Source organism: Celeribacter ethanolicus, assembly GCF_002407265.1.
GTDB lineage: Bacteria > Pseudomonadota > Alphaproteobacteria > Rhodobacterales > Rhodobacteraceae > Celeribacter > Celeribacter ethanolicus.
On sequence record NZ_CP022196.1, the window covers coordinates 2818429 to 3043186 of the forward strand.

General features: G+C 61.0%; 223 protein-coding genes, 1 tRNA gene, 5 pseudogenes and 1 riboswitch (2 of these 230 running past the window's edge). Of the genes and pseudogenes, 142 read left to right on the top strand and 87 right to left on the bottom strand.

Translation table 11 applies throughout. From position 1 onward, the window contains the following. The 14 genes from CEW89_RS13840 to CEW89_RS13910 form a co-directional block, all read left to right on the top strand. On the top strand, positions 1 to 1322 hold the 3' portion of the coding sequence (locus CEW89_RS13840) for an aldehyde dehydrogenase (RefSeq protein WP_096807247.1). Its footprint begins 157 nt before the window's first position; the window shows 1322 of its 1479 coding nt (coding positions 158-1479); its start codon lies beyond the left edge, outside the window; the stop codon is at positions 1320 to 1322. A gap of 173 nt (positions 1323 to 1495) precedes the next feature. Then, complete coding sequence (locus tag CEW89_RS13845; RefSeq protein WP_244906064.1) at positions 1496 to 2989, top strand: aldehyde dehydrogenase family protein; 1494 nt, start codon at positions 1496 to 1498, stop codon at positions 2987 to 2989. Positions 2990 to 3189: 200 nt separating this feature from the next. Beyond that, positions 3190 to 4959: a thiamine pyrophosphate-binding protein gene (locus CEW89_RS13850; RefSeq protein ID WP_244906065.1), complete on the top strand. Its 1770-nt coding sequence runs from the start codon at positions 3190 to 3192 to the stop codon at positions 4957 to 4959. A gap of 290 nt (positions 4960 to 5249) precedes the next feature. Further along, on the top strand, positions 5250 to 5744 hold the full coding sequence (locus CEW89_RS13855; RefSeq protein WP_244906066.1) for a MarR family winged helix-turn-helix transcriptional regulator: 495 nt from the start codon (positions 5250 to 5252) through the stop codon (positions 5742 to 5744). A gap of 502 nt (positions 5745 to 6246) precedes the next feature. Continuing rightward, positions 6247 to 7236, top strand: a complete 990-nt coding sequence (locus CEW89_RS13860) for a TAXI family TRAP transporter solute-binding subunit (protein ID WP_096806286.1) — start codon at positions 6247 to 6249, stop codon at positions 7234 to 7236. A gap of 570 nt (positions 7237 to 7806) precedes the next feature. After that, positions 7807 to 9663, top strand: coding sequence for a TRAP transporter permease (locus CEW89_RS13870; protein WP_096807250.1), 1857 nt, complete (start codon positions 7807 to 7809; stop codon positions 9661 to 9663). A gap of 172 nt (positions 9664 to 9835) precedes the next feature. Next, the gene (locus CEW89_RS13875) at positions 9836 to 10402 is read left to right on the top strand and encodes a putative antibiotic biosynthesis monooxygenase (RefSeq protein WP_096806288.1); all 567 of its coding nucleotides are present in this window, start codon (positions 9836 to 9838) and stop codon (positions 10400 to 10402) included. 139 nt (positions 10403 to 10541) lie between these two features. Continuing rightward, on the top strand, positions 10542 to 11822 hold the full coding sequence (locus CEW89_RS13880) for a Rieske 2Fe-2S domain-containing protein (RefSeq protein ID WP_096806289.1): 1281 nt from the start codon (positions 10542 to 10544) through the stop codon (positions 11820 to 11822). Positions 11823 to 11953: 131 nt separating this feature from the next. Beyond that, complete coding sequence (locus CEW89_RS13885) at positions 11954 to 13099, top strand: alpha-hydroxy acid oxidase (RefSeq protein ID WP_096806290.1); 1146 nt, start codon at positions 11954 to 11956, stop codon at positions 13097 to 13099. Positions 13100 to 13256: 157 nt separating this feature from the next. Further along, positions 13257 to 14180 (top strand): PDR/VanB family oxidoreductase, encoded by a 924-nt coding sequence (locus CEW89_RS13890; protein ID WP_244906067.1) that lies wholly within the window; start codon positions 13257 to 13259, stop codon positions 14178 to 14180. Continuing rightward, positions 14170 to 15357, top strand: coding sequence for a Gfo/Idh/MocA family protein (locus CEW89_RS13895; protein WP_096806292.1), 1188 nt, complete (start codon positions 14170 to 14172; stop codon positions 15355 to 15357). Before CEW89_RS13890 ends, CEW89_RS13895 begins: the two co-directional genes overlap by 11 nt. Then, positions 15354 to 16346 carry an ABC transporter substrate-binding protein gene (locus CEW89_RS13900; RefSeq protein ID WP_244906068.1) on the top strand — a complete coding sequence of 331 codons (993 nt, stop codon included), beginning with the start codon at positions 15354 to 15356 and terminating at the stop codon, positions 16344 to 16346. The genes CEW89_RS13895 and CEW89_RS13900 overlap by 4 nt, the downstream gene beginning before the upstream one ends. A 13-nt stretch (positions 16347 to 16359) precedes the next feature. Continuing rightward, on the top strand, positions 16360 to 16809 hold the full coding sequence (locus CEW89_RS13905) for a hypothetical protein (RefSeq protein ID WP_096806293.1): 450 nt from the start codon (positions 16360 to 16362) through the stop codon (positions 16807 to 16809). A 28-nt stretch (positions 16810 to 16837) separates the two neighbouring features. Then, the gene (locus CEW89_RS13910) at positions 16838 to 17773 is read left to right on the top strand and encodes a DMT family transporter (RefSeq protein ID WP_096806294.1); all 936 of its coding nucleotides are present in this window, start codon (positions 16838 to 16840) and stop codon (positions 17771 to 17773) included. 21 nt (positions 17774 to 17794) lie between these two features. On the opposite strand, the gene CEW89_RS13915 is transcribed toward CEW89_RS13910, so the two are convergent. Next, a complete protein-coding gene (locus CEW89_RS13915) occupies positions 17795 to 18253 on the bottom strand; it encodes a MarR family winged helix-turn-helix transcriptional regulator (RefSeq protein ID WP_244906069.1) in 459 nt (152 codons plus the stop codon). Positions 18254 to 18360: 107 nt separating this feature from the next. Here CEW89_RS13915 and CEW89_RS13920 point away from each other — a divergent pair, with 107 nt between their 5' ends. The 3 genes from CEW89_RS13920 to CEW89_RS13930 are packed head-to-tail and all read left to right on the top strand — an operon-like array spanning position 18361 to position 20271. Then, entirely contained in the window at positions 18361 to 18726 is a 366-nt protein-coding gene (locus tag CEW89_RS13920) for a Rieske (2Fe-2S) protein (protein ID WP_096806295.1), read from the top strand. Next, positions 18713 to 19012, top strand: coding sequence for a hypothetical protein (locus CEW89_RS13925; protein WP_096806296.1), 300 nt, complete (start codon positions 18713 to 18715; stop codon positions 19010 to 19012). The genes CEW89_RS13920 and CEW89_RS13925 overlap by 14 nt, the downstream gene beginning before the upstream one ends. 20 nt (positions 19013 to 19032) lie before the next feature. Continuing rightward, the gene (locus tag CEW89_RS13930; RefSeq protein WP_096806297.1) at positions 19033 to 20271 is read left to right on the top strand and encodes an amidohydrolase family protein; all 1239 of its coding nucleotides are present in this window, start codon (positions 19033 to 19035) and stop codon (positions 20269 to 20271) included. A gap of 405 nt (positions 20272 to 20676) precedes the next feature. On the opposite strand, the gene CEW89_RS13935 is transcribed toward CEW89_RS13930, so the two are convergent. Further along, positions 20677 to 21336 (bottom strand): HAD family hydrolase, encoded by a 660-nt coding sequence (locus tag CEW89_RS13935; RefSeq protein WP_157779858.1) that lies wholly within the window; start codon positions 21334 to 21336, stop codon positions 20677 to 20679. A 282-nt stretch (positions 21337 to 21618) separates the two neighbouring features. Here CEW89_RS13935 and CEW89_RS21485 point away from each other — a divergent pair. The 5 genes and pseudogenes from CEW89_RS21485 to CEW89_RS13960 form a co-directional block, all read left to right on the top strand. Further along, a pseudogene (locus tag CEW89_RS21485) lies at positions 21619 to 21738 on the top strand (transposase); the annotation flags it as partial. Between the two features lie 316 nt (positions 21739 to 22054). Continuing rightward, on the top strand, positions 22055 to 23779 hold the full coding sequence (locus CEW89_RS21255; protein WP_244906070.1) for a ParB/Srx family N-terminal domain-containing protein: 1725 nt from the start codon (positions 22055 to 22057) through the stop codon (positions 23777 to 23779). A 114-nt stretch (positions 23780 to 23893) separates the two neighbouring features. Further along, complete coding sequence (locus tag CEW89_RS13950) at positions 23894 to 25204, top strand: DUF4123 domain-containing protein (protein ID WP_096806300.1); 1311 nt, start codon at positions 23894 to 23896, stop codon at positions 25202 to 25204. Then, positions 25197 to 26402: a zinc metalloprotease gene (locus CEW89_RS13955; protein ID WP_096806301.1), complete on the top strand. Its 1206-nt coding sequence runs from the start codon at positions 25197 to 25199 to the stop codon at positions 26400 to 26402. The genes CEW89_RS13950 and CEW89_RS13955 overlap by 8 nt, the downstream gene beginning before the upstream one ends. Before the next feature lie 2 nt (positions 26403 to 26404). Then, positions 26405 to 27124, top strand: a complete 720-nt coding sequence (locus CEW89_RS13960) for a hypothetical protein (protein ID WP_096806302.1) — start codon at positions 26405 to 26407, stop codon at positions 27122 to 27124. A gap of 114 nt (positions 27125 to 27238) precedes the next feature. Here the strand turns inward: CEW89_RS13960 and CEW89_RS13965 are convergent. The 5 genes and pseudogenes from CEW89_RS13965 to CEW89_RS13985 all read right to left on the bottom strand — a co-directional run. Next, positions 27239 to 27961, bottom strand: a pseudogene (locus CEW89_RS13965) (IS3 family transposase); the annotation flags it as partial. Positions 27962 to 28335: 374 nt separating this feature from the next. Continuing rightward, entirely contained in the window at positions 28336 to 31131 is a 2796-nt protein-coding gene (locus CEW89_RS13970) for an Ig-like domain-containing protein (RefSeq protein ID WP_157779861.1), read from the bottom strand. Positions 31132 to 31660: 529 nt separating this feature from the next. Then, positions 31661 to 32890: pseudogene (locus CEW89_RS13975) on the bottom strand (transposase); the annotation flags it as partial. Continuing rightward, positions 32869 to 33096 (bottom strand): hypothetical protein, encoded by a 228-nt coding sequence (locus CEW89_RS13980; protein WP_096806305.1) that lies wholly within the window; start codon positions 33094 to 33096, stop codon positions 32869 to 32871. The pseudogene CEW89_RS13975 and the gene CEW89_RS13980, both read right to left, overlap by 22 nt. Positions 33097 to 33140: 44 nt before the next feature. Next, the gene (locus tag CEW89_RS13985) at positions 33141 to 33962 is read right to left on the bottom strand and encodes a hypothetical protein (RefSeq protein ID WP_157779862.1); all 822 of its coding nucleotides are present in this window, start codon (positions 33960 to 33962) and stop codon (positions 33141 to 33143) included. 251 nt (positions 33963 to 34213) lie between these two features. Between CEW89_RS13985 and CEW89_RS13990 the strand changes: the two genes are divergently transcribed. Beyond that, the gene (locus CEW89_RS13990) at positions 34214 to 34888 is read left to right on the top strand and encodes a hypothetical protein (protein ID WP_157779863.1); all 675 of its coding nucleotides are present in this window, start codon (positions 34214 to 34216) and stop codon (positions 34886 to 34888) included. On the opposite strand, the pseudogene CEW89_RS21490 reads toward CEW89_RS13990, so the two are convergent. The 3 genes and pseudogenes from CEW89_RS21490 to CEW89_RS14005 all read right to left on the bottom strand — a co-directional run. Continuing rightward, a pseudogene (locus CEW89_RS21490) lies at positions 34806 to 35144 on the bottom strand (integrase core domain-containing protein); the annotation flags it as partial. The gene CEW89_RS13990 and the pseudogene CEW89_RS21490 overlap by 83 nt on opposite strands. A 545-nt stretch (positions 35145 to 35689) precedes the next feature. Continuing rightward, a complete protein-coding gene (locus tag CEW89_RS14000) occupies positions 35690 to 36337 on the bottom strand; it encodes a hypothetical protein (RefSeq protein ID WP_096806309.1) in 648 nt (215 codons plus the stop codon). Between the two features lie 259 nt (positions 36338 to 36596). After that, a complete protein-coding gene (locus CEW89_RS14005) occupies positions 36597 to 37271 on the bottom strand; it encodes a metallophosphoesterase (protein WP_244906071.1) in 675 nt (224 codons plus the stop codon). Positions 37272 to 37773: 502 nt separating this feature from the next. Here CEW89_RS14005 and CEW89_RS21495 point away from each other — a divergent pair. Further along, positions 37774 to 37887: pseudogene (locus CEW89_RS21495) on the top strand (hypothetical protein); the annotation flags it as partial. Positions 37888 to 37984: 97 nt separating this feature from the next. Then, the gene (locus tag CEW89_RS14010) at positions 37985 to 38896 is read left to right on the top strand and encodes an META domain-containing protein (protein WP_198403426.1); all 912 of its coding nucleotides are present in this window, start codon (positions 37985 to 37987) and stop codon (positions 38894 to 38896) included. A 58-nt stretch (positions 38897 to 38954) separates the two neighbouring features. On the opposite strand, the gene ilvD is transcribed toward CEW89_RS14010, so the two are convergent. After that, complete coding sequence (ilvD, locus tag CEW89_RS14015; protein WP_096806311.1) at positions 38955 to 40799, bottom strand: dihydroxy-acid dehydratase; 1845 nt, start codon at positions 40797 to 40799, stop codon at positions 38955 to 38957. Between the two features lie 136 nt (positions 40800 to 40935). Further along, a complete protein-coding gene (locus CEW89_RS14020; RefSeq protein WP_066707597.1) occupies positions 40936 to 41994 on the bottom strand; it encodes a LacI family DNA-binding transcriptional regulator in 1059 nt (352 codons plus the stop codon). Between the two features lie 301 nt (positions 41995 to 42295). Between CEW89_RS14020 and CEW89_RS14025 the strand changes: the two genes are divergently transcribed. Beyond that, positions 42296 to 42372, top strand: a tRNA-Arg gene (locus tag CEW89_RS14025). Between the two features lie 116 nt (positions 42373 to 42488). Here CEW89_RS14025 and CEW89_RS14030 read toward each other — a convergent pair. From CEW89_RS14030 to CEW89_RS14055, 6 genes are all read right to left on the bottom strand, one after another. Next, the gene (locus CEW89_RS14030) at positions 42489 to 42830 is read right to left on the bottom strand and encodes a hypothetical protein (protein WP_157779865.1); all 342 of its coding nucleotides are present in this window, start codon (positions 42828 to 42830) and stop codon (positions 42489 to 42491) included. A gap of 361 nt (positions 42831 to 43191) precedes the next feature. Next, positions 43192 to 43416 carry a hypothetical protein gene (locus CEW89_RS14035; protein WP_096806313.1) on the bottom strand — a complete coding sequence of 75 codons (225 nt, stop codon included), beginning with the start codon at positions 43414 to 43416 and terminating at the stop codon, positions 43192 to 43194. A gap of 186 nt (positions 43417 to 43602) precedes the next feature. Beyond that, positions 43603 to 44958, bottom strand: a complete 1356-nt coding sequence (locus tag CEW89_RS14040) for a polysaccharide biosynthesis/export family protein (RefSeq protein ID WP_244906072.1) — start codon at positions 44956 to 44958, stop codon at positions 43603 to 43605. Between the two features lie 147 nt (positions 44959 to 45105). Then, positions 45106 to 47181 carry a GumC family protein gene (locus CEW89_RS14045; RefSeq protein WP_066707605.1) on the bottom strand — a complete coding sequence of 692 codons (2076 nt, stop codon included), beginning with the start codon at positions 47179 to 47181 and terminating at the stop codon, positions 45106 to 45108. Between the two features lie 106 nt (positions 47182 to 47287). Beyond that, positions 47288 to 47941, bottom strand: coding sequence for a YjbF family lipoprotein (locus CEW89_RS14050; protein WP_096806314.1), 654 nt, complete (start codon positions 47939 to 47941; stop codon positions 47288 to 47290). Continuing rightward, positions 47938 to 50004: a YjbH domain-containing protein gene (locus CEW89_RS14055; protein ID WP_096807254.1), complete on the bottom strand. Its 2067-nt coding sequence runs from the start codon at positions 50002 to 50004 to the stop codon at positions 47938 to 47940. Before CEW89_RS14055 ends, CEW89_RS14050 begins: the two co-directional genes overlap by 4 nt. Positions 50005 to 50387: 383 nt before the next feature. Here CEW89_RS14055 and CEW89_RS14060 point away from each other — a divergent pair, with 383 nt between their 5' ends. Beyond that, positions 50388 to 51134 carry a metallophosphoesterase family protein gene (locus CEW89_RS14060; protein ID WP_096806315.1) on the top strand — a complete coding sequence of 249 codons (747 nt, stop codon included), beginning with the start codon at positions 50388 to 50390 and terminating at the stop codon, positions 51132 to 51134. A gap of 22 nt (positions 51135 to 51156) precedes the next feature. Here CEW89_RS14060 and CEW89_RS14065 read toward each other — a convergent pair whose 3' ends face one another. Together CEW89_RS14065 and CEW89_RS14070 are read right to left on the bottom strand one after the other, a co-directional pair. Beyond that, positions 51157 to 51489 (bottom strand): phage holin family protein, encoded by a 333-nt coding sequence (locus tag CEW89_RS14065; RefSeq protein WP_096806316.1) that lies wholly within the window; start codon positions 51487 to 51489, stop codon positions 51157 to 51159. Positions 51490 to 51497: 8 nt separating this feature from the next. Next, a complete protein-coding gene (locus CEW89_RS14070) occupies positions 51498 to 51824 on the bottom strand; it encodes an ElaB/YgaM/YqjD family protein (RefSeq protein ID WP_157779866.1) in 327 nt (108 codons plus the stop codon). A 156-nt stretch (positions 51825 to 51980) separates the two neighbouring features. Here CEW89_RS14070 and CEW89_RS14075 point away from each other — a divergent pair, with 156 nt between their 5' ends. Then, the gene (locus CEW89_RS14075; protein ID WP_081423923.1) at positions 51981 to 52154 is read left to right on the top strand and encodes a DUF1328 domain-containing protein; all 174 of its coding nucleotides are present in this window, start codon (positions 51981 to 51983) and stop codon (positions 52152 to 52154) included. 53 nt (positions 52155 to 52207) lie between these two features. After that, entirely contained in the window at positions 52208 to 52705 is a 498-nt protein-coding gene (locus CEW89_RS14080; protein ID WP_096806318.1) for a Dps family protein, read from the top strand. 78 nt (positions 52706 to 52783) lie between these two features. On the opposite strand, the gene CEW89_RS14085 is transcribed toward CEW89_RS14080, so the two are convergent. Continuing rightward, positions 52784 to 53596 (bottom strand): response regulator, encoded by an 813-nt coding sequence (locus CEW89_RS14085; protein WP_096806319.1) that lies wholly within the window; start codon positions 53594 to 53596, stop codon positions 52784 to 52786. Between the two features lie 122 nt (positions 53597 to 53718). Here CEW89_RS14085 and CEW89_RS21070 point away from each other — a divergent pair, with 122 nt between their 5' ends. Genes CEW89_RS21070 through CEW89_RS14095 form a run of 3 tightly spaced genes read left to right on the top strand, consistent with a single transcriptional unit; the run spans position 53719 to position 56214 of the window. Beyond that, complete coding sequence (locus CEW89_RS21070; protein ID WP_198403427.1) at positions 53719 to 53871, top strand: NepR family anti-sigma factor; 153 nt, start codon at positions 53719 to 53721, stop codon at positions 53869 to 53871. Beyond that, positions 53861 to 54469 carry an RNA polymerase sigma factor gene (locus CEW89_RS14090; protein ID WP_066707626.1) on the top strand — a complete coding sequence of 203 codons (609 nt, stop codon included), beginning with the start codon at positions 53861 to 53863 and terminating at the stop codon, positions 54467 to 54469. Before CEW89_RS21070 ends, CEW89_RS14090 begins: the two co-directional genes overlap by 11 nt. After that, positions 54466 to 56214, top strand: coding sequence for a sensor histidine kinase (locus tag CEW89_RS14095; protein WP_096806320.1), 1749 nt, complete (start codon positions 54466 to 54468; stop codon positions 56212 to 56214). The genes CEW89_RS14090 and CEW89_RS14095 overlap by 4 nt, the downstream gene beginning before the upstream one ends. A 31-nt stretch (positions 56215 to 56245) precedes the next feature. On the opposite strand, the gene CEW89_RS14100 is transcribed toward CEW89_RS14095, so the two are convergent. Beyond that, positions 56246 to 57232: an AI-2E family transporter gene (locus tag CEW89_RS14100; protein ID WP_157779867.1), complete on the bottom strand. Its 987-nt coding sequence runs from the start codon at positions 57230 to 57232 to the stop codon at positions 56246 to 56248. Between the two features lie 188 nt (positions 57233 to 57420). Here CEW89_RS14100 and CEW89_RS14105 point away from each other — a divergent pair, with 188 nt between their 5' ends. The 8 genes from CEW89_RS14105 to CEW89_RS14140 all read left to right on the top strand — a co-directional run bounded on the left by CEW89_RS14105 (position 57421) and on the right by CEW89_RS14140 (position 66447). Further along, positions 57421 to 58161 (top strand): OB-fold-containig protein, encoded by a 741-nt coding sequence (locus CEW89_RS14105; protein WP_157779868.1) that lies wholly within the window; start codon positions 57421 to 57423, stop codon positions 58159 to 58161. 50 nt (positions 58162 to 58211) lie between these two features. After that, a complete protein-coding gene (locus CEW89_RS14110; RefSeq protein ID WP_066707635.1) occupies positions 58212 to 59894 on the top strand; it encodes a flotillin family protein in 1683 nt (560 codons plus the stop codon). 121 nt (positions 59895 to 60015) lie between these two features. Then, entirely contained in the window at positions 60016 to 60918 is a 903-nt protein-coding gene (locus tag CEW89_RS14115) for a LysR family transcriptional regulator (RefSeq protein WP_066707638.1), read from the top strand. Positions 60919 to 61036: 118 nt separating this feature from the next. Then, entirely contained in the window at positions 61037 to 62203 is a 1167-nt protein-coding gene (locus tag CEW89_RS14120; RefSeq protein WP_244906073.1) for an ABC transporter substrate-binding protein, read from the top strand. A 56-nt stretch (positions 62204 to 62259) separates the two neighbouring features. Next, complete coding sequence (locus CEW89_RS14125; protein WP_096806322.1) at positions 62260 to 63243, top strand: ABC transporter ATP-binding protein; 984 nt, start codon at positions 62260 to 62262, stop codon at positions 63241 to 63243. Beyond that, positions 63240 to 64193: an ABC transporter permease gene (locus CEW89_RS14130; RefSeq protein WP_096806323.1), complete on the top strand. Its 954-nt coding sequence runs from the start codon at positions 63240 to 63242 to the stop codon at positions 64191 to 64193. The genes CEW89_RS14125 and CEW89_RS14130 overlap by 4 nt, the downstream gene beginning before the upstream one ends. After that, entirely contained in the window at positions 64183 to 64992 is an 810-nt protein-coding gene (locus CEW89_RS14135) for an ABC transporter permease (RefSeq protein WP_066707647.1), read from the top strand. The genes CEW89_RS14130 and CEW89_RS14135 overlap by 11 nt, the downstream gene beginning before the upstream one ends. A 30-nt stretch (positions 64993 to 65022) precedes the next feature. Further along, complete coding sequence (locus CEW89_RS14140) at positions 65023 to 66447, top strand: gamma-aminobutyraldehyde dehydrogenase (RefSeq protein WP_096807257.1); 1425 nt, start codon at positions 65023 to 65025, stop codon at positions 66445 to 66447. Between the two features lie 141 nt (positions 66448 to 66588). On the opposite strand, the gene ppsA is transcribed toward CEW89_RS14140, so the two are convergent. Continuing rightward, positions 66589 to 69006 (bottom strand): phosphoenolpyruvate synthase, encoded by a 2418-nt coding sequence (gene ppsA / locus CEW89_RS14145; protein ID WP_096806324.1) that lies wholly within the window; start codon positions 69004 to 69006, stop codon positions 66589 to 66591. Positions 69007 to 69195: 189 nt separating this feature from the next. On the opposite strand from ppsA, the gene atpD reads away from it, so the two are divergent. The 14 genes from atpD (at position 69196) to CEW89_RS14215 (ending at position 84974) form a co-directional block, all read left to right on the top strand. Then, positions 69196 to 70629, top strand: coding sequence for a F0F1 ATP synthase subunit beta (gene atpD, locus CEW89_RS14150; protein WP_096806325.1), 1434 nt, complete (start codon positions 69196 to 69198; stop codon positions 70627 to 70629). Further along, positions 70626 to 71081 carry a F0F1 ATP synthase subunit epsilon gene (locus CEW89_RS14155; protein ID WP_096806326.1) on the top strand — a complete coding sequence of 152 codons (456 nt, stop codon included), beginning with the start codon at positions 70626 to 70628 and terminating at the stop codon, positions 71079 to 71081. The genes atpD and CEW89_RS14155 overlap by 4 nt, the downstream gene beginning before the upstream one ends. Continuing rightward, positions 71078 to 71362, top strand: coding sequence for an AtpZ/AtpI family protein (locus tag CEW89_RS14160; RefSeq protein ID WP_096806327.1), 285 nt, complete (start codon positions 71078 to 71080; stop codon positions 71360 to 71362). The genes CEW89_RS14155 and CEW89_RS14160 overlap by 4 nt, the downstream gene beginning before the upstream one ends. Continuing rightward, on the top strand, positions 71359 to 71628 hold the full coding sequence (locus CEW89_RS14165) for an N-ATPase subunit AtpR (RefSeq protein WP_066707657.1): 270 nt from the start codon (positions 71359 to 71361) through the stop codon (positions 71626 to 71628). The genes CEW89_RS14160 and CEW89_RS14165 overlap by 4 nt, the downstream gene beginning before the upstream one ends. Then, complete coding sequence (locus CEW89_RS14170) at positions 71625 to 72320, top strand: F0F1 ATP synthase subunit A (RefSeq protein ID WP_198403428.1); 696 nt, start codon at positions 71625 to 71627, stop codon at positions 72318 to 72320. The genes CEW89_RS14165 and CEW89_RS14170 overlap by 4 nt, the downstream gene beginning before the upstream one ends. Then, positions 72317 to 72565 carry a F0F1 ATP synthase subunit C gene (locus CEW89_RS14175; protein WP_066707659.1) on the top strand — a complete coding sequence of 83 codons (249 nt, stop codon included), beginning with the start codon at positions 72317 to 72319 and terminating at the stop codon, positions 72563 to 72565. Before CEW89_RS14170 ends, CEW89_RS14175 begins: the two co-directional genes overlap by 4 nt. 10 nt (positions 72566 to 72575) lie before the next feature. Further along, positions 72576 to 73310, top strand: coding sequence for a F0F1 ATP synthase subunit B (locus CEW89_RS14180; protein ID WP_096806329.1), 735 nt, complete (start codon positions 72576 to 72578; stop codon positions 73308 to 73310). Beyond that, a complete protein-coding gene (locus CEW89_RS14185) occupies positions 73303 to 74817 on the top strand; it encodes a F0F1 ATP synthase subunit alpha (protein ID WP_096806330.1) in 1515 nt (504 codons plus the stop codon). The genes CEW89_RS14180 and CEW89_RS14185 overlap by 8 nt, the downstream gene beginning before the upstream one ends. Then, the gene (locus CEW89_RS14190; RefSeq protein ID WP_096806331.1) at positions 74814 to 75653 is read left to right on the top strand and encodes a F0F1 ATP synthase subunit gamma; all 840 of its coding nucleotides are present in this window, start codon (positions 74814 to 74816) and stop codon (positions 75651 to 75653) included. Before CEW89_RS14185 ends, CEW89_RS14190 begins: the two co-directional genes overlap by 4 nt. A 12-nt stretch (positions 75654 to 75665) precedes the next feature. After that, entirely contained in the window at positions 75666 to 76640 is a 975-nt protein-coding gene (locus CEW89_RS14195; RefSeq protein ID WP_096806332.1) for an LOG family protein, read from the top strand. Beyond that, positions 76637 to 78016, top strand: a complete 1380-nt coding sequence (locus CEW89_RS14200) for an MBL fold metallo-hydrolase RNA specificity domain-containing protein (protein WP_096806333.1) — start codon at positions 76637 to 76639, stop codon at positions 78014 to 78016. The genes CEW89_RS14195 and CEW89_RS14200 overlap by 4 nt, the downstream gene beginning before the upstream one ends. Before the next feature lie 154 nt (positions 78017 to 78170). Further along, entirely contained in the window at positions 78171 to 81626 is a 3456-nt protein-coding gene (locus tag CEW89_RS14205; protein WP_096806334.1) for a transglutaminase family protein, read from the top strand. A gap of 30 nt (positions 81627 to 81656) precedes the next feature. Further along, on the top strand, positions 81657 to 84080 hold the full coding sequence (locus CEW89_RS14210) for a circularly permuted type 2 ATP-grasp protein (protein ID WP_096806335.1): 2424 nt from the start codon (positions 81657 to 81659) through the stop codon (positions 84078 to 84080). Between the two features lie 3 nt (positions 84081 to 84083). Further along, complete coding sequence (locus CEW89_RS14215; RefSeq protein WP_096806336.1) at positions 84084 to 84974, top strand: transglutaminase family protein; 891 nt, start codon at positions 84084 to 84086, stop codon at positions 84972 to 84974. Here CEW89_RS14215 and CEW89_RS14220 read toward each other — a convergent pair. Together CEW89_RS14220 and ygiD are read right to left on the bottom strand one after the other, a co-directional pair. Next, the gene (locus CEW89_RS14220) at positions 84971 to 85936 is read right to left on the bottom strand and encodes a glutathione S-transferase family protein (protein ID WP_096806337.1); all 966 of its coding nucleotides are present in this window, start codon (positions 85934 to 85936) and stop codon (positions 84971 to 84973) included. The genes CEW89_RS14215 and CEW89_RS14220 overlap by 4 nt on opposite strands. Positions 85937 to 85947: 11 nt before the next feature. Further along, the gene (gene ygiD, locus CEW89_RS14225; protein ID WP_096806338.1) at positions 85948 to 86766 is read right to left on the bottom strand and encodes a 4,5-DOPA-extradiol-dioxygenase; all 819 of its coding nucleotides are present in this window, start codon (positions 86764 to 86766) and stop codon (positions 85948 to 85950) included. A 145-nt stretch (positions 86767 to 86911) separates the two neighbouring features. Between ygiD and CEW89_RS14230 the strand changes: the two genes are divergently transcribed. From CEW89_RS14230 to CEW89_RS14310, 17 genes are all read left to right on the top strand, one after another. After that, positions 86912 to 87838 carry a LysR family transcriptional regulator gene (locus CEW89_RS14230; RefSeq protein WP_096806339.1) on the top strand — a complete coding sequence of 309 codons (927 nt, stop codon included), beginning with the start codon at positions 86912 to 86914 and terminating at the stop codon, positions 87836 to 87838. 101 nt (positions 87839 to 87939) lie between these two features. Next, positions 87940 to 89856 carry an elongation factor G gene (locus CEW89_RS14235; protein ID WP_096806340.1) on the top strand — a complete coding sequence of 639 codons (1917 nt, stop codon included), beginning with the start codon at positions 87940 to 87942 and terminating at the stop codon, positions 89854 to 89856. Positions 89857 to 90015: 159 nt separating this feature from the next. Continuing rightward, positions 90016 to 91179, top strand: coding sequence for an efflux RND transporter periplasmic adaptor subunit (locus CEW89_RS14240; protein ID WP_096806341.1), 1164 nt, complete (start codon positions 90016 to 90018; stop codon positions 91177 to 91179). Between the two features lies 1 nt (position 91180). Then, complete coding sequence (locus tag CEW89_RS14245) at positions 91181 to 93127, top strand: MacB family efflux pump subunit (protein ID WP_096806342.1); 1947 nt, start codon at positions 91181 to 91183, stop codon at positions 93125 to 93127. Between the two features lie 96 nt (positions 93128 to 93223). Beyond that, positions 93224 to 93904: a MotA/TolQ/ExbB proton channel family protein gene (locus CEW89_RS14250; protein WP_244906074.1), complete on the top strand. Its 681-nt coding sequence runs from the start codon at positions 93224 to 93226 to the stop codon at positions 93902 to 93904. Positions 93905 to 93907: 3 nt separating this feature from the next. Then, entirely contained in the window at positions 93908 to 94288 is a 381-nt protein-coding gene (locus tag CEW89_RS14255) for an ExbD/TolR family protein (protein ID WP_066707698.1), read from the top strand. A gap of 3 nt (positions 94289 to 94291) precedes the next feature. After that, on the top strand, positions 94292 to 94720 hold the full coding sequence (locus tag CEW89_RS14260; protein ID WP_096806344.1) for an ExbD/TolR family protein: 429 nt from the start codon (positions 94292 to 94294) through the stop codon (positions 94718 to 94720). Then, positions 94717 to 95538 carry an energy transducer TonB family protein gene (locus CEW89_RS14265; RefSeq protein WP_096806345.1) on the top strand — a complete coding sequence of 274 codons (822 nt, stop codon included), beginning with the start codon at positions 94717 to 94719 and terminating at the stop codon, positions 95536 to 95538. The genes CEW89_RS14260 and CEW89_RS14265 overlap by 4 nt, the downstream gene beginning before the upstream one ends. 68 nt (positions 95539 to 95606) lie before the next feature. Further along, on the top strand, positions 95607 to 96485 hold the full coding sequence (locus CEW89_RS14270) for an NAD-dependent epimerase/dehydratase family protein (protein WP_157779869.1): 879 nt from the start codon (positions 95607 to 95609) through the stop codon (positions 96483 to 96485). Next, on the top strand, positions 96482 to 97087 hold the full coding sequence (locus tag CEW89_RS14275) for a sugar transferase (protein WP_096806347.1): 606 nt from the start codon (positions 96482 to 96484) through the stop codon (positions 97085 to 97087). Before CEW89_RS14270 ends, CEW89_RS14275 begins: the two co-directional genes overlap by 4 nt. 132 nt (positions 97088 to 97219) lie before the next feature. Beyond that, complete coding sequence (locus tag CEW89_RS14280) at positions 97220 to 99109, top strand: polysaccharide biosynthesis protein (RefSeq protein WP_244906075.1); 1890 nt, start codon at positions 97220 to 97222, stop codon at positions 99107 to 99109. Between the two features lie 257 nt (positions 99110 to 99366). Further along, positions 99367 to 100506 carry a capsular polysaccharide export protein, LipB/KpsS family gene (locus tag CEW89_RS14285; RefSeq protein ID WP_096806349.1) on the top strand — a complete coding sequence of 380 codons (1140 nt, stop codon included), beginning with the start codon at positions 99367 to 99369 and terminating at the stop codon, positions 100504 to 100506. A 72-nt stretch (positions 100507 to 100578) separates the two neighbouring features. After that, positions 100579 to 101601, top strand: coding sequence for an aspartate-semialdehyde dehydrogenase (locus CEW89_RS14290; protein WP_066707714.1), 1023 nt, complete (start codon positions 100579 to 100581; stop codon positions 101599 to 101601). A gap of 341 nt (positions 101602 to 101942) precedes the next feature. Beyond that, on the top strand, positions 101943 to 102155 hold the full coding sequence (locus CEW89_RS14295) for a hypothetical protein (RefSeq protein WP_096806350.1): 213 nt from the start codon (positions 101943 to 101945) through the stop codon (positions 102153 to 102155). A gap of 123 nt (positions 102156 to 102278) precedes the next feature. After that, entirely contained in the window at positions 102279 to 103931 is a 1653-nt protein-coding gene (locus CEW89_RS14300) for a DUF4139 domain-containing protein (protein WP_096806351.1), read from the top strand. 363 nt (positions 103932 to 104294) lie between these two features. Then, positions 104295 to 104510, top strand: a complete 216-nt coding sequence (locus CEW89_RS14305; RefSeq protein ID WP_096806352.1) for a hypothetical protein — start codon at positions 104295 to 104297, stop codon at positions 104508 to 104510. Between the two features lie 28 nt (positions 104511 to 104538). Continuing rightward, on the top strand, positions 104539 to 104826 hold the full coding sequence (locus tag CEW89_RS14310; protein ID WP_096806353.1) for a hypothetical protein: 288 nt from the start codon (positions 104539 to 104541) through the stop codon (positions 104824 to 104826). A gap of 22 nt (positions 104827 to 104848) precedes the next feature. Here CEW89_RS14310 and CEW89_RS14315 read toward each other — a convergent pair whose 3' ends face one another. Beyond that, positions 104849 to 105496, bottom strand: coding sequence for a carbonic anhydrase (locus tag CEW89_RS14315; RefSeq protein WP_066707728.1), 648 nt, complete (start codon positions 105494 to 105496; stop codon positions 104849 to 104851). Positions 105497 to 105666: 170 nt separating this feature from the next. Between CEW89_RS14315 and CEW89_RS14320 the strand changes: the two genes are divergently transcribed. The 3 genes from CEW89_RS14320 (at position 105667) to CEW89_RS14330 (ending at position 108362) form a co-directional block, all read left to right on the top strand. After that, complete coding sequence (locus CEW89_RS14320; protein ID WP_244906076.1) at positions 105667 to 106044, top strand: hypothetical protein; 378 nt, start codon at positions 105667 to 105669, stop codon at positions 106042 to 106044. 126 nt (positions 106045 to 106170) lie between these two features. Then, complete coding sequence (locus CEW89_RS14325) at positions 106171 to 107553, top strand: leucyl aminopeptidase family protein (protein ID WP_096806355.1); 1383 nt, start codon at positions 106171 to 106173, stop codon at positions 107551 to 107553. After that, a complete protein-coding gene (locus tag CEW89_RS14330; protein ID WP_096806356.1) occupies positions 107550 to 108362 on the top strand; it encodes a C40 family peptidase in 813 nt (270 codons plus the stop codon). The genes CEW89_RS14325 and CEW89_RS14330 overlap by 4 nt, the downstream gene beginning before the upstream one ends. Here CEW89_RS14330 and CEW89_RS14335 read toward each other — a convergent pair whose 3' ends face one another. The 3 genes from CEW89_RS14335 to CEW89_RS14345 form a co-directional block, all read right to left on the bottom strand. Continuing rightward, complete coding sequence (locus CEW89_RS14335) at positions 108363 to 108716, bottom strand: DUF2794 domain-containing protein (protein ID WP_066707736.1); 354 nt, start codon at positions 108714 to 108716, stop codon at positions 108363 to 108365. A 278-nt stretch (positions 108717 to 108994) separates the two neighbouring features. Then, positions 108995 to 109210, bottom strand: coding sequence for an I78 family peptidase inhibitor (locus CEW89_RS14340; protein WP_244906077.1), 216 nt, complete (start codon positions 109208 to 109210; stop codon positions 108995 to 108997). A gap of 69 nt (positions 109211 to 109279) precedes the next feature. Continuing rightward, positions 109280 to 109903 (bottom strand): TetR/AcrR family transcriptional regulator, encoded by a 624-nt coding sequence (locus tag CEW89_RS14345; RefSeq protein WP_096806358.1) that lies wholly within the window; start codon positions 109901 to 109903, stop codon positions 109280 to 109282. A 259-nt stretch (positions 109904 to 110162) separates the two neighbouring features. Here CEW89_RS14345 and mbfA point away from each other — a divergent pair, with 259 nt between their 5' ends. The 3 genes from mbfA to CEW89_RS14360 are packed head-to-tail and all read left to right on the top strand — an operon-like array spanning position 110163 to position 112252. Further along, the gene (gene mbfA / locus CEW89_RS14350; protein ID WP_066707741.1) at positions 110163 to 111140 is read left to right on the top strand and encodes an iron exporter MbfA; all 978 of its coding nucleotides are present in this window, start codon (positions 110163 to 110165) and stop codon (positions 111138 to 111140) included. A 33-nt stretch (positions 111141 to 111173) separates the two neighbouring features. Then, positions 111174 to 111632 (top strand): YaiI/YqxD family protein, encoded by a 459-nt coding sequence (locus tag CEW89_RS14355; RefSeq protein ID WP_096806359.1) that lies wholly within the window; start codon positions 111174 to 111176, stop codon positions 111630 to 111632. Continuing rightward, positions 111629 to 112252: an HAD family hydrolase gene (locus tag CEW89_RS14360; RefSeq protein ID WP_066707744.1), complete on the top strand. Its 624-nt coding sequence runs from the start codon at positions 111629 to 111631 to the stop codon at positions 112250 to 112252. The genes CEW89_RS14355 and CEW89_RS14360 overlap by 4 nt, the downstream gene beginning before the upstream one ends. Here CEW89_RS14360 and CEW89_RS14365 read toward each other — a convergent pair. Then, positions 112244 to 113488, bottom strand: coding sequence for an MFS transporter (locus CEW89_RS14365; protein WP_096806360.1), 1245 nt, complete (start codon positions 113486 to 113488; stop codon positions 112244 to 112246). The genes CEW89_RS14360 and CEW89_RS14365 overlap by 9 nt on opposite strands. A 110-nt stretch (positions 113489 to 113598) precedes the next feature. On the opposite strand from CEW89_RS14365, the gene zapE reads away from it, so the two are divergent. Further along, positions 113599 to 114681, top strand: a complete 1083-nt coding sequence (zapE, locus tag CEW89_RS14370) for a cell division protein ZapE (RefSeq protein WP_066707747.1) — start codon at positions 113599 to 113601, stop codon at positions 114679 to 114681. A gap of 133 nt (positions 114682 to 114814) precedes the next feature. Here the strand turns inward: zapE and CEW89_RS14375 are convergent, their stop codons facing one another. The 4 genes from CEW89_RS14375 to CEW89_RS14390 all read right to left on the bottom strand — a co-directional run bounded on the left by CEW89_RS14375 (position 114815) and on the right by CEW89_RS14390 (position 119122). Then, the gene (locus CEW89_RS14375) at positions 114815 to 115843 is read right to left on the bottom strand and encodes an LLM class flavin-dependent oxidoreductase (protein WP_096806361.1); all 1029 of its coding nucleotides are present in this window, start codon (positions 115841 to 115843) and stop codon (positions 114815 to 114817) included. A gap of 81 nt (positions 115844 to 115924) precedes the next feature. Beyond that, positions 115925 to 117199 (bottom strand): bifunctional folylpolyglutamate synthase/dihydrofolate synthase, encoded by a 1275-nt coding sequence (locus CEW89_RS14380; protein ID WP_244906078.1) that lies wholly within the window; start codon positions 117197 to 117199, stop codon positions 115925 to 115927. After that, the gene (accD, locus tag CEW89_RS14385; protein WP_096806362.1) at positions 117196 to 118161 is read right to left on the bottom strand and encodes an acetyl-CoA carboxylase, carboxyltransferase subunit beta; all 966 of its coding nucleotides are present in this window, start codon (positions 118159 to 118161) and stop codon (positions 117196 to 117198) included. Before accD ends, CEW89_RS14380 begins: the two co-directional genes overlap by 4 nt. A gap of 64 nt (positions 118162 to 118225) precedes the next feature. Further along, complete coding sequence (locus CEW89_RS14390; protein WP_157779870.1) at positions 118226 to 119122, bottom strand: CPBP family intramembrane glutamic endopeptidase; 897 nt, start codon at positions 119120 to 119122, stop codon at positions 118226 to 118228. Between the two features lie 160 nt (positions 119123 to 119282). Here CEW89_RS14390 and CEW89_RS14395 point away from each other — a divergent pair, with 160 nt between their 5' ends. The 5 genes from CEW89_RS14395 to CEW89_RS14415 all read left to right on the top strand — a co-directional run bounded on the left by CEW89_RS14395 (position 119283) and on the right by CEW89_RS14415 (position 124439). Beyond that, a complete protein-coding gene (locus CEW89_RS14395) occupies positions 119283 to 119945 on the top strand; it encodes a hypothetical protein (RefSeq protein ID WP_157779871.1) in 663 nt (220 codons plus the stop codon). A gap of 112 nt (positions 119946 to 120057) precedes the next feature. Then, the gene (locus CEW89_RS14400; protein ID WP_096806365.1) at positions 120058 to 120831 is read left to right on the top strand and encodes a DUF6478 family protein; all 774 of its coding nucleotides are present in this window, start codon (positions 120058 to 120060) and stop codon (positions 120829 to 120831) included. A 24-nt stretch (positions 120832 to 120855) separates the two neighbouring features. Beyond that, entirely contained in the window at positions 120856 to 121242 is a 387-nt protein-coding gene (locus CEW89_RS14405) for a hypothetical protein (RefSeq protein WP_096806366.1), read from the top strand. Between the two features lie 71 nt (positions 121243 to 121313). After that, the gene (locus CEW89_RS14410) at positions 121314 to 123332 is read left to right on the top strand and encodes an NADPH-dependent 2,4-dienoyl-CoA reductase (RefSeq protein WP_096806367.1); all 2019 of its coding nucleotides are present in this window, start codon (positions 121314 to 121316) and stop codon (positions 123330 to 123332) included. Positions 123333 to 123533: 201 nt separating this feature from the next. Continuing rightward, the gene (locus CEW89_RS14415) at positions 123534 to 124439 is read left to right on the top strand and encodes a LysR family transcriptional regulator (RefSeq protein WP_066707764.1); all 906 of its coding nucleotides are present in this window, start codon (positions 123534 to 123536) and stop codon (positions 124437 to 124439) included. A 33-nt stretch (positions 124440 to 124472) separates the two neighbouring features. Here CEW89_RS14415 and CEW89_RS14420 read toward each other — a convergent pair whose 3' ends face one another. Genes CEW89_RS14420 through CEW89_RS14430 form a run of 3 tightly spaced genes read right to left on the bottom strand, consistent with a single transcriptional unit; the run spans position 124473 to position 126852 of the window. Next, positions 124473 to 125393 carry an OmpA family protein gene (locus CEW89_RS14420; protein WP_066707766.1) on the bottom strand — a complete coding sequence of 307 codons (921 nt, stop codon included), beginning with the start codon at positions 125391 to 125393 and terminating at the stop codon, positions 124473 to 124475. After that, positions 125390 to 126115 carry a GNAT family N-acetyltransferase gene (locus CEW89_RS14425; RefSeq protein WP_096806368.1) on the bottom strand — a complete coding sequence of 242 codons (726 nt, stop codon included), beginning with the start codon at positions 126113 to 126115 and terminating at the stop codon, positions 125390 to 125392. The genes CEW89_RS14420 and CEW89_RS14425 overlap by 4 nt, the downstream gene beginning before the upstream one ends. Continuing rightward, a complete protein-coding gene (locus CEW89_RS14430; protein ID WP_096806369.1) occupies positions 126115 to 126852 on the bottom strand; it encodes a competence/damage-inducible protein A in 738 nt (245 codons plus the stop codon). The genes CEW89_RS14425 and CEW89_RS14430 overlap by 1 nt, the downstream gene beginning before the upstream one ends. Before the next feature lie 46 nt (positions 126853 to 126898). Between CEW89_RS14430 and sfsA the strand changes: the two genes are divergently transcribed. The 3 genes from sfsA to CEW89_RS14445 all read left to right on the top strand — a co-directional run bounded on the left by sfsA (position 126899) and on the right by CEW89_RS14445 (position 129834). Next, positions 126899 to 127591: a DNA/RNA nuclease SfsA gene (gene sfsA / locus CEW89_RS14435; RefSeq protein WP_096806370.1), complete on the top strand. Its 693-nt coding sequence runs from the start codon at positions 126899 to 126901 to the stop codon at positions 127589 to 127591. A gap of 68 nt (positions 127592 to 127659) precedes the next feature. After that, positions 127660 to 128535 (top strand): type I methionyl aminopeptidase, encoded by an 876-nt coding sequence (map, locus tag CEW89_RS14440; RefSeq protein ID WP_066707783.1) that lies wholly within the window; start codon positions 127660 to 127662, stop codon positions 128533 to 128535. A gap of 213 nt (positions 128536 to 128748) precedes the next feature. Beyond that, on the top strand, positions 128749 to 129834 hold the full coding sequence (locus CEW89_RS14445) for a TRAP transporter substrate-binding protein (protein ID WP_096806371.1): 1086 nt from the start codon (positions 128749 to 128751) through the stop codon (positions 129832 to 129834). Positions 129835 to 129906: 72 nt separating this feature from the next. On the opposite strand, the gene CEW89_RS14450 is transcribed toward CEW89_RS14445, so the two are convergent. The 3 genes from CEW89_RS14450 to CEW89_RS14460 are packed head-to-tail and all read right to left on the bottom strand — an operon-like array spanning position 129907 to position 132316. Further along, entirely contained in the window at positions 129907 to 130554 is a 648-nt protein-coding gene (locus CEW89_RS14450) for an HAD family hydrolase (RefSeq protein ID WP_096806372.1), read from the bottom strand. Further along, complete coding sequence (gene rsmD / locus CEW89_RS14455; protein WP_066707792.1) at positions 130551 to 131111, bottom strand: 16S rRNA (guanine(966)-N(2))-methyltransferase RsmD; 561 nt, start codon at positions 131109 to 131111, stop codon at positions 130551 to 130553. Before rsmD ends, CEW89_RS14450 begins: the two co-directional genes overlap by 4 nt. Next, on the bottom strand, positions 131111 to 132316 hold the full coding sequence (locus CEW89_RS14460) for an NAD(P)/FAD-dependent oxidoreductase (protein WP_096806373.1): 1206 nt from the start codon (positions 132314 to 132316) through the stop codon (positions 131111 to 131113). The genes rsmD and CEW89_RS14460 overlap by 1 nt, the downstream gene beginning before the upstream one ends. Positions 132317 to 132394: 78 nt before the next feature. Between CEW89_RS14460 and CEW89_RS14465 the strand changes: the two genes are divergently transcribed. After that, positions 132395 to 132883 (top strand): peroxiredoxin, encoded by a 489-nt coding sequence (locus tag CEW89_RS14465; protein WP_096806374.1) that lies wholly within the window; start codon positions 132395 to 132397, stop codon positions 132881 to 132883. Positions 132884 to 132920: 37 nt separating this feature from the next. Here CEW89_RS14465 and CEW89_RS14470 read toward each other — a convergent pair whose 3' ends face one another. Genes CEW89_RS14470 through CEW89_RS14500 form a run of 7 tightly spaced genes read right to left on the bottom strand, consistent with a single transcriptional unit; the run spans position 132921 to position 139626 of the window. After that, on the bottom strand, positions 132921 to 133778 hold the full coding sequence (locus tag CEW89_RS14470; protein ID WP_066707801.1) for a mechanosensitive ion channel family protein: 858 nt from the start codon (positions 133776 to 133778) through the stop codon (positions 132921 to 132923). Next, complete coding sequence (locus CEW89_RS14475) at positions 133771 to 134073, bottom strand: 4a-hydroxytetrahydrobiopterin dehydratase (protein ID WP_096806375.1); 303 nt, start codon at positions 134071 to 134073, stop codon at positions 133771 to 133773. The genes CEW89_RS14470 and CEW89_RS14475 overlap by 8 nt, the downstream gene beginning before the upstream one ends. After that, on the bottom strand, positions 134066 to 135244 hold the full coding sequence (locus tag CEW89_RS14480) for a GNAT family N-acetyltransferase (protein ID WP_096806376.1): 1179 nt from the start codon (positions 135242 to 135244) through the stop codon (positions 134066 to 134068). Before CEW89_RS14480 ends, CEW89_RS14475 begins: the two co-directional genes overlap by 8 nt. Positions 135245 to 135296: 52 nt before the next feature. Continuing rightward, positions 135297 to 136055 carry a glycerophosphodiester phosphodiesterase family protein gene (locus CEW89_RS14485; RefSeq protein WP_096806377.1) on the bottom strand — a complete coding sequence of 253 codons (759 nt, stop codon included), beginning with the start codon at positions 136053 to 136055 and terminating at the stop codon, positions 135297 to 135299. Further along, positions 136055 to 136513: a RidA family protein gene (locus CEW89_RS14490; protein ID WP_096806378.1), complete on the bottom strand. Its 459-nt coding sequence runs from the start codon at positions 136511 to 136513 to the stop codon at positions 136055 to 136057. The genes CEW89_RS14485 and CEW89_RS14490 overlap by 1 nt, the downstream gene beginning before the upstream one ends. 45 nt (positions 136514 to 136558) lie before the next feature. Further along, on the bottom strand, positions 136559 to 137863 hold the full coding sequence (locus tag CEW89_RS14495; protein WP_096806379.1) for an HlyD family type I secretion periplasmic adaptor subunit: 1305 nt from the start codon (positions 137861 to 137863) through the stop codon (positions 136559 to 136561). Beyond that, positions 137860 to 139626, bottom strand: coding sequence for a type I secretion system permease/ATPase (locus tag CEW89_RS14500; RefSeq protein ID WP_096806380.1), 1767 nt, complete (start codon positions 139624 to 139626; stop codon positions 137860 to 137862). Before CEW89_RS14500 ends, CEW89_RS14495 begins: the two co-directional genes overlap by 4 nt. Before the next feature lie 196 nt (positions 139627 to 139822). Here CEW89_RS14500 and CEW89_RS14505 point away from each other — a divergent pair, with 196 nt between their 5' ends. Both CEW89_RS14505 and CEW89_RS14510 read left to right on the top strand, forming a co-directional pair. Next, entirely contained in the window at positions 139823 to 140593 is a 771-nt protein-coding gene (locus tag CEW89_RS14505) for an MlaA family lipoprotein (protein WP_244906079.1), read from the top strand. After that, positions 140586 to 141170 carry an MlaC/ttg2D family ABC transporter substrate-binding protein gene (locus CEW89_RS14510; RefSeq protein WP_066707817.1) on the top strand — a complete coding sequence of 195 codons (585 nt, stop codon included), beginning with the start codon at positions 140586 to 140588 and terminating at the stop codon, positions 141168 to 141170. Before CEW89_RS14505 ends, CEW89_RS14510 begins: the two co-directional genes overlap by 8 nt. Positions 141171 to 141223: 53 nt before the next feature. Here CEW89_RS14510 and CEW89_RS14515 read toward each other — a convergent pair whose 3' ends face one another. Next, positions 141224 to 143392 carry a transglycosylase domain-containing protein gene (locus CEW89_RS14515; RefSeq protein WP_066707820.1) on the bottom strand — a complete coding sequence of 723 codons (2169 nt, stop codon included), beginning with the start codon at positions 143390 to 143392 and terminating at the stop codon, positions 141224 to 141226. A gap of 280 nt (positions 143393 to 143672) precedes the next feature. Here CEW89_RS14515 and CEW89_RS14520 point away from each other — a divergent pair, with 280 nt between their 5' ends. The 3 genes from CEW89_RS14520 (at position 143673) to CEW89_RS14530 (ending at position 146288) form a co-directional block, all read left to right on the top strand. After that, on the top strand, positions 143673 to 144011 hold the full coding sequence (locus tag CEW89_RS14520) for a P-II family nitrogen regulator (protein WP_066708050.1): 339 nt from the start codon (positions 143673 to 143675) through the stop codon (positions 144009 to 144011). Positions 144012 to 144046: 35 nt separating this feature from the next. Then, complete coding sequence (locus tag CEW89_RS14525; RefSeq protein ID WP_066707824.1) at positions 144047 to 145381, top strand: ammonium transporter; 1335 nt, start codon at positions 144047 to 144049, stop codon at positions 145379 to 145381. 151 nt (positions 145382 to 145532) lie between these two features. Further along, positions 145533 to 146288: a lysozyme family protein gene (locus tag CEW89_RS14530; RefSeq protein WP_198403429.1), complete on the top strand. Its 756-nt coding sequence runs from the start codon at positions 145533 to 145535 to the stop codon at positions 146286 to 146288. 52 nt (positions 146289 to 146340) lie between these two features. Here the strand turns inward: CEW89_RS14530 and CEW89_RS14535 are convergent, their stop codons facing one another. From CEW89_RS14535 to smpB, 4 genes are all read right to left on the bottom strand, one after another. Next, positions 146341 to 146721 carry a rhodanese-like domain-containing protein gene (locus CEW89_RS14535; RefSeq protein ID WP_096806381.1) on the bottom strand — a complete coding sequence of 127 codons (381 nt, stop codon included), beginning with the start codon at positions 146719 to 146721 and terminating at the stop codon, positions 146341 to 146343. A gap of 168 nt (positions 146722 to 146889) precedes the next feature. Beyond that, a complete protein-coding gene (locus CEW89_RS14540) occupies positions 146890 to 148074 on the bottom strand; it encodes an amino acid aminotransferase (RefSeq protein WP_096806382.1) in 1185 nt (394 codons plus the stop codon). Further along, positions 148074 to 148928, bottom strand: coding sequence for a 3-mercaptopyruvate sulfurtransferase (sseA, locus tag CEW89_RS14545; RefSeq protein ID WP_066707835.1), 855 nt, complete (start codon positions 148926 to 148928; stop codon positions 148074 to 148076). The genes CEW89_RS14540 and sseA overlap by 1 nt, the downstream gene beginning before the upstream one ends. A 125-nt stretch (positions 148929 to 149053) precedes the next feature. Beyond that, a complete protein-coding gene (smpB, locus tag CEW89_RS14550; RefSeq protein WP_096806383.1) occupies positions 149054 to 149536 on the bottom strand; it encodes an SsrA-binding protein SmpB in 483 nt (160 codons plus the stop codon). A 94-nt stretch (positions 149537 to 149630) separates the two neighbouring features. Between smpB and CEW89_RS14555 the strand changes: the two genes are divergently transcribed. Then, a complete protein-coding gene (locus tag CEW89_RS14555) occupies positions 149631 to 150068 on the top strand; it encodes an ion channel (RefSeq protein WP_096806384.1) in 438 nt (145 codons plus the stop codon). Between the two features lie 48 nt (positions 150069 to 150116). On the opposite strand, the gene dapA is transcribed toward CEW89_RS14555, so the two are convergent. Continuing rightward, positions 150117 to 150989 carry a 4-hydroxy-tetrahydrodipicolinate synthase gene (gene dapA, locus CEW89_RS14560; RefSeq protein WP_096806385.1) on the bottom strand — a complete coding sequence of 291 codons (873 nt, stop codon included), beginning with the start codon at positions 150987 to 150989 and terminating at the stop codon, positions 150117 to 150119. Between the two features lie 206 nt (positions 150990 to 151195). Here dapA and CEW89_RS14565 point away from each other — a divergent pair, with 206 nt between their 5' ends. Next, entirely contained in the window at positions 151196 to 153115 is a 1920-nt protein-coding gene (locus CEW89_RS14565) for a lytic transglycosylase domain-containing protein (RefSeq protein WP_157779872.1), read from the top strand. An 11-nt stretch (positions 153116 to 153126) separates the two neighbouring features. Here the strand turns inward: CEW89_RS14565 and CEW89_RS14570 are convergent, their stop codons facing one another. Continuing rightward, complete coding sequence (locus CEW89_RS14570; protein ID WP_096806387.1) at positions 153127 to 153996, bottom strand: DMT family transporter; 870 nt, start codon at positions 153994 to 153996, stop codon at positions 153127 to 153129. After that, positions 153993 to 154682 carry a tRNA (5-methylaminomethyl-2-thiouridine)(34)-methyltransferase MnmC2 gene (mnmC2, locus tag CEW89_RS14575; RefSeq protein WP_096806388.1) on the bottom strand — a complete coding sequence of 230 codons (690 nt, stop codon included), beginning with the start codon at positions 154680 to 154682 and terminating at the stop codon, positions 153993 to 153995. The genes CEW89_RS14570 and mnmC2 overlap by 4 nt, the downstream gene beginning before the upstream one ends. Before the next feature lie 75 nt (positions 154683 to 154757). Between mnmC2 and CEW89_RS14580 the strand changes: the two genes are divergently transcribed. Next, on the top strand, positions 154758 to 155798 hold the full coding sequence (locus CEW89_RS14580; protein ID WP_096806389.1) for an NAD(P)/FAD-dependent oxidoreductase: 1041 nt from the start codon (positions 154758 to 154760) through the stop codon (positions 155796 to 155798). Further along, positions 155795 to 156187: a VOC family protein gene (locus tag CEW89_RS14585; protein ID WP_096806390.1), complete on the top strand. Its 393-nt coding sequence runs from the start codon at positions 155795 to 155797 to the stop codon at positions 156185 to 156187. Before CEW89_RS14580 ends, CEW89_RS14585 begins: the two co-directional genes overlap by 4 nt. Here CEW89_RS14585 and CEW89_RS14590 read toward each other — a convergent pair. From CEW89_RS14590 to CEW89_RS14610, 5 genes are all read right to left on the bottom strand, one after another. Further along, a complete protein-coding gene (locus tag CEW89_RS14590; protein WP_096806391.1) occupies positions 156173 to 156712 on the bottom strand; it encodes an NADPH-dependent FMN reductase in 540 nt (179 codons plus the stop codon). The two genes, CEW89_RS14585 and CEW89_RS14590, sit on opposite strands and share 15 nt — an antisense overlap. Next, a complete protein-coding gene (gene cobO / locus CEW89_RS14595) occupies positions 156712 to 157326 on the bottom strand; it encodes a cob(I)yrinic acid a,c-diamide adenosyltransferase (protein ID WP_096806392.1) in 615 nt (204 codons plus the stop codon). The genes CEW89_RS14590 and cobO overlap by 1 nt, the downstream gene beginning before the upstream one ends. 12 nt (positions 157327 to 157338) lie before the next feature. Beyond that, entirely contained in the window at positions 157339 to 158055 is a 717-nt protein-coding gene (locus tag CEW89_RS14600; RefSeq protein ID WP_096806393.1) for an LrgB family protein, read from the bottom strand. Continuing rightward, a complete protein-coding gene (locus CEW89_RS14605) occupies positions 158048 to 158413 on the bottom strand; it encodes a CidA/LrgA family protein (protein ID WP_066707873.1) in 366 nt (121 codons plus the stop codon). The genes CEW89_RS14600 and CEW89_RS14605 overlap by 8 nt, the downstream gene beginning before the upstream one ends. 156 nt (positions 158414 to 158569) lie before the next feature. Beyond that, positions 158570 to 159772, bottom strand: a complete 1203-nt coding sequence (locus tag CEW89_RS14610) for a TsoY family (seleno)protein (protein WP_096806394.1) — start codon at positions 159770 to 159772, stop codon at positions 158570 to 158572. Between the two features lie 220 nt (positions 159773 to 159992). Here CEW89_RS14610 and CEW89_RS14615 point away from each other — a divergent pair, with 220 nt between their 5' ends. Continuing rightward, positions 159993 to 160841, top strand: coding sequence for an MOSC domain-containing protein (locus tag CEW89_RS14615; RefSeq protein ID WP_096806395.1), 849 nt, complete (start codon positions 159993 to 159995; stop codon positions 160839 to 160841). A 102-nt stretch (positions 160842 to 160943) separates the two neighbouring features. Next, positions 160944 to 161312 (top strand): hypothetical protein, encoded by a 369-nt coding sequence (locus CEW89_RS14620; RefSeq protein ID WP_157779873.1) that lies wholly within the window; start codon positions 160944 to 160946, stop codon positions 161310 to 161312. A gap of 3 nt (positions 161313 to 161315) precedes the next feature. Here CEW89_RS14620 and CEW89_RS14625 read toward each other — a convergent pair whose 3' ends face one another. Both CEW89_RS14625 and cobN read right to left on the bottom strand, forming a co-directional pair. Beyond that, positions 161316 to 161777: a GNAT family N-acetyltransferase gene (locus CEW89_RS14625; RefSeq protein WP_096806397.1), complete on the bottom strand. Its 462-nt coding sequence runs from the start codon at positions 161775 to 161777 to the stop codon at positions 161316 to 161318. Next, positions 161774 to 165451, bottom strand: coding sequence for a cobaltochelatase subunit CobN (gene cobN / locus CEW89_RS14630; protein WP_096806398.1), 3678 nt, complete (start codon positions 165449 to 165451; stop codon positions 161774 to 161776). Before cobN ends, CEW89_RS14625 begins: the two co-directional genes overlap by 4 nt. 63 nt (positions 165452 to 165514) lie before the next feature. Between cobN and CEW89_RS21075 the strand changes: the two genes are divergently transcribed. Continuing rightward, the gene (locus tag CEW89_RS21075; RefSeq protein ID WP_198403431.1) at positions 165515 to 165667 is read left to right on the top strand and encodes a hypothetical protein; all 153 of its coding nucleotides are present in this window, start codon (positions 165515 to 165517) and stop codon (positions 165665 to 165667) included. Between the two features lie 11 nt (positions 165668 to 165678). Here the strand turns inward: CEW89_RS21075 and cobW are convergent, their stop codons facing one another. Both cobW and CEW89_RS14640 read right to left on the bottom strand, forming a co-directional pair. After that, complete coding sequence (gene cobW, locus CEW89_RS14635) at positions 165679 to 166746, bottom strand: cobalamin biosynthesis protein CobW (protein WP_096806399.1); 1068 nt, start codon at positions 166744 to 166746, stop codon at positions 165679 to 165681. A gap of 46 nt (positions 166747 to 166792) precedes the next feature. Continuing rightward, positions 166793 to 167467 (bottom strand): energy-coupling factor ABC transporter permease, encoded by a 675-nt coding sequence (locus tag CEW89_RS14640; protein ID WP_096807260.1) that lies wholly within the window; start codon positions 167465 to 167467, stop codon positions 166793 to 166795. Between the two features lie 37 nt (positions 167468 to 167504). Then, positions 167505 to 167725: riboswitch (cobalamin riboswitch) on the bottom strand. 188 nt (positions 167726 to 167913) lie between these two features. Here CEW89_RS14640 and smc point away from each other — a divergent pair. Continuing rightward, a complete protein-coding gene (gene smc / locus CEW89_RS14645) occupies positions 167914 to 171369 on the top strand; it encodes a chromosome segregation protein SMC (protein WP_096806400.1) in 3456 nt (1151 codons plus the stop codon). A 342-nt stretch (positions 171370 to 171711) separates the two neighbouring features. On the opposite strand, the gene CEW89_RS14650 is transcribed toward smc, so the two are convergent. The 5 genes from CEW89_RS14650 to CEW89_RS14670 form a co-directional block, all read right to left on the bottom strand. After that, positions 171712 to 172500 (bottom strand): siderophore-interacting protein, encoded by a 789-nt coding sequence (locus CEW89_RS14650; RefSeq protein ID WP_096806401.1) that lies wholly within the window; start codon positions 172498 to 172500, stop codon positions 171712 to 171714. A gap of 124 nt (positions 172501 to 172624) precedes the next feature. Next, complete coding sequence (locus tag CEW89_RS14655; RefSeq protein WP_096806402.1) at positions 172625 to 173797, bottom strand: lytic murein transglycosylase; 1173 nt, start codon at positions 173795 to 173797, stop codon at positions 172625 to 172627. A 51-nt stretch (positions 173798 to 173848) separates the two neighbouring features. Next, a complete protein-coding gene (gene cbiB, locus CEW89_RS14660) occupies positions 173849 to 174751 on the bottom strand; it encodes an adenosylcobinamide-phosphate synthase CbiB (protein ID WP_096806403.1) in 903 nt (300 codons plus the stop codon). Next, positions 174748 to 175707 carry a threonine-phosphate decarboxylase gene (locus tag CEW89_RS14665; RefSeq protein ID WP_096806404.1) on the bottom strand — a complete coding sequence of 320 codons (960 nt, stop codon included), beginning with the start codon at positions 175705 to 175707 and terminating at the stop codon, positions 174748 to 174750. Before CEW89_RS14665 ends, cbiB begins: the two co-directional genes overlap by 4 nt. Next, positions 175704 to 176111, bottom strand: coding sequence for a DUF1636 family protein (locus CEW89_RS14670; RefSeq protein WP_096806405.1), 408 nt, complete (start codon positions 176109 to 176111; stop codon positions 175704 to 175706). The genes CEW89_RS14665 and CEW89_RS14670 overlap by 4 nt, the downstream gene beginning before the upstream one ends. A gap of 186 nt (positions 176112 to 176297) precedes the next feature. Here CEW89_RS14670 and CEW89_RS14675 point away from each other — a divergent pair, with 186 nt between their 5' ends. After that, on the top strand, positions 176298 to 176663 hold the full coding sequence (locus CEW89_RS14675; RefSeq protein ID WP_096806406.1) for a response regulator transcription factor: 366 nt from the start codon (positions 176298 to 176300) through the stop codon (positions 176661 to 176663). Positions 176664 to 176675: 12 nt separating this feature from the next. On the opposite strand, the gene CEW89_RS14680 is transcribed toward CEW89_RS14675, so the two are convergent. Beyond that, positions 176676 to 177650: a glutathione S-transferase family protein gene (locus tag CEW89_RS14680; protein ID WP_096807261.1), complete on the bottom strand. Its 975-nt coding sequence runs from the start codon at positions 177648 to 177650 to the stop codon at positions 176676 to 176678. 295 nt (positions 177651 to 177945) lie between these two features. Here CEW89_RS14680 and CEW89_RS14685 point away from each other — a divergent pair, with 295 nt between their 5' ends. From CEW89_RS14685 to CEW89_RS14720, 8 genes are all read left to right on the top strand, one after another. Beyond that, complete coding sequence (locus CEW89_RS14685; RefSeq protein ID WP_096806407.1) at positions 177946 to 178164, top strand: DUF6732 family protein; 219 nt, start codon at positions 177946 to 177948, stop codon at positions 178162 to 178164. A 4-nt stretch (positions 178165 to 178168) separates the two neighbouring features. Then, positions 178169 to 179464: a sirohydrochlorin chelatase gene (locus CEW89_RS14690; RefSeq protein ID WP_096806408.1), complete on the top strand. Its 1296-nt coding sequence runs from the start codon at positions 178169 to 178171 to the stop codon at positions 179462 to 179464. Positions 179465 to 179467: 3 nt separating this feature from the next. Continuing rightward, on the top strand, positions 179468 to 180106 hold the full coding sequence (locus tag CEW89_RS14695; protein WP_096806409.1) for a precorrin-8X methylmutase: 639 nt from the start codon (positions 179468 to 179470) through the stop codon (positions 180104 to 180106). Then, positions 180103 to 181299 (top strand): precorrin-6y C5,15-methyltransferase (decarboxylating) subunit CbiE, encoded by a 1197-nt coding sequence (gene cbiE, locus CEW89_RS14700; RefSeq protein ID WP_096806410.1) that lies wholly within the window; start codon positions 180103 to 180105, stop codon positions 181297 to 181299. Before CEW89_RS14695 ends, cbiE begins: the two co-directional genes overlap by 4 nt. Further along, positions 181296 to 182012 carry a precorrin-2 C(20)-methyltransferase gene (cobI, locus tag CEW89_RS14705; RefSeq protein ID WP_096806411.1) on the top strand — a complete coding sequence of 239 codons (717 nt, stop codon included), beginning with the start codon at positions 181296 to 181298 and terminating at the stop codon, positions 182010 to 182012. The genes cbiE and cobI overlap by 4 nt, the downstream gene beginning before the upstream one ends. Beyond that, positions 182003 to 183823 (top strand): precorrin-3B C(17)-methyltransferase, encoded by a 1821-nt coding sequence (cobJ, locus tag CEW89_RS14710; RefSeq protein WP_096806412.1) that lies wholly within the window; start codon positions 182003 to 182005, stop codon positions 183821 to 183823. The genes cobI and cobJ overlap by 10 nt, the downstream gene beginning before the upstream one ends. Then, on the top strand, positions 183820 to 184587 hold the full coding sequence (gene cobM, locus CEW89_RS14715) for a precorrin-4 C(11)-methyltransferase (protein ID WP_066707927.1): 768 nt from the start codon (positions 183820 to 183822) through the stop codon (positions 184585 to 184587). The genes cobJ and cobM overlap by 4 nt, the downstream gene beginning before the upstream one ends. Positions 184588 to 184702: 115 nt before the next feature. Beyond that, on the top strand, positions 184703 to 185050 hold the full coding sequence (locus CEW89_RS14720) for a hypothetical protein (RefSeq protein ID WP_066707930.1): 348 nt from the start codon (positions 184703 to 184705) through the stop codon (positions 185048 to 185050). On the opposite strand, the gene CEW89_RS14725 is transcribed toward CEW89_RS14720, so the two are convergent. Beyond that, positions 185051 to 186229, bottom strand: a complete 1179-nt coding sequence (locus CEW89_RS14725) for a MalY/PatB family protein (RefSeq protein ID WP_096806413.1) — start codon at positions 186227 to 186229, stop codon at positions 185051 to 185053. A 138-nt stretch (positions 186230 to 186367) separates the two neighbouring features. Between CEW89_RS14725 and def (CEW89_RS14730) the strand changes: the two genes are divergently transcribed. Genes def (CEW89_RS14730) through CEW89_RS20865 form a run of 7 tightly spaced genes read left to right on the top strand, consistent with a single transcriptional unit; the run spans position 186368 to position 189410 of the window. After that, on the top strand, positions 186368 to 186889 hold the full coding sequence (gene def, locus CEW89_RS14730; protein ID WP_096807262.1) for a peptide deformylase: 522 nt from the start codon (positions 186368 to 186370) through the stop codon (positions 186887 to 186889). Beyond that, the gene (gene def, locus CEW89_RS14735) at positions 186889 to 187380 is read left to right on the top strand and encodes a peptide deformylase (RefSeq protein ID WP_096806414.1); all 492 of its coding nucleotides are present in this window, start codon (positions 186889 to 186891) and stop codon (positions 187378 to 187380) included. The genes def (CEW89_RS14730) and def (CEW89_RS14735) overlap by 1 nt, the downstream gene beginning before the upstream one ends. Next, positions 187377 to 187880, top strand: a complete 504-nt coding sequence (gene def / locus CEW89_RS14740) for a peptide deformylase (protein ID WP_096806415.1) — start codon at positions 187377 to 187379, stop codon at positions 187878 to 187880. The genes def (CEW89_RS14735) and def (CEW89_RS14740) overlap by 4 nt, the downstream gene beginning before the upstream one ends. Continuing rightward, entirely contained in the window at positions 187877 to 188782 is a 906-nt protein-coding gene (gene fmt / locus CEW89_RS14745) for a methionyl-tRNA formyltransferase (RefSeq protein WP_096806416.1), read from the top strand. Before def (CEW89_RS14740) ends, fmt begins: the two co-directional genes overlap by 4 nt. Before the next feature lie 10 nt (positions 188783 to 188792). Continuing rightward, positions 188793 to 189032 carry a hypothetical protein gene (locus CEW89_RS14750; RefSeq protein WP_066707945.1) on the top strand — a complete coding sequence of 80 codons (240 nt, stop codon included), beginning with the start codon at positions 188793 to 188795 and terminating at the stop codon, positions 189030 to 189032. Positions 189033 to 189036: 4 nt separating this feature from the next. After that, positions 189037 to 189276: a GlsB/YeaQ/YmgE family stress response membrane protein gene (locus tag CEW89_RS14755; protein WP_096806417.1), complete on the top strand. Its 240-nt coding sequence runs from the start codon at positions 189037 to 189039 to the stop codon at positions 189274 to 189276. After that, positions 189273 to 189410 (top strand): hypothetical protein, encoded by a 138-nt coding sequence (locus CEW89_RS20865; RefSeq protein ID WP_155846179.1) that lies wholly within the window; start codon positions 189273 to 189275, stop codon positions 189408 to 189410. Before CEW89_RS14755 ends, CEW89_RS20865 begins: the two co-directional genes overlap by 4 nt. A 4-nt stretch (positions 189411 to 189414) precedes the next feature. On the opposite strand, the gene CEW89_RS14760 is transcribed toward CEW89_RS20865, so the two are convergent. The 5 genes from CEW89_RS14760 to CEW89_RS14780 all read right to left on the bottom strand — a co-directional run bounded on the left by CEW89_RS14760 (position 189415) and on the right by CEW89_RS14780 (position 192716). Next, positions 189415 to 190038, bottom strand: coding sequence for a trimeric intracellular cation channel family protein (locus CEW89_RS14760; RefSeq protein WP_066707952.1), 624 nt, complete (start codon positions 190036 to 190038; stop codon positions 189415 to 189417). Next, positions 190035 to 190496 (bottom strand): ribonuclease HI, encoded by a 462-nt coding sequence (gene rnhA / locus CEW89_RS14765; RefSeq protein ID WP_096806418.1) that lies wholly within the window; start codon positions 190494 to 190496, stop codon positions 190035 to 190037. The genes CEW89_RS14760 and rnhA overlap by 4 nt, the downstream gene beginning before the upstream one ends. Beyond that, positions 190489 to 191082, bottom strand: a complete 594-nt coding sequence (locus CEW89_RS14770) for a class I SAM-dependent methyltransferase (protein ID WP_096806419.1) — start codon at positions 191080 to 191082, stop codon at positions 190489 to 190491. The genes rnhA and CEW89_RS14770 overlap by 8 nt, the downstream gene beginning before the upstream one ends. Further along, positions 191079 to 192059, bottom strand: coding sequence for a 4-hydroxy-3-methylbut-2-enyl diphosphate reductase (ispH, locus tag CEW89_RS14775; RefSeq protein ID WP_238379762.1), 981 nt, complete (start codon positions 192057 to 192059; stop codon positions 191079 to 191081). The genes CEW89_RS14770 and ispH overlap by 4 nt, the downstream gene beginning before the upstream one ends. A gap of 96 nt (positions 192060 to 192155) precedes the next feature. Continuing rightward, entirely contained in the window at positions 192156 to 192716 is a 561-nt protein-coding gene (locus CEW89_RS14780) for a LabA-like NYN domain-containing protein (protein ID WP_066707965.1), read from the bottom strand. A gap of 138 nt (positions 192717 to 192854) precedes the next feature. Between CEW89_RS14780 and folK the strand changes: the two genes are divergently transcribed. The 13 genes from folK to recO all read left to right on the top strand — a co-directional run bounded on the left by folK (position 192855) and on the right by recO (position 202538). Further along, complete coding sequence (gene folK / locus CEW89_RS14785; protein ID WP_096806420.1) at positions 192855 to 193463, top strand: 2-amino-4-hydroxy-6-hydroxymethyldihydropteridine diphosphokinase; 609 nt, start codon at positions 192855 to 192857, stop codon at positions 193461 to 193463. A gap of 95 nt (positions 193464 to 193558) precedes the next feature. Further along, on the top strand, positions 193559 to 193912 hold the full coding sequence (gene rpoZ, locus CEW89_RS14790; protein ID WP_096806421.1) for a DNA-directed RNA polymerase subunit omega: 354 nt from the start codon (positions 193559 to 193561) through the stop codon (positions 193910 to 193912). Between the two features lie 57 nt (positions 193913 to 193969). Next, complete coding sequence (locus CEW89_RS14795) at positions 193970 to 196087, top strand: RelA/SpoT family protein (RefSeq protein WP_066707973.1); 2118 nt, start codon at positions 193970 to 193972, stop codon at positions 196085 to 196087. A gap of 18 nt (positions 196088 to 196105) precedes the next feature. Next, a complete protein-coding gene (locus CEW89_RS14800) occupies positions 196106 to 196756 on the top strand; it encodes a DUF2062 domain-containing protein (RefSeq protein WP_066707976.1) in 651 nt (216 codons plus the stop codon). A gap of 84 nt (positions 196757 to 196840) precedes the next feature. Continuing rightward, complete coding sequence (locus tag CEW89_RS14805) at positions 196841 to 197587, top strand: pyridoxine 5'-phosphate synthase (protein ID WP_066707979.1); 747 nt, start codon at positions 196841 to 196843, stop codon at positions 197585 to 197587. A 17-nt stretch (positions 197588 to 197604) separates the two neighbouring features. Continuing rightward, positions 197605 to 198033 carry an ABZJ_00895 family protein gene (locus tag CEW89_RS14810; RefSeq protein ID WP_066707982.1) on the top strand — a complete coding sequence of 143 codons (429 nt, stop codon included), beginning with the start codon at positions 197605 to 197607 and terminating at the stop codon, positions 198031 to 198033. Positions 198034 to 198077: 44 nt separating this feature from the next. Continuing rightward, positions 198078 to 198524 carry a hypothetical protein gene (locus CEW89_RS14815; protein WP_096806422.1) on the top strand — a complete coding sequence of 149 codons (447 nt, stop codon included), beginning with the start codon at positions 198078 to 198080 and terminating at the stop codon, positions 198522 to 198524. Beyond that, a complete protein-coding gene (gene acpS, locus CEW89_RS14820) occupies positions 198521 to 198925 on the top strand; it encodes a holo-ACP synthase (RefSeq protein ID WP_096806423.1) in 405 nt (134 codons plus the stop codon). Before CEW89_RS14815 ends, acpS begins: the two co-directional genes overlap by 4 nt. 98 nt (positions 198926 to 199023) lie before the next feature. Continuing rightward, positions 199024 to 199806 (top strand): signal peptidase I, encoded by a 783-nt coding sequence (gene lepB / locus CEW89_RS14825; RefSeq protein WP_066707992.1) that lies wholly within the window; start codon positions 199024 to 199026, stop codon positions 199804 to 199806. Continuing rightward, entirely contained in the window at positions 199803 to 200492 is a 690-nt protein-coding gene (gene rnc / locus CEW89_RS14830; protein WP_096806424.1) for a ribonuclease III, read from the top strand. The genes lepB and rnc overlap by 4 nt, the downstream gene beginning before the upstream one ends. Then, a complete protein-coding gene (gene era, locus CEW89_RS14835) occupies positions 200485 to 201399 on the top strand; it encodes a GTPase Era (protein ID WP_096806425.1) in 915 nt (304 codons plus the stop codon). The genes rnc and era overlap by 8 nt, the downstream gene beginning before the upstream one ends. Next, the gene (locus tag CEW89_RS14840; RefSeq protein ID WP_066707999.1) at positions 201399 to 201731 is read left to right on the top strand and encodes a DUF1491 family protein; all 333 of its coding nucleotides are present in this window, start codon (positions 201399 to 201401) and stop codon (positions 201729 to 201731) included. Before era ends, CEW89_RS14840 begins: the two co-directional genes overlap by 1 nt. 63 nt (positions 201732 to 201794) lie before the next feature. Continuing rightward, positions 201795 to 202538 carry a DNA repair protein RecO gene (recO, locus tag CEW89_RS14845; protein ID WP_096806426.1) on the top strand — a complete coding sequence of 248 codons (744 nt, stop codon included), beginning with the start codon at positions 201795 to 201797 and terminating at the stop codon, positions 202536 to 202538. Positions 202539 to 202557: 19 nt separating this feature from the next. Here the strand turns inward: recO and CEW89_RS14850 are convergent, their stop codons facing one another. Next, positions 202558 to 204231: an acyl-CoA dehydrogenase family protein gene (locus tag CEW89_RS14850; protein WP_096806427.1), complete on the bottom strand. Its 1674-nt coding sequence runs from the start codon at positions 204229 to 204231 to the stop codon at positions 202558 to 202560. 206 nt (positions 204232 to 204437) lie between these two features. On the opposite strand from CEW89_RS14850, the gene CEW89_RS14855 reads away from it, so the two are divergent. Next, complete coding sequence (locus CEW89_RS14855; protein ID WP_081423932.1) at positions 204438 to 205208, top strand: sulfite exporter TauE/SafE family protein; 771 nt, start codon at positions 204438 to 204440, stop codon at positions 205206 to 205208. Between the two features lie 13 nt (positions 205209 to 205221). On the opposite strand, the gene CEW89_RS14860 is transcribed toward CEW89_RS14855, so the two are convergent. From CEW89_RS14860 to CEW89_RS20870, 3 genes are all read right to left on the bottom strand, one after another. After that, a complete protein-coding gene (locus CEW89_RS14860) occupies positions 205222 to 205551 on the bottom strand; it encodes a c-type cytochrome (protein WP_096806428.1) in 330 nt (109 codons plus the stop codon). Positions 205552 to 205648: 97 nt separating this feature from the next. Beyond that, entirely contained in the window at positions 205649 to 207247 is a 1599-nt protein-coding gene (locus tag CEW89_RS14865; protein ID WP_096806429.1) for a phosphoenolpyruvate carboxykinase, read from the bottom strand. Positions 207248 to 207394: 147 nt separating this feature from the next. After that, positions 207395 to 207628: a hypothetical protein gene (locus CEW89_RS20870; protein WP_157779874.1), complete on the bottom strand. Its 234-nt coding sequence runs from the start codon at positions 207626 to 207628 to the stop codon at positions 207395 to 207397. Between CEW89_RS20870 and CEW89_RS14870 the strand changes: the two genes are divergently transcribed. From CEW89_RS14870 to CEW89_RS14900, 7 genes are read left to right on the top strand one after another with little or no spacing between them, the layout of a single operon-like run. Continuing rightward, complete coding sequence (locus tag CEW89_RS14870; RefSeq protein ID WP_096806430.1) at positions 207627 to 208328, top strand: response regulator transcription factor; 702 nt, start codon at positions 207627 to 207629, stop codon at positions 208326 to 208328. The two genes, CEW89_RS20870 and CEW89_RS14870, sit on opposite strands and share 2 nt — an antisense overlap. Next, positions 208328 to 210058, top strand: a complete 1731-nt coding sequence (locus tag CEW89_RS14875) for a sensor histidine kinase (protein WP_096806431.1) — start codon at positions 208328 to 208330, stop codon at positions 210056 to 210058. The genes CEW89_RS14870 and CEW89_RS14875 overlap by 1 nt, the downstream gene beginning before the upstream one ends. 3 nt (positions 210059 to 210061) lie before the next feature. Beyond that, positions 210062 to 210496: an HPr kinase/phosphorylase gene (locus tag CEW89_RS14880; protein ID WP_096806432.1), complete on the top strand. Its 435-nt coding sequence runs from the start codon at positions 210062 to 210064 to the stop codon at positions 210494 to 210496. A gap of 35 nt (positions 210497 to 210531) precedes the next feature. After that, positions 210532 to 211413, top strand: a complete 882-nt coding sequence (gene rapZ / locus CEW89_RS14885) for an RNase adapter RapZ (RefSeq protein WP_244906215.1) — start codon at positions 210532 to 210534, stop codon at positions 211411 to 211413. 13 nt (positions 211414 to 211426) lie between these two features. After that, positions 211427 to 211819 carry a PTS sugar transporter subunit IIA gene (locus CEW89_RS14890; RefSeq protein ID WP_066708071.1) on the top strand — a complete coding sequence of 131 codons (393 nt, stop codon included), beginning with the start codon at positions 211427 to 211429 and terminating at the stop codon, positions 211817 to 211819. Between the two features lie 36 nt (positions 211820 to 211855). Next, positions 211856 to 212131 carry an HPr family phosphocarrier protein gene (locus tag CEW89_RS14895; RefSeq protein WP_066708019.1) on the top strand — a complete coding sequence of 92 codons (276 nt, stop codon included), beginning with the start codon at positions 211856 to 211858 and terminating at the stop codon, positions 212129 to 212131. Between the two features lies 1 nt (position 212132). Then, positions 212133 to 213023 (top strand): lysophospholipid acyltransferase family protein, encoded by an 891-nt coding sequence (locus CEW89_RS14900; protein WP_096806434.1) that lies wholly within the window; start codon positions 212133 to 212135, stop codon positions 213021 to 213023. A 97-nt stretch (positions 213024 to 213120) separates the two neighbouring features. On the opposite strand, the gene CEW89_RS14905 is transcribed toward CEW89_RS14900, so the two are convergent. Further along, positions 213121 to 213996 (bottom strand): 3-hydroxybutyryl-CoA dehydrogenase, encoded by an 876-nt coding sequence (locus CEW89_RS14905; protein ID WP_096806435.1) that lies wholly within the window; start codon positions 213994 to 213996, stop codon positions 213121 to 213123. A 190-nt stretch (positions 213997 to 214186) separates the two neighbouring features. Between CEW89_RS14905 and CEW89_RS14910 the strand changes: the two genes are divergently transcribed. Beyond that, positions 214187 to 215014, top strand: coding sequence for a DUF6473 family protein (locus CEW89_RS14910; RefSeq protein WP_066708026.1), 828 nt, complete (start codon positions 214187 to 214189; stop codon positions 215012 to 215014). Between the two features lie 75 nt (positions 215015 to 215089). Here CEW89_RS14910 and CEW89_RS14915 read toward each other — a convergent pair whose 3' ends face one another. From CEW89_RS14915 to CEW89_RS14940, 6 genes are all read right to left on the bottom strand, one after another. Then, positions 215090 to 216004 (bottom strand): electron transfer flavoprotein subunit alpha/FixB family protein, encoded by a 915-nt coding sequence (locus CEW89_RS14915; RefSeq protein WP_096806436.1) that lies wholly within the window; start codon positions 216002 to 216004, stop codon positions 215090 to 215092. Beyond that, complete coding sequence (locus CEW89_RS14920) at positions 216004 to 216756, bottom strand: electron transfer flavoprotein subunit beta/FixA family protein (RefSeq protein ID WP_066704797.1); 753 nt, start codon at positions 216754 to 216756, stop codon at positions 216004 to 216006. Before CEW89_RS14920 ends, CEW89_RS14915 begins: the two co-directional genes overlap by 1 nt. Before the next feature lie 165 nt (positions 216757 to 216921). Then, on the bottom strand, positions 216922 to 217500 hold the full coding sequence (locus CEW89_RS14925; protein WP_096806437.1) for a cob(I)yrinic acid a,c-diamide adenosyltransferase: 579 nt from the start codon (positions 217498 to 217500) through the stop codon (positions 216922 to 216924). 1 nt (position 217501) lies between these two features. Then, positions 217502 to 217705, bottom strand: a complete 204-nt coding sequence (locus tag CEW89_RS14930; RefSeq protein ID WP_066707267.1) for a twin transmembrane helix small protein — start codon at positions 217703 to 217705, stop codon at positions 217502 to 217504. A 90-nt stretch (positions 217706 to 217795) separates the two neighbouring features. Beyond that, positions 217796 to 218620, bottom strand: coding sequence for an SDR family NAD(P)-dependent oxidoreductase (locus CEW89_RS14935; RefSeq protein ID WP_096806438.1), 825 nt, complete (start codon positions 218618 to 218620; stop codon positions 217796 to 217798). A 78-nt stretch (positions 218621 to 218698) separates the two neighbouring features. Continuing rightward, entirely contained in the window at positions 218699 to 219244 is a 546-nt protein-coding gene (locus tag CEW89_RS14940) for an SH3 domain-containing protein (RefSeq protein WP_157779875.1), read from the bottom strand. Positions 219245 to 219449: 205 nt separating this feature from the next. On the opposite strand from CEW89_RS14940, the gene CEW89_RS14945 reads away from it, so the two are divergent. The 4 genes in view from CEW89_RS14945 to CEW89_RS14960 are tightly spaced (at most 48 nt apart) and all read left to right on the top strand, a layout consistent with a single transcriptional unit that may run on beyond the window. Beyond that, a complete protein-coding gene (locus CEW89_RS14945; RefSeq protein ID WP_096806440.1) occupies positions 219450 to 221810 on the top strand; it encodes a DNA topoisomerase IV subunit A in 2361 nt (786 codons plus the stop codon). A 48-nt stretch (positions 221811 to 221858) separates the two neighbouring features. Next, complete coding sequence (locus tag CEW89_RS14950) at positions 221859 to 223106, top strand: DUF898 family protein (RefSeq protein WP_096806441.1); 1248 nt, start codon at positions 221859 to 221861, stop codon at positions 223104 to 223106. Beyond that, on the top strand, positions 223103 to 224299 hold the full coding sequence (locus CEW89_RS14955; RefSeq protein WP_096806442.1) for a M48 family metallopeptidase: 1197 nt from the start codon (positions 223103 to 223105) through the stop codon (positions 224297 to 224299). Before CEW89_RS14950 ends, CEW89_RS14955 begins: the two co-directional genes overlap by 4 nt. A 48-nt stretch (positions 224300 to 224347) precedes the next feature. After that, positions 224348 to 224758: the 5' portion of a hypothetical protein gene (locus CEW89_RS14960; protein ID WP_096806443.1), read on the top strand. Its footprint extends 231 nt past the window's final position; only the first 411 of its 642 coding nucleotides appear in the window; its start codon is at positions 224348 to 224350; its stop codon lies off the right edge, out of view.

Here is a 224758-nt window from a genome sequence, read left to right on the forward strand (position 1 = left end):
CGCTCTATCATGGTGCCTGGGGAAAACTTTCGGCCACGGAACGGGGCGCCTTGTTGCGCAAACTCGGCGATCTCGTGGCACGGGACGCCGACAGTCTCACGGCTGTCGAGGTGCGCGACAACGGAAAGCTGCGGGCCGAGATTGAGGGGCAGGTGCGGGGAATCTCGCAATGGCTCTATTTCTATGGCGGCCTTGCGGACAAGATCAACGGCTCTGTCATTCCGATCAACAAGCCGAACACCTTTACCTACACCCTGCGCGAACCCGTGGGGGTCGTCGCGGCAATCGTGCCGTGGAATTCCCCGCTCATGCTGATGGTCTGGAAACTGGCACCGGCGCTGGCCGCCGGATGCACGATGGTGATCAAACCGTCGGAACACACCTCGGCCTCGGCCCTCGAATTCGCGGCACTGGTACGTGAGGCGGGCTTCCCCGAAGGTGTGGTCAATGTGGTGACGGGGTTCGGTCAGGATGTCGGTGACCGGCTGACGACCCATCCGAAAGTTGCCAAGGTTGCTTTCACCGGCGGGGAGACCGCCGGGCAGAAGATCATGGAAAATGCCGCCGCCACCTTCAAGCGGCTGACGCTGGAACTCGGGGGGAAATCCGCGCAGATCGTGTTCCCCGATGCCGATCTCGATGCCGCTGTTTCCGGTGGGATCGCCGGGATTTTCGCCGCGACGGGACAGACCTGTATCGCGGGCTCGCGTCTTCTGGTGCATGAGAGCATTTATGAGGCCTATCTCGACAAATTCGTCGCCTCTGCAAAAACGGCGCGAATGGGTGATCCCATGGAAATGGCGACGCAGGTCGGTCCCGTGACCACGCAGCCACAGCTCGACCGGATCGTGTCCTATATCGAGATCGCGAAATCCGAGGGCGCGCGCTGCGTTCTGGGCGGGGCGCCTGCCCAGAGGCCGGAATGCGGAAACGGCTGGTTCGTCGAGCCGACGGTCTTTGCGGATGTCCGCAACGATATGCGGATCGCGCAGGAGGAAGTCTTCGGGCCGGTGGTTTCTCTCATCTCCTTCAGGGACGACGAAGAGGCCTATGAGATCGCCAATGACACGGATTACGGGCTCGCGGCCGGTGTCTGGACCTCCAGCATCAAACGCGCGACCGTGGCTCCGAAACGGCTGCGGGCCGGCACGGTCTGGGTCAACACCTACCGGGCTGCCAGTTTCCTCATGCCGTTCGGCGGTGTGAAGGCGTCGGGGTTCGGGCGGGAAAACGGGATCGAGGCCATCGACCAGTATCTCGAAACCAAATCCGTCTGGCTGTCCTATGAGGCAGAGACGAAAAACCCCTTTGTGATGCAATAACATCGGTCCGATGAGAGGCCCGCGCAGGCCTTCGAAGACGAAGCCATAAAGCGTTGGCCGTCTTCGCAAAACGCACAAAAGAGAGCTTTGGCCGGGTGTTTTCGACAGGCCCGGTCGCTTGACAATTATTAGACATCTAAGTTAATTGTCGGAAAAATACGGGAGGAATAATCTTGTCGCACAGTTTGAACCCAGAGATCGCACAGGAGATCGCACAGGCGCTGCCGAAACATGCCGATCTGTATTTCGGCGGAGGCTGGCATGCGCCTGTCAACGGCACTTATGACGATACGATGAATCCGGCCAACGGGCAGTCGCTCGGGGCTGTGGCCACGGCGGGCAAGGCCGATGTCGATGCGGCAGTCGCCGCCGCACATCAGGGGTTTCTCGAATGGCGCGATGTGCTGCCGCTGGAGCGTAGCCGCATTCTCAAGGAAATTGCCGCGCTTCTGCGCAAACACGGCGACGAGCTGGCGATGATCGACGCGGCCAATTGTGGCAATCCCTATACGGAGATGCGTGGCGATGCGGCGATTGCGGCGGCGCAGATGGACTTCTTTGCCGGTCTCGTGACCGAGATGAAGGGCGACACCATCCCAATGGGGCCGGATCGGGTGAACATGACCCTGCGCCAACCCCTGGGGGTCGTGGCCCGCATCCTGGCCTTCAACCATCCGTTCATGTTTTGTGGGGGCAAAATGGCGGCCCCATTGGCGGCGGGCAATGCCGTCATCATCAAACCGCCGGTTCAGGCCCCTTTGTCGGCGCTGCGCCTGGCCGAGATCGTCGATGGGCTGATGCCGAAAGGTGTGTTCAGCGTGCTGCCCGGCGGCACCGAGGCCGGGGCCGCGCTGGCCGAGCATCCCGATGTCGCCAAGGTGACGCTGATCGGATCGGTGCCCGCAGGCCGCGCGGTGATGCGCAGCGCCAGTGCTACAGTCAAACCGGTTCTTCTTGAACTCGGGGGCAAGAACGCGCTCATCGCCTATGCCGACAGCCATCCCGAAAAGATCGCCGATGCGATTGTGGCGGGGATGAATTTCGGGTGGTGCGGACAGTCCTGCGGCTCGACCAGCCGGGCCTTCCTGCATGAGGATATTCACGATGAGGTGCTGTCCTTCCTGTCCGAGAAAATCGCGCGGTATCAGCCGGGGATTCCGACCGACCCGGACACCACGATGGGGGCCATCGTCAGCCGGGATCAGTTCGACCGGGTGATGGGCTATATTGAGTCCGCCAAAAGCGAAGGGGCACGGGCCGTCACAGGCGGATATGCCGTCACCGATGGTGCCTTGGCCAAGGGTTGTTTCGTCGCGCCGACGATTTTCGCGGATGTGACGCCGGAGATGCGTATCGCCCGCGAAGAGATTTTCGGGCCGGTTCTGGCAGTTCGGAAATGGAGCGACGAGGACGAGATGCTGCATGAGGTCAACGGGCTCGAACTGGGTCTGACCTGTGCCATCTGGACGCGCGATCTCGTCACGGCACACCGTGCGGCGGCGCGGGTCGAGGCGGGATTTGTCTGGATCAATGAGGTCGGTCGCCATTTTCTCGGCGCGCCCTTCGGAGGGGTCAAGCAATCCGGGATCGGCCGGGAAGAGGGGATCGGGGAGTTGATTTCCTTCACCCATGAAAAGAACGTCCATATCAACCTGTCCGGGCAATGAATCAGGGCAGTGAAATGAGATGCGACAAGACCCGCGCCTGTCTGGCCCGGGTCTGAGGCCATTCCATCCGCGCAGGCCTGAAAGAGGGCCTGACAGACTGCCGCATCGCGGGGTTATGTCTGATGGATCGAAAAAGCAATGGCGGGCAAACCGCACTGCGCGCCAGTTTTGCAAACGAAATGAAAGAAACGGAACGCACAATGAAAGACCGGAACACGACAGATGTCGAAATGCCTGTGACCTCTGAGGACACCGGGGTCTGGGGCAGCGATATCTTTGCCGAGATGCTGCGCGGACTTGGTGTCAAATATGTTGCACTGAACCCCGGATCGAGCTTTCGCGGGCTGCACGACAGTCTGGTGAACAAGCTCGGCAATCGCGATCCGCAGATGTTGTTGTGCCTGCACGAAGAACATGCGGTGGCGATCGCGCATGGCTATGCCAAGGTGACGGGAGAGCCGCTGGCCGTGATCTTGCACAGCAACGTGGGCCTGATGCACGGGAGCATGTCGATTTTCAACGCCTGGTGCGACCGCGTTCCGATGCTGGTCTATGGCGCGACGGGGCCGGTGGATGCAGCGCTGCGCCGGCCATGGATCGACTGGTTGCACACCTGCCGCGATCAGGGCGCGCTGATCCGCAATTATGTGAAATGGGACGATCAGCCCGGCTCGATGGAGGCGGCGCTCGAATCCATGCTGCGCGCCGATGTGATCGCACGGACGGAGCCGACCGGACCGACCTATGTCAGTTTCGATGTGTCGATTCAGGAAAAGAAACATGCCGAGGCCCCCGCCTTGCCTGATTTTTCCCGCTTTCGTCCGCCGCTCCCGGCGGCGCCTTCCGCCGAAGGGGTGGCGCAGGCGGCCGCGCTTTTGACACAGGCGAAAAGGCCGGTTGTTCTGGCCGGACGCGTCTCTCGCGATCCCGTGGACTGGGCGCGGCGCGTGGCGCTGGTCGAGGCGTTGGGGGCCGAGGTGCTGACCGATATTCGCATCGGTGCGTCCTTCCCGACCGATCACCCGCAGCATCGCGGCAAGCCGTCCTTTTTCATCGACGATGTTTCGGGCGAGGTTCTGCGTCAGGCGGATGTTATTCTGAGCCTCGATTGGCTCGATCTCGCCGGAACGCTGAAACTGGCTGGCAAGCTGGAGGCCAGGGTGATTCAGGCATCGCTCGATCACCAACTGCACAATGGCTGGGGTATGGAACATCAGGCGCTTCCGGCGCTGGACCTGCATCTCGCCTGTGCGCCGGATGTTGCCACCCATGCCCTCGCCGATGCGCTGGGGGTTGGGGGTGGGGACGCGCCAGCGGACCTGCCGGTCAAGCCTGCGTTCGATGCACCTGCGGAGGAAACGCCGCTCGACATCATGACGCTGGCGGGCGCGCTCGGTCAGGGGCTCGACGGCATCTGTGCCAGCATGGTGCGCTTGCCGCTCGGCTGGGCCGGAGAAAGCTGGCATTTCCGTCATCCGCTCGATTTTCTGGGCTATGACGGCGGCGGTGGCATCGGTTCGGGGCCGGGGATGCTGATCGGTGCGGCGCTGGCGCTCAAGGACAGCGACCGCCTGCCGGTTGCGGTGCTGGGCGATGGCGATTTCATGATGGCGGCCTCGGCCTTCTGGACGGCGGCGCATTACGGCACGCCCTTCCTGGCGGTGGTGTCCAACAACCAGTCGTTCTACAATGACGAGGTGCATCAGGAACGTGTCGCCGTGGAACGCAACCGTCCGGTCGAGAACAAGTGGATCGGCCAGCGGATCGGCGATCCCGATATCGACATCGCGGCCGTTGCGCGGGCGCAGGGCTGTGAGGGCATCGGGCCGGTGTCGACCGCGGGCGAGCTTGTAGAAGCGGTGCGCAAGGGCATCGAGATGGTCAAGGCGGGCAAAAGCGTCGTGATCGACGCTCATGTGCAGCCGGGCTACAACCCGAATATGGTCGCTGGCCTGACCCGGAGCGAGTGAGCGGTTCTCAAGACTGGCTTGCGGTCGGACGGTCGCAAGGGAGGTCTGGTTCGGATCCGGGCCAGCCTCCGCCAAATAAACCATCGGAAATATCGAGACGGAAAATCAGGGTGAGATCATTCCCGGATTAACGCCTTGATCCGTATGGCGCAGAAGCGATTGTACCTGTTTCCCCAGGGATACGGGTTCTGAAGCTGTGCCGATCTGCTGTGGCATTTGATACACTTGGCAAAGCCTGATAATTTTGCTTTGTATAGCGTATGACAGATCAATCCACATGCACCGAAGACTTGAACGACCTGCCGGAGGCGGATGAGCGTCTCGCCCGATTGGTGCGACTGGCGGCCCGCGGCTTTAACCGTTCTCTGCAAATGCGACTTGCGACGCAGAATGTAACATTCGGGCAGTGGATTTTCTTTCGTATCCTCTGGCAGGAGGACGGTCTGTCGCAGCGTGAGTTGAGTGATCGCGCACATCTGACAGAGCCGACAGCGCATAGCGCCCTGACGAAAATGGAAGAGTTGGGGTATATCGTTCGGCGCAACATCGAGGGAAACCGGCGTCGACAGCATGCGTTTTTGACGGAACGGGGCTGGCAGTTGCGGGGGCTGCTTGAACCGCTTGCAATCGAGGCAAACGAGGTTGCAGTGGAAGGGTTGACCAAGGATGAGCAGATTATCCTGAAACGTGGGCTCGCGAAAATGATCAGGAACCTCGAACAGGATGAGAAAGACGCTGTGCGTCGGGGGATTCGCGTTCCGCCGACCAAGGGAATGAGCGTCTGAACCGGGATCGACAAGCCTTCAGAGATCAACCTGCGACACGGTTTGATTTTCAGGCGCGCAACATTGCCATGTTGGGTGAAAGCTTCCGATCTTTCGGAATTTGTGACGCAGATTCTTGCGATATTTTCGACAATGGCCGAGGCCGAGTGCGTGTAGCGGTAATCACGATTTTTTTGATGTTACCTTTGGCGGGGGGCATGCACACGGGGGGAGAGGACTGTATCTTCTGGTATCGCTTCCCCTGCTTTTTACCTGAATGCCCTAAACTCTATGATCTTTCATCATTTTGATTTCATTAATTTAATATAGACGCGAATGATGGGGTCATGATTTTTCGGGCGCGAGCAAGAAAGCATTTTTCTGGCGGTCTGAAGCTATTTCCCGATTTCCTTGTGTAACTATTGACGGGCCATGTGGGCGTATCTATATCTAAGAAAATAGATATCTAAGACTGTGGAGGTGGCTTGGATATCGCGACTGCTAAAAATGAAAGGGAGGAAAAATGAAACGCAAATTGACCACTTTTTTCGCTGCGATCGGCATCTGTGCGATCGGGAGTTCTGCGGTTGCCGACAGCGTCAATGTGACGCTTTCGGGGGGCAATCCGTCCGGACTTTGGTCCTTGCTTGGGGCCGGTGTGGACCGTGCCGTCAAGGCCAGCGATCCTGATGGTGTTGTGACCTATCAGGCGACCGGCGGCGGCTTTGCCAATATCGGCCTGCTTGCTGCCGACAGAACGGATCTCGGTCTTGCGCACGATGCTGAGATCAAGCTGGCGTTGTCTGGTGAAGAGCCGTTCCGTGAACCGATCACCAATCTTCAGGCTATCGGTTACATGTACAACTGGGCGCCGATGCATTTCTTCCTGGAGAAATCCATCGCCGATGAATACGATATCGACAGCCTCGACGATCTTGCGAAAGCCGATGTGGGCATTCGTGTGGCCATGAACAACTCCGGCAATGTGACGGCCAACATGACCTCTTTCATGCTGGACGCTGCTGGCTTTGATGAAGAGACCATCAAAGGGAATGGCGGCACAGTCGTGCGCGGAGGATCTGCGCAACAGGTCGACCTGCTTGCCGATGGTCGTACGGATATGGTGATCAACGGGATTTTCGTTGGCCATTCGTCTTTTCTCAGCGTCGACAAGAACAACGAAGTCGTTCTGTTGACCGTTCCCCAGGATGTCATTGAAAAGACAAACGAAAAATTCGGCACCGGACCCTATACGATCCCTGCCGGAAGCTATACCCATCAGGCGGATGATGTACAGACCGTCGCACTCGGGGCCTTGCTGGTCACGTCTGACGCTTTGGACGAAGAGACGGGCTATGCGATTGCTCATAGCATTGTCGATAACATGGACCAGATCCGCTCCGTGCACAGCGCGATGCAGATGCTGACCCCGGAACTGCTGGTTTCGCAAGAGACTCTTCCGTTCCATCCGGGGGCGGAGCGCGCCTACAAGGAACTTGGGCTGATCGAATAAGATCAGCGTATAAACAGAGGTCGGCGCGCAGAGCATTGTGCGTCGACTTTTCCTGCTGAGGTTCAGGGATATCTGTGACTTTGATTGGGTCGATGTGAAACGAGTGTCGGCAATCGGGTTGCGTTTCTGGCGTTCTCTGTGAATGCGCCCTGCCGTTGACGAGCACGGTTGCGTCATTAAAGATAGATATCTAAGAATATTGTAACGTTCACGCTGCAAAAGAGTGCCATGCGGGAGATGCACATATCCCGCTCTGTGCGCGTCATCATGAAGAAAAAGGGAGGAAAAGATGGAAGTATCTAAGACGGCCTTCAAGTCTGACATGAATTTATTTGGCTGTCCGGGTCAGATGGTCGTGTCCGAGTGCGAAGTGTCGGGGCAGGGAGGCACGGCGAAAGACAGGCTTCCTCGCGACACTGCCGGGCAAAAGCCGCTCAATGTCCGGCACATGGTGGCGGGCTTTGGCGCGGATCGACAGATGCACGATACACATTTGACACGCGGGGTGGTGGCACTATGAACATTCCCTCGCTTACCGAAACCGGCCGTCGCCGGAAGCTTGCTTCCACCATGCGAACGGTTGTCATCGTTCTTGCGGCCGCTTTCGCGCTATGGGTGATCTATGCGAACCTTTTCGTTATTTCCGATCCGCTGATCCTCGGTATCCTGTTTATTTCAGGCATCTTCACGATTCTCTTTCTGGCTATCGGAGCGACGGCCAGAGCCCCGGATGAGATTCCGATTTACGATTGGATCTTCTCCGCACTGAGTCTCGCCTGTGGTGTTTATTTCTACGTCAATGCCGGGGTCATCGCCGACCGCATCAGCCTGCTCGACCAGTTTACGCCCGATCAGCTCTTCTTTGGCTCTTCCCTGTTGTTCCTGACGCTTGAGGCGACCCGGCGCACGACGGGCCTCGGTCTGACCGGCGTGGTTTTGCTGTTCCTGATCTACAACCTGTTCGGATATCTGTTGCCGCCGCCCTTCGGGCACCGGGTCAGCGAGTTCAGCTATCTCCTCGACGTTCTCGTGTTCACGACCGATGGTCTGTTCGGTGTGCCGATCCAGGTTGTGGCCAGCTATGTGTTCCTGTTCGTGATGTTCGGAACCTTCCTGTCCAAGGCCGGTGGGGGGGATTTCTTCTTCAACCTCGCTTCTCTGGTCACCGGGCGTGCTCGGGGCGGCCCGGCCAAGATCGCTATCATTTCCTCGGGTCTCTACGGCACCATGTCGGGCAGCCCGACCTCGGATGTCGTCGCGACCGGTTCGATCACCATCCCGGTGATGAAGCGCCTGGGCTACAGCGCGCGTTTTGCCGGTGCGGTGGAAGTTGCTGCGTCTACCGGCGGCAGTGCCATGCCTCCGATCATGGGCTCGGCGGCCTTCATCATGGCCGAGTATTCCGGGATTTCCTACAATGAGATCGTTTTCGCGGCCCTGTTGCCCGCTCTGATCTACTATGGTGGGGTGTTCTCTCAGGTGCACCTGCGTGCCGTGCGGCTCGATCTGCGTCCTTCCGAGGATGAGGTTCCGTCCGTTGCGGACACTTTCAGAACCGGCTGGGTTTTCCTTTTGCCGATCATCGGCATCGTGGTCGCGCTGATGTTGGGATATTCCCCGACGTTCACGGCGGGCGTCGGTGTGGTGGCGACCATTCTGGCCTCGCTGATCCTGAAAGAGACCCGCATGACGCCCTGGCAAATTCTGGAAGGGCTCGGAACGACGACGCTGCAGATCCTGCCCGTGGCAGGGGCCTGTGCGGCGGCCGGTCTTGTGATCGGCGGACTCTCGATGACGGGGCTCGGTATGAAATCCGCCAATGTCATCCTGGAGCTCAGCAACGGTCAGCCGATTCTGACGCTGGTGATCGCGGCTGCCGTGACCATCGTTCTCGGTCTGGGTATGCCCACTCCGAGCGCCTACATCCTTGCTGCGGTTCTCGTTGGGCCTGCTCTGGCCAAGCTCGGGTTTCCCGTGCTGCCCAGCCAGATGTTCCTGCTCTACTACGCGATCCTGTCGGCTCTGACGCCGCCGATTGCCGTGGCCGCGATTGCTGCCTCCGCGATTGCCGATGAAGACCCGTTCAAGATTGCCTTCTCCGCCGTCCGGCTGGCTGTAATCGGATTCCTTCTGCCGTTCGCCTTCGTGTGGAACCCGGCGATCCTGTTGATGTCCGATCCTTTGATCAACACACTTGCCATCGTCGGTGCGGTCTCCGCGACGCTTGCAATCGCCTGTTCCTTGGAAGGTATGGTTAAAACGGACCTGAGCACTCTGGAACGTTTGCTGCTGACAATCGGAGCCGTTGGCGCCGTGAGTCCTTTCCCGCTTTTGGCTGTGGCAAGCATTGCCTTGATCATTGCTGTACTCGGGCGACAGTTCTTCTTTTCAGCTCCGGTCGCGCCCGGTGGGAAGGAAGAGGCCTGAGACAGGCACGCTCTCAGAAGAAAGTGGCCACCCTGTCAGGGTGGCCACAACATTTTAAGGCGTTTCGGAATGCAGGCATGGCGCATGCCCATGACGAAACGTCGTGTAAAAGTCGTATGATGCAATGATTATGAGACTTTCCGTGCATGATACGCCGTCTGCAGGGGGTAAAATGTCCGCAAATACCAAGAGCGTAAACAAGCGTGAGGCCGGGAGTGTCTCGGGCTTCACTCTGTCTTTCGGTGTCGCGCCGGATCGCGCGGCTCCTGTCGCACAAATTTGTCGTGATGTTGTCGCTGCGGATGTTTCCCGCCACCCCTTGGTGTCCTTTCTGCAATTTGCCGAGCAACGGGGCGCCGAGCAGCATGGTTTTTCCATCAGTGCCCGTGGATGCCGTCTTGTTGCCGAGATGCCGGAGTTGCCTGAACATCTGGCGCAGGCCATCAGGAGCCGGGTGGCGTCGATGTCGGAAACTCCGCCGCTCGATATAGAGATCGCGTATCTGAGCGCAGACAAAGACAGACCGCCGCGTCTGGCACCGGTCTGGAAGCGTTGGACGCTCAGCATGATCGGCGTTTATCCCTTGCTGGTGGCTTTGTTCTATTTGCTGCAACCGATCACGGCGCAACTGCCGGTGCCGGGTGCGCTGTTCGTGGTCGCGCTGGTGCTGACAGGATTGAACACAGGTTACGTCCTGCCGTTCCTGAATCGGCGTCTGGGGGGCTGGCTTTCGCGGTAAACCTGATGCCGCTGGCGTCGAAAAGGGCTGTCGCCCCGCACATGTTTTATGCTGCGCAGGTTGTTGACAGAATAAACTTAGATAACTAAGATTGATGCGAGTTCTAAAAATTGATTCATCGTCGTATGGAGGAGGTCATATGCTAACACCCGAAGAGAATGAACTGCTGACCCGCGTGACGGGAGATGCACCGATGGCGCAACTCATGCGTCAGCACTGGACACCTGTCTGCCTGATCGAAGAGGTGGCAGAGCCCGATGGCAAGCCGCTTCGGGTCGAGGTGCTGGGTGAAAGCTATGTCGCTTTCCGTGACACCGATGGTCGGCTCGGTATGCTCGATGAGCTGTGCCCGCACCGCAAGGCCTCGCTGGTTTATGGCCGCAACGAGGAATGTGGGCTGCGATGCCTTTACCACGGCTGGAAAATGGATGTGGACGGCAACGTGGTGGCGATGTCCTCCGAGCCCGAGGGCAGCCCGCTCATGAACAAGGTCAAACAGCGCTCCTATCCGGTGCGTGAATGGGGCGGCTTCGTCTGGGCCTGGCTCGGCGACAAGGACGAGATGCCCGAATTCCAGGCGCCGGCCTTTGCGCCGACGGAGGACACGCCGGTCGCGATCCTGAAAATCCGCGTGCCCGCCAACTGGGCACAGATTCACGAAGGCCAGATCGACAGTGCGCATTCGTCTTCGCTGCACTCGTCCAACATGGTTCCTGCCCGGGTCGAAGGGGCCGCAGCCGATGACAAATCCTGGTACCGGCCCTCGACCGACAAGGCGCCGCGGATGCAGACCGAAACCACCAGCTACGGGTTTCACTATGCGGCGATCCGCAAGCCGATCAAGAATGCGGGAACGCATAATTACCTGCGCATCACCGAATTCGTCGCGCCCTATTACTCGCTGATCCCGCCGAACAACAACTACAAGGTGGCCAGCGTGATCGTGCCGATCAACGACGACGAAACGGCCTTCCACTTCCTCGCCTTCGGTGGCCCGAATGTACCTTCGACAGAGGAATGGCGCAAATTCGCCCATGCCGTTCCCGGCGTGGATGTGGATCACAAATGGCGGACGCTTCGGACACTTGAGAACGACTTCCTGCAAGATCGCGAGCGGATGAAAGAGGGTCACTTCACAGGTGTCGACGGCATCCCGAACGAGGATATTGTGATGTGGGTGTCGATGGGCAGCCGTGTGCAGCGCCACACCGACGTGTTGGGCGCCTCGGATCTTGCTATCGTCGAGTTTCGCCGTCTGATGGCGGATGCGGCCAAGAAGGTTGCCGAGGGCGGAGAAGCCATCGGCACCGCTTCCGAGGTTCCGCAAGCCAAGATCGCCTCTCATGAGGGGGTTTACCCGAAAGAGGTCGACTGGCGCACACTCGTCGATACGTCCGGGGCCACAGAGGCCGCCGAGTAATCATTGATCATATTTCTCCCCAATCCGCCCGGCTTTCTTGTCGGGCGGATTTTTATGTGTATCCGAACCGCGCGGTACGCCCGGCGGCGGAATTGTAATCCCGAGATATGAGATACGCCGGAATCCAGGCCATGAAGGCCATAAATATCGACGATTTGCGCCGCCGCGCGCAGGCCCGACTGCCAACTGTCGTGTTCGATTATCTGGATGGGGGTGCCGAAGACGAGATCACGCTTCGGGCCAACCGACAGGCTTTCGAGCGCCTTCATCTGCAGCCCCGTATTCTTTCGGGTGGGGATGTCGACCTGACGACGAAGATTTTCGGCCAGAGCTATTCCACCCCCTTCCTGATCGGCCCCACCGGGTTGAACGGGCTTTACTGGCCGCAAGGGGATGTGCATCTGGCGCGTGCGGCGGATGAGGCCGGGATTGGTTTCGCGCTGTCCACGGCGTCGAACACCTCCATGGAAGAGATCGCCAGACAGGGCTCCGCACCGCAGTGGTTTCAGCTTTACCCATGGGGCAAGCCCGATTTTTCAAAAGCACTGATCGACCGTGCTGCCGCCGCCGGATATTCCGCACTGATGATCACGGTGGATTCGCTGGTCGGTGGAAAGCGTGAGCGTGACCTGAGACATGGGTTCTCACATGAAATCAAAATGAGTGCCCCGATCCTGCTCGACGGGCTGATGCACCCGAGATGGCTGACGTCCGTCTGGCTGGGCAAACACCGGCCCCGGTTCGAAAACCTGACGGCGTTTCTGGGGGAGGGTGCCAGCGACAAGGCGTTGGCGGACTTCACACGCTCGCAGCGCAATCCGAATTTCTCATGGGACGATGTGCGACGTATCCGCAAACAGTGGAGCGGACCGCTTCTGATCAAAGGAGTGATGTGTGCCGCCGACGCCTTGCGGGCGCGCGATGAGGGGGTGGACGGTGTGGTGGTCTCGAACCACGGGGGGCGCCAGCTTGACGGAGCGCCTGCGACGCTGTCGGCTCTCGAAGAGATCGCGGATCGGTTGGGCAATGGCGCGACCGTGTTGCTCGATGGCGGGATACGGCGGGGCAGCGATGTCGTGAAGGCGCTTGCGCTGGGGGCTCAGGGCGTTCTTCTGGGACGTGCTCCGCTTTACGGTTTGGCGGCTGGCGGGCATGTCGGGGTTGCGCGGGCGCTGTCGATTCTTGAGGATGAAATGCGCCGAACCATGATTTTTACCGGCTGTCGCAGGCCGCAGGAGCTGGATCGTCGGGTGCTTGTGGGCCCTGAGATGCCGTGATGTCTCTTCTGGTGGCCAGAGGAAATGGCCGGGGTGGATTTATCTGAGCCAAAACACTGGACGAACAAGGGGTTCGAATGTTGACTTCATCAACTTAGCTATCTAAGTTGATGGGGTGCTGCGAACAGATCGGGAGGATTTTATGGAGCAAATAAAAATGCGCGTCGAAAAACGACGCGATTTAACGCCAAGCATCTCTGAATTCACTCTGGTGCCGGTCGAGGCCGTTGATTTGCCGGATTTTGCACCGGGCGCCCATATCACTCTGGAAACGCCTTCGGGAGCAATGCGCCGGTATTCCCTTGTCAACGATGGGGAAAACCCCAAGGAATATGTGATCGCAGTCAAACGTGAGCCGCAGTCGCGCGGCGGGTCGGCGTCCATGCACGAGGACGCACAGGCGGGAACCGAGCTCAATATCGAAGCGCCCGAGAACGATTTTCCGCTGACCGACGTGCAGAAATACCTGCTGATCGCGGGTGGGATCGGCATTACGCCGATCTATGCCATGGCGCGCTACCTCGACAAAAAGGGCAAGGCGCTCAGGATCATTTATGTCAGCCGGAGCGCGGAAGAGTCCGCCTATCTGGACGAGTTGAACGCTGCTTTCGAAGGCCGGATCATCGTTCACCATGACAATGGCGATCTCGATCAGGTCTATGATTTCTGGGACGATCTGGTGACGCCCCGGGCCACGCATGTCTTCTGCTGCGGACCCAAACCCTTGATGGAAGAGATCAAGGCCGTGTCGGGTCACTGGCCCGAGGGGCGTATCCATTTCGAAGATTTCAAACCCGTCGATGTCGTGCGCGACGACGATGTGCCTTTTGAAGTCGAATTGAAGAAAAGCGGTGAAGTCGTGACGGTTCCCGAGGACCGCTCGATTCTCGAAGCGCTGCGCGATGCCGGCTTTGCAACCTCCAGCTCCTGTGAGAGCGGCACCTGCGGCACCTGCAAGACCCGTCTTCTGAGTGGTGAGGCCGATCATCGGGACATGGTTCTGATGGATGAGGAAAAAGACGATTACGTGATGATCTGCGTGTCGCGCGCCAAGTCGGGGAGGCTGGTTCTTGACCTCTGATCCCGTCCGTCTCGGCGTTGCGGGACTGGGGCGTGCTTTCATGCTCATGGTGCCGACCTTCGATGCCGATCCGCGTGTCAAACTCGTGGCCGCCGCTGCCCCTCGCGAAGAAAGCCGTGCGGCTTTCGTCCGGGACTATGGCGGCGCGGCCTATGAAACGGTCGAAGAGCTCTGTGCCGACCCTTCGGTCGAGGCGATCTACATCGCCACACCGCATCAGATGCATGTGGATCATGTGCTGGCTGCGGCGCAGGCGGGCAAACATATTCTGGTGGAAAAGCCTCTGGCCATCTCCATGGAGGATGCCGAGCGGATGGTGCGCGCCGCCGACGAGGCCGGAGTGCATCTGATCGTCGGTCCGAGCCATAGCTTCGATCCCCCCGTGGATCTGGCCGCGCGCTTGATCGAAAGCGGGGAGTTTGGTCAGTTGCGGATGATTCAGGCGCTGAATTATACCGATTTTCTCTATCGCCCGCGCCGTCCCGAAGAGTTGCGCACCGAAGAAGGGGGCGGGGTCCTGTTCAGCCAGGCCATTCACCAGATCGACGTGGTGCGACGGCTGGCCGGTGGCATGGCCAAAAACATCTACGCCATGACCGGCGCCTGGGACCCGAAACGTCCGACAGAGGGCGCATTTACCGCCCTCATGAGTTTCGAGACGGGCTGTATCGCCAATCTGACCTATTCCGGCTATGCGCATTTCGACAGCGACATCTGGATGAACGATGTCGGAGAGCTGGGTCAGCCGAAAAAGGCGGGGGCCTATGGCGGAGCCCGCCGTGCCCTCATGAACCTCAACCCCGATGACGAAGCCCGGCTCAAAACCACACGGACCTTCGGCAGCGGGACAACGATCGAGGCATCGCATAACGAACATTTCGGTCCGGTCATCGCCCTGTGTGACCGTGCCGATCTCAAACTGACGCCGGACGGGATCGAAGTTTTCGGCGACACCGAGCGGCACTTCATAGAAGCCCCCTTTGGTCCGGCGCCCCGCCGAACCGTGCTCGACGCTGTGGTCGATGCGGTGCGCAATGACACCGCGCCGGATCAAACCGGTGCATGGGGGCTCGCAAGCCTTGAGGTTTGCCACGCAATCCTGACATCCGCCGCTGCCGGCCAACCGGTCGACTTGCAGCATCAGTGCAGAACGAAACACGAGGAACCGACAGAATGACCAATCTCAAGCTATCTCTGGCCATGGGCAATTACGACCGGACGCGGGCCATCGTGGATGGTCGGGTGCAGATCGACGGCGTCGATCCCATTCCGATGTTGCTGTCGCCGGAGGAAATGTTCTTTCGCGCCTTCCGGCACGAGGCCTTCGATATCAGTGAAATTTCGCTGTCGTCCTATTCCATCTCGGTCACGCGGGGGAACCCGCATTATGTGGCGATCCCGGTCTTTCTGAGCCGGGCGTTCCGGCATACCTCGGTCTATATCCGCACGGACAAGGGCATCGAGAAACCCGAGGATCTGAAGGGCAAGCGCATCGGGATCGCCGAATATCAGCTTTCCGCCAACGTCTGGGTGCGTGGCATCCTGGAAGAGGATTACGGCGTCAAACCCTCCGATATCACCTGGGTGCGCGGCGGCATGGACACGCCCGGACGACCTGAAAAGATCAAGGTGCAACTGCCCGACGATATCACCATGGTCGATGCCCCCGAAGGGGCCACGCTCAACAGCATGCTGGAAGCGGGCGAGATCGACGGGTTTATCGGTCCGCGTTGGCCGCGCTGTTTCTCCGAAGGTCATCCGCATGTCGGGCGGCTGTTCGCGGACAGCATCACGACGGCCGAAGACTATTTCAAGCGGACGAAGATTTTCCCGATCATGCATGTGTTGGGGGTGCGTCGCAGTCTCGCCGAAGAATATCCGTTCCTGCCCGCGGCCTTGCTCAAGGCCTTTACCCAATCGAAACGATTGGCCGAAGAGGCCCTGTCGGACACCTCGGCGACCAAGGTCACCATGCCGTTTGTCGAGGACAACCTGAACCGGGTTCATGCGCTGATGGGCAAAGATCCCTGGAGCTATGGGGTTGCTGACAACGCTCATGTACTCGACCGTTTCCTCGACTATCATGCGAGCCAGGGCCTGTCGCCGCGTCGCGTCAAGATCGAGGAACTGTTCCATCCGTCCACGTTGGAAGCCTACAGCCTTTGAGGGGATAGTCGAAATGGAAGAATATACACCCGGCGATATCGTCGAAATCGAGACGGGCGATGGGCTGGCCTATGTGCAGGTCACCCATGCGCACCCAAGCTATCCGCCTGTCGTGAAATTCCTGAACGGGCCGTATCAAAAGCGGCCCGATAATGTCGCGAGCCTTTTTTCCGGCAAAGACGAAGAGTCCATTGCAATGGTGCCGCTTGCCGGCGTGCTGAAAAAGCTCAATCTGCCGCATAGCAAGATCGGGGAGGCCGAGATTCCTTATGGCGAACGCAAATTCCCGATGTTCCGCATGCCCGTGCGCGGCAAGCAGGGCGAGATCATCTACTGGTGGTTCTGGGACGGGCAGGGGCTGAGTTATTCTTCCGAGCTCGATGAAGCGCAAAAGAAGATGCCGCTGCGTGAGGTGATGGCTTCGGATCGTTTCCTGCAAAAAATATGCGAAGGGGCCCGCTGATCGACAGCGGCATGTCGGAGGCATTCCCATGATAGCGGTTTTCGGGGGGCTTCTGGCCGTATTCGGAGCTTTTTGTTATGCGTTGAGTTCTGTTGCCATCGTCAAGAGTGCTCAATCCGCCCGGGGGCGCGGGAACGATGTGTTCCTGTCCATTGTCACGACCGCCACGGTCTCCGGGGGGCTCTGGCTTTTGATCGGCCCGCCGCTGCCCGAATATGGGGCGGCGGTCTTTCTCGGCGTGGGCTATTTTGTCCTCGCCGGGCTTTTGGGAAATGTTCTGGGGCGGCTGACGCTTTTTCGGTCGGTGGAACTGGCGGGAGCGATCGAAACCGGGCTGATCCGCAGACTCATTCCGGTTTTCGCCGCCGTTTTGGCCTTTTTCTTTCTTGGAGAGGTGATGACCCCGGCGATCATGGTCGCCTTTCTTCTGGTCACCACGGGCGTGGTCGTGATGATGACAAGCCCGTCGCGCCGTTCGGGTCTTCCCGGCGTCATTTCAGAGCGTCCCGCTGCGGAGCGGCAAAAGGGGCGTTTGCTGGCTCTTGGATCGGCCGGGGGCTACGGCAGTTCTCTGGTCGCGCGCAAGATGGCGATGCAATACTTGCCCGATCCGCTCGCCGGAGTGTTCGTCGGCGCCTTGACCGGATTGTTCTGGTTCGGTGCGTCTGCGATCTTGCGTTACAGCCCTCAGACACAGCTTCGCGCCCTGCTGCAGAAACCGAGCGGCTGGCAGCTTTTGGCGGCCGTGGCGATGAGCACGGGGCAGATCACGTTGTTTTTTGCCTTGATGCTGGCCGATGTGACCGTGGTTGCGCTTATTTCGTCTGTCGAGATGTTCTTTGCCGTCTGGCTTGCGGCTTATGTCTTCAAAACCGAAAACCGCCCCGGACGTAGGTTCTACCTGTCCTCTGCGATGGCCGGGACAGGGGTGATCCTGCTGGCCCTCGCTCCGGTTCTGTCATGATCCCGGTTTGCCGAGCGCCGCTCAGGAGGCGGTTGAAAGAGTTTTGATGATTTTGTCCAGCGAAGCGAAAAGCTGGAGCAATTCGCCCTCGTCGAAATTTTCTGAGGCGAGTCTGGCGGCGACTTTGGCTGAGGCCATGGCCAGGTCGATTTTCTTATGCCCCTCTTCCGACAGGCTGACGATAATCATGCGCTTGTCCTGTTGATGACGTTCGCGGCGGATGAGGCTTCTCTGAGCTAGTTCGTCGAGGAGGCGCGTCGATGAGGCTTTTTCGATGCCAAGCTGTGCGGAGAGTTCCGATTGGCTGATCCGACCTTCTTCTTTCAATGTTCTGAGGTGGATGTATTGCGCCATGCTCAGATCAAAATCTATCAGACGCTTTTGTAACAGCTTGCCATAGAGATGGTTGGCGAGGCGAAGGGACGCGCCCAGCCCGCGTTTTTGCGAGGGGGATTCACCTATAGCGTTGTTATTCATCATTATTTTAGGCCTCTAAATTCTTGACGAATCCTAACGCATTCTAATATAGTAAGGCAATCTTACTATTATTAATGGTGAGATTATCTTACTATAATGGAGGAGAGTGTATGCCTGAAAAACTGTTGTGTGCCTCATCGGATGTCAGCGAGACGACTGCGAAAATCTGTGAGCTCGAGGGTGTGGAGATCGGTGTGATCCGTCACAAAGGAACGGTCGTGGCCTATCGCAACGTCTGCCCTCATCAGGGTGGACCGGTGTGCGAAGGGCTCAAGATGCCCAAAGTCTGTGTCGAATTCGACGAAGAGCGTCGCCCGCTCAAGCAGAGCTTCGATACGGACGAAATGCATTTCGTGTGCCCCTGGCACGGGTGGGAATTCAAGATCGAAACCGGAGAAGCTCTGGGCGATCCGAAAATTCGCCTCAATCGCTACAAGGTGATTGAGCGGGATGAGAACATCTATGTCGAAGTTTGAAAAAATGACCCCGCAAACCAATACACTGGACGCCTCTGTCGATGATGTGCTTCGTGCTTTGCGCGCCCCCGATGGCGATGGGCTGAGCCTTGCGCAGATACAAAGCCTACTTGCCGGGCTGGTCCGCGCCTACGCCAGCCTGCGCGAAAACGACAAGGATCTGGCAGCTTTCCCGAACGACAGCGATGTCTCGGCGACCGAAGTGGCCATTGCCGCCACCGGCCTGCTCGAAGCAGCCGATATGGCGGCGTTCGAACTGGGCATGTGGCAAACGCTGAAAAATTAAGGACAGGGAGCGATATCCAAATGTCATTGACACCTAACGCACTGAACTACAGCTCTGACAGCGATCCTGCGATCAAGGAATTCAACACGACGAAGCTGTTGAAAAACGCCCGCAAACAGGCGGAAGAGCGCAATTACAAAGACTTCTTCATCTGCGATGTGGACAGCCACCATTACGAAACCGAGGCACTGCCCGAAATCCTCCAGTACATGGACGATCCGGTCATGCGGCATCTCGGTCTGTCGGCGGGCAATGTCGGACGTGCCAGCCTTATTCCTCAGGCCATCGGGTCGCAGGATATGGCCGGGCGTGTGACGCGCTATGCCGGGCGCAACAAGGAAAAAGTGCCCGAAAGCCCGCATCGCGACATCACCCTGACCCGTCGCTGGATGGATGCCATGGGGGTGGATGTGGCTTGCCTTTTCCCGACGCCGATGCTGTTGCTGGCGACCCATCCGCAGCCGGAGGTCGAGGTCAACATGGCCCGCGCCTACAACAGATGGCTTTGCGAACGCATTCTGGAAGAAGACAAACGCATCTGCTCGATGGTCTACCTTCCGATGAACGAGCCGCATGAAGCCGAGAAGATGATCGACGAATTCGCCGAGCGAAAGGGCGTCGTCGGCTTCCTGTCTACCGGCTATCTGAAACGGCCTGTGCATGACAATGCCAACATGCGCATCTTTGCTAAGCTGGAAGAGCACGGCAAACCTCTCGGGTTCCATGCAGCCTATCACTGGGCGGATTCGTCGCTGGCGCAGTTGAACAAATTCATCTCGGTGCACGCGCTCGGGTTCAGCTTCTGCAACATGATCCATATGACGAACTGGGTGCTGAACGGGATGCCGGAACGCTTCCCGAAACTGAAAACCCTCTGGATCGAAAGCGGTCTGGCCTGGGTGCCGTTCCTGATGCAGCGTTTGGACAACGAATACATGATGCGCACCTCTGACGCGCCGCTTTTGAAGAAGAAGCCCAGCGACTACATGCGCGAGATGTTCTATTCGTCGCAGCCGATGGAGCTTGTCGACAACCGGGAGGCGCTGGAAGTGACGTTCAAGATGATGAACGCCGAGTCGCAACTGCTCTATTCGTCGGACTATCCGCATTGGGACATGGATCTTCCGAGCACGATCTACGATCTCCCGTTCCTGAAGGAACAGGCCAAGCGGGATATTCTGGGCGGTAACGCTCTGAAGCTCTTCAATATCGAGCCGACGATGTCGGACTGGAAACTCGAAGCGCGCAAAAAAGGCTGACACCAGGCGATGCGACCGGTTTTGTGCCGGTCGCAATCGATGAGCGCTACATGAAGCGCGGCCCCTATTGCCTCCGAGGGTAGGGGGCGTCAGATTTCGGCCAGTATCCTCTTCTGGAAGACTTCTAAAGGAGTTTTCTAACCAAGGCAGTTTCGGGGTGTATTGTTGAGTTGTTTCAGCTCATGGTCTGGCATCCGTGTGATGTCTCGCGTGGGGGTTGCATGCCTATAGCTCACTCAGTCGATCAATAACAACAATTGGTGAAGCAGAACCGAAAATGTAATATACATAACGGGTCTGTTCCTACGCGCGTCACACCTTTGTCTACTCGGATGAAGAGCGTGCAGCCTAGCATAGACTTTTCGGTCCATGCGAAGCTGGTTACCGACCTTGGATCGATCGCGCTCAAAGCCCCAACAGTTTCGGTAGGTCAGCCATATCGGTTAGCCGTCGCGCGCCGAAGAGGTCGTCTGGTTTCAATGCCGTCTTCGGCACATAGGCAAAACAAGTCATCGCAGCATTGAAAGCCGCTTCAAATCCGCTCACGCTGTCCTCGACTACCACGCAGTTTTCCGGCGCAACGCCATTCATTTCGGCCGCATGTAAAAACACATCGGGCGCGGGTTTGCTGGCGCCGACATCATAAGCCGAATACATTTTTCCTTCAAACCAGGAAAGCAGCCCTGTCTGTGCCAGCGTGACATGCATCTTTGCCAGGAGCCCATTGGAGGCTACACAGAGCGGTATGCCTGCCGACGAAATCAACGCCACCGCCTCACGAGCACCCGGGATCGGCGTGACGTCTGTCCTAAGAGCGTCGAGAACTCTGTTGTAGAAATCCTGCGGCCATTTCTCTGGTAGGCGCAATCCCCTGTCACTCACGTAACGTTCGACATCATGTCTGCTCTTACCGACGAACAGATTGCAGCATTCGACGAGTGACAGGCGTGCGCCAGTCGAAAGCAAATAAGTATGCAGGACGCGATTGAAGGTCGGCTCAGAGTCGACGAGCACACCGTCACAGTCAAAGATCACGAGTTTGGGAGTAAGTTGAGAAATCGGCAATGTCGGGCCCCGTCCTCTTTGTTTGGGAGTAATCGTCCGAAACGGCTTGGAGGATTTCACGTCATGTATTGGCATTGCGCCCGGCATCAACCCTTCGAACGCTCAGACATGTGCTGTCGCGAAACCAGAATAGATGAACACGCCTCGTTTGTCCCGTGCAGTCATCCGAATTGGGTAGAACTTACAAGTGTCAAATATCGATGAGCGCCTTTTGGAAGAGGAGGTCGCGGGAATTCGGAGCAGCGTTTAAGGTGGGTCGTATGATGAAAGAGACGATCTACAATGGCAAAGAGAAAGAACCACTCGCCTGATTTCAAGGCGAAGGTCGCATTGGAAGCGATCCGCGAGAGGATGACGCTGGCGGAACTGTCGAAGAAGTACGGCGTTTACCCGAACATGATCAGCGGCACTTTTGCCTTCAGCATGTCTTCGATCGCGCGTCTTTCACGTAAACTCAGTTCTGTGTGGGCCATGTCCGTTCTCCTTTCTTTTCAGCAAGATAGGGGATTTGTCGCAACCCAGTTTAGAATGTGCCAGAGATAATCAATTTGGGGTATAAGATTTATTATGTAATAAGTACACGATGTTAAGCCAACGTTGGTCGGGATGACGCGGTAGCTGTCTCACCAAAAAGAGCAAGAGAAAGGGTAGCCCGGGTGCCGGGCTTGAAAGGATAAAGAGAGGCTCATCCGGGTCCGGCCTGACAAGGACCCTGACCATGGCCAAGACCAGGACCCATCCGAAACCCGCCACCGCGAAGAAGACCGAAGCCGCCGGATCGGCAGCGCCTGACGGCGCTGCCGACATCCAGATGATCCCGCTCGACCAGCTGGAACCCAGCCCGCTCAACGTCCGCAAGGTGGCCGCCAGTGCAAGCGATGACACCGAGCTCCTCGCCAGCATCCGCGAGACCGGCATCAAGCAGAACCTGGTGGTTCATGCGCTGTCAGAGAAACGTTTTTCGGTAGTTGCAGGCGGTCGCCGCCTCAAGGCACTGAAGCAGCTTGCTGAAGACGGTGTCATCCCCGCCGATCATCCTGTGCCCTGCCTCGTCGAAGATGAGCGCAACGCGATCCTCACCTCCGCCACAGAAAACCTCCAACGCGCGGCGAGGGGCGCTGAGCAGGCTGTCTTGGTTGTGATGGAAGAAAGCGACAAGGCACTGCATTACAGCGAGTTGGCAGAAGCAATGGCTGGGGTCGCGATGCGGACCTGCGAAATACTCGGCACGCTTTTGAGCTTCGGGTCAGAAACGCGGCTTTCAGCACTGGATCCAGCCGAAAAGCAGGCGGCGGGACAAGCAGGCTTCAACGTTCTGCGAGACGGGAAAGCCGCGCTTAAAGATGTGCTGCTCGGTATGGTGCCTCCTGAGAATGGAGCACGTCAGAATTACTCAAAAATCTATGGTCCCTTTTACGAATGGCTCACAGACCAAGACGGCGATGCAGGCTTTTCTCCGATCATGGATATTATGCGCGATGTAATCACGGACAATTACGTTGTTCGCCCCGGCATGACTATTCTGGGAACGGTCATTGAAGAGCAGGCCAAATTTTCGTTCCATGGGATCAAGGGCAATTTTAAACTCGGGACGAAGCGCATGCGTGATGAGTTACTGGCACGCGGATTGGCGCGAGAAGACCCCAGATGGCCTGACAGCGTCATTCTGGACAGACCTCTTGATCGCGCACTCATAGACGAAATCAGTCGCAGCATCGAAGAGAATATCAATCTTCAAGAGGCTGCGCAGCGCCTCGGTCTCAGCGAAGAGCTGTTTCGCAAACTGGTTTACGACGGGCTGATCCCTCGCCGGGGCTACCGCCAACTCAGAAACCACCAGTATGATCCCATATTTTTAGACCGATTTTTGGCAACGGTCACGCAGGGCGCCGATATCATTGACAGCGTCCCGGAAGATCATGTTTTGGCCTTGCAAGCAGGCCAGATCGTCCGTGCGCGAAGTTCCGAAATCCTGCATCTTTTGGCGACACGGAAGGTGCCATGCGCAGGGTTGCTACGCGGCAAGACAGGATTGGCGGGGGCGATTGTTCACCTCGACACACTTAAAAATGCGGTGCAGACGATCTCATTCTCCGGGCTGACCTATCGAGAGATGTATCAAAAATTGCGGGTCTCAAGTCCGACGCTGCGCTATCTGCTCGATCAGGGATTTCTGACGACCTACAGAGGCAAAAATCCGGCGACACTCATGGAGACCGAGATCATCTCTCAGGTTTCGATAGATGCGTTTTTGCAGCAATATGTGACCCTCGGCATACTTGCGGAGGCATGCGGGCAAAACGCGAATTCCGTGCGGTTCCATCTGCTCGACGCTGGCGTTGAGAAAATCCCGATCAAACATGGGCTCGGCGCGATCTACCGACGCAAAGAAGCTGAGGCGGTGCTGATCGAGCTGGGGCTTTTGCGGTCTCTAAGCGAATGATCTGGGCGTTCGCAAAAAATGCAACACGGGGTGAAGGATTGCTGACAGTAGTCTTTCCCCGTGTTCTGAGATGTTCTTTATGTTACCCTAATACATATTCTTGGATATTTAAACATGACCAAATTTGAAGCATGGATTGGCGAATGCCATTTTACTACCTCTGGCGGCGAAGAAGCCCACTGTCATTGCGCCGTCTGGGCGGACGGGTATGCGACCTTTCGTGCCGGGGTTGAAGCCAGTGTTTTGTATCAAAACCTCTCTCTCATCCGGCTTCAAAACGTCCAGCCGGTCGTGACCCTGTCCGACGTTCCGGCGCACATCATGGAACTGGCGCAGGCGGTTCACTCAGGTCACCCTGCCGAGATGGGGGCGATGTCCGTCATCGCGAAACACGCCAATGGGCACACTGCGGAAAGCTATCTCACGATCACCGAGCATGAGATCGCGCCTTTGTCGGATCAAACCGACATTCCGTTTTGGGATCGGGCTTGGATCGCGCCAGAACTGAAAGAGCTTCTGTTCTGTCAGCCGCAAGATGGACCAAAGATGCGAACCTATCTCATCGTCGATGCCACGCTGCGCAAGAACGTCATCGGCGCCTTCGATCTCGACAATGTCGATGTGCCGGTCCAGTGCCTGTTCAAAGGCAGCGCCGCCGAGGAGCTTAAAGAAAGCGCGCCGTATCTCATCGACATGACCCTGCCTGATGGTGCTTGGGACGACGGCGGCCTCGTACCAGCCTTTCACAAGAGCTTTTTTGCGAAGCATTGGGACAAGGGGACGGGGGTATTTATCCAGTCTACCTACTCACAGGATGCGGTTAAACGACATTTCAGGAGAATGACGAAATACATTGGAATAAACGGGACAAGCTATTTTTTCCGTTTCTGGGAAAGTAATTGCATATTTGATTATTTTTCTGGAATTATGTGGAATCTCGAAAAGTGCAAACGCATCTATTTCTCTCACCATGCAAGGGTTGAAAGTATCATTTGCTACGGGCGATTGACCCACAGAATACACTCCATAGTTCCGAAATCAGATCTGCTCTCTTGCGACCATCCATCCACATCTGCCTTCAGGATAGATGCGCAGGATGAGCAGAGCCTAATGAAATCCATTCTGAGGCCACTATCAATCAGCGTGGCAAATGCGTGGGCATCCGAATATGGCTATCAATCCCAACTAAATTCACGCGATATAGAGGAGGCGGCTCTAGCTTGTATTGAGCGCATGCATGGATACGGCATCAGGAACTCGGGTTACTTGAGAAACATTGCCATACAAGAAATATTTCTGGGGTGTCATCTTGAGAACGATACCACCTCACTGAAACTCAAGAGATTTTTACAATCAGGCAACGACGAAAAGATGAAATATCAAGCTATTCGAGAATATCTAATGGAGGCACATAAGCATGACTGACGAGCCTCCAATAACACCAACATTCGTTGACCCGCCAATTAACAACAGAAGTGCGCCGGAAATGCCTGCCCCTGAGGCTGAAGGCGAAGAACTACCGTCACTCCCAGCTTCAGCCACAATGAAGTGTTGTCCCGAGGCGTCTCTATTCAATCAGCCTTTGGGGCACTCCAGCTATTATGCTTACGATGACAAAACAAATTTGGCCGATCCCTCCAGCAAAATCTACGAGTATTGGGACACCGATGGCAAAGGGACACTTCCAGACGCAGGCAGTCTGTCGGCCCCGGAAATTCCGAGTATTCCCACAACAACACCCCGAGATGGCTCTGCTTGGGTATCTGTTGCGGTTGGAAAAGAGGCGACACTTGATGCCAAGATGCTTGGGACAGGATGCATTCCCAATGTGACTTATGAATCAAAAGATTCTGAAATCGTTAAGGTCGTAACGGAAAAGCCAGCGGCTGAAACATCTCCCTGCAAGATTAAAGGTCTCGCTCCCGGCACAACGACCATTGTCGCGAAATGCAATGGAAATGAGATTGGATGGGTTCATGTCTGGTGCGAAACACAGGTTACCTTAAAGGTAAAGGTGGCAAGCATCGTTTCAGAGTATTCGCGCCCAGCAAATTATGTGCTGGCTGACTTGGAGGCCTATATCAACGATGTCTATCGTCAATTCCTTATTTCGGTCTCTCTGGACGATCTGGGAGCAATCGAAGTCAAGTCGCCAAGCTCCGCTTACAACAATGAAATTGGAAATCTGCTTGCTTTGGACAAGCTTGCGGTCAAGAGCACCCCGAGTGCGCGGAAACAATATCGGCTTTTTTATTACATTAACAATGACGGCAGCCCGCCAAAGGGTCTTGGGATTGTTCCCGGTGGCTTGGGGGCCGTTGGCCCCGGTTATGCTTTTTTCGACTCCGATGTGCGTGGGGCATATAATACGATGGCGCACGAGTTAGGGCACCTGCTCGACCTCTCACATCCTGCCCATGATTTTACGCAGGATAATTTCCCAGCATGGCAACAAGCGCGCTATTTGGATCGGAATACCGGTGCATTGAGCAGCTCGAAAAATTCAAATGTGCTATATGACGATGCCTGGAACCTGATGGGCTACAACGGCCCTGTTTCGGCACGGGGTTCTAGTCGAGTGGACCTGCGGTATATGCAGTGGAAGAAAGCGAACAGGAGTTAATCATGTTGGAGGCCTATTGGGACCTGATCAATCAGTATTGTGATCAAAACATTGTGGCAGAGGTCCAGACGTTGGAGTTTGGTCAAACAGAAGATGTTTGGAAACAAGATACGGCGGTCAATGATGTGTCGCGACAACTCAAAAATGATAGCCAATGTTTAGAGGCCTATGTCGGATATCTTGCCTATAGCGTGAATGCTTCTACCCCCGCAGAAGTTAACAACACGTTTTTAGATATCGCGCTGAGATTGCCGCTTGAGAAGAAGGCGCATTTTCAAAAGGCCATGGAATGGGCCTATGCGCATATGACATATGCGCCGCGTTACTCACGCCTCTATTTTGATGTGGCTGGGTTATACTCCATCGACTTACGTGAAAAATTTCATCCCAAATTCGAGAAGGCTTTCTTTACGGATCACACCGATGAAGCCTTTGGTTATTATCAATACCTTGTTTCGATTGACGACCCTCGCGGTTTGGCTCGGTTTGATGAAATCAGTCGACGCGTTGAAGGAGATGTGAATGCGCTTTTTAAGGTCTTGAATGGGCTGACGGAGCAGTTGCCTTCAGCCGAACATTCAAAGATGGATGTGAAAGCGGTCCTAAATATTCTGAAGCGGTACAAAAACGATCAAAGGCGTATTGCTGGCGTATACGGCCCTGGAACCGGGCCAAGCCTGCAAGAGTATCTTGCTCCCATTTTCCAAATATACGGACGATAATACACGGTCGCTGTTTAAAATGGATAGCAAATCGCACAAATACGTAGAGTAGTTTGGCGGCACAATACCCAAAGCTGAGCTACTCCCCGATCTTTGGACAGGTTATGGCGAAAGTTAAGCTACTCGTTGCACCTGCTGATCGGGTTGGTTGATATCATTTCTCTGGCAATATGCCAGCGCCGGAGGCTTGCCGCCCAAGGCTGAGTGCGGGCGTTGGTGGTTGTAGAAGGTCATCCATTTCCGGATGGCCGCTTTTGTCTCTGATCCGGTTTCCCAGGCATGCAGGTAGACGCACTCGTATTTCAGGGTGCGCCACAGCCTCTCAATAAAGATGTTGTCGAGGAACTGGTCCTTCCCATCCATTGAGATGCGAACGCCAGATCGGCGCAGCCTGTCTGTCCAGGCGAAGGACGTGAACTGGCTTCCCTGATCGGTATTCATGATCTCGGGCGGACCGAACTTATGGATTGCCTCGTTCAGGGCCTCGACACAGAAGTTGGCCTCCAGCGTGTTTGATATCCGCCAGGACAGCACCTTGCGGGTGTGCCAGTCCATGATCGCCACCAGATAAAGGAACCCGCGCCGCATGGGCAGATAGGTGATATCCGAGCACCAGACTTGGTTCGGACGATCCACCCGCAGACCTCTCAGCAAGTATGGATATGTCTTGTGCCCCTTCGCCGGCCTGCTCGTGTTGGGCTTCTGGTAGATCGGCATCAACCCCATGAGGCGCATTAGCCGCCGTATCCGTTTCTCGTTCACGAGATGCCCGTCATTGCGCAGGTGCCAAGTCATCTGCCGGACGCCGAAGAATGGGGTCTCGAGGAACTGCTCGTCGAACCTCACGCGGCTCAGGCTTCGAGGACCGAACGGCGCAAAGGACGAATTCCTTCTCGCCGCCATCGCCCAGAACCTCCGAAAACTCGCCAAGCTCCGCCCGCAGTGCGTTCAAAAGGAGGCCAGCGCATAACCTGAACGGTCAAAATGGCCGGTCTCCGGCAAACCCAACCGGCAAAAGCCGGAACCAAACGGCTGCTGTGTCTCCAACGGCGTGAAAATCCCAAAAAACACTCCGACTTTTTCAACAGTATCGGCCCTTAGCCGACATTCGCTGCGCGCGATACTAACGTCGGCTTTAGCGCTCAGCAAATCAGAGCGCCCGCCAACCAGAGGTCAGCGGGCGTTGTTTTTTACTTTCGAAACGGTTCCGATCAGAACGTAAAGGCGACCTCGAAGGACAGGCCGTAGCTAGACACATCCGTGTCGCCGCCCAGACCATCGACAAAGGCGGAGCCAGACGTTCTCAAGCCGCTTCCGTTATCGTAGCTCAGGCCGACATCCATACGGCCACGATGCCCTTCCTCTTCGGTGATATAGGCACTGGCGGCGCCGCTGCCTTTCGTGTGGCTGTAGATCCCGGAAATTCCGAAATCGAGCATCAAATCCCCTTCGGGTACAAGGATCGGCACTTCAAAGTCCAGACCGGCGGCGAGTTCGGTGAGAGTCACCTTTTGCTCCGGAACAACGATGCCGCCACTGACATAGGCATCCTGGGAATCGCTGACATGGCTCAACGTCAGGTTGGGAATGAGGGTCCAGCCCTTGTCCATCTCGACACGCCCCTGCGCCCCCAATGAGGCCAGCATCCGGTCGCCCGAGAAGCTGCCCGTTTGACCCGTGGACAGGGTGATGTCGTTGTCGGTCTCGCCGAACAACAGCCGCCCATCGACAAAGAACGGATGATCGCCGATCTGGGAGGCAAAATACGGGCCGACGAGCCAGCCGGTGCCTTCAACTTTGGTCCCTTGCGCGTCTTCTTGTTCCGCCATGTCATATTGCACCATCGCGCCGATGATCGCGCCCGAGGACAGCGCCGTGTGGTAACCGAGAGACGCGAGACCGTAGCTCATGTCCTCGGTGTCGCTGTCCGACCAAGACCCGGACACCGCCATCCAAAACGGACCGTTTCCGCGGGAACTGAGCGCGAACTCACCGCCACCGCGCGAGACACTGACGGAGGCATTGCCCGCATTCTGCCCGGTGACGAAACGGGACACATCAGGCTGGTTCTGGATCAGGCTGCGCGCACGCGCTTGCAAGAAATGTGCAATCGCTTCGCTTTGCTCCACCGATGTGTCGAGTTGCGCCAGAGCGGAGGCCGCCACGGAGGGCTCGCCCGTCATGTCACGCGCGGCGCCGTCTGCCACCGAGACGGTGACATCACCGCGATCGTCCGGCGTGATGGAGACCGAATAGACCGACCCGCTGCCGGTGAGCGTCCCCATCGTCGCGTTTGTGAGGGCAATATCCGACGCCTCGAAACCGACAACAGATTCTGTGAAGGTAAATGTCGCAACGAAACTTTCGCCACGCGTGATCGTCGTCGGAACGCCCGAAATCGTCAGGCCCGGCGCAACGCCGTCGGGTGCCACGGAAATGATGTTCGAGGCGCTGTTGCCATTGCCCGCAGCGTCGAGAACCGTGTCCGCGCGCAGTTGGATGGACTGCGCAAAGTCCGTCCCCGTGGCCTGAAGAGTGTAGCTGTCACCGTTGCCGGAGAGGGAAGAGAGATCGACATTCGTGGTGGTGAAATCGCTGATCTCCAGGCCGGTCACATCCTCATCGAAGGTGATCGTTACGGTGTAAGGCGTGCCCGGGAAGTCCGGCGTTGCCGTGAGCGTCGGTGCAGGGTAGGTCAGATCGGCGGTGTTGGTGACAGCCGTCGCCGCCTCGTTGCCGAGACCGACCGTATCCGTCACGAGGTTCTCTGGGAAATTGACCGTGATGACTCCGTCCGTGTCTGGGGTGATCGTTGCCGTATAGACAGTCGCACTGGGTTGCTGCAAATTCGAGGCCGAGCCGTTGCTGACCGAAATGTTTCCCAACGTCACTGCGCTCACCTCCTCGGAGAAGGTCATCGTCAGCGTGAAGGGCGCGTTGACCAACCCCGTGGGCATATCAAGCGACACGGTGGGACGGGTCACATCCGCCGTGGTGCTCACCGTGTTGGAGGCGGTGTTGCCGTTGCCTGCCACATCCGTGGCAGCGCTTGCAGGCACCGACACGGTGACCGTGCCGTCGGCATCGGGAGTCACGGTAGCCGTATAGACCTGTGCCGAAACGGTCTGAAGGTTCGACGCCGTGCCGTTCGCAACGGTGAAATCACCAAGCGCAAATCCGGTCATGTCCTCATCGAAGGTCACGGTCACATCGAAGGAACCGTTCACCTCAGGCGGGATCGCGGAAAGCGCAGCGCTCGGCGCCGTCACATCCCGCGTGCCGCTGAGTGTTGCCCCGGTTCCGGAATTGCTGGCGCGGTCAACGGCGGCGGCATCCGCGACGGAAACCTGAAAGGCACCTGTCGAACTCAGGTTCAGATCGGCGGTATAGGTATTGCCACTACCGCTGAAATTCGAAAACGACCCGGTGCCGGAACTGAGAGTCAGATCGCTCATGTCGAAACCGGTCACGATTTCGGAAAAGGTGAAGGTGAGCGGGATCACGGAACTGTTGGTTGGGAAGGAGGCTGAAGAGGTGATCGACAGCGTCGGGTCCACATTGTCGGGACGAAAAACCTCTTTCGCATCGATCGTAGTGGAAATAATCATGGCATTGCCCGCCAGGTCGGTGACGCTGGCATTGCTCTTGGCAAAAAGCTCCACAAGACCAGTGCCATTTGTCACCGGAACATTGAACTCTACCCGAATACGATAAACGCTGGGCGATATGTCAGTTCTAGAATTTGAGACAGGAAACAAACCGGGCACAGAGGAGCCGATTGAAAAATCCCCAGAATCTACTCCGGTGACATCTTCGGTGAAGGTCACTTCCCACTCCAATTCCGTCTCGTTGGTATATTCGCCCAGAGGATTATAGCGGGTGATCGACTGGATGCGCGGCGGCGTGGTGTCCGTCGCCTGCGCCTTGGCTGTCTCGGTGAAAGCTGTGATGCAACAGAGCGCGACCAAAGCCAGTGACATGTGTTTTAGAAAACGTCGTGCGGTCATTTTCTTCCCCATACAACAGGGGCATGAAGAACAAACAACATACCCCAATGGTGACGCAATCCTTCGATCGCGCCGCGTTCATTGGGCCAGTTGCTTGCGACGGAAAGACGCAAAACCGCGTCCTTGGATCTTCCCTAACGCCGACATCTTACCGGTGAGGCCAGTTGCACCGGAGGTTCTCAAGCAGCGGCAGCTTCCACCTTTGAAAGCAATCATGAAAGTGTCTATTGGTATGTATTGAAAAAACAATGGACTGTGCGGTGTTTTGGTCACTGTCCTCTGAGGCCGCGGAACTCCGTTGGCTGCGGCCCCTACATAATTTAGAGCAATTTTGCATTGCGCAACGAATGCCCGATTTGGGAGAGTGCAGTCATCCGCAGCATATTTCACGAATGTCGGCTAAGGGCCGATACTGTTGAAAAAGTCGGAGTGTTTTTTGGGATTTTCACGCCGTTGGAGACACAGCAGCCGTTTGGTTCCGGCTTTTGCCGGTTGGTTTGCCGGAGACCGGCCATTTTGACCGTTCAGGTTATGCGCTGACCTCCTTTTGGACGCACTGCGGGCGAAGCTTGGCGAGTTTTCGGAGGTTCTGGGCGATGGCGGCGAGAAGGAATTCGTCCTTTGCGCCGTTCGGTCCTCGAAGCCTGAGCCGCGTGAGGTTCAGGATGCGCTTCAGGTGAGCGAATAGCATCTCGACCTTTTTCCTTTTGTCCCGTGAGATCTTGTAGGCTTTGGTCTTGCGGCATGTGCGGGCGAACTCGCGTGCTTCCTCGTGCGGCTCTCGGGTTACGTATCGCGCTTCGGCTTTCGGACAACAGATGTCCTTGGAGGGACAAACCTGACAGGTGGCCTTCAGGGCGCGGTATTTCTTTCTGCCTCCGGTAGCCTGACCTCGGTTTGGATCGGAATAGTTGCGTCTGAACTGTTTCAGCGCCTGGCCCTCGGGACAGATATACTGGTCATTCTTTTCGTCCCATTCGAAGTCGGATCTGGAGAAGGTGCCATCGGTGCGCTCCGACTTATCGATGACAGGGATGAACGGAATGATGCTGCGCCTTTCGACCAGCCAGCCGAGGTTTTCGGCATTGCCGTAAGCTGTGTCAGCAGCCAACCACTCCGGCCGAATGCCGAACCGTTTCTCGGTCCGATCAAGCATGGTGCGCGATGCACCCACCTCGGCTTGCCGAATGGCACGCGTGGCTTCAACATCCATGATCACCGAGCTTTTGGTGTCGATCAGGTAGTTGGTGGCATAGGCGAAATAGGGACGGCTTTCATCTGCGCGGGTCCATTGCGCCGCAGGATCGGACTTGGCGACAAACTTCGGCTGGACTGGGGAGGCAGCTCCGAAGGCAGCGTTATCGAGGGTCTCGAGATATTCTTGCGCTGCCCTGTTGCCTGCCTTGCGCGCGACATCTGCGTTCCAATCGCTTGCGGCAATCGACCGGGTCTTATTAGCGTCCGCCGGGATCAGGCTGGCATCGACGGCAAAGCCCTCGCCTGACACGAGGTCCTCTTTCAGGCAGCGCTCAACGGTCGCTTCGAACACCTTCCGAAGCAGATCGCTGTCGCGGAATTTGCCGTGGCGATAGCGGGAGAAGGTCGAGTGATCCGGAACCTTGCCTTCGAGGCCGAGACGACAGAACCAGCGGTAGGCCAGGTTCAGATGGACCTCATCGCAAAGTCGGCGCTCGGAACGGATCCCCCTGACATAGCCGATGATCAGCATTCGGATGATCAGCTCCGGGTCGATCGAAGGATGAAGGCCTCATCGTCCTGCTTGGTTTTACCTGTGCTGTCCAAGACTTCCGTCTCGCCCGTCTTCTTTGTCTTGGCGGCGAAATAAGCCTTCTGCACATCGGCTGCCTTGACGCCTTTCCAATCGTCGTATCGCTGCTTGATCTCGTCAAACGCCTTGACGAACATCAGCTTCAACTTGCCAGCGTCGGGGGCGTAGTTGTCCACCTTGTCGATGAAAAACAGCGATAAGACCTTGATGCTGTGTTCCTTTAAGCGGCGTTGGCGGCGGAAGTGCTCTTCGGTGGTGAAGGCAATTTGGGCCTCGAAGATCGCATCACGGTCGGAGCCTTGTTCGCCACCAAGGGCCAGTTCCTGATTGTTGGCGAAACGGATGAAACCCGATCCGGGGTTGATCTCGTCAACGACAAAACCTTCGTATTCGGCCCGCCCCGTCTTCTCGACCAGACTATCGCCACTTCGAACCGTGATGGGTTTTTCTTGGATCTTCTCCCGGTCGCCATGAGCTTGTGAACGCTCAGTTTGGCGCTGACGGTTCGCTTGGTGGCGTTCAGCTCTTCGACACGCACGAAGGGTAGGTTCTCATTGTCCTGCTGAACAACCGATGCGACCTCGATGCGTTTCACAAGCCCTTGGCGGTAGGCATCGAACGGGGTCAACCGATAAACCACGTTGTAGGTGTTGCGATGGGTCGCGCTGTAGCGAAGGGCGCAGATCGGATTGAGCGAGGCAAGCGCGGAAACCGAAAGATCGCTTTCCATGTTCTGCGGTTCGTCCAAGATCAAGACAGGCCGTGTCTCTTGGAGCTGGTAGATCGGCGGGTCCAGTCCTTCCCGTGACTGGCGAATGACCGTCTCGGCGCGTTTGAAGGCGTCGATGGTCATCACCATAATTTCGATCCCGTCGGACAGTGCGAAGCCTGATACCTGGCTCTTGCGGGCGGAGTCGTAGACGGTGAAGTGATACGGTGGCTTGTCGAAGTGAGTCTTGGTCACCTCAAGCGTCTTCTTCACACCTTCGCGCACGGCGACCGAATGGAACGCGTTACAGAATGGGCGAACGATGCTGCCCATTTCGTTACCCATGCAAATCCAGGAGATGGACGGATCACGGGACCAACAGATTATCTGATGGAAATTGATAGAGGGATCATGGATTATATCAACCGTCAATTGGGCCTGCCATAACCGTTGCTTCTTTCTGCACACAGCAAAGAACGTCCAGAGAATTATTAAAAATCATGAGAACAGTCCAACTGCGTATACGCGACGACGACAATGCGACTTATAAGTATTCGGTCATTTATAAGTTTACGCCCATCATAATGTCCGCACTGACCATTTTGCCGTATCTGTTGTGCCTGTATTTTTTTGCTACAGAAACTAACGGAGGTGGAAAAGCGTTCCAGTGGGCCTTCACGACATTCAATGTCATTTTGGCCGTTTTCTTTGCAGCACTTTATGTGGCGTTTTACGTCTTCCTGGCCAATAAAAGATGCGAATCTCTCGTTTTCGGGATGTTGTCCATGTCTAGTATCCCTTTTCTTTTTAGCGCCTTAGGCATTGCAACTTTCCTGATCCAATCAGTTTTTTTTATCGTAATAACCCTTGCTGCGATTGCTTTTGTGGTGTCGAATTTCAAACGCGCCAATAATGCTGTCACAGAAGAAATGGTCGAAAACTACGCGCAAGATACCATTTCCGAAGACGATGGGCAGCTTATCTATACGCATGGCCAGAAAGTTGAAAAACCCGTTCATCTGGGACGTCTAGCAGGCAGGTTGCGTTATTTTATCGAGTTTGTCTGCGCCGTTCCTTTAATTGCGGTGATGGTGATTTTGTGGCCATTCGTTTTCACTGTCGACGCTTTGGACAAATATATTCCCATGGCGAGCATGATCTGGGGTCTTCAAATTATTATGGGTTTGATGACGAGAGGATTCTTTTTGAATCAGGGGTGGTTCTTGCTGCGGGTGCTGCGAACCAAAACAAGGATATAATGAGCAAATTCCAACAGAATAGGTGCCAGTTGTTTGAGAATTTGCGGCCAGGTGCCTGATCCTGACCATTCAAACGCAGCAGGTCGGTTGGCACGGTGGATATTGGGCGTAGACGACCGGAACCAATCCGCCCAGCGATGTCTGTTGTATCGATCCTCCGGCGCGCCTCGGCGAGATTTCCGAACATGACCTCATTCCAACACTCATCCCGCATGTGCACATTGAAGCTTTTTACAAAGGCGTCCTGCATCGCTTTGCCCGTCGCCCCTCTTCCCGATTGAGCCGGAACAGCTTCTAATGGTCCACTGCGAACCTCTCCAGGGCAAGAAGCCGCATCAGCCGAGCATTCTCATCCTCAAAACGCGCAGCTTCTTCTCGAACAGAACACTAACAACTCAGCAGCCCGATTTCAGGGGGCTGGGTCAGGGGGGTAGATAGCCACAACAGGGGATGTTGCTTAGCCGCAATGAAAGTTTCGGTGGATGAGCTATCGAAATCTTGACACTGGTGGGTGAGGTATAACTGAGCGCCGCGCATGCGACTATCCTGCACATGAGGTCGTCTTGGTGACTGACCGTTCGTATCGTCGTGTTGACGCACTTAATGCAGAGCGGCTGCATTTTTTTCGGCGCCATGCCGATGGCGAGGCTGATCGGATCGTGGCGCAGGTTGCGCAGGACCTTACTGTCCCGACGAGCATTGAGGCTCTCGTTGTGGCGGCAGAACTCGGAGAACGAGGATTCGCCGCTGCATTTCTCGCCATTTATACAGGTGTCCTTTGCAGGTTGGATGACGGCGAAATCACACCACAATCCCATGTTTGCGCAGCGCGTAGCGCAGAGGTGACGTCATGAGTTGGCGCATCCGTTTGCTCGAAACCGACATGGTCATGATTGGAGATTCAGAGCTTCGGCTGGCGGCCCAATCGGCCACCGAATTGTCTCTGCGAGACGTCTCTGAACGGTCTTTCGGGTCCAGAGGGGGTAAGCCCTCGGAATTGAGATTGGCATTCCACAATTCCCACCAGATCTGCTTGCGCTTGTCGGTGACTTCCAGCCGCTTGTCATAGATGGTGACCTGTCGTCCCGGCATTTTGCCAACGGTGACAGAGGTGAAGCGCCAGGATTTTCCATTACTGCGCGTGTGGTCTTCGGGCGTCAAATGATCCGCCCGGTTCGTGTGGCTGTGGATCACAAAGTTCTCCGGCGTCAGTTCAAACTCAGGGGCCAGAATATCGACGCAGAAGTCGGTGCGTCCGATGCTGACCTGTCGCGGGCCATAGCGCACGCCCACACCTTTTTGGCGAGCAATATGCTCCAGAAGAGATGTCTTGCCGCCGCCCGGTTCGGCTAAAACGACGACTACTTTGAAATCCGCAAAAAGAACCTCTTCCGAAATCGACTTATCCCCAACGAGCAGTGTGCGCGGAATATGAAAAAAGTGGTTCATTCCCATTTCCGGGTACAATTTGTTTTCCTGTTCGGTGGGTTCGTGATCAGCGAGTATGTCTGAAGATATACCTCTTCACCAACCTTCAACGAAAGAACAAAACGCGCCAGGGGTAGTCGTGGGGTGGGGCTCAGAACTCCAGCACAAAGGCAGGATCGAACTCGACCTCCTCGCCCGGATATCCCCGTTGGTTCGTGACAAAGCGGATCGGGCCGTGGTCGCCCTCAATCGTCCGGCTCTCCCCCTCATGGCTATGACCTCAGATCCATGTGTGGATGTCGAAGCCCCGTATTTCGTCCCAGAGATCGCAGGCAAACCCGTTATTCATCGCGTGCTTCTCGTGGCCGCCGATGATGCGCCACGGGGCGATCAGCTCGCGCAGCGGCATGTGGTGGGTCATGACCACGGTTGGGCCTTCATATGGCGTGCGCAGGGCGGCGAGGATCGCAGCCTTGTTCTGCGCATGACGTTCCAGCATGTCGTCGATGGTGATGCAGGTGTCAGGCGCGGTGCGAATGGCACGGTAGTCCTGCATGTCGGCCGAGACCATGATCCGCGCGAGGTCGTCGAACTCTGGATAGAGCCGCAGGTCCGTCCAGAGCGTTGCGCCAATGATGCGTACACCCGCGATCTCGGTGGTCGCGCCATGCAGAACGCGGATATCGAGGCTTTCGGCGCGCAAAACGGCAAGCTGGTGCTCTTCGTCCGCCAACAGTTCCGACCAGACCGAGCCATAGGGCTCATGATTGCCCCAGATCACGACGACCGGGCAGCCATATTTGCGCGCCGCCTGCGCCGGAAACTCCAAGTGCCGCCCCCGAGTGTGTGTATCGCCCGCGATCAGAACTCCGTCCACCGGCGCGGACAGGTCGGGCAGATCGAAGCCACCCCAGAATTCGTCATGCAGGTCGCTCCAGACCAGAAACCGCGCCATCGCACCCGTTCACGCCACATATTCTCTAGCGATACCGTAATCGGCCAGCGCGAAGAGCACCACATCGAGGTTCGTTACGCCCAGTTCCGTGGCCTTGCGCATAAGCATGGCCGGCCCGCATGAAATCCTGATTAGTCACACCATTATTGTGACTAATCAGGATTAGTTTCCTTTTTAGCATGGTTTGCTTCCTTTTTCGTCAAGATAGCCCCCCTCTGGGGGAACCCCGCCGAAAGAGCGGGGAAGACCGCGGGTCGCCAGATGCTGCCCTCTCCTGCCCGGCGGTGCGCTTTGCGCAAATCTGGTTGGGGAAACGCTATCCGAATCCAGAGCACCGGTTGTCGTCTGCAATGCGACAAGAGGTGCCGAAGCGGGCGTGCGCATTTCAATGGGCGGACGCAGGCGTTATCTCGGCAACATCTTCATCGAGCGTCTGTGACGGTCATTGAAGCAGGAAGCAGTCTATCTCGAAGAGATCAGTGATGGTTTCTAGGTCCGTCACGTAATCAAGGATTGGACGATGTTCTACAATACCAAGCGACCTCATTCCGCTCTTGATCGGCGAACTCTGGACGACGCATATTGGGCTGGCTTGGCAAAGCAAAAAGCAGCATGAAACCTAAACCCGATCCACCTTAGAAACGCTGCGAAACTGTCCGAAAAACCGGGACCACGTCACTGTGATGGCGCCAAGTTGTAATGGAGATTGTGTCATGTTGTTCAGAGAATCTGTTTTCCTTATTGCCGTACTGTCGGCTTCTCCGGCTTTTTCCGGCGACCTTCCTTTCGGTTTTTCGACACAGGTCGCATGCGAAACGGTCGCCGGGCGTGTCGGGTTCGCCGAGGGAGCGGCGGTTCTCGATCTGGGAGGGGAGGTTTCCCACCTGCATCAGTCGGTTTCGGCGTCGGGAGCGAAATATGAAACCGAAGCGGGCGATCTGGTGTTTTGGATCAAGGGCGATGAGGCCTCTCTGGTCGCTGATGGGGCGCAACAGACGTGTCAGTTGAGCCAGGAGGCTTTGGGTTGGACGTCCGGTGGCAATGAGCCAGGCTGGCGGATCGGTGTGACGGAGGGGCGACTTGAGGCGCTTCTCGATTATGGCGAAACCGGTTTTGACAAGGACCTGCCTGAGGCCCGGCTTTTCGACGGTGCATTGTGGTACGATTGGCCGGATTTGGCCCTGTTTCTGCGTCCGACCCTTTGCCATGACGACATGACGGGCATGCCCTATCCCGAAAGCGTGACACTGAAACGTGGTGAACAGGTGCTGCGCGGGTGCGGCGGTGCACCTCTCGCGCTTTTGAGCGGATCGGACTGGCGTATCGAGGATATTGCCGGACAGGGCGTAATTGACGCGAGCGATGTGACGTTGACTGTCTCTCCCGAAGGACAGGTGTCGGGGCAGGCCGGTTGCAATCGCTATACCGGCGGGGTGGAGTTGACCGGAGAGGGGCTGACATTCGGGCCGCTGGCATCGACCCGGATGATGTGTCCGGAGGCGCTGATGGTGCAGGAAGCCCGCTATTTCGAGCTGCTGTCCACCGTGGATCGGTTCGACATCGACGAGACCGGGGCGCTGGTGCTCTATGGCCTCGACGAGGCGGTGATCACCGCCCGCCGCTAAATGCAAACGCCGCCCCGGATGGAGCGGCGTTTCGTGTCTTTTGGGCTGGATCAGAGCCTTATTTTGCCTCGTCGGGCAGGATGCGCACCCCGCCTTTGTCCGCCGACGATGCGAACATCGCATAGGCCTTGAGCGCGGTCGAAACGGCACGCGGGCGCGGCGCAGCGGGTTTCCACGGCAGCGGGCCTTTGGCCTCGCGACGGGCCGCCAGAGTGGCGTCATCCACCTTGAGGTTGATCGAGCGGTTCGGGATGTCGATTTCGACGATATCGCCGGTTTCCACCAGACCGATCAGACCGCCCTCAGCCGCCTCGGGAGAGACGTGGCCGATCGACAGGCCAGAGGTGCCGCCGGAGAACCGCCCATCGGTCAGAAGCGCGCATTTCTTGCCCAGACCTTTGGATTTCAAATAAGATGTCGGGTAGAGCATTTCCTGCATCCCCGGACCACCCTGTGGGCCTTCATAGCGGATGATGACGACCTCACCGGCCTCGACTTTGCGCGTCAGAATGCCTTCAACGGCGTCGTCCTGAGACTCGAACACATGCGCCGGGCCGGAGAATTTCAGGATGCTGTCATCGACACCCGCCGTTTTCACGATACAGCCACGTTCCGCAATATTGCCGAACAGAACCGCGAGACCGCCGTCTTTCGAGAACGCATGTTCAACGGAACGGATCACGCCGTTTTCACGGTCGGTGTCGAGTTCCTTATAGCGGTTCTCGGTCGAAAACGCCTGTGTCGTGCGGACGCCACCGGGGGCCGCGCGGAAGAAGGTTTCGACCTCCGGGTCATTGGCGACTTTGACATCCCATTTGGAGATTGCCTGCGCCATCGTGTCGGAATGCACCGTGCGGACATCGCCGTGCAGCAACCCGCCACGATAGAGCTCGCCCAGAATGCCAAAGATACCCCCGGCGCGGTGGACATCTTCCATATGGACGTTGTGAATGTTCGGCGCGACCTTGCAGATGCCCGGCACTTTGCGCGACAGACGGTCGATGTCCTGCATGGTGAAATCCACCTCGCCCTCATGCGCAATGGCCAAAAGGTGCAGAACCGTGTTGGTCGACCCGCCCATCGCGATGTCGAGGGACATGGCGTTTTCAAAGGCTTCGAACGTCGCAATCTCGCGCGGCAGAAGCCCCTTTTCCTCATCGTCATAGTGACGCTTGGTGATCTCAACGATCTTGCGCCCGGCCTCAAGGAAGAGGTTCTTGCGATCCGCATGTGTTGCCAAGGTCGACCCGTTGCCCGGCAACGCCAGACCCAGCGCCTCGGCGAGACAGTTCATCGAGTTCGCGGTGAACATCCCGGAACAGGAGCCACAGGTCGGGCAAGCATTCTGTTCGAACGCATCCACCTGTTCGTCGGTGTATTGATCGTCGGCGGCGGCAACCATGGCGTCCACGAGGTCGACGGCGCGTTCCAGATCGCCGATCTGCACCTTGCCAGCTTCCATCGGGCCGCCGGAGACGAAGATCACCGGGATGTTGAGGCGCATCGCGGCCATCATCATGCCGGGGGTGATCTTGTCGCAGTTGGAGATACAGACCATGGCATCGGCGCAATGTGCGTTGACCATATACTCGACCGAATCCGCGATCACTTCGCGGGAGGGCAGGGAGTAGAGCATGCCGTCATGGCCCATGGCGATGCCGTCATCCACCGCGATGGTGTTGAACTCTTTTGCCACACCACCGGCTTTCTCGATCTCGCGCGCCACCATCTGCCCGAGGTCCTTGAGATGGACGTGACCGGGGACGAATTGCGTAAACGAGTTCACCACGGCGATGATCGGCTTGCCGAAATCGCTGTCGGTCATGCCGGTTGCGCGCCAAAGGCCGCGGGCGCCGGCCATGTTGCGACCATGGGTGGAGCGACGGGATCTGTAATGTGGCATCTTCTGTTCTTTCCGCTACGACTGATCGCCCGGCAAAACGGGCGTTGACGCTCCTTAAATCTTTCGGAGCGTCATTTCCAGTCACGATGGCCTGTGCGATCTTGAATAAAGTTGCTGAAAACCCTCCTGGAAGGGATCAGATCGGCTTTTTCTTGCGCTTAAGCGTGTCACCATAGGCAAGGGAGGGTTCGAGCGTGACCACCTCGCCGCCGGGCGCGTCAGGGGTTTCGACCCGTTTGGCAATGATTTCCGCAGCGGCGCGCCCGATCTCCAGACGGCAGGCGTCCATCGTGGCAAGTTTGCGCGGCAAGCCGTCGAGGAACTCAATGCCGTTGAACCCGGCCAACCCGATCTGCCCCGGCACGTCGATGCCGTTGTCTAGGCAATACATCAGCCCGCCCGCCCCGATCATGTCGTTGGAATAATAGAGGAAATCCAGAGGGTTCTCCTCGTTACGCTTGAGGATCGCCTCGGTCATCTCTCGCCCCTTCTTGAGCGCGGAGCCGCCCGAGTAGAATTCGCTGTCGGCGATCTCAAGTTTCGCTTTGGCCAGCACCTCGGTGAAACCTTCGAAGCGTTTCCGGGCACGGTGGTCGAGCGGCATCTTGGTGCCGAGGAAGCCGATGCGTTTGTATCCGGCATCAATGATGGCCTGCGCCATTTTGCGTCCGGCGCGACGATGTGAAATCCCCACGGCCGAGTCGATCGGTTCGCCGTCCGTGTCCATAATCTCGACAATCGGAATGCCCGCGGCGCCGAGCATCGCCTTGGCGGCTTCTGTATGCTCAAGCCCGGCAATGATCACGCCGGAGGGACGCCAGGACAGCATCTGATAGAGCACCGCCTCTTCGCGCTCCGGTTTGTAATTGGTGATGCCGACAACGGGTTGAAGCTCTGTTTCCTCAAGCACATCGTTGATCCCGGTCATCACCTCGGGGAAGACCATGTTCGACATGGAGGGAATGATCACCGCAACGAGGTTGACGCGTGAAGATGCCAGTGCGCCAGCGATCTTGTTCGGCACATAGCCAAGCTCTCGTGCGGCTTCGAGCACCTTGGCCCGGGTGCTTTCCGAAACATCGCCACGGTTACGCAGCACCCGGCTGACCGTCATTTCGGACACGCCGGAGGCCTCGGACACGTCGCGCAACGTCAATGGGCGCTTGGGGGGCGTATTTCCGGAACCCTGCGACATGACGTGACCCTCCTGAATGTTTTGAATTATTTCCTTAAGTTTACATCATAAAACGGCCTTGTCCACGCGTTGTGCACGCGGTATGTTATCGCTAACAAATTTGATTGTGCGCATTCTGGCTGAACGAGGCGGCGAATGGCTCTCAGTCGTGCAAAATATTTGCATGTCACCCACGCTTCGTCGCGGAGGGAATATGCGGATCGCAAAAGGGGGAGCGGTGGGCCAACTTGCTCCCCCTTTTCACATTTCGCGCTTCGCCTCTTGTCTCCAAACCCCGCGCCCGGCTAAGTAAGTCCCGTGTGGTCCCGTGGCTCAACTGGATAGAGCAGCCCCCTCCTAAGGGGCAGGTTGCAGGTTCGAATCCTGCCGGGATCACCATCATTCTGCTGTCTCTTCCAGGCGCATGTCCCGTGCATGTGATCCAGTGTGACCAAGTAATGGTTTGGCAGATGAGCTGTGACCCGCCTGACCACTTCCTGTGTGAGTTATGATGATCATGGGCATCTCGGAACACCTAAGCGTATCAGCTCTGCGCCGGAAAGTCGTGTGGCTGTGTAGGTTTTGTAGCGGGCTTTCGTCATATACCAGTCCCTGACCGCCGCCGGGTAATAAGAGGCAATGATGCGGGACCATTGATCGAACTCGGTCTGACTGAGTTTCTCGCCGAACCTGTAGGGGCCGTGAAAGCCGAAGCTGGTCTGTGGCGAGACACAGACGTTATCGGCGCCGAGAAACATCGTGCAGCTCGACATGCAGGTGCCTCGGCGGATTTCGACACGTTGCCCGAGCCTGTTGATCTCCTCGATCTCGTCGTGACGGGCGCGGACGCTTCCCACGGGATCGCCATTGATGACAATTGTCGCACCTGGCTGTTGCGATCTTGGCCGGGCGGCATTGGCCTCCGTACTCCAGATGGAGAGGCAAAGGGAGATGGCGAGAAAGGGCGCCATACACGCGTATAAGTCTTGGGCGCGCGCTGCGAGCGCACGACCGGTTCGATTGGAAAACATGAAAATCACCCCACGTGACAAGCCTGGGGTGTTCTCACCCCCGAACACCGATCCCCATCGGTTCAGGTGAGATTAGAGCAGAGAAAACCTAAAGAAGTATTGAGCCGCTGGTTGCAGGGGCCGCAAAGAAAAAGGCACCCCGGCTGGAGTGCCTTTTTCTATCTTCTCTGAAAGCGTCTCGAGTGACTTAGTTCGTCGAGGTGGTGCTGGTGGTGCTGGTCGACGAGCTGCCGCCACCGCTCGCCAGCGCCACCCCCAGAAGACCGATGGTTGGCGCAAGCAGGGGGAGGAAGTTCTGCACATCGCCTGCGGGCGGCAGAGCCACCTGCTCGTCGCCGGTCACCTCCTGAGCGAAGGCTGCGGGCGCGGTGACAGCGAGGGCGGACATCAGCAAAATTGCATATTTGGACATGGTGTACTCACTATATTGATGGAAGTCGCCCCGGAATGATCAGGGAAACAGTTCAACCTTAACGATAGCATACGCGACTCAGCGTCAGATTACATCGAAAAAACTTATGGTTCATTTATTTCGGTGCCGTTTTGCCGAGTGTGCGTAAAAACTAGCACAGGCCTGGCCGATGATGTTTCGCGATGCTTAGTCGATTGCGGCAATCCCTGTCGTGATCAGGGAGGGGGTGATTTGGCTGATCGTGCGGTTCCATTTGGTGACCGGCTGTTCAGCGACAAAGACGATGTCATTCGGGCGCAACTCGAACCGCGCGGCCAGGGCCAGCTCTGCCGCGTTCTTGACGTTCAACTGCCATGCGGTGAGCGCATCGAATTCCATCGGATCGTCCGAGGCGCGCAGCACGTAGATGTGCCGCGGATCCGCAGTTTGAATCGCAAGTCCCTTGCCGCCCTCATAAAGCGCGTCGGCGAGGCTGGCTTGTCGGCCGAGGGGCAGGATGAAACGCCCCTGTTGTTTGACCTCGCCCGTCAGGTAGACATAGTCCCGATCCGTGGCATCCAGCGCGACCTGTGCCTGATAATTGCTCCGGGCTTCCTCTAGCTGATCGCGGCGTAGGGCGACCTCGGTTTGCAATTGCGACAGGGCAGCGGTGCGGGCATTCTGGCGGTATTCGGCGAGTTGAATCTGCTGGGCGAAATAGGCGGAGGCCTGGTCCAGCTGATAGGCGTCATCGACAAAGACACTGTCGTCGGCCAGCAGCGGGATCTTCTGGATGCGACTGTTGGTGTAAAGCGATTCGAGCGGCACCTGATAGATCGTGCCGTCGCGGTAAATCCGCACGGAGGTGTAATCGAGATTTGCGGCCGTGGTGCCCCCGACCTGAGCCAGTGCCTCATCGAGATACAGCGGTGTCAGCGTGACCGGGATCACGCCGGGCGTGGAGACCGCGCCGCCGATCGAGACCTTCTTGGAGTTGAACTGTGAAATCTCAAGGCTGAACGTCGGTTCGATTTGTGCGGCGACCAGGCTTTGGAACAGGGTCGCTTCCGCCTCCTCGAGCGTCAGCCCGGCAATGGCGACCCGGCCCACATCGGGAATGGCGATGCTGCCGTCATCCTGCACCGTATACCCTTGGCGGCTGTTCTGGGCGGCCAGGAGGCCGGAGAGTTCAGCGACGGATGTGCCTGCGGGGGTCGCCAGCAGCACCACATCGCCAATGCCGATCTTGTAAGGCTGGGGCGTCACGGACGGGGGCAGACGCGTCTCAAGCGCATTGGGGCGGTTCTGCGCCGTATAGGCCGGTTCCGGGACGGTCCCCGTTCCGCGCAGACCGCCCCCCGTGCCTGCCGTCGCCTTGAAGGCGGCGGGAAGGTCATGGGGGGTGTAGGCGGAGCGGTTGGCGACCAACACGGATTGTGGCGTGACCTGCACCACCCGAACCTTGGCCTCATCTGTGGTGCCCGAAACCACGCGCTGACTGTGATATGCGGCACCACAGGAGGAGAGTGCCAGGGTCGTGATGAAAGCAACGGCGATACGCAACGGGTCAGTCCTTGTTCAAATGCACAGCTTAGAGCTGTCATAACGAAAAATAACGCGCGCAACCATTCGGTTTTCCTTTTGGCGATGGGGAAGCGCGTCAGGCGCCTCGAAACCGAGGCAGATCATGGGAGATGTCCTGAGATTCGGTCAGTTTGTGTAATACTTGGCGCCATAAGAGCCGTAGGCCCCATAGGAGTCCCCGTAGCCATAGTGTTTCATGCCTTTCGGGTCGATCTGGTTGAGCACCAGCCCGGTGACACTCACTCCGACAGTCTCGAACATCCGCAGCGCGTCCCGCACCTGGGTCTTCGTGGTCTTGTCCCAATGGACGGTGAAGAGCACCGTATCGGCATGTTGAGCGACAACCCGCGCATCGGGGACGACGAGGACCGGCGGCGTGTCGATAATGACCATGTCATAGGCTTTGCGCGCGGTTTCAAGGAAGTCTGCGAATCTCTCGGAGGACAGGATATCCGCGGCATTGACGTTCGAGGGTTCGCTGATGAGGATGTCGGCCTTCATCACCGGATCGTGCATGACGGCCTCCTCGAGGGAGATCTCCCCGGCGAGAACGGCCATGATCCCCTTGGCGTCCTTGACGTCGAGATACTGGCTGAACACACGGCGTCGGATATCGCCTTCGATCAGCAGGACCTTTTTCCCGAGCCCGACGAAATTCTGGGCCAGCGCGAAGGAAACCGTGGTTTTCCCTTCACCGGGCAGAGAGGAGCTCAGCATGATGATTTGCGGTGTCTTGTCCAGCCCGGACAACATCACGGAGGTTCGAAGGTTGCGGACCGCCTCGGCCGCCGCAGAGGCCGGTTTGTCCGCAAGATATTCCAACCCTTCGCGACGGTTGTTCGAGGGCAGAAGCGGGATTTGTCCCATCACGGACAGGCCGGTTTCCGCTTCAAGATCGGAGGCCTGCCGGTAGCCGTGTTGCCGCATTTCCCACAGCAAGGCCAAAGCCGCGCCGATCATGGCGCCAAGAATAATCGACATGGCCAGAATGAGCGATTTGCGTGGCTCTGAAGGTCCGTCGGGCAATACCGCGTTGGACAGAATACGGCTGTCCGCCTGTTGAATGCCTTCCTGTGCCGATGTCTCCTTGAGGCGGCTCAGGAAATATTCGTACAGCAACCGGCTGGCCTCGGCTTCGCGGGTCAACTGCTGAAGCTGGATCAGCTCGTCGCTTTGCCTGGCGATATCCGCCTCACGCATCGCGATGCTGGTTTCGAGGGATTGCACCTGTGCCTCTGTGCGCTGCACCTGCGTGGAGGCTTGCATCACAAGCTGGTTGAACCGGGCGTCGAAAGCGGCGCCCTCACCCGTTTCGTGATACAGCGTCGCCAGACGAGGATCGCCCGCAACTTCGGCTTTCTGTCCGGCGGAGGCCGTTTTCGCCGCGTTCAACGCGTCCAGCCGTGCGGTTTCGCTTTGCAGGGAGGTGCGCATGGTCTGAAGCCGCTCGCGCAACTCCTTGAGCTGACGTTCGAGCGCCTGGACGGTTTCGATGCTGACGACTTCCGAATTGGCCGAGAATTCCGAGACACGCGCTTCGGCCTGTTCCAGCTCCAGTTTGAGGTCCGCGACCCGTGTCGTGAGCCATTCTGAGGCATCGCGGGTCGCTTCGAATTTCACATCCATCTGATAGAGAATGTATTGTTCCGCGATCGTATCGGCGAGCAGGGCGGATTTCTCCGCAGCTTCGGTTTCGACCGTGACTTGCAGGACATAGGTATTGGGCACGTTGCGCACGGACATGCGTTCCAGCATGGCGTTGATCGCCAGAGTGGTCTGCTGGTCTTGCGTCGGCCTGTCGCGCTCCGAGCCGGTCAGAACATTCCTGAGCCTGGTTTTCAGGCCGGGTGGCACAAGGGTGGCGTTGAACTCGGGGTCTTCCGTCAGCTTCGCGGCAGTGACGACGCGCTCGAGCAGGCGGCGGCTTTTGAGCACCTCGACTTCGGTGTTGATGGCTTCGGAATCGGTTCCGAGGCTTGGCAAGACCGCGCCGAGATCCAGCAACTGTTCACCAGAGGAATCGAGCAGGATCACGGAGGTGGCCCGATATTTCGGGGTCGCAATTGCAAATGCGTAAACGGCACCAATCAGGGCGCAAGCCACGATGCTTGCGAGAATCCACAGTTTCTTGCGCCAGAGCACGCTGAGCAAGGCGCCAAGGTCGATCACGTCGTCGTCGGAGATGTTCGGAGAGGAGGGCAACGCTAACTTGTTCCTTTTACATGATACTTTTTGAGATCAATCCGAAAACCGAGAGGACGGCAACCGTGTTTCGGCCATACCCCTTCTTTTGTCACAGGACTGAGTTTCAAGGTTTGATGAGCCGGAGGGCCAATTCACCGGTCTCCGTACTGACCCACTGACGTGACTGTACGATGGTCCGGGTGCCGCGCTCCACCCAGAACAGATTGCGAAAAGCCATCTGGCCGTTCCGGCAGGTTTCATAAAACAGCTCTGTGTCCGCGGTGTAACTTTCGCTGAGCTGAACGGGTTCCCGTTTCTCGCGGGTGATCTGACAGCGGAAGGCAAAGGTCTCGGCGGTGCTTCCTTCGGTGAGCAGGGTGACGAAACGTTCGGTGACAGTTTCCCGCCCGGATGTGAGGGCCGCCCGCGTGGCTCGCGCATCCGCCGCGAGCTGATCGTCGCCGAAGCCGCGCGTGGCAATCAACATCCCGTCCTTCATCCCAAGAGACAGCCGGTCCGGAGAAATCCAGGTTTCCTCGCCCCTGGCATTGACCGTCTGGCGCAGGAAGATCGTGTAGGCGTTTTCGCCGTTCTGAAGCCCGGCCACATAGCCCGGGGCTCCTGAGCGTTGGGCCGCGAGAAAGTCGGCGCCGGGTTCGAACCCTTTGGAACGGTTGAAGAATTGCTGGGCGAGCGCGGACTGGTTCGGGTCCGACGAACAGCCGCTCAGCACCGCGACAAAGCCGAGCAGGAGTGCGATGCGGGTCTTCACGCTCATCTCCAGAACCTCCCCCAACGGTCTTCCAGCTCGTTTGTCTGGCTGGCCCTGACCACTTCGTAAAGCCGGTTGCGCACATCGAGCCGCGCACCTCCGTCGCGCTGGACCGGGCGGATGGTCGTGCCATAGCCGCCTTGCACCGGCGCGCCGCTCAGCCAGTCGATCGGGACGGTGAAGCGAATCCCCTTGTCGAAGGAGCCTTCGCCGAAATCGTCGAAGGAGACATCGGTGAGGGTGAAAAAGGCGCCGACCCGGAAGCCATTGTCGAATTCGCGGTCGAGAGAAAACGTCGCGCCATAATCCCCGGCGAGATAGCGCCCGACATCGACCTGGCCGAGATAGCCGCGACCGAAATCGTAATAGACCGAGGCATGGCCGGTCACGATGTCGTACTCCTGAAATCCGAAGAGCTGATCGAATTCCCTCTGTTTCGCGTAGTTCACTTCGGCACCAAGCGCGAGCGGACCGTTGACCGGTTTCCAGAGCAGTTCCGTGGACAGGCCCCCATACATGGTTTCCAGATAACCCGCGGTCACCCGGCCAAAGAGGTTCTTGCCGGGACGGAAGAAATATTCCGCCGTGAGATGCTTGATCTCCAGATCGGATTGCTTGGCATATTCGACGATATCGGTGCGCACATGGGGCAGGACCGAATTGGACGGACGGGTGCTTTCGTCGAGGTTGCCGATGACCGGCTGCCGGATTGCCCCGGAAAAGATCAGCCCGCGCATCGGCTTGAAGGCGGCTTCGGCCTGAAGACCCAGATCGGCGCGCAGGGGGCTGTCGGGGTCGAACAGCGCGGGGTCGAGATAGGGGCTCAGACGCCAGTCGAATTTGGGATAGGTGCCGGCGATCGTCGCAGCCTCCGTACGGGGTGCGTCCTCGAAACCGGCGCGGGCATAGCTGCGCCAACTGCCATCGAGATCGTATTCCAGTGCTTCGAGATCGTCGCGGCGCAGGGTGGTGCGCGCGGTGGTCATCCCGTTCGCGGTGCTTTCCACGCGAAAGGTCGTCACCGTCTCGGGCAGATGATTGGCCAGAACACGGGCTGTGCGGCCGAGCGCCTGGGCCTCGGCCGGATAACGCCCGTTGGCAATGCGCACCGTGGCGGTCGCGCCCTCGACCGTGATGCCTTCGAGCGTGATGCCCTGATCCCGGAGCGCGGCGGACAGGGGGCTGTTGCCGGTCTGAACACTGCCTTCATTCCAGGACAGCGCCGCGGCGCTCTGGCGCGGCATGAGGGCTGGCGGGGCTTCTTCGATGCCGCTGGCATAGGCGGGGGTCCGTGGGTTGATCGGCAGGCTGGCCATGAAGCCGATCTCGGAGCCGTGCAGCGCATAGACCGTCAGATCCGCCCCGTTGTCGAACCCGTAGGACAGCGCGGCATTGACGGGGGTCTTGTGCTCGAAACCGGCATTCGCGACCTCGGTTTCATAGGCATCGGAGGAATATTCCAGTTTGAAGGACAGGCGTGGATTGATCTGATAGGCCAGCCCGCCAAACAGCGCCGCATCGCCATGGAACCACTGGTCCACGTCGAGCTGCCCGGTGTCGCCACCTGCGCCTTGCACCTCAGAGCGGGTCTTGAAACTGTCGGAGAGCGCGCCCAGAGGGTTCGAAAAGCCGCCATAGCTGCCCAGACGCCCCCAACCGATCCCGCCGGTGACCGCCAGGCGGTCGTCCATGAAATGTTTGGTGGCCGCGATATATTCCGACCCGTATAGCCCGGTGCCCCCGAAGTCGCGGAGGCCGATCACCATCGAAGGGCGCAGCTCGGTTTCCACGGCGAAAAGATAGCCCAGATCGAAGCTCCGGTCGTATCGCGTGGTGCCCGCCCCATCGAAGGCGTCGACAATCGCATAACGGAAACTCCCGAAAACCCGAGGCGTGATCTGAAAACTGAGGTTGTACTTCTGCGTGCCGCTATGGAAAGCCGTCGACAGTTGCAGGGTGCCATCTTCGAAGACATCGCCGGAGGGCATGTCGATGAGACCGGGAGTACCGAACTCGGAGACCGGAAACCTGAGTTCCACATCCTGGCTCAGAGCGGGTGTGGCGGACATGGCTGCGAAGACCCAAAGCCCATGAAAATATTTATGAAACGTCACTCCGCACCTCAAGCTTTTGGAGTCGTATAGCTTGCCTGACCCGACATGAAAACTCTCCTCTATATTGTGCGGCAGAGGATGTGCCGTCAAACAGGTCATATTGTGTCATTTGCATCGGTCGGCGCTTTTTCGCTCTTAAATTCAGCGGAGAAATGTCGTTGGCGTCTGCGGCAGGGGGGGGACGTCCGGTGTCGAAACAGGGGAAAGGACCTCTGGAAACCCGTGCGCAGAGACCATAGCTTTTGCAGGCAGAAGGCGATGGGGGCTGCCCCGTCGAAGGCCGAGCTGAAAGGACCGCTCTAGTGCTCAGACATTTGTTCCGCCGCAGCAGGCCCCAGATGACGGAGGCGCCGCTCCCGCAGCGTTTCGATGGGGGCGCTCCGGCGCCCGAGGGGGCGCTGGCCATTGTCGGGGATCTTCATGGCCAGCTTGCCTGTCTGGACAGGATGATCGACCAACTGTCCGAGCGCGCCGGATCGTCGCGCTGGATTTTCGTCGGTGATTTCATTGATCGCGGGGACCACAGCGCCGAGGTCCTCGACCGTCTCAGGACGCTCGAATCGGACCGTCCCGACACGGTGTTCCTCCTCGGCAACCACGAAGAGATGATGCTGGCTTTCCTGAGGGACCCTGAACAGGCTGGGAACCGCTGGATGCGCCATGGCGGATTGCAGACCATGGCAAGTTTCGGGTCGTTCCAGCTTGGGGTGCAAAATGCGCCCGAGGCGTTGCGCGTCGCGCGGGACAGGCTTGTGGAGGTCATGCCCGAGGGGTTGCAGACCTGGCTCGCCGGGCGACCGCGGTGGTTCGAAAGCGGCAATGTGGCCGTGGTGCACGCCGGGGCCGATCCCGCGACGCCGATGGGATTGCAAAAGGATCAGTCCCTGACATGGGGGCACCGCGCTTTTGGGCAGCAGGTCCGCAAAGACGGTGTCTGGGTCGTGCATGGCCATACAATCGTCGATCTGCCACAGGAGAAGAACGGTGTCATTTCCATAGACACCGGGGCCTATGCGACGGGGCGTTTGACGGCAGCGTTGATCGCCGACGGTCAGGTCGAATTCGTGCAGGCCCGAGCGCAGTGATGCGTCGGAGCCTCTTGAGCGTTCATCTGCGCATGGATCTGCCGGCCTGGACCCCTTCTCCGAACGCCAGAGCGATACGTGCGAAGAGATCTTGTTGCGTTGGACCGGAGGGGGACGCGAGCGGTGTCGGTGGCGTCTGACGTTTCGTGGCGAGAGCCAGGGCCATGAGGCCGGCGCCGACGTAAAGCAGCCCGATCACGAGAGCGGCGAATTGTGCGCCGTGAAGGGCGGAAAGCACGAGCCAGGCTGCGACGGTCAGAAAACCGGTCCCGACCAAAAGCAGGAGCAGTCCGACCGAGGCCCAGGCCGCACGACGTGCGCCCCGGGCCACTTTTGTTTGAATGGCGTTCAGCATGAGAGGCCTCAGCGACGCGCGGTCAGAAGGCCGACGAGAAAGCCGACACCCGCCGCGATTCCGACCGAGGCCGCCGGATTGGCACGCACTGCCTGCTCCGCGCCGGCATAGGCGTCGCGGGCCTGTTTGCGGGCGTGCTGGGCGGTTTCCGCGCCTTTCTTCTTCGCGGCTTCATAGGTCTCTTCCGCGGTGGCGCCGATCTGCTCTTTCTGAGCGCGGCCATAGTCCGCCAGCGTGCTGGTCAGCGCCGCCACATCGGCTTTCAGGGTTTCGAGTTGAGCCGAAAGATCTGCAGACGTTTGTTCGACGGCATCATTGGTTTGAACGCGAGCCATGATCAGTCTCCTTTTCGTTTCCATGTTGCCGACCCAACGCGCAGACCGATCAGAATGTTCCGGGAAACCCGTTCGGAACCAATCCATGAAAGCCTGCGTTGACTCCCCAGACCGCGTCAGTTGACGCACCAAACAATCGCAACTTAGGAGGCTCCCATGCTTGGCTGGGCACTTACTTTTCTGATCGTCGCGATTATCGCCGGGGTTTTTGGCTTCGGTGGCATCGCAAGCGCATCCGCCGGGATCGCGCAAATCCTGTTCTTCATCTTCATCGCCCTGTTCCTTCTGGCGATGGTCGCGCGTGCGGTTCGGGGCAAGCCGCCGGTTTGATCCGGCGCACCCCTGTCCCCCTTCGCCAACATCACATTTGAAAGGAACGCATCATGGCAGATATTCTTGAAACAACTCCCGCAGCGACATCGGTCAAAACCGGGGTGAAATCCCCGAAACCCGTGGCAACGGGTCTCGCTCAGGTGCTGACGGATACCTACACGCTGCTCCTGAAGACTCATATCTATCACTGGAACGTCGAAGGCCCGTTGTTCTACAGCATTCACACGCTGACCGAGGAACAATACGGTGCACTGTTCGCGGCGACCGACGAGTTGGCCGAACGCATCCGCGCGCTTGGGCAACTGGCGCCGATGTCGGTGAGCGATGTTCTGGGGGGCGCGAAACTCAAGGACGCGCCCAAGTCGCCGAGCGCCCATGACATGGTGGCCGATTTGGCGTCCGACCACGAACATCTCGCGGCCCAGATGCACAAGCTGATCAAGCTCGCGGAAGAGCATGATGACGATGTGACGGCCGATCTGGCGACCGCGCGCGCGGCATTTCATGAGAAAGCGGCCTGGATGCTTCGGGCGATTGCGAAATCGTAACGTCCTGAACGCCTGTCATAACAAACGCCCCGCCGGGAGACCGACGGGGCGTTTTCATGTCGAACGGATCGGTGTCGCTCAGGACACCAGGGTTTCCGTGCTCGAAAAGAACATTGCCTGCGACACGGCGGAGCGCACCTGTTCCTCGCTGTAGGGTTTGGTGATGACGAAAGCCGGTTCCGGGCGTTCGCCGGTCAGAAGGCGTTCGGGGAAGGCGGTGATGAAGATCACCGGAATGTCGGCGGCGCTCTTGAGGATGTCGTTCACGGCGTCGATGCCCGACGAGCCATCGGCGAGCTGGATGTCGGAAAGGATCAGATCGGGGCGGGTTTCCGCGGCAAGTTTCACCGCTTCGCTGGCGATGCTGGCCACACCGGTGATCTGATGGCCCATGTCCGCCACGATGCCCTGAAGATCGAGCGCGATGATGGCTTCGTCCTCGATCACCATGACGCGGCCCTGAATGCTGTCGACCATTTCCGTTTCTGCGACACTCAACAGGTGTTCGACCTCATCGGCATCGGTGCCCATGATTTCGGCCACCTCGTCGAGGGTGAATTCCTCGATTGTGTGCAGCAAAAGCGCCTCGCGGGTGTTGGGCGTCAGGCGGCGCAGGTGGGCCTGGGCGCGTTTGGCGAGCCCTGTCTCGTCCTCGCCCGTCGGCGCACCGGCACTCGACCAGATCAGGTGAAATGCGTGGAACAAAGCCACTTTCGGGCTTTCGATCTGATCGAACACCGAACGATCGCTCAGCAACGCTTCGAGCGTGGTCGCCGCGTATTTGTCCCCGGTCTGCTGGTCTCCGGTCAGCGCACGCGCATAGCGGCGCAGATAGGGCAGAAGGCTGGCCACAATCAGGGACAGTTTCTTCTCTGTCGGAGCTGTCGACATAAATTTCGTCCTTTTTTCGATTTTCTCGGAACCGAACGCAAAGGAAACGCGTTTGGTTCCCAAAAGGGTGTTAATTTTTTTCGGGATGTCATCTCCCAAGGTGGCCCGAGACGGGAAAGACAATGGCGCAGCACAGATCAAAACACGAGCTCGACGAGCAAATCGAGGCAAACCTCAAAAGAGTTTATCAAAAGACGCTGGAAGAAGAGATTCCTGACCGGTTTCTTGACCTGCTTGAGAAACTCAAGAAACAGGATGCCCAGAATGACCAGTGAGGACAGTTCGACCCGGAGTGGCCTTGATAACGGCGCCGCACTCGATCCGCGCGAGGAGATCGTCACCCATCTGCCCGCAATGCGTGCCTTTGCCCTCAGCCTTACCCGGAATCCGTCGCAAGCGGACGATCTTGTGCAGGATGCGGTGATCAAGGCCTGGAAGAACCTGTCGTCCTTTCAGGTCGGCACCAACATGCGGGCCTGGCTTTTCACCATCCTGCGCAACACTTTCTATTCCGACCGGCGCAAGAGAAAGCGCGAGGTGCAGGACACGGATGGCGTCTTCGCGGCCACGCTTGCCAAGAAGCCGGATCATGACGGGCGCCTCGCAATGGCCGATTTCGAAGCCGCCTTCGTACAGCTCAAGGCCGAACAGCGTGAGGCACTGATGCTTGTGGGCGCGATGGGCTTTTCCTATGAGGAAGCCGCCGAGACCTGTGACGTGGCGGTGGGCACGATCAAGAGCCGGGTCAACCGCGCGCGGCAGCGGCTTACGGAACTGATGGAACTCGAAGAAGGTGAAACCCTCGAGTTGACCGATCAGGAGACCATGGCCGTGATGAGTTCCGCCGTGCCGAGCCGGGGGACTGCTGCGTGACGGCGAAAAACTGGCGTGGTTACGTCGACGGTTTGGGATTGCGCATCGCGGCGCTGCTGTCGATTGCGCTGTTCCCGATCGGTCTGATCGCCGTTTCGATCACGCATCAGTTTTCCGAGGCCGCAGACGAGCGGGCGCAAAGCAACCTGCTGGCGCTGACGGCGCAGGCCGCAGCGGGGGAGGAGGCCTTGATCCGCACCGGCTTCGGTTCCACGGATGCGCTCGCGGCGGTGATCCCGTCGATCGAGGCCGACACGTCGGCCTGCAATCGGATTTTCGTGGATTTCATTGCCGATAATCAGGCGTTTTCCTTTGCCGGCTATGTCGGGACGGATGGTATCCTGAAATGCGGATCGAGCGCGGTCGGTTACGATTTCAAGGGGCGCGAAGTCTATCAGGGCATGATGCAGCATCCCGGCCCGCGCAGCGATCTGATTTTCAATGCGCCGATCAGCAAGACATCGGTCATCGTCCTGTCCGCGCCGGTCTATCGCGACGGCGCCTTCGATGGCTATGTGACCGTTTCCCTGCCACATAACGAAACCCGAATGAAGCTGGAGAACCAGCCGGTCGACCGACCGGTGGATCTCATCACCTTCAACAATGAGGGCGAAATTTTGAGTGCGGCCGGAGGATTGCAGGGCGTGGTCGGGGAATTACCCGCCGGGCGTCCGCTCGTCGGTTTGGCCGGGCAGTATCGCTTTTCCTTCACAGGTCAGACCAACGATGGCGAGGAGCGGGTCTTTGCCGTGGTTCCGATCCTGCGCGATCAGGTTTACGCCATCGGCAGTTGGCCGCAGGAGCGGCTCTCGGTTGCGCCGGGTCTGTCCATTGCTTCGCCGATGTTCTTTCCGATCGCCATGTGGCTGACCAGTCTCGGTGTGGCCTATTTCGCGGTGCACCGGCTGGTGATCAAGCCGATCCGTCGCCTGAGCCGTGACATGCGCGATTTCGCCGTCACGCGGCGCCACGAACAGCGTTACCGGGACACCGGACTGCCGCGTGAGCTGCGCGAAATCGACCAGACCTGGCACAATCTGGCGGAAACCGTGATAAGGGACGAGGCGGAGCTCGAGGACACGATTCACGACAAATCCGTGTTGCTCAAGGAGGTCCATCACCGGGTCAAGAACAACCTGCAACTGATCGCCTCCATCGTGAACATGAAGGTGCGCAAGGCGAAAACCCCCGAGGCGCGCTTTGCCCTCAAGGAGGTGCAGGGCCGTGTGATGAGCATCGCGACGGTGCACCGTAGTCTGTATGAGACCACGACCGAAGGCCGGGTGCGCGCCGACGAGCTGATGCGCAGTACCATCGGCAAGCTGGTCAGCGCCAGCGTCGCCAATGAGGCGCATCTGAAAAGCACGGAGGAGTATGATCCGGTCGTGCTCTATCCCGATCAGGCGGTGCCTTTGTCCCTGTTGGCCACCGAGGCCACGACCAATGCGCTGAAATACATCGGTCGCCCTGAGGAGGGCATGCCCAGGATCGAGGTGCGGCTGAAGACGCTCGAACCGGGCACTGCGCGTTTGATCGTGTCCAATACCAAGGGGACGCCGCTTTTGCCGCCCGAACAGGTGAGCGGCACAGGGCTTGGCACCAATCTGATCAAGGCGTTCGCCCAGCAGCTTGGCGGCAAGCTGGAGGTCGAGGACGGTGATGTTTTCTTTAGCGTCGTCGTGGATTTCCCGATTGCTTCCTTTGACGAGGCGCAGAGGGACAGCGAGATCGTCGAAGTGGACTGAGCCACGGAGGCTGCGCGCTGAACCGGGCGCCTCAGGACGTGTACGGTGTTTCGGGTCCAAGCCCCCGGAACACCGCCAATCCCCAGACCAGAAGCGGAATGGCGATAAACCCGCCGACCGGCCCCCAGAGCCAGAGCCAGAAGCACAGCGACAGAAACACCAGGAGCGGATTGACCTGCATATGTCGTCCGACAAGTGTCGGCGTAACGAATTGCCCTTCGAGGGTGTTCAGCGCGACGAATGTCAGCGGCGGCAGCAATGATGCGGCTCCGTCAAAGGCCATGATGCCCGCGATCAGCAGCGATACGGCGACCATCGCCGGGCCGATATAGAGGATGAAATTCATCAGTGCTGCAACGACACCCCAGAGCAGTGCGCCCGGAAGGCCCATGGCCGCAAAGGCCCCGGCGACGATCGCTCCGAAACAGGTGTTGATCAGCGTGATGGTCAGGAAATAGCGCGACACCCGCGCGTCCGCATCGTGCAGACAATCGAGCGACGGTCCTTCGGGATGCAGTTTTGCAAGCCCCGCGTAAACCTCGTCCCGCGACAGAAGGATGAAGAACAGCGCACCGGCAAAGAGCAGGATTTGGGCGATCAGCGAGGGGGCGGCAAAGAGCGCATCACCGAGCGAGGGCAGGGCCACGGATTGTGCCCCGTCCGAGCCGGAGGTGTCGGGGGCTATCGTGTCCTGCACCTCCTTGGTCACGTCGCTGATCCCGCGAAACACCTGGCGCAGGTGGCTGAGGCCCTCTCTCAACTCGTATTTGATACTCGGGATTTGCGCATAGGCCTGTTCGACCACCGGTTCGGCCAGAAAGAACAGGGCCGCGATCAGTGCCAGCACGGAGGCAAAACTCATCAGCGCGCCCATCGCCGGCGGCACACCGAGACGTTTCCAGAAGGCGGAGACCGGCGAGAGCACCACGGCACAGACAAAAGCCAGGACGAAGGGCGCAAGCAGGGCCTGCGACAGATCGAGCGCCGCGATCACGGCAATGAGCGTCAAGATGATCAAGGCCCAATGCCCTCGCGCGCTTCGCGTCATATTATGGTCTCCATTTTGCATCACAACGCGCGGCACGGCGGCCGGGTTCCGAAGCACGGTCGATCGCAGCTTGATTGCGGCCTGCCGAGACCATAACTTCAACGCAGACCGTCAGGCTCCCATTGCGCTGGGCCGACGCTAGGATGGTGCTGTTTCATATGTCTTTTCTCGAACCCGAGATTTTCCCCTTTCTGATCGCTGCCGGGCTTGTCCTGTTTCTTCTGGTCCTCGAACTTCTGTTGCTGACAACCGGCCTGTCGAGCGGGGCGCCCGCGGCGGAATTGGGCGAGATGCCGGATCTCGATGTGGACCTTGTCGGGATGAGTGCGCCGGAGCTGGCGGCCGAACTGGAGGTGCCGGTCGATCTGGCCGCCGAGATCGAGATCGGACTGGCTGAGGCAGAGCTTCCCGAAGTGTCCGGTGAGGTCGCCTCGGTCCCGTCTTCCGGTGGGCTTCCCGATTTTCTCGGACTGCGCAAGCAACCCCTGACCATCTGGCTGGCGATTTTCCTCGCGCTCTTCGCGGGGACGGGGCTTGCGTTGCAATCCGGGATGATGGCCGTATTCGGTCAGATGTTGCCGCGCCTCGCCGCCGTGCCGCTGGCGCTCATCCCCGCGCTTGGGCTCACCCGGACCCTCTCCGGCGCACTGGCACGTCTGATCCCGCGCGATGAAACCGCCGCGATTTCCGAGCGCAGCCTCGGGCGCCGACGCGGCACCGTCATCGTCGGGACCGCCCGGCGCGGCAGTCCGGCGCAGGTGCGGATTACCGACGGTTACGGCAACACTCATTACGCCATGCTGGAGCCGCTCTCCGACAGGGACGAAATCCCGCAAGGGGCGGAAGTGCTCGTCCTGCGACCGCGCGGTGGAGAGTTGCGCCTCGTTCAGCTCGGGTGACACATCCTCAGACTTATGACCCACCACACTCTTGAAACAGGATATTCCAGATGAATCTCATTCTTGGCGTTGCCATGCCCTTCCTGCTCATCATCGTCGCGTTCCTCGTCGTGGCGCTGGCCTTCGCGCGCATGTACAAACGCTCCACCCGCGAGGTCAGCCTTGTGAAAACCGGTACGGGCGGGCGCAAGGTGATCATCGACGGCGGCACTCTGGTGGTGCCGGTGTTGCATGAGGTCACCCGTATCAACATGCGAACCACCCGACTCGAGGTGCGCCGCGACGGCAATTCCGCTCTGATCACCAAGGACCGTATGCGGGTCGATGTCGGCGTGGAATTCTACGTCACGGTGCAGGCGACCGAAGAGGGCATCGCGCGCGCCGCCCAGACGCTGGGCGACCGGACGTTCGACGAACGCGCGCTGCGCGAGATGGTCGAGGGCAAGCTGGTCGATGGTCTGCGTGCCGTGGCGGCCAAGATGGATCTCGACGATCTGCACGAGAATCGGGCGAATTTTGTCCAGCAGGTGCAGCAGACGGTCACCGAAGACCTGCGCAAGAACGGTCTCGAACTCGAATCCGTGTCGCTGACCGCGCTCGATCAGACTCCGCTCGATGGGCTTGATGAGAACAACGTGTTCAACGCCGAAGGTTTGAAGAACCAGGCGGAGCGTATCGCCGACAGCCGCAAACAGCGTGCGGCCATTGAGGCGGAGGCTGAGGTTGCCGTGGCACGCTCGCGTCAGGAAGCGGAGGTCAAACGCTACGAGGTCGAGCGTGAGCAGGAAGAGGCCCGCGTTGCCCAGCGTGTGAAAATGGAAGAACTCGGCGCGCGAGAAGCTGCCGAGAAAGCCCGCAAGCATGAAGAAGCCGCGACAGCCGCCGAACAGGCCCGGATTGCGCGCGAGAAATCCATCGAGATCGCCGAGCAGGAGCGCCGCAAGGCGATTGAGATCGCCGAACAGGAGCGTCAGATCGCGGTGGCCGAGAAATCCGAGGCCGAAAGCCAGGCCCGTGCGCGCGCCGATCTGGCGAAGGCCGATGCGATCAAGGCGACCGAATCCATCGAAACGGAGCGTCGCGTGGCGGAAGGGGAGCGTCAGAAACGCCTGACCATCCTTGCCGCAGAGGAAGAGGCCGAGAGAAACGCGACCTCGATCCGGGTGGCGGCGAAGGCCGAACGCGAAGCGGCGGACGACCGGGCGGCGGCGATGCGCGAACTGGCGCAGGCGGAAGCCGACAAGGTGACGATCCGCGCCGAGGCCGAAAAGGCCGAACAGCTTGCCCAGGCCGACGGGATGCGCGCCCAGAAACTCGCCGAGGCCGAAGGGACGCGGGCGCTGGCCGAGGCGGAAAACGGCTTGTCGGCGGCGATCATCGACTTCCGTCTCGCCAAGGCGCGGCTTGAAGCCATGCCGCAGATCGTCGCCGAAATGGTGAAACCGGCGGAGAAAATCGGCGGTATCACCATTCACAAGGTCGACGGCCTGACCGGTGGCGGGGTCTCGGGTGTCGAGGCGCCGAAATCCGGGGGCGACGGGCTGGTCAATCAGGCCTTCGACGAGATGCGCAAGATGGCGTTCCAGCTTCCGGCGCTCGATGCGATCGGCAAGCAGGTCGGCTTGAACATGGAAAAGGGCATGGGCCAGATGGTGGCGGATGTGCTCGACGTGCCAGCGCCTGTGACGCCCGCGCCGACAGCCGCCGAAAAACCGGCGGTTCCGGAGGCATAAGCCTCATTCCGCTGGTTTCACGGATATGATGGGCGGTCGCGACGGGAGAGATCCCTTCGCGACCGTTTGCTTTCCGCCAAGGCAATAGACAGGGCGGTCCGGCGCGCGTTAAGGACATCGCATGGCCTTCACACTCAAACAGCTTCGCTATTTCATCGCGGTCGCCGAGAGCGGCACCGTGTCGGGTGCGGCCCAGGCGCTCGCAATTTCGCAATCCGCCGTCACGGAGGCGATCCGGGAGCTGGAGGCGGATCTCGGTGTGCCGCTCTTCACTCGCCATCCGCGTGGTCTCGACATCACCCACAAGGGGCATCAGTTCCTGCGTCACGCGACTGGCATTCTTGCGGGCGTGTCGGATGCGCGCCACGCCCTGACGCAGGAGAGTGAAGACCTGACGGGGACGCTTCATGTCGGGGTAACCTCGCTCGTGGCGGGCTATGTCCTGTCGGATATTCTCGCGCGATTTCGCCGCGCCAACCCGCAGGTGGAGGTGACGGCGCTGGAGGATACGGGCGACTATCTTGAGCACCTTTTGGTCGGTGGCGAGTTGGATGTGGCGGTGATGGTGACCACCAATATGCGCGACCGCATGGCGCTTCAGACCGAGATCATCGACACCTCGCCCTATCAGCTCTGGCTGCCGAACGGGCATGAGTTGACGACGCGGCCTTCCGTTTCGATCGAGGACCTGACGGATGAGCCGATGATCATGCTCAGGATCGACGAGATCGAGGAGGCGACGCGCAAACTCCTGTCGGCTTTCGGGGCGCGTCCGCGCGTGGCGTTTCGCACCCGGTCGGTGGAGGCGGTGCGGTCGCTGGTCGCGACGGGGGCGGGAATCGCGCTTTTGCCGGAGATGGTGTATCGCCGCTGGTCTCTCGAAGGGGACCGCATTGTGTCCAGAGATGTCTCGGGAAGCCTACCTGTTGTGCAGGTTGGAATCGTCTGGCGCAAGGGGGCGCCCCTCACGCGGGTGACGCGCGAATTTATTCTGGCGGCACAAACCCATAAAAACACAAAGTAAAATTACGGTATCAAAATTTCCGATACCCAAAACCTGAGAATTGAATTTGTGAAACCGATAAGAGTTTCACAGGCTTGTGCGCAAGGGAGAGCAACCTCCCATCGCAACAGGGAAAGCCATGATGACACAGATTTTCAAGGCCTGCGTGTCGGGCCTCGCGCTCACCGCGGCCACTGCCGTTCCGCTCCACGCCGCCGATATGCTGACCGAGCTTGGAACGGGCGAAGGCACCGTCTCCATCGTCGCCTGGCCGGGCTATATCGAGCGCGGCGAAACCGATCCGGCCTTCGACTGGGTGACCAAATTCGAAGAGGCCACCAGCTGCAAGGTCGAGATCAAGACCGCCAATACCTCCGACGAGATGGTGGCGCTGATGAACGAAGGCGGGTTCGACCTTGTGACCGCCTCGGGTGATGCTTCGCTGCGCCTCATCGCGGGCGGGCGGGTTCAGCCGATCAACACTGATCTGATCCCGAGCTGGGCGCGGGTCGATGACCGCCTGAAAGATGCGCCCTGGCACACCGTCAAAGGCACGCATTACGGCACACCCTTCATGTGGGGGCCGAATGTGTTGATGTACAACACCGAAGCCTTCCCCGAAGCGCCGACCAGCTGGAATGTCGTTTTCGAAGAGATGACGCTTGCCGATGGCGAAAGCAACAAGGGCCGGGTGCAGGCCTATGACGGGCCGATCTATGTGGCCGACGCCGCGATGTACCTGATGGCGCATCAGCCGGAGCTGGGCATCACCAGCCCCTATGAACTCAATGAAGATCAATACGCTGCAGCACTCGATCTTCTGCGGACTCAGCGCACACTGGTGTCGCGCTACTGGCATGATGCTTTCATCCAGATCGACGACTTCAAGAACGAAGGTATGGTTGCCTCGTCGTCCTGGCCCTTCATGGTCAACCTGTTGAAGGCTGACGGTGTGCCGGTCGCCTCCGTCATTCCCGAAGAGGGGGCGACGGGCTGGGCCGATACGCTCATGCTGCATAGCGACGCGGCGCATCCGAACTGTGCCTATATGTTCATGGAGCACTCCCTGAACTCCAACCTGCAATCCGACCTTTCCGTCTGGTTCGGCGCCGTACCGTCCGTGCCGGAGGCCTGTGCCGACGGTTCGGGCATGCAGACCGCCGAGGGCTGTTCCGCGAACGGCCTCGACGATTTCGACAAGATCCGCTTCTGGCAAACTCCTGTGTCGAGCTGTGAAAGCCAGGGGAGCTGTGTGCCTTATTACCGCTGGGTCTCCGACTACATCGGTGTGATCGGCGGCCGCTGATCTTAAAACCGCCCGGACCCAGGAGCGGTCCGGGCGCCCTCCCTGAAAGACCAAAGATGACTGATGCAGTAACCTTCCGGGGCGTGTCGCGCCATTTCGGAATTGTGAAAGCCGTGGATGAGGTGGATCTCTCGATCCGCGATGGCGAGTTTTTTGCCATGCTCGGGCCGTCGGGCTCCGGCAAGACCACCTGCCTGCGCCTGATCGCTGGCTTCGAACAGCCGACCGCGGGCCATATCGAGATTTTCGGCGAACGCGCCGAGGGTGTGCCGCCTTACCTGCGCAATGTGAACACTGTGTTCCAGAACTACGCGCTCTTCCCGCATATGAATGTGCGCGACAACGTGGCCTTCGGGCTTCGGGTCAAGGGCGTCGGCCGCGCCGAACGTCACCGTGCCGCGGAAGAGGCTTTGGAGCTTGTCGAGCTGGGCGGCTATGGCAATCGTCGTGCAGGCGAGCTTTCGGGCGGGCAGCGTCAACGCGTGGCTCTGGCCCGTGCGCTGGTCAACAAACCGCGCGTCGTTTTGCTCGACGAACCTCTGGGCGCGCTCGATCTCAAGCTGCGCGAACAGATGCAGGAAGAGCTGCGGAAATTGCAGCGCGCTTTGGGGTTGACCTTCGTGTTCGTCACCCACGATCAGGACGAGGCCCTGTCGATGGCCGATCGTGTCGCGGTGTTTGCCGAGGGTAAAATCCAGCAGGTCGGCACCTCCGAGGACATCTATCGCCGTCCCAACACCCGCTTCGTGGCGGATTTCGTCGGCTCGTCGAATGTGCTTCCCGCCGATCTGGTGGGGGCGGGCGCGTCGGGGCAATGGGCCTCTCTGCGTCCTGAAGATGTTGTGCTTGATGCCTCCGGGCGTGAAGCCACGGTGACGGGGCGTTATTTCCACGGGCGTGTCACGAAGCTCTCGCTGGATCTGGCGGGCCAGAGCCTCACCGCGCTGATCCCGGCGCGCGAGAATGCGCCCGAGATCGGTGAGACGACAAAGATCTCCTGGGACCCGGCCCGCGTGCATGTGATGGGGCAGGGCGCATGAGCGATCTCTCCTCAAATGCGGCCATTTTTGCCCCGCGTTCCGGCCCGCTGGCACGCACGGTCGACTGGATCATCCGCCATCCGCAGATGTTCACCTTTCTCATGGTGCTGCCGATCACGCTTTGGTTGGGCATCGTCTATATCGGGGCTCTGATCGCGCTTCTGATCCAGAGTTTCTTCTCCATCGACGAGTTCTCCGGCATCATCGTGCATGAGGTCACGCTCAAGACCTATGGCGAGCTTTTGCGGCCCTATAACCTCGACATCATCCTGCGCACGGTTGGCATGGCCGCGGCCGTTACTGTAGCCGCCGCGATTGTCGCCTTTCCCATCGCCTATTTCGCGGCGCGTTACGCCAAGGGGAAATGGAAGGCGCTGTTCTATATCGGCGTGATGCTGCCCCTGTGGTCAAGCTATCTCGTGAAGGTCTACGCTTGGAAACTTGTGCTCGCGAAGGAGGGCATTCTGAACTGGGTCTTTGCCAAGCTGCATCTGACCTGGCTTTTGGACGGGGTCCTGTCGATCCCGGTGATTGGCGGCAATTCCCTGTCCGTGAGCTATATCGGCACCTTCCTCGTGTTTCTCTACATCTGGCTGCCCTATATGATCATCCCGGTGCAGGCCTCTCTGGAACGTGTGTCCAAAGACCTGACCGAAGCCGCCGCCGATCTGGGTGCGACGCCCAAGCAAAGCTTTCGTATGGTGCTGTTTCCGCTGGCTCTTCCCGGCGTTGTGGCAGGCTCGATCTTCACCTTTTCCCTGACGCTCGGCGATTACATCGTGCCGCAGATCGTCGGCAACTCGCGCCTCTTCATCGGGCAGGCGGTCTATACCCAACAGGGCACCGCCGGGAACATCCCGCTCGCCGCCGCTTTCACCGTGGTGCCGATCGTGATCATGGGGATTTATCTCTGGGGCGCGCGCAAAATGGGGGCTTTCGATGCACTCTGACACCCGTTCACCTCTGGGCCTGAAAATTGCCGCCTTCGGAGGCTTGTTCTTTCTCCTCGCTCCCATCGCGCTCATCTTCCTCTATGCGTTTTCGACCGAGGAAAAGAGCTTTCAATGGCCGCCGCCCGGTTTCACCACCAAATGGATCGGCGTCACCTTGGGGCGCGCGGATGTGTGGCAGGCCATGGGACTTTCCGTCAAAGTTGCCGCGATCTCGACCGTTCTGGCGCTTCTCCTCGGCACGCTGACTGCTGCCGCTGTGGCCCGGTCCAAATTCTTCGGACGCGAAACCATTTCGCTTCTGGTGATCCTCCCCATCGCTTTGCCGGGGATCATCACCGGGATTTCGCTGCGGTCCGCGTTTTCGCTTCTGGACATTCCGTTCAGCACTTGGACCATCGTTTTGGGGCACGCGACCTTTTGTATCGTGATCGTCTACAACAACGCGGTGGCCCGGTTCCGGCGGACCTCCGGCGCGCTGATCGACGCCTCTATGGATTTGGGGGCGGATGGCTTGCAGACCTTCCGCCTCGTGATCCTGCCCAATATCGCAACCGCTTTGCTGGCGGGGGGGATGCTGGCCTTTGCCCTCAGTTTCGATGAGGTCATCGTCACCACATTCACCGCCGGCAACCAGACCACCTTGCCGATCTGGATGCTCGAAGAGCTCGTCCGCCCGCGCCAACGCCCCGTGACCAATGTGGTCGCCATGGCGGTCGTGATCGTGACGGTCCTTCCGATCCTTGCGGCCTATTATCTGACCAAAGACGGCGAACACACCGCCGGTTCCGAGAAATAAGAACAGGGAGACACCCCCATGACGACCCTCATGAGCACGCAAATGCTGATCGGCGCGAAACTCGTTTCAGGCACCGAGACCGAGGAAAACATCCTCAATCCGCGTACGGGCGAGATCATCACAACCCTGCCCGAGGCCTCTCTGCCTCAGGTCGAAGAGGCGGTTTCGGCGGCCGAGAAGGCCTTTGAAGGCTGGTCCCGCACCACGCCTGCCGAGCGCTCCGGCTATCTGTTGAAGATCGCCGACAAGATCGAGGCGGAGGCCGAAAACCTCGCTGCCCTCGAAGCGCTCAACTGCGGCAAACCCGGTCCTATGGCGCTGGGCGACGAGTTGCCCGCGATCATCGACTGTTTCCGGTTTTTCGCAGGTGCTGTGCGCTGCATGACCGGGCCTGTGGCTGGCGAATATCTTGCGGGCCATACCTCGATGATCCGCCGCGACCCCATCGGGATCGTCGCCTCCATCGCGCCGTGGAACTATCCGCTGATGATGATGGCATGGAAAATCGCGCCCGCCATCGGGGCGGGCAACACGGTGGTGTTCAAACCCTCCGAGCAGACCCCGTTGACAGCCCTTGCCATGGCGAAAATCTTTGCCGAGGTCCTGCCGGAAGGTGTGGTGAATATCATTCTCGGACGTGGTGAGACGGTCGGTTCCGCTCTGATCAACCACCCGAAAGTGGCCATGATTTCGCTCACTGGCGACATCGCGACAGGGCGCAAGATTTTGGAAGCCGCGAACAAGACGATCAAACGCACCCATCTCGAACTGGGCGGCAAAGCGCCGGTCATCGTGTTCAACGATGCCGATCTTGAGGCTACGGTGGCGGGGCTTCGTGCGTTCAGCTTCTACAATGCGGGTCAGGACTGTACTGCCGCCTGCCGCATTTATGTTCAAGGCGAGGTTTACGACAAATTCGTCGCCGATCTGACCGACACGGTCGCCGACATTCCCTTTGGCAACGAGGACGACAGCCTCAACGAGATCGGCCCGCTGATTTCCTTGCGGCAACGCGACCGGGTGGCGAGTTTCGTGGCGCGGGCGCGCGAGGCCAATCATATCGAGATCACCACCGGCGGCGAGATTCCCGAGGGTCCGGGCTATTACTACAAACCGACCGTGGTCGCTGGTGCGCTCCAAACCGACGAGATTGTGCGGCGCGAGGTGTTTGGTCCAGTGGTGTCCGTCACCCGGTTTGACGAGCCGGAAGAGGCGATCAAATGGGCGAATGACAGCGATTACGGCCTCGCCTCCTCGGTCTGGACCAAGGATGTCTCCAAGGGCATGCAGGTCGCGGCCAAGCTTCAGTACGGTTGCACCTGGGTGAATACCCATTTCATGCTCGCCAACGAAATGCCGCACGGGGGCATGAAGCAATCGGGCTATGGCAAGGATATGTCGTCTTACGCGCTCGAAGACTATTCGGTCGTGCGTCATGTGATGGTCGCGCATTGACGGGACGCTGACGGGCGATGTCATGCACCGCCCGTCTGGTGTTTCTTTGGGGGGGGGCGTGCAGCACCAGCCCGATCCGGCCTTCATTGCACATGAAAAGGGCACCGGTTTCGGTGCCCTTTGTCGTGGTCAAAGCCGGTTTCAACTCCCGGTGTCTTCCGCCGCTTTCACATTGGCTTTCACCGACAGGAAGCTGTCCGGTGTGACGGAAATCGTGTCGATCCCCGCCTCGACCAAAAGCCGCGCAAAGCCCGGATCGTTGCTCGGCGCCTGACCGCAGAGACCGACCTTGCGCCCCTTGGCATGGGCTTTCTCGATCACCGTGCGGATCATCCAGAGCACCGCAGGATCGCGTTCGTCGAACTGATCTGCGAGCGCCTCCGAATCGCGGTCGATGCCGAGGGTGAGCTGCGTCAGGTCGTTCGATCCGATGGAGAAGCCGTCGAACCGGTCGGCAAAGGCATCGGCGCTGATGACGTTCGAGGGGATCTCGCACATCACATAGACCTGAAGCCCGTTTTCGCCGCGTTTCAGCCCGTTTTCCTCCATCACGGCAAGCACCTTGTCGGCCTCGTCGAGGGTGCGGCAGAACGGGATCATCACGATCACATTATCGAACCCCATGTCTTCGCGAAGTTTTTTGATCGCTTTGCATTCAAGCGCGAAACCGTCCTTGTAGGCGTCCGAATAATACCGCGATGCGCCCCGGAACCCGATCATCGGGTTGTGTTCCCTGGGCTCGAACGTCGCGCCGCCCAGAAGGTCGGCATATTCGTTGGTTTTGAAGTCACTCATGCGGATGATGGTCGGCGTCGGGTAATAGACGGCGGCGATCCGCGAGAGGCCCATGGCGAGCTTATCGACGAAATACTCCGTCCGGTCGGCATAGCCGCAGGTCAGCGCGTCGATCTGCGCCTTGACCTCTTTGGTCGGGAGCTGGTCGTAGCGGGTGAGCGCGAGCGGGTGGACCTTCACCTCGTTGTTGATGACGAATTCCATCCGTGCGAGACCCACGCCCTCCGCAGGCAGCCGCCACCACCGCATTGCGGCGGCCGGGTTGGCGAGGTTGAGCATGACGCGGGTTTTCGTTTCGGGCACGTCGTCGAGATGAATCTCACTGACGGAGACCTCGGCTTTGCCCTCGTAAATCACCCCGTCCTCGCCCTCGGCGCAGGAAACGGTGATGCTTTGACCGTTGTGCAGCACACGGGTCGCATCGCCCGTGCCGACAATGGCCGGAACCCCCAGTTCGCGGCTGATGATTGCGGCGTGCGACGTCCGCCCGCCGTGGTCCGTCACGATGGCAGAGGCGCGTTTCATGATCGGCACCCAGTCGGGGTCTGTGGTGGAGGTCACAAGCACCGATCCGTCGACGAAGCGGTCGATATGTTCGGCGCTCTTGATGATGCAGACCTCGCCGGTGGCAACCGCCTCCCCGACGCTGAGACCTTTGGCGAGTACCTTGCCATGATCGCCGACCTTGTAGGATTTCATCGCCCCGGCCTTGGCATGCGACTGTACGGTTTCGGGACGCGCCTGCACAATGTAGAGTGTGCCGTCCTCGCCGTCACGCGCCCATTCCATGTCCATCGGGCAGCCGTAATGTGCCTCGATGGTCGTCGCCATGCGCGCGAGTTCGAGGATTTCAGCGTCGTTCAGCACAAAGCTTTCCCGCTCCGCAAGCGAGGTCGGCACATTGCGCGTGGCGGCATTCTTGCCGCTGTCCTTTCCTGTGCCATAGATCATCTTGATCTCTTTCGCTCCGAGCGCCTTGTGGATGATCGGCGTGGTGCCTTTCTTGTCGAGGAAGGGTTTGTAGACCTGATATTCGTCCGGGCTCACGGCCCCTTGCACCACATTTTCGCCAAGCCCCCAAGCGGCGGTGATGAGCGCGACCTTGTCGAAGCCGCTTTCGGTGTCGAGCGAGAACATCACGCCCGAGCCGCCGATGTCAGAGCGCACCATGAGTTGCACGCCGACGGAGAGCGCGACATCGAGATGGTCGAACCCCTTGAGTTCGCGATAGGTGATCGCGCGGTCAGTGAACAGCGAAGCGTAACACCGTCGACAGGCCGACAGAAGCGCCTCTTCACCGACAACGTTCAGGAAAGTTTCCTGTTGCCCGGCGAAACTCGCGTCCGGCAGGTCCTCGGCGGTCGCAGAGGACCGCACCGCGACCGACGGGTTCTCGCGCCCGACACGACGCCCCAACTCACGATAGGCCTCGCGAATGTCAGTCTCGATCTGTTTCGGCCAAGACCCGGAGCGGATGATCGCCCGGATCGCACTCCCGGCTTCGGCCAGGGTCGACCGCCCATCGGCCAGTTTGCCAAGCTCTTGCTCAAGCTTGTCACCGAAATTATTGGCCCCGAGGAACATGCGATAGGCCTCTGCGGTGGTGGCAAACCCCGGTGGCACACGAATGTCCGCCGCGCTCAGGGAGTGCAGCATTTCGCCCAAAGATGAGTTTTTGCCCCCAACCTTGGCGACATCGCCGCGTTTGAGATGTTCAAGCCATATGAGCGTGTCGCTGGTCGATTTCACATCAGAATAGGTCATGATCTTCCTCCCGTCTTTTCGGGTGGGACCATAGCAGAGTTCCGGTTTTCGAGGTATGACGTGCGTCAATTCACGAGTATTTTACCTCAGTTGCTCCATTTTTGCGCAGGTCGGACGCGGAGGAAACAGTGTGAAATTCTGAAACCTCCCCATATAGTTACCAAAGACTCGGGCTTTGGAGGTCGCGCGATGACCGGTGAACTGGGCGAAACAGGCCAGACTGTGACAGGGACTGTGGTGGCTGTCCGCGGGGCGGTTGTGGATGTCGCTTTTCCGAAGGCGGCGCTGCCTGCCCTCAACGACGCCCTGCGTATCGACGATCCGGCCTTGATCCTCGAAGTTCAATCGCAGCTCGACGATGAAACCGTGCGCTGTATCGCGCTGCAATCGACCAACGGCTTGCGGCGGGGGGCGGACGCTCTGGCGCTCGGAGGGCCGATCGAGGTGCCTGTGGGGGAGGCCGTGCTTGGGCGTCTGCTCGATGTCACGGGCAAGGCCGGGGACAAGAAAGAGCCGCTGCCCGACAATGCGCCTCGCAAACCCATTCACAGAAATCCTCCGCCGTTTCGCGCCGAGGCCGGTGCGGCGGAGATTTTCCGGACGGGCATCAAGGTTATCGACCTTCTGACCCCTCTGGCGCAGGGCGGCAAGGCTGCGATGTTCGGGGGGGCGGGCGTCGGCAAGACCGTTTTGGTCATGGAACTGATCCGCGCCATGGTTGCGGGCTACAACGGGATTTCGGTGTTCTCCGGCATTGGCGAGCGGTCGCGCGAAGGCCATGAGATGTTGCTGGAAATGACCCAGACCGGAGTTCTGGATCGGACTGTCCTCGTCTATGGACAGATGAACGAACCGCCCGGCGCACGCTGGCGGGTGCCTTTGACGGCGCTGACCATTGCCGAGCATTTCCGGGATGAGGAGCAAAAGAATGTGCTCCTGTTGATGGACAATGTGTTCCGCTTTGTCCAGGCGGGTTCCGAGGTCTCGGGGCTTTTGGGGCGTCTGCCGTCGCGTGTGGGCTATCAACCGACGCTCGCGACCGAAGTGGCGCAGTTGCAGGAGCGGATCGCCTCCGTGGGGAGTGCCGCCGTGACCGCTGTCGAGGCCGTCTATGTGCCCGCCGACGATTTCACCGACCCAGCGGTGACGACCATCGCGGGGCATGTGGATTCCATGGTGGTGTTGTCGCGCGCGATGGCCGCCGATGGCATGTACCCGGCGGTCGATCCGATTGCGTCTTCGTCGGTGTTGCTCGATCCGCTTTTGTTGGGCGAGGACCATGTTGCTGTGGCCACGGAAGTGCGTCGCGCCATCGAACATTACCGCGAATTGCAGGATGTGATCTCGCTTTTGGGCATGGAGGAGCTGGGCCGCGAAGATCGCCGCATCGTCGAGCGTGCCAGACGGTTGCAACGTTTCCTGACCCAGCCGTTTTCCGTCACCGAGGCCTTCACCGGCATGAAGGGGCGTTCCGTCGATCTCAAGGACACCATCGCCGGATGTCGTGCCATTCTCGACGGCGAGGCGGACGAGTGGGACGAGGCGTCGCTTTACATGATCGGCACCATCGAAGAGGCGCGCGAAAAAGAGGAGGCTGCCCGCAAGGGGCAGAGTGCCGCATGACGCTCGAACTGACGATCACGACCCCGATGGAGGTGCTGGTCGATCATCTGCCGGTGCGTTCTCTGCGGGCCGAGGACGCAAGTGGCAGTTTCGGCATTCTGCCCGGTCACAGCGATGTCCTGACCGTTCTGACCGCCTCCGTGCTGCGCTGGAAAACCGCCGAAGGACAGGCGGGGTTCTGTGCCGTCGGCCCCGGTCTTTTGACCGTTTCCGGTGGAGACCGGGTCGATATTGCCTGCCGCAAGGCGATCCCAGGAGAGGCGCTGGAGGTGCTCGAGCAGGAGGTTCGGCATTTCAAGCAAGGAGAGACGGAGGCGGATCGTCAGGCCCGTGTCGAACAGATGCGGCTTCATGCCAATGCCGTGCGCCAGATGATGCGCTTCCTGCGCCCTGACCGGCCCGGCGTGCTCGACCATCCGCCTTCCGTGACACCGACAGAGGGCGAGACATGACCGTCCCTCGCCCCCCGCATGACGATGTCGAACAGGCCGCCCGCCGCGCCGTCGCACGCGAGAAAATGGGCCGCGCCGTGCCGGAACCCTCGCTCGGCGCCCGTTTGGGGCAGATCGGCATTCTCGGCTGGGCCATCGTGACGCCGATCCTGATCGGTATCGTTTTGGGACGCCTTGCGGATCGGCATTTCGAGACGGGGATTTTCTTTACCGCGCCCGCGATCTTTATCGGTGCAGGCATCGGGTTTTACAGCGCATGGAAATGGATGCACAGCCAATGACCGAGCAAACCTATATACTTCTCGGCCTGCTTCTCGGCTTTGCCGTTGGTCTTCTGCATTTCGCCTCGCTCAGACGCGTGACGGCGATGTATCTGTCGGGCACCTCCACGGCGCGCGCGATCATTCTGCAACTTGGGCGCCTCGTTCTGGTTGCCGCTCTGCTCGTGTTCCTTGCGCTGAAAGGCGCGCTGCCCTTGCTGGCCGGGGCGGGGGGGCTGCTCCTTGCCCGCATCGTCATCCTGCGCCGCAGCCGGAAGGAGGGATGATGGACAACCCGCTTTCCATTGAGCCGCTTTTCCACATCGGCCCGGTGCCCATCACCCAGCCGGTCGTGGTCACATGGGCGATCATGCTGGCGCTTGGGGTGTTTTCCTATGTCGCCACGCGGCATCTCAGGATCGTCCCCACGAAAACCCAGACCGTTCTGGAGCTTTTCGTCACCACCATCGAGGGGCAGGTGCGCGATGTGATGAATGGCGATCCGAAACCCTATCGCACGTTGATCGGGACGATATTCCTGTTCATTCTTGTGGCCAACTGGTCCTCGCTCATTCCGGGGATCGAGCCGCCCACGGCGCATATCGAAACCGACGCCGCACTGGCGCTCATCGTTTTCGTCGCCATTCTCAGGTTCGGCATCGGGTCGCGCGGGGTCAGGGGCTATCTCGCCACCTTCGCAGAGCCCACCTGGGTGATGATCCCGCTCAACATCGTCGAACAGATCACCCGCACCTTTTCCCTCATCGTCCGCCTTTTCGGCAATGTCATGAGTGGGGTCTTCGTGATCAGCATCGTGCTTTCTCTTGCCGGTCTGTTTGTGCCGATCCCGCTCATGGCGCTCGATCTGCTCACTGGCACGGTGCAGGCCTATATCTTCGCCATTCTCGCCACGGTCTTCATCGGCGCGGCCGTCGCCGAGACTCCATCCCCCAAACCTCAGGAGGACATACCCCAATGACCGAAAATCTCATCGAAGTCGCCTCGGTTCTGGCCGCGGCCATTGCCGTCGGTCTCGGCTCCATCGGTCCCGCTTTGGGCGAAGGCCGCGCGGTGGCCGCCGCGATGGACGCCATCGCCCGTCAGCCCGAAGCCGCAGGGACGCTCAGCCGGACACTGTTCGTCGGTCTCGCGATGATCGAGACCATGGCCATCTACGCGCTGGTGATCGCGCTTCTGGTGCTGTTCGCCAACCCCTTCGTCTGAGGGGCATTTTATGACCATCGACTGGTGGACCTTAGGTCTTCAGACCGTCAACGTCCTGATCCTTTTGTGGATTCTGGCGCGGTTCCTGTTCCGTCCCGTGGCGAAGATCATCGCGGAGCGTCAGGCTGCCGCGCATGCGGCGCTGGATGAGGCCGAGACGGCGAAACACGCCGCAGAAGCCGCCCGTGCCGAAGCGGAGGCCGCCAGGCAGGCGGTTCTGAGGGAGCGTGCGGAGAAAATCGCCGAGGTGCGCAAGGACGCCGAGGCCGAGAAACAGCGCCTCATGGCAGAGGTCCAGGCCGAACTGGACAAGGCGCGCTGGCAGGCGAAAGACGAGCTGGCGCGCCAAGGCAGGGCACAGCAAGAGGCGCTGTCGGAACAGGCCGGGGTGCTGGCCGGTGACATTGCCGACCGGCTTTTGGCGCGTCTGCCGAAAGAGGCGCGCGTGGCGGGGTTCATCGACGGGCTTGTGGAGGCCGTGGCGCAATTGCCGGAGAGCACGCGGGCAGGGATCGGGTTGCACGGTCCGGTGCCGCTTCGGGCGGCGCAGATGCCGACGGAGGCAGAGATCGCTCAACTGCGCGATGGGCTTGACACGACCCTTGGGCGCGCGGTCGAGATCGAAGTGACGGAGGCTCCCGAACTGATTGCCGGTCTCGAGCTCGACACGGCCACGGCCATCGTGCGCAACCATTTCCGCGCCGATCTGGATCGTATCACGGCGGAGGTGCGCAAGCATGACTGAGACCCCGGAGAACTGGCTCGACGAGAAACGTGTGAGACTGGCGCAGACCGCTCTGGCGCCGGAGGCCGAGCCGGTCGGCTGGGTCGCTCGTGTCGCCGACGGCATTGCGCAGGTCACCGGCTTGCCGGATGTCGCGTTGGGCGCTCTCTTGCGGTTCGAGAACGGCGGCTATGCCTTTGCGCATAGTCTCGATCGTGACGAAATCGCGGCTGTCCTGCTCGACGATACCGCCTCGGTGGCGGTGGGTGAGCGGGTGTCCGACACCGGCGATGTGCTGCGTGTGCCGGTGGGAGAGGCACTTTTGGGGCGCGTCATCGACCCGCTTGGGCGCCCGATGGACGGTCGCCCCGCGCCGCAGACCACGGAAACCCTGCCGGTCGAACGCCCTGCGCCGGAGATCATCGAGCGCGATCTGGTCTCCGAGCCGCTGGAAACCGGCGTTCTGGTGGTCGACAGCCTGTTTGCGCTGGGCCGGGGTCAACGTGAGCTGATCGTCGGCGATCACGCGACGGGCAAGACCGCGCTCGCCGTTGATGCTATCGTGAACCAGAAGAACACCGATGTAATCTGCATCTACGTCGCCGTCGGTCAGCGCGCCACGGCGGTCGAGCGGGTCGTCTCCGCAGTGCGCGAACATGGCGCGCCGGAGCGGTGTATCTTCATGGTCGGCACGTCCTCTGCCCCGGCGGGTCTGCAATGGATGGCGCCGTTTGCGGGCATGACCATGGCGGAATATTTCCGCGACAAGGGGGAGGACGTTTTGATCGTGATCGACGATCTGACGCTGCATGCCGCGACACACCGCGAACTGGCTTTGCTCACCCGCGAACCGCCGGGGCGGGAAGCCTATCCCGGGGACATCTTCTACCTCCACGCCCGGCTTCTGGAACGGGCGGCGAAACTGTCGCCCGAGCTTGGCGGCGGGTCGATCACGGCGCTTCCCATCGCCCAGACCGATGCGGGCAACTTGTCGGCCTATATTCCGACCAACCTGATCTCGATCACCGACGGTCAGATCGTTCTGAACACCCATCTGTTCTCCGCCAACCAACGTCCCGCCGTCGATGTCGGGTTGTCGGTCAGCCGGGTCGGCGGCAAGGCGCAGAAACCTGCACTTCGGGCGGTATCGGGCCGGGTTCGGCTCGATTATGCGCAGTTTCTGGAACTCGAAATGTTCACCCGGTTCGGCGGGATTTCCAATGCGCGGGTCAAGGCACAGATCGCGCGCGGGGAAAGTATCCGCGGCCTTCTCACCCAACCGCGCTACAGCGGCTTGCGGTTGGTCGATCAGGTGGCTTTGCTGGCCGCTTTGGCTGATGGCGCCTTGGACGAGATTGCACCGGAGGCAATCCCGGTGCTCAAGTCGCAGCTTCCCGGTTGGCTCGACCGGACAGCGCCGGAACAGGTCACGGCGGTGATGCAAAGTGGCAAGCTCGACGAGGAGGTGCGTGGCCCTCTGGTGGCGGCGGTCAAGGCGTTGGTGCAGACACTCGAGGTCCCGTCATGAGTGAACGCTTCGCCGAGATTTCCGCGCGGATCGAGACGGTTCACAAGCTGACGTCGGTGATCACGGCGATGCGCGGGATTGCGGCCTCGCGGGTGCAGGACGCGCATCAGCATCTTGACAGCATCCGAACCTATGCCGCCACCATCGGCGCGGCGATCGGACAGGCGTTGACGCTTCTGCCGCCGCCCGATGCCGGGGGCAGTGCGGGCAGGACGGGCCGTAACGCGGTTCTGGTGTTCGCTGCCGAGCAGGGGTTTGCCGGGACCTATTCCGAGCGGGTGTTCGACGTGGCGAAAGGGGCGCTTTCGGAGGAGGCGGAGTTGTTCCTGATCGGGGATCGTGGCCTGTCGGTGGCGGAGGACCGGGGGCTGAGCGTCGCTTGGTCCGCGCCGATGATCCTGCATGCGGCCCAGACCGCGACGCTGGCCACGAAGATCACGGAGGCGATCTTTGCCGAACAGGGGCTCACGCGCGTCAGTCTGATCCATGCCTGTCCCGGGGGCACGGAAGAGATGAAGATTGCGATCAAAACCCTGGTGCCCTTCGATTACGGGCGCTTTCCAGAACCCAAGACACGGGTGGCACCGGAGATCACCCTGCCGCCGGGGAAACTCTTGCAAAGCCTTGTGGAAGAATACATTTTTTCCGAGTTAAGCGAGGCGGTGATGCTCTCCTTCGCGGCGGAGAACGAGGCCCGGATGCGGGCGATGATCGCGGCGCAGGAAAACACCGAGGAGACGCTGGACGAGATGGTCAAGACCGCGCGGCGGCTTCGGCAGGAAGAGATTACAGGCGAGATCGTGGAGCTTGCGACCGCAAGCCTCATGCAGGCCTGAGGAGGAGGGCCGATGGCCAAGACAGAGGACATCCGCGCGCGCAAACCCTTGCCCGTGCGGGAGGACATGCGGGAGATCGAACTGCCGGAGTGCCTGCCGAAATCGGAGCAGGAGGACGTGCAGGCGCCAGAGCTGATCCGCCGCATCATGGCTAGTCCGAACTATCGCCTGGCGGACGAGGACGTGGATTTCCTCAACGAAGACGAGATGCGCGGCGCGCGGCTGATGCTCGACTACCAGAAGGCGGAAATGCTGTTGCAGGAGCAGGGCATTGCCCATTCCATCGTGGTCTTTGGCGGGACGCGCATTCCGGAGCCCTACGTGGCGCGAGCGCGGGTGGATGAACTGCGACGCGAATGTGCGGCCTGTCCCGGGGATGAGGAGCTGAAACAGAAACTCGCGATTGCCGAGCGGGTGGCGGCGAAAAGCCGGTATTACGACGTGGCGCGCGACTTTGGGCGTCTCGTCGGTGCCGAGGAAGGACCGCACGGCAACCGTCTTGTCGTCGTCACGGGCGGCGGGCCGGGGATGATGGAGGCGGCGAACCGCGGCGCAAGCGAGGCCGGGTCGCGCACCGTGGGGCTCAATATCAACCTGCCGCGCGAACAATTCCCGAATCCCTATATCACGCCGGGCCTGTGTTTCCGGTTCCGCTATTTCGCCCTGCGCAAGCTGCATTTCCTGCTGCGGGCGCGGGCGCTTGTGGTGTTTCCTGGCGGCTATGGCACGCTCGATGAGCTGTTCGAGACGCTGACCCTGATCCAGACCCGGAAAATCCGCCCTGTGCCGGTGATCCTCGTTGGGCGAGACTATTGGAGCCGGGTGTTCGACGTCGATTTCCTCATGGAGGAAGGCGTGATCGACCCGGAAGACCGCGATCTGTTCTGGTTCGCGGAAGAAGCGCAGGAGATCTGGGACGACATCCTGCGCTGGTATGCGCGCACCGGGCGCGATCTCGTCGCCCCGCCTGAAAGGAGACCGGAATGAAAATTTCCTTCCACGGAGCCGCCCGCGAGGTGACGGGCTCGTGCCATCTGATCGAATGCGGGGGCAAGAAGATCCTTGTCGATTGCGGCATGTTTCAGGGTGGGCATGAGCTTCATGACGATAATGCCGCGGAGTTCGGATTCAATCCGAAAGACATCGACGTGGTGTTGCTGACCCATGCCCATCTCGACCACTGCGGGCGTTTGCCCTTGCTGGTGAAACGCGGCTTTGACGGCGAGATCATCGCCACATCGGCCACCCGCGATTTGGCGCGGCTTGTGATGATGGATTCCGCGCATCTCCACGAAGAAGAGGCGCGGCGGCACCATCGTCATGGCGAGCGGGGCGGTCACAACGAGCCGCTCTATGACACGATGGATGCGCTCGATGCGGTCGACCTGTTCGGGCGCAACGCGGCCTATCGCCAGCCGATTCATCTCTTTCCCGGCATCACGGCGACCTATTTCGACGCGGGCCATATCCTTGGCTCCGCCTCAATCCGATTGGAACTGTCGGAGAACGGGCGGCGCAAGGTTGTGCTGTTCTCGGGCGATCTCGGACCACAGGAGCGTCCGCTTCTGAACAACCCGGTGCCGCCGGACGATGTCGACGTGGTGATCATGGAGACCACTTACGGCGACCGCGATCACCGCAGTCTGGAGGCCTCGGTCGAAGAATTTTACGATGCGGTCAATGCCGCCGATGCCCGCGGTGGCAATGTCATCATCCCGACCTTTGCGCTGGAACGGGCGCAGGAATTGCTCTGGTTTCTGCGCGACGGCATGACCAAGGGGCGCATCCGGCGGTCGATGGCGGTGTTCCTCGACTCGCCCATGGCGATCTCGGCGACGCGGATTTTCAAACGCCATCAGGACGTCATGCGCCCGGAGCTGCGCGATCAGTTCCGGGAGGGCAAAGACCCGTTCGATCTGCCGGAGTTGCATTTCACCCGAGAGGCGCAAGACTCGATGGCGCTCAACCGCATCCGGTCCGGTGCGGTGATCATGGCCGGCTCGGGCATGTGTACCGGCGGGCGGGTGCGCCATCACCTGCGTCACAACCTGTCACAGGCGGATTGTTCCGTGATTTTCGTGGGCTACGCCGCCGAGGGCACTTTGGCGCGGATCATCATCGACGGCGCGAAAGAGGTTAAACTCTTTGGTGAGATGATCCCGGTGCGGGCGCAGATTCACACGATCAACGGATTTTCCGCCCATGCCGATGCCGACGATCTGCGGCACTGGCTGGGGCAGACCGGTACGCCGGAGCGCGTGTTCCTCGTCCATGGCGAGGCCCGCGCGATGAAGGCCTTTGCCGAGACGCTGGATGTGCCGGAGATCGAGATGCCCACCGTGGGGCAGAGTTTCGATCTCTGAGGTGAGACCGTCGACGAAAGTGGCGATGAAAAATTAGGCGCCCTGCCCGAATCTCCCGCGATTCCGGCAGGGCGTTGCGTTTTCGCCGTGAAGCCATCGGGACCGCCTTCTAATCTGGCTGCAAACCAGACTGCGAAAGGGCGAAGGCAGGACTATGGCGATCTACGCATCCATTCATCACGTCACCCATTACAAATACGATCGCAACGTCGAGCTTGGCCCCCAGATCATCCGCCTGCGCCCCGCGCCGCATTCGCGCACCCGGGTGATTTCGCATTCGCTCAAGGTGACGCCCGCCGGGCATTTCGTGAACCACCAGCAAGACCCTTACGGCAACTGGCAGTCCCGTTTCGTCTTCCCGGAGCCGGTGCGCGAATTCAAGATCGAGGTCGATCTGGTCGCCGATATGACGGTCTATAACCCGTTCGATTTCTTCGTCGAGGAAAGCGCGGAACATTGGCCGTTCGAATATCCTGCCGATCTCAAGGACGATCTGGTGATCTACCGCACGCCGGAGCCCGAAGGCCCGCTCTTGGCGCAATTTATGGGCGCGCTCGATTTCCCGAAAGACGGGGAAAAGGTCCGCACGGTCGATTTTCTCGTCGGGCTGAACGCCAGGATTTCCGATTTCGTGGATTACACCATCCGGATGGAACCGGGGGTGCAGACGCCGGATGAGACGCTGTCGTGCAAATCCGGGTCGTGCCGCGACAGTTCCTGGTTGCTGGTGCAGGTGCTGCGCCATCTGGGTTTTGCCGCGCGCTTCGTCTCCGGTTATCTCATTCAGCTCAAACCCGATCTTGAGGCGCTCGATGGGCCCTCCGGTACGGATCACGATTTCACAGACCTGCACGCCTGGTGCGAAGTCTTCCTTCCCGGTGCGGGCTGGATCGGGCTCGATCCGACTTCCGGGCTTTTGACCGGGGAAAGCCATATTCCTCTGGCTGCGACGCCGCATTATCGCAACGCAGCGCCCATCGCCGGGGGCTTTTCCTCGGTCGGCACGCCCGAGGTCACCTTCGATTTCGACATGCAGGTCAAACGCGTGGCCGAACATCCCCGGATCACCAAACCCTTCTCGGAGGAAAGCTGGGATCGGCTCAACGCGCTGGGACACAAGGTGGACGAGGCGCTGAAAGAGGGCGACGTGCGCCTGACCATGGGCGGCGAGCCGACCTTTGTGTCGATCGACGATTTCGAGAGCGATGAATGGAATACCGCCGCCGTCGGGCCGCAAAAACGCGGATTGGCCGACAAGCTGATCCGCCGTCTCAGGGATCGCTTTGCGCCCGGTGGCTTTCTGCATTACGGGCAGGGCAAATGGTATCCGGGCGAAAGCCTGCCGCGTTGGACCTTTTCGCTTTACTGGCGCCATGACGGCAAACCGGTTTGGAAGAACCCCGATCTGATCGCCAAGGAAGACACGCCGGCCCCCGCCGGGGCGAAAGAAGCCGGCGATTTCATGAAGAGCTTTGCGGCGAACCTTGGCGTCGATCCGGAGAACGCCCAGCCTGCCTATGAGGACCCCGGTGAGTGGATTTTGAAGGAATCTTTGCTGCCGGAAAACGTCACGCCGGAGAATTCCAAGCTCAAAAACCCCGAAGATCGCGCCCGCTATGCCCGCGTGTTCGGACGCGGCCTGACCGAGCCGTCGGGTTATGTTCTGCCGATCCAGCGGTGGCAATCGAAAGCGGGGTCGAGCTGGCTCTCCGAGCTTTGGAAAACCCGGCGCGGGCATCTGTTTCTGATCCCCGGTGACAGCCCGGTGGGCTTCCGCCTGCCGCTCAATGCCTTGCCCTATATCCCTCCCGCCTCCTATCCCTATTCCTACCCCGCCGATCCGATGATGGATCACGCGCCTTTGCCGGATTTCCATGCCGCGCTTGATGAACGCCGCAAAAAGGTGCGCGAAGAGATCGCCCAGATGGAACGGGAAGAGGCCGCGCGCATCGCATTGGAGGCCAAGGAGCGCGCCGAGATGCTGCCCGAAACCACGGGCGAGCGCAGTCAGCCGGTGTCCGAGGCGCAGAGCGACGGTGTGGAACGGCAAAGGATCATGGCGCAGGGCGTCGATCCGAGAGGCGGTCAGGTGCGGACCGCGATCACCATCGAGCCGCGCGACGGGCGTTTGTGCCTGTTCATGCCGCCCTGTGAGGCGCTGGAGGATTACCTCGAACTGCTCGCCACGGCGGAAACCACCGCCGAGGAACTTGGTCTGCCGATCCATATCGAGGGCTATTCCCCGCCGCACGATCCGCGTCTCAATGTCATTCGCGTCGCCCCCGATCCGGGCGTGATCGAGGTGAATATTCACCCGGCCCATAGCTGGGACGATTGTGTGGCGACGACCGAGGCGATCTATGAAGAGGCGCGCCAGTCGCGGCTTGGCGCCGACAAGTTCATGATCGACGGGCGGCACACCGGCACAGGCGGCGGCAACCACGTTGTGGTCGGTGGCGCGACGCCGTCGGACTCGCCTTTCCTGCGGCGTCCGGATTTGCTCAAGTCGCTGATCCTGATCTGGCAACGGCACCCGTCGCTGTCCTACCTGTTCTCGGGCCTGTTCATCGGGCCAACGTCACAAGCCCCGCGCATCGACGAGGCGCGGCACGATACGCTTTACGAGTTGGAGATCGCGCTCTCGCAGATCAAGCCGCCGTCCGAGGCCGCTGTTCCGCCTGCGTGGCTGGTGGACCGACTGCTCAGAAACATGCTCACCGATGTGACCGGCAACACCCACCGCGCCGAGATTTGTATCGACAAGCTGTTCTCCCCCGATGGGCCGACCGGGCGTCTGGGCCTCGTCGAATTCCGCGGCTTCGAGATGCCGCCGGACCCGCGCATGTCTTTGGCGCAGCAGCTTCTCCTGCGGGCCATCATCGCGCGCTGTTGGAATGCGCCCATTGAGGGCAAGCCGGTGCGCTGGGGCACGGTGCTGCACGACCGTTTCATGTTGCCGCATTACCTGTGGGAAGACCTGCTTTCGCTTCTCGCGGATCTCAAACATCATGGCTTCGACATGGACCCGGAGTGGTTCAAAGCGCAGGCGGAATTCCGGTTCCCGTTCTGCGGTCAGATCGAGGCGGAAGGCGTGCATCTTGAGGTGCGACAAGCGCTGGAGCCCTGGCATGTTCTGGGCGAAACCGGTGCCATCGGTGGCACGGTGCGCTACACCGACAGTTCGGTCGAGCGGCTACAGGTCAAGATGACGACACTGCATCAGGATCGCTACCGGATCATGTGCAACCAAAGGCCGACCCCCTTGGCGAAAACCCAAACCTCGGGCGTGTCCGTCGCCGGTGTCCGGTTCAAGGCCTGGCAACCGCCAGAGGCGCTGCACCCGGTTTTGCCGGTCAATGCGCCTTTGCATTTCGACATCTATGACGACTGGACAGGCCGGCCCATCGCCGGTTGCACCTATCATGTGGCGCATCCGGGCGGGCGGAATTATGACACTTTCCCGGTGAACGGCAACGAGGCCGAAGCCCGGCGTCTGGCGCGGTTCGAACCCTATGGTCATACCCCCGGAAGCTATACACCGGGAACCGAAGTGCCGCACCCGGAGTTCCCCTTGACGCTTGACCTCAGACGGCCCATTGGGCTCATCTGAGGTATCTGACGACGAGACCGGACTTTCGCAATGACGCAAAACCCGATACGGGTCTCCGCCCAGCCGGACCTGTTTGCCTCCTATGGGCAAACCTCCGGTGTGGCCGACGAGCTGTTCGACGCCACGGGCCAGATGCGGCCCGTGTGGCGCCGTTTTGTCGATCGGTTTTCCCGGCTGTCTCCTGAAGACATCCGCTCCCGCTTTGAGCGCGGGGATCAATACCTGCGCGATGCGGGCGTGTTTTTCCGGCAATATTCCAACGATCCCCTCGCCGAACGTGCCTGGCCGCTGTCGCATATTCCGGTGATCCTGCATGAGCTGGAATGGGAGCATATCTGCGCGGGTCTGACGCAACGCGCCGATCTGCTCGAACGAGTGATGGCCGATCTTTACGGCCCCGGCAGCCTTGTCAGTGACGGTCATCTGCCCGCCGAACTGGTGGCGCGCTCGCCGCAATGGTTGCGCCCGATGGTGGGGGTCGAGCCGCGCGGCGGGCATTACCTGCATTTCATCGCCTTCGAGATCGGGCGCTCGCCGGATGGCTCGTGGTTCGTTTTGGGCGACCGGACACAGGCGCCTTCGGGGGCGGGGTTCGCGCTTGAAAACCGGATGGCGACGGGTCGGATCTTCCCGGAACGCTTCCCGCGCGCGCACATTCACAAACTCGCCGGGTTCTTTAGCGCCTTCCGCGAAGCGACCGAGGAACTGGCCTCGCCGTCGTACAAACACCTGCGCATGAGTGGCATCCTGACGCCCGGCCCGTCGAACGACACCTATTATGAACATACCTATATTGCGCGCTATCTCGGCATGATGCTGCTCGAAGGCGAGGACATCGTGGTCGAGAATGGCGAGGCCATGGTGCGGACCATCGAGGGGTTGCAGCCGCTTGGCATGCTCTGGCGCCGGATCGACGCCCTGTTCGCCGATCCGCTGGAATTCAACCCCACCTCGCAGATCGGCACGCCCGGTCTGATGGAGGCCGTCCGCACCGGGCATCTGGCGATGGCCAATGCGTTTGGCTCGGGTGTCTTGGAAATGCGGGCGATGATGGCGTTTCTGCCCCGGATCAGCGAGGTGCTGATGGGGGAGGCTCTCAAACTGCCGAACATCGCGACGTGGTGGTGCGGTGGTGTGAACGAGCGCAACTATGTGCGAGACAATGCCCAAAACATGCTGATCAGCCCGGCGGATGCGGTGGACTTGCCCTTTGATCTTGGCGCGACTACGGCGCTGGGCGGCGAGTTCCGCGGCACGGCCATGGGGTCTATTGCTGACTGGCTCGATCGCGAAGGCGACCGGTTGGTGGGGCAGGAGGCGGTGACGCTGTCGACCACACCAGCCTGGGATGACGATGGTGAAAGCGGAAGCCTCGTGCCGCGTCCGATGACCGTGCGGGTCTTTGCGGCGCGGACTGCGCAGGGTGGCTGGCACTTCATGAAGGGCGGTTATGCAAGGATCGGCAGTTCCGGCGATGCCACGGCGCTTGCGATGCAGCGTGGCGGGTCCGTGGCCGACGTTTGGGTGGTCTCCGACCGGCCGCTGCCGAAGGAAGGCCCGAAGCGCCGCGTCGAGGGCAATTATCGCCGCGTTAGCCCCGGCGTGCTTCCGGCGCGCGCCGCCGACAATCTGTATTGGCTCGGGCGCTATATGGAGCGGACCGAGGATGCCGCGCGTCTGGTACGGGCCTATCATCTGCGGCTGGCAGCGACCGACAACCGCAACGATCCGCGTCTGAAGATGTTGCGCGACTATCTCGAAGGCTTCGGTATCGACCTTGCCCAGCCCATGCCCGAAGCTCTGATCACCCGGATCGCGGCGGCGCGCAATTGTGCCATGCGGGTGCGGGACCGGTTCTCGACCGATGGCATGTCGGCGCTTGGCGATCTGTTGAAAACCGCGACGCGGATGCTTGAAACGGTTCAGCCCGGCGATGACAGTGCGCGGGCTATGTCGGTTTTGGTGCGCAAGATCGCCGGGATCACCGGGCTCGTGCATGAAAACATGTATCGCTTTGCGGGCTGGCGGTTTCTGAGTTTCGGGCGTGCCCTTGAACGTGCCGATGCGATGGCCGCCCTTCTGGCGGCGTTTTCCGATCCGAAAGCGCCCGAAGGCTCGCTCGATCTTGCCGTCGAGGTGGGGGATTCGATCATCACCCACCAGCGTCGGTATCGGGTTGAGAGCAACCGCGACACGGTGGTCGATCTTCTGGCGCTTGATGCCGACAACCCGCGCGGGTTGTTGTTCCTCGTGCGGGAACTGCGCAAACATGCCGAGGCTTTTCCCAACGCACAGCTGCATGGCCGTCCGTCGGAATTGCTCCGCGTGATCCTGCCGCTTGAGACCGGGATCGCCTGTGCCCGGACCGAGGAAATGACGGTGGCGCGGTTCCATGCGATCCGGGGCGAGTTGGCGCGCATCTCCGATCTGCTGTCCTCAATCTATTTGAGGTAAGCCATGCTTTATGATGTCAGCCTGACCATCGACTATAGCTATGATGCCGCCTCCGACCGGACGCGTAACATCCTGCGGCTTTTGCCCTCCGATATCCCCGGCGTGCAGACCGTGTGGCAAAGACTGCTAACGGTCCATCCGCGCCCGCAGGAGCGCCGCGACGGGCGTGATTTTTTCCTCAACGAAACCAGTATGGTGGCGTGGCACCGGCCGATTGACGCGCTGAAACTACAACTGACCGCCCGGATCGAACGGTTTGAACCGGCACCGATTTTCGACTTCTCACCGCCGCTTGACGAGTTGCACCATGAGCTGTTGATGGTGCCGTCTCTTGCCCCGGAGGCGCCGCATCATTTCATCGCCGCCTCGCCGCGCGTCGCGCTTTCGGGGGCGATTACGGAGTATGCCTGGGAGTGCCTGAACGAAGGCGTGACCGCCTTGGGGGCGGTCGAGGCCGTTGGGCGGGCGCTCAATCGCGACATGGCTTTCGATCCGGAGGCGACCGATGTCGATACGCCGCCCGAGGAGGCCTTTGAGAAACGCCACGGCGTCTGTCAGGATTTCGCCCATGTGATGATTGCGGCCCTGCGCGGCATTGGCATTCCGGCGGGGTACGTTTCGGGTTTTCTGCGCACCTTCCCGCCGCCGGGTCAGCCGAGGCTCGAAGGCGCGGATGCGATGCATGCCTGGGTGCGCGCCTGGGTTGGCAACCAATTGGGTTGGATTGAATTCGACCCGACGAACAATCAGTTCGCCGGGACGGATTATATCACCATCGGCTATGGCCGCGACTATGAGGACGTGGCCCCCGTCCGGGGCGTGATGCGCACCTCCGGCGGGCATGAAACCTCACAGGCGGTCGATGTGTTGCCGATCGAAGAGGGCGCGGCTTAGGACGAGGCCAGAAGGGCCTCGATATGCGCCGGTCCGGTGGGGCGAATGCCCGTGGGATTGAGCGCCTTGATCGAATAATAGCCTCGCGTGATGTGATCCATATTCACCGTTGCCCGGATGCCCGGAAGGCGCAGAATGCGCTCCATATAGGCCGAGAGGCGAGGGTAATCCGCGATCTGTTTGCGATTACATTTGAAGATGCCGTGATAGGCGGCATCAAAGCGGATCAGGGTCACGAAGGTGCGAATATCCGTTTCGGTCAGATGTTCGCCGAACTGGTAGGTGCCGGTGAGCCGGTCTTCCAACGCTTCCAGCATCTCGAACACGCCCTCGACCGCCTCATCGTAAGCCTCCTGCGAAGAGGCAAACCCTGCCTTGTAGACCCCGTTGTTGAGCTTGTCGTAGATCTGCGGGTTCAGCGCGTCGATCTCGCCTGCGAGCTCCTCCGGGTAGAGCCGGACATCCGAGGGCACGAGATGTTCAAACGCGGTGTCGAGCATGCGGATGATGTCGGCGCTCTCGTTGTTGACGATGGTTTCCGTCTTGGTGTCCCACAGAACCGGCACCGTGGCCCGCCCTGACACATGCGGATCGGCGCGGGTGTAAAGCTCGTGAAGATAGGCGGCCCCATACAGCGGATCGGCCACGTCGGCGCCCGGATAGCCGCCGAATTGCCACCCCTGATCGGTCAGCGTCGGGTTCAGCACCGTCACGGGAATGATTTCTTCGAGCCCTTTGAGGGCCCGCGCCATCAGAGTGCGCGAGGCCCAGGGGCAGATATAGGCGACGAAAAGCCGGTAACGCCCGGCTTCCGCCTTGAAACCGCCCACACCCGTCGGCCCCGCAGAGCCGTCCGGCGTGATCCAGTTGCGAAAGCTCGACACTTGCCGCACGAAGCGGCCTTTCTTGTCGGCCTTCTGAACCGGGGTCCAGTTTTTCGTCCAAACGCCTTCAACAAGCATGATCGGCCCTCTCAGTAATAGACGAAGCTGCGCATCGAGACGGAGCCGATGTCGATCGAGTCGTTCATGAACAGCAGATGGTCGTCTTTGTCCGAAGCCCCCGCGATGGTGAGCGCAGGCAGGTAGTGATCAAGCGACGGGTGCGCCATTTTCAACAGATTGCCGAGCCCTTGCCGGTCGCTCAGCGTGGCGTGGTCGCGCATTTGCAGACGGTCGGCAAAGAGATCGTCGAATTCTTCGGCCCAGTCATAGGGCTTGCCGCCCCAACGCATGGTGCGCAGGTTGTGAACCACGTTGCCGGAACCCAGAATCAGCACGCCGCGATTGCGCAGCTCCTTGAGTGCCTGTCCGATCTCAAGATGATGCGGCAGGTCCTTGGTCATGTCGATCGACAGTTGGAACACCGGCACATCGGCGCCCGGATAGAGGAATTTCAACACCGACCACGCGCCGTGATCAAGCCCCCAAGTGTCGTCGCCTGCGGCATGGTGGCTGGCCAGCAGGCTCACCACTTCTTTCGCCACATCGGGCGCACCGGGGGCGGGGTATTGCTGGGTGAAAAGCTCGTCCGGGAAGCCATAGAAATCATGGATGGTTTTCGGCATGCGCGAAATATCCACCAGCGTCGACCCGCGGGTCATCCAATGCGCGGAAACCACGAGGATCGCCTGCGGATGCGGCAGGGCATTACCGAGCGCAGACCAGCTGCGGGAATATTCGTTGTCTTCGATGGCGTTCATCGGGCTGCCATGGCCGAGGAACACGACCGGCATGCGGTCGGAGGATTTCAGGCTGTCTTTGAGCTGACGAAGCTGTTGTACGATGCTCATGGTCGTCTCCTTTCATCGCTCTTCCGATCTGGGATCGGGGCGCGAGCGGTCTGATGTCTTGCATAGAAGATGGCACTTGCGCGGATCGAATAGAATGGCGAAGGTGTGGAATAACTTTCTCCATATTGTTCTTAATGAGGATGCCATGGATCTGATCGACGGATTGCGCGCCTTTGTCGCCACGGCGGAGACCGGGTCTTTTACCGGGGCGGCGGACCGGCTTGGGATCTCCAACCGGCTGACCTCGAAATATGTCGCGGAACTGGAAGAGCGCCTTGGCGTGCGCCTGTTGCAGCGAACCACGCGACGAGTGGGGCTGACCTCTTCGGGGGAAGATCTCCTGTCCCGTGCGCCGGCGCTTCTCGACGATCTCGACGCCATGCTGGGTGAGGTCACCGAAGACACGCGCGGATTTTCCGGTACGATCCGCATTTCGGCTCCCGTCACCTTTGGCGAGGTCTACGTCAAGGATCTGCTGGCGCGCTTTGCAGCGCCGCATCCGGAACTGATCATCGACCTGCGGCTGAGCGACGCCTATGTCGATCTCGCGTCCGGCGGCATTGATCTGGCTTTTCGGATCGGGGCCTCGGACGTGTCCTCGCTCAAGCGCCGCAAACTCGGCATGCTGCGCTCGGTGCTCGTGGCGTCCCCGGCCTATCTCGAAGCCCATGGCATTCCCGAAAAGCCCGAAGACCTGATGGATCACCAATGCATTCTCGACACCAACCGGCGCAATCCAATGCGCTGGCCTTTTGGCGTCGAAGGGCAGGAGGTGTTCGTGCAGGTGCCGGGGCGGTTTATGGTCAACAGTGCCCGCGCCGCCCGCGATCTGGCGGTTGCCGGGCATGGCGTCGCCTTTTGTCCGACCTTCGTTCTGGGCGACGATCTCGAGGCGGGGCGACTTGTGGCCTTGATGCCGGAGAGTGTCGGGCCTCAGCATCCGGTCAGCGTCGTCTATCTCGAAGGGCGCACCCTGCCGCGCAAGGTGCGGGCGCTGATCGACTTTGCTTTGGTGGATTTCCGACGCACCGGCGGGTTGGCGAACGGGACGGAAGAAAACCCGCAAACTTGACCTGAGCCAAGGTCAGGGCGCATCCTGACCTGTAGCTTCACTCCGACACGACCCATTGCGGGCCCATTCGGGGTCCGCGGGGCAGCTCGGGAGACATAGCCATGAAAACCGTCACCATTCTAGGACCGTCACAATCCGGCAAATCGGCATTGGCCGCGGCGCTTGCCGGGCTCGATACGGGCAAGCCCCGTTCTCTGAGCCTGTTCGGCGAGACCGCGGTGACCCTGTTTCGTTATCTCGATGAGGATTGGGCGCTTCTCGATTGCCCTGGCGGGGCCGAAGGGTTGGCGCAGGCCGGTGCGGCGCTTGCCGTGAGCGACGCTGCCGTGCTTTGCGTTCCGGCGGAAGCCGAGGCGGCGGTTCTGGCTGCGCCGTATTTGCGGCTGCTGGAGGCGTCCGGCCTGCCGACGCTTGTTTTCATCAACAAGGTGGATGCCGCCACCGACCGCACCGCCGAGATTGCAGCGGCGCTTCAGGCCTATTCTGCCCATGGCATCGTGTTGCGCGAAGTGCCGATCCGCGAAAATGGCGAGATCACCGGCATGGTCGATCTGATTTCCGAACGCGCCTGGGCCTTCAAGGAAGGCGAGCGTTCGGCTTTGGTCGAAATGCCGGATTCCGCCCGCGCGCGCGAAGCGGAGGCCCGCGCCGAGCTTTTGGAACATCTCGCCGATTTCGATGATCGACTGCTCGAAGAGCTGATCGAAGATCAGAAACCGATGTCCGATGAGCTTTACGACGTGGCGACGAAAGTGTTGCAGCATCATGACCTGATCCCCGCCTTTCTCGGCTCCGCGACGGGGGCCAACGGGCTGACGCGGCTGATGAAAAGCCTGCGTCACGAGGTGCCTGCGGTGGATACACTCACCGAACGCTTCGGTGCGACGCCGGTGGCCGTCGGGATTTTTGCCGATCAGATCAAACACCTTGGCAAGACCGTTCTGATCCGTGCCGTGGGTGAGACGTTGAAACCGGGCTCTGTGCTGATGGGGGAAACCATTGGGTCACTGGTCGACATCGACACGAAAACCGCGCTCTCCGAATTGGCTCCGGGAGCCATCGGGCTGACCGTGAAAACTGATCATCTCGGCTTGCGCGCGCCGATCTATGGCGCCTCGGAGGCCATCGACACGCCCGACTGGGCCGTGCCGCACAAACCGAAGAACCGGGTGCTTTTGGTGCCGCAGAACGAACGCGACGAGGCGCGACTTTCGGCGGCGCTCGGCAAGCTGGCGGACATCGACCCCGGTCTGGCCATTGAACAGGATGCGCAAAGCGGCAAGGCGGTTCTGGCCACCCAGGGGGCGTTGCATCAGCGGCGTGTGCTCGAAAAACTCACCGAGGTGTTCGGTGTTCCCGTCGACACCCAACCTATCCCGCCCGCGTTGCGGGAGACCATCTCGAAACCCGGCGGCACGCATTATCGCCACCGCAAACAATCCGGCGGGGCCGGGCAGTTCGCCGATGTGGTGGTCGAGGTCGCGCCTCTGGCCCGTGGCGAAGGCTTTGTCTTCGAGGAGGTCGTGAAGGGCGGCGCCGTGCCGCGCAACTACATGTCCGCCGTCGAGGCGGGGGTGCGCGATGCGCTGGCCGAAGGACCGAACGGTCTGCCGGTCGTCGATGTGAAAGTCACGCTCACCGATGGCAAGCATCATGCCGTGGACAGTTCAGACTTCGCCTTCCGGACGGCGGCGAAGGCGGCGGTGCGCGAGGCCTTGGCCGCGTGCAAACCGGTGGTGCTGCAACCGATCGACAAGATCGCGATTCACGTGCCGAGCGTCTATTCCGGCGGGTTGATGCCGATGGTGACCGGGCTCAAAGGGCAGGTGCTCGGCTTTGACGCCCATCCCGATGCCGCTGGCTGGGATGTGTTCAACGCGCTCTTGCCCGCCATGGCCGAGGGGGAGCTGTTCCAGTCCCTGGGCGGTGCGACCCGGGGTACGGCTTGGTTCGAGGCGGAGCTCGATCATTACGAGGAAACCTATGAACCTTTGGCACAGCTTGTTCCTGCGGGATGAAGTGACGCATGGGCATGAGACAAAACCGCCGGGACTTCGGGTTCCGGCGGTTTTTCGTGATGATTTTCCGGTGGACGCGACGGAGTGTGCGCCTATCTGCGTATCATGTCTTAAATGCGGGTTTCACGGCCCGTTTCTGTTTCGCTTGAAAGGTTTGTCATGAAAACCCCGTTGCGCCTGCTGATCGTCGCTCTTGTGGTTGTGGCCGGATATTTCGGTTGGACCTGGTACAGGGGGGATGCCGAAGTTGCGCCACCGCAGACGGCGGAGGTGGCCCGCGGCACGGTGCAGCAAACCGTCCTGGCCTCCGGTGTGATTGAGGCGAGCCAACTGGTCAGCGTCGGCGCGCGGACCTCGGGTCAGATCGAGGAACTGGCGGTTGCCTTGGGCGATACCGTGGCGGCAGGCGATCTGATCGCGCAGATCGACAGCGAAGATCAGCAGAACGACCTTTTGCAGGCGCAGGCGGATCTCGCCAATATCGAGGCACAGATCGCGGCGAAGCGCGCCAATATCAAACAGGCGGAACTGAGCCTGACCCGGGTCACCAGCCTTCATGCCCAGAATTACGCGTCGCAGGAAGATGTCGAGGCGGCCGAGGCGACGCTTGAGGTCTATCAGGCCGAACTCGATGCCTTGAACGCGCAAAGATCCAGTGCTGAGGTCAAGGTTTCGACAGCGCAGATCGCGCTGGACCGGACGAAAGTGACTGCGCCCATGACCGGAACGGTGGTTGCCGTTGTGGTGGACGCGGGCCAGACGGTGAACGCCAGCATGGATGCCCCGACCATTGTGAAGCTTGCCAATCTCGACAAGATGATCGTCAAGGCGGAGATTTCCGAGGCCGATGTCGTGCATGTCGCGCCGGGGCAGAGGGTTAGCTTCACCATCCTGGGCGAACCGGACAAGGCGTTCGAGGCCACCGTGCGTGACGTCGAGCCTGCGCCGTCCGAGATTGAGGACAGCGATACGATCAGCACGGATGAGGCGATCTATTACAACGGGCGGCTCGAGGTTGAGAACCCCGACCATCTGTTGCGCATCGGCATGACGACCGAAGTGTCCATCGTGCTGGACGAGGCGGTCGATGTGCTGACCGTGCCGTCTTCGGCGCTGAGCGGCGGGGCGGACGGGCGTTACACGGTCGAGATTTACGACGCAGCCGACAACACGCGCCAAGCCCGGCCGGTCGAGGTCGGCCTGAACAACAAGGTAATCGCGGAAATCACGTCGGGCCTGAACGAGGGCGATCTCGTGGTGACAGGTGCGGCGGTGAGCGCCGCGACCGGCAGCACCCGGATGGGGCCGGGAGGGATGTTCTGAGATGACCGAACCGCTTATTTCCGCGCGTGGCATCAGCCGCTCGTTTCAGGCCGGGGACGAAACCATCACCGTGCTGCGCGATGTCGATATCGACATTTATCCGGGCGAGATGGTCGCGATCATCGGCGCTTCGGGGTCGGGGAAGTCGACGCTGATGAATATCCTTGGCTGTCTCGACCGGGCCAGTTCCGGGACCTACAGTTTCAGTGGCAAGGATGTGAGCGATCTCGAACCCGACGAGTTGGCGCAGCTCCGGCGCGAACATTTTGGTTTTATCTTCCAGCGCTATCAACTGCTTCCCGATCTCGATGCCGTGGGCAACGTGGAAGTCCCCGCGATCTACGCCGGGGCCGGTCGGGCGGCGCGGCGCGAGCATGCGAAAGAGCTTCTGACCCAGTTGGGGCTCGACACCCGCCTCGATCACAGGCCTTCTGAATTGTCGGGTGGCCAGCAACAGCGGGTCTCTGTTGCGCGCGCTCTGATGAACGGCGGTGAGGTGATCCTCGCGGACGAGCCCACAGGTGCGCTCGACACCAAAAGCGGCGAAGACCTGATCAACCTGCTTCTGGAACTGAATGCCAAGGGCCACACCATCGTCATGGTGACACACGATCCGAAGGTGGCCGAACACGCCCATCGGATCGTCGAGATCAGCGACGGGCGGATCATTTCCGACACGCGCAAGGAAGATGGCGCATCGTCACGGGCCACAATCGAACGTCCCATGAAACAGGCCGCCGGGCTGGGCGCCTCTTTCCGGCGCCTGACCGAAGCCTTCAACATCTCGCTCAAAGCCATGCTGGCCCATCGCACGCGGTCTTTCCTGACCATGCTGGGCATTATCATCGGCATCGCCTCGGTGGTTCTGGTGGTGGCGCTCGGAAACGGGTCGCAGGAGAAGGTGCTGGAGAACATCTCCTCGCTCGGGACGAACACGATCACCGTGCGGGCAGGCTCCGGTTTCGGGGCGCGGGATCAGGGACGGATCGAGACGCTCGTGCCGTCGGATGCCGATGCGCTGGCGCTCATGGATCTTGCCGACAGCGTTTCGCCTGCCGTCTCGTCCTCCGCGACGGTGCGTTATCGCAATACCGAAGCCTCGGCGTCGATCAATGGCGTGTCCGGCGATTACTTTCAGGTGCATGCCTATGAGACGATCCTAGGCTCCGCGTTCGGCGATGAGGACATCGAGGGCTACACGCAGGTTGCCGTGATCGACGAGGACACAGAGGACACGTTTTTCGATGAAGGCACCGATCCGCTCGGCGAGGTGATTTTCCTCGGCAACGTGCCGGTTCGGGTGATCGGCATCGTGCGCTCCACCGGCGCAACCTTCGGCCCTTCGTCGCTCAATGTCTGGGTGCCCTATACCACGGCTATGGCGCGGGTCTCCGGCCAGGATAACCTGAGCAGCATCGGTGTCCGGGTTGCCGACGATTACGACATGGATCAGGCCGAAGTGGAAATCACCGCGCTTCTGACCGCACGTCACGGCACCAAGGATTTCTTCCTGTCGAACTCCGACACGATTCGCGAAACCATCACCTCGACGACTCAGACGCTGACTTATCTCGTGGCGATGATCGCGGTGATTTCCCTTGTTGTCGGCGGTATCGGCGTGATGAACATCATGCTCGTCTCCGTCACCGAACGGACCAAGGAAATCGGCGTGCGCATCGCCATTGGTGCCAGGCGTTCGGATATCGTCAGCCAGTTCCTGATCGAAGCGGTCATGGTCTGTCTCGTCGGCGGTGTGCTCGGTATTCTGGGCGCGCTGACTGGCGGCTATCTGATTGAGGAATTCGCCTCCAGCGTGCGGTTGAGTTTCTCGACCACCGCGATTGTCGTGGCCTTCCTGTCGTCGACCCTGATCGGCGTGACCTTCGGCTTCCTGCCAGCCCGCAATGCCGCACGGCTCGATCCGGTGGTGGCGCTGAGCCGGGAATGAGTGCACATATCTTGACTAAAAAACTAGGATAATCTATCCGAGGGCAAACGCCAGCTGAATGGATCAGCCAGCTACACGCATAGTATGGTGACTGACATGGATGATTCGGCTCTCTTTGCCTCTCTGTTCGACTTTCTTGCCAAGGGCGGTCCCTCGATCTGGGCGATCGCGGCGCTGTCGGTGATCACGCTGGCGCTGATCTTCTGGAAGCTCTGGGATCTGGCCTATCTCGGGGCCTGGCGCAGCACGTCCGCCGGAGAAGAGGCGATTGCTCTCTGGGCCAGAGGTGACGTCGCCGGAGCCGAAGCCCGTCTGGCCGGGCGTAAGGGGCTGCGTTCGCGCTTCATCCGTGCCGCTTTCGAGGCCCATGGCAATTCCGCCTATGACGATACCGGGGCCGAGGCGGAAACAACGCGGATCGCAAAGGGCTTTCTCGCCCGTGCGCGGTCCGGTCTGCGTCCGCTCGAACTGATCGCAACCATTGCGCCTCTTCTGGGTCTTCTTGGCACCGTGCTCGGTATGATCTCCGCCTTCCAGACGCTTCAGGAAGCGGGGGCCAAGGCCGATCCGGCGCTGCTTGCGGGTGGCATCTGGGAGGCGCTTCTGACCACCGCCGCCGGGATGGCCGTGGCAATCCCGGCCTCCATCGCGTTTACCGGCTTCGAGGCGGTTGCCGACCGTCTGCGTCACGAGTTCGAGGATATGGCGACCCGCATCTATCTGCGCCCGCGCGACGTGGTACAGCAACCGGTCCCGATGGCGCAAGCGGCGGAGTGACCCATGGAGTTCGGCGCACCCCGGCGCAAGCACCGCATGTCGCTCACGCCGATGATCGACGTGGTCTTCTTGCTTCTGGTGTTCTTCATGCTGGCCTCGCGTTTTGGTTCTCCGGCGCAATTGTCCCTGACGCTCGGCGGCGGCGCGGCGCAGGGCTATTCCGGTCCGCCGCGTCTGGTGCGTGTCGGTGCGGAAGAGTTGAAACTCAACGGTGCGGTTGAGGACGAAGAGGCGCTGGTCGCCCGTTTGCAGGAGTTGGTGGATAGCCCGGAGGATATCGTGGTGCTGCGACCCGACGATGCCGAGGTTCCGCTGCAAAGGCTTGTGAGTGTGATGGAATGGTTGGGCGAGGCCGGGTTCACCAATCTGGTTCTGGTGGAGTGAGCGATGGATTTCTCTGAAACGCCCCGCCCGCAGGCCTCTGAGAGCGTCGTTCCGATGATCAACGTCGTCTTCCTGCTGCTGATCTTCTTCCTGATGACCGCGGAAATCGCGCCACCCGATCCGCTTGAACTCGATCTGCCGGACGCTGGCGTCGAGGCCGAAATCACCGCCCCCCTGCCGCTTTATTTGGGCAGGGACGGCACGCTCGCTTTCCGGGATGTGCAGGGCGAGGAGGCGGTGTTGCGGGCGCTCGAGTTGGAACGCATCGCGCTTTGTGCCGATGGCGGTTGTGAGGGCGCGAGCGGGCCGTCGATTGCCATGAGTGCGGATCGCGAGGTCTCGGCTGCGATACTGGCCGCGCTTCTGCCGAAACTGGCGGCACTCGGGTTTCCAAAGGTGGAACTGGTGACCCGGGCAGGAGGTGGGGCATGAACCGTGTTCTGACCGGCACGCTCTTTGTCTCGCTCGCGCTCGGTGCGCATCTTGCGATCGCCGCTGTGGCATTGATGGATCATTCCGCAGGCACGGCGGCCTCTGGCGAAGGCGGTGAGGATCTCCTGTCGCTTCAGGCCTCGAACGTGGCGCTGGCGGCCATGGTCGAGCGCTGGGAAGAGGTGCCGGAAATGGCCCCCGATCTGCCGAGGGCTCCGGAACCGCCCAAACCGGTCATGGAGGCTCTGGAGGATATTCCCGAACTCGATCTGGCTCCGAACGCCATGGCGCTTCCGGTGCCGATGCAGCCCGTGGAACAGGCGGATGCGTTTGATGCGCCGGAACCGCCGAAAGCCCCGGAACCGCCGAAGCCGGAACCGAAACCCACTCCGAAAGCACAACAGTCGCAGCAGGCGCAACGCGCTGTGCAGGGTAGCGATCGCTCCAGCGAGGAAGCCCGTGCCGCAGGTCGTGGCGGAGGACAGCAGGCTGGCGAGGCCCGTGCGTCGCAAGGTGCGGGGCTCAGTGCGGCCAAGCGCCAGTCGGCCCTGTCGAGCTGGGGGGCAAGCATCCGCTCACGCATTGAACGTCGCAAGCGGGCACCGCGTGGGGCCGGGGCGGGGATCGTAACCGTGAGTTTCCGGGTCAGCCGCGAGGGCGCTTTGCTGAGCGTCGGTGTGGCGAAAAGCTCGGGCAATCCGGCTCTCGACGCGGCGGCGGTCGAGGCGGTGAAACGGGCTGGCCGCTTCCCGGCGGCGCCAGCGGAGTTGACCGACGCCAGCTATCCGATGAGCCTGCCGATCAGATTCTCTGGCTGAGCCGAGGGCACTGGTCTGATGGGGGTTAAGCGTCTAGCATGAGGCGGACGCTTTCCACGGGAGCCGCCATGCCAGACCATCGTGCCGCTTATCTCGGGGCTTCCGGCCGGATCGGGGGGCTTCTTCGCGTGGCGGAACGGCTATTTCCGGAGGACGCCCCAGGATGTCTCTGGCAATACCGCGCTGCGGACTGGTGCACTGAGAACTCATTCCTTTGGCCGGATTTCCGCGACCCCGCGCCTTTGGTTGCTGTGCGGAGCCAGCATGGTTTCGATTGTATTTTGATATTTTCTGGTGCAAGCGGGGATAAAGACGATCCAGATTCGATGCGAGCACATGTCACCACTGTCGATCATGCGATCACGGCGGGGCTGCGTGCCGGGGTGTCGCGCTTTCTTGTGGCCTCGTCTTCCGCAGTCTATGGCCCGGACCGGGGCAAACCGTTTCGCGAAGAGGATCTCCTCGCGCCGATCAATGCCTATGGCCATGCCAAGGCCGAGATGGAAGAGCTCTGCACCCGTCGCGCCGCGATGGAGGGGATCGAGATTTGTGCTCTGCGGATCGGCAATGTCGCCGGGGCGGATATGCTTTTGGGCAATGCCCGGTCTCGTGCGGGAGCCAGCCTGCCGCTCGATATCTTCCCGGATGGGCACAGCCCTGAGCGGTCTTATATCGGCCCGGTGACGCTGCTGCGCGTGTTGCGTGCCTTGAGTACGCTCCAGAGCCTCCCGCCGGTGCTCAATCTTGCGGGCGCGCGCCCTGTGGCCATGTCCGATCTGCTTGATGCGGCGGGGGTGCCTTGGACTGCGCGCCCGAGGACCGATGCCGGACATCAGAAGATTTCCCTGGCGACATCCCGTCTGGCGCGGCTGTGCCCCGAGATTGAACTGAAAGCCTCGGCGCAAGAGATTGTTGCCGAATGGAATGCTGTGAGGGCCGGAACATGAGCTTTGGAAAACGCCTGTTCGATCTGTCGCTGGCTGTGTGTCTCGGGCTGCTGTCGCTGCCGGTGATCGGAGTTCTGGCCGCAGTGATCCTGCTGCGCGACGGGCGACCGGTGTTTTTCCTGTCCGAGCGGATGAAAACGCCGGAACAGGGCTTTCAGTTGGTCAAGTTTCGCACCATGACCCTTTCGGCGACCGACAGCGGTGTGTCCGGTGGCGACAAGACAGATCGCATCACCCGCACAGGCGGGTTTCTGCGTCGCACCCGGCTCGATGAACTGCCACAGCTCTGGAACATCCTCAGAGGTGACATGTCCTTTGTCGGGCCACGTCCTCCCCTGCGGCTCTATGTCGAGCGTCACCCGGAACTTTACCGGACCGTGTTGCAGAACAGGCCGGGGGTGACAGGGCTTGCAACCCTGACGTTTCATGCCCACGAGGCGCGTCTTTTGGTCGATTGCGTTACACCTGAGGCGACGGATGCGGTCTATTCCCGCAGATGCGTGCCCCGGAAAGCACGTCTGGATTTGCTCTATCAGAAAAACGCAAGCATTTGTTTTGACGTGAAGATTATTATAAAAACTTTGCTTGGCGTGCTGAGGTAGCGCCGTTTTGGCACGCCGCTGACGATGCCTCGATTTCCGTCAGACGTTTTCGGCGCTGTTATTGGCTTGTTAACTTTACTCTGACTAATTTGAGAAAAGTGGGATGGAAACACACTGTAAGGCGAGTTGGTCGTGTACAGGAAAGTACTTATCGTAGGCTTGACGTCTCTGCCGCGCAATGTGATCCGCGCGGTGATCCTGATGTCCGATTTTCTGGTACTGACGCTCTCGCTTCTCCTGAGCCTGCAGCTTTTGCCTGGAATGGAGGTGGCCGGAGACAACGTGACCCTGCTTTGGCTTTGCGGTGCGCTGATGACCGGGGGGCTGTTGCTGAATGTGATATTCCGATTGGATCGGATCAAACTGGTCATGCTGAACTCACGGGACCTGATGACCATCTTTCGGTTCAGCCTCGGCATCGCCCTGGTGCTCTGGGCTGCGAGCGTTGCGCTCGGCGTGCCGCATTCCGGGGCCGCGGTGTTGACTTTCGGCATCTTCGTCTTTGCGGGTCTGGTGGTCTCGCGTGCCATCGCGGTTTCGATCCTCAGCGGACTGCGCGAGCATTTGCACAGGCGCAAGAGCGTGGCGATTTTCGGGGCCGGTGCTGCGGGGGTGCAGCTTGCGTCGGCCATGGGGCAATCGCCGGATCGACGGGTGGTGGCCTTCTTCGATGACAATCCTGCAATGCAGGGCATGGACATCGGAGGGATACCGGTTCTGCCCTCCGGGAATCTGGTGCAGGATGTCTTTCGCAATGCGATTTCCGAGGTGATGATTGCCCTGCCGGACAGTGCCCGCAAGCGGCGTGATACGATTGTCGATCTGTGTGAGCGGGTCGATATCCCGGTCCAGATTCTGCCTTCTTTCATTGATATGCTGGTCGAGCGCGGGAATGCGCGATTGCGGACGGTGGACCCCGACGAGGTGCTGGGGCGTGGCAAGGTTGATCTGGATACGCCTGAGATGGTCAAGAGCTATGCCGGACGGGTGATCATGGTGACGGGGGCCGGGGGCTCCATCGGGTCGGAGCTTTGTCGCCAGTTGCTCAATTGCCAGCCGAACAAGATCGTCCTGTTCGAGCAGAACGAATACAATCTTTACGCGCTCGATCTCGAGTTGCGATCCCGCGCCCTGGCCCGCGACATCGAGATTCTGCCCTGCCTTGGCACGGTGACGGATGCCGGGCGCCTGCGCCATGTTATGCGCCAGCACGGGGTGGAGATCGTCTTGCACGCGGCCGCCTACAAACATGTTCCCCTGGTCGAAAACAACGAGATCGAAGGCACACGCAACAACGTCATGGGGACGAAAATCCTTGCTGATACGGCGGTGCAGGAAGGGGTCGAGCGCTTCATTCTCGTGTCGACCGACAAGGCTGTGCGGCCGAGCAGCGTCATGGGGGCGACGAAGCGGATTTCCGAACTGATCGTTCAGGACATCCAGAGCCGCGCGCCCCGCACCAAATTCTCGATGGTCCGGTTCGGCAATGTTCTGGGCTCGTCCGGATCGGTCTTGCCGCTGTTTCAGGCCCAGATCGAAAGCGGTGGACCCGTGACGGTCACTCATCCCGAGATGCGCCGGTACTTCATGACCATTGCAGAGGCATCGCGGCTTGTGCTTCTGGCCGGGGCCTATGCCGAAGGTGGCGATGTGTTCGTGCTCGACATGGGCAAACCGCAAAAGATCATGGACCTGGCGCGCAAGTTGATCCAGCTTTCCGGGCGCAGTGTCAAAGACCCTCTGACCGGGCAAGGCGACATCGAGATCAGGATCATCGGTCTGCGTCCGGGCGAAAAGCTTTATGAGGAGCTGTTTGTCGATCTGGACGATCTCCGCAAAACGCCACACCCGAAAATTCTGCGGGCGGAGGAACATTGTCTGAGCCAGATCGAGGTTGCCGGCCTGTTGCGGGAGATCCAGGCGGCGATCGAGGCCGCGAATTGCGATAAACTGCGCGGGATTGTGATGGGGTACGCACACCGGCATGACCCGACGCGGGAGGTTCGGACTGGAGCCGTCTAGCTCAACGCACCGGGCGGTTTCGATCTTTCAAGGCGATGAAGACAACCGGAACGGTTTTCGCGCAACGTGACCCATGCACGTTGCCGACGGTTTCCATGCGCAAAGCACCGCTGAAAGGGGCGTGTAAGGAGATCATCCACAGAGGGTTCGAGCCATGGCGCGATCCGGCCTGTGAGCCCAGCGGACGTCAGCCCGATCTTGTCGCCTTACCTCGGCTCGCATAGGTAAGAGTGGAGGACAGAGAAAGGCGGGGCGCGATGATCACCTATCTCAAGGGCTATGCGAAAAAGAAGGACAGTTTCATGTCTTCCGTGGCTGAGGCCGATGGTGGTGCTCAGGTGCTTTGGACGATCCCCATGTCGCTGCGTGATTTTCCGGAGACCCGCGCGCGTGTCGATGCGGCGCTGGCGGTCGCCAAACGTCAGCCGAGAGGGCCGATAGGGCGTGCTCTCAAACGTCTGCTTATCCGGCTGCAATATAATGGATCGCGGCGCTATTTCACGCGGCATCGCGAGACGGTGGCGCTGTGCTGGAACGGCATCACCGGATCGCGGCGGGTGTTCATGGAGGGGGCAAAGGACGCAGGCGTTCCGACGCTTTACGCCGAACTGGCGCCCTTTCCCGGGCGGATGCAGCTCGATCACAGCGGGGTCAATGCGCTTGGCTCCCTGCCGTGCGATCCCCGGTTCTATACCTCCTGGGCGGCGGGGCGTGCGGATCGGCAGGATGACGGGTGGCGGCACCTGGGGGCCAATCTGACGGCACGGGCGTCAAAGCGTGCCGATGTCGGGCAGGCGGCCGGGGTCGATCTTGCCGGGGAGAAATTTCTCTTCGTGCCGTTGCAGGTTCCGAACGACAGCCAGATCACCCTGTTTTCCGGCTGGGTCGGATCGGTGCCGAACATGCTGGCCGAGCTGGCGAAAGCGGCGTCTTCCCTGCCCGAAGGCTGGCATATCCGTGTCAAGGAACATCCCTCTGCCAAGACCTCGCTCGCCTGGCCATTGGCGCGTGCCGTCGAGGCGGCAAAGGGGCGGATCGTGGTCGACAACCAGACCGACACATTCGAACAGGTCCGGGCGAGCCGGGGCGTGATCACCATCAACTCTTCCGTCGGGTTGCAGGCGTTTTTCTATGACAAGCCGGTGATCGTTCTGGGGCAGGCGTTCTTTGCCCTGCCGGGACTCGTTCGCGTGGCCGGGAATGCAGAGGCCCTCAGTGGCGCGCTCTATCAGGCGGAATCACTGTCCTTCGATCCCGAACTCAGGGCGGCATTCATGAGCTATCTTGATCAGGCCCATTTTCCACATGTATCGGACGACCCTATTGCGGGTGTCGTGATCGACCAAAAGGCCGCACAAGCGCGAATTGAGGCCGCCAGAGCGGCCGCGCGGCGCTAAACCCCCTTTCTTCTCCTGCCCCTTTCGAGTAAGGCTCCGCGCCAGTCACCCTGGACGAATGAGGAGTGCCAAATGGGCTATAAGGTCGTCGTCGCGGGCGCCACGGGCAATGTGGGCCGCGAAATGCTGAACATCCTCGCCGAGCGCGAGTTTCCTGTCGATGAGATTGTGGCGCTGGCGTCGCGCAAATCTCTTGGCACCGAAGTGAGCTTTGGCGACAAGACCCTGACCACCAAGGACCTCGACACGTTCGATTTTTCCGGTTGGGACATCGCCCTGTTTGCGGTCGGTTCCGACGCCACCAAAACCTACGCGCCGAAAGCGGCGGCGGCGGGTTGCGTGGTGATCGACAACTCGTCCCTCTATCGCTACGATCCGGAAATTCCGCTGATCGTGCCGGAAGTGAACCCGGATGCGATCGAGATGTACAAGAACAAGAACATCATCGCGAACCCGAACTGTTCCACCGCACAGATGGTCGTGGCTCTGAAGCCGCTGCATGACCGTGCGAAGATCAAACGCGTTGTGGTCTCCACCTATCAATCCGTGTCCGGCGCCGGCAAAGAGGGGATCGACGAGCTTTGGGACCAGACCAAGGGCATGTATGTGCCGGGTCAGGAAGTCGCCCCGTCGAAATTCACCAAACAGATTGCCTTCAACGTGATCCCGCATATCGACGTTTTCATGGACTCGGGCGACACGAAAGAAGAGTGGAAGATGGTCGCCGAGACCAAGAAGATCGTCGATCCCGCGATCAAGGTTACCGCGACCTGCGTGCGCGTGCCGGTCTTCGTCGGTCACTCCGAGAGCATTAACATCGAGTTCGAGGACTTCCTCGACGAGGATGAAGCCCGTGAAATCCTGCGCACCGCGCCGGGGATTCTCGTGGTCGATAAACGCGAGAACGGCGGTTACGTGACCCCGGTCGAATGCGTCGGCGATTTCGCTACCTTCATTTCCCGTATCCGTCAGGATGTGACCGTCGAGAATGGTCTGAATCTGTGGTGCGTCTCCGACAACCTGCGCAAGGGCGCGGCGCTGAACGCGGTTCAGATTGCCGAACTGCTCGGTCGCCGGGTGCTCAAGAAGGGCTGAGACGTCCGGCCTGGGCGAAAGTGGGTAACTAAACTCTTAACGAAAGGGCGCTTGCGGGCGCCCTTTTTCATTGGGGTTCGTGGAGTCGATTCGCCGAATTGAGGGCATGTTCACGGCGTTTCCGGGAAACCGGAAAGGAGAGGCCTGTATTGGGGGCGGGTTCTGCCGTGAAAAGCAGCTATTTTTAAACATTCAACCCACTGAAATCGTATTGAAACCTCTGAGAGAGCCGCTGGGGGCATGTGTTAACTTTAAACTTTATTCATACACGCGGCGCATATGTGGCGCTGTTATGCTTAGTTCGGTCTGACGACATAGCCATGCAACGAAGGGGTAGGGTGATGTTTCGAGTGAAAATAGATCTTGGCGCCATGCGGCATCACGAGATCAAAAAAACTGGCGCGGGGGCATCGGACCGCCTGGAAGATCGTTTGGGCGACTGGACGGAGGAATTGGCCAAGCCCCATCCGCAGCTCACCAAGGAAGACCTGTGCAGGACCTTCCACGAGAAGTTTCACGATGGGTGCAACCGCGACACCAAGACGGTCGCCTGACCTGATGTCGGGGGATCGGCGAGCTTTCGCCATGCTGGGGATGTTGCCCTGCCTTGGGCTGAATTCCCCTTGCGCAGAGCGGCGTCGCATTGGACCTTTCCTCCGACCGGTAAGGAGGAAATCATGTTCCCGAAATTCAGCACCCGTTCCATTCTGACCCTTTCATGTCTGGCGGGGAGCGCTCTGATTGCGCTGCCAGCCTTTGCGGAGCGGTTCGAGGCGCGCAGCCTCGTCACCGAGGCGACACTCTACCCGCAAGGCGCGATGATCACCCGCAATGCGACCGTGACCCTGCCAGCGGGCCAGCACGAGATCGTTTTTTCTGACATTCCCCAAGGCTACGATCCGCTTGAGATTGAGCGGAGCTTGCAGATCCGGGTGGACGGCGGCGCTCTCGGGCCGGTGTCCTATGGTGTCGCGCCGATCACGGAGGCGCTTTTGTTCCGGTCCGAGGCGGAGAAAGCCGCCAAGGCGCGTGTCGATGCGCTTGAGGACGAGATCAGCGCGCGGCGCAGTGAGATCATGAAGATCGGTTTCGAAGACGATGCGGCGCAGGATGTTCTTGCCTATCTCGGGCGCCTGAATGCGGGTGAGGATGCGGAACAGACCGCCGCGACCGCCCGGATGATCCGTGAGGAATCGCTTGCTGCGCGTCTTGCAGGGCTCGACGCGTCACGTCGTGTCGATGCGGCGAATGAGGCGCTTGAAACGCTTGAGCATGAACTGACGGAGGCGAAAATCGCCCTCGATCTTTTGGTGCCGAGCACTGAGGATCGGATTTCGATCACGCTTCCGGTCCGTATGGAGCAGGCAGGCGAGGTGCAGGTCGGTTTCACCTATATGTCCGAAGACGCCTCCTGGCAGCCGCGTTACACCGCCCGGCTCGACACGGATGCGGGCACGATGGAACTGGTGCGTTCGGTCTTTGTCGAACAGAACACGCGGGAACCGTGGCTCGACGTGGCGCTGCGCTTTGCGACCGACAATCCGAACAGCAAACCGGCTCCGAACGAGGTCTACGAATATGTGCGGCGGGTCTATGAGCCGCGCCCCATTGAGCCGTTGATGCGCGCCACGGCAAGTGTTTCGGTTGAGATGGACGGCTATGCCGAACCGGTGATGGAGGCCGCGCCGATGGTCAAGATGCGGGCTAATCTGACGGGGCTGAGCCAGACCTATGAGGCCCCTGAACCCGCCAGTCTCTATTCCGGCACGGAAGGGCGCGAATTCATGCTGGCCTCTCTGGCGCTGTCGCCGGAGATCGTTGTGCGCGCCGTGCCGCTCTATGAGAACACCGGCTATCTCATGGCCAGCTTCACCAATGACACCGGCGAGATGCTGGTGCCCGGCGAGGTTCGGCTGATCCGGGACGGGGTAAGCCTTGGCACAGTGATGCTCGAGACCGTGGTGAACGGGGCGGAGACCGAGCTGGCCTTCGGGGCGGTGGATGGCATTGCCGTGGATCGCGTGCTCCTGACCCGCAACGAGGGCGACCGGGGCGTGATTTCCAAGTCCAACGAGACGGCGAGCGAATGGCGCATCAGCGTGGAGAACCACACGGGGCGGAGCTGGCCGGTGGAGGTCGTGGACCGTGTGTCCGTGTCCGAACAGGACGAGTTGAAGATCGACTGGACCGCCCGCCCCGCGCCGGATGTCGAGGGGCGCGACGATAAACGCGGGGTGCTGGCCTGGCATTTCGATCTTGATGCGGGGGCGCGACAGGAGATCGTTCTGGGCGAAAACCTGCGTTGGCCGGAGGGAAAGGAACTGCAATGAGGGATGTTTAGGCACAACCAAGAGGCGAATATTCTTCTCCTGGTCGGGCTGTGATTCGGGGTATTCGAGGGGAACGCGGGCGCCGTCACAAAGCTGCCCCAAAGTTGCCTCGACCCCGCCAGACCCTCGTCACGGGTCTCAATTGAAATTAACCATCCCATCGCTGATGGGATGAATTTTAACTTTTGGAAATCCTCGTGTGCGGGAGGATTAAATGTCTGTTTTTCATAAAAAATAAATTCCATGAGCGGCCGTCACGCCGCAGTTGTCTTAAATTGTTTCCATGCTTGAATTTCGCTGGTGGCGCGGCTGTGCTCCCATGGTCCTAAGGGTTCCGGGGGCACGGACCGAAAGGATGGAAACATGATCAAGCTGATGAAGACCGCAGGCCAGTCCGTCGAGGCCAAGGGTGCGATCATTTTCAACTGGGACGTGCATGTCCTTGAGGCGACCGGCCGTCCCGCCAATCACAACCTGACACGGGAGGCACGTCGTTCGAACGTGGTCCTGCTCGGGGGATATCGTAACGATCCGGACTATCGCCCGGATCTCGGCGCCCGCCTCGCGCTGGCCGCCTGATCGTCAGACATTCAGAAAGGACAGATCCATGACCGACTATTTCGCCAAAGCCCGCCAAGGCCGCATCATTGCGCTGAACCTGTGTCAGAGCGGTGCCGTGATGTTCTTTCCGGAAGAGCTCGATGAGATCGTTTCGACCGAGCGTCCGACGAGTCGTCATGTGGTGACGCAGATGAGTAAACCGATGTTCGTGCGCTCCGTTTCCGTGCACCCCAGTGCGCTGATCGAGGCGCCGCGCCCGGAAGAGGTCGCCAACGCGCCCTTCGTATTGACCGAAGAGCACGCTGTCGAAAACGTTCTGCGTCTGGTGGCCTGATCCGTTGGGATCAGAGCGGGGATCAGACTTGGATAAAGGATTTGGTCTCGGGATCGTATTGGAGAAGATCGCCGTCACCAATGTCCGTCCAGAGACCGTGCAGGGTCAGTTTGCCTGTTTCGACGGCCTCGCGGACGAAGGGGAAGCTCATCAGGTTCTCGAGCGAGATCAGGATGGATTCCTTTTCCAGAGCATCCTTGCGTTGCTCTTCCGGCACGTCGAGGACACGTTCGTAACCCGGGCGGAGGATGTCCATCCAGCGACCGACGAACGAGGACTTTTCTTCAAGTTCCGGTGCATGGCCCGAGCACATGTCATAGCATCCCTGAACGCCGCCGCAGTTGGAATGCCCGAGGATCACGATATGGGCCACTTTCAGCGCGGTGACGGCGTATTCCACCGCCGCCGATGTGCCGTGGTGGTCGCCGTCGTTGGTGAAGGGCGGCACGAGGTTCGCGATGTTGCGGTGAATGAAGAATTCGCCCTGATCCGCCCCGAAGATGGAGGTCACATGCACACGGGAATCGCAACACGCGATGATGAAGGCGCGGGGGCGCTGTCCCTCTTCCGCGAGCTTCTTGTACCAGGTGCGATTGTCGTTGAAGGTCGTGGCCTTCCAGCCGTGATAGCGTTGGACCATGTAGTTCGGGAGGGGGCGTGCGTATTTCATCGGGTGAAACGTTCCTTTTCAGACGTCTGCTGCCAAATTGCCGCGAATGTAATGAGAGTTTTCGGGGAATTCGAGTGAGAAACTGCTTTGCATTAAACCTTTTCTTGAGGGTCTTGTTGCAAAGTTTCTGCATAGCGCGTGGGGGCGCATGAGATTTGTGGGGTAGAGACATGGTGGTGTCAAAGTTACGGCCGGACGGGACGGTCGAGGTGGATCGTGATCGTTTGGATCAATTGTACAGTCAGTTGGGAACCTCCGGCGCGGACGGCGTTGTCTCGCGCGCGATGGAGGAGCTGGCGGTGCGACTGGCCAAGGTCGACAGCAGCTATCGCAAGGGCCAGTTCGCGGAGATGCAGCGGGCGGCGCGTTCGATGATCGCGATCTCGGAACAGATCGGCATGGTCACTTTCGCCCGGGTCGCGGGGGATGTGAACGCACTGGCCTTGACCGATGACAGCACGGCGCTGGCCGCCTGTGTCGAGCGACTGATGCGGATCGGTGAGAATTCGCTTCTGGCGGTCTGGGATTTGCAGGGGGCCTCTCTCTGAAGCGGGTCAGGGGCGAGACGGGTGCGGATGTCCCTTGCCGCACTCAAGGACGTCCCCGGACGCTTCGGCTTGCAGGTGGCATCGGATGAGCTAAGTTTGGCGTGATCGTCATGAAAGGCCCATCCGATGCCACTTTCCTTTGCCAAACCCGGCACATCCTCCCTACCGATTTATCTGATTGCGCCCGAAGAGCTTGAGGCGACGCTGGTGCGTCTCGACCCTGCTCAAGCGGAGTGGGCCCGGGCGCAGGGGTTCAATGCGGGCGTCGGGACCCTGTGCCTCCTGCCGGGGCCGGACGGGATTGCGGGTGCCCTGGCCGGTCTGGGCCGTTCGCAAGAGCGCGCGCGTCAGAGATTCATCCTCGGGGCAGTGCGGGCGAAGCTGCCGAAGGCGACCTATCGTTTGGAAACGGAGCTTGCGGACGACGCGCTCGACGAACAGCTTCTCGGTTGGCTGTTCTCCGGATATGTCTTTGATGTTTATGCACAGAAAAACGCACCGGAGGCGGAGCTTCTGGCCCCCGAAGGTGTCGATGCCGCGCGGCTTGAAACGATTGCCCTGGGTGAGGCGCTGACCCGCGATCTGATCAATACGCCCGCCAATGATATGGGGCCTGCGGAGCTTGAATTTGCCGCGCGTGCTTTGGCAAAAGAGCATGGCGCCGAGATTGCCGTGACCACGGGTACGGAATTGCTGGACGGGAATTTCCCGATGATTCACGCCGTCGGGCGCGCCTCTCCGCGCGATCCGCGTCTGGTCGACATGCGCTGGGGGAAAAGCGGCCCGAAGCTGACGCTTGTGGGCAAAGGTGTGTGTTTCGACACCGGGGGGCTCAATCTCAAACCGGGTGCGTCCATGGGATTGATGAAAAAGGACATGGGCGGTGCGGCCACGGTGATTGGCCTCGCGAAGATGATCATGGCGCTCGACCTGCCGCTGCAATTGCGGGTGCTGATCCCTGCGGTGGAGAATGCGGTGGACGGCTCCGCCTTCCGTCCGCAGGACATCCTGACTTCGCGCAAGGGGCTGACGGTCGAGATCAACAACACCGATGCGGAGGGGCGTCTGGTTCTGGCCGATGCTCTGGCACTGGCCGATGAAACGCCGCCCGATCTGATGATCTCCATGGCGACGCTTACCGGCGCTGCGCGCGTGGCACTCGGTCCCGACGTGCCGCCGTTCTTTGCCACCGATATGCGGGATGCCGCGATTCTGTCGCAGGCCTCCGCAAAGGTCGCCGATCCGCTCTGGCAATTGCCCTATTGGGAGCCCTATGAGACGATGATCGAGCCGGGCATCGCCGATCTCGACAATGCGCCTTCGGGTGGCATGGCTGGGGCGATCACCGCCGCATTGTTCCTGCGCCGGTTCGTGACGGAGACGCCGCGCTACATGCATTTCGACATTTATGGCTGGTGCCCATCGCCGCTTCCGGCCCGTCCGAAAGGCGGGGTGGGGCAGGGTGCACGGGCGATTCTCGCCGCACTTCCGGAGCTTCTGAAGCTATGAGCGATCATCGCCTGACCCCCGCCAATGCGCGGGTTGCCCTCTCCGGCCATGCCTTGAACGGGCAGGCCGAAGTCACCCCGATGCGTTACACCATTTCCTTGCCTGTGGCCGATCTGCGTGCGTCTCCCGGGGGGGCGCGAGACCGGCAACTCCTCTGGGGCGAGGGGTTCGATGTTTTGGAACTGCGTGATGGCTGGGCCTTTGGCATTGCCGCACGCGATGGCTATGTCGGTTATGTCGAGGAAGCCGATCTGGAACGGGAACGGACCCCGACGCACACGATTTCCGCTCGTGCCACGCATCTTTATCCGCGTGACGATTTCAAGACCGAGGCGGTGACCAGCCTGGCTTTCGGCTCGCGGATCAAGGTGGTCGACGAGCGGCGTAAATTTGTGGAGATCGAGGGCGGGCTGTTTGTGCCGAAAGCGCATGTACGCCCTATCGGGCGACCGTTTTCCGATCCCGTGACCATTGCGCAGATTTTTTTCGGCACGCCCTATCTCTGGGGCGGCAACTCCGCCTTTGGCATTGATTGTTCCGGCACGGTGCAGGCCGGTTTGCTGGCCTGTGGGGTCATGTGCCCCGGCGACAGCGACATGCAGATGAGCCTCGGCTCAGAGGCGACAGGCGGGTATCGGCGCGGCGATCTTTTGTTTTGGAAGGGCCATGTCGCGATGTGCGTCGACGCGGAGGTTTTGATCCACGCGAATGCGCATCATATGGCAGTGGCTTACGAGCCGATCGAACGCGCCATTACGCGGATCGAGGCGCAGGGCGACGGGCCGGTGGCGGCGCATCGCCGGGTGTGATTACTCAACCGGACGGATCAGTTTGCGATCGAAGACTCGCAGAACGGTGCGCAGATCGGCACCGCGTTTGAGGATTTGGCCATCCATGCCGATCACGGCATACATGCCCTGTCGACCGCGCAGTTTCGGGCGTTTTTCGATGCGATAGATCGGATGCTCGGCGGTGCGGCGAAACACCGAGAAGACCGCGACATCCTTGAGAAAGGACATGCCGTAATCGCGCCATTCGCCCGCCGCGACCATGCGCCCGTAAAGTCCGAGAATGGCCCCAAGCTCATGGCGGTCGAAAGCGACCTTGTCCGGTGGGCTGGGTGGCTGAGGGCCCGGGAAGGGCGTCGGCGTTTGTACATTCATGGGTCGAGAGTGGGCGCATTTCCGGCGCAAATCAAGCAAACTCGTGAGTGCCCTGTGGATTGCCGCATTTCGGGCATGAAATCGCCCGGAATATTCCTTGCTCGACCCCTCATTTGGCCTGCTTCTGAGGTCACAAATGGGGACAGAGCGAGAACGCTTTACCCCGGTGTCGCGGTTCAACAGCCCCCACCCAGTTCGCGGCACCGGGGATCTTGCTCACCCAACTTTCACGGCCGAGGCAGTTGATCTGTCTCGGCTTTTCCTTTGTGGGGCGGGGATCAGCCACACCAGACACGGCTGATGCGACCCGTGTCATCTACCTCGATATTGGTCCGCTCGGGACGGTGATCCATGGTCACCGTCATGCCGGGCAGGATGATGCGCAGAGGTTCAGGGACCATAAGAGCGTCAAGCGCGGATTGCGGTTCGCCGATCAGTGGGGTGATCAAAGCTGCGGCGCAGGTTTCCTCTGCGGGGGGCGTATTTTCGGTCACGTTCGGAGCGTTCTCCTTGCAGGCGCTCAAGGAAAGCAGGGACCAGCGTGAGGAGGCTGGAAAGGCGGGTCATTGCGTGGCTCCGTAGCGGGCAAGGAACATGGCGACGGCACTGTCGACGATGTCCTGTTTCTGGATGTCGTCAATTTCGAACGACATCTGGAACGTGCGCATCGGTACGAGGCGGACCTTGCACAGTTCGGCGAACTGTTCCGCCGCCAGTTCGATGTCGTCAATCTGCAATTCGCCGCGCGCGGTGGCGCTGGCGAGATATTGCGACAGGCGTTTTTTCACGAGACCCGGTCCGCTGTCGTAAAAACGCTGGCCGACCTCGGGAAACCGCAGGCTTTCGGCGACCGCAATGCGATAGACGGCTGTACCGAAATCCGAGAGCAGGAAATCGAGAATCTTGCGCCCGGCGGAGGGTAGCAAAGTATGTGGTGGCTGGTTTTCGTCCATGCGTTCGGTGAAGGCGTCGGCCTGACGCGCGGCTTCGAGAGCGGCCACCTCGAGAAACAGCACACGTTTGTCGGGCACATAACTGTAGAGCGTGGCCTTCGAGACTTTGGCTTCGCGGGCGATGTCATCGACCGAGGCGCCTTCGAACCCGTCCCTGAGAAACACGGTTCGCGCACCTTCGATCACCTGGGCGTATTTGCGGCCCTTCTTGATGATGGCCTCTGTCTGGTCCATGGTTTTCTCCCCGATGGGCCGAGCTTAAAGTGTTCGCAGTGACGCGCCAATGCCAGAAAAAAGGCAGGCCGTCGGCCTGCCCCAGTGCTCGACAGGGATGTCGATCGGCCGCACACGACACGCGGCTCGGGCCAATCTAAACCGAATGGTTCACTTCGGCAAGGCGTAAGCGCAATGACAGAGATGCTGCATCGCATATAATGGGTTGCAGAAAGCGAAGCGGTCGCTATTTTAGAACCGTTCTAAATTGAGGTCCAACATGCTCCCGGTACTCGCCAATCGCAGACGTTTTTCTGATCTGTCGGAACAGGAAATCATCGCGCTCGCCATTTCGTCCGAGGAAGACGATGCTCGAATCTATCGCCAGTATGCCGAAAAGCTGCGCAAGGATTTTCCCGACAGCGCAAAAATTTTCGACGGCATGGCCGTTGAGGAGGACGGACATCGCGAGGCGTTGATTTCCCTGCACAAACGCCGCTTTGGCGATGTCATCCCCTTGATCCGGCGCGAACATGTGTCGGGCTATTATGCCCGCAATCCGGTGTGGCTGATCGAGAATCTGGGCCTCGAACGCATGCGCGACGAGGCGCAGGCCATGGAGCAGAGTGCCGAAGCCTTTTACCGCAAGGCCGCCGAGCGCACGCAGGATGCCGACACGCGTGCGCTTCTGGGGCGCCTCGCGGCGGCGGAAGCCGGGCACGAGCGGCGGGCCGAGGAGTTGGAGAACCAGTTTCTCGACGACGACACCCGCTCGGAGGAAGACAAGCACGCGCATCGCCAGTTCGTTTTGACCTGGGTTCAGCCGGGTCTGGCCGGGTTGATGGATGGTTCGGTCTCGACGCTCGCGCCGATCTTCGCCACCGCTTTTGCCACGCAAAACACCCATACCACCTTCCTCGTCGGTCTCGCGGCCTCCGTCGGGGCCGGGATTTCCATGGGCTTCACCGAAGCGGCGCATGATGATGGTGTCATTTCCGGTCGTGGTTCGCCGATCAAGCGCGGATTGGCCTCGGGGATCATGACTGCCGTGGGCGGGCTGGGCCATGCGCTGCCCTATCTGATCCCGGATTTCTGGACGGCGACCTTCATCGCCTTTGCCGTGGTCTTTATCGAGCTCTGGGCGATTGCCTGGATTCAGAACCGTTTCATGGAAACGCCGTTCCTGAGAGCCGTTTTCCAGGTTGTGCTGGGTGGCGCATTGGTGTTCGCTGCGGGGGCGCTCATCGGCGGCGGCTGATCGAGTATTCTTGCCAAGAAGAAGACGGATGTCGTGACGAAAATCTATGTCGATGCAGATGCCTGCCCGGTGAAGGCCGAGGTGGAAAAGGTCGCGACGCGGCATCGTTTGCCCTGCCTTCTGGTCTGCAATGGGGGGCTGCGGCCTTCGCAGAACCCGTTCATGGAGCTTGTAATCGTCCCTGACGGGCCGGACGAGGCCGACAAATGGATCGCGGAGCGGGCGGGGCGGGGCGATGTGGTCGTGACGGGGGATATTCCCCTGGCCGCCAAGGCCGTGGAGGCCGGGGCGCGGGTTTTGAAACATGATGGCGAGGCATTTACCCCCGCCAATATCGGCAATGCGCTTGCGATGCGCGATCTGATGTACGATCTGCGTGCCGCCGATCCGTTTCGGCAAGGCGGCGGCAAGGCCTTTACAAAAGCCGACCGGTCGCGCTTTCTGGACGCCTTGGAGCGGGCGATTCAAGCCGCGAAACGGGAGAACGCATGACTGTAGACGCGGTGATTTTCGACATCGGCAACGTGTTGATCGAATGGCAGCCAGAACGGCATTACGATGCGACGGTCGGGGTCGAGCGGCGCAAGACCATGTTCGAGACGGTCGATCTGCACGCGATGAACGATCTGGTCGATCAGGGCTATGATTTTCGCGCGACGATCGAGGTCGCCGCAGCACAACATCCTGAATTCAAGAGTGAAATCATGATGTGGTATTATGACTGGATCAGGATGGCCCAGCCCGCGATTCCGCATTCCGTGAAATTGCTGCGGGCGCTGCGCAAGAAAGGCGTACCGGTCTTTGCGCTGACCAATTTCGGCATCGAGAGTTTCGAATTTGCCGAAACGCAATACCCGTTCCTGACCGAGTTCGACCGGCGCTATGTCTCCGGGCGGATGGGCTGTGTCAAACCGCATTCCATCATCTATGAGATGGTCGAGGCGGATTGCAAAATTCCGCCGCAGAACCTGTTGTTCACCGACGACCGGCAGGACAATATCGACACGGCGCAGGCACGCGGCTGGCAGACGCATCTGTTCGACGGGCCTCTGGGGTGGGCCGGGCGCCTTGTCGAGGAGGGGCTTTTGACCCCGCGTGAGGCCTCAGCTTAGGGCGCGTTGGCCTAGCGGCACTTCCTTCACCGGAAGATGGACGATGGCCGAAAACGCGCCGATGCCGACGCCGACCCACCAGACGGCGGTGTAGTCGCCGTAGAGGTCATAGAGCCGGCCGCCGAGCCAGACGCCCAGGAATGCACCGAGCTGGTGAGAGAAGAATACGATGCCGTAAAGCGTCCCCATGTAGCGCAGCCCGTAGATATGCGCGACGAGACCGGAGGTCAGCGGCACGGTGGCCAGCCACAGCGCGCCCATGACGACGGAGAAGATCAGCACCGAGGTCGGCGTGATCGGCAGGGCGATGAACAGGGCCGCGGCCAGTGTGCGCCCGAGGTAAATTCCGGCGAGCAGGTATTTCTTGGAAAACCGGTTGCCGAGCCAGCCCGCCAACAACGTGCCGCCGATGTTGGCAAGCCCGATGAGCGAGATCGAGATCGCTCCCAAAGCCGAGGTGGTCGACACCCCGAGAGAAGCGAGCGTTCCGGAGGGGTCGATGGCGCCACACATCTCCGTCACCATCGCCGGGAAATGTGCGGTGATGAAGGCAAGCTGATAACCGCAGGAGAAGAAGCCGAGGAAAATGAGCGTATAGGTCGGATCGCGGAAGGCTTTGCCGAGGATCGCGCCGAGGCTCTCTTCCAACTCCGCCTTGGAGGCCAGAGCAGGGCTGCGCATCATTGGCAGCGCCAGAAGGGTTGTGAGCACGGCGACGGCGAAGAGCAGGAAGACGTTTTGCCAGGACATAAAGCTCAGGAGCCATTCCGCCAGAGGAGCGCCAAACACCTGCCCGGCCGATCCCGCAGCCGTTGCGATGGCGAGCGACATGGAGCGGTTCTCATTCGAGGAGGCACGGCCCACGACGGCGAGGATGACGCCGAACCCGGTGCCGGCAATGCCGAAGCCCACCAGAGTTTCATAGAGTTGATGCGCCTGAGGAGAGACCGCGAAAGACGAAAGAACCAGCCCTGCCGCATAGGTCACGGCGCCAAGGATGATCGCCTTGCGATCGCCGATCCGTTCTGCGAGTGCGCCGAAGATCGGCTGACCGATGCCCCAGAACAGGTTCTGGATCGCAATCGCCAGGGAAAACTCCGCCCGTGGCCAGTTGAATTCCTCGGCAATCGGTATCTGGAACACGCCAAAGGAGGCGCGGATCGCGAAACTCACGACGATGACGATGCAACCGGCAAGCAGAACCGGGGTGAACAGGGGCGTGCGCGTGTCGGACATGTCTGTCTCCTTTGCGCCATCCTTCGGGATGGCCCTGCTGCGGTCAATCGAATGATTGCAATGACTCGCATCATCTTTCCTTATGCGATCCGGCGCAGTAAGGGAGAAGCATGGAAACGCTCATGGACATCTACGCGGCCCGGGTGGCCGCAGGCACGTTGCGCGAAGACCCGGCGCAGGTTGCGGTTTTGCCGCTTCTGGAGCGGGTGCGCGCCGATCTGGCACAACAACCGGTGAAAAAGGGGCTCCTGTCCCTGATCGGCGGACGGAAAAAGCCCGAAGCGGTGCAGGGACTCTATCTCTGGGGCGGGGTCGGGCGTGGCAAATCCATGCTGATGGACCTGTTCTACGACCATGCGCCCGTGCCCGCGCGTCGTGTGCATTTCCATGCCTTCATGCAGGAGGTGCAGGGCGGCATCGAGGCGGCGCGCAAGGCCGGAACCGCCGATGCCATCGCGCCCGTCGTGGAAAAGATCGCACAGGACATCCGGCTTCTGTGCTTCGACGAGATGCAGATCACGGATATTGCCGATGCGATGATCGTCGGACGCCTGTTCGAGGGGCTGTTCGCCAAGGGCGTGACCGTGGTCACGACCTCGAACCGGGTGCCGGACGACCTTTACAAGGACGGGCTGAACCGGCAACTGTTCCTGCCTTTCATCGAGATCATCAAACAGCGGCTCGAGGTGCATCACCTGCACTCGCCGGTGGACTATCGCCAAGGCCGTCTGACCGGGACGCCGGTCTACTTTCACCCTGTGACGCCCGATGTGCGCGCCACGATGGACGACATCTGGAACGATCTGACGGGCGGTGCGACCGAAAGCCTGACGCTGAAGGTCAAAGGCCGCGACGTGGTTTTGCCGAAGTTTCACAACGGCATCGCGCGGGCGACGTTCTGGGATCTCTGCGGTCAGATGTTCGGGCCGGGCGATTACCTTGTTATCGCGGATGCGGTCAAACTTCTGATCCTAGAAGACATTCCGCGCCTGACGCGCAACAATTTCAACGAGGCCAAACGTTTCGTCACGCTGATCGACGCGCTTTACGAGGCCAAGGTGCGCACGGTCTGTTCTGCCGTCGACGAACCGGAGCGGCTCTATATCGAAGGCGCGGGTGCGTTCGAGTTCGAGCGCACGGCATCGCGTCTGCGGGAAATGCAGGACAAGGATTGGGGTGAGGACGCAGAATAAGAAAGGTCCGGGGGACCTTTCGTGCGTGCTGCGGGCGTCAGCCCCGGAACTGAAGCGCCCGGACATCAGTCCGGGGGACTGATTTCAGCGACGAGCGGGTGGAGTCCCGGGGATGATACAGGCGAAAGACTGATCAGCCCTTCGCCAAAATCTCCCGAACGCGCGGCGCGACCTCTTCGCCGTACAGCCGTATGGTGTCCATCAGCGCCTCGTGCGGCACCGGGCCCGACGAGATTTTCAGATCGAATCGGTTGAGACCCAGAACCGCAACAGTTGCCGCAATCTTTTGTGCGACGGTCTCGGGCGACCCGACGAACAGGGCTCCGTGATCCACTTCGCGCTCAAACGCCTCGCGAGTCAGCGGTGGCCAGCCACGGCTCTGGCCGATGCGCTGATGCATGATCCGGTAGCCCTCGAAATAGCGCTCCCGTGCCTCTGCATCGGTGTCGGCGATATGGCCCGGCGAATGACAACCGATCGGCAATTGCGGCGCGCTCATCCTGTCGCGGATGTCGCGATAGAGGTCGGCAAAGGGTTTGAACCGTACGGGGCTGCCACCGATGATGGCGAGCGTCATTGAGACGTCGTTGGTGGCGGCGCGCACGACCGAGTCGGGGCTTCCGCCAACACCGACCCAGACCGGGATCGGACGTTCGGGGCGGGGATAGACGGTCTGTGCCTTGAGCGGCGGACGATGGCGCCCTGACCAGCTGACTTTCTCCTCGGTCGTAAGCCGTTTGAAGAGGTCGAATTTTTCTTCGAACAGCATCTCGTAATCCGCCAGATCATAGCCGAACAGCGGGAAGCTTTCGGTAAATGACCCACGCCCCAACGTGATCTCTGCGCGCCCGTTCGAGATCGCTTGGATCGTCGAGAACCGTTGAAACACCCGGATCGGATCGTCAGAGGACAGGACCGTCACCGCAGAGGTCAGTTTGATCTTTGAGGTCTGCGCCGCAATCGCCGCGAGCACCGGCTCAATCGCGGAAACAGCGAAATCGGGGCGGTGATGTTCGCCGATGCCGTAAACGTCGATCCCGACCCGATCGGCCAGAATGCCTTCCTTGATCACGTTGCGAATGACCTGACCCTGCGGCAGGTCATTGCCCGCCGCATCCCAGGTGACGTCGCCAAACGTGTCGATGCCAAATTCCAAAGCCATATCCGAGTCTCCTGTTTCGGGCCCGAAATATGCACGGGCCCGGGGCGGGAAAACCCGCGCAGGCGCACAGGGTCTGTTCGTCTAGCCGTTGGTCTGCAAGATGTGTCCCGCGAGATAAAGCGAGCCACAGATCAGGATGCGGGCCTGCGGATGCGCGGCGACGATCTGCGCAACGGCGTCGGGAACGCTGTCGGCTTCCATGGCATCGAACCCTTCGGCCCGGGCCACTGCCGCGGTCTCTGAGGCGGGCAGGGTGGCTTGCGCCTCCGGGATCGACACGGCGATGAGTTCCCTGGCGTGCCGTTGCAAGGGACGCAGATAGCCCGCGATGTCCTTGGTGTTGAGCATGCCGCAAACCATGTAGGTCGGACGTTCCGGCAAAGTGTCGAGCGCCAGCGCCAGCGCCTCCCCTGCCGCGGGATTGTGACCGCCATCGAGCCAGAGCTCTGCGTCAGGGGCGGCGTCCGTGAGCGGCCCGGTCTTGAGACGTTGCATGCGGGCGGGCCAGAAGGCCTCTGTCATGGCGGCCTCGAGCGCGGTGTCGTCATAGCCCATGTGCCGCAGCGCTGCGAGGGCGGCCCCGGCGTTGTGAACCTGATGCTGGCCGATCAGATGCGGCATCGGAAGGTCGCGGAGTCCGGTTTCATCCTGGAAAATCAGACGCCCGCGTTCTTCCCAGACATGCCATTCCTGTCCGTGGCGCAGGAGAGGCGCGCCGAGACGGGCGGCGGTGGCTTCGATCACGTCCAAAGCCTCGTCCGGTTGCGGTCCGACGACACAGGGCACACCGCGCTTGATGATCCCGGCCTTCTCCGTGGCAATCGCGGTGAGCGTTTCGCCGAGGAATTGCGTGTGGTCGATGGAAATCGGCGTGATGATCGACAGCGCAGGCGACTCAACGACATTGGTTGCGTCGAGGCGCCCGCCGAGGCCCACTTCCAACAGGGTGTAATCCGCAGGCACGCGCGACATGGCGAGGATGCCGGCCACGGTGGTGATCTCGAAATAGGTGATCGGTTCGCCGCCATTGGCGCGTTCGCACTCTTCGAGCACGGCCATCAGGTCAGGCTCGGAAATCAGCTCGCCCGCCAGGCGGATACGCTCATGAAACCGCGCCAGATGCGGCGAAGTGTAGGCATGAACCGTCTTGCCTGCGGCCTCTAATCCTGCACGGATCATCGCTTGGGTCGAGCCTTTGCCGTTGGTGCCCGCGATATGGATCACCGGCGGCAATTTGCGCTCCGGATGATCGAGGGCATCGAGCAGGCGCCAGACACGGTCGAGCACAAGGTCGATGACCTTGGGATGCAGGGACATCAGCCTCTCGAGGATGACGTCGGAATTCTGGGTGGTCACTTTTTCGCGTCCTTCGCGGAAACTTTGGCCTGAACTGCGGCCTCTGGGGCGATTTTCGGCGCAGCGCCTTTGTCTTCCGGCGCGGGAGCCGGAAGGTCTCCGGCCACGGCGGGCGGCAGGTTGCCCAGCATGCGCAGGATAGTCACCAGCTCGTCCTTCATCTTCATGCGATGCGTCACGCGGTCGAGCATGCCGTGATCGAGAAGATATTCGGCGCGCTGGAAGCCTTCTGGCAGTTTCTCGCGGATCGTCTGTTCGATCACGCGGGGACCGGCGAAACAGATCAGCGCGTTGGGTTCGGCGATCTGCACATCGCCCAGCATCGCATAGGAGGCCGTCACACCGCCCGTGGTCGGGTGGGTCAGGACGACGATATAGGGGAGACCCGCCTCTTTCAGCATTTCGATCGCCACTGTGGTGCGCGGCATTTGCATGAGCGAGAGAATCCCCTCCTGCATCCGGGCACCACCGGCGGCGGAGAACATGATGAACGGACGTTTCAGCTCAATCGCGCGCTCGACCCCCTTGATGAAGGCGTTGCCGACATACATGCCCATGGAGCCCCCCATGAATGAGAAATCCTGCGCCGCAGCGACGACCGGCGTGCGCCCGATCTCACCCTCGGCGACCAGCATGGCTTCTTTCTCGCCCGTCGACTTCTGCGCCGCTTTCATGCGGTCGGGGTATTTCTTTTGATCGCGGAATTTCAGAGGGTCTTCAATCGGTTCGGGAACCTTGACCTCGGAGAAAATGCCGCCATCGAACATCGCCTTGAACCGCGCACGCGGCGTGATGTGCATGTGATGGTCGCAATTGGTGCAGACGTTCTGGTTCTCGGCCAGCTCGCGGTGAAACAGCATGGTGCCGCATTCCGGGCATTTCGTCCAAAGATTGTCCGGCGTGTCGTGTTTCGAGAAGAGCGAGTTGATCTTCGGGCGGACGTAGTTCGAGATCCAGTTCATGGGTGCGCCTTTGGACGTTACGTTACTTGGGGCCTCAGATAAGCTCCTCTGTCACGAATTGCAATCAACGCCTGATCGCAAGCCGCGCCACGAGCCATGTGACGACCAGCAAGAGGCTTTGGAAGACCAGCGCTTTCGGGTCGGAATAGAGCACTTCCGGGCTGTCGGTCTGCATGAACAGTCCGAAACCCGACATCATGTCCTGTTGCGGGGCAAACAGCATGGCGGTGAAGTTGTTCATAAAATGCAGCGCAATGGCCGGGCCGAGCGTGCCCGAGCGCATGGTCAGATCGCCTGCGAGCACGCCAAAGCCAATGGCCCAGAGCACGGGGAACAGGGCTGCGATGCCTTCGTTCGTCCCGCTCAGATGCAACAGCCCGAAGAGCACGGCGGAGGCGGTGAGACCGAGCGCGTAGGAGTTCGTGGCCCCGGCGATCTGGCTTTGCAGATAACCGCGAAAGAACACCTCCTCGGCGGTGACCTGAACCATCAGCCCCAGCACCGCGAAGGGCATCCAGAACAGCCACATCCCGCCCGGCAGGTTTGCGACCGGCTCGGTGGGGCCGTCCCAGGGCAAAAGCAGGGTGAGAAAGGTGAAGCCCGCGATCCATTTGAGCGTCACGAAGAACTGCGCGCGCAAGACGGGGGCGGGGCCGGTCAGATCGCGCAGGTGCCGACTGTGCAGCCGTTCGGCCAGTTTGATCGCGCCCACGAGTAAAAGGGCAAACCCCGCAAGGATGGTGAACAAGCCGCCCGGGGTGGTGCCGACCATGGGGCCGTTGGCGCCGAACTGAAAGGGCATGAGAGAGGGCGCAAGGCGTCCGACGACGAGATAGAACAGCGGTGTGACCACCACGCTGATCACCAGTCCGGCCAGAAGCGTGATCCCCACCCGCCAAAGTTCGGGACGGCGCATCGCGGAGGCGATGATCGGGGCGTAGGGGTGTGTCGGTTGCGGCATGCTGTCTCTCGTCGCGGTCATGTCAGGGCAGAGGTAGCATGCGCGGCCCCGGTGTGAAAGCGACGGAAACGCGCAGGAACTCGCCGATCCGTGAACCCGCCTGACTTGGAAGCGCCGGAAGCGCGCGCTATAGGCGACGCCAGACTGCGAGGAGAGTGACATGGTATCGGTGATGCGCCCGGCGAGAACGGTTGCGAAGGTGGCGATTGCGGCGGGGGTGATGCTCGGCCTTGCGGGCTGCGAGATGGACATGGGGGCGACTGGCACCTCCGTGGATCCGGCGCGCCGTCCGGTGCGTGCCGTCACCTTGCCGCTCAGCGGGGTGAGCGTCGCAGGGCCCTCGGGCTATTGCGTCGATCCGGTTTCGGTGCGCGACAGCGCCAGGGGCAGCTTCGCGCTTCTGGGCAATTGCACCGGTCTGAGCGGGCGCAACAATCCCGCCCTGAAGGGTAAGACGGCCGTCCTGACCCTCTCGGTTGCTCCGCCGATGACGGAGACGGAAGAGTTCGATCCGCCGAGCTATGAGGCCTATTTCGCCTCCGAGACCGGACGCCGCGCTTTGTCGCGCAGCGGATCGGCCAAGACCGTGCAGTTCATCGAAAGCGAGGCACGGGGCGATATGGTGCTCCTGCATGTGCGCGACAGCGCCCCGATGACCCTGCGCGGGCAGGGTCGGGAATATTGGCGCGCGCTTTTCCTTCTGGACGGTAGGCTTGTCACCGCAACCGCCACGCCCTTTGCCGAGGCACCGATGTCCGGGGGGCAGTTGCGTGCCCTGCTGGATCGTTTCGTCATCGAACTGAAACGCCGCAACCCGTCTTGAGCTCTGAAACTGTTGCTGAAATGGAACCAAACTGCGGAATTTTTCCGCGTTTGTTGAGTGGAAACCTTTGTCGGTCATAGTAAGGCCCGGAAGAGCAGGAAAAGGTTGCGCGATGCGGCGGCGACTCAAGCAGATGATCGAAACGCGGATCAACGCGCTGGCCACGCGGCGCTGGGCGCGACGCGCGACGATGGCCGAGGGTCTGTCGCTTCCGACGCTGCGCCGGTTGCGCGGACAGGCGCGTGGGCTCAGATGGGAGATCGACCGGTTTCTCTTCGTGGCCGACGGGCGCTTGGCACTGCCGCTGATCGGGTCGAATGCGATGCAATTGCCGCTCTACACCGACTGGTCGCACCGCCCGGAGCTTTGGCGCGGGCCGATCCCGCTCAAGGGGGCCTCCGCGGTGCCAAGCAAGACGCTGATCGGGTCCGAGGCGACGCTTTATCACGACTGCCAGATCTCCGAACTGACCTATCGTCAGGTGCGCAACACCTCCGAAGAGGACCTTGCTCCCTTCGGTCTGCGCCTCGATGTGTTCCGGTTCGATGGCTCCTTCCTGTCGCTTTCGGTGGAATTGCCGGACGAGGCCTGTCACGGCCTCAGTAAACGTCATCTCGTGCGGATGGACTATTCCATCGACCTTGAAAAAGGCATCGAGATCTTTGCCCGGCTGAACGTGAAACACGGGCCGAACATGGAGCAGGTGGTGCGCGAACTGCCGCTGCATACCGACGAGGGCTATGTCGAATTCGATCTGGCTTATACGAAACTCAACGAGAAACGGGTGGAAAAGCTCTGGATCGACCTCATTTTCGAAGGCCCGGAGATGAATCAGATCGTCCTGCGGGACCTGACCTGTTCGCGCCGTCCGCGCGCGGAACTTTGACGCCGATTTTGACGGAGAACGGACATGGATGAGGTGACACTGGTCAAAACCCGGCTCCAGGCAGGGATTTGGGAAGGCGAATTGCATGTGCCGGAGGCGGTCGGCGCGCTGCCCGAGATCGAGGTGACCTATCTCGACCAGCCGGTGCAGGGCCATACGCTGAGCGAGGATGCGGAGCGCGAAGGTGTGTGGTTCTTTCGTTTCGCCGTGCCCACCGAATTGTTGAACGACGGTGTCCAGACCTTCGTCTTCTCGGATCGCGAGAGCGGTCGGGTGCTCAATTCCCTGACCCTGATGGCGGGGGATGTGCTGGCCGAGGACATCCGTGCCGAGATGGATCTGTTGCGTCAGGAACTCGACATGCTCAAACGCGCCTTCCGCCGCCATTGCATCGAGACCGGCTCGAACTGATCTGACGCGGCGTCTTGCGTGACATGCGTCCCCCCCTTGCGCATTTTGGCGCGCAAAGGGAGGCCCGTCACATGACCCACTATCCGCATCTTCTTGCGCCGCTCGATCTCGGCTTTACCACTCTGCGCAACCGGACCTTGATGGGGTCGATGCACACCGGGCTCGAGGAGCGGGGCGACTGGGAGGCGGTGGCCGAATTCTACGCCACCCGCGCCCGTGGTGGGGCGGGGATCATTGTGACCGGAGGTATGGCCCCCAGTGTCGAAGGCGGTGTGTTTCCCGGTGCGGCGGGGCTGTTTACGGATCGGGACATCGCAAACCACCGCAAGGTGACGGAGCGTGTTCATGCCGAGGGCGGCAAGATCGCGATGCAGATTCTCAACGCCGGGCGCTATGCCTATGGCCCCAACTGTGTTGCCCCCTCCGCGATCAAATCGCCGATCTCGCCGTTCAAACCCACGGAACTCGACGAAGCGGGGATCGAGAAACAGATTTCCGACTACGCCACCGCCGCCGCCCGCGCCAAAGAGGCGGGGTATGATGGCGTCGAGGTGATGGGGTCAGAAGGCTACCTGATCAACCAGTTCCTCGTCACTCATACCAACCGGCGCGAAGATCGCTGGGGCGGGTCTTATGAAAACCGGATGCGCTTTCCCATCGAAGTGGTGAAGCGCGTGCGGGAGGCGGTCGGGCCGGAGTTCATCGTGATCTACCGGATTTCCATGATCGATCTGGTGCCCAATGGCTCGACCTGGGAGGAGGTCGTACAACTCGCCAAAGAAATCGAGAAAGCTGGAGCGACGATCCTCAACACCGGGATCGGCTGGCACGAGGCCCGCGTTCCGACGATCGCGACTTCCGTGCCGCGCGCGGCTTTCGCCGATGTGACCCGGCGCATGATGGGGGAGGTCTCGATCCCCGTCATCACCTCGAACCGCATCAACCATCCGCAGGTTGCCGAAGATGTGTTGGCCGAGGGCTGTGCCGACATGGTTTCCATGGCGCGGCCGTTCCTTGCCGATCCCGACTTTGTCGTCAAAGCGGCGGCCGGGAAGGCAGATCAGATCGCGCCCTGCATTGCGTGCAATCAGGCCTGTCTGGACCATACTTTCTCCGGCAAGCTGACCTCCTGTCTTGTCAATCCGCGCGCCTGCCATGAAACCGATCTGACCTACGCTCCGGCGGAGGTGGTCAAAACCGTTGCGGTGGTCGGGGCCGGTCCCGCCGGTGTCATGACGGCCATCATCGCCACTGAACGCGGCCACAAGGTCACGCTGTTCGACAAGGCGAGCGAGATTGGCGGTCAACTCAACATGGCGAAACAGGTGCCCGGCAAGGAAGAGTTCTTCGGCCTCGTCGACTGGTTCAAAACCATGGTGACGACCTCCGGCATCGAATTGAAACTCGGGACAGAGGCCAGGCCCGACATGCTCGCGTCGTTCGACGAGGTGGTGATCGCCACCGGTGTCGCCCCGCGCGATCCGGAAATCCCCGGTCAGAATGAGCATGGCAACACCGTGAGCTATATCGACATCCTGACGGGCCGCGTTACCGCGGGGCCGCGCGTTGTCGTCATCGGGGCCGGGGGCATCGGATTCGATGTGGCCGAGTACCTGACCACCTCCGAAAGCCCGACGCTGACCCTTGCCGACTGGAAGGCCGAATGGGGCATCACCGATCCGGTGCAAGATCGCGGCGGGCTGTCGCCCGACGGACCGAAACCGGAGGCGCCTGCGCGCGCGGTCACGCTGTTGCAGCGCAAGGCGGAAAAGCCGGGCAAGCGTCTGGGCAAGACCACCGGTTGGATTCACCGTGCCACGCTTCAGATGAAGGGCGTGAAAATGATGGGCGGCGTCAGCTACGACAGGATTACGCCGGAAGGGCTCTGGATCACCAAGGACGACACGCCGCAGCTGATCGAGGCCGATACCATCGTGCTCTGCGCCGGGCAGCTTTCGGAGCGCAGCCTTGCCGAAGCGTTGGAGGCTCAGGGCAAACCCTGCCATGTCATCGGAGGCGCGGATGTCGCCGCCGAGCTTGACGCCAAACGTGCCATCGACCAGGGCGCACGCCTCGCAGCCAGCCTTTAACCCGTTTCCTTTGTTGCAGAAATACTCCCGCCGGAGGCCTCGTTCGGCGGGACATGCACTGCCTCTCGTGATTGTTTCCGCGTTTCCGGACCCAAAACGATCACCGAGAGACCATGCTATTGTCCCCCATCTTCCCCAATCTTGCCCGATTTCGAAGGGATAACATCCCCCTGAGGGGCCAAGATTTGTAGGTAAGATTAAATGGACCGACTGACGGAAATGGAAGCCTTTGCCACGGTCGTGGATCAGGGCGGTTTCACGGATGCAGCCAAGAAGATGGGGATTTCCAAGTCCGCCGTTTCCAAACATGTCTCTGCGCTTGAAGCCCGGCTGGGGGCCCGTCTCCTGAATCGTACCACGCGACGGGTCTCGCCGACCGAGATCGGTCTGGCCTATTACGACCGCGCGCGCCGGGTCCTGAACGATGCCGGAGAGGCCGATGCGCTCGTGACCTCGATGCAATCCGCGCCTTCGGGCCTGTTGCGTATTTCGGTCGCCACCGATTTCGGCGTCAACCATCTTTCCCCTGTGCTGGGCGAATTCCTGTCCGAATTCCCCGACATTCAGGTCAACATGGTGCTGAACAACCGCTATGTCGAACTGATTTCCGAAGGCTTCGATATGGCCGTGCGCATCGGCGAACTGGAAGACAGCACGCTGCGCGCCCGCAAGCTCACCGAGACTACCAAGCGCATGGTCGGTGCCCCCGCCTATTTCGAGAAATACGGTCGCCCGCAGAAGATCGACGATCTGAACGAGCACAAGCTTTTGCATTATTCCAATCAGGCCAATGGTGCCGTGTGGAAACTCACCGCCCCCTCGGGTGAAAAGCGTCAGATCCGTACCGCAGGCTGGCTCACGGTGAATGACGGGCAGTCCCTGCTCAATGCCTGCATCTCCGGCCTCGGCATCGCCTACCTGCCCTCCTTCCTCTACGCCGATGCGATGGAAAAGGGTCTGATCGAGGAGGCGATTCCCGATCTGCCGCCGGAAACACAGGGGATCTACGCCGTCTACCCGCCGGGCCGGTTCACCCAGCCGAAGGTGCGCGCCTTCATTGACTTCCTCGTCCATGCCTTTGCCGATAAAGGCCCGGACAAGTGGTAGACTGACTTCTCGTGGAAGAGAGGGCGAAAGCCTTTACTGGGTCGAGGCGATCACCGCTTCGACCCTTCTGTTTTTTTCGCGACCTTCCTCGGTGGCGTTCGACGTGCGCGGGGCGAGATAGCCGATGCCCTCGGCGCTGAGCTGGCCGGGGGCGATGTCATAGGACTGGATCAATCTCTGTCGCACCGCCTCGGCACGCTTGCGCGACAGCGCGGTGTTGCCCTCCAACCCGCCGACAGTGTCGGTATGCCCGACAAGGGCGATGCGCACTTCGGGGTGGGTTTTCAGATACTCGGACAGGCGCCGCAGCGAGGCGAAGGGGCCTTCGCCGAGGTTCGAGGCCCCGGTCTCGAACGTCAGGTCTTCCAGCACCACGCGCCCACGGGTTTCCAGCCGGGCAATCAGGTCCTCGCTTGTCGATGACATCACGCCCGCATCCGGCGCGGAGGGGGCGTGCAACTCGACCTCGGGCGCGTCAGACGGGATCACCGTACTGATCTGGAGGTAGCCCGCATCCCGTGCCTTGCTGCTCAGGACGGAGACGAACCGCCCGTCCGCATGGGTGCTGAGGAGATACTGAAAATCGCCGAGGTCCACATGCATCGCGGGCTCCGGCAGAAGGTCGAGAAGATAGCGGAAGTCGAACCCGCCACATTCTGTGTCGGCGCAGGCATAGAGCGTCGTGAACCCGTCCTGCTCAAGCTGGGTGCGCAGCGGTTCGATCATCTGGTAGCTGGTCAGCGAGGTGCCGTTGAGCTTGTAGGCCACCTGTTCGATATCGCCCTCAGCCATGATCCGGGGCGTTTCCGTGCCCTGAAACGCGCCGCTCGGGAAGGGCTGGGCGGAGGAGAACTCCTCGCGCCGATCCGTCTCGCTTGCCGCACCGGGCAGGTCGAGCGCCGAGGCCGCGCCAGCAAGGATGAGGAAACAGGCGAATGAAATCGGGCGGATCATTGGAACTCGGAAAGGGGTTTCGTGCGGTAGTGGTACTGTCCCGCCTGCTGCATTCCAAGAGAAGAATACAGAGCCAGAGCGCCGGTGTTGGCCCGGGTAACTTGCAGAGCGAGGCTGTTTGCCCCCTGTGCGCGGGCCCAATCGGCCGCGAGCGCCATCATCGCCCGGGCCAGGCCCTGGCGACGGTGTGCAGCAGAGGTTTCAAGCGCATGGAGGGCTGCGATACCCTGATGGATCGCAACGAATCCGGTGCCCGCAGGCGTATCGCCCAAGCGCCCGAGCAGGGTGCATTTGGGGCTTGGGACACGTTCCATGATCGCAAGCCGCGCAGGCCCAATCCCACCTTCGGCCCAGATTTCTTGCTGAATCGCCACTGGCGGCCAGCAGGCATAGCCGGTTTTCGGGTCCGACGCGGGAAAGGCGTCAAGCGGCGCGATCAGGCAGGCGACCGGATCGAACATGCGATAACCGCGTCTCTCCAGCTCTGCGTCGAACGCCTCTTCGCTGTCGCGAATCTGGAACAGGGCATCCCGACCATCCGCGACAAACCGCGTTTCGACAGCCTCCAATGCCGCCGGCGAGAACGTCCCATCAAGCGTGGCCGCCGACACCCGGCTGCCGCCTCCCGCCCCGTCGCGATAGGTTAAAGGGCCAAGCGCCTCGCGCGTTAAAGGCGGCCAGGTGGTCTCGAAAGCGGCAAAGAGGGCGGCGGGATCGGCCATCAGGCGTCGACGGGAAACAGCGCGGCAAGTTCAAGCAGCGCGGCTTCGATCTCTGCGCCGTCCTGACCGCGGATCACGATATTGGTGCCAAAGGCGCCGTTGCGGTTGAACGGGTAGGAGCCCATCGACAGCTCCGGATATTTCTTCGCCAGCATGCCAAGCGGTTCGGCCACGGCGCTTTCGGGGCGGTCGATGCGATAGCTCTGCGACAGCAGGGGCTTGCCGCCTGTGAGCGTCGGCAAAAGCCCCGCCACCATCGCCTCGAAAATATTCGGCACCCCGGCCATGACATGCACGTTTTCGACCGAAAAACCGGGCGCAATCGACACCGGGTTCTCAATCAGCGTCGCACCGTCGGGGATGCGGGCCATGCGCATGCGAGCCTCGTTGAACTCGACGCCGCGCCCTTCGTAATGCGCGGTCAAAAGCGCGCGGGCGTCGTCGCGGATGTCGATATGGAGACCAAAGGCCTCGGCGATGCAATCGGCTGTGATGTCGTCATGGGTCGGCCCGATGCCGCCGGAAGTGAACACATGGGTGTATTTTCCCGCAAGCTCGCGCACCGTGGCGACGATCATCGGCGCATCGTCTGGCACGACCCGCGCTTCTTTGAGGTCGATCCCCACCCGCGTCAGCTCGCCCGAGAGGTGATACATGTTGGCATCCCGGGTGCGACCGGAAAGGATCTCGTCCCCGATGATCAAAATGGCGGCGGTGGGGTTGTCGGTGCGGGTCATCTCGGTCTCCTTGAGACTGTTTCCCAAACGGTATAGGCCTCTGACCATGCGCTTTCAATCGGACCTGATCCCCGCCACCCTTTTGCGTCGGTACAAACGCTTCCTCGCGGACATCCGTCTGCCGGACGGGCGCGAGGTCACGGCGCATTGCCCGAACCCCGGGTCGATGATGGGGCTGGCGGAGGACGGCATGCGCGTTTGGGTCGAACCGAATGACGATCCGAAGAAGAAACTCAAATATGGGCTGCGCCTGGTGGAGTTGCCGGATGCGATGGTGGTGGTCGATACAGGCATCGCCAACCGTGTGGTGAAGGAAGCTTTGATGGCAGGGCAGGTGCCCGGGCTCGAAGGCGAGGTGCGGGCCGAGGTGAAATACGGCGAAAACTCGCGGGCCGATTTCCTCGTGGCCCAAGGCGGGCGGAACATCTGGGTCGAGGTGAAATCCGTGACGCTCTCACGCCAGCCCGGCCTTGCCGAATTTCCCGATGCCAGAACCGCACGCGGGGCGAAACATCTGGGCGAGCTTGCCGCGCGGGTGGCCGAGGGCGACCGCGCCGTGATGCTCTATCTGGTGTCCCGCGACGACTGCACCCGCTTTGCCCCTGCCGCCGACATTGATCCGACCTATGCCGAGGCCGAGCGCATGGCAAAGGCGGCGGGGGTCGAGGTCATGATCTTTCCGATCCGGGCGACACCCGAGGCGGTGACTTTCGACGCAACCCCTGTGCACGCGCTTTAACCTTCCGGCACTGGCCCTTTCGCCTTCAAGGGCTTATATGAGCCGGATCAGACAAAGGAGTTGGACTCTTGGACGAGACGCATCGCGGCCGCATCACCAAAGACGGAATTCGCATCTACGAGGACGCGGATTTTCCGGGTATTCGTGCGGCCTGTCAGGTTACGGCGCAGATTCTCGACGAAGTTGCGCCACTGGTGAAGCCGGGTGTGACCACGGGGGAGCTGGACGATTTCATCAATCGTCGTGTGGTCGAGCTGGGTACGACCTCTGCGACGATCGGTTATAACGGATACAAACACGCCTCCTGCATCTCTGTGAACCATGTGGTGTGCCATGGCATCCCTGGCGCGCCGATCCCGAAAAGCAGCGATGAAACCATCTCGAAAGACCCGGAAAAGCGGCGTCAGGACGATGTTCTCAAAGACGGGGATATCCTCAATATCGACGTCACCGTGGTCAAGGACGGTTGGTTCGGGGACAGCTCGCGCATGTATGTCGCGGGCAAGCCGAGCCGTCAGGCGGAGCGTTTGATCCAGGTGACCTATGACAGTCTCATGCTGGGCATCGAGGCGGTCAAGCCGGGCAATACCTTTGGCGACATCGGTTATGCGATCCAGAATCATGTCGAGCATCAGGGCATGTCCGTGGTGCGCGATTTCTGTGGTCATGGCGTGGGGCGGGTGTTCCACGCGCCGCCGAATGTTCTGCATTACGGTCGTCCGGGCATGGGCGCGGTTCTTGAAGAGGGCATGATCTTTACCATCGAGCCGATGGTCAATCTCGGGCGCCCTGAAACCAAGGTGCTTTCTGACGACTGGACCGCCGTGACGCGCGACAAGAAACTGTCGGCGCAATATGAACATTGCGTGGGGGTGACCGCAACCGGGTGCGAGGTTTTCACCGTGTCGCCGGGCGGTCTGTTCCATCCGACCTACAAGGTCTGAGGCGAAAAACGCCGGTTCCCTGAGCTATTTCCGGATGGGCGGGGTCTTCCCCGCCTTTTCCTTTTTCACTTGCATTTCAATTGGCTGACCGGATGGTCAGATAAAAGATGGGCTCTGCCTGTTGCGAACGAATTTCAGCTATCATAGCAAATCGCCACGTCATCAAGGCTGCGGCCCGACCGGGCCGCATTCACTGCCCGAGGAGGCTTGCCCATGAACTCCCTTTTGAAAACCGTAGCCCTTGCAGCTCTTGTGTCTGTCACGGGGACGCTTTCGGCGGCCGCACAGGAGGTCACCCTCCGGTTCCAGCATTTCGTCTCTCCGAAAGCCGGCTCCGCCACCTATTTCATGGAGCCTTGGGCCCGCAAGGTCGAGAAGGACAGCGGTGGTCGCATCAAGGTCGAGATCTACCCGCTGATGCAACTTGGTGGCAAGGCCCCGGACCAGTACGATCTGATCCGTGATGGCGCCATCGACGGTGGCTGGATCATTCCGGGCTATCAGCCGGGGCGTTTCCCGGAAACCGAAGCCATCGAACTGCCGTTTGTCTCGCTCAAATCCGCTGAGCTGTCTTCCATGGCGGCGTGGGAATTCACCCAGGAGCACCTTCTGGACGATTTCTCCGACATCCACATTCTGGCGGCCCATACCCATGGTGAGGGTCTTGTGCACAAGAAAGGCGAGCCGATCCGCAAGGTCGAGGATTTCGAAGGCCTGAAACTCCGCGCCCCGACCCGTACTTCGACGCTTCTGCTCGAAAAAATGGGGGCCACACCCGTTGGCTTGCCGGTCCCGGCCTTCCCCGAGGCGCTGTCGAAAGGCGTGCTCGACGGGGGTATCATCACCTTCGCCATGTCGCCGTCCTTGAAACTCGACGAGCTGACCGATGCGGAAACCGATGTGGCCGGCGACCGGTCGTTCTACAACCTCTATTTCCTCTGGGCGATGAACAAGGCGAAATACGACAGCCTGCCGGATGATCTGAAAGAGGTGATCGACCGCAACTCCGGCCTGATGGCCTCGCGCTGGTCCGGCATCGCCTATGACATGGGCGACGACGACGGTGTGAAAGTCATCGAAGCGAGCGACAATGCGGTGAACGTGTTGAGCGAAGAAGAAACCGCCAAGATCACCGCCTTGGGCGACGAGGTCGTGGCCGACTGGATCGCCGAGATGGATGAGAAGGGCTTCGATGGTGAAAAGCTTGTGGCGGATGTGAAAGCGGCCATGGAGCGTGCGCAGGATGCAGCCCCCTGGGTCGACGCGCGGGGCGCGGCTTATACGATCGCCACGGAGTGATGTCTGTGATCATTTGAGAAAAGGCCGCCTTTGGGCGGCCTTTTTGTTTGAGTATTTGACTGCAATGAAGACTTAGAGGCCGAGACGGGCGGGCAGATCATGCATGTCGGAGAGGTGCTCGGCACCCTCTTCGATCAGCCGCGCGCCGTCGCCATGCGGGTCAAAACCAAAGCAGCGCATCCCGGCACGACGTGCGGCGATACAGCCGGAGGGGCTGTCGTCAATCACCACGCAGTCTTCGGGGGAGACGCCAAGCTGTTCGGCGGCGATCAGGAAGAGCCCCGGTTCGGGTTTCGCGGTCCCATAAGTATGCGCAGAGTGAATGCGACCTTTGAGGCGGGCGAAGACCTTGGGGTGCGCGCCCAGCGTCACGTCCATCTTCTCCATCGGTCCGTTGGAGCCGACCGCATAGGGAATGCCCGCGGCGTCCAGCGCGTCGAAAGCGGCCTCAACGCCGGGGATCAGCGGCACGCCCGCGCGCAGCATGTCGAAGACGCGGGGGTAAACCTCGACCTGCCAATCGTCGGGCAGGGCGGCCCCTGCGGCGCGTGCACGCTCGCCGACAAGCGCCATGGTGCCGCCGACATATTTCGTCTCCAAGTCATGCAGCGTGATGTCGAGGCCAAAGCGCGCGAAGTCCTTTTGCAGGAACTCCAAAAGCGGCGGCTCACTATCGACGATCACCCCGTCACAATCGAAAATCACGGCTTTCGGTGTCATTTCGGCTCCAGAAAGTTGATTTTGGTGTCACCGTATTTGCGCGTGTCCAGAAGAGTAAGCGCATCAGGTGGTGTGATTTCCGCACTGTCTTCCCAGACCACAAGCGCACGTTTTGTCAGCCAGTTCCCGGCAATTGCGGCGGCAATCGCCACCTCGCCCAAGCCTTTGGTATAGGGCGGATCGAGGAAGATCAGATCGTAGGGTTCAGACGGGTTCATGGGCAGACGCGTGGCATCCATCCGCATCAGATCGCAGCGGGCTTCAGCACGGCATTTCCCGATGTTCTCGGTGATCAGGCTCTGCGCCTTGCGCCCGTCATCGACAAAGGTGACACACTCCGCCCCGCGCGACAGGGCCTCCAGCCCCAGCGCTCCAGTGCCGGCAAACAAGTCGAGCACCCGTGCATCTTCGACCGCATCGCCGTATTTCCCGGCGGTCAAAACGGAAAACAGGCTCTCGCGCACGCGGTCCGTGGTCGGGCGCAGATGCGCGCCCGCGTCGCCTTTTCCGACAGAGGCCAGTGCCAGCCCGCGAAATTCTCCGGCAATGATCCGCATCAGCCGCGCATCAGCTCTTTGAGATCGGTGGCGGGATCGGCCACCTTGTCGGGATCGGCGGTTTTTCCGCTCTCGATCAGGCGCTTGGCGACCATATAACCGCGCGGATCGTTCATCGCGTCGATGGCGATCAACTGGCCGTCCTTGTAATACCAATGCGAATGCGTGTCCTCAGTCTCGCGGATCACGACCCGGTCATGGCCATTAAAGAGCCCGGCGATCTGCAGTTTGACGTCATATTGATCGGACCAGAACCACGGCTTCGGCATATAGGTGACGGCTTGGCCGAGCATGTTTTTCGCCACGACTGCGCCTTGATCAATCGCGTTCCCGACGGATTCGAGCCGCATCTGCGCGCCGTCATGCGGGAAGGAGGCACAATCCCCCGCCGCGAAAATATCTGGGTTCGAAGTGGCACCATAGAGGTCGGTTTTGATGCCGTTCTCAAGTGTCAGTCCGGCGAGTTCGGCCAATTCCGTGCCGGGGGTGATGCCGACGCCGACAATGACGAAATCCACGTCGAGGGTGGTGCCATCGGTGAGTTCGGCGGCTTTTACGCGCGTGTCGCCGGTGAGCCGCACAAGCCCCACGCCCTCGCGCAGATCGACGCCATGGGCCTGATGCAGCGCACGGAAATAGTCGGAGGTCTCGACGGAGGCGACGCGTTGCAAAATCCGGTCGGCCATCTCAACAAGTGTGACCTTGAGGCCTTTCTTGGCGGCGACCGCTGCGGCCTCAAGCCCGATGTACCCTCCGCCGACGATCAGCACAGAGGCACCCTCGCGAAACTCCGGTTCGATCGCATCTGCGTCCGCAAGCGTGCGCATTGTGTAGACCCCGCCGAGAGCGCCGCCGATGGAGGCGGGCAACAGGCGCGGGGCGGAGCCGGTGGTCAGAGCGAGCTTGTCGTAGGACAGAACCTCGTCGCCGAGGGACACTGTCTTGGCCACAGGATCAATGCCGGTCACTTTGGTGCCCATCCGCAGCGTGATGTTCTCATCCGCGTAATAGCTCTCGGGCCGGAGGAACAGCCGATCCAATTCCATCTCGCCTAAGAGATAGGCCTTCGACAGCGGAGGACGCTGATAGGGCGGCACGGGCTCTTCGCCGATCAGGATGATCTCGCCTTCGAAACCTTGCCCGCGCAGGGTGGTGACGATGCTCTGGCCTGCCTGCCCGGCTCCGATAACGATGAAGTGGCTCATGATCTTTCCTCTGGTCGCGAAACGCCCCGACCCTATATCGTCGAAAGACAGAATGACAACGCACAGAGGATCACAAAGATGACGATTTCGGTTGGAGACAGCCTGCCCGGCGGCAGCGTGCTCGAAATGACGGCGGAGGGACCCGCGGCCGTGGAGCTTGCGGACAAGTTCAAGGGGCGCAAGGTTGTGCTCTTCGGTCTGCCGGGGGCCTATACGGGCGTGTGCACCACGGCGCATGTGCCGAGCTTCATTCGCACCATGCCGCAGTTCAAAGATAAGGGTGTGGATGAAGTGATTTGTGTCTCCGTCAACGATCCGTTCGTGATGGGCGCCTGGGCCAAGGACACCGGCGCGGATGTGGCCGGGATCACCATGCTGGGCGATGCGGAGGCCGGGTTCATCAAGGCGCTGGGCCTCGATTTCACCGCGCCGCCTGCCGGGCTGATCAACCGCTCGAAACGCTTTGCGCTTTATGCCGAAGACGGGGTTGTGAAAGTTCTGGAGGTCGAGGCCAGCCCGGGTGAATGCACGATTTCCGCAGGCGAGTCGCTTCTGGAAAAACTCTGACAGATGAACGCCCGGGGGGATACCCCGGGCGTTTTCGTCATTCGGCGGCCGCAGCGGTGTTGATCAGCGTTCGCGTCGGGAAGGGAATGTCCACCCCGGCCTCGTCCAGCGCTTCTTTGACCTTGCGCTTCATGTCGGCCTGATACGGGAAGAAATCGGCGGATTTGACCCAGACCCGGACGAGGAAATCGACCGAGAAATCGCCGAGATTGTTGACCTGGATAAAGGGCTCCGGATCGCTGAGGGAGCGGGGGTCGGACATGATGGTCTTGCGGATCACCTCTTCGGCGGTCTTGAGATTGGCGCCATAGCCCACGCCAAAGGTCCATTCCGCGCGCCGGGTCTGGTTGGTGGAGTAATTGGTGATGATATTGCCCCAGACCTGCGAATTCGGCACGATCACCTGCACGTTGGAGAGATCGGCAAGCTCGGTGTAGTTCAGTGAAATGTCCTTTACGGTCCCGGACTTGCCCGCAACCTCGACGAAATCGCCGATCTTGAAGGGTCGGAACAGGATGATCATCACCCCGGCGGCAATATTCGACAGCGTGCCCTGAAGTGCCAGACCGATGGCGAGGCCGGCGGCACCGATGACGGCGACGATGGAAGTGGTTTGGATGCCGAAGGTGTTGAGGATGATCAGGACGGTGAAGGCCAGAACCGCATAGCGTGCGATATTGGCGAGGAAATTGAACAGCGTGTCGTCGAGGCTTTGATATCTGAGCCCGATGGCGCGAATCCGCCGTCCGATCCAGCCGGAAATCATCATCCCGGCGACCAGAAGCAGCAAGGCGCCGAGGATGGAACCGGCGATCCCCGCGAGGAATTCGAGCGACAGGTAGTCGCCCACGGTGTGCCCGTTGTAAATCTCGTGGTTCAGGATCTGTTCAAACATATGCGGCTGCCTCGTTCATTTTCTGTGCCAATTCGATGTCTTTCACGGTCAATCCGCCCGCGTCATGGGTCGAAAGCGTCACCTCGACCGTGCGGTACACATTGCGCCAATCCGGGTGGTGATCGCGTTTCTCGGCGAGCAGCGCAACCCGTGTCATGAACGCGAAGGCCTCGACGAAGTTCCGGAATACAAAACGCTTTTCAATCGCGGTTCCGTGGGAATTCTCTGTCCAACCCTGTGCAACGAGCGGCGCAAGGGCCTTGTCGCGGGCGGTGCCTTTTAAAAGCTCAGTCATGGTCGTCCTCCTCGGCGGTGGATTTGAACGGGCCGTAGGCGGTCAAAACCTCGACCTCCTCGGCCACGGCGGTGCGTTCGGCTTCGAGATATTCGCCCACGGCGCGAGCAAACCCGGGATCGCGCATCCAGTGCAGCGAATGCGTCGTGTTGGGCAGATAGCCGCGCGCCAGTTTGTGTTCGCCCTGCGCGCCTGCTTCGACGCGGCTCAAGCCTTGGGCGATGGCATAGTCGATGGCCTGATAATAGCAGAGTTCGAAATGCAGGCTTGGGTGATATTCGGTACAGCCCCAATAGCGCCCGAAGAGCCGGTCGCGCCCGATGAAATTCAAAGCGCCCGCAACAGGGTGCCCGTCGCGGAGCGCCAGAACCAGCAAAACGTCGTCGCTCATGGTCTCATGCAGCTCATAGAAAAAGGCGCGCGTCAGGTAGGGTGTGCCCCATTTGCGCCCGCCTGTGTCTTGGTAAAATGTCCAGAACGCATCCCAATGTTCGGGTTTGATGTCGTCGCCGGTGAGCTGAATGATCTCGCCGCCAAATCCCTGCGCCTGCGCGCGTTCCTTGCGGATGTTCTTGCGCTTGCGCGACGAAAGCGCGGCGAGAAAATCGTCGAACGTGGTATAGTCGGCGTTGTCCCAATGAAACTGCTGCCCGGTGCGATGTAGCAAACCCATGGCCTTGCCCGCGGCGACCTCCTCTCCGGTGCAAAACGTCAGATGCAGGGAGCTGAGCCGGTTCTGATCCGCCACCTCGACCGCGCCCTGAACCAGTGCCGCTTGACCGATGTCCTCGAACCCCGGGCGGGTCAACAGCCGACGTCCTGTGACCGGCGTGAAAGGCACGGCGATCTGGAGTTTCGGGTAATACCGCCCGCCAGCGCGCTCGTAGGCATGGGCCCAGTTGTGATCGAACACATATTCGCCCTGGCTGTGGCTTTTGGCATACATCGGTGCGACGGCGATCACCCGTTCCTCGGCCCGCGCCACAAGGTAGCTCGGTTGCCAGCCGGTGCCGGGACCGACCGAGGCGGAGCGTTCAAGCGCCATCAGGAACCGATACGTGACAAACGGGTCCTCGGGCCGTCCGTCGCCGGGGGCGGCACAGGCATCCCAGTCCTTCGACGCAATCGCGTCGAGGCTGCTCATCAGGCTGATTTCGATCTGATCCGTCATGGAAGTCCCGCGCGCCACATTCGTTTAAAAACTGGCACGCAGGCTCCGGGCGTCAAGTCGGGAGGTATCCCTCGAAGGTGATATTTTCCGCAATCTGGCGTGCCTGTACTTCGGCCTCCGGGCTTTTGATCGTCCAGCACAGAATATGCGCACCCGTCGATTTCAACTCGGCCACGCGCGGCGAAGACAGGTCGTCCCATTGGTGCGAAATGAAGCAGGCATCCACCCGGTGGTAATCCGGAATCTCCCGGAGTTCCGCACGGCGGCTTTCCGGAACCATCTTGTCTCCGTTCCCGGACCAGGCGCTGGTGGTCAGGCCTCGCGGGATCTCCGGGCAGAGCTCGGCCAGTTTGGCCACCGAATACGGGTTGAAGGACATCAGCGCCACCGGCCCCTGATAGCCCGCAAGTGCCCGCGCGGCAGCCTCCTCAAGAAGGCCCACTTTGGGCCCCATGGCGCCGTCCTGGTCCTTTATCTCGATCAAAAGCGGGACTTGCCCGGCCACGGCATCGAGCACCTGTTCCAGCGTCGGAACTCCGACCTCGCCGGTTTTGAACCGCAGCTCCGTAAGTTCGGTGACATTGCGTTGCGCGAAGGGTCCGGAGCCCTCGGTCAGCCGGTGCAGGCTGTAATCGTGAAACACCATCGCCTCCCCGTCAGAGGAAAGCTGCAAGTCAATCTCGATGCCGAATCCGCCGGCGATGGCGGATTCGATGGCTTTCATGTTGTTCTCGGCACGGGTTCGATTGCCATCGTGCAGAGCGCGGTGGGCAATCGGGGCCTTGAAAAAGGCAGGATCGAGAGTGGGCATCAGACCAGCTCGAAAATCGCTTCGATCTCGACCGCGACACCCAGCGGCAGGCTGGCGGCGGAGACGGCGGAGCGGGCATGACGCCCGGCCTTACCCATGACGGCGACCATGAGATCGGAAGCGCCGTTGATCACTTTCGGCTGTTCGGTGAACTCGGGCGTCGAATTGACGAAGCCCACCAGCTTCACCAGCCGCTTCACCTTGGAGAAATCCCCGCCGACGGCGGCATTGGCCTGCGCCAGAAGCGCCAGAGCACAGCGCTCGGCGGCCTTGGCCCCGGCTTCGGTGTCGAGATCCGCACCGAGCTTGCCGCAGATCAGCCCGGCGGGGCCGGAGGAAATCTGACCGGAGATGAAAAGCTGCTGGCCGTTCTGCACGAAGGGCACGTAATTGGCGGCGGGCGCCGGGGCATCGGGCAGGGTGAGGCCGAGGTCGGAAAGCTTGGCGGAGAGGTCCATGGTCAGTCCTTGTTCTGAGTCGTCTGAAGTGGTCTTAATACACCCTCAGTCTTCGCGGAAGGCGCGGGTGAAATAATCGGTGAGCGGTTTCGTCAGATAGGCGATGGGCGAGCGTTCTCCGGTCGCCATATAGGCCTCGACCGGCATGCCGGGAATGAGCACGGAGCCTGCGGGCAAGCGGGCGCGCTGGTCCTCGGGGATATGGATGTCGGCACGGTAATACCGCGCGCCCGTGGCCTCGTCGGTGAAGGCGTCCGGCGAGATGCGCATGACCTGACCTTCGAGCTCGGGCGTCGCGCGGCGGTCGAAGGAGGTAAAGCGCAGCCGCACCGGTTGTCCGGGGTAGACCTGATCGACATGGGTCGGGCTGATGCTGGCGGTGATGATCAGTGGACGATCCTGTGGCACGATGAACAGCACGGGCTGTGCGGGTTGTACCACGGCGCCGGGGCCGAAGACCGTCAGGCCATAGACCACGCCCGCCACCGGGGCGCGGATGTCGAGCCGGGCGAGCCGCACTTCAAGCGCGCTGCGTTGCTCGCGCAGGCTGCCGATCTCGGCCTGAATGTCGCGCAGCTCGGTGATGGCGCTTTCGCGCCGGTCGCTGGCCGCCTTGAGGATTTGCAACTCGATTTCGGTGATCTGCACCTGTGCCTGTGCCTCGGACGTGTCGATGCGGCCGATTTCGGCGGCGAGGCTCACCGCATCCCGGCGCAACCCGATCACCCGGCTTTGCTGGGTCAGCCCGCGGTCGAGCAGGGCATTTTGCGCGGCAAGGTCTTCTTCGAGCAAGTCAAGCTGTTCGGAGAGGGCGGCTTTCTGGCGGCCAAGCCCGCCGATCTGCACTTCGATCTGGCTGCGTTGTTTGCCGAGCTGGTCGATTTCCGCGCGGGCGGTCTCGCGCCGTGCGGTGAACAGATCGCGCTGACCGGTCACCGAACGGGCCACCTGCGGGTCCTCCGCCATACGTGCCACGAGTTCCGGTGCGAGGGTCAGCGTATCCGCCCCGTCTCGTTCGGCCTCAAGCCTCGCGGCGCGGGCGATATATTCGAAAAGCTGGGTTTCGATCAGGGCTAGGTCGCTGAGATATTCGTCCGGTGACAGCGAGATCAGAAGCGCTCCCATGGTCACAGGGTCCCCTTCGGAGACATGTACGGCGGCCACCTCCCCGCCGTCGCGATGCGCCACGGCTTGTCGATTCTGTTCGACCTGCACCTGACCCGAAGCGACGACGGCCCCGTCGATCCGGGCGAAAACCGTCCAGCCGCCAAAGCCGCCGAGCAAGAGCGTGACACAGAACAGGCCGAAGAGCACGATGCGGCGAGCGGGCCAGGCCGTGGACGGGGTCATTGCACGCCCCCCATGCCGGAGGTCGGGCCGCTTCGGGGCCCGGCCTCTGTGCGGGCTTTCTGAATCTCGGTGGAATTCTTCACCATGTCGGACAGCACCTGATCGCGCGGGCCGAAGGCACGGCGCATGCCGCCATCCAGCACGAGGAGCTTTTCGCATTCCTGAATTGCCGAAGGCCGGTGCGCCATGATCAGAAGGGCACCGCCCTGCTGTTTGTGGCGACGGATCGCGGCATTCAGAGCCAGCGAGCCATTGTTGTCGAGATTGGCGTTCGGCTCATCGAGAATGACGATCACCGGATCGCCGTAAAACGCGCGGGCCAGGCCGATGCGCTGCATCTGTCCGCCGGACAAAAGCCCACCCGCCGAAGCGACCAGCGTGTCGTACCCCTCGGGCAGCGACAGGATCAAATCATGCGCATCGGCTTTTTTCGCGGCAGCGACGACGGCCTCGGCATTGGGGCTCAACGACAGTTTGGCGATGTTCTCGGCGATGGTGCCGTCGAAAAGCTGCACCTGTTGCGGCAGGTAGCCGATGTAATTGCCGAGCGCTTCGGGGGCATAATGCGACAGCGTCGCGCCATCGAGCCGGATCGAGCCGCTGGCCGGTTGCCAGACCCCGGTCAGGGCGCGCGCCAATGTCGACTTGCCGGCACCCGAGGGGCCGATGACGCCAAGCGCTTCGCCGGGGGCGAGATCGAAACCGATCATCCGGAGCGCGGCTTGGTGCTGGCCCGGGGGCATGACGAAGAGCTGATGCACCGTTAGCTGTGCATGAGGTCGCGGTAGTTCGGTGCGCGGCTTCGCTTGGGGCGTTTTGCCCAGAAGCTCGGCGAGATCGGACCAGCCCCGCTGTGCCTGTTGCACGATGGCCCATTGCCCGATCAGCAGATCGACGGGTTGCAGCGCCCGGCCCAGCAGAATGGAGCTGGCGATCATTGCGCCCGGTGTGACCTGACGTTCGAGCACCAGCCAGGCCCCCATGGCCAGTATGGCGGATTGCAGGAACAGGCGCAGCGTGCGGGAGGCGGCGGCGAAACCGTGGGTCGTGTCCTCGCTGATGACCGTCTTTTCAAGGGCCGTGTCGCGCATCCTGAGCCAGCGCCGATAGGCGGCCTCGCGCATGCCAAGGGCGGTGAGCGCCTCGGCGGATGCCCCCATGCTTCTGGCGGTCTGGCTGGCTTCGGCTTCGGCGCGGATCATCGCGTCCTGTGCGGGTCTGGCGAGGCTGCGATGCCAGAGGGCAACGGCGACCAGAACCGCACCTCCTCCCGTGGCCAGAAGTCCGAGATAGGGATGAAACAGAGAAATCCCCAGAAGAAAGATCGGGGTGAACGGCAGATCGTAAAGCGCGGCAAAGGCCGTGGAACCAAAGAACCGGCGCAGGGCGGAGAGCTGATCCATGGCGCGGCTCTTGCCTGCCTCGCGCGGGGTCAGCGCGGCATGACCCAGAGCGGCGTGGAACACCCGATCTTCGAGCGCGCTCTGAAACCGTGCCCCGATCCGTGACAGAAGCCGCGCACGGGTGCCGTCGAGCAGGCCCATCATCAGGTAGAGAAAACCGACGATCGAGAACAGCGCGAGCAGGGTGGCCTCGGATCCGGAGCCGAGCACCCGGTCGTAGACCTGCAACATGAAAAGCGGACCGGTGAGCATCAGAAGGTTGATGCAGACGGAAAACAGCCCCGCCGCCCAGAACAGGCCACGCGATTCTCCGCGGGCGTCGATCAACTCCCCTCGTCCGATGCGGTTTTGTTCACTCATGTGGCTGTCTTATCCGGTTTTCGCGATATGTGCGGGGTTTGACAGGAGGGCTGCGCAACCGTGCACGCTTTGTTGAAACTATGTCACAGACTCATAACACCCGGAGGGTTAATATTGGGCTTTCATTCGTGTCATACTATCTGGGCATATACCCACGACGCGAATGTCTTGTTACGTTCTGAACCGAAAGTCTGCCATGATGCGAGTTTTCCAAACCCGGTTCCTGCCGCTGATCGCGGTCCTTTCCCTCGGAGTGCTGGTGGGATGTACCGCCGCGCCGCAAGGGGGCGGGATCAACGATCCCTACGAGGAGGTGAACCGCAGTTGGCACGAGACCAACGTGGCGCTCGACCGCAGCGTGATCAAACCTGTGTCGACCGCCTATGGTACGGTGGTGCCCGATCCGCTGCGCAAGGGGCTGTCGAATGTCTCCGACACGCTGGGCATTCCGGGCACCGTGGTGAACGACGTGCTGCAATTGCGACTGGGGGATGCGCTGCACAACACCGCGCGCTTCGCGGTCAACGCGACCGTGGGGATCGGCGGGCTGTTCGATCCGGCGACGGGGATGGGGCTTGAGGAACGCGATTCCGATTTCGGCGAGACGCTTTACACTTGGGGTGTGGGCGAAGGGGCCTATGTCGTGCTGCCGGTCTACGGGCCGTCGACGGAGCGCGATGCGTTCGGCCTGATCGTCGATATCGCGCTGGATCCGGTGGGCAACCTTCTGGGCAACCCGGAGGCGAGCTACAAGACGGGGCTGAAAGTCGCCGATCTGGCCGACACACGTTATCGTTACTCGGACCTGTATGAATCGCTGATGTATGACAGCGCCGACAGCTATACGCAGATGCGCCTGACCTATCTCGACAATCGCCGCTATGAGCTCGGCACACCGATCGTCGCGGGCGAAGAGGGGGCGGATCAGGCCGCGACCTATGATATTTATGAGGACTTCTATGAGTGACTTCGGGTTCACCCGCCGCATGACTCTCGGCGCTCTCGGCGCAGCTCTGGTGCTGCCCCGCGCGGCGCTGGCCTTTTCCACGTCTCAGGCGGAGGCGCTGATCGGCAAGGCGGTGGCGGACATCAATACCATCATCAATTCGGGCAGGTCCGAAGCGGCGATGTATGTCGAGTTCGAGAAGGTGCTGGTGCGTTATGCCGACATGCCCAACATCGCCCGCTCGGTGCTCGGCCCGCCCGCCCGCTCTGCCTCGGGGGCGCAGATGAGCGCCTTCACCAAGGCGTTCCAGACCTATATTGCGCGCAAATACGGTTCGCGTTTCCGCGAATTCATCGGTGGCAAGATCCAGGTCAACAGCAGCCAGAAGATCAACTCGATCTACGATGTGCGCTGCACCGCGATCCTGCAGGGCGAAGCCCCCTTCGACATCTCGTTCATCGTGCATGACAAGGCGGGCAAGTTCATCGACCTTCAGATCGAGGGGATTTCGCTTCTGAAATCCGAACGCGCCGAGATCGGGGCGATGCTCGACAAGGCCGGTGGGTCGATCGACAAGCTGACGGCATCGCTGGCCTGATCGCCCCCGAAAGAGTGAATGGAAAAACGCGCCCCGGAAGGCGCGTTTTTTTGTCAGTTGCCGTTGCCGAAAATCGCCCCCAGAAGATCGAGCAGCACATTGTCGGCCTTGTCGTTGCCACGCTGGCCGTTGCCCGAGGGTTGCGCACGCTGCACCGTGGGAGGGGCGGCGGGGCGGATCATCGGCAGAGGTTTGGGCTCAAGGCCGCTTTGCACCTGCGCCATAGTCCGCTGCCAGATTTCGGCGGGGAGCCCGCCACCGGTTACCCCGGTCAAGGGCGAGTTGTCGTCGTATCCCATCCAGACGCCCGCGACGTAATCGGCGGTAAAGCCCATGAACCAGGCATCGCGCGCGGCCTGCGTCGTGCCGGTTTTGCCCGCGACCTCATAGCCCGGAATTTGTGCCCGCGCACCGGTGCCGGATTGAACCCCGTTATACATCATGTAGATGAGTTGCTGGGCACTGTCCGGGGTGATGACCCGCTCGCCAAGCCCGCCTTCCTGCCCCATCAGCGGCGTGTTGTCGCCCTTGAGACGCAGGGATTTGAGACCGTAGGGCGCCACGGAAGAACCGCCGTTCAGGATCCCGGCATAGGCCCCGGTCATCTCCAGCAGTGTGGTTTCCGACACGCCGAGCGCCAGAGCCGGGCCTTGCGCCAGATCGCTTTCGATCCCGAAGCTCGACGCCACGGTCCGCACGTTCTCAAGCCCCGCATCCATCGCCAGTTCCACTGCCGGGATGTTGTAGCTGTGCTTGAGCGCGTCGGTCAGGGTGACGGCGCCGTGGAACTTGCGGTCGTAGTTCTGCGGCGACCAGGGGCCGGAGCCGGGGATGTTGAGCGTGATCGGTTCGTCCACCACCACATCGTCATAGGACCAGCCCATGTCGAGCGCCGTGGCGTAGACGAAGGGTTTGAACGAGGAGCCGGGCTGGCGTTTCGCCTGTGTCGCCCGGTTGAAGGCGCCCGAAACCTTGAGCTTGCGCCCGCCCACCATGGCGCGGACCGCGCCGTCGGCGGACATCACCACGATGGCGGCCTGTGCCTCCGATCCTTCGCGGACCTTGTTCTCGAAAATCCAGATCAGCGCCTCTTCGGCCGCGGCCTGAATGCGTTGGTCGAAGGTGGTTTCAATCACCACGTCCTCGGTCGTGTCGCGGGTGAGAAAATCCGGCCCCGCGCCCATCACCCAATCGGCGAAATAGCCGCCCGCGCGTTTTTCCGCCGTTTCAGACAGTTCGGCGGGATGGGCCTTGGCATAGGCACGTTCCTCGTCCGTGATGTAGCCCTGCTGGTTCATCAGCAGGAGCACGATCCCCGCCCGTTCCTGCGAGCGTTGCAGGTTGTTCGTCGGGGCATAACGCGTGGGGGCCTGCAACAGACCCGCGAGCATGGCGGCCTCGGAGATGTTCACCTCGGCGGCGGATTTGCCGAAATAGCGCTGGGCGGCGGCTTCGAAGCCGTTCGCGCCGGCGCCGAGATAGGCGCGGTTCATGTAGATCGACAGGATCTCGTTCTTGGAATAGCGCGCCTCCATCGCCATGGCGAAGACCATTTCCTTGAGCTTGCGCGCAATCGTGGTTTCCCGGCAGTCGTCCTCGTATTCGGTTTGGGTCTTCCACTTCTTCGGATCGTAGGGCACGCCGAGACAGAGAAGCTTCGCGGTCTGCTGGGTCAGGGTCGATCCCCCGTGCCCGGACAGTGGCCCGCGCCCCTCAGAGAGGTTGATGCGGATGGCGGAGGCGATGCCGCGCGGGCTGACGCCGAAATGGCGATAGAAGCGTTTGTCTTCCGTGGCGACGATCGCCTCTTTCAGATAGGGCGACACGGTGTCGGCGGTGATTTGCCCGCCGAATTGTTCGCCACGCCAGGCAAAGACCGATCCGTCGCGATCCAGGAGGGTGACCGAGCCGCGCGCCCGCCCGTCCAGAAGCGAGTCATAGGGGGGCAGGCTCGAGTAAAGGTAGAACACCGCGATGCCGATGATCACGGCAAGCGCGATTCCGGCCCGCGTGAGGGTGATCCAGATCAGCCGCCAGAGGCCGCCGATAAGGCGCAGGAAGATATTGGACGACCGCTTGCGCGTGCGGTTGGCGCGCGGTTTTTTCGGTGCCCTGGGCTTTTGCGGTCCCTTGGGCTTTGTCTGTTTTTTCTGGGCCTTCTGGGTCGCGGGATAGCGTCTATCCGCCACCAGCCTGGGCTTTCCCCGGTTTGGTCCGGTCATGTCTCTTGCTCGATCTCGATCCGTTCTTGGTTGCGGTGAGTGTAAAGACTTGGCCTCTGGATGTTGAGGGGAAAGTTAAGACGAAATGAGTCGCCTTTGCCTCTTTATTTTGCGCCCATTTTTTAATCTGCGCGCACAAAATGTATAATCTTTGAGCAGGAGCTCCTGAAAATGACACAGGATTCCTGCGCGGATTCCTTGTGAAGCAACTCTGAACACCGTTTTGCTGACCCCGTGGCTGTCTTTCGGACGCCGCCCGCTCAAACGGAAGGGGAAAAACGTGAAACTCATTATTGCTGCAATCAAGCCGTTCAAGCTTGAAGAAGTCCGCGAAGCACTCACCGGTATCGGTGTGCGCGGCATGATGGTGACGGAGATCAAGGGCTTTGGCTCGCAGTCCGGTCACACCGAGATTTATCGCGGCGCAGAATATGCCGTGAACTTCGTGCCGAAGGTGAAGCTCGAAATCGTCGTGGCCGACGCCATGGCCGATCAGGTGGTGGAGACCATCGCAACCACCGCCAAGACCGACAAGATCGGCGACGGCAAGATTTTTGTCCTCGACGTGGAAGGCGCGACCCGCGTCCGTACCGGCGAGACCAACGACGACGCGATCTAATCGCGCTTACCCGAAACGAAAGGGACTTGAGACAGATGAAACTCACCAAATATCTTCCCCTTGCCGCCGCGCTCGTCGCGCTGCCGGCCATGGGGTTTGCGCAAGAGGCCGAAATGGCGGCCGACATGACGCCGCCGAACGAAGAAATCGGCTATATCTTCACCACTTTCATGTTCCTCGTCACCGGTTTCCTGGTGATGTGGATGGGCGCGGGCTTCTCCATGCTCGAAGCCGGGCTCGTGCGTTCCAAGAACGTGGCGATGCAGCTGACCAAGAACATCGCGCTCTTCGCGATCGCTGCCGTGATGTACTACATCATCGGTTACAACCTGATGTACCCTGGCGATGCCTGGTCCATAACCAACGTGCTCGGCGCCTTCTCGATGACCGTGCTTGAGCCGGTGGGCGGTTCCCCCGACACCGACCTGACCTATGCCTCCGTCGGTTCCGACTTCTTCTTCCAGCTGATGTTCTGTGCCACCACCGCGTCCATCGTGTCCGGTACCCTGGCCGAGCGCATCAAACTGTGGCCGTTCCTGGTCTTCACCGTGGTTCTCACCGGCTTCATCTACCCGATCCAGGCCTCCTGGAAATGGGGCGGCGGTTTCCTCGATGCGAACTACGGCTTCCTCGATTTCGCTGGCTCCACCGTCGTGCACTCCGTGGGTGGCTGGGCCGCTCTGGCCGGTGCCCTCATCCTCGGTCCGCGTATCGGCAAGTACAAAGACGGCAAAGTCACCGCTTTCCCGGGTTCCAACCTGCCGCTCGCAACGCTCGGTACGTTCATCCTGTGGCTCGGCTGGTTCGGTTTCAACGGCGGTTCCCAACTCTACATGGACACTGCTGGCAACGTGGCTGACATCTCCCGCATCTTCGCGAACACCAACACCGCGGCTGCCGGTGGTGCGATTGCCGCTCTGATCGTGACCCAGCTTGTCTACGGCAAGGTCGACCTCACCATGGTGCTCAACGGCTCGCTGGCCGGTCTCGTGTCCATCACCGCCGAACCGCTGACCCCGACCCTGGGTGCAGCTACCCTGATCGGTGCCGTGGGCGGTATCATCGTGGTCTTCGCCGTGCCGCTGCTCGACAAGCTGAAAATCGACGATGTCGTCGGCGCCATTCCGGTCCACCTCTTCTGCGGTATCTACGGCACCATCGCCGTGGTCTTCACCAACCCCGATGCCACCCTTGGCGGTCAGTTGATCTCCATCGCGATCGTCGGTGTCTTCACCTTCGTGGTGTCCGCCATCGTCTGGTTCATCCTGAAAATGGTCATGGGCATCCGCGTCTCCGAAGAAGAAGAGATCATGGGTCTCGACAAAGGCGAGCTTGGCATGGAAGCCTATCCGGAGTTCTACAAAGGCTGATCCCTTCCTCAGTCTGAAAAACAGGCCCGGGCGTCACAAGCGCCCGGGCTTTTTCATGTCTCCTCTTTCAGGCCCGGAGTTTGGTCCTAACGATTTCTCAACCAAGCTGACCTAGACCGGTCGTCGACCCTTTCAAAACGTCGAGGACCCGATGTCGCGCAAAACGTGCGTTCTGCTGGTGATCATTCTGCTCTGGCCGCATACGTTGCTGGCCGAGCCGGTGTCCCTGTTGCGGCCCAGCGGGCAGGCCTGGGATCTCGAGCGCCAGCCTCTTGTCGCCAGCCTGCCGCAGCCGCTGTCCACGCCTTTGAACGGCGCGGAGAGTTTTGGGCCGAGTCTGTTTGCCGGACGGGCGGAGGGCAGTTTCTTCGAGCCTCTGCCGCCGCGCCCGGATGACCGTGCGCGCATTCGCGGTGTCATGCATGCGTCTGCGGATATTCTGCGCATCCGTGCCTTGATCGGACGGGCGGAAAGTCCACGTGACGGCTACGATGCGGTGCAGCACGGGGCGACGCGCAGGCCTGCGAAGAAACCGACGCAAATGACGCTGGGTGAGATTTTCGCCTGGATCGACGCCACGCCCGGCCAGCCTCATGCCATCGGTTACTACCAGTTCATTCCTTCGACACTGGCGTCACTGGTCACCGAACTGGATCTCGGGCCGGAGGTGATCTTTACCTCTGCCGTGCAGGACCGTCTGGCGGACATCCTGCTGGCCGATGCCGGGATTTACGAACTGCGCGCGGGCGAGATCACCCGGCAGCGCTTCATGAACAATCTGGCGCGGATCTGGGCCGGGTTGCCGACCACGTCGGGCAAGTCGCATTACCATGGCTACGCAGGCAACAAGGCGACGATTTCCTGGGCAGAGTTCGACCGGGCCATGGCGGAGGTTTTTCCCGGTTAAACGAAAACGAGCGCCCCGGAGAGCGCTCGTCTGAATGACAGGGGGGAGGTTCTTACTGGGCCTGGACCTTTTTCGGCGCGCCGGTTGCCATGTCGGTGCCGGTGTAGGCCTTGCCCGCCGCTTTCCAGGCGCCGAAGCCGCCTTCCATGTGGCCGACCGGGCTGATGCCAGCGGCTGCACAGGCCATGGCGACCTTGCCGGAGCGGACGCCGGAGCCGCAATGGAAGATGATGCGTTTGCCTTCCTGTGACGGCAATTTCTCGGCGGAGAAGAAGGACAGCGGCATCAGCAGCGCGCCTTCGATATGTTCGAAGGCATATTCCTGCGGCGTGCGCACGTCGATCACGGCAATCTCGTTGGCGTCGAAAGCCTTGGCGACCTCGTCCACGGTCCAGGTCTCGAAGGTCAGCCCATCTACGGTTTCGGTTTTCATAGCGTTTCCTTTTGGTGGTTCTGTCCGGTATCCAGACATATGCGAATAAGTTGCATTTAAAAGTCATCTTATCGTGACGCGATGCGACACATTCAATTTAGCATGGAAGATATGAAAAAAGCGCGCCGAAGCGCGCTTTTGACCGTAAATTTTTGCATGTGCTTATGCTTATTTGCAGGTCTTGGCGATCGCAGCGGCCAGAAGCGGCACGGTCTCGGCATTGAGGCCCGCGATGTTCATCCGCGAATCGCCGACCATGTAGATGCCGAAGTCTTCGCGCATTTTGAGAACCTCTTCCGGGGAAGCGCCGATGCGGGAGAACATGCCGCGGTGACGGGCGATGAAATCGAACCGGTCGCTGTTGGTCAGGCGTTTCAGCTCGTCGGCGAGCTGTTGGCGCAGCCCCAGCATCCCGAGGCGGACTTCTTCGAGTTCTGCCATCCAGTCGGCCTTGAGCGCTTCGTCGGTGAGGATCATCGACACCAGACGCGCGCCGTGATCCGGCGGGAAGGAATAGTTCTGACGGTTCAGGTAGTTGAGCGTCCCTTGGGTCACCGGGGTCTGCTCGGCTGTCTCGGAGATCGCCATCAGGCAGCCGGTGCGCTCGCGGTAGATGCCGAAGTTTTTCGAACAGGAAGACGCCACCAGAAGTTCCGGCAGTTTGGAGGCCAGAAGACGGGTCGCCGCCGCGTCCTCCTCAAGCCCGTCGCCAAAGCCCTGATAGGCGATGTCCACAAGCGCGGTTGCGCCTTTCTCGGCGATCAGATCGGCCACCAGACCGTATTGTTCGAGCGTCAGGTTCGCGCCCGTCGGGTTGTGACAGCAGCCATGCAGCAACACCACATCGCCCGCTTTCAGCGCCTTGAGGCTGTCCATCATCGCATCGAAATCGACGGTGCAGGAGGCCTCGTCGAAATAGGCGTATTCGGCGTGGTTCAGCTTCATGAACTTGATGATCGACACATGGTTCGGCCAGGTCGGGTTCGAGGTCCAGACGGTGGTCTCCGGATCGACGAGCTTGGCGAGCTCAAGCGCCTGACGCACCGCACCGGTGCCGCCGGGGGTCGCGATTGCGCCAACGCGGGCGTGATCCACGCTGTCGCCAAGAACCATGGCTTTCATCGCCGCGCCAAAGGCCGGATCGCCGGAGAGCGCGGTGTAGCTCTTAGTGGTTTCCTCGTCCCAGAGCTGTTTCTCAGCCGCCTTGATCGCGCGCATGATGGGCGTGTGGCCGGTCGCGTCCTTGTAGACGCCGACGCCAAGGTCGATCTTGGTCTCGCGCGGATCTTCGCGGTAGAACTGCATCAGTTGAAGGATTTTATCCGCCGGTTGCGGCTTCAGGTTGCTCAGCATTACGCGTCTCCAGTTGCGACTTTCAGGTCGCCATACATGCCCCATTCCGCCCAGGATCCGTCATAGAGCGAGAAAGGCACGCCGAGACGGGTGAGCGCGAGGCCCAAAATAGCGGCGCTCGCCCCCGACCCGCAGGTGGTGATCGCCGGTTTGTTCAGATCGACGCCCGCGTTTTCGAAAATACGGCGCAGCGCCTCATTGGATTTCAATGTGCCATCGGGGTTCAGAACCTCCGGAAACGGCACGTTGCGGGAATTCGGGATATGGCCGGAGGCAAGGCCGGGGCGCGGTTCTGGCTCTTCGCCCTTGAACCGGCGGGACGAACGCGCGTCGATAATGACGTAATCGCCGAGTTTGGAAGAGGCGGCCACCTGGGTCACATCGCGCACAAGCTCGGGGCGTTCCTCGACCACCATGTGGCGGTCGCGGATCACGGGCGGGATGTCGGTGACCGGACGGCCTTCGGATTTCCATTTCGGCAGACCGCCGTCCAGAACGGCAACATTGTCCTGGCCGAAATATTTGAACATCCACCAGACGCGTGGCGCTGAAAAGATGCCGGAGGTGTCATAGACCACAACCTGATGCCCGTCGCCGATGCCGAGCGCGCGCATGCGGGACATGAATTTCTCCACCGGCGGCAACATATGCGGCAGGCTCGACCGCAGATCGGCCACCTCGTCGATGTCGACAAACCGCGCACCGGGAATGTGTTCGCGCTCGTATTCGGCGCGGCAATCGCGGTTGTCTGCGGGCATGTACCAACTGGCGTCGATGAGCCGCAACTCCGGCGCCTTGAGGTTTTCGGCAAGCCAGGCGGTGGACACCAGTGTTTTCGGATCGCTCTCGGGCATGTGACCTCTTTCGGTCCTGAAGACAGTCGTTCCTGCCTTAGCGTTACCGGCTTACGGGTGCAAGCGATGCAATGAGCACAGGCGGTTTGCCGGGACACAAAATGCCGTGCGGGCGTAAAAACCGCTCAGTCGCCGTGGCGCAAAAGCCGTTGCTTCTGACGGCCCCAGTCGCGTTTCGCTTCGGTTTCGCGCTTGTCGACGTTCTTCTTGCCCTTGGCGATGCCGAGTTTGATCTTCACCTTGCCGCGATGATTGAAATACATCACCAGCGGCACAAGGGTCATGCCCTGACGCCCGGTGGCCTGCCAAAGCCGGGCCAACTCGCGCCGGGACACCAGCAACTTGCGCTTGCGGCGCTCTTCATGCGGGAACATCGCCTGCTCATAGGGGGCGATATAGGCGTTGGTCAGCCAAAGCTCGCCATCGTCGACCGAGGCATAGCTTTCGGCGATGTTGGATTGCCCGGTGCGCAGCGATTTGACCTCGGACCCGGTGAGCACGATGCCGCATTCTATGTCATCCTCGATGGCATAGTCGTAGCGCGCGCGCCGGTTCTCGGCGATCACCTTGTAGTTCTTTTCTTCCGGGGTCTGTTTTTTCTTGGCCATAGTGGAACGTCAGATAGGCGTTCGGCGGCGATCTGTCCACTGGTCCGGCAGGGGGAAATCTGGCAAAACACGACGAAATATGACCGGAGCCCCCATGTTTCTCCAAATACTTGTCGGAAGCGGCCTTATTCTCCTGTCGGTCTTCGTGGCCGCCTTGGGGTTTCTGATGCTCGAACTGGTACTGCAAAAGGCGCACACTTGGCTGATCCGCGAACCGCATCGTCCGAAATTGGCGCTCGTGCTGTTCGGCGCTGTGCTGGCCGTGCTTTGGATGATCACGGCGGGGGTGTGGATCTGGGCCATCGCCTTTCGTTCCCTCGGGCTGTTCGTGCATTTCGAGGAGGCGCTGTATTTCTCTCTCGAATCCTTCACGACGCTGGGGTTCGGCGATTTGCTCTTGCCGGAAAAATGGCGCCTTCTCAGTGGTTTTGCCGCAACCAACGGGCTTTTGAACATCGGCATGATGACCGCGCTTCTGATGGAAGTGCTGCGCCATGTGCGACGCACCCAGATCGAAAGCCGACATATGTAACGAAAAGGGGCCGCAAAGGGCCCCTTTCCGATTCGAATGTGTCGAGGCTCAGAGCAGCCCGGCGTGTTCCATCGCCGCCTTAATCGCGGCTTTGGTCTCATCCGACAGCGGCGTGAGCGGCAGGCGTACCTCGTCGGAGCACAGTCCCAGAAGCGACATCGCGTATTTCGCGCCGCATACACCGGGTTCAAGGAAGATCGCCAGGTGCAGCGGCATCAGCTTGTCGGTGATCTCGAGCGCGGTTGCGTAATCGCCCGCCTGTGTCGCGGCCTGCATCTCGGCACAAAGCTTCGGCGCGACGTTGGCGGTCACGGAGATACAGCCGACACCGCCATGGGCGTTGAACCCAAGCGCCGTGGCATCCTCGCCGGAGAGCTGACAGAACTCCGGCCCGCAGGCGATACGGGTTTTCGCCACGCGCGAGAGATCGCCGGTGGCATCCTTGACGCCGACGATGCGCGGCAGTTTCGCAAGCTCCGCCATGGTCGCTGTGGTCATGTCGATCACGGAACGGCCCGGAATGTTGTAGATCACGATCGGCAGGTCGGCGGAGGCATGCATTGCGGTGAAATGCGCGATCAGGCCTTTCTGCGTCGGTTTGTTGTAATAGGGCGTCACCACGAGGGCGGCGTCCGCACCGACTTTTGCGGCATGCCGGATCAGGTTCAGACCCTCGGCGGTGTTGTTCGACCCGGCACCCGCGATCACCGGAATACGACCGGCGACGGTGTCGACGACGATCTCGATCACCTTCTGGTGCTCGGCATGGCTGAGCGTGGGGGATTCACCCGTGGTGCCGACGGGGACGAGGCCCGATGAGCCCTCGGCGATATGCCATTCGACCAGACGTTTGAGCGTATCGACATCCAGCTCGCCGTTCTTGAACGGCGTCACCAGTGCAGGAATGGATCCTTTGAACATCGTACGCTCCTTTTCGCAGTAAGGGCCCCAAGGCATTTTGCCCTGAGTCGCCCGTGAAAGTTCCGGCGGAAACTAGCCGCCTTCGGCGCGGTTCACAAGAATCTGTGTTGCTGTCCCCCGCGCGCGCGTTCATCCTTGGGAAAAACCGAGCAGTCCCCACAAGATATCCCGAAGGTCCAGACCCGATCATGTTTCAGAAGTCCGCCATGAAGACGGCTTACGTATTTGTATTTGCAGCTTTTTCCGCCATGTCCGCCGCGGCGTCGCCCGAATCGGATGCGCTGTCGCGGGCCAATGCGGCACGGGCGGAGGGCAATTGGTCCCTTGCACGCGAAGAGGCGCGCGGCATCGGGCGGGACATCATCGACTGGCAGTATCTGCGTGCGGGTCGGGGGACGTTTGCGGAATATCGCGATTTCCTGAAACGTCATGCCGATTGGCCCGGCCTGCCGCTTCTGGCGGAAAAGGGCGAGGCGGCGATCCCCGCCGATGCCGATCCGCGCGCGGTGATCGACTATCTCACCGCCTATCCGCCGCAAACCGGCGCGGGGGCGTTGCGTCTGATCGCGGCCTATGAGGCGCTTGGCCAGTCCGCGGATGCCCAGGCCGAAGCGGCGCTGGTCTGGAACACGCTGGCCTTGAAGGCGGAGGAGGAGCAGGCCCTTCTGGCGCGCTATGGCTCGATCCTGAAATCTTCCCATGTGGCGCGCACCGAGATGCTGCTTTGGCGGGACCGGTTCCGGGACGCAGAGCGCATGGTGCCAAACCTGCCCGCGGGCTGGGACAAACTCATCGCCGCCACCGCCGTTCTGGTGCGCGACGGGGCGGGCGTGGACGAGGCGATTTCCGCCGTCCCCGCAAGTCTCGCCGATCACCCGGTTCTGGCCCATGCGCGGTTCGAATGGCGGGTGCGCAGAGGGCGCAACGAGGATGCGGTGACGCTTTTGCTGCAACAATCGACGCCCGAGGGCTTGGGCAAGCCCGAGGTCTGGAGCGACCGGCGCCGCATGCTTGCGCGTCAGATGATGCGCGACGGCAAGGAGCAGATTGCCTATACGGTCGCCGCCCGTCACGGGCTGACCCCGGATCAAAGCGACTATGCCGATCTCGAATGGCTCGCGGGCTATGTCGCGCTGCGCTATCTCAAGGAGCCGGGCAAGGCGCTCGATCATTTCAATCGGTTCCGCATGGCGGTGAGCACGCCGATTTCCCTTGGCCGTGCGGGCTATTGGGAGGGGCGCGCGCTCGAGGTCATGGGGGCCAAGGACGATGCCGCCGCCGCCTATGCCTTTGGCGCGCAGTTTCAGACGTCGTTCTACGGGCTTCTGTCCGCCGAGAAAATCGGTCGTTCTCTCGATCCGGCCCTGACCGGTGAGATGCGCTTTGCCGATTACAAACAGGCGTCCTTCATGGGATCCTCCGTGCTCAAGGCCGCATTGTTGCTTGAAGAGGCCGGGGATTTGCCGCAATCCGCGCGTTTCATGCGTCATCTGGGCGAAAGCCTCTCGCCGCAGGAGTTGGGGCAATTGGGCGATCTGGCGCTCGATCACGATCCCTACCTTGCGGTTCTGGTGGCGAAATTCGCCGCCGATCAGGGCATCGTGCTCAATCGCGCCTATTATCCGCTGCATGCGCTTGCGAAGGCCGATCTTCCGGTCGAGCCGGAGCTTGCCATGGCCATTGCCCGGCGCGAAAGCGAGTTCTATCCCATGGCGCAGAGCCACGTCGGGGCGCGCGGGCTGATGCAGCTCATGCCACGCACCGGGGCCGCGATGGCGGAAAAGCTGGGGATCGCGGGGTACACGGACGGTCAGCTTTTCGATCCGATCATCAACGCACGCCTCGGCTCCGCCTATCTGGCGCAGCTCGAAGAGGAATTCGGCAACAACGTCATGCTGATCGCAGTGGGCTACAACGCCGGTCCGTCGCGCGCCCGCGACTGGATCACCCGTTATGGCGATCCCCGCACGGGCAAGGTCGATCCGGTTGACTGGATCGAACATCTGCCCTTCCGCGAGACCCGCAATTACGTGATGCGTGTGGCCGAAAGTCTGCCGGTTTACCGCGCGCGCCTGCATGGGGAGACCGGGCCGATCCATCTGTCGAAGGAACTGGCGGCCCGTTAAGCCTCAAGGGGTTAAGCGCCCCGCACCTGACGGGCACGCAGAAAGGTGAATACACCGGCGGCCACGACGACCGCCGCGCCGATCACCACATTGTTGCGGATCACATCGCCAAAGACGAACAGCCCGAGAATGGCGGAAAACGGCAGTTGCAGATAGGCAAAGGGCTGGATCGCGGAAGCTTCGGACAGCTCATAGGCCTTGATCAGCAGGTAATGCGAAGAGATCGAGGTTACGCACAGGAGACCCATCCAGAGCCAGTCCGTGGGAAGCATCGCCTGCCAGTACCAGACGCCGATCAGTGTCGTGACCACGGCCCCCGCGATGCCGGTGTAGACAAAGGTGACATCGGCGCTGTCGAAGCGCGCGACATAGCGGTTGAGAAGCCCGTAGAGCGCAAAACAGAAGGCGGCTGCGATGGGGAAGGCCGCGTTGAGGGAAAACACGCCGCTGCCCGGCTGGATGATGATCATCACGCCGATGAACCCGACCGCGACCGAGGCCCACCGCCGCCAGCCGATATGTTCACCCAGCACCGGCCCGGACAGCGCGGTGATCAAAAGCGGGTAGGCGGCAAAGATCGCGGGCGCATCCACCAGCCCCATGCGGACGAAAGCGGTGACCATGATCAGTATTTCAAAGGCCAGAAGCGCACCACGAAAGAACTGAAGGCGCGGACGCGCCGAGCGCAGCACAGAGGTGAGCCGACCCTTGCGGGCCGCGAGCATCAGGACAAACCCTGCGAAGACCCAATAGCGGATCATCACGATCATGAAGACGTTATACGTCCCTGCGAGATGGCGGGAGATACCGTCCTGCATCGCAAAGATGAAGGTCGCGGCGACCATCAGCCAGATGCCGAGCGCCGGGGTCTGGTTCGTCATGCTTTCATACCGCGGCTCATGTGGCGTTTGCGCCCGAAGCCTGCCGTGCGTTCGACGGTGAACCCCGCGTCGCTGAGTTTCTGGCGCACATGGCCGGCCGCCGTATAGGTCGCGAAGGTGCCGCCCTGTGCTGTGTGACGCCCGACCTCACGCATCAGTTCCTCACCCCAAAGTTCGGGGTTTTTCGCGGGAGAAAACCCATCAAGGAACCAGGCATCCGCCTGACCGTCCCACCCGGCAAGCGTCTCGCGCGCATCGCCGATTTTGACCTCGACTTCAATCTGCCCCAACCGAAAGGCACGTTTGCCCTCCGCCCATGCGGTGAGAAATGGCTCTGCAATCGCCTCGGCCTCAGGGAAGGCCGCAAGTGCCTTGGCAATATCGGGGGCGGTCATCGGGAAGGCCTCGAAAGAGGTAAACCGTACCAGGCTCGGCCCATGCCAGATCAGCGCCAGTGCCAGCATGTTGAGCCCGGTGCCAAAACCCAGTTCGGCCACCTGAAACCCGTCCCGAAGCCGCGCGGGAAGGTTATTGCCCGAAAGGAAAACATGTCGCGTTTCCTCAAGCCCGTTGCCGAGCGAGAAATAGGGATCGTCGAACCGGGTCGAAACGGGGATTTGCCCGTCGCGCCATTCGATGTTGGCTGTCTGGCCGCCAATCTGGTGGCCGGTCTGGTTGTTGGTCATGGGATGGCTTATGAGAGGGCGGGTTTGGCAGACCATGCTTTGAGCGGTGGTCACTTGCAACGGGTAAAAACGCAGATGGGCAGAGCGGAAATCACGATTTATGGCGCGGGCGCCTTTGGTCTGTCCTGCGGCTTTGAGGCGGCGAAACGCGGCGCGAAGGTGCGGGTGATCGACCCTTACGGTGTCGGTCATGGCTCCTCGGGTGGCATCGTCGGGGCGCTTGCGCCGCACACGCCGGAGCGCTGGAATGCCAAGAAGGAATTTCAGTTCCAAAGCCTGATCCTGGCGCGCAGCCATTGGCCGGAGGTCGAAGCCACGGGGGGCGTGTCTTCGGGCTATGGCAATCTGGGCCGCGTGCAAGCCATCAAGGACGAGCGCCAATTGCAACTCGCCCGCGAGCGCGAAGATCAGGCAAAAGAGCTGTGGCAGGGCAAGGCCGAGTGGCGCGTGGTGACGCAGGGAGAGACCGGCTATTGGGCGCCGATCAGCCCCACGGGGTATCTCATTCACGACACGCTGTCGGCGCGGCTCAACCCGTGGCGGGCCTGTGCCGCACTGGCCGCCGCGATCACTGCATTGGGGGGCGAGGTGGTGACCGAAGGCCCGGAAGAGGGCGCGGTGATCCATGCCTCCGGCTGGTGGGGGCTCCGCGCGCTCAATGAGGCGTTCGGCAAAGAGGTCGGTAATGGCGTCAAAGGGCAGGCCATTCTGCTCGATCTCTCCCTTCCCGAAGCGCCGCAGCTTTACGGCGAAAGCCTGCATGTCATCCCGCACGCGGATGGCACGACGGCGATCGGGTCTACGTCCGAGCGCGACTTCGAAAGTCCAGACGCCACGGACGCGCAAGCCGACGCCCTTCTGGCCCGTGCCCGCGACGCCGTGCCTGCGCTCCGGGATGCGCCCGAGATTCGCCGCTGGGCCGGGGTACGCCCGCGTGCCAAATCCCGCGCGCCGATGCTGGGGGGATGGCCCGAACGCGCGGGACATTTCATCGCCAACGGGGGGTTCAAGATCGGCTATGGCATGGCGCCGCTTGCCGCTCAGGTTTTGATTGACCTCGTGCTGGAGGGGCGCGACGCTGTTCCGGAAGAGTTCCGCGTGGAGGCGAGCCTATGAAAGTGACCTCTCTCGATCACCTCGTGCTGACCGTGGCCGACATCCCGGCGACGGTAGCGTTTTACACCGAGGCACTCGGCATGGTGGCCGAGGCATTTCACCCTTCCGATGGCACCACCCGCCATGCGCTGCGTTTCGGGGCACAAAAGATCAATCTGCATCTGGCTGGGCAGGAATTCGAACCGAAGGCGGCCCATGTGCAGGCGGGGTCGGGCGATCTCTGTTTCCTGACAGACATGCCGGTGGCCGACTGGATGCGGCATCTGGCGGACAAAGGCATCGGCGTCATCGAAGGGCCGGTCAGTCGCACGGGGGCGACCGGGCCGCTTTTGTCGATCTATCTGCGCGACCCGGACGGCAATCTGATTGAGCTGTCAAACCGGCTTTGACGCGGCCTCACGCAGGGCGGTCATGAGCTTTTCAAGCCCGGCCATGGTGCGCTCATTGATCAACCGCCCCTGAGGGTCGAAGGCATGCGAGCTGTCGGCCACCAGAACCTCCGGCGCTTGCAACAGATGTGCGTTGAACGGGGTCAACGCCCAGCGAAGACTATATTGCGAGCGCTCCCCGCCCGCGCGTCCCGCCGCCGCCGACATGATCGCGACGGGTTTGCCCTCCCAGGGTTTCACCCCGGTGCGGCTCACCCAGTCGAGGGCATTCTTGAGAAGACCGGGGATCATCTTGTTATACTCCGGCGTCGACATCACCACCGCATCGGCATCGCGGATCTGCTCAGCCAGCACCATGACCTCGGACGGAATACCCTCCGCCTCAAGATCGGCGTCATAAAGCGGCAGGCGCAGGTTGGCCTCGGTGAACTCGCAGGGCCCAAAGAGCCGCACCGCCTCATGCATGAGTTTCGTATTGGTCGAGGCGGCCCGCAGCGCGCCCGAGATGCCGAGAAGTTTGAGCATCAGAACTCCACCCCCTGTTGCGCTTTCACGCCGGAGCGGAACGGGTGTTTCACCAGTTCCATCTCGGTCACCAGATCGGCGATCTCGATGATCTCCTCCTTGGCGTTGCGCCCGGTCAGGACGACATGGGTCAGGGGCGGTTTCTCCGTGGTGAGGAAATCCACCACCTCCTGCACATCGAGATAGTCATAGCGCAGCGCGATGTTGATCTCGTCGAGCAACACCATGCGGTTCTCGGGATCGCGGATCAACTCCTTGGCCTTCTCCCACGCCGCCTTCGCCATTTCGATGTCGCGGGCCTTGTCCTGCGTCTCCCAGGTAAAGCCCTCACCCATCGTGTAAAACTGGCAGATGTCAGAGAAATGTTCTGTGATCAGATCGCGCTCACCACAGTCCATGCCGCCCTTGATGAATTGCACCACGGCAGAAGGCATCCGATGCGCGATACAGCGGAAAATCATCCCGAAGGCGGCGGAGCTTTTGCCCTTGCCCTTGCCGGTATGGACGATGATCAGCCCCTTCTGATCGGTCTTGGTGGCCATGATCTTGTCGCGGGCGGCCTTTTTCTTGGCCATCTTGGCGGCGTGGCGGTCAAGGTCGTTCTGGTCTGACATGTGTCCTCCCGGTCAGAAAAACAGTTGTACGAAGATCGGTGCGATCAACGAGGTGAAAATCGCGTTGAGCACCATGCCGATCCCGGCAAAGGCGCCCGCCGTGCCATCGACCTGAAACGCGCGCGCCGTGCCGATGCCGTGCGCGGCCACGCCGGTGGCAAAGCCGCGGGCGCGATAGTCGCGCACACCGATGGCGTTGAGAAGGGGTGTCGTGACGACAGCGCCGATCACTCCGGTGATCAGGACCAAAGCGACGGTCAGGGTCGACAACCCGCCGATGGTCTCGGACACACCGATGGCGACTGGCGAGGTCACCGCCTTGGGCACGAGCGACAGCAAGACCTCACCTCTGAGCCCGCAGGCATAGCCGATGGCGGTGGCCGAGACCATGGCAACGAGTCCGCCGACCACGAGGGCAGCCAACATCGGCAGGGCGCTTTTCTTGATCCGCTGCCAGTTCTTCCAAAGCGGCACGGCGAGCGCCACCGTGGCCGGCCCGAGCAGGAAGTGGACGAATTGCGCGCCTTCGAAATAGGTCGTGTAGCTGGTCTTGGTGGTCACCAACAGTGTCGACAGCAGGATCATCGAGATCAGCACCGGGTTCACGAAAGGGCGGTTCCCCGAAAGGTTGAACGCGCCGAGTCCGATCAGATAAGCCAGAAGCGTCAGCGTCAGCCACAAAAGCGGACTGGTGGAGAGATAGCTCCAGATGTCGAGGATCTCAGTCATTTTGCCGCTCATCCTTGTAGCCACGCGCCTGATTGACGAATTTGAACGTCAACGCTCCCGCAGCGATGGAGAGCACCGTCGATCCGACGAGGGCGGCGGCCAGAGGCAGGCCGATGGTGGACATCTGGTCGAGATATTGCACGATGCCGACCCCCGCAGGCACGAACAGAAGCGAGAGATGCGACAGCAGCCCGCTTGCGGTCTTCTCGATCGCCGGGCCGACACGGGGGCGGGTCAGAAGCAGGATGGCCAGAAGAACCATGCCGATCACCGGGCCGGGCAGGGGCAGGGAAAAAGAGCGGGCGAGGATTTCACCGACAAGCTGAAACCCGAGGAGAATGCCGAAATGCAGGATCATGTGCGTGCCTCGTTGCTGCGCCGGATGACGCGGAGGCAGTTTTACGCGCTTGCGGGCGCGCTGCAAGCGCACAAGCCGTTTTACGGGCGGGCGACATGGCGGTCATGAAAAAGGCGCACCGCTTCGGATGCGCCTTTCCCGTGAGATCGTGCGGACTTATTCGGCCGGAACCGGTGTCGCTCGCGTGCGGCTGAAATGCTGGGCGTTCAGCCGGAATACCAGCGCGATCATCGCGATCTGGAACCCGATGGCGATGGCGGTGATCCCCCAGTAGATCACGCTGAACTTGGTGATCACCCCGGCCTGCACCAGACCGGCGTTCACGAAGAACTGGATCAGCACGGAAAGTGCCACCCCCGGACAGACCAAAGCATAAGAGCCGGGAGAGGTTTTCGACCCGAAGACGAAATCCTTGAAATAGCCCTGACGTTTCAAAACGACGAGGCCGAGGCCTAGAAAGACAACCTGAAGCGACAGCATGCGGGCGAGGAACATCATCGTGCTGGCCGGATCGGAATGGCCCTCGAACGTGTGTAGCCCGTGTGCCTGACGCATGAACAGGATCGACAGGATGGTGACGATCGGAATCACGATCAGAAGCGTCGGGCCGGATTCCTCATGCGTGCCGTAGTGCAGCATCGAGTTGAACGCCGTGGTCAGTGCGACCAGCGCATAGATCAGGGCCGCGACCGCGAAGAAGGTCGAGAGCACAAGCCCGGTCGCCACGATCCACGGCACGGTGGACATGGCGGCAGGGGCGGCAAAGCCCACGCCGACCATGGAAAGTGCGAAGGCCGGCAGCATCTGGGCGAAGGAGTTATGCGATGTCACATCGAACACACCACCCTTGGCGAGTACCCGCCCGAGAAAATCGCCGATGATCGACAGCGCGATCCAGCCGATGATACCGAAGGCGATCATCGCGAAGGGAAAGAGATATTCCACCACGGGCCACAGCCCCGGCACATAGACCATGCCCGCCACGAAGAGCGCGTTGACCGACATGGCGAGTGCCAGCGGCATCGCCAGCATGGTCGATTCCGCATTCGAATTGCGCAGCGCCTGAAACCGTTCGGTTTTCTTGAGCGCCGCATATTGGCCGAGGTTCCAGATCAGGTATTTGAGGTTGAGAAAGACGAAGACGGCAATGCCGAGCCAGGCCACCAGAATGGCGATTTTCATCGGCAGGGCACCGGTGGAAAAGGCGGCGAGAATGTCTTCGAACACCGGCACCGGGCGGCCCGGATGGGGCACCCAGAACATGAGATACATGAAGAAGGTGACAGAGAGGCCACCGGCGCCGAGCGAGGCGAGGAAGTACGTCGGGACGTAATGGTCCGCTGCACGTGTCGGTTTCATGAGGGTCTCCTGAGATATATTCCGTTTGTCGAATGTATTTTCGGGAAAAGATATATTCTGGACACATGTCAAAACGCCGCGCGACGAAATGGATCGGCGAGAATGCGCCGAATGCAAGGGCGCCATTGATGAAATCCCGCCTGTCTTTTGAGGCAACTGGCCCTTCCGCAAACAAAGCGTTAGGTGTTGACCGCATGGCAACCTGTTGATCGGGGGGACAATGAAGCTGGCGCGTATCACAACCTATCCGGTCAAGAGTCTGACCGGGTCGGATCATGCCGCCGTCAAGGTTCAGCCGATCGGCATCGAAGGCGATCGGCGCTGGGCGGTTGTCTATCCGAACGGGATCGTTGCGACGCGTCGGGAATTGCCGCGCATGGCAAATCTGAGTGCGGTTTGCACCTCCTATGGCATTTCGATTTCCTTTGAAGGCGCTCGTCTCGATGTGCCTTTCCCCTCCGGTGCGCCGAGTTCGGTCAAGGTGTTTTCCTGCCTGATCGAGGGTGTCGAGGATGCGGGCAATTACGCCTCGCATTTCCTGTCCTCCGCGCTCGAACGCGAGGTGCGACTCGTATGGTTTCCCGAGACGGCCCGCCGTCCGGTGTCCCGCGCCTATGCTGGCGAGGGGTATTTCACAGCCTTCTCCGATGGCTATCCGCTGCTCCTGACCACGATGGCCTCTCTGGCGGAGCTGAACGCGGAACTGGCCGCACCGGTGGAGATGCAGCGGTTTCGCCCCAATGTCGTGATCGCCGGCGACATCGAGCCCTGGTCCGAGGACACCTGGCGGGTGATCCGCATCGGCTCTGCGGTGTTTCGTGTGGTCAAGCCCTGCGAGCGCTGTGTCATGATCACCCAGGATCCGCAGACCGGCGAGCAGACCCATCCGCGTGAACCGCTTGCGACGCTGGGGCGCATTCACCGCGCGGTCACGGGTAAGATCATCTTCGGCCAGAATCTGGTCGTCGAGGAAGAAGGCAGCATCGTTCTCGGCGATGAGGTCGAGGTGCTGGAACGCGGTCCGTCCAATATGCTCGACCCAAAGCGCGGTGGCGAGCAGTCGTTTTAGCTGAACCCATGGCATAAGCAGCGGGTCGCGTGAGGCTCCGGTTGTCGCGCCCCTCGAACCGGCGTTAATCCTTCGTTAACCATGTCGGGCGAAGCTGTCGGCATGAAACCGATCTTTGTGCTCCTGACCCTGTTCCTTCTCACCGGCTGTGTCGCGGACAGTCCCGCTCTGGGGTATTCCCGCGCGGGGTTTTATCCGGTGGAGATCGGCGGCAACAGCTATCGCGTCTATACCGAAGAAACCCGCAATTGTGTCGAGGTGCATCGCGTCAACATGGTCTTCCCGCCGCCCTCGCGCAGGCTGATCCTGACGCAGATGGAAACTGCGGCGATGCAGACGACGGGGTGCAGGATCAAGAAGGGCACGTTCATCGGCGATCAGGCGATGTCGAAAGGCCAGCTCGACTGCTCCGACGGTCCCGGCGCCAAGGACTGGGTGCCCGGCACCTGCGATACGCGTCCCTGGCGATGAGCGTCACACTGGTTTCTGAAAGGTGATCGAGGTCGGCCGATCATAGCCCGCATGTGCATTGCGCCCGGTTTCGACAAATCCGAGCCGGGTGAACACTGCATGGTTCTCCGTCAACTCCACGCGCGTCTCCAACTCCAACCGATCCAGCCCCAATTCGCGCGCGCGCTCCTCCGCCACGCCGATCAACGCCCGCGCCAATCCCTTGCCCTGCATCGCCTCCGCCACGGCGAGCTTGCCGATGTAAAGCCGTCCGGGCTTTTCCGTCAGGATCACGCAGGCAATGAGCGGCGCGCCAATGCCCCAAAGCTCCTTCGTCCGGGCGTCGTCCGTCAGGCTCGCAAGCGTCATCCGGTGCATCGAGGACGGTGGGTCGACGCGCCCCTCCATTCCGGCAAAGGCCGTCCTGATCAAATCCAGCGCCTCGGTCACACGCGCCTCCTCCGGCGCAATCCGTTCCGGTGTCATAGAAGCCTCTCCAAGAGCCCCCGCGCCGAATTCGACCGGGGCCGCCACAAGCCGCGCTCCATCGCCTCGATCAGCCGCTCCGCGATCTCGCGCAACGCGGGCGCATTGTGCTCGGCGATGAAGTCGCGCGTGTCATCGTCCTCGATAAAGGCCGCATGCACCAGATCGAAATGATGGTCCTTAACTGCATGGGTCGTGGCGGCGAAGGCGAACATGTAATCCACCGTCGCGGCAATTTCGAACGCGCCCTTGTAGCCGTGGCGTTTGACGCCATTGATCCATTTCGGATTGACCACGCGGGACCGGACCACCCGACCGATTTCCTCGTCGAGCGTGCGGATCACCGGGCGTTCCGGTCGCGAATGGTCGTTGTGGTAGATCGGGCGATCACGGCCCTGAAGTGTCGCAACTGCCGCCGCCGCCCCGCCTTCGAACTGATAATAATCGTCGCTGTCCAACAGGTCGTGTTCGCGGTTGTCCTGATTCTGCACGATGGCCTCGACCTCCGAGAGCCGCGCCTCGAACCCTTCGCGGTCCCTGACACCCTCCTGAGCAGCACCGTAAGCATAGCCGCCCCATTCGAGATAGGCCGCCGCCAGATCGGCCTTGTCCGTCCAGATCCGCTCGTCGATCATCGCCTGAAGCCCGGCCCCGTAAGCCCCCGGTTTCGACCCGAACACACGGGATTTGCCCTCTCCCCGCCGCGCCCGTGCTGCCGCCGGGTTGTCCTCCTCGGGCTCATCAAGGGCCTGAACGGCCCGCGCCGCACTGTCGACCAGAGCAATGAGTTGCGGGAAGGCATCGCGGAAAAATCCCGATACCCGAAGTGTCACATCCACCCGCGGGCGGCCCAGCACGGAGGCAGGCAAAATCTCGAACCCGGTGACGCGCCGCGACATCGTATCCCATGTCGGTTTGACCCCCATCAGCGCCAGAGCCTGCGCAATGTCATCGCCGCCGGTGCGCATGTTCGCCGTGCCCCATGCGGTGATCAGCAGGCTGCGCGGCCAGTCGCCATGCTCTTGCAAATGCCGCTCGATCAGCAGATTGGCGGATTTCCATCCCAACTGCCACGCGGTCTGTGTCGGCACGGCGCGGGCATCGACCGAATAGAAATTCTTCCCCGTCGGCAGAACATCGAGCCGCCCGCGCGTCGGCGCACCGGAGGGGCCGGGCGGGACGAAGCGCCCGTCAAGACCGGTCAGCAGCGCCTCCATCTCGGCGGGGCCACAGGCGGCGACCATGGGCAGAACTTCCGCCCGCAAGTTCTCAAGCACGGCCTGTGATGCGGGGCCGGGGGCGTCCAATCCTTCGTCCAGAAGCTGTGCGGAATAAAGCTCGATCCGCTCGACTGTATCGCCATGCGTCCGCCAGATGTCGGCGCTGGTTTGGATCAGGCATTCAGGCCGTTCATCCCCGAAGGCTTGTGCCATATCGCAGTCGAGCGGATCGAAATTCAGACCCAAATCCAGCGCAATCGCCCGGATCAGAGACGCATTGCGCCCCTTGCCATCGCCGCGCGGCACCCGCACCAGCGCAAGCGCCAGATCGCGCGCCAGACGTCCTTCGGGGGCGGTGCCAAAGATGTGCAGCCCGTCGCGGATCTGTGCCTCCTTGAGTTCGCACAGATAGGCGTCGAGCTTGGCCAGATCGCCGTCCTCATCCGTCCCGGTCATGCCGACGTCGCGGTCCAGACCGGTCACGGAACTCAGGCTCAAAATCTCCCGGCGCAGGGTCGATATGCGGCGCGGATCGACGCCTGCGGCTTCGAAATATTCGTCAACCAAAGCCTCCAGATCGCGCAACGGACCATAGGTTTCCGCGCGGGTGAGAGGGGGCGTCAGGTGGTCGATGATCACGGCCTGCGCCCGGCGTTTGGCCTGCGTCCCTTCGCCGGGATCGTTGACGATGAACGGATAAAGATGCGGCATCGGGCCGAACACCGCTTCCGGCAGGCAGGTGTCCGAGAGCGCCACAGCCTTGCCCGGCAGCCATTCCATATTGCCATGCTTGCCCATATGGACCACCGCCTGCGCCCCGAAACTGTGCCGCAGGTAGAGGTAGAAGGCGAGGTAATTGTGCGGCGGCACGAGGTCCGGGGAATGGTAGGTCTCGGTCGGGTCGATGTTATAGCCGCGCGCGGGTTGCACGCCCACCACGACATTGCCGAAGGTCAGGATCGAGAGGGCAAAACCCTCCTCGGTCACGAAAGGATCGTCCTCCGGCTGGCCCCATCTCTCCTCGATCTGTTGCCGCACCGGCTCGGGCAGGGTCTCATAGCGCGCGCGATAGTCGGCAAGCGCCATCCGCACGCCGCCCTGCCGTGCCGCGCGATCCGTCAGCCAGTTGGTCGGGCCGCGCATAATCTGTTGCATCAGATCGTCGCTGTCGGGGGGCGGGGCGTCGACGACATAGCCCTCCGCCGCCAACCGGTGCAGTGTGTTCACCGTCGCGGCGGGGGTGTCGAGGCCGACACCATTCGCCAGCCGCCCGTCCTTGTTCGGATAGTTCGCCAAAACCAGCGCGACTTTGCGTTCGGCGCGCGGCATGTGGCGCAGGCGTGCCCAGTTGGCGGCAAGCTCCGCGACAAAGCCAATCCGGCTCTCCTCCGCGCGATAGGTGGCGATGGTGCATTCGGTGGCGTCGTCGCGGTAGGCCTCGCCCTTGAACGACACCGCGCGGGTCATCACCCGGCCATCCACCTCGGGCAGCGCGACGTTCATCGCGATGTCCCGGGCCGACAGCCCGCTCGTCCCCGTCTCCCATGCCTCATGCGACGATCCGGCCAGCACGACCTGAAACACCGGCGCGCCATTGGTCGCGGGGTTGCTCAGGGGCGTGTCCGTGCCGCCTCCTTCCGGCGTGCCGACGGCAAAGGCGGTGCAATTGAGGATGACCTCCGGCGGTGCCTCCTGAAACAGGCTCTCCAATGTGGCGGCCGACACCGGGTCTTTCAGCGAAGCGACAAAGACCGGCAGAGGGTTAAGCCCCTGTGCCATCAGCGCTTCGATCAGACCATTGATCGGGCCAAGCCCCGCGCCCTGCACCAGTGCGCGGTAGAACACCAGCGGTACGACAGGCGCGCCCTCGGTCCACAGATTCTCAAGCTGACCGAGATCTGCAACACCCTTGCCCGGCCAATAGAGACCTGCCCGCAACAGCGGCTTGGCCGGGGCGGGTTTCTCGCCACCGTCGAGCATGGCGCGGGCATAGGACAGGAACGCGACCGCATTCTCCGCTCCGCCTTCGGTCAGATAGGACCAGAGCCGGTGATAATCCTCGGTCGAAACGGTCGAAAGCGCGGCAAGCTCCGCATCGGGTTTGTCATCGCCGGGAAGGGCCACGAAGGCCACGCCTGCCTCATGCAATCGCGCAGCATATTGGGCGAGCCCATAGGTCCAGTACCCGGCCCCGCCCAGCACGCGCGCGATCACCATCCGGGATTTGGTGGCGCATGTGTCGAGATGCAGATCGACCGACATCGGGTGACGCAGATGCAGGAGCGAGGCAAGCCGCAGCGTCGGCGCCTCCGTCATCGCGGCACGGGCCTCAGACAAAAGCGCAAGCTCGGTGTCCGCCGCCGAGATCACCACCAGATCGGCGGGGCTTTGTCCAAGGTCCACGGCCTCGCTGCCGTCGTCGATCGAACCGGGGGTGGCGGCGAGCAGATGCATCGCTTCTCCTTGTCACGCCCCGCGTTTCGGGGCATTGCTCGGAAAACTCCAAAGAGGTCTCCGATGGATTATTCGAAAATGGGCGGGCCGAAAAAGCTCTCCGGCGCGCCGAAACATGGCGAGCACAAACGCCAGCAGCCGAAAGGCAAACAAACGCCGAAAGCCGAACTTCTGGCGCGGATGAAAGCGGCTGCGGATAAGAAGAAGGCCGACTGACGGCCTTCCCTTTACGCTTTCAACGCGGCTTCGATCGCGGCGCGGTCGAGCCCCGCCTCGCCGATGACGACAAGCTGCGACAGCCGTGGTGCGGTGCCGAAGGGCTGATCGAAATAGCTGTCGACGCGCGGGCCGACGGCCTGAAGCGTCAGGCGCATCGGCTTGTCCTTGACCGCGACAAACCCCTTGAGCCGCAGGATGTCATGGTCCCGGATCACCTTGGCGACCTGTTCGGCAAAGGTTTTCGGGTCCTCGATCTCGGGCCGGATCACCACGAAGCTCTCGAACTCGTCATGGCCGTGCTCATGGGGATGATCGTCGTGGTGGTCGTCATCATCATGATTGTCGTGATGGTGGTGATGCACCTCGTGGCGGGCCTCAAGATCGCCCTCGGCGCCGATCCCTTGTCCCAAAAGCACATCCACCGGCAAAGCCCCCATGGTCGCGCGCAGCACATGCACGCCCGGTCGAGCCTCATCCTTGAGCTTGCGCACCAGTGCTTCCGCCTGATCCTCGCCCAAAAGATCCGCCTTGTTTACCACGATCATGTCGGCGCAGGCGATCTGATCCTCGAACAATTCGGACAGTGGTGTCTCATGGTCGAGGTTCTCGTCCAGCTTGCGCTGCGCATCCACGGCGGCGACGTTATGGGCGAACTGCCCCTCGTCCACCGCCTTGCCGTCGACCACGGTCACGACGCCATCGACGGTGACCTGTGTCGAAATCTCCGGCCAGTTGAAGGCGCGCACCAAAGGCTGGGGCAACGCAAGACCGGACGTCTCAATCACGATGTGATCCGGCTTGTCTTCGCGCGCCAGAAGTTTCTGCATCGTCGGGATAAATTCATCCGCCACGGTGCAACAGATGCAGCCGTTCGACAGCTCCATCACATCCTCATCCGTACAGGTCGCGTCGCCGCACCCCTTGAGAATGTCGCCATCAATGCCGAGATCGCCGAATTCGTTGATGATCAGGGCAATGCGCTTGCCCTCGGCATTCGCCAACATGTGCCGGATCAGGGTCGTTTTGCCCGCGCCGAGAAAGCCCGTCACGACGGTTGCAGGAATTTTCGCTGCCATATCAGTATCCTTTGAAAAACGCCGGGGCCAAAGCCCCGGCACCGGCTTACGCCGACAGCGTGCGCGAGGACACGAGACCGGTCTTGCCCAGCCCCTTGATGGCTTTCGCACCCGCCAGAACGGCAAGATCCACCAGCGGCTCAAGGATGATGACGGTCATATAGGCGCCGCCGAACATGCCGACCGCGGCAAGGCTTTCGGCCGAGAAACCCTGACCGTAAAACGCCCAGAACCCGACCCAGATCACGATCCCCGCCTGATAGGTGGTCGAAAGCGCCAGCGCCTGTTTGTAGGACACATCAGCATAGGCCGTATCCGGCGCGATGATGCGCTGTGCCACGGCCTTGATGCCGAACAAAGGCACCAGAAGCGTGGTGACGTTCATGCCATATTGCGGCAGATCGAAGGGGGCGAAAAACACGCCCTGCGCCAAAAGCCCGAGCGCCAGACCCAGCGCGGCGGGTGCCGCCCCGAACAACAGAAACAGTGTCGAGCCGAGGATCAGGTGTACCTCGGAGACGCCCACCGGGTAATGCGGCAGGACCTGAAAGAACACGAAAACGGCGGCGGTCGAAATCACGGTCCGGGCAAGAAACGACCCCACGCCCTGATCGCGCAGCGCGCCGATGCTTTCCTTGAGAGTGTAAAGGCCAGCGCCCGCAGCGGTGGCATAAGACAGTGCGATCTTCGCACCGGTGACAATACCGGGTTCGATATGCATCGAATGATCCTCCATGGCCGTCATCCCCGACGGCGGGTTGAGTTATGTGGTCAGGGCTGGTCTCCTGGCTCGCGGGTCGAAGCGCTCTCGTCACCTTCCCAAGGTTTCCCTCAGTGGTATGCCGACGGGCACTCACCGCTTACAGTCGCGGGGGCGGCTGTGGCCTTGTGCTCCGGGATGGATCACACGCACCACATTCCCATTTCTCCCCGAACGCTTTTGCGCCTGTCTCGGGGAACCATGACGCGCCTATTTGGCGCGTGCAGCATGGCAGGGTCAAGCGTTTTGCGGGGCCTTGCCGGAAGGTCAGGTCCCCCTAGCCCCGTGAATGCGCGATATTTTGTGGATAACTTCGCCGTTTTCCCCATATCTCGGGGTAGACCCGTTGACTCGCGCGCGTGCCTCCCGAACAGTTTTCTTCCAGAAAGAATCAGGAAGAGGTCCCTTTGCGTTTCACCCGTCTGCGTCTCAACGGTTTCAAAAGCTTTGTGGACCCCACCGATCTCGTGATCGCGGATGGGCTGACGGGGGTTGTCGGGCCGAACGGTTGTGGCAAGTCGAACCTCCTGGAGGCGCTGCGCTGGGTGATGGGCGAGAACCGCCCTAAGGCGATGCGCGGTGCTGGCATGGAAGACGTGATCTTCGCTGGCGCCTCGACCCGTCCGGCGCGCAATTTCGCCGAAGTCTGCCTGATGATCGACAACTCGGAACGCCTCGCACCCGCGGGGTTTAACGACAGCGACTCGGTCGAGATCATCCGCCGCATCACCCGCGACGCCGGCTCCGCCTATAAGGTAAACACGAAAGACGTGCGGGCGCGAGACGTCTCCATGCTCTTTGCCGACGCCTCTACCGGTGCGCATTCGCCGGCGCTTGTGCGTCAGGGGCAAATCTCCGAGCTGATCAACGCCAAACCTAAAGCGCGTCGTCGCATCTTGGAGGAAGCCGCCGGGATTTCGGGCCTCTATCAGCGCCGTCACGAGGCGGAGCTGAAACTCAAAGGCGCGGAAACCAACCTCGCCCGCGTCGATGACGTGATCGAACAGCTCGCGAGCCAATTGGCTTCGCTTGCCCGTCAGGCCCGCCAAGCCGCGCGCTATCGCGAGATCGGCGTTGAACTGCGCCATGCCGAGGGGCTTTTGCATTACCGTCGCTGGCGCGATGCGGATCATGCCCGCGCAGAAGCCGAAGACATCCTGCGCACCCGGTTGCGGCAGGCGTCGGAGGCCGAACGACTCGCCCGCGATGCTGCCAAGCAACGGGAAAGCTTCGAGGAGGCCCTGCCGCCCCTGCGCGAGGAGGAGGCGATTGCCGCCGCTGTGTTGCAGCGCCTCACCGTGTCCCGGGATCAGCTTTCCGATGAGGAGCGGCGTGCGCGCGAGATGATCGAAACCCTGTCGCGCCGGATCGACCAACTGGTCGCCGATATGGCGCGGGAGGAACAGCTCAACAAGGACGCGGGCGAAACCATCGCCCGGCTCGAATGGGAGCAGCGCGAGCTGATCAAAGCCGCAGACGGCCATGAGCCGCGCCTGCTCGAAGCGGCGGCGGAGGCCTCCGAAGCCAGCCAGATTCTGGCGGATCGCGAAACCGCGCTGACCCAGATGACCGAAGACGTCGCCCGTCTCGCGGCGCGGCACCAGTCTGCGAATCGCTTGGTCGAGGACAATCGCAAAACGCTGGACCGCGCGCGCGGCGAGGCGGATCGCGCCCGTGGGGCCGTGGACGAGGCGCGGTCGACGCTTGTGCGTTCCGCTGAAGCACTGGAAGAGGCCGAAGCCGGGCAGGAAGAAGCCGTCGCCCGTGCCGAAGAGGCCGAGGCGATGCTGATCGAGGCCGACGAGGCCCGGACCGAGGCGCAATCGCGCGAGGCTCTGGCCCGTGCGGCGCGCTCTGAGGCCGAAGGCGAGGTGGGGGCCCTCAAAGCCGAAGTGGCCGCCTTGGCGAAAATGCTCGACCGTGATCAGATCGGCGGCAAGCAATTGCTCGATTTGGTCAAGGTCAAATCAGGATATGAAAAAGCGCTCGGTGCCGCGCTTTCCGATGATTTGCGACAGCCTGCGATTGAGGCCTATCAGGCCTCCGGTTGGGTCACCCTGCCGGATTACCCGGACGATCAGGACTTGCCCAACGGTGTCGAGCCGCTGGAAGACTATGTCACCGCCCCGCCGGTTCTCGGGCGTCGTCTGTCGCAGATCGGATTGGTGCGGGCGGAAGACGGCGCGCGGTTGCAGGCCGATCTCGAACCCGGCCAGCGTTTGGTGTCCATGGAAGGCGACATGTGGCGCTGGGACGGCTATCGCGCGGGGGCAGAGGATGCGCCGTCGGCGGCCGCGCTGCGGTTGCAACAGCTCAACCGGCTGGAAGATCTGAAACAGGAACTCGTTGCGGCCGAGGCCAAGGCGGAGGGGGCCTCGCAGGCGCATGAGCATCTCAAGGCCGAACTGACCCGTCTGACCGAAGCAGACCGTATGGCCCGCGAGGCCCGCCGCGATGCGGATCGCGCGATGTCGGAAGCGGCGCGGACCCTGTCGAAGGTTGAGAACGAAAAGACCCTGGCCGAAGGTAAAGTCGAAAACCTGGGCCTCGCCGTGGCGCGTCATGAGGAAGAGGCCCGTGGCGCGGAGCAACGCCTGCGCGAAGCGGAAAAGGCGGTGAAAGATCTGCCCGATCTCGACGCAGCGCGTTCCGACATCGAAGAGGTGAAACTCGCCGTCGAGGCGGCGCGGATCACCATGATGACCAAGCGCTCATCGCATGACGAAATTCGCCGCGAAGGTGAGGCCCGCACAAGGCGGTCGCAGGAAGTGACCAAGGAGCTGTCCGGCTGGCGGCACCGTCTCGATACGGCGGGCAAACGGATTGCAGAGCTTCAGGATCGCAAGGAAGCGACCGAGGAAGAGCTTTACGAAGCCGCCGCCCAGCCCGAGGAAATCGCCGAAAAACGCGAGGCCCTGATGGCGCAGATTGAGGAGGCGGAGCACCGTCGCAAACGCGCGTCCGAGGCGCTCACAGTGGCCGAGGAGAGCCTGCGGGAGGCCGTCCATGCAGAGCGCGAGGCGGAGCGTCTGGCCTCCGAGGCGCGCGAAACCCGTGCCGCCGCCGAGGCTCGCCGGGATGCCGCGAAAGAGACGGTCGAGGCCGCGATCGAGCGCATCCGCGAGGAGTTGGAAACCACGCCCGCGAAGCTTTTGGAAGAGCTTGCCGTCGACCCAGAAAAAATCCCGCCGCATGCCGAGATCGAGGTGGATGTGAACCGCCTGAAACGCCTGCGCGACAGTCTTGGCGCGGTGAACCTTCGGGCCGAAGAAGATGCGAAAGAGGTGCGTGAGGAACACGATACCCTCTTGAAAGAAAAGCAGGATCTGGAAGAGGCAATCAAGACGCTGCGCTCGGGGATTGCCTCTTTGAACCGCGAGGGGCGGGAGCGCTTGCTCACGGCTTTCGAGCAGGTGAACAGCAATTTCTCCATGCTTTTCACCCACCTTTTCGGCGGTGGTGAGGCGCGGCTCATGATGGTCGAAAGCGACGATCCTCTCGAGGCCGGGCTTGAGATCATGTGTCAGCCGCCGGGCAAGAAGCTCTCGACCCTGTCGCTGCTCTCGGGCGGTGAACAAACGCTCACAGCACTCGCGCTGATCTTTGCCGTGTTCATGGCGAACCCGGCGCCGATCTGTGTGCTGGACGAGGTCGACGCGCCCTTGGACGACGCCAACGTCACGCGGTTCTGCGACATGCTCGACGAGATGACCCAGCGCACCGATACGCGGTTTTTGGTCATTACCCACCACGCCGTGACCATGGCCCGCATGGACCGCCTGTTCGGCGTCACCATGCAGGAACAGGGCGTGTCACAACTTGTGTCTGTGGACCTGAAAAAGGCCGAGGCGCTTGTTGCGTAACTTCGGTGTTGCGCGGTCTTTGGTGGTGCGGACTCTTAAGACTTTTCCAACAATTCGTCTCTAATCCTAACGATGCCGTAATCCATTACGGTGACAGGAGGTGATGACACTGGAAGAACACTCGTTTCGCAAATGGATGGTGATCATTGCGGCGGCAACGCTGGCCGTGACAATCGTCCGCCTCTGGATCGGGCTGTAACCCGAAAAAGAGAGACCCGGCGGAGCTGCAACTCTGCCGGGTCATTTGGATGATGACACAGAATGTCTCATTTCGCTGTTTCAGACTCTAACAGATTCCTTACCAAACCGTAAAGCGCGCTCGGGAATATGCAATAAACATGGTTAACCGCGGCCCATGCCTTTGCCCATACCGCCTTGCCCCTCCGCTGGCGCATCGAGATCCTTGATCGACGCTTCCGCCTCGCCATTGATCCAATAGCCCGCCGCCTTCAGCCAAGGCAAAGGATGGCCCATCGCCAAAACCGCTTCGCGCAATTGCTTGGCAATTCCGGCCTCCGTCGCGATCCAGACAAACGTGCCGGGCGTCAACTCAATCCGGGGCAGGGCATCGAGAAACGGCTTGGCTTCCGTGGCCTGATCCAGAGGGCGGTGCAGCCAGTGGATCGTCGCATCCGCCGCACTCTCGATCTCCTGCTCGTCCTCCGGCCCGGGCACGGCGGCGAGCATCGTCACCTTCACGCCTGCGGGCAGTTCCTCGAGCTTGCGTCCCATCGCCGGAAGCGCGGTTTCATCGCCGATCAGGACCCAATGGGCAATCTCACCTTCGATCACCCGCGAGCCACGCGGGCCGCCGATCTGAACAGCGCTGCCGGGATGTGCCGACCGCGCCCAGCTCGCCGCCGGGCCTTCGCCATGATCGGCAAAGTCGATCACCAGTTCCTGCGCCTCGGTGTCGAACCGGCGCGGCGTGTAATCGCGTTTCGCCATGCCGTCCGCACCGGGTACGAAAACCTTGAGGTGATCGTCAAACGATCCGCTGGCGAAATCCGCAAGATCCGCACCGCTGAGCGTCACGCGGATCATATGCGGGGTCAGCCGTTCGGCCTTGGCCACGGTCAATTCGCGAAATTTCAGCTCGTGCCGCATGCGGCGGATGGTGGGGGCAGTCATGACGAGTCGCTTTCACTGGTTATTCAGATGTTTGCGCAAAACAAACTATTTTACTCAGAAAAAGCAAGCCCCGCGAAAAACACAGGGCCTGTGCATCTCGGATGTTTGCCCCAAAGCCTCTGATTTATAGGCGCGACAAAAGCGCGGCGGTCGGCCAGGCGTCGGCGGGCAGGCCGAGTTTCTCCTGAACGCTCTGCACTGCCTCGCGGGTTTTCTCGCCCAGAATGCCGTCGATCCCGCCAACATCGTAGCCCATTTTGGTCAGCTTTTGTTGCAGTTGCTGCATCTGCGCGCCCGAAAGCCCCGCATCAGGATTGCCCGCGTTATAGACCGGCGCGCCTTCGAGACGAGTGGCGAAATAGGCCGCCGTGGTCACATAGACGAAGCTTTTGTTCCACTCGAAATAGACCTCGAAATTCGGATAGGCGAGGAAGGCCGGCCCGTTGCGCCCCATCGGCAGCAACACAGAGGCCTGCAAATTGCCGTTGCCGAGCGCGCCGGAACGCGGCTGGACGCCGAGCTTGGCCCATTGGTTGACGGTCATTTTATGGTTCAGCCCGGTTTTCGACCAATCGAGGTTCGACGGCACCACGATCTCCTGAAGCCAAGGCTCATTCGCCCGCCACCCAAGATGGCGCAGCATTTTCGCCCCGGACATCAGCGCATCGGGCGCAGAGGTTTTGAGCCGCACATGGCCGTCGCCGTCGCCGTCGACACCGTTCTGCAAAATGTCTTTCGGCAGCATCTGCACCATGCCGATTTCCCCGGCCCATGCGCCTTGCGTGGCCGCCGGATCGAAATCGCCATGTTCGAACAGGGTCAGCGCGGCAAAGACCTGCGGCTGGAACAACTCGGGGCGACGACAGTCGTGCGACAGTGTCATCAGCGCGTTCAGCGTGTTGAAATTGCCCTGCACCTGGCCGAAATCCGTCTCCAGCGCCCAGAAGGCTAAAAGCACCCCGCGCGAGACGCCGTAATCGCGCTCGATCCGGTCGAAGACGCTTTTGTATTTCGTCGCATTGGCCGCGCCGTTCTGCATCCGGTTCTGGCTGATCAGCGCGCGGGAGAAGTCGATGAAATTCTTCTGGAACACGCCCTGTGCGCGGTCGGCTTTGATTACGGCCGGGTCTTGACGCGCGGCGGCAAAGAACTGATCGACGGCGGATTTGGAATGGCCTTGCTGTAGGGCGGATTGCTTCATCTGATTGACGAAGCTTGAGAAATTTCCGCCGCAGGGCACATCCGCAAAGGCGGGAGAGGCAAGGGAGAGGGCGAGCACGAGGCCGAGAGAACGCATGGATTTACCTTTTAAAGTCATGTTGAGGGCACGATAGCGGGGCGCGCGGCGTCACGCAAATGACAGAACGGCGACGCAGATCAGGACAAAGGCCCAAGCGGCCCAGAGCCGCGCACAGGCGGCGTCGATGTCGCGGGGCGTGGCCTCGCGACCGTTCGGATTGACCCATGGATAGTCGCGCATTTCGCCGTGATAGGCGCGGGGACCGGAGAGCGCGACGCCAAGACTGCGCGACAAAGCGGCCTCGGGCCACCCGGCATTGGGCGACCGGTGCCGACGCGCCTCGGTGACGATCTCCCGCCAGAGCGACAGGGGCTTGCCCCATGGAAACAGCAAAAGCGCGGTCAGCCGCGCGGGGATCAGATTGAGCACATCGTCGAGCCTTGCCGCAGCCCAGCCGAACTCCCGATGCCGTTCTGTGCGATAGCCGATCATGCTGTCACCGGTGTTCACCACTTTATAAACGAGAATCCCCGGCAAACCCGCGACGAGGAACCAAAACGCAGGGGCGATCACCCCGTCGGAAAAATTCTCCGCCGCCGACTCGATGGCCCCGCGCGCCACGGCGGCTTCGTCCAGCTCTGAGGTGTCCCGACCGACGATCATCGACACGGCATAACGCCCCTCCGCCAGAGAGCGCTCCAAGCCGCGCGCCACGGCGTTCACATGCTCGACCAGCGATTTCTGCGCCAAAAGCACCGCACCGAGCAGGATTTCAACCAAGGGAATTTGCCGCAGCACAAGCCCCAGCGCCGCCGCCCCGATCACCAGCACGATCACCAAAAGAATGCCCTTGGCCTTGCGTGCCGCGCCGCAATTGAACCGCCGATCCGCCCCACCGATCAACCGCCCCATCAGCACCGCCGGATGCGGCACCCGGTCCCAAAGCCATTTCGGTTCCCCGAACACAGCGTCCAGCACCATGGCCAGACAAAGCGCCAGCGCGGTGCTCACAGCGCGTGCTCCAGAGCCGTTTCCAATTGCCCCCACCGATCCGACGGCGGAAAGCCAAGCCGCAACCAACGCCGGGAATAGGGAAAAAGCCGCGACCAGACATGATGCTCGGCCAGACGGGTTTGCACCATATGGGCATCGCCCACATCGTAAAGCCGGAACAGTGTCGTGCCACCCACAAGTTTCGCGCCTTTGCCTTCCATCATCTCGTCGAGACGCGCCGCATCCTGCGTCAGTCGGATTCGCGTGCGGATCGCCCACACCGGATCGTTCAACGCCGCCGTGCCGATGGCCAGCGCCGGTCCCGACACCGCCCATGGCCCGATCAGAGCGGCCAGACGGTCGATCAGATCCGGTGCGCCGATGGCAAAGCCGAGCCGCATCCCCGCCAGCCCCCAGAACTTGCCAAAGCTCTTGAGCACGATGGTGCGCCCGTCCCGGACCCGCGCGATATGGCTTTCTTCTGGTATGACGTCGCAGAAACTCTCGTCGATGATCGTCACGGGGGCGGTGAATTCCTCCTCCCGCCAGAGACGCCCGTCCGGGTTGTTCGGATGCACCGCGACCGCCACACTGGCTTTGCGCGTCGGGTCCGAGGTCATCACCTCCCAGCCCTGCGCCCCAAACGCCCCGGCATGTTCGTTATAGGTCGGCGGCTGGATCTCCACTCTGCCTTTCGGCCAGAGCGCAGGCAGGCGTGCAATCAGGCTCGACGCGCCCGGTGCGGCCAGCACGGCGGCGCCATGATGCACCTGCCAGAACCCGCGCGCCGCCTGCACCAGCGCATCCTGCGCTGCGGCATCCGGCAGTGCGGTCCAGGCGTTTGGCGGAATGTCGCCGATCGGATAAGGCGCCGGATTGATGCCTGTCGAGAGGTCGATCCAGCCGGATTTTTCTCCGCCCCAACGGGCCACCGCGGCATCCAGTCCGCCACCATGATCGCGCCGGTGACTCATGTCTCGTCATCCTTTTCGGTCGGCAAAGGCAGTTGGCGCGAGACGAAATGTCCCTTCACGCCCTGTGGCCAGTCGCGGAACGGCACCTGACCTGTGGCGGAGCCCGCATGCATCCGGGCATAGGCCACGATGGCTTCGGCATCCGCTTCGGTTCCGCCAAATATTCCAAGGGAATAGCCGATTTTGCCTTCGCCTTGCACGATCACGTTGCAGGCCCGCTCGCAGCCCATGGTGCAACTCACTCGTCGGGTTTTGATCCCGGCCGGGGCGGCACGGCGTTCGATGGCATCGGCCAGACGTGCGCCATCGGTCTGCGACTCACCGCGTTCCGCCCAGTCGGGGCGCTTGCAGCCTTCGCAAATCGTGATCCAGGTCGGTGCGGAAATGGGGGTGCTCTCTGTCATGCTTCGTGTTTTGCCGCAGCCTGTGCAGAGTGCAAGATAAAATCTTAGCTTTTTCCGCTGTGCTGCGGCGACGGACCCGATTGACCCTGTCGTTCATGCTTCGTTAGGGTGTTGTCGCGGATTCACACACATGCACATAGCGTTGAGCGGAGCAGCTTGCGGCAGGGGCCGAGGGCAATAAGAAACATGCAGGTATTGATCGTCGAAAGCAGCCCGGAGATCGGGCGTCTCTGGCAACGCCATCTGGAACGCCAGGGCATGTCCGTGTCCTTGGTTGCGGGGCAGGACGAGGCGCTTCAAAAACTGCAAACCACCGCGCCGGATCTGATCGTGCTCGATCTTGTTTTGGGCGATGGGTCGGCCTTCGCCATCGCCGATTATGCCAATTATCGCCACCCGGACACGCGCGTGATCTTCACCACCAATTCGAGTTTCTTCTCCGATGGCTCGATCTTCCAGCATGTTGCCAATGCCTGTGCTTTTCTGCCCAAGGAAGTCGACCCGGAGGACCTGACCGCCATGGTGGAGCATTACGGCAAGGCCGCGTCCTGAGTGATCGGGCGATCAGCCGCGCCCGTGCGGGGCGTCAAAGTCCAGATCGGGCGTGACCGGCACGATGCGGTTCGGGTTGATCGTGTCGTGGCTATAGTAGTAGTGCCGCACGATATGGTCGAAATGCGTCGTCTCACGCACGCCGGGCATCTGATAGAGCTCCCGCGTGTAGCCCCAGAGGTTCGGGTAATCCTTCAGCATCCGCCGATTGCATTTGAAATGCGAGTGATAGACCTTGTCGAACCGGATCAAGGTGGTGAACAGCCGCCAGTCGGCTTCGGTCACGCGGTCCCCGGTGAGGTAACGGTTTTCCGCAAGACGACCTTCGAGCCAGTCGAGACTGTCGAACAGCGGGCCGATGGCCTCGTCATAGGCTTCCTGCGTGGTGGCGAACCCGGCCTTGTAGACGCCGTTGTTGACCGTGTCGTAAATGCGGCTGTTCAGGGTGTCGATTTCCGTATGCAGGTCTTCGGGCCGGAAATCGAGCGTATTGCCGGTGATCCCGTCAAAGGCGGAATTGAACATGCGGATGATCTCGGCGGATTCGTTGGAAACGATGGTGTTCCGCGTCTTGTCCCAGAGCACAGGCACGGTCACGCGACCGGACATCTGCGGCTCCGCCTCGATGTAGATCTGGCGCAGGAAGCTCTTGCCCAAAAGCGTGTCGCCGGTCGCCCCGTCGAAATCCGTGTCAAAGGTCCAGCCGTCCTTGAGCATGTCCGGATGCACGACGGAGACGGAAATATGATCCTCAAGCCCTTTGAGCGCACGAAAGATCAGTGTCCGGTGCGCCCAGGGGCAGGCGTAGGAGACATAGAGGTGATAGCGCCCGCTCTCGGCCGCGAAGCCGCCTGTGCCCGAAGGCCCCGGCGCACCGTCCGGGGTGATCCAGTTGCGAAACTTTGTGGTGGTCCGCTGGAACCGGCCACCGGAGGATTTGGTGTCGTACCACTGGTCATGCCAGGTGCCGTCTTGCAGATAGCCCATCGCTGTCTCCTTTGTGTCTGTCTCCGACCTAATCGCTTCGGGCTTTTGTGCAAACAGGCCTGCGAGCGCATTGATGGTGCGCCAGCGCACATGTTCGCGCTGCGGTTGCGAAAGCATTTGCGTGTGCCGCTGCCCCTGCCTATACAGGTTTCATGACGACGTCCCGATACGGGACCAGAGAGGTTGGCAGTGGCGGATCGACCCATACCGGGGATCACGCGCAGCATCGTCAGACGTCCCAGCCTCCTTGAATTCACGACGGCCCATGATTTCGGGTCACAGACAAGGAAATGCCATGACCCGCAGTCTAGCACTCATCTTCACCCCGCTCGCCACCCCGGCGCTCGCGCATCCGGGGCATCTCGGCGAAATGGCCGGCCACAATCACTGGCTCGCCGGTGCGGCCATCGGGGCCGCCATCGCCATCGCGATCTGGGGCGCGATCAAGGGCAAGAAAGAAGACGAGGCCGAGGCGGCGGACGCCGAGGTCGAGGCCGAGCCGCAAGAGGCCTGATGCCATGAAAACCGGTGTGATGATTTGTGGCCATGGCTCCCGCAGCCAGGCCGCGGTGGACGAGTTTGCCGTTCTGGCAGAGAAACTCCCCGACTTGCTGCCCTCCGACTGGCTCGTGGACTACGGCTATCTCGAATTCGCCAACCCCGTGCTGCGCGACGGTCTCGACCGTCTGCGCGAGGCCGGGTGCGATCGTATCCTCGCCGTGCCGGGCATGCTCTTCGCCGCCATGCATGCGAAAAACGACATCCCGACGGTGCTCAACACCTATGCCGCCAAACACGGGATCGAAGTCTCCTATGGCCGTGAACTGGGTGTCGATCCCAAAATGATCGCCGCCGCCGCAGGTCGTGTGCAGGAGGCCGTGGATCGGGCCAATGCCGCTCTCGGCGAGATGCCCCTTCACGACACCTGTCTCGTGGTCATCGGGCGCGGTGCCTCCGACCCGGATGCCAATGCCAATGTCGCCAAGATCGCGCGTCTGCTCTGGGAGGGCATGGGGTTCGGCTGGTGCGAGATCGGCTATTCCGGCGTCACCTTCCCGCTGGTCGAACCCTGCCTGCAACATGTCGCCAGACTGGGCTACAAACGCGTCATCGTCTTCCCCTATTTCCTCTTCACCGGCATCCTGATCGACCGCATCTACGGCTTCACCGATCAGGTGGCGGCGGAATATCCCGACATTCAATTCGTCAAGGCGGGCTATCTCAACGACCATCCGAAGGTGCTTGAGACCTTTGCCGAACGGGTACTCGAACAGGATGGTGACATCCCCGTGCCGAATTGCGGCATTTGCCCCTATCGCACGCAGGTTCTTTCGGTCGAGGGCGAGGCCCCGCGCCGGATCACTCCCACCGAGCGCAGCGCCGATCTGTCGCGCTATGGCAAGGGCCATCCGGCGCTGAGCGAGGTGCCGCCGCCGACCTGTGTTCTCTGCAAATACCGCACCGAGGTGCTGGGTTTTGAGGCCGAGCTGGGCGCGGTGCAGGAAAGCCATCATCACCACGTCGAAGGGCAGGGCGCCTCCGCCCCGGGCTCCAACGTGGCCGATTGCGCGCTCTGCGACACGTTCTGCACGGGTCTGTGTCGGCTTGAGGTGGCGGATCGTCATCATGATCACCACGATCACCATCACGATCACCATCACCACCATGGCGATCACGGCCATCACCATCATCATGACCATCCGCATGATCACGGTCACCACCACCACGATCATGCCCATGATCACCACCACCCGGTCTATCCGCACGCCAATCACCCGCTCGGCCCCGAATCCGCGCGCAAACCCAAAGGCTGAGCCATGCGCCCTTATGAAAAGGACCCGCAGGCGATCTATGCCCAGAGTTTCGCGACCGTGCGGCGCGAGGCCCGGCTGGACCGGTTCGATCCCGGCATGGAGCGCCTCGCGATCCGCCTGATCCATGCCTGTGGCATGGTCGAGGTGGCGGACCGTCTCGCCTTCTCTCCGGGTGCCTATGCCGCCGGGCACGATGCGCTGACATCCGGCGCGCCGATCCTCTGCGATTGCGAAATGGCCGGGGCCGGGATCATCCGGCGCTATCTCCCGGCAGAGAACGAGGTGATCGTCACGCTCAACGCTCCCTCCGTGCCGGAACGCGCCAAAGAGATCGGCACCACCCGCTCCGCCGCCGCCGTCGATCTCTGGGAACCGCATCTCGAAGGCGCGGTGGTCGCCATCGGCAATGCCCCCACCGCGCTGTTCCACCTTCTGGAGCGGATCGAACAGGGTTTTCCGAAACCTGCCGTGATCCTTGGCTTCCCCGTCGGTTTCGTCGGTGCCGCCGAATCCAAGGCCGAGCTTGCCGCCAATTCGCGCGGTTGCGAGTTCATCGCGCTCCGCGGGCGGCGCGGCGGATCGGCCATCGCCTCCGCCGCCGTCAACGCGCTTGCCGTCGGTCTGCCGGAGATCGGCGAATGAGCGCGCCCTGGCTCCATGTCATCGGTATCGGCGACAACGGTCTCGACAGCCTCACCCCCGCCACCCGCGCCGTGCTTGAGGATGCCGAAGTGATCTTCGGCGCGGAGCGTCATCACGAGTTGACCGCGCCGCTCACTGCCGAACGCCGGGTATGGCCCTCGCCCTTCGATGCGCTGATCTCCGATCTGAAATCCCTGCGTGGGCGTCGCGTCGCCGTGCTCGCCACGGGCGATCCGCTTTGGTACTCGGTCGGTGCCCGGATCGGTCGCGAACTCGACCCTTCCGAAATCCTCTATCACCCACAGCTCTCCGCCTTCCAACTCGCCGCCTGCCGTATGGGCTGGTCGCTTGCCGATTGCGAAACCCTGACCATTCACGGGCGCCCGGCGGAGCAGGTTATTCCCTTCATTGCCGCGTCGCAGCAATTGCTGGTTTTGACAAAAGGATCAGAAAGCCCGTCAAAAATTGCGCAAATTTTGCGAGATCGGGGCTTTGCTCGCTCCCGCATGACGGTACTCGCGCATATGGGCGGAACAGAGGAGGCGCGCTTTGACGGCCTTGCCTCCGACTGGTCGCATGAGGTGCCGGAGTTCCACACGCTCGCCGTCGATCTGATTGCGGAAGAGGGCGCAACGCTGCTTCCTCGTTTCGGCCTCCCGGACCATGCCTTTGTCTCAGACGGCAACATGACCAAGCAAGAGGTCCGCGCCGTGACCCTCGCCAAACTCGGCCCGGTGCGCGGCGGTCTCCTCTGGGACATCGGTTGCGGCTCCGGCTCCGTCGCCATTGAATGGATGCGCGCCGCCCGCGATGCCCGTGCCATCGGTATTGAACACCGTGCCGACCGTCGCGCTTTGGCGGCACAGAACGCCTTGGCGCTTGGTGCCCCCGCGCTCAAACTCATCGACGCCAAAGCACCCGACGGCCTCGCCGATTTGCCCGCTCCCGATGCGGTGTTCATCGGCGGCGGCCTCACGCGTGAGGTGGCCGAGATTGCCCTCGCCGCGCTCAAGCCGCACGGGCGTCTCGTCGCCAATGCGGTGACGCTGGAGGGTGAGGCCATGCTCCTTGCGCTGCGCAGCGAACTTGGCGGCGAGCTTTCTCGCCTCTCGGTGTCCCGCGCCAAACCCGTCGGCAGCCTCTCGGGCTGGAAACCCTTCATGCCCGTCACGCAATGGAGCCTCACGAAATGACCGGAACACTCTACGGCGTCGGTCTCGGCCCCGGCGATCCCGAGTTGATGACCCTCAAGGCGGCGCGCCTCATTGGAGGCGCGAAAGTTATCGCCTATCCGACGCTCGCGGGAGGCAGCTCTTTCGCCCGCTCCATCGCGGCGGGTCACATCGTACCCGGTGTGCGCGAGATCGTCATGGACATTCCCATGACCGTCGACCGCGCTCCGGCGCAGGCCGCCTACGATCTCGGGGCCGTCGCCATCCGGGCCGAATTGGACGCCGGTCATGACGTGGTCGTGTTGTGTGAAGGCGATCCGTTTTTCTACGGCTCCTTCATGTATCTTTACGCGCGTCTGCGCGCCGATTATCCGGTCGAGGTGGTCCCGGGCGTCAGCTCCGTCATGAGTTGCGCCGCCGTCGCGGGCCTGCCGCTGGCCGCGCGCAACGAGGTGGTGACCATCATGCCCGCCCCGGAACTTGCCCGACGTTTGTCCGACACAAATCCGACGCAAATCCTACCGCCCTGTGACACGCTTGTGGTGATGAAACTCGGACGTCATCTCAAGGCCGTGCGGGCCGCGATAGAGGGGGCGGGTCTGATCGACAAGGCGATCTATATCGAACGCGCTTCGACGCCCGATGAATGCGTCATGCCGCTCTCTCAAGCGCCTGAAAAGGCACCGTATTTTTCCATGATCCTCATCGTGAAAGGGGCCGATCCATGGCTGTGACCCCTGTTGTCGTGGCGCTGAGCGCGTCTGGCGAGACAACCGCCGCAAAAATCGCCGCCGCTCTCGGCGCCGAGCTGCATGGACGGGAAGGCCGGACCAGCGCAAAGATAAGCTTTCCCAATGCCTTAGACCATGTGCGCGACCTCTTCGCAGCGGGTATTCCGGTGATCGGCGTTTGCGCCTCCGGCATCCTGATCCGCGCCGTCGCGCCGCTTTTGAACGACAAGACAACCGAGCCTCCAGTGATCTCCGTCTCCGATGACGGCTCCGTCGTTGTGCCGCTTTTGGGCGGCCATCGCGGTGCCAATCGTCTGGCGCAACAGATCGCGCAACTCCTTGATGCGAAAGCCGCAATCACCACCGCCGGAGACGTAGCACTTGGCATCGCACTGGACGAACCGCCCTTGGGCTATCGCCTTTCGAACCCCGAGAACGCCAAATCTGCCATGGCGGCGCTGCTGGCCGGGGAGGGGGTTTCCCTTGAGGGGGAGAACATTTTCGAGCTGACAGATCAGGGCGGGGAGGTGGTGTTGTCGGTGACCGAAACGCCTGACGCGCCGGGACCGAAACGCCTCGTCTATCATCCGCAACGCTACGCCCTCGGCGTCGGCTGCGCGCGCAATGCCGACCCGGAAGAGCTTTGGCAAAACGTCTCGGATATGCTTTCGGATCAAGAGGTTGCGCTTGGGGCGATTGCCTCGGTCAACACCATTGATCTGAAGGCGGACGAACCGGCGATGAATGTTTTGGCGACGCGGCTTGGCGTGCCTTTGCGGCTTTTCACGGCGGCGGAGCTGGAGATGCAAGCCGACCGTCTGGCCAATCCGTCGGAGGTCGTTTTCGCCGAAGTCGGCTGTCACGGCGTCGCGGAAGGCGCGGCGCTGGCGGCGGGTGGAACGCTGTTTGCGGAAAAGCGCAAGACGGCGAACACGACTTGTGCGCTGACCCGGTCGGAGGTGCCTCTCACCACGCTGAAAGGCCGCGCCAGAGGTCGGCTTTCGGTCGTCGGCATCGGGCCGGGACAGGCGAGCTGGCGCACGCCGGAAGTGTCGAAATTGATCTCGGAAGCCGAAGAACTGGTCGGTTATGGCCTTTATATTGATCTTCTGGGTTCGCTCGCCGCCGGCAAAATCCGCAGCGATTTTCCGCTGGGCGGCGAAGAGGATCGCTGCCGTTACGCGCTTGAGCAAGCGGCGCAAGGCAAGAATGTCGCGCTGGTCTGCTCCGGCGATGCGGGGATTTACGCCATGGGCGCGCTGGTCTTCGAGTTGCTCGCTCGCAAGCCGGAAGAGCATGGTGTCTCCGATGCCGCACGGCGGGTCGAGGTCATCTGTTCGCCGGGCGTGTCGGCGCTGCAAGGCGCTGCGGCGCGGGCCGGGGCGCCCTTGGGCCATGATTTCTGCGCGATCTCTCTGTCGGACTTGCTGACCCCGCGCGACGACATCCTGCGCCGCCTCAAAGCCGCCGCCGAGGGCGATTTCGTCATCGCCTTCTACAATCCCGTCTCGAAAAAGCGCCGCACGATCCTGGCCGAAGCGCGAGAGATCTTGTTGAAACACCGCCCGGCGGACACGCCCGTCATGCTGGCTTCGAACCTCGGGCGCTCGACGGAACATGTCCGCTACCGGCGTCTCGATGCGCTTGAGGTCGATGAGGTGGACATGCTGACCGTCGTGCTGGTCGGGTCGTCCAACACACGTTTGGCGCATCTTGGCGAAGGCCCAAGGATGTTCACGCCGCGCGGTTATGCCCGCCGCATCGACGGCGATTTGCAAGGCGTCGGCAACCGCCATCTGGAGGACATGCAATGACGGTCTATTTCATCGGAGCAGGCCCCGGCGATCCGGAGCTTTTGACGAAAAAGGCGGAGCGGATCATCGGTCAATGTCCGGTCTGTCTTTACGCCGGGTCTCTGGTGCCGCTGGAGGTCGTGGCTTGTGCGCCGGAGGGCGCGCGGGTGCTTGATACGGCCCCTATGACGCTCGATGAAACCCACGCTGAAATCAAAATGGCACAGGAAAACGGATTTGATGTTGCGCGTGTGCACAGTGGAGATCCTTCCCTGTACGGGGCCATTGCTGAACAGATCCGCCGTTTGCGCGCCGATGGCATTCCCTATGAGATCATTCCCGGTGTCCCCGCCTATGCCGCGGCGGCGGCGGCGCTGGGGCAGGAACTAACCATCCCGGAGATCGCGCAGAGCATCGTTCTGACGCGGGTCTCGATGAAGTCGACGTCGATGCCAAAAGGTGAAACGCTTGAAAATTTTGCGCGCACCGGCGCAACGCTGGCCATTCATCTCGGCATTCGCAACCTGCGCGAGATCGAGCGTCAGCTTGCACCCTACTATGGTGCGGACTGTCCGGTGGCGGTGGCGTACCGGGTCGGCTGGCCGGATCAGGTGTTGATCCGGGGCTCGCTTTCGGACATCCACGAAAAGGTTCGCGCTGCAAAGATCACGCGCACGGCGCTGATTCTCGTCGGGCCTGCGCTTGGCGAAGTGGCGGAGTTCAAAGACTCTGCGCTTTACGATCCGGCCATGCCGCATGTCTTGCGGCCCCGGGTGAAAGGGTGATCTGCGGCAATCGGGTGACGTTTGGCCCTCAGGCACGAAACTGCCGTTAATGTTAACTTGACGCAAACCAATCCAGTGCCATCCTTATCGCAGAACGACCGTCACGGAGGATGACATGACCGATGTTTTGCCGAAAGAGGTGCTTGAGGGGCTTGAACTTGCCCGCAAACGTGACCTGAAGAAGCGGTCGCGGCTCCGGGTGAAGGTCGGGGATGCGACCTATCCGATCCTGCGAACATGGGACAATGGCTTTGCTCTGGACCGGGACAATGCCGATCATTTGCGTGGCTTGGTCGATGTGTTCGACGGGTCGAAACATCTCTATCAGGCGCTGATCGTGGCCTCCAAGGAAGAGGATCACGAGATGAGTTTCGAGTTCAAGCGCGCCACATGTGCCACGGACAAGCCGCCTCTGGATTACGACCGGCCCGATGACGCGCCGGTCGCGCTTTTGCCCCGCTGATCACTGAAGATCGCTGAACGCCTCCTTGAGGCGGGAACAGGCGGTCTCGACAAGGCTGCGTGGGGTGGCGAGGTTGAACCGCAGGTAGAGCTCGCCACCCTTGCCGAAAGTCGGCCCATGGTTCGGCGCGATATGTGCGGTTTTCTCGACCCGCGCGGTGAATTCTTCGCGCGACATGCCGGTGCCGGAAAAATCCACCCAAGCCAGATAGGTGGCTTCCAGAGGCATGGAGGTCAGGCCGGGGATGTCCGCGATGGCAGCATCGAAAATCTGGCGGTTGCCATCGAGATAGGCGACCAGCTCGTCGACCCAGGCGGCCCCTTCCGGGCTATAGGCGGCGGTGGCCATTTCAAGGCCGAAAGAGTTCGCGGAAATGCCGAGGGCCGCCATGCGGGAGCCGAATTTTGCCCGCAATGTCTCGTCGGCGATGATCACATTGCCCGAATGCGTCCCGGCGATGTTGAAGGTCTTCGTCGTCGCCGACATCATGATCAGCCGGTCTGCGATGCCCTCGATCAGGGCCATCGGCGTGTGGGTGTGACCGGGCATCACCAGATCGTGGTGAATTTCGTCGGAGACCAGAATGAGGTCATGGCGTTTGCAGAACGCGGCCACGCCCTCCAGCTCTACACGGGTCCAGACGCGCCCGCCGGGATTGTGCGGCGAGCAGAGGATCAGCATCTTTTCCGTGCCGGTCATCTGCGCATCCCAGGCGTCGAAATCCATGACGTATTTGCCGTCTTCGAGCGCCAGAGGACATTCGACGACCTCGCGCCCGGCGGCTTTGATCACCCGGCTGAACGCATGATAAACGGGTGTCATAAGGACAACCCCGTCGCCGGTCTTGGTAAACGCATCGACGCATAGCGCCGTGCCGTTCACCAAGCCATGGGTGGTGAAAATCCATTCGGGCACGATCTCCCAACCATGGCGATTTTTCATCCACCATTGAATGGCGGCGTGATACTCGCGCTCATCGCCGAAATAGCCATAGACCCCATGCGCAGTCATGTTCTCCAGTGCTTTCTGCACCACGGCAGGCGGGTGGAAATCCATATCCGCGACCCACATGGCGATGCCGTCCTCGGCGGGGACGCCATAGATCTTTTCCATCATATCCCATTTGGCGCAATGGGTGCCGAAGCGGTTGATGATCGGGTCGAACAGCGGATTGGTCATGGAAGGCTCCCTGAAATCATTGTCCGCGAGCCTAATCGCCCCCTTGGCCGAAGGAAAACCGAAAATCCTGCAGATGGGGCTGCGCGTTTTCGGCGCTGCACAGTTGCGCGGCATCGGCACAGGGATTACATGCAGGGCATGACACTGAAACCGATCCTCATTCACCCCGACCCGCGTCTGAAAAAGCATTGCGATCCCGTCACCGAGTTCGACAAAGATCTCGCACGGTTTGCCGACGATATGCTCGAGACCATGTACGATGCGCCCGGTATCGGTCTGGCCGCGCCGCAGGTCGGGCTGATCAAACGTATGCTCGTGATGGATTGCGCCAAGGACACCAAGGCCGGGCCGGAGCCGATGGTTCTCGTGAACCCCGAGGTGACGTGGAAAAGCGACGAGCTCAATGTCTATGAGGAGGGCTGTCTCTCCATCCCCGGCCAATATGCCGAGGTGGAGCGCCCGAAAATGGTCCGTGTCAAATGGCAGGATGTCGAAGGCAAAGCGCATGAACAGGAATTCGACGAGCTTTGGGCGACCTGTGTGCAGCATGAGATCGACCATTTGGACGGGGTTCTGTTTATCGACTATCTCAAGCCTTTGAAGCGTCAGATGATCACCCGCAAGATGCAGAAGCTCAAACGCGAGAAGGCCCGTCTCTGATGGCGCTGCGCGAGATCCTGCTTTGGCCGGATGCGCGGCTGAGCACGTCCTGCGCGCCGGTTGTCGAGATCACTGCGGACATCCGCGCCTTGGTGGCCGACATGTTCGACACGATGTATAACGCCCCCGGCCGGGGCCTCGCAGGGCCGCAGGTTGGCGCGATGCTGCGGCTTTTCGTGATGGATGCGACGTGGAAGGAAGGGGAGAAATCCCCTCTCGCCGCAATCAATCCCGAGATCACCGACCTGTCTGAGGACACTTGCGAAATGGACGAGGGCTGTCTTTCGATCCCCGGTATCACCGCGACCGTCACCCGCCCCGCGCGCATCACGCTCTCATGGACCGATCTCGACGGTTTGCGCCACACGCGCGAGATGAGCGGGGCCGAGGCGCGTATCATTCAGCACGAATACGACCATCTTGACGGGTTGGTGCATTTCGACCGGCTCGACGCCAAGACCCGCGCCCGTCTCGAGGAGATTTACGCATGACCATCCGCCCCTTCGTGCCCTATCCCGACAAGCGCCTGAAAACCAAGGTGCCGCCGGTCGAGGCGATCACCGACGAGATCCGCGCGATCTGGGCCGATATGGTCGAGACCATGGACGCGATGCCGGGCTACGGTCTTGCCGGACCGCAGATCGGCGTGATGCAACAATTGGCCGTGGTCGATTGTTCGGAGGAGCGCGGCAAGGCGATCAAGCTTGCCAATCCCGAAGTGCTCCATGCCTCCGTGCAGCCGCGCGAACACGAGGAAGCCTCGCCGAACCTGCCCGGCATGTCCGCCGTGATCTCCCGCCCGCGCGCTGTCACCGTGCGGTTTCTCAACGAGGAGGGCGAGGTGGAAGAGCGCGATTTCGTCGGCCTCTGGGCGACTTCGGTGCAGCACCAGATCGACCACCTGAACGGCAAGATGTATTTCGACAATCTCAAGCCGGTGAAGCGTCAGATGTTCCTGAAAAAGGCCAAGAAAACCGGAGCGATGAAATGAAGATCGTTTTCATGGGCAGCCCCGAGTTTTCGGTTCCGGTGCTCGACGCGCTGGTCGAGGCGGGCCATGAGATCGCCTGCGTCTATTGCCAGCCGCCGCGTCCGGCGGGGCGCGGCAAGAAAGATCGCCCGACCCCGGTGCAGGCCCGCGCCGAGGAGCTTGGCCTGCCGGTGCGCCATCCGGTGAATTTCAAAGACCCCGCCGATGTCGCCGACTTCGCGGCGCTGAATGTCGAGATTGCCGTGGTCGTGGCCTATGGTCTGCTGCTGCCGCAGAGCATTCTCGATGCGCCCAAACGGGGCTGCCTCAACATCCACGCTTCCCTCCTGCCGCGTTGGCGTGGGGCCGCACCTATCCATCGTGCGATCCTCGAAGGCGACGACAAAACCGGCGTTTGCATCATGCAGATGGAAGCGGGGCTCGACACCGGCCCGGTGCTGTTGAGGCAAGAAACCGAGATCACAGCGGAGGACTCCACCGCGCTTTTGCACGACCGCCTGTCCGAGATGGGCGCCGATGCGATCACGGTTGCGTTGGACGCTTTGGGGCAACTTACGCCGGAACCTCAGTCCGACGAGGGCGTGACTTACGCCAAGAAAATCGACAAATCCGAGGCGCATATCGACTGGACCCGTCCGGCGGTTGAAATCGACCGGCAAATCCGTGGCCTCTCGCCCTTTCCGGGCGCATGGGCCACGCTGAACGGCGAGCGGATAAAATTCCATATGTCGCGTGTTGTCGACGGCAAGGGTACCCCCGGCGAGGTGATTGGCACCTTCACGATCGCTTGCGGTGACGCCGCCGTCGAGATTCTCACCGCGCAGCGCGAGGGCAAACGTGCTATGCCGGTGGCGGAGATTTTGAAAGGGCTGGATCTGCCGGAGGGTAGCCGGTTCGAGTGAGGGCAAAGCCATGTTTCCAGTGATGATCGGCACCATCGTGATCGCGGGCATCGTCGGCTATGCCAGCGAGCGGACCGGCTTCACCCGCAACGGCATCCTGCCCTCAATCATCATCTGCGTTGGTGGCGCGTTTCTGGCCTATTTCATCCGGCTGATGTTCGGCATCGGATTCGGCTCTCCGGGGCTGAATGCCATCGCCTCCTCAATCGGCGCACTGCTCATCGTGCCGACCCATTGGCGGAGGCGTTGATCTCATGCCGGTTCTCTTTCTGATCATCGTCGGGGCCGCTGCGGGCTTTATCGCGACCCGCATCATGGAGATGAAAACCGACCTGGTCACCACCGTGGTCATCGGTATGTTCGGTGCCTTGATCGGCGGGCTGGTGCTGCGTTTCCTTCTGATGCTCTCCGGCGTGGCTGCCGGTTTCGTCGGCGCGATCCTGGGGGCGATGCTGCTGATCTGGGCGTGGAAAGCGCTGAGTGCCCGGAAATGATCTGGCTTCTCTCCATCCCCGGCATGATTGCGCGCATCCTGTTCAGCCTTGCGCTCTGGCTGATGTTCCGCCCCGGAGGCTGGCTTGTCGCGTGTTGCCTCGCAGTGGCGGCAACCTGGTACATCAAGGTGTGACGCCTCAGTTCTTCGGCGGTCGCGATTTGTAGACGGGCAGGGACCAGCCCCAGGCGAGGCTGCCCGCGCGCAGAATGAATGTCACAATCGCGCAGATTGCAAAGCCCAAAAAGCGCGATAACTCAAAATGAGATGCAAGAAGCAGCGCCAGCGGACCGGCCAGCGCCGCCGAGGCATAAAGTTCACCGTGCTTGAGGATCAACGGCACTTCATTGCACACCACGTCCCGCATCATGCCGCCAAAGCATCCGGTCGCAACCCCCATCAGGGCGACGATCACCGGTGGTTGACCGAGCTTGAGCGCGACCCCCGCACCCGCCACCACGGCGACGGAAAGCGCCACCGCATCGGCCCAGAGCAGCGCTTTCTGTCGGCTCTCAAAGAGGTGCGCGGTAAAAAACACAACGGCCGCGACAAGGCAGGCGATGACGATATAGGTCGGATCGGCGATCCAGAACACCGCATCTCGGTTGAGCAGCACATCGCGCAATGTGCCCCCGCCCACGGCGGTCAGACAGGCGACGAAAGCGAAGCCGACAAGGTCGAGCTGGGCGCGGGAGGCAGCCAAGGCGCCGGAGATCGCAAACACGATGACCGAGGCGTAATCGAGGGCTGCCAGGGGTGTCATGTGGTGCTCTTTTTGAACGGCGCCATGCCAGCGCGGGCCAACTCATCGGCGCGCTCGTTTTCCGGGTGCCCGGCGTGGCCCTTGACCCATTCCCAAGTCACATCGTGGCGCTTTTGCGCCTCGTCGATGCGCTGCCACAGATCGACATTCTTCACGGGTTTTTTCGCGGCGGTCTTCCAACCGTTGCGTTTCCAGCCGTGAATCCAGCCGGTGACACCGTTTTTCACATAGGCGCTGTCGGTGACGATGGTGATAGACGTCGGGCGTCCAAGCGTTTCAAGCGCAGAGATCGCCGCGAGCAACTCCATCCGGTTGTTCGTGGTCTCTGCCTCGCCGCCCTTAAGCTCGCGTTCCTTGACGACCGTGTCGCCATCCTTTGCCTGCAACAAAGCGCCCCAGCCCCCCGGGCCGGGATTTCCGGAGCAGGCTCCGTCGGTATATGCGTAGAATTCAGCCATGACAAAGCAGGGTGATATAGTGCCCGGCTGTGCCGTCAAGCCCCACACCGTCAAACAGGTGTTTCTCCATGATCTTGAAGCCCGCTGCACTGAGCAGGTCCTCAAGTTCGGCCTCACCATAATAGGTGTAATAGCGCCCGATCTTGTCCGGTCCCGCGCCCGTGCCGAGCTTCATTGCAATGTGAAACACACCGCTGGGCGTCAAGGCATGGTGAATGCGGGTGAGCAGATCGGACAGGTCGGTGCGTTTGGCATGGAGCAGGCTGAAATTGGCCCAGATGCCATCGAAGGCGGCGGCGTCGGACAGGTCTTCGAACCGGGCGAGCCGCGTGGCGACACCATCATGCTGCTCAGCGAGAGCAAGCATTTCAGAAGACCCGTCCCACGCCTCGACCCGAAATCCTTGCGCCGCGAACCATCCAGCATATTGCCCAGGTCCGCATCCCAGATCGAGGATGAGGGCCTGTGTCGGCAGCGAGGCCGCAAAGGCTTGCGCCTGCGGCAATTCAAAAAGCTCGGCATTGCGAGCAGCATAGGCCCCGGCCTGCGCATCGTAGATCGCAATGGTCGGATCGCCCCCGCTCATGCAGGCTCCCGCAGCACACGCGGCACTTTGAACTCGACGTTTTCCTGCGCGGTTTCCACCAGGTCGACGGTCACATCGTACCGGTCGCGAAAGGCGTCGATCACCTCGTTGACCAGCACCTCGGGGGCTGAAGCGCCCGCGGTGATGCCGACAGAAGTAATGCCTTCGAGCGCGCGCCAGTCGATGTCGGGGGCGCGTTGCACAAGTTGGGAATAGGCGCAGCCATTGGCCTTGCCCACTTCGACCAGACGTTTGCTGTTCGAACTGTTGGGTGCCCCGATCACCAGAAGGGCGTCGATATGTGAGGCAATCGCTTTGACCGCCGCTTGCCGGTTGGTTGTGGCATAACAGATGTCTTCCTTGTGTGGGCCGACAATATTCGGGAAGCGCGCGCGTAGCGCTGCGATCACATCGACCGTATCATCCACCGACAATGTCGTCTGGGTGATAAAGGCCATCCGCTCCGGATCACGCACCTCAAGCCCCGGCACATCGTCGGGCGTTTCGACCAGAAGAACCTCGCCCTCGGGCAATTGCCCCATGGTGCCGATGGTCTCCGGGTGGCCGGCATGACCGATCATGATCATCTGAAGCCCGTCGGCGTGATGGCGCTCCGCCTCGATGTGGACCTTGGACACCAGCGGACAGGTGGCGTCGACATAGACCATCTCGCGCTTGGCGGCCTCTGCCGGTATGGCTTTCGGCACGCCATGGGCGGAAAAGATCACCGGGCGGTCATCGGGACAGTCGCTCAGTTCCTCGACGAAGATCGCGCCCTTGGCCTTGAGACCGTCGACAACGAATTTGTTGTGGACGATCTCATGACGGACATAGACCGGCGGGCCCCATTTCTCGATCGCCATTTCGACGATCTTGATCGCACGGTCGACACCGGCGCAGAACCCGCGCGGGGCGGCGAGGTAGAGGGTCAACGGGGGCTTGGGGGTGGTTTCGGTCATGGGGGTCGTATCGGTCATGGCGCGCTCCTGATCTTTTTCAGAGGTAGCGGCGAACGTGTCCGAGTGCAACGACCGGGAAAGCAAAAGCCCCCTCGGGGGAGGGGGCTTTCGGGATCAGTTCTCGTAGCTGTCGTCGTCGCGCGGCTCGCGCGGCGGGCGCCCGATCACATCCTTGAGATCGTTCAGCTCGATGAAATTGTCGGCCTGACGGCGCAGTTCGTCGGCGATCATCGGCGGCTGCGTCTTGATCGTGGACACTACGGAGACGCGCACGCCCTGGCGTTGCAGGCTTTCGACCAGTGGGCGGAAATCGCCGTCGCCGGAGAAGATCACGATGTGATCGACGTGGGGCGCAAGCTCCATCGCATTCACGGCCAGCTCGATGTCCATGTTGCCCTTGATCTTGCGACGGCCCATCGAGTCGGTGAACTCCTTGGCCGGTTTGGTGACCATGGTGAACCCGTTGTAGTTCAGCCAGTCGACCAGCGGACGGATCGGCGAATAGTCGTCGTTCTCCAGAAGGGCGGTGTAGTAGAATGCGCGCAGAAGTTTGCCACGACGCATGAATTCCTGTCGGAGAAGTTTGTAATCGATATCGAATCCAAGCGATTTCGCGGCCGCATAAAGATTCGAACCATCGATGAACAAGGCAAGCCGTTCATCTTTGTAAAACATCTAAAGGTCCTTTTATCTTGTCTTTTTTGGACGGCCGCTGGACGCGGCACGTCAGTTGTTCTTGGCTTTCTGCACAGTGAAATAGTATGAAACCGGCCAAATCAACACTTGTCTAAATATATAGGACGGACGGGTCAGGTGGGTAAACAGACCGACAAATGGGCAAAAAGGCGCGCATGGGTTGCGTTCGGGGCGAATCTGCCGTCGACCGCCGGTGAGCCGATCGAGACATTGCGCGCGGCGGTGCGTGATTTGGCGGGGTCAGATGTCGCGGTCACGGCGATCAGCCGGATTTACGAGACGCCTTGTTTTCCGCAGGGGGCGGGGCCGGATTACATCAATTTCGCCGCGGAGATCGAAACGTGCCTCGCTCCGGAGGCGCTTCTGGCGCGTCTCCACGAAATCGAGCATCGCTTCGGTCGCGTGCGCAAGGTCCGCTGGGCCGGGCGTCCTGTGGACCTCGACCTGATGGCGATGGCGGATGAGATTCTGCCAGACATGGCGTCGGTGCAGAACTGGATCGCCTTGCCCCCGGCAGAGCAGAGTGTGCGTGCCCCGGATCGGCTGATCCTGCCGCATCCGCGCATTCAGGACCGGGCCTTCATGCTGATTCCCTTCGCCGATCTCGCCCCCGACTGGCGGCACCCGATCCTCGGGCGAACCGTGGCGGAGATGCTCGCGGCCCGCCCCGAGGCGGAAAAATCCGAGGTGAAACCCCTCGCAGACCTCGAAATCCTGCCCGAATAGGGGCAGAATGAGGAGAAAGGGCGCTTGTCAAGGGCGGGGTGAGCGCCTAAATAGAGCCTTTGAATTGCACCCCCGTCTGAACGATTGGAGATCCCATGGCCCGCGTGACCGTTGAAGATTGCGTCGACAAGGTTCCGAACCGCTTCGAGCTCGTGATGCTCGCCGCCCACCGTGCCCGCGAGATCGCCGCAGGCTCCGCGCTGACCGTGGACCGCGACAATGACAAGAACCCTGTCGTTGCGCTGCGCGAGATTGCCGAGGAAACCCAATCCGCCGACGCGCTGCGCGAGCGGATGATCGAAAGCCATCAGACCCAGATCGAGGTCGATGAGCCGGAAGACGATCAGATGGCGCTTCTCATGGGCCAAGAGGCCGACAAGCCTGCCGAGGACGACATGTCCGAAGAGAAACTGCTGCGCGCGCTGATGGAAGCGCAGGGGCAAAACTAAGATGCGGGGCCGCATGAGTTTCATGATGGCCCCAATCCACGGAGTGCGCGGACCAAAATGATCGACGTCGAAGACCTGATCGCACTGGTCCGCAACTACAATCCCAAGACAAATGCCGATCTGATCCGCGAGGCCTATGCCTACGGGCGCGAGATGCATGAGGGGCAGTTCCGCCGCTCCGGCGAACCCTATTTCACCCATCCCGTTGCCGTCGCCGCCATTTTGACCGAACAGTCTCTGGACGATGCGACGATCATCACGGCTTTGCTCCACGACACGATCGAGGACACCCGCGCCTCTTACCAAGAGGTCGCGCGCAAGTTTGGCGAAGAGATCGCCGAACTGGTCGACGGGGTGACGAAGCTTACCAACCTGCAACTCTCCTCGACAGAGACCAAACAGGCGGAAAACTTCCGCAAACTGTTCATGGCGATGTCGAAGGACCTGCGGGTGATCCTCGTCAAACTTGCCGACCGTCTGCACAACATGCGGACGATCAAGTCGATGCGCCCGGAGAAACAGCTCCAGAAGGCGCGCGAGACCATGGACATCTATGCGCCGCTTGCGGGCCGCATGGGGATGCAATGGATGCGCGAGGAGTTGGAGGATCTGTCTTTCCGCGTCATCAACCCGGAGGCGCGCAACTCGATCATCCGCCGCTTCATCACGCTGCAACGCGAAACCGGCGATGTGATTCACAAGATCACCAATGACATCCGTGCCGAGTTGGAGCGCGAGGACATCGACGCCGACGTGTTCGGACGGGCCAAGAAACCCTATTCGATCTGGCGCAAGATGGAGGAGAAGCAACAGAGTTTCTCCCGTCTCTCCGACATTTACGGTTTCCGTGTCATCACCCGATCCGAGATGGATTGCTACCGTGTCCTCGGTGTGATCCACCAGCGCTGGCGCGCCGTGCCGACGCGGTTCAAAGATTACATCTCCCAGCCGAAATCCAACGGTTACCGGTCGATCCACACCACCGTGTCGGGACGCGACGGCAAACGTGTCGAGGTGCAGATCCGCACCCGGCAGATGCACGAAGTTGCCGAAAGTGGCGTGGCCGCGCACTGGTCCTATCGCGACGGTGTGCGGGCGCAGAACCCCTTTGCCGTCGATCCGGCGAAATGGCTGGCCAGCCTCACAGAGCGCTTCGAGAATGCGGAGGATCACTCCGAATTCCTCGAGCACGTCAAGCTGGAGATGTATTCCGACAAGGTCTTCACCTTCACGCCGAAGGGCGAGGTGGTGTCCCTGCCGAAAGGTGCAACGCCGCTGGATTACGCCTATTCGATCCACACCCGCATCGGCGACAGTTGCGTGGGCGCCAAGGTGGACGGCATCCGTGTACCGCTCTGGACCCGGCTGAAAAACGGCCAGTCGGTGGAAATTCTCACGGCCGAGGGCCAGCGTCCGCAGGGCACCTGGCTTGACATCGTCGTGACCGGTCGCGCCAAGGCGGCGATCCGCAAGTCCCTGCGCGAAGAGGACCGCGAACGCTTCGTCAAACTGGGCCGCGAACTGGCCCGCGTGGCGTTTGAGCATGTTGGCAAGAAAGCGTCCGAGAAGGCTCTGGCGACGGCTGCGAAACAGATGTCTCTGGGCTCTGCCGAAGAGCTTCTGGCCCGGCTCGGGTCTGCCGAGCTTGCCGCCTCCGACGTGGTGCGCACGGTCTATCCGGAGCTGGTGCGCGAAAGCTCGGCCATCGATTCGAAACGTGCGGTTCTGGGCCTCTCCGAGGGCGAAAGCTACAACCGTGCGCAATGTTGCCAACCGGTTCCGGGCGAACGCATCGTCGGTATCACCTATCGCGGCAAGGGCGTGGTGATCCACGCCATCGACTGCCCCTCGCTCGAGGAGCTTGAGACCGAGACCAACCGCTGGATCGACCTGCAATGGCATTCCGGGCCGCATGCGCCGGAGTATACCGTTTCGCTCGACATCACGATCTCGAACGACACCGGGGTGCTCGGGCGGATCTGTACGCTGATCGGCGAGCAGAAGGCGAATATCTCGGATCTGCGCTTCGAGGATCGCAAGCCCGATTTCTACCGGCTGATTGTCGATGTGGACCTGCGGGACGTCGAGCATCTCCATGCGGTGATGCTGGCGCTCGAGGCGGAAAGTGATGTGGCACGGGTGCGCCGGTACAGGAACTTGGACAGGCGGCCCTGAGCGGCCACGGGAGAGACGTTGGTTTTCAAACGCCGGGATAAGCTGACGCCGCAGCAATGGCTGGCGCAAGCCCTCTGGCCGAAGCGCGGCTGGGGGCGGGCCGTGCAATACATGAAACACCGGCTGCACCGTCTTCCCGACACGCCGCACAAGATCGCCCGGGGCGTTTTTGCTGGCGTCTTCACCGTCTTCACCCCGTTCTTCGGTCTGCATTTCATCATCGCGGCGCTTCTGGCCAAGCTGATGCGCGGCAATGTGATCGCCGCCTTGCTCGCGACCTTCGTCGGCAACCCGCTGACCTATGTGCCGATCGGGGTGATCTCGCTCAAGATGGGGCATTTCCTCTTGGGCACCCGGTTCGATCCGCATCACGAGCGCAGTTTCATCGGCAAGTTTTTTGATGCCGCCGACGATTTCTGGCGCAATTTCCTCGCGCTTTTCACCGATCGGGACAGCAACTGGGACGCGCTGATCCGTTTCCTGCACGAGATCTTCTTTCCCTATCTCGTGGGCGGCATCATTCCGGGTCTCATTGCGGGGCTTGCGGCCTATTATGTCACCCTGCCGATGATCACCGCCTATCAGGCGCGCCGTCGCGGCAAGCTCAAGGCCAAGCTCGAAGAGCTGCGCCGCAAGAAGCAGGCCAGGAAAACCGCGCACAAGCCTTGATCGAAGCCATTCGCATTTGTCGGTTTTCTTTCCCGGCCCGCGCGCTATGGTCCGGCCACACGCAAACCGTCTGGGAATAGGATCATGAGTGGGAAACTCCGTCTTGGCATGAACATCGACCACGTCGCCACCGTGCGCAATGCGCGCGGCTCGGCCTACCCGGACCCGGTGCGTGCCGCGAAACTTGCCGAAGAGGCGGGGGCCGATGGCATCACCGCGCATTTGCGCGAAGACCGCCGTCACATCACCGATACCGACATCGAGGCGCTGGTGTCGAACCTGTCAGTGCCCTTGAACTTGGAGATGGCTGCCACCGACGAGATGCAGAAAATTGCCCTGCGCCACAAACCGCATGCGATCTGTCTCGTGCCCGAGAAGCGCGAGGAGCGCACCACCGAAGGTGGGCTTGAAGTGGCGCGCGAGGAAAACCGGCTGGCGCATTTCATTGCGCCTCTGCGCGATGCGGGCTCTCGCGTGTCGATCTTCATCGCCGCTGACCAGCCACAGATCGAAGCCGCGCATCGCATCGGCGCCGCCGTCGTCGAACTGCACACCGGCGCCTATTGCGATCTTCATGCGGAGGGCAAATTTGCCGAGCGAGACGACGAACTCAAGCGCCTGACGGACATGGCGGCCTTTGCGCATTCGCTGGGGCTTGAGGTCCATGCCGGTCACGGTCTGACCTATGACACCGTGCAACCCATTGCTGCCCTGCCGGAAATCGCCGAACTGAACATCGGCCATTTCCTCATTGGCGAGGCGATTTTCCGCGGTATCATCCCGGCGATTCAGGAAATGCGGCGCCTGATGGACGAGGTGCGCGCGGGTTAAGTCGAAGGGGTAAAGAGATGAAAGTGTTGCGTTATACGGGGATTCTGATTGGCCTCTCCATCCTGGTCGGAATTGTTCTTGCGCTTCTGGAGAACCTGCTGGGGCTCAATGGCGGCACCGCCGCCGGGATTGCCGCCGTCATCGGGGCAGCCTCTTTCGAGGGGAATTTCTTCGCCAGGAAAGAGGGGCATGTGCCTGAGAAAGCAGAGAAACGTGCCTTTGCCCGGATGGCGACGCTGGTCAATCTGGCGTTTGGTGCGCTTGTCTTTCTGGGCTTGTTATTCACGATTCCGGAGTTGCGCAATCCGATGGCGATTGTGCCTCTGGTCGTTCTGTCGGTCCTGCTTCTTCTTGTGGTCTATTATGCCAGCGGTTGGTTCTTTGCCCAAAGCGCTAAGAACTGGCTCAAGGCGGACGCAAAGAAACGCGCAAAGTCGCAGGGTTGAGTTTGCCGTTTGTCTGGCGTTTCCATCAGGATAGGTTGACTGGTATGAAATGGCTCGCTCTGCTCCTTCCCCTTGTCGCCTCTCCCGCCTTTGCCGCGGAGATCACGCCTTGCGACTGGCGCGCCTCAACTGCGGCTCTTGTCGAGCCCTGGGAAGACAACAGCCGCAGTTTCGCCAATGGCGTGATCCGCGTTGCCCTGCTCGACACGGTCGAACCGGCAGCCGCCGCGTTTCATCTCCTGGTCCTGAGCCCGCCTTACACGGCGCTGGGCGAACGTCAGTGCCATGTGATCTCTGCGGCGCAAGACATGGGCTATCTCTCGCTCGATTTCGCGGGGCTGAATGCGCATTACGATCCCGCGACGGGCCTGACGCTGGACCTGCCGGGGGAACGCTATGAAGGGGAGGAGGCCCTGCCCGTGACCCTCACCGTGCGGATTGATCAAAGCGCGCCCGATCTTCTCGTCTCCGAAGAGGTTCGCGTCGAATGATCCTCGGCATCGGCTCCGATCTCGCCAATATCGACCGCATTTCCGCGACGCTCGACCGCTTTGGCGAGCGCTTCAAGAACCGTGTGTTCACCGAGATCGAACAGGCCAAGGCCGAACGCCGCCGCGATGTCGCGGGCACCTATGCCAAGCGCTGGGCCGCCAAGGAAGCCTGTTCCAAGGCGCTGGGCACCGGACTGGCCATGGGCATCTCGTGGAAGGACATGGCGGTCAAGAACCTGCGTACCGGGCAGCCGGTGATGGAGGTCACGGGCTGGGCGAAAGAGCGTCTCGACGAGATGACGCCGCCGGGGCACGAGGCGATCATCCATGTCACGCTCACCGACGATCACCCCTGGGCGCAGGCGTTTGTGGTGATCGAGGCCCGTCCGATCACGGAATAACCCCGAAAACCCCGCCTTCACGGGCGTTTGCCTTGACTCCCCTCCGTGCGCCTTTCATATCCCGCAGAAGGTAAAACCGTTCCCCAAAGGAAGAGCAGATGAGCAGCGCCAAGGACAGCCTGACCGAAACCGTCAAAACAGTGGTCTATGCGCTGTTGATCGCGGGGATTTTCCGCACCTTCTTCTTTCAGCCCTTCTTTATTCCCTCGTCTTCGATGAAGGACACGCTGTTGATCGGGGATTTCCTCTTCGTCAACAAGATGAGCTACGGCTATTCGCAATGGTCCTGTCCGAAGATCGTGAATTTCCTCTGCCCGATTTCCGGCCGCATCCTCGGCTCCGAGCCTGAGCGCGGCGACATCGTCGTCTTCGAACATCCGACCGAGCACCGCACCTTCGTCAAACGCCTGATCGGCCTGCCGGGCGATCAGGTGCAGCTCCGTGACGGGGTGATCTTCCTCAATGGCGAGGAAGTGCCGCAGACGCCCGATGGTGTGTTCGTCGAGACCTATGAAAGACAGGGGGCCGCGGGTCATTTCCCGGCCTGTGCAAACACGCCCGGCGAAGGCGGCGATTGCATCAAGGAAAAATACATCGAAACACTGCCCGGCGGGCGTCAGCATTCGGTCCTGAACATCCGCGACATCTCGCTCGACAACACGGCGGTCTACACCGTGCCCGCAGGCAATTACTTCTTCATGGGCGACAACCGTGACAACTCCGCCGACAGCCGTCTGGCCCCATCGGCGCGCGGTGTCGGTTTCGTCCCCGAAGAATACCTCCTGGGCAAGGTCAACCGCGTGATGTTCTCCGCAGCCGGTAAACGTCTGGTCTATTTCTGGACCTGGCGCAAAGACCGTTTCTTCAAGGCGCTGCAGTGAAGATCTCCGCCGATATCCAGGCGTTCCAGGCGCGGCTCGGGCATGAGTTCTCTCAACCCGAACTGCTTCTGCGCGCACTCACGCACAGCTCGATCTCCTCGCCGACCCGTCCCGACAACCAGCGTCTCGAATTCCTGGGCGACCGTGTTCTGGGCCTGACCATGGCGGAGGCTTTGTTCGAGGCCGACAAATCCGCCTCCGAAGGTCAGCTCGCGCCCCGGTTCAACGCGCTGGTGCGCAAGGAAACCTGTGCCGACGTGGCCCGCCAGATCGACCTTGGCGCCGTGTTGAAGCTGGGCCGGTCCGAGATGATGTCGGGCGGGCGCCGCAAAGAGGCGTTGCTCGCCGACGCCATGGAGGCGGTGATCGCCGCAGTCTACCGCGATGCCGGATTCGATGTGGCGAAGGCTCTGGTGCGCAGGCTTTGGGGCAAACGCATCGACCGGGTCGAGGACGACGCCCGCGATCCGAAAACCGCGCTTCAGGAATGGGCGCAGGCTCGGGGGCAGAAGCCGCCGCAATACACCGAGGTCTCCCGCAAGGGCCCGGATCATGCGCCGGTGTTCACCATCGAGGTGACGTTGGAAAGCGGCGAGGCGGAGCGCTCCGAGGCGAATTCCAAACGACAGGCCGAACAAGCCGCCGCCAAGGCGCTTTTGCAAAAACTGGAGGCCGCACATGGCTGAGACCACCCGCGCGGGCTTTGTTGCCCTGATCGGCGAACCCAATGCCGGGAAATCCACGCTTCTGAACCGTATGGTCGGGGCCAAGGTGTCGATTGTCACCCATAAGGTGCAGACCACACGCGCCCGCATTCGCGGCGTTGCGATGGAAGGCGACAGCCAGATCGTCTTCGTCGACACGCCGGGGATTTTCAAACCCAAACGTCGGCTGGACCGCGCCATGGTCTCTGCCGCCTGGGGCGGCGCTGCGGATGCCGATGTCGTCGTGTTGCTGATCGAGGCGCACAAAGGCATCACCGAAGGCGTCGAGGCCATTCTGGCCGCGCTCGACGAGCATTCGAACCCGAAACAGAAAATCGCCCTTGCGATCAACAAGATCGACATGGTGGACGTGGAGAAACTCCTCGCCCTGGCCAAGGACATGAACGAACGCCGCAGCTTCGTGGAGACTTTCATGATCTCCGCCGAGAAGGGCAAAGGTGTCGACGATCTGCGCAAATGGCTCGCCCGCGAGTTGCCGGAGGGGCCGTGGCTCTATCCCGAGGATCAGATCGCCGATCTTCCGATGCGGATGATCGCCGCCGAGATCACGCGCGAGAAGCTGACCCTCAACCTGCATCAGGAACTGCCCTATCAGCTCACCGTCGAGACCGAGCAATGGGAGGAGCGCAAGGACGGTTCCGCCCGCGTCGATCAGGTGATCTACGTGTCGCGTGACGGTCACAAGGGCATCATCCTCGGTAAGCGTGGCGAAACGATCAAACGCATTTCGCGCGCCGCGCGTGAGGAATTGTCGGAGTTTCTGGGTCGCAAGGTGCATTTGTTTTTGCAAGTCAAAGTGCGCCCGAACTGGCTGGAAGAGGCCGAGCGCTACGGCGAAATGGGTCTCGATTTCAAAGACGGCAACTGATGGCGCGGCTGACGGCAGATGTCTGGGTCTCGGCCTATCTGACGCGTCTGCGGCTTGCCGATATTCCGGCTTTTGTGGTGAAAAAAGGCGACGCCACGGCGGGCGCCGTGATGGTCAAGCTCAACACGCTGGACGGGCAGGCCAAGGCGTTTCAGCGCGAGTTCAACCTGATGGAAGACCGCCGCGAATGGGGCCTTCTGGCCGAGGGCGAAGAACGCGCGGTAGACGCTTCGCTCGCCAAACAACGATCTTTCGATCCCGATCTGTGGATTATCGAGGTGGAGGACCGTTTGGGTCGTACGCTTTTGGATGAGCCGGGCCTCGGTGATTGACCCCGCGCCCTTCGCAGGTCAGTGTTTTATGAGTATTTTTGCCAACGAAAAGCCGGAAGACGCATGATCGAGTGGCGCGATGAAGGGGTGGTTCTATCCGTCCGCAAACATGGCGAGACCTCGGTGATTGTCGAGGTGTTTACGCCGGAGCACGGCCGTCACGCGGGGGTAGTACGGGGGGGCATCTCGCGTAAGATGACGCCGCATTTGCAGCCGGGCGGGCAGGTCGCCGTGACGTGGAAGGCGCGGATCGAGGATCACCTCGGAAGCTTTATTTTCGAGCCGGTGAAAAGCCGCGCGCATGTGCTGAATGATCCCATGGCGCTTGCCGGGATGACGGCGATGACCGCGATGCTCTCACAGCTTTTGCCAGAGCGCGAACCCCATGGCTATCTCTATGTCGACAGCCTCGCGCTGTTCGACCGCATCGGCACCGACCCGATGTGGCCTTTGGCCTATCTGCATTGGGAGGTCTCGTTGTTGGAGGAGCTCGGCTTCGGTCTCGACCTCTCGTCCTGTGCCGTGACCGGCTCGCCGGACGATCTGATTTACGTCTCGCCCAAGACGGGTCGTGCCGTCTCGCGGCAGGGGGCGGGCGACTGGGCGGACCGGCTTTTACCGCTGCCGCAGTGTCTTCTCGGCCAGTCCTCTTTGGATTTCACAGAGATCGGGCAGGGATTACAGACCACCGGTCACTTCCTTGCCAAGATCGTCGCCGAGCTGTCGGACAAGGCCCTGCCTGCCGCGCGCAACCGGTTTCTCGACCGGATCGCGAAAAAGGCGGCGCAGGAGGCACCGCCTTTTTGAAGTTCTTTAAGACTTCGGTTCAGCCCAGCAAACGCCGCGCAATCACCTGCGCCTGAATCTCGCCTGCGCCTTCGAAGATGTTCAAAATCCGCGCGTCGCAGAGAATGCGGGAAATCTGATACTCCAGTGCAAAGCCGTTGCCGCCATGGATTTGCAGCGCATTGTCCGCGGCGGCCCAAGCGACCCGTGCGCCCAAAAGCTTCGCCATCCCGGCCTCAAGGTCGCACCGGTGCCCGTGATCTTTCTCCCAAGCGGAGAAATAGGTGAGCTGACGCGCCACCATGATCTCGACCGCCATCATCGCCAGCTTGCCCGACACACGCGGGAACTCGATCAGCGATTTGCCGAACTGTTTGCGGTCCTCGGCATATTGCATGCCGACTTCGAGCGCGTTCTGCGCCACCCCGATGGCCCGCGCGGCGGTCTGGATACGGGCGCTCTCGAAGGTCTCCATGAGCTGTTTGAAGCCCTTACCTTCCTCGCCGCCCAGAAGGTTTTCGGCCTTCACCTTGAACCCGTCAAAGCCCAGCTCGTATTCCTTCATACCGCGATAGCCCAAGACCTCGATCTCACCGCCGGTCATGCCGGGGGTGGGGAAGGGGTTCTCGTCATCGCCGGGCGTTTTTTCGGCGAGGAACATCGACAGGCCTTTGTAATCCGAGGTGTTCGGATCGGTGCGGGCCAGAAGCGTCATGACATGGGTGCGCGCGGCATGGGTGATCCAGGTTTTGTTGCCGGTGATCGTGTAGGTTTCGCCCTCTTTCACCGCGCGGGTGCGGAGGCTGCCCAAATCAGAGCCGGTGTTCGGTTCGGTGAACACGGCGGTCGGCAGGATTTCGGCGGCGGAGAGTTTCGGCAGCCATTGCTGTTTCTGCTCTTCCGTGCCGCCGCCAAGGATCAGCTCGGCGGCAATCTCGGAGCGCGTGCCCAGAGAGCCAACACCGATATAGCCGCGCGACAGCTCTTCGGAGACCACGACCATCGCCGCTTTCGGGAAACCGAACCCGCCGTATTCCTCCGGAATGGTGAGGCCGAAGACGCCCAACTCGGCCAGTTCCTCGATGATCTCCATCGGGATGAATTCATCCTTCAGGTGCCACTCATGAGCAAAGGGCACGACCTTTTCGTCGGCAAAGCGACGGAACTGATCGCGGATCATTTCCAGATCGTCATCGAGACCGGAGGCGCCAAAGGTCGCGTGGCCCGCATTGTCCCGCATCAGTTCGACAAGACGGTTGCGCGCGGCGATGGAATTGCCGTCGAGCATCAGCTTGACCACCTCGTTATGGCTCGGCTGCACGAGGCCGAGGCCAAGGTGGGCGGGGCGGCAAATCTCGCCCTGGTTCATCGGGATGCCACCGTAAATCTGGCTGAGGTATTCCCCGAAAGCGATCTGATGGATCAACTGTTCCATCTCGCCGAACTTACCGTCTTCCGACAGGCGTTCGGCCCATTTCTGCATCTGCCGCAGGCTCTCGACATAGGTCGCAAGCCAGGCAAGCCCGTGCGCCGCCGTCTGATTGGCCTCAAGCTTGCGCCCGGAAATCCGGTCACCGTCGAGAAACTCCGTGCGCAAGGCAGCGCGCGCGCGGTCGAGAAGCGCCTCCGCGGGGCCGACGGAGGCCGCTGTCAGGGCCAGAAGATTGGGCAAAATCGGGTTCGACATGGTCAGCTCCTGTTGATCAAGGGCCATGGGACTCTCTCCTCCTCGGGGTCTTGTGACTGTCTAATCATTTCGCAGTTGCAGCGCAATAATATTTTCTCATTCTGCTTTATTTTGACGTAATGTGTCGTGGTGGGGTACTCCTGCCCGCTGGACTAATAAAACCGGACCGCTGGCCGCATGAGCGCACAGGCTTGGCCCTGTACAGGGGCAGGGGCGGGGGCCTATCAGGGGGCATGATCGACAGCCTTCTGACACTTCTCTCCTTCCCGCAGGTCCTCGCGGCCCTTGCCATCGCGCTCCTGGCCGGCTTTGTCAAAGGCGCCACGGGCTTTGCCATGCCGATGATCATCCTGTCGGGGCTCGGCTCCTTCCTGTCGCCGGAGCTGGCGCTGGCGGGGCTGATTTTTCCCACCGTCGTTTCCAATGTCTGGCAGGCGTTGCGCGGCGGTGTCGGCGAGGCGGTGGAGGCGGCTGTGCGCTACAAGCTCTACATCGCCGCTCTGCTGGTGATGATCCTGCTGTCGGCGCAGCTCGTGGTGATCCTGCCGCAATCCGTGGTCTTCCTGTCGCTCGGCGTGATCGTCGTCCTGTTGGCGAGTTACCTGTTGATCGGGCGGGCGCTGACCATTCCCGAGCATCACCGCAGTTTCTACGATTTGGGTCTCGGTGCGATTTCCGGTGTGATCGGTGGCATCGCCGGGGTCTGGGGGCCGCTGACCGTCGCCTATCTCACTGCCGTGGACACGCCGAAAAAGCTCCAGATCAAGATCACCGGGGTGATCTTTGGCGCCGGGGCGATCACGCTTCTTCTGGCGCATCTGCGCTCCGGTGTGCTCAACGCCCAGACCATTCCGCTCTCCGCCATGCTACTGCTCCCGGCGATTCTGGGCATGGCCGTGGGGCAATGGGTGCAGGACCGGCTGGATCAGAAGAAATTCAAACGCGCGACGCTGTTCGTCCTTTTGATCGCGGGCGCGAATCTGATCCGGCGCGGGCTGTTTTAGCGGCGCGGCTGTTTCAATCCTGCTTTGCCGCCTCAAGCCGTAGCTTGATTTCGGCGACCTTCGGGTTCAGCGACATGAGAAAGGCGGCAATGGCCTCCGGCTTGCCGTCTTCCAGCCAGATCTCGGGCATCTGGTCGATGCCCTTCACCGCCTCTGTCACGTCCTTCAGGATCGAGCCCTGAATGTCCGGCCCGTTTTCCCCAAGCGCCTCTTCGCCGTGACAGGCGGAGCAATAGTCGAGAAAGGCCTGTTGCCCCGTCGCGATCAGCGTGGGGTCGGTGAGGGCCGTGTCCTGGGCAAATCCGGGCAGGGGGAAAAGGCAAAGGGCGAACAGGTATTTCATGCCGCCTGTCTGCCAGATCGCGGTGACACCCTTGTGACGGACAAAAGAAAACGCCCCGGCCGAAACCGGGGCGCTGAATGTCGCAGTGCGGCAAGGCTTACTTGATCGCGGCGGCTTTCACGTCGTCGTCGATATAGGGCAGGTACTGCTCGAAGTTCTCTTTGAACATTTTCACGAGTTTCTCAGCCTGCGCATCGTATTCCTCGTTCACGCTCCAGGTCTTGCGCGGGTCGAGCAGAACGTCGGCCACATCCGGCACGGAGACCGGCACTTCGAAGCCGAAGTTCGGGTCGATGCGGAATTCGACGTCATGCAGCGAACCGTCGAGGGCGGCGTGCAGCAGGTTGCGGGTTGCCTTGATCGGCATCCGCGAGCCGGAGCCGAAGGCACCGCCGGTCCAGCCGGTGTTCACCAGCCAGCAGGTCGCACCGTGCTTTGCGATCTTCTCGCGCAGCAGGTTGCCATAGGCTTCCGGGCGACGCGGCATGAACGGTGCGCCGAAGCAGGTGGAGAAGGTCGGGATCGGTTCCACGACACCCACTTCCGTGCCCGGAGTCTTCGAGGTGAAGCCGGAGAGGAAGTGATACATCGCCTGCGCCGGCGTCAGACGGGCGATCGGAGGCAGAACGCCAAAGGCGTCACAGGTCAGAAGAATGATGTTCTTCGGATGGCCGCCCATCGCGGTGTCGGACGCGTTGGAGATATACTCCAGCGGGTAGGCGCAGCGCATGTTCTCGGTCAGCGAGCTGTCCTTGAAGTCGAGCACTTTGGTGTGCTCGTCGTAGACCATGTTCTCGATCACGGTGCCGAATTTGAAGGTCGTGGCGTAGATCTCCGGCTCGGCTTCGGCCGAGAGGTTGATCGTCTTCGCGTAGCAGCCGCCTTCGAAGTTGAACGTGCCCTTGTCGGACCAGCCGTGCTCGTCGTCACCGATCAGCACGCGGGCAGGGTCGGCGGAGAGCGTCGTCTTGCCGGTGCCGGACAGACCGAAGAAGATCGCGGTGTCGACCGGGTTGTTCGGCGCGTGGTTGGCGGAGCAGTGCATCGCCATGATGCCTTTGCCCGGCAGGATGTAGTTGAGAAGCGTGAACACGCCCTTCTTGTTCTCGCCCGCATATTCGGTGTTGCCGATCAGGATCAGCTTTTTCTCGAAGTTCAGCGCGACGACGGTCTCGGAGCGGCAGCCGTGACGTTCCGGATCGGCCTTGAAGGACGGGCAGTTGATCACGGTGAAATCGGCGGTGAAATCGTCCAGTTCGGACAGTTCCGGACGGCGCAGCATGGTGCGGCAGAACAGACCGTGCCACGCGAGCTCGGTGATCATGCGGACATCGAGACGATTTTCCGGGTCGGCGCCGCCATACAGATCCTCGACGAAGAACTCGCGGCCCTTCATGTGCTCAAGCATATCGGCATAGAGCACGTCGAATTTCGCCGGATCCATCGGCTTGTTGTTTTCCCACCAGATCGTGTCTTCCACGTCCGGCGTGCGCACAACGAATTTGTCCTTGGGGGAACGGCCGGTGTGCTCACCGGTGCTCACGAGGAAAGACCCCCCCTGGCCAAGCTCGCCTTCGCCACGTTTGATCGCTTCCTGGATCAGCGCGGGCTCAAGCAAGTTGTAATAGACAGTGCCAAGCCCGGTAATGCCTTGGTCCTCAAGAGTGAAAGCCGGGTTCACGCGTCCGGTCGTCATATGCAAAGCTCCCTCGCCGTGTCCTTGACGGCGTCTGTGGATAACATTCTACGGCGCGAAAGGGCCATTCGCGCCCGGGGCGGCCATGCGCCCGACGGTTGTGCTATATCACGGTTGTCGCTGTCGTAAACAGGACACAGGTCAAGGTTAGCGCAACCATGAAAGCGGTAGCGCAAACAGATCAAACGCCTTCTTTTGCGGGCATAAAATCCATGCAGCCGGAATGGCCGGATGAGACATATTAGTCATTCCTTGTCTTTTTTGCCTTTCCATGGCTTTCAGTGCTGCAACTGATTCGCGGTTTCGCTTGATTTGACCTCGGGAAACGCGGAGTATGGCACAAAAAATGAACCAGTTGAGCAGTTGAAGGGAACCGACCATGTCTCGTATCGCCTTGGTTGACGACGACCGGAATATCCTGACCTCCGTGTCCATGACGCTCGAGGCCGAAGGCTTCGAGGTCGAAACCTACAATGACGGGCAGTCGGCCCTGGATGCGTTCAACAAGCGCCTGCCGGACATGGCCGTGTTCGACATCAAGATGCCGCGCATGGACGGGATGGACCTGCTGCAGCGCGTGCGTCAGAAAACCAACATGCCGGTGATCTTCCTGACCTCGAAGGACGATGAGATCGACGAGGTTCTGGGGCTGCGCATGGGCGCCGACGATTACGTCAAGAAACCGTTTTCCCAGCGTCTGCTGGTCGAACGTATCCGTGCGCTTCTGCGCCGTCAGGAGGCGATCTCGGGCATCGACGTGGTCGAGACCGAAGACACCAAGGTCATGGTGCGCGGCGAGTTGGAAATGGACCCGCTGCGTCATGCGGTGACCTGGAAGGGCAAGGATGTGACGCTCACCGTCACCGAATTCCTGTTGCTTCAGGCACTTGCGCAACGTCCCGGTTTCGTCAAATCCCGCGATCAGTTGATGGATGTCGCCTATGACGATCAGGTCTATGTCGACGACCGCACCATCGACAGCCATATCAAGCGCCTGCGCAAGAAAATGCGTTCCGCCGATCCCGACTTCTCCGCCATCGAAACGCTCTACGGCATCGGTTACAGGTATAACGAGGAATAATGTCGTTTTCTTCCGGCATGGATCGCGCAGGTAAGCGCGGCACCGAGGACACCGATGTCGTGCTCGGCGACGACTGGGTTGCGCCGCGCACGCTCGATGCGGATTTGCGCGCCAAGCGGGAGCGCCGTCGTTTCATCGCCGTGAACCGCTCGCCTCTCGCGCAGAAGATCATCACCTTCAATCTCGTCGCGATCATCCTGATGGTGGCTGGCATCCTCTATCTCAACCCGTTCCGCGACAGCCTGGTGGTGCAGCGCGAGATGGCGATGGTCACCGAGGCCGCTCTGGTGGCCGATATGATGGAGCTGACGGCAGGGAAAGACGGGGCGCTCACCGCGGATGGCGGCGCAGAGGACATCGCCTCCGTGCTGGAAGTGCTGGAACTGCCGCTGCGTGAACATGTCTTCGTCTACGACGCGACCGGGGGGCTGATCGCCTCGACCGAGGGCATGACCCGTGCCGAGATGGCACAGGTCGCGGGGGTCGAGCGCAATGACCGCTCCACCGTTATTTCCGATTTTCTCAATGGGATCTGGTCCGCCGTGACCCTTGCCAAAGGCCCGCAAGGCGAACAGGTTTCCGACGCCGGGGAGCATATCGCCGGGCTCGCCAGCCAGGCGCTCAACAACGAAATTCACGTCAACACCAGTGTCAGTGCCGATGGCTTTACGGTTTTCACCGTCGCCGCGCCGGTCACCGTCGTAACGGAGGCGGGTGAACAGACCATCGGTGCAATCGTGCTCACCTCCGGCGAGGGCGAGATTGACGAACTGGTGCGGGTCGAACGCGAACAGATTCTTCAGGTCTTCGTCATCGCCATTCTGGTCTCCATCGGTCTGAGCCTCGTTCTGGCCTCGACCATCGCCAACCCGCTTGCGGATCTGGCCGCCGCCGCCGAAATCGGGCGCGACAGGAACAGCCGCAAGGTGGCGCCGGGTCGCGTGCGCATTCCCGACCTGTCGGGCCGTCCCGACGAGATCGGTCGCCTGTCCTCGGCACTGCGTGGCATGGTTTCGGCGCTTTACGACCGGATCGACGCCAACGAACAATTCGCCGCCGATGTGGCCCATGAGATCAAGAACCCTCTGGCCTCGCTGCGCTCCGCCGTCGGCTCGCTTCGCATGATCAAGAAAGAGGAGCACCGCGCGAAACTGCTCGATGTGATCGAACATGACGTGCGCCGCCTCGACCGTCTGGTCTCCGACATTTCCAACGCTTCGCGGCTCGACAGCGAGTTGGTGAAGGAGGAAGAGGAAGAGTTCAACCTGATCCAGATGCTGACCAACCTGATCGACTATCTGTCGCAGGAGGCGCAGGAGAAAGGCGTCGAGTTCATCTCCGACATGCCCGACAAGCCGATCGTGATTTCCGGCCTTGAGGCGCGTCTGGCGCAGGTCTTCGTCAACCTGATCACCAATGCGGTCTCGTTCTGCGAGGATGGCGATGCGATCCGTGTCTGGGTCCGTAAACGCGATCACCGGGTGCTGATTGTGGTCGAGGACACCGGACCGGGCATCCCCGAAGAAGCACTGACCAAGATTTTCAAACGCTTCTATTCGGAGCGCCCCGAAGGTCAGTTCGGCAACAACTCGGGTCTCGGTCTTGCGATCTCGAAACAGATCGTCGAGGCGCATGGTGGCGTGATCTGGGCCGAGAACATCCGCCCGACCGATGCCGACATCACCTCCGATCCGCTTGGGGCGCGTTTCGTCGTCGGTCTGCCGGTCTGAGCGATGGAGAGCGAGGACGCGCCGCTCAACCTGCATGCTTCCTGTGTCGCGCTGGATGAGACCTCCGGCCTGCTGATCACCGGCCCCTCCGGCTGCGGCAAATCCACGCTGGCACTCACGCTCATGGGGTTCGGCGCGCATCTGGTCGCAGATGACCGCACGGAGTTGCGGCGGGACGGCGATGCCCTCATCGCCTGCGCTCCCAAAACGATTTCCGGTATGGTCGAGGCGCGCGGGGTCGGGCTTCTCTCTGCCACGCCGCTGTCACATGCGCGCATCAGAGCGGTGGTCGATCTGTCTCAATCTGAACCCAACCGCTTGCCTCCGGCGCGGGAAACGGCTCTCATCGGTGTCTCGATTCCCATGCTTTTCAAGGTCGAGGGCCCCGGTTTCGCCCCCGCCCTGATCCAATGGCTCAAAGGAGGCCGGTGCGTGTGAGCACTCCCGAGGGTGGCCAGATCGCCCAGACCCAGATCACCCAGACCAAGACACCGCAGCGCGTCGTGCTGATCACCGGCCCGTCGGGCGCGGGACGGTCGACCGCGATCAACGCGCTGGAGGATCTCGGCTATGAGGTGATCGACAACCTGCCGATGTCGATCCTGCCGCGGCTTCTCGAAGGCGAGGGGCTGAGCCGTCCGCTGGCACTCGGTCTCGATGTGCGCAACCGCGATTTCTCCGTCAACGGGCTGATCGAGGTGATCGACGACCTGAGCCGCGATCCGGGCTGCGAGGCCGAGGTGCTCTATCTCGATTGCGCACCCGAGGTGCTGATCCGCCGCTATTCCGAAACCCGCCGTCGTCACCCTCTGGCCCCTGCCGAAACCGTCACAGACGGCGTGGCGCGCGAGGTCGATCTGCTGGTGCCGATCCGAACGCGGGCCGACATCCTCATCGACACTTCGGAGATGACGCCACATCAGCTTCGCGACGAGATCGAGCGTTGGTTCGCCGAGGGGCGGGAGGCGGAGATGGCCCTCTCCGTCCACAGTTTTTCTTACAAACGCGGCATGCCGCGCGGCGTCGATATGGTCTTCGACGTGCGGTTTCTGGCGAATCCCTATTGGGACGCGGCCCTGCGCGGGTTGAACGGTACGGATGCCCGCGTGCAGGACTATGTGCAAAACGACCCGCGCTTCGCGGCGTTCTTCGACAAGGTGCTGGAACTGACGTTGCTTCTGCTGCCGGCCTACAAGGAAGAGGGCAAAAAGCACCTCTCCATCGCGTTTGGCTGTACTGGTGGGCAACACAGATCGGTCACGCTGGCCGAAATTCTCTCCAAAGCCCTTGCGGAACATAATTGGCCGGTGTCAATAAGACACAGGGAACTTGAACGCCGCCAGGGCGGCAACTGATCGGGGTATGGGCGTGATCGGAATCGTCATCGTCGCGCATGGGGGGTTGGCTCGGGAATATCTGGCCGCCGTGGAACATGTCGTGGGCAAACAGACGGGGATCGAGGCAATTTCCATCGAACCCGATCACGACCGCTCCATGAAACAGCGCGAGATTTGCGATGCGGCCGACGAGGTCGACACCGGTGACGGTGTGGTTGTCGTTACGGACATGTTCGGCGGCAGCCCGTCGAACCTGTCCCTGATGGCCTGTCATCACGACGACAGGAAAATCATTTACGGCGCGAACCTGCCGATGCTGATCAAGCTCGCCAAATCGCGCCACAAATCGGTTGCGGAAGCGGTCGGCAATGCATTGGATGCAGGCCGTAAATACATCGACAGTTTCGATGTGCAGGGCCGCTAGTGGGCCGCTGAGCCGAGAACGTCTTGAGGAGGGCACATGGCGTCTGTGACACGCACACATGAGATCGTGAACGTGAAGGGGCTGCATGCCCGGGCGTCGGCGAAATTCGTGGAAACCGTCGAGGAGTTCGACGCCGAGGCCCAGGTCTCAAAAGACGGGCTGAGCACCGGCGGCGACAGCATCATGGGGCTTTTGATGTTGGCAGCCTCGAAGGGAACGACTATTGACGTCACCACGACGGGTGCCGATGCGGCGGCTTTGGCCGATGCGATCGAGGCCCTGATCAAGGACAGATTTGGCGAGGATATGTAAAGTGTCTCACCCCGAAGACCAAGGGACGGAGATCCACGCCCCGAAACCAGGTGACCCGGATTTCGTGCGCTATGACGGGCGCAAGCTGTCCTATGCCGGGACGTTTTCCGACCCGTCCAAGGTCGCGGTGATCCGCACCATCGAATGGGTGACCGGAAAACTGCCCCTGCTGCGCCGCATTCGACGGTTTGAGCGGATGGGCACGCCGATGGGTCAGCCGTTCTTTACCCAGGCCCTCAAGGTCATGGGGATCGAGGTGAAGACCCCCGCTGAGCAGATCGCCAAGATCCCCGCCACCGGCCCGCTCGTCGTGGTGGCCAACCACCCGCACGGTCTGGTCGACGGTCTGGTGATGGCTGAGCTGATCGGCCAGGTGCGCACCGATTACAAGATCCTGACCCGCTCGCTTCTGACCGGCATTCAGGAAATCGACCCGTTCATGTTGCCGGTGCCGTTTCCGCACGAACCCGACAGCCACCGCGAGTCGATCAAGATGCGCAACGAGGCGATGGCGACCCTCAAGGCGGGTGGCGTGATCATCCTTTTCCCGGCCGGCGCCGTGGCCTCGTCAGAGACCTGGTGGGGGCCGGTGAAGGAAAAACCGTGGAACCCGTTCACCGCCAAGATGGTGCTGAAATCCGGTGCGACCGTGTTGCCGATCTATTTCCCGGGGCGCAACACGCGGCTCTATCAGATCGCCGACAAGATTGCGGCGAGCTTCCGTCAGGGGCTCTTGCTGCATGAGATCGCTCATGCGCTCGACAAGCCGCAGTCGCCGGTCATCGGCGATCCGCTGACGCCCGTCGATCTCGAACCGTGGCAATCGAAGACCCGCGAGTTCATGGACTGGATGCGCTCGCACACGCTGGCTTTGGGCGGGCGCACGGACTGAGGCGGGGCAAAAACTGCCCGACAAAAGTCCGACAGAAGTCCGACGCAAATCCGACAGGAAAAAGGGGCCCTTGAGGCCCCTTTGTTTTGCGCCAAGTTTAGCGCGTCGGCACCGGCGTTTCGCCCCGGTAATCGTAGAAGCCCCGCTGGGTTTTCCGCCCGAGCCACCCGGCCTCGACATATTTCGTCAAAAGCGGACAGGGCCGGTATTTCGTATCCGCCAACCCGTCGTGCAACACGTTCATGATCGCCAGACAGGTGTCGAGCCCGATGAAATCGGCAAGCTCCAGCGGCCCCATTGGATGGTTTGCCCCGAGTTTCATCGACTCGTCGATGGATTTGACCGAACCGACTCCCTCATAAAGCGTATAAACCGCCTCGTTGATCATCGGCATCAGGATGCGGTTCACGATGAAGGCCGGGAAATCCTCGGCGCTGGCGGCGGTTTTGCCGAGCGATTCGACCACGGCCAGAAGCGTCTTGTAGGTCTCTTCATCGGTGGCGATGCCGCGAATGAGTTCGACGAGCTTCATCACCGGCACCGGATTCATGAAGTGGAACCCCATGAATTTTTCCGGTCGGTCCGTGCGCGAGGCAAGGCGGGTGATCGAGATCGACGAGGTGTTCGAAGTCAGGATCGTCTCGGGTTTCAGATGTGGCAGAAGGCGTCCGAAAATCGCGTTCTTGACGTCCTCGCGCTCGGTCGCGGCTTCGATCACCAGATCGGACTGCCCAAGCTCCTCGAGTTTGAGTGTCGTGGTGATCCGTGCAAGTGCGGCATCCCGTTCGCCCTGCGTGATTTTCTCGCGCGAGACCTGCCGGTCGAGATTCCGCGTGACGGTTGCGACGGCCTTGTCCAGAGCGTCCTGAGAGATGTCATTGAGGAGCACCTCATATCCCCCGAGCGCGAAGACATGCGCGATCCCGTTGCCCATCTGACCGGCGCCGACGACGCCCACTTTGCTGATGCCCATACCGCTTCTCCCAGACACTTCTCGCTGTAACGATTTGGCCAGAGCTTACGCGCCCGGTGAGGCTTGGTTCAAGGGGTAAGGCAGCGAAGCTGACCTGTAAAATTCACGATGAATTGTCAGTTTAGCGATTTCGAAACTTGTCTCTGCGACTCTGCGCTTCGGGTGAAAATACGAACCAGTGGGTGGACACATGGCTTACCAGAATATGGGCGAAGGCGCCCTCAACTATACGCCTTGCCGCTATGGCAAATCGAAACTTCTCTTTCGGGGACCGCAAAAGGATCTCGATGAACCCTATGTCGCCTTTTTGGGTGGGACCGAGACCTATGGAAAATATGTCGAGGTGCCCTTTGCCGATCTGGTCGAGGCCGGTGCGGGGGTCGAGACCGTGAACCTCGGCTGCGTCAACGCCGGTGTCGATGTGTTTCTGAGCGACGAAACCGTGCTCGACATCTGCAAGCACTCGAAAATGACCGTATTGCAAATCTCCGGCGCGCAGAACATGTCAAACCGCTTCTATGCGGTGCATCAGCGGCGCAACGACCGTTTTCTGCGCGCCTCGACCCTTCTACGGACGATCTATCGTGAGGTCGATTTCACGGATTTCAACTTCACGCGGCATCTGTTGCAGACGCTGGCTCACGTTTCCGACGAGAAATTCTTCATGGTGCGTCAGGAATTGCGTGACGCCTGGGTAGCGCGAATGCGCACCATGGCCATGAAGCTGCACGGGGATGTGATGCTGCTCTGGATTTCCGACCATTCTCCGGATGACGGAGCGGCCTGCGATGCGATCGGCGTCGACCCGTTGTTCGTCAATCGCGAGATGATCGAGGAGATCCGCCCTCTGGTCAAAGATGTGGTGGAAGTGGTCGCCACGCACGATGAGATCGCACAGGGCTACGACCTCATGGTGTATTCCGACCTGGACGCCCCGGCGGCGCGCGAGATGCTTGGCCCCGTTGTTCATTCCAGAGCTGCAGAAGCTCTTCAGGATGCGCTTGCTCCGTATGTGTGAAACACGAAAGAGCGAGCCGGACAGCAAAAAGCCCGCCGTTTTGGCGGGCTTTTTGTTGTCATGGTGCTGCTTTGCTTAAAGCTTCTCGGTCAATTCTGGCACGGCGTCGAAGAGATCCGCGACGAGGCCGAAGTCTGCGACCTGGAAGATCGGGGCTTCTTCGTCCTTGTTGATCGCGACGATCACCTTGGAATCCTTCATCCCCGCGAGGTGCTGGATCGCACCCGAGATGCCGCAGGCGATGTAAAGCTCGGGCGCTACCACCTTGCCGGTCTGGCCGACCTGCCAGTCGTTCGGCGCAAACCCGCTGTCGACCGCTGCACGCGACGCGCCCACGGCCGCGCCGAGCTTGTCGGCGAGCGCCTCGATGATCGCAAAGCTCTCCTCCGAGCCGACACCGCGCCCGCCCGAGACGACGATCTTCGCGCTGGTCAGTTCCGGGCGGTCGCTTTCCGCCACCTTGTCCTCGACAAAGGCCGACAGGCCGGTGTCCCCCGCGCCCGAGGCCGCCTCGATCGCCGCGGAACCGCCGCTGCCCGCCGCCTCGAAGGTCGAAGTGCGGAAGGTGATAACCTTCTTTTCATCTTTCGAGCGTACCGTCTGAATCGCGTTGCCGGCATAGACCGGGCGCTGGAACGTATCCGCATCCACCACGGAGGTCACATCGGTCAGAACCATCACATCCAGAAGCGCCGCAACCCGCGGCAGGACGTTCTTGCCCGTCGTCGTCGCGGCGGCGGTGATGTGGCTGTAGCCACCCGCCAGAGACACGATCAGATCGGCAAGGTTTTCCGCCAGCCCGTGGGCATAGGCCGCGTCATCGGCGACCAGAACCCTGGCCACGCCGTCGATCTTCGCGGCCTCTTCGCCCCGTGCACCGCACACGAGAAGCGTCACATCGCCCAGTTTCGCCGAAGCCGAGACGGCTTTCGCGGTGGCGTCGAGCGCGACCGCGCCGCCCGCCACATCCGCAAGACAGAGAACAGCCATCAGACGAGACCTCCCTCTTTGAGTTTCGCAATGAGTTCATCGACCGAGCCGACCTTGATCCCGGCTTCGCGCGCCGCGGGTTCTTCGGTTTTCACGACCGTCAGGCGCGGCGTGGTGTCGACGCCGTAATCGGCGGCGGTCTTCTCGTCGAGCGGCTTCTTCTTCGCCTTCATGATGTTCGGCAAAGAAGCATAGCGCGGCTCGTTGAGACGCAGGTCCGTCGTCACGATGGCCGGAAGAGTGACGGAAATCGTCTGAAGCCCGCCGTCCACCTCGCGGGTCACCACCGCCTTGCCCTCGGAGATCAGCACCTCGGAGGCAAAGGTCGCCTGACCCCAGCCGAGAAGGGCTGCCAGCATCTGACCGGTGGCGTTCATGTCGTTGTCGATCGCCTGCTTGCCGAGGATCACCAGTTCGGGCGCCTCCTCCGCGACGATCTTGGCGAGGATCTTTGCCACCGCCAGCGGCTCGATCTCGACGCCCTGATCCTCTTCGACCAGAATGCCGCGATCCGCGCCCATGGCGAGCGCGTTGCGGATCGTATCCACGGATTTCTTCTCGCCGATCGACACCACGACCACCTCGGAAGCCACGCCGGCCTCCTTGAGACGAATGGCCTCTTCGACCGCGATCTCGTCGAACGGGTTCATCGACATCTTCACGTTCGCAAGATCGACACCCGTGCCGTCGGTCTTAACCTTGACCTTCACGTTGTAGTCGATCACGCGTTTAACAGGTACCAATACCTTCATGCGTAAACTCCCTATAGCTGTCTGCCCCTCAGGGCGCCCAAAAGCTCTCCGGCCCTGTTGTTAGCCGTTTGCTTGCGCAGAAAATAGCCCCCAACGGCAAAAAGACGCATCCCGAACGTCACGTTCGGGACATTTTGTGTCGCAGCGTCATTTGGGTGAAATGGCTTACCGGTTTGCCCCCGGCACCCAAAGCACATCCGCCCGGCCATCGTCATTCGCCATCCGTGCGGCACAGAACAGCCAGTCGGAGAGCCTGTTGAGATATTTGATCGCCGCCGGATTCACGTCGCCGTTTTCCTCCGCAGCCAGTTCGGTTGCGATCCGCTCGGCGCGCCGCGCCACGGTGCGGGCATGGTGCAGATACGCCGACAGCGGGGAGCCGCCCGGCAGGATAAAGCTCTTGAGCGGTTCGAGCACGGCGGTCATGGCGTCAATCTCGGTTTCCAGCCGGTCGACCTGTGCGTCGATGATCCGCAGGACCGGGTAGCCGGCCTCGGAATCGGCGGCCATGTTCGGGCGTGCCAGATCGGCCCCCAGATCGAACAGGTCGTTTTGAATGCGGGACAGGGCCGCGTCGGTCTCGCCTTCTGCATGGAGCCGGGCAAGGCCGAGGATCGAATTGGTTTCGTCGACCGTGCCGTAAGAGGACACGCGGGTCGCATGTTTCGGTGCGCGGGACATATCGCCCAGAGAGGTGTCGCCCTTGTCGCCGGTGCGGGTGTAAATCTTGTTCAGAACAACCATGTCAGTTTCCAGATTTGCGCAGGGCCACGTAGATCACGACGAGGATCACCGCGCCCAATTGCGCGAGGATACGGGCCTGCATGAGTTTGTTGGAGCGTTTCGCCCCCTCGACTCCGCCGCGTCCGAACTGGGCGATACCAAAGGCGAGAATCAGCACGACGACGAGACAGGCCGCGAAGATGACGGTAAGAAAAGTGTCGGACATGAGCGGCTCCTCCTCGCTGAGTTCCGTGTCGTTTGCCGTACCGAATTGCGGGACGTCTGTATCAGAGATAGCGCGTTTGCCGGCCGGAGCCTAGCCTTTCGCCATGATCCATTCGCTGAGCCGGGCGGGCAGGACGCGCAGGGCGAGCGCGGTGAACACGGTGACTTTGGTCACCGGGTAGCGGGCCTTCGGATTGCGATCTTCAAGTGCGCGCAGGAGCTTCGCCGTGACCGCTTCGGGACCGAGTTCGAAGGCGTCGGGTTTCGTCGTTTCAGCATAGAGACGCGTCGTGAGTTTGGTGTAACGGGCAGATTGCGGGCTGTTGCGCCAGTCGATCCAGCGGTCGAACTGCTTGCGCGAATTGAGCCGGAAATCGGTGCGGATCGGACCGGGCTGGATGAGCGAGACATGCACATCGGTGCCGCGCATCTCAAGTCGCAGCGCGGTGGTCAGCGCCTCGAGCGCATGTTTCGTTGCCGAATAGGAGCCACGGAATTTCGTCGTCATGAAGCCCAGCACGGAGGAACATTGCACGATTCGCCCGTGTCCCTGTTCGCGCATCACGCGCACGGCGCGCTGCGTGAGGTCGTGCCAGCCAAAGAGATTGGCCTCGAAATGCTGGCGCAGCGCCGCGACGGGCAGGTCCTCAATCAGCGCGGGGATTGCATAGGCGCCGTTGTTGAAGAGCGCATCGAGCGTGCCACCGGTGCGCGTCATGATCTCCGTCCAGGCCGCCTCAATTGAAGCCGGGTCTTCGTAATCGAGCCGCAGGCTCTCAAGCCCCTCGGCGCTCAGGCGGGTCACATCTTCTTCGGATCGGCAGGTGGCGAACACCCGCCAGCCCAGGGATTTCAGGTGATGGGCCGCATGATGGCCGATGCCGCTGGAGCAGCCGGTGATCAGAATGGTGCGCATGAAAAAGCCTTTCCCGGGAGATCCGGGAAAGGCTTATCTTATGAAAGACGTTGAGGGAAACGTCTTTCGCCTGATATTTCAGTGAGGCAGGTCGGCGAGGAATTTCGCGGACATGTACCCTTCGACCCCGTCGCCCTCGACAGAGATTTTGACCCAGCCGTTTTCGACCGGAGAAATCACGCGCACGATGTCCGCACGCACCACCTGGCCCAGAACCTCATTCATGGTCGAGGGGCCGGAGCGCACGTTGACGCGGCTCGCGGTGACCTGTTGGAGCAGCATGTCCGGTTCGGTGGAGGCGGTCAGCACGGCGGCCATCTTTTCCGGGTGGGTGACCGTGGTGGTGGCGATTTGCGGCATGTAAGTGGCGGGCTGTGCCGTCAGGCCGGAAATCTCATCGCCCGTCAGGCGGGCCTGATGGACAAGCGGCTGAGTGGCGTTCGGCTCTGGCGTCGCGGCTTTGAGTTCGGCCAGGGTCGGGACATACTCGCCCTGACGCGCGGGCGAACTGCCGAAGGCTGCGGTGAATGTGTCGGAGATCTGCGCCATGAGCGGCTCTTTCGCCGCCTGATGTGCGTCATAAGCGGCCTGTTCCGACGGGGACAAATCTCGACCGAAAACCATGAGGGCGGCCCACAGACCGCACAATGTGATCAAACTCAAACGCAGCATATCCAAGCCCCCCAGCTTGTTCCTCTTACTGTATCTCAGGTGTTAACGCCTGACATGGGGAAAAGTTCCGCGTTCTTCCACCTAACTTGGGTGCGGCGGTCGGGAGGGGATCAGATGCGCTTGCCCGGTCCGGGGCGGGCGGCTATTCATCGTTCCCATGAGCAGTGATTTGACCCAAGACCCCGAACACGAAGACGCGCCGCAGGGCGAGAGCTTCGAACCTTTGCGCCGTGCGATCGGCGAGCGCTATTTGCAATATGCGCTCTCGACGATCATGCACCGGGCGCTGCCCGATGCGCGCGACGGTTTGAAGCCCGTGCATCGGCGTATCCTTTACGCGATGCGCGAGTTGCGGCTGTCCGCCACCGGGGGATTCCGCAAATCCGCGAAAATCTCCGGCGACGTGATGGGCAACTATCACCCGCATGGCGACGCCGCGATTTACGATGCGATGGCGCGTCTGGCGCAGGATTTCAACGTCCGCTATCCGCTGGTCGACGGTCAGGGGAACTTTGGCAACATCGACGGCGATAACCCGGCGGCGTCCCGCTACACCGAGGCGCGGATGACCATTGCCGCCGAGGCGTTGCTCGAAGGCTTGAACGAAGATGCCGTCGATTATCGCGACAACTACGACGGCACGCTGCGCGAGCCTGAGGTGTTGCCCGCCGCCTTCCCGAATCTTCTGGCCAATGGCTCGTCGGGCATCGCGGTCGGCATGGCGACGAACATTCCGCCGCACAATATTGCCGAGCTGATCGACGCCTCGCTGCATATGATCAAGACGCCGGATGTGCGCGACGAGACCCTTTTGAACTACGTCAAAGGCCCGGATTTCCCGACGGGCGGCATCATCGTCGAGCCACGTGAAAGCATGGCGAAGACCTATGCCACGGGGCGGGGTTCCTTCCGCCTGCGGGCGAAATGGGAGGTCGAGGATCTGGGGCGCGGTGTCTGGCAGATTGTCGTGACCGAAATTCCCTATCAGGTTCAAAAGTCGAAGCTGATCGAGAAACTCGCCGAGCTGATCCAGACCAAGAAAGTGCCGATTCTGGCCGACGTGCGCGATGAGAGCGCCGAGGACATTCGCGTGGTCCTTGAGCCGAAGTCGAAAAACGTCGATCCGGATGTGTTGATGAACACGCTGTTCCGCAACTCGGACCTTGAGACGCGGTTCTCGCTCAACATGAACGTGCTGATCGACGGGCGGACGCCGAAAGTTTGCTCGCTCAAGGAGGTGCTGCGCGCCTGGCTCGATCACCGGCGTGTCGTGTTGCAACGCCGCTCGCAGCACCGTCTGGAAAAGATCGACCACCGTCTTGAGGTGCTCGAAGGCTTTATCATCGCGTTTCTGAATCTCGACCGCGTGATCGACATCATCCGCTACGACGACGACCCGAAAGCCGCCTTGATGGCTGAGATTTGGGGCCGCGACGTGCCGCGCGCGATGACGGAAAAAGACTACGTCAGCCCGCTGCCCGCCCCTGAAGGCCAGGGCGAGCTGACCGAGGTGCAGGCCGAGGCGATCCTCAACATGCGCCTGCGGTCCTTGCGTCGTCTCGAAGAGATCGAGCTGATCCGCGAACGCGATGCGCTTTTGGAAGAGAAGGCTGGGCTGGTCGAGTTGCTGGGATCGGAAGAGCTGCAATGGGTGCGCATTTCTGACGAGCTGAAAGAGACCAGGAAACGATTCGGCAAGGATTACGGCCCGCGCGGCGCGCGTCTGACGCAATTTGCCGAGGCTGCCGAGGTCGAGGACGTGCCGCTGGAAGCGATGATCGAGCGCGAGCCGGTCACTGTCGTGCTGTCGCAAATGGGCTGGATCCGGGCCATGTCGGGTCACATCGACCTGACCCGCGAGCTGAAATTCAAAGATGGCGACGGGCCGAGGTTCATTTTCCACGCCGAGACCACGGACAAGCTGATCCTGATGGGCTCGACCGGGCGGTTCTATACGCTGTCGGCCGCCAACCTCCCCGGCGGGCGCGGCATGGGCGAGCCTGTGCGGTTGATGATCGACCTGCCCAACGAGGTGGAGATCGTCGACATCTTCAAGCACGATCCGGAAAGCAAATTGCTTGTCGCTTCCAACGCAGGCAATGGCTTCCAGATCGCGGAAAAAGATGTTGTGGCCCAGACCCGCACCGGCAAACAGGTGCTGAACGTCAAGGACGACGAGAAAGCTACGGTGGTGCACCGGATCAAGGGCGATCACGTCGCCGTCTGTTCGCAGAACCGTCGCTTCCTTGTCTTCCCGCTCGATGAGGTGCCCGAACTTGGGCGCGGCAAGGGCGTGCGGTTGCAGAAATACAATCAGGCACGCGGCGCGCAGGGCATGCTGGAACTCGATGGCGGCTTGAGCGATCTGACGACCTTCGACTGGGAACAGGGGCTGAGCTGGACCATGGGCGGGGGCAATACCCGCAATGAGAAAGACATGACCCAATGGCTCGGCAAACGTGCCGGTGTCGGCAAGGCACCGCCGCATGGTTTCCCGCGGGACAACAAGTTTAGCTGAGATCCCGGCCAGTGATTTCAGGCCAGTGATTCCAGACAGGTGATTTGAATGGCGCAGTTGTTGAACACAGAATTCGAGGGGCGCATGGGGCCGGTCTTAAGGCTCTCGCTCTGGACCGCGATTCTCACCGTGTTCACGCTGGGCTTTTATCGCTTCTGGATGAAGACCCGGCTCAGGCGGCATTTCTGGGCCGCTGTGCGCCCGGACGGCACGCCGTTGGAATATGTCGGCAAGGGGATCGAGAAATTCACCGGTTTTCTCATCGCGCTTGTGGTTCTTGCGCTGTTGATCGGGGTGCTGGCGCTTCTGCTGGTCTATGCCTCCTACGTGCTCTTCAACGAGGATTTCGAGGCCTACCTGGTGGCGGCGGTGATTGCCCTGCCGCTTGTCTATTTCGCCTCCTACCGGGCCAAGCGTTATGTCTATGCCCGAACCCGCTGGCGGGGCATCCGCTTTGCGCTTGAGCCAGCGGCGGGAAGATATGCGCTGGTGGCCATGGGGCATCTTCTTCTGGCGCTCGTGAGCCTCGGCCTGATGTGGCCACGGATGACCTTCAAGCTGGAGAAATTCCGCACGGATCGCACGTTCTTCGGCGACCAGCGCCTGCACCAGGGCGGCAAATGGACCGAACTGCTGCGTCCCTTCCTGCCGGTTCTGATCAGTGTCTGGGGCTCTGCTGTGGCGGGCGGAATCATTGCGTGGCGGTTTGCCGAGAGTGCGAATGCCGAAAGCATCGTGATCGCCTTGCTGCCGCTGTTCATCTTTATCGGCATGCTCGGCGCCGCGTTTTTCTATACTCGCTACCGGGTCGTCGCCCTGCGCTACCTTGCCAATCACAAGACGGCGGGGGGCATCGGACTGATCTCGAACCTGTCCTTTCCGAGCATCCTCGGTATCAACATCGGCGGCTATATTCTCACCAACCTCGCGACTGCGGCGGCGACCTTTGCCGTGGGGGCGCTTGCCTCGCTCCTTCTCGTCGCGTTCTATCCGGGGCTTTCGGATCTCGGCATCTTCGCCTCGGGTGCGGTGTCCGATGGGACTTCCATCGGTGAGGAGGGCATGCCCTCCGCCGAGATTACCGTCTTTTTCGCATTGTTTCTCTATATGGTGACTTTCTTGTTCTTTTCCGTCTTTCGCCAATGTTTCGTCGTCTTTCCCACCTGGCGCCATTACGCCAGCACCCTGTCGCTCACCGGGGGCGAACACCTTGCCCAAATTCGTCAGCGCGACCGCGATGAGGCGGGGCAGGCGGAGGGCATCGCCGAAGCCTTCGATCTGGGGGCGGCGATATGAGTGCCGCGGGGCCCTGGGCGCCGATCCCGGACGGGGTGCGATGCGAGCTGGTCGATGGCAAGACGGCGGCGCGTCATGTGGTCTATGCGCTTCTGCGCGATGGCGCGCTCGATCTCTCCTACACGGATGAGGCGGGCATAGAGCTGCGCTGGAACTGGCCCTTGTCGCATCTGCGCCATGTCGAGGGGCAGGGCGATCTGACATGGGGCAAGGCGCCCTTGGGGGTGTACAGCAATGTGATGACCCCGACCGCGCGGCTCTATGTGCGCGACGGGCATCTGCGGGCGGCGCTTGAGGCGGAGGCACCAAATCTCAAACGCAAGACCCCGGTTACGGGGAGGGGGCGACTCATCGGGCTGATCGTGGGGGCGATGGCCTCCGTCGCCTTCATCGTCTTCGCGCTCATTCCGCTGATCGCCGATCAACTGGCCGCCGGTCTGCCGGTCGAAGGCGAGCGCGCGCTGGGCGACAAGACCTATCAGCAGGTGCGCGACAGTTTCGGGACGGTCTTTCCGCTGAACGAATGCACCGGGGCAGAGGGCGTTCTGGCGCTTGAGGAGATGGAGGCCAGGTTGCTTGAGGTTTCCGATCTCGACCGCGAGGCGGTGCAGCTCACTGTGCTCGATCACGACATGATCAACGCTTTCGCCCTGCCCGGTGGGCGGATCGTCGTCATGCGCGGGTTGATCGAGGCGGCGGACACCCCCGAAGAGGTCGCCGCCGTGATCGCGCATGAGATGGGCCATGTCGCGCATCGTGACCCGACCCGCCACGCGCTGCGTTCGGTCGGGACATTCGGCGTGCTGTCTCTGGTGTTCGGTGATTTCGCGGGGGGCACGGTGGTGCTTCTGGGCGTCAATCAGCTTGTGAATGCGCAATATTCCCAAGGCGCGGAAAGCGCCGCCGACGCCTATGCCCATGCGCTTTTGCCCAAGGCCGGGGTGTCGCCGGGCGCACTTGCGCCGCTGTTCGAACGGCTGAAGGCGAAATACGGCGATAGCGAAGGCCTTGCTGCCCATCTCGCCTCTCACCCGGCACTTGGCGACCGCGTCACGCGGGCCGAGGCGGCGGCGGCCGAGTTCGAAGGCGAGGAGCAGCCGTTGCTGTCTCCCCTCGCCTGGCGTGATTTGCAGGCGATCTGCGGCGATGATAAGGGCGAGAAAAAGCGTAAAAGCAACAGCGTTGCGCCCTGAGCTCTTTGCCGTTACCAATTCCCCCCGACCATCAGGAGGATCTGTCCCGTGTTTTACATTGCCCGTCGCGTATTTCTCGGCCTCACGCTTCTTGCCCTGACCGCTTGCAGCGATGCCAAGGAGGTGACGGAAGAGACACCCCTGGTAAACCTCGGCGACTTTGCGTTTGGACATAACGTGGTGATCGCCAAGGATGCGACGAAGGCGCCGTTTTCGCGCACGGCCAGTGAAGATGAGATCGAAACCGAATTGAAATCCGCGATGCAGGCCCGTTTCGGCCGGTATGACGGCGACAAACTCTATCACATCGGCATCAAGGTGGACGCCTATGGGCTCGCGGCCCCCGGTATTCCGGTCTTGTTCACGCCGAAATCCGTGCTCGTGCTGTCCGTCAACATCTGGGACGATTCGAAAGGGGTGAAGCTGACGGAGAAACCCAAGCTTCTGACTGTGTTTGAA

Excerpts from the sequence above, each read along its gene's own strand:
- CEW89_RS13850 (WP_244906065.1), top strand. The coding sequence starts at position 3,190 with ATGAAAGACCGGAACACGACAGATGTCGAAATGCCTGTGACCTCTGAG.
- CEW89_RS13860 (WP_096806286.1), top strand. The coding sequence starts at position 6,247 with ATGAAACGCAAATTGACCACTTTTTTCGCTGCGATCGGCATCTGTGCG.
- CEW89_RS13870 (WP_096807250.1), top strand. The coding sequence starts at position 7,807 with ATGCGAACGGTTGTCATCGTTCTTGCGGCCGCTTTCGCGCTATGGGTG.
- CEW89_RS13875 (WP_096806288.1), top strand. The coding sequence starts at position 9,836 with ATGTCCGCAAATACCAAGAGCGTAAACAAGCGTGAGGCCGGGAGTGTC.
- CEW89_RS13880 (WP_096806289.1), top strand. The coding sequence starts at position 10,542 with ATGCTAACACCCGAAGAGAATGAACTGCTGACCCGCGTGACGGGAGAT.
- CEW89_RS13885 (WP_096806290.1), top strand. The coding sequence starts at position 11,954 with ATGAAGGCCATAAATATCGACGATTTGCGCCGCCGCGCGCAGGCCCGA.
- CEW89_RS13890 (WP_244906067.1), top strand. The coding sequence starts at position 13,257 with ATGCGCGTCGAAAAACGACGCGATTTAACGCCAAGCATCTCTGAATTC.
- CEW89_RS13900 (WP_244906068.1), top strand. The coding sequence starts at position 15,354 with ATGACCAATCTCAAGCTATCTCTGGCCATGGGCAATTACGACCGGACG.
- CEW89_RS13905 (WP_096806293.1), top strand. The coding sequence starts at position 16,360 with ATGGAAGAATATACACCCGGCGATATCGTCGAAATCGAGACGGGCGAT.
- CEW89_RS13910 (WP_096806294.1), top strand. The coding sequence starts at position 16,838 with ATGATAGCGGTTTTCGGGGGGCTTCTGGCCGTATTCGGAGCTTTTTGT.
- CEW89_RS13915 (WP_244906069.1), bottom strand. The coding sequence starts at position 18,253 with ATGATGAATAACAACGCTATAGGTGAATCCCCCTCGCAAAAACGCGGG.
- CEW89_RS13920 (WP_096806295.1), top strand. The coding sequence starts at position 18,361 with ATGCCTGAAAAACTGTTGTGTGCCTCATCGGATGTCAGCGAGACGACT.
- CEW89_RS13925 (WP_096806296.1), top strand. The coding sequence starts at position 18,713 with ATGTCGAAGTTTGAAAAAATGACCCCGCAAACCAATACACTGGACGCC.
- CEW89_RS13930 (WP_096806297.1), top strand. The coding sequence starts at position 19,033 with ATGTCATTGACACCTAACGCACTGAACTACAGCTCTGACAGCGATCCT.
- CEW89_RS21255 (WP_244906070.1), top strand. The coding sequence starts at position 22,055 with ATGGCCAAGACCAGGACCCATCCGAAACCCGCCACCGCGAAGAAGACC.
- CEW89_RS13950 (WP_096806300.1), top strand. The coding sequence starts at position 23,894 with ATGACCAAATTTGAAGCATGGATTGGCGAATGCCATTTTACTACCTCT.
- CEW89_RS13955 (WP_096806301.1), top strand. The coding sequence starts at position 25,197 with ATGACTGACGAGCCTCCAATAACACCAACATTCGTTGACCCGCCAATT.
- CEW89_RS13960 (WP_096806302.1), top strand. The coding sequence starts at position 26,405 with ATGTTGGAGGCCTATTGGGACCTGATCAATCAGTATTGTGATCAAAAC.
- CEW89_RS13970 (WP_157779861.1), bottom strand. The coding sequence starts at position 31,131 with ATGACCGCACGACGTTTTCTAAAACACATGTCACTGGCTTTGGTCGCG.
- CEW89_RS13985 (WP_157779862.1), bottom strand. The coding sequence starts at position 33,962 with ATGGGCAGCATCGTTCGCCCATTCTGTAACGCGTTCCATTCGGTCGCC.
- CEW89_RS13990 (WP_157779863.1), top strand. The coding sequence starts at position 34,214 with ATGTCCGCACTGACCATTTTGCCGTATCTGTTGTGCCTGTATTTTTTT.
- CEW89_RS14000 (WP_096806309.1), bottom strand. The coding sequence starts at position 36,337 with ATGAACCACTTTTTTCATATTCCGCGCACACTGCTCGTTGGGGATAAG.
- CEW89_RS14005 (WP_244906071.1), bottom strand. The coding sequence starts at position 37,271 with ATGGCGCGGTTTCTGGTCTGGAGCGACCTGCATGACGAATTCTGGGGT.
- CEW89_RS14010 (WP_198403426.1), top strand. The coding sequence starts at position 37,985 with ATGTTGTTCAGAGAATCTGTTTTCCTTATTGCCGTACTGTCGGCTTCT.
- ilvD (WP_096806311.1), bottom strand. The coding sequence starts at position 40,799 with ATGCCACATTACAGATCCCGTCGCTCCACCCATGGTCGCAACATGGCC.
- CEW89_RS14020 (WP_066707597.1), bottom strand. The coding sequence starts at position 41,994 with ATGTCGCAGGGTTCCGGAAATACGCCCCCCAAGCGCCCATTGACGTTG.
- CEW89_RS14035 (WP_096806313.1), bottom strand. The coding sequence starts at position 43,416 with ATGTCCAAATATGCAATTTTGCTGATGTCCGCCCTCGCTGTCACCGCG.
- CEW89_RS14050 (WP_096806314.1), bottom strand. The coding sequence starts at position 47,941 with ATGAGCGTGAAGACCCGCATCGCACTCCTGCTCGGCTTTGTCGCGGTG.
- CEW89_RS14055 (WP_096807254.1), bottom strand. The coding sequence starts at position 50,004 with ATGTCCGCCACACCCGCTCTGAGCCAGGATGTGGAACTCAGGTTTCCG.
- CEW89_RS14060 (WP_096806315.1), top strand. The coding sequence starts at position 50,388 with ATGACGGAGGCGCCGCTCCCGCAGCGTTTCGATGGGGGCGCTCCGGCG.
- CEW89_RS14065 (WP_096806316.1), bottom strand. The coding sequence starts at position 51,489 with ATGCTGAACGCCATTCAAACAAAAGTGGCCCGGGGCGCACGTCGTGCG.
- CEW89_RS14070 (WP_157779866.1), bottom strand. The coding sequence starts at position 51,824 with ATGGCTCGCGTTCAAACCAATGATGCCGTCGAACAAACGTCTGCAGAT.
- CEW89_RS14075 (WP_081423923.1), top strand. The coding sequence starts at position 51,981 with ATGCTTGGCTGGGCACTTACTTTTCTGATCGTCGCGATTATCGCCGGG.
- CEW89_RS14080 (WP_096806318.1), top strand. The coding sequence starts at position 52,208 with ATGGCAGATATTCTTGAAACAACTCCCGCAGCGACATCGGTCAAAACC.
- CEW89_RS14085 (WP_096806319.1), bottom strand. The coding sequence starts at position 53,596 with ATGTCGACAGCTCCGACAGAGAAGAAACTGTCCCTGATTGTGGCCAGC.
- CEW89_RS21070 (WP_198403427.1), top strand. The coding sequence starts at position 53,719 with ATGGCGCAGCACAGATCAAAACACGAGCTCGACGAGCAAATCGAGGCA.
- CEW89_RS14090 (WP_066707626.1), top strand. The coding sequence starts at position 53,861 with ATGACCAGTGAGGACAGTTCGACCCGGAGTGGCCTTGATAACGGCGCC.
- CEW89_RS14105 (WP_157779868.1), top strand. The coding sequence starts at position 57,421 with ATGTCTTTTCTCGAACCCGAGATTTTCCCCTTTCTGATCGCTGCCGGG.
- CEW89_RS14110 (WP_066707635.1), top strand. The coding sequence starts at position 58,212 with ATGAATCTCATTCTTGGCGTTGCCATGCCCTTCCTGCTCATCATCGTC.
- CEW89_RS14115 (WP_066707638.1), top strand. The coding sequence starts at position 60,016 with ATGGCCTTCACACTCAAACAGCTTCGCTATTTCATCGCGGTCGCCGAG.
- CEW89_RS14120 (WP_244906073.1), top strand. The coding sequence starts at position 61,037 with ATGATGACACAGATTTTCAAGGCCTGCGTGTCGGGCCTCGCGCTCACC.
- CEW89_RS14125 (WP_096806322.1), top strand. The coding sequence starts at position 62,260 with ATGACTGATGCAGTAACCTTCCGGGGCGTGTCGCGCCATTTCGGAATT.
- CEW89_RS14130 (WP_096806323.1), top strand. The coding sequence starts at position 63,240 with ATGAGCGATCTCTCCTCAAATGCGGCCATTTTTGCCCCGCGTTCCGGC.
- CEW89_RS14135 (WP_066707647.1), top strand. The coding sequence starts at position 64,183 with ATGCACTCTGACACCCGTTCACCTCTGGGCCTGAAAATTGCCGCCTTC.
- CEW89_RS14140 (WP_096807257.1), top strand. The coding sequence starts at position 65,023 with ATGAGCACGCAAATGCTGATCGGCGCGAAACTCGTTTCAGGCACCGAG.
- ppsA (WP_096806324.1), bottom strand. The coding sequence starts at position 69,006 with ATGACCTATTCTGATGTGAAATCGACCAGCGACACGCTCATATGGCTT.
- atpD (WP_096806325.1), top strand. The coding sequence starts at position 69,196 with ATGACCGGTGAACTGGGCGAAACAGGCCAGACTGTGACAGGGACTGTG.
- CEW89_RS14155 (WP_096806326.1), top strand. The coding sequence starts at position 70,626 with ATGACGCTCGAACTGACGATCACGACCCCGATGGAGGTGCTGGTCGAT.
- CEW89_RS14160 (WP_096806327.1), top strand. The coding sequence starts at position 71,078 with ATGACCGTCCCTCGCCCCCCGCATGACGATGTCGAACAGGCCGCCCGC.
- CEW89_RS14165 (WP_066707657.1), top strand. The coding sequence starts at position 71,359 with ATGACCGAGCAAACCTATATACTTCTCGGCCTGCTTCTCGGCTTTGCC.
- CEW89_RS14170 (WP_198403428.1), top strand. The coding sequence starts at position 71,625 with ATGATGGACAACCCGCTTTCCATTGAGCCGCTTTTCCACATCGGCCCG.
- CEW89_RS14175 (WP_066707659.1), top strand. The coding sequence starts at position 72,317 with ATGACCGAAAATCTCATCGAAGTCGCCTCGGTTCTGGCCGCGGCCATT.
- CEW89_RS14180 (WP_096806329.1), top strand. The coding sequence starts at position 72,576 with ATGACCATCGACTGGTGGACCTTAGGTCTTCAGACCGTCAACGTCCTG.
- CEW89_RS14185 (WP_096806330.1), top strand. The coding sequence starts at position 73,303 with ATGACTGAGACCCCGGAGAACTGGCTCGACGAGAAACGTGTGAGACTG.
- CEW89_RS14190 (WP_096806331.1), top strand. The coding sequence starts at position 74,814 with ATGAGTGAACGCTTCGCCGAGATTTCCGCGCGGATCGAGACGGTTCAC.
- CEW89_RS14195 (WP_096806332.1), top strand. The coding sequence starts at position 75,666 with ATGGCCAAGACAGAGGACATCCGCGCGCGCAAACCCTTGCCCGTGCGG.
- CEW89_RS14200 (WP_096806333.1), top strand. The coding sequence starts at position 76,637 with ATGAAAATTTCCTTCCACGGAGCCGCCCGCGAGGTGACGGGCTCGTGC.
- CEW89_RS14205 (WP_096806334.1), top strand. The coding sequence starts at position 78,171 with ATGGCGATCTACGCATCCATTCATCACGTCACCCATTACAAATACGAT.
- CEW89_RS14210 (WP_096806335.1), top strand. The coding sequence starts at position 81,657 with ATGACGCAAAACCCGATACGGGTCTCCGCCCAGCCGGACCTGTTTGCC.
- CEW89_RS14215 (WP_096806336.1), top strand. The coding sequence starts at position 84,084 with ATGCTTTATGATGTCAGCCTGACCATCGACTATAGCTATGATGCCGCC.
- CEW89_RS14220 (WP_096806337.1), bottom strand. The coding sequence starts at position 85,936 with ATGCTTGTTGAAGGCGTTTGGACGAAAAACTGGACCCCGGTTCAGAAG.
- ygiD (WP_096806338.1), bottom strand. The coding sequence starts at position 86,766 with ATGAGCATCGTACAACAGCTTCGTCAGCTCAAAGACAGCCTGAAATCC.
- CEW89_RS14230 (WP_096806339.1), top strand. The coding sequence starts at position 86,912 with ATGGATCTGATCGACGGATTGCGCGCCTTTGTCGCCACGGCGGAGACC.
- CEW89_RS14235 (WP_096806340.1), top strand. The coding sequence starts at position 87,940 with ATGAAAACCGTCACCATTCTAGGACCGTCACAATCCGGCAAATCGGCA.
- CEW89_RS14240 (WP_096806341.1), top strand. The coding sequence starts at position 90,016 with ATGAAAACCCCGTTGCGCCTGCTGATCGTCGCTCTTGTGGTTGTGGCC.
- CEW89_RS14245 (WP_096806342.1), top strand. The coding sequence starts at position 91,181 with ATGACCGAACCGCTTATTTCCGCGCGTGGCATCAGCCGCTCGTTTCAG.
- CEW89_RS14250 (WP_244906074.1), top strand. The coding sequence starts at position 93,224 with ATGGATGATTCGGCTCTCTTTGCCTCTCTGTTCGACTTTCTTGCCAAG.
- CEW89_RS14255 (WP_066707698.1), top strand. The coding sequence starts at position 93,908 with ATGGAGTTCGGCGCACCCCGGCGCAAGCACCGCATGTCGCTCACGCCG.
- CEW89_RS14260 (WP_096806344.1), top strand. The coding sequence starts at position 94,292 with ATGGATTTCTCTGAAACGCCCCGCCCGCAGGCCTCTGAGAGCGTCGTT.
- CEW89_RS14265 (WP_096806345.1), top strand. The coding sequence starts at position 94,717 with ATGAACCGTGTTCTGACCGGCACGCTCTTTGTCTCGCTCGCGCTCGGT.
- CEW89_RS14270 (WP_157779869.1), top strand. The coding sequence starts at position 95,607 with ATGCCAGACCATCGTGCCGCTTATCTCGGGGCTTCCGGCCGGATCGGG.
- CEW89_RS14275 (WP_096806347.1), top strand. The coding sequence starts at position 96,482 with ATGAGCTTTGGAAAACGCCTGTTCGATCTGTCGCTGGCTGTGTGTCTC.
- CEW89_RS14285 (WP_096806349.1), top strand. The coding sequence starts at position 99,367 with ATGATCACCTATCTCAAGGGCTATGCGAAAAAGAAGGACAGTTTCATG.
- CEW89_RS14290 (WP_066707714.1), top strand. The coding sequence starts at position 100,579 with ATGGGCTATAAGGTCGTCGTCGCGGGCGCCACGGGCAATGTGGGCCGC.
- CEW89_RS14295 (WP_096806350.1), top strand. The coding sequence starts at position 101,943 with ATGTTTCGAGTGAAAATAGATCTTGGCGCCATGCGGCATCACGAGATC.
- CEW89_RS14300 (WP_096806351.1), top strand. The coding sequence starts at position 102,279 with ATGTTCCCGAAATTCAGCACCCGTTCCATTCTGACCCTTTCATGTCTG.
- CEW89_RS14305 (WP_096806352.1), top strand. The coding sequence starts at position 104,295 with ATGATCAAGCTGATGAAGACCGCAGGCCAGTCCGTCGAGGCCAAGGGT.
- CEW89_RS14310 (WP_096806353.1), top strand. The coding sequence starts at position 104,539 with ATGACCGACTATTTCGCCAAAGCCCGCCAAGGCCGCATCATTGCGCTG.
- CEW89_RS14315 (WP_066707728.1), bottom strand. The coding sequence starts at position 105,496 with ATGAAATACGCACGCCCCCTCCCGAACTACATGGTCCAACGCTATCAC.
- CEW89_RS14320 (WP_244906076.1), top strand. The coding sequence starts at position 105,667 with ATGGTGGTGTCAAAGTTACGGCCGGACGGGACGGTCGAGGTGGATCGT.
- CEW89_RS14325 (WP_096806355.1), top strand. The coding sequence starts at position 106,171 with ATGCCACTTTCCTTTGCCAAACCCGGCACATCCTCCCTACCGATTTAT.
- CEW89_RS14330 (WP_096806356.1), top strand. The coding sequence starts at position 107,550 with ATGAGCGATCATCGCCTGACCCCCGCCAATGCGCGGGTTGCCCTCTCC.
- CEW89_RS14335 (WP_066707736.1), bottom strand. The coding sequence starts at position 108,716 with ATGAATGTACAAACGCCGACGCCCTTCCCGGGCCCTCAGCCACCCAGC.
- CEW89_RS14345 (WP_096806358.1), bottom strand. The coding sequence starts at position 109,903 with ATGGACCAGACAGAGGCCATCATCAAGAAGGGCCGCAAATACGCCCAG.
- mbfA (WP_066707741.1), top strand. The coding sequence starts at position 110,163 with ATGCTCCCGGTACTCGCCAATCGCAGACGTTTTTCTGATCTGTCGGAA.
- CEW89_RS14360 (WP_066707744.1), top strand. The coding sequence starts at position 111,629 with ATGACTGTAGACGCGGTGATTTTCGACATCGGCAACGTGTTGATCGAA.
- CEW89_RS14365 (WP_096806360.1), bottom strand. The coding sequence starts at position 113,488 with ATGTCCGACACGCGCACGCCCCTGTTCACCCCGGTTCTGCTTGCCGGT.
- zapE (WP_066707747.1), top strand. The coding sequence starts at position 113,599 with ATGGAAACGCTCATGGACATCTACGCGGCCCGGGTGGCCGCAGGCACG.
- CEW89_RS14375 (WP_096806361.1), bottom strand. The coding sequence starts at position 115,843 with ATGGCTTTGGAATTTGGCATCGACACGTTTGGCGACGTCACCTGGGAT.
- accD (WP_096806362.1), bottom strand. The coding sequence starts at position 118,161 with ATGAACTGGATCTCGAACTACGTCCGCCCGAAGATCAACTCGCTCTTC.
- CEW89_RS14390 (WP_157779870.1), bottom strand. The coding sequence starts at position 119,122 with ATGCCGCAACCGACACACCCCTACGCCCCGATCATCGCCTCCGCGATG.
- CEW89_RS14395 (WP_157779871.1), top strand. The coding sequence starts at position 119,283 with ATGGTATCGGTGATGCGCCCGGCGAGAACGGTTGCGAAGGTGGCGATT.
- CEW89_RS14400 (WP_096806365.1), top strand. The coding sequence starts at position 120,058 with ATGCGGCGGCGACTCAAGCAGATGATCGAAACGCGGATCAACGCGCTG.
- CEW89_RS14405 (WP_096806366.1), top strand. The coding sequence starts at position 120,856 with ATGGATGAGGTGACACTGGTCAAAACCCGGCTCCAGGCAGGGATTTGG.
- CEW89_RS14410 (WP_096806367.1), top strand. The coding sequence starts at position 121,314 with ATGACCCACTATCCGCATCTTCTTGCGCCGCTCGATCTCGGCTTTACC.
- CEW89_RS14415 (WP_066707764.1), top strand. The coding sequence starts at position 123,534 with ATGGACCGACTGACGGAAATGGAAGCCTTTGCCACGGTCGTGGATCAG.
- CEW89_RS14420 (WP_066707766.1), bottom strand. The coding sequence starts at position 125,393 with ATGATCCGCCCGATTTCATTCGCCTGTTTCCTCATCCTTGCTGGCGCG.
- CEW89_RS14425 (WP_096806368.1), bottom strand. The coding sequence starts at position 126,115 with ATGGCCGATCCCGCCGCCCTCTTTGCCGCTTTCGAGACCACCTGGCCG.
- CEW89_RS14430 (WP_096806369.1), bottom strand. The coding sequence starts at position 126,852 with ATGACCCGCACCGACAACCCCACCGCCGCCATTTTGATCATCGGGGAC.
- sfsA (WP_096806370.1), top strand. The coding sequence starts at position 126,899 with ATGCGCTTTCAATCGGACCTGATCCCCGCCACCCTTTTGCGTCGGTAC.
- CEW89_RS14445 (WP_096806371.1), top strand. The coding sequence starts at position 128,749 with ATGAACTCCCTTTTGAAAACCGTAGCCCTTGCAGCTCTTGTGTCTGTC.
- CEW89_RS14450 (WP_096806372.1), bottom strand. The coding sequence starts at position 130,554 with ATGACACCGAAAGCCGTGATTTTCGATTGTGACGGGGTGATCGTCGAT.
- rsmD (WP_066707792.1), bottom strand. The coding sequence starts at position 131,111 with ATGCGGATCATTGCCGGAGAATTTCGCGGGCTGGCACTGGCCTCTGTC.
- CEW89_RS14460 (WP_096806373.1), bottom strand. The coding sequence starts at position 132,316 with ATGAGCCACTTCATCGTTATCGGAGCCGGGCAGGCAGGCCAGAGCATC.
- CEW89_RS14465 (WP_096806374.1), top strand. The coding sequence starts at position 132,395 with ATGACGATTTCGGTTGGAGACAGCCTGCCCGGCGGCAGCGTGCTCGAA.
- CEW89_RS14470 (WP_066707801.1), bottom strand. The coding sequence starts at position 133,778 with ATGTTTGAACAGATCCTGAACCACGAGATTTACAACGGGCACACCGTG.
- CEW89_RS14475 (WP_096806375.1), bottom strand. The coding sequence starts at position 134,073 with ATGACTGAGCTTTTAAAAGGCACCGCCCGCGACAAGGCCCTTGCGCCG.
- CEW89_RS14480 (WP_096806376.1), bottom strand. The coding sequence starts at position 135,244 with ATGACGGATCAGATCGAAATCAGCCTGATGAGCAGCCTCGACGCGATT.
- CEW89_RS14485 (WP_096806377.1), bottom strand. The coding sequence starts at position 136,055 with ATGCCCACTCTCGATCCTGCCTTTTTCAAGGCCCCGATTGCCCACCGC.
- CEW89_RS14490 (WP_096806378.1), bottom strand. The coding sequence starts at position 136,513 with ATGGACCTCTCCGCCAAGCTTTCCGACCTCGGCCTCACCCTGCCCGAT.
- CEW89_RS14495 (WP_096806379.1), bottom strand. The coding sequence starts at position 137,863 with ATGACCCCGTCCACGGCCTGGCCCGCTCGCCGCATCGTGCTCTTCGGC.
- CEW89_RS14500 (WP_096806380.1), bottom strand. The coding sequence starts at position 139,626 with ATGAGTGAACAAAACCGCATCGGACGAGGGGAGTTGATCGACGCCCGC.
- CEW89_RS14505 (WP_244906079.1), top strand. The coding sequence starts at position 139,823 with ATGATGCGAGTTTTCCAAACCCGGTTCCTGCCGCTGATCGCGGTCCTT.
- CEW89_RS14510 (WP_066707817.1), top strand. The coding sequence starts at position 140,586 with ATGAGTGACTTCGGGTTCACCCGCCGCATGACTCTCGGCGCTCTCGGC.
- CEW89_RS14515 (WP_066707820.1), bottom strand. The coding sequence starts at position 143,392 with ATGACCGGACCAAACCGGGGAAAGCCCAGGCTGGTGGCGGATAGACGC.
- CEW89_RS14525 (WP_066707824.1), top strand. The coding sequence starts at position 144,047 with ATGAAACTCACCAAATATCTTCCCCTTGCCGCCGCGCTCGTCGCGCTG.
- CEW89_RS14530 (WP_198403429.1), top strand. The coding sequence starts at position 145,533 with ATGTCGCGCAAAACGTGCGTTCTGCTGGTGATCATTCTGCTCTGGCCG.
- CEW89_RS14535 (WP_096806381.1), bottom strand. The coding sequence starts at position 146,721 with ATGAAAACCGAAACCGTAGATGGGCTGACCTTCGAGACCTGGACCGTG.
- CEW89_RS14540 (WP_096806382.1), bottom strand. The coding sequence starts at position 148,074 with ATGCTGAGCAACCTGAAGCCGCAACCGGCGGATAAAATCCTTCAACTG.
- sseA (WP_066707835.1), bottom strand. The coding sequence starts at position 148,928 with ATGCCCGAGAGCGATCCGAAAACACTGGTGTCCACCGCCTGGCTTGCC.
- smpB (WP_096806383.1), bottom strand. The coding sequence starts at position 149,536 with ATGGCCAAGAAAAAACAGACCCCGGAAGAAAAGAACTACAAGGTGATC.
- CEW89_RS14555 (WP_096806384.1), top strand. The coding sequence starts at position 149,631 with ATGTTTCTCCAAATACTTGTCGGAAGCGGCCTTATTCTCCTGTCGGTC.
- dapA (WP_096806385.1), bottom strand. The coding sequence starts at position 150,989 with ATGTTCAAAGGATCCATTCCTGCACTGGTGACGCCGTTCAAGAACGGC.
- CEW89_RS14565 (WP_157779872.1), top strand. The coding sequence starts at position 151,196 with ATGAAGACGGCTTACGTATTTGTATTTGCAGCTTTTTCCGCCATGTCC.
- CEW89_RS14570 (WP_096806387.1), bottom strand. The coding sequence starts at position 153,996 with ATGACGAACCAGACCCCGGCGCTCGGCATCTGGCTGATGGTCGCCGCG.
- mnmC2 (WP_096806388.1), bottom strand. The coding sequence starts at position 154,682 with ATGACCAACAACCAGACCGGCCACCAGATTGGCGGCCAGACAGCCAAC.
- CEW89_RS14580 (WP_096806389.1), top strand. The coding sequence starts at position 154,758 with ATGGGCAGAGCGGAAATCACGATTTATGGCGCGGGCGCCTTTGGTCTG.
- CEW89_RS14585 (WP_096806390.1), top strand. The coding sequence starts at position 155,795 with ATGAAAGTGACCTCTCTCGATCACCTCGTGCTGACCGTGGCCGACATC.
- CEW89_RS14590 (WP_096806391.1), bottom strand. The coding sequence starts at position 156,712 with ATGCTCAAACTTCTCGGCATCTCGGGCGCGCTGCGGGCCGCCTCGACC.
- cobO (WP_096806392.1), bottom strand. The coding sequence starts at position 157,326 with ATGTCAGACCAGAACGACCTTGACCGCCACGCCGCCAAGATGGCCAAG.
- CEW89_RS14600 (WP_096806393.1), bottom strand. The coding sequence starts at position 158,055 with ATGACTGAGATCCTCGACATCTGGAGCTATCTCTCCACCAGTCCGCTT.
- CEW89_RS14605 (WP_066707873.1), bottom strand. The coding sequence starts at position 158,413 with ATGATCCTGCATTTCGGCATTCTCCTCGGGTTTCAGCTTGTCGGTGAA.
- CEW89_RS14610 (WP_096806394.1), bottom strand. The coding sequence starts at position 159,772 with ATGAAACCGACACGTGCAGCGGACCATTACGTCCCGACGTACTTCCTC.
- CEW89_RS14615 (WP_096806395.1), top strand. The coding sequence starts at position 159,993 with ATGAAGCTGGCGCGTATCACAACCTATCCGGTCAAGAGTCTGACCGGG.
- CEW89_RS14620 (WP_157779873.1), top strand. The coding sequence starts at position 160,944 with ATGAAACCGATCTTTGTGCTCCTGACCCTGTTCCTTCTCACCGGCTGT.
- CEW89_RS14625 (WP_096806397.1), bottom strand. The coding sequence starts at position 161,777 with ATGACACCGGAACGGATTGCGCCGGAGGAGGCGCGTGTGACCGAGGCG.
- cobN (WP_096806398.1), bottom strand. The coding sequence starts at position 165,451 with ATGCATCTGCTCGCCGCCACCCCCGGTTCGATCGACGACGGCAGCGAG.
- CEW89_RS21075 (WP_198403431.1), top strand. The coding sequence starts at position 165,515 with ATGGATTATTCGAAAATGGGCGGGCCGAAAAAGCTCTCCGGCGCGCCG.
- cobW (WP_096806399.1), bottom strand. The coding sequence starts at position 166,746 with ATGGCAGCGAAAATTCCTGCAACCGTCGTGACGGGCTTTCTCGGCGCG.
- CEW89_RS14640 (WP_096807260.1), bottom strand. The coding sequence starts at position 167,467 with ATGCATATCGAACCCGGTATTGTCACCGGTGCGAAGATCGCACTGTCT.
- CEW89_RS14650 (WP_096806401.1), bottom strand. The coding sequence starts at position 172,500 with ATGACTGCCCCCACCATCCGCCGCATGCGGCACGAGCTGAAATTTCGC.
- CEW89_RS14655 (WP_096806402.1), bottom strand. The coding sequence starts at position 173,797 with ATGCGTTCTCTCGGCCTCGTGCTCGCCCTCTCCCTTGCCTCTCCCGCC.
- CEW89_RS14665 (WP_096806404.1), bottom strand. The coding sequence starts at position 175,707 with ATGAGTCACCGGCGCGATCATGGTGGCGGACTGGATGCCGCGGTGGCC.
- CEW89_RS14670 (WP_096806405.1), bottom strand. The coding sequence starts at position 176,111 with ATGACAGAGAGCACCCCCATTTCCGCACCGACCTGGATCACGATTTGC.
- CEW89_RS14675 (WP_096806406.1), top strand. The coding sequence starts at position 176,298 with ATGCAGGTATTGATCGTCGAAAGCAGCCCGGAGATCGGGCGTCTCTGG.
- CEW89_RS14680 (WP_096807261.1), bottom strand. The coding sequence starts at position 177,650 with ATGGGCTATCTGCAAGACGGCACCTGGCATGACCAGTGGTACGACACC.
- CEW89_RS14685 (WP_096806407.1), top strand. The coding sequence starts at position 177,946 with ATGACCCGCAGTCTAGCACTCATCTTCACCCCGCTCGCCACCCCGGCG.
- CEW89_RS14690 (WP_096806408.1), top strand. The coding sequence starts at position 178,169 with ATGAAAACCGGTGTGATGATTTGTGGCCATGGCTCCCGCAGCCAGGCC.
- CEW89_RS14695 (WP_096806409.1), top strand. The coding sequence starts at position 179,468 with ATGCGCCCTTATGAAAAGGACCCGCAGGCGATCTATGCCCAGAGTTTC.
- cbiE (WP_096806410.1), top strand. The coding sequence starts at position 180,103 with ATGAGCGCGCCCTGGCTCCATGTCATCGGTATCGGCGACAACGGTCTC.
- cobI (WP_096806411.1), top strand. The coding sequence starts at position 181,296 with ATGACCGGAACACTCTACGGCGTCGGTCTCGGCCCCGGCGATCCCGAG.
- cobJ (WP_096806412.1), top strand. The coding sequence starts at position 182,003 with ATGGCTGTGACCCCTGTTGTCGTGGCGCTGAGCGCGTCTGGCGAGACA.
- cobM (WP_066707927.1), top strand. The coding sequence starts at position 183,820 with ATGACGGTCTATTTCATCGGAGCAGGCCCCGGCGATCCGGAGCTTTTG.
- CEW89_RS14720 (WP_066707930.1), top strand. The coding sequence starts at position 184,703 with ATGACCGATGTTTTGCCGAAAGAGGTGCTTGAGGGGCTTGAACTTGCC.
- CEW89_RS14725 (WP_096806413.1), bottom strand. The coding sequence starts at position 186,229 with ATGACCAATCCGCTGTTCGACCCGATCATCAACCGCTTCGGCACCCAT.
- def (WP_096807262.1), top strand. The coding sequence starts at position 186,368 with ATGACACTGAAACCGATCCTCATTCACCCCGACCCGCGTCTGAAAAAG.
- def (WP_096806414.1), top strand. The coding sequence starts at position 186,889 with ATGGCGCTGCGCGAGATCCTGCTTTGGCCGGATGCGCGGCTGAGCACG.
- def (WP_096806415.1), top strand. The coding sequence starts at position 187,377 with ATGACCATCCGCCCCTTCGTGCCCTATCCCGACAAGCGCCTGAAAACC.
- fmt (WP_096806416.1), top strand. The coding sequence starts at position 187,877 with ATGAAGATCGTTTTCATGGGCAGCCCCGAGTTTTCGGTTCCGGTGCTC.
- CEW89_RS14750 (WP_066707945.1), top strand. The coding sequence starts at position 188,793 with ATGTTTCCAGTGATGATCGGCACCATCGTGATCGCGGGCATCGTCGGC.
- CEW89_RS14755 (WP_096806417.1), top strand. The coding sequence starts at position 189,037 with ATGCCGGTTCTCTTTCTGATCATCGTCGGGGCCGCTGCGGGCTTTATC.
- CEW89_RS20865 (WP_155846179.1), top strand. The coding sequence starts at position 189,273 with ATGATCTGGCTTCTCTCCATCCCCGGCATGATTGCGCGCATCCTGTTC.
- CEW89_RS14760 (WP_066707952.1), bottom strand. The coding sequence starts at position 190,038 with ATGACACCCCTGGCAGCCCTCGATTACGCCTCGGTCATCGTGTTTGCG.
- rnhA (WP_096806418.1), bottom strand. The coding sequence starts at position 190,496 with ATGGCTGAATTCTACGCATATACCGACGGAGCCTGCTCCGGAAATCCC.
- CEW89_RS14770 (WP_096806419.1), bottom strand. The coding sequence starts at position 191,082 with ATGAGCGGGGGCGATCCGACCATTGCGATCTACGATGCGCAGGCCGGG.
- ispH (WP_238379762.1), bottom strand. The coding sequence starts at position 192,059 with ATGACCGATACGACCCCCATGACCGAAACCACCCCCAAGCCCCCGTTG.
- CEW89_RS14780 (WP_066707965.1), bottom strand. The coding sequence starts at position 192,716 with ATGTTTTACAAAGATGAACGGCTTGCCTTGTTCATCGATGGTTCGAAT.
- rpoZ (WP_096806421.1), top strand. The coding sequence starts at position 193,559 with ATGGCCCGCGTGACCGTTGAAGATTGCGTCGACAAGGTTCCGAACCGC.
- CEW89_RS14795 (WP_066707973.1), top strand. The coding sequence starts at position 193,970 with ATGATCGACGTCGAAGACCTGATCGCACTGGTCCGCAACTACAATCCC.
- CEW89_RS14805 (WP_066707979.1), top strand. The coding sequence starts at position 196,841 with ATGAGTGGGAAACTCCGTCTTGGCATGAACATCGACCACGTCGCCACC.
- CEW89_RS14810 (WP_066707982.1), top strand. The coding sequence starts at position 197,605 with ATGAAAGTGTTGCGTTATACGGGGATTCTGATTGGCCTCTCCATCCTG.
- CEW89_RS14815 (WP_096806422.1), top strand. The coding sequence starts at position 198,078 with ATGAAATGGCTCGCTCTGCTCCTTCCCCTTGTCGCCTCTCCCGCCTTT.
- acpS (WP_096806423.1), top strand. The coding sequence starts at position 198,521 with ATGATCCTCGGCATCGGCTCCGATCTCGCCAATATCGACCGCATTTCC.
- lepB (WP_066707992.1), top strand. The coding sequence starts at position 199,024 with ATGAGCAGCGCCAAGGACAGCCTGACCGAAACCGTCAAAACAGTGGTC.
- era (WP_096806425.1), top strand. The coding sequence starts at position 200,485 with ATGGCTGAGACCACCCGCGCGGGCTTTGTTGCCCTGATCGGCGAACCC.
- CEW89_RS14840 (WP_066707999.1), top strand. The coding sequence starts at position 201,399 with ATGGCGCGGCTGACGGCAGATGTCTGGGTCTCGGCCTATCTGACGCGT.
- recO (WP_096806426.1), top strand. The coding sequence starts at position 201,795 with ATGATCGAGTGGCGCGATGAAGGGGTGGTTCTATCCGTCCGCAAACAT.
- CEW89_RS14850 (WP_096806427.1), bottom strand. The coding sequence starts at position 204,231 with ATGGCCCTTGATCAACAGGAGCTGACCATGTCGAACCCGATTTTGCCC.
- CEW89_RS14855 (WP_081423932.1), top strand. The coding sequence starts at position 204,438 with ATGATCGACAGCCTTCTGACACTTCTCTCCTTCCCGCAGGTCCTCGCG.
- CEW89_RS14860 (WP_096806428.1), bottom strand. The coding sequence starts at position 205,551 with ATGAAATACCTGTTCGCCCTTTGCCTTTTCCCCCTGCCCGGATTTGCC.
- CEW89_RS14865 (WP_096806429.1), bottom strand. The coding sequence starts at position 207,247 with ATGACGACCGGACGCGTGAACCCGGCTTTCACTCTTGAGGACCAAGGC.
- CEW89_RS14870 (WP_096806430.1), top strand. The coding sequence starts at position 207,627 with ATGTCTCGTATCGCCTTGGTTGACGACGACCGGAATATCCTGACCTCC.
- CEW89_RS20870 (WP_157779874.1), bottom strand. The coding sequence starts at position 207,628 with ATGGTCGGTTCCCTTCAACTGCTCAACTGGTTCATTTTTTGTGCCATA.
- CEW89_RS14875 (WP_096806431.1), top strand. The coding sequence starts at position 208,328 with ATGTCGTTTTCTTCCGGCATGGATCGCGCAGGTAAGCGCGGCACCGAG.
- CEW89_RS14880 (WP_096806432.1), top strand. The coding sequence starts at position 210,062 with ATGGAGAGCGAGGACGCGCCGCTCAACCTGCATGCTTCCTGTGTCGCG.
- CEW89_RS14895 (WP_066708019.1), top strand. The coding sequence starts at position 211,856 with ATGGCGTCTGTGACACGCACACATGAGATCGTGAACGTGAAGGGGCTG.
- CEW89_RS14905 (WP_096806435.1), bottom strand. The coding sequence starts at position 213,996 with ATGGGCATCAGCAAAGTGGGCGTCGTCGGCGCCGGTCAGATGGGCAAC.
- CEW89_RS14910 (WP_066708026.1), top strand. The coding sequence starts at position 214,187 with ATGGCTTACCAGAATATGGGCGAAGGCGCCCTCAACTATACGCCTTGC.
- CEW89_RS14915 (WP_096806436.1), bottom strand. The coding sequence starts at position 216,004 with ATGGCTGTTCTCTGTCTTGCGGATGTGGCGGGCGGCGCGGTCGCGCTC.
- CEW89_RS14920 (WP_066704797.1), bottom strand. The coding sequence starts at position 216,756 with ATGAAGGTATTGGTACCTGTTAAACGCGTGATCGACTACAACGTGAAG.
- CEW89_RS14925 (WP_096806437.1), bottom strand. The coding sequence starts at position 217,500 with ATGGTTGTTCTGAACAAGATTTACACCCGCACCGGCGACAAGGGCGAC.
- CEW89_RS14930 (WP_066707267.1), bottom strand. The coding sequence starts at position 217,705 with ATGTCCGACACTTTTCTTACCGTCATCTTCGCGGCCTGTCTCGTCGTC.
- CEW89_RS14935 (WP_096806438.1), bottom strand. The coding sequence starts at position 218,620 with ATGCGCACCATTCTGATCACCGGCTGCTCCAGCGGCATCGGCCATCAT.
- CEW89_RS14940 (WP_157779875.1), bottom strand. The coding sequence starts at position 219,244 with ATGGTTTTCGGTCGAGATTTGTCCCCGTCGGAACAGGCCGCTTATGAC.
- CEW89_RS14945 (WP_096806440.1), top strand. The coding sequence starts at position 219,450 with ATGAGCAGTGATTTGACCCAAGACCCCGAACACGAAGACGCGCCGCAG.
- CEW89_RS14950 (WP_096806441.1), top strand. The coding sequence starts at position 221,859 with ATGGCGCAGTTGTTGAACACAGAATTCGAGGGGCGCATGGGGCCGGTC.
- CEW89_RS14955 (WP_096806442.1), top strand. The coding sequence starts at position 223,103 with ATGAGTGCCGCGGGGCCCTGGGCGCCGATCCCGGACGGGGTGCGATGC.